This is a genomic window from Nocardia sp. NPDC005366 (assembly GCF_040606855.1).
Classification (GTDB): Bacteria; Actinomycetota; Actinomycetes; order Mycobacteriales; family Mycobacteriaceae; genus Nocardia.
In genome coordinates this window covers 1-230,686 of sequence record NZ_JBEXFQ010000007.1, presented here as the reverse complement: position 1 = coordinate 230,686, position 230,686 = coordinate 1, and the positions used below count along the sequence as shown (strand labels likewise).

At 66.2% G+C, this 230,686-nt stretch carries 198 protein-coding genes, 4 tRNA genes and 1 pseudogene (1 of these 203 cut by a window edge); 92 read left to right on the top strand and 111 right to left on the bottom strand.

What is annotated here, in order from left to right:
• Both ABZS43_RS11225 and ABZS43_RS11220 read left to right on the top strand, forming a co-directional pair.
• On the top strand, positions 1-263 hold the final stretch of the coding sequence (locus tag ABZS43_RS11225; protein ID WP_355035700.1) for a hypothetical protein. The gene continues 712 nt to the left of window position 1, outside the view; only the last 263 of its 975 coding nucleotides appear in the window; the start codon falls outside the window, past its left edge; the stop codon is at positions 261-263.
• A 152-nt stretch (positions 264-415) separates the two neighbouring features.
• Positions 416-1,183 (top strand): SDR family oxidoreductase, encoded by a 768-nt coding sequence (locus tag ABZS43_RS11220; RefSeq protein ID WP_355035699.1) that lies wholly within the window; start codon positions 416-418, stop codon positions 1,181-1,183.
• Here ABZS43_RS11220 and ABZS43_RS11215 read toward each other — a convergent pair whose 3' ends face one another.
• On the bottom strand, positions 1,184-1,822 hold the full coding sequence (locus ABZS43_RS11215) for a methyltransferase domain-containing protein (RefSeq protein WP_355035698.1): 639 nt from the start codon (positions 1,820-1,822) through the stop codon (positions 1,184-1,186). It abuts the gene before it with no gap.
• Between the two features lie 89 nt (positions 1,823-1,911).
• Here ABZS43_RS11215 and ABZS43_RS11210 point away from each other — a divergent pair, with 89 nt between their 5' ends.
• Positions 1,912-3,330: a hypothetical protein gene (locus tag ABZS43_RS11210; RefSeq protein ID WP_355035697.1), complete on the top strand. Its 1,419-nt coding sequence runs from the start codon at positions 1,912-1,914 to the stop codon at positions 3,328-3,330.
• Positions 3,331-3,700: 370 nt separating this feature from the next.
• On the opposite strand, the gene ABZS43_RS11205 is transcribed toward ABZS43_RS11210, so the two are convergent.
• Positions 3,701-4,423 carry a TetR/AcrR family transcriptional regulator gene (locus ABZS43_RS11205; protein WP_355035696.1) on the bottom strand — a complete coding sequence of 241 codons (723 nt, stop codon included), beginning with the start codon at positions 4,421-4,423 and terminating at the stop codon, positions 3,701-3,703.
• A gap of 68 nt (positions 4,424-4,491) precedes the next feature.
• Between ABZS43_RS11205 and ABZS43_RS11200 the strand changes: the two genes are divergently transcribed.
• A complete protein-coding gene (locus ABZS43_RS11200; RefSeq protein WP_355035695.1) occupies positions 4,492-6,657 on the top strand; it encodes an MMPL family transporter in 2,166 nt (721 codons plus the stop codon).
• 742 nt (positions 6,658-7,399) lie between these two features.
• Here ABZS43_RS11200 and ABZS43_RS11195 read toward each other — a convergent pair.
• Positions 7,400-8,503 carry a stage II sporulation protein M gene (locus ABZS43_RS11195; protein WP_355035694.1) on the bottom strand — a complete coding sequence of 368 codons (1,104 nt, stop codon included), beginning with the start codon at positions 8,501-8,503 and terminating at the stop codon, positions 7,400-7,402.
• Positions 8,504-8,546: 43 nt separating this feature from the next.
• Between ABZS43_RS11195 and ABZS43_RS11190 the strand changes: the two genes are divergently transcribed.
• Positions 8,547-9,323 (top strand): RDD family protein, encoded by a 777-nt coding sequence (locus ABZS43_RS11190; RefSeq protein WP_355035693.1) that lies wholly within the window; start codon positions 8,547-8,549, stop codon positions 9,321-9,323.
• Positions 9,324-9,349: 26 nt separating this feature from the next.
• Here ABZS43_RS11190 and ABZS43_RS11185 read toward each other — a convergent pair whose 3' ends face one another.
• The 6 genes from ABZS43_RS11185 to ABZS43_RS11160 form a co-directional block, all read right to left on the bottom strand.
• A complete protein-coding gene (locus tag ABZS43_RS11185; RefSeq protein ID WP_355035692.1) occupies positions 9,350-10,645 on the bottom strand; it encodes a DUF58 domain-containing protein in 1,296 nt (431 codons plus the stop codon).
• A 2-nt stretch (positions 10,646-10,647) separates the two neighbouring features.
• Positions 10,648-11,631 (bottom strand): MoxR family ATPase, encoded by a 984-nt coding sequence (locus tag ABZS43_RS11180; RefSeq protein WP_355035691.1) that lies wholly within the window; start codon positions 11,629-11,631, stop codon positions 10,648-10,650.
• A 38-nt stretch (positions 11,632-11,669) separates the two neighbouring features.
• Positions 11,670-12,722, bottom strand: coding sequence for a DUF4129 domain-containing protein (locus tag ABZS43_RS11175; RefSeq protein ID WP_355035690.1), 1,053 nt, complete (start codon positions 12,720-12,722; stop codon positions 11,670-11,672).
• Positions 12,719-13,582 carry a hypothetical protein gene (locus ABZS43_RS11170; protein WP_355035689.1) on the bottom strand — a complete coding sequence of 288 codons (864 nt, stop codon included), beginning with the start codon at positions 13,580-13,582 and terminating at the stop codon, positions 12,719-12,721. Before ABZS43_RS11170 ends, ABZS43_RS11175 begins: the two co-directional genes overlap by 4 nt.
• A gap of 117 nt (positions 13,583-13,699) precedes the next feature.
• Complete coding sequence (locus ABZS43_RS11165; protein ID WP_355035688.1) at positions 13,700-15,265, bottom strand: adenylate/guanylate cyclase domain-containing protein; 1,566 nt, start codon at positions 15,263-15,265, stop codon at positions 13,700-13,702.
• A gap of 101 nt (positions 15,266-15,366) precedes the next feature.
• Positions 15,367-17,091, bottom strand: coding sequence for a DUF4407 domain-containing protein (locus ABZS43_RS11160; RefSeq protein ID WP_355035687.1), 1,725 nt, complete (start codon positions 17,089-17,091; stop codon positions 15,367-15,369).
• A 989-nt stretch (positions 17,092-18,080) separates the two neighbouring features.
• Here ABZS43_RS11160 and gltB point away from each other — a divergent pair.
• From gltB to ABZS43_RS11145, 3 genes are all read left to right on the top strand, one after another.
• Entirely contained in the window at positions 18,081-22,733 is a 4,653-nt protein-coding gene (gene gltB, locus ABZS43_RS11155; RefSeq protein ID WP_355035686.1) for a glutamate synthase large subunit, read from the top strand.
• A gap of 59 nt (positions 22,734-22,792) precedes the next feature.
• A complete protein-coding gene (locus tag ABZS43_RS11150) occupies positions 22,793-24,262 on the top strand; it encodes a glutamate synthase subunit beta (RefSeq protein ID WP_355035685.1) in 1,470 nt (489 codons plus the stop codon).
• 536 nt (positions 24,263-24,798) lie between these two features.
• Positions 24,799-25,695 carry a cutinase family protein gene (locus ABZS43_RS11145; protein ID WP_355035753.1) on the top strand — a complete coding sequence of 299 codons (897 nt, stop codon included), beginning with the start codon at positions 24,799-24,801 and terminating at the stop codon, positions 25,693-25,695.
• Positions 25,696-25,780: 85 nt separating this feature from the next.
• Here the strand turns inward: ABZS43_RS11145 and ABZS43_RS11140 are convergent, their stop codons facing one another.
• From ABZS43_RS11140 to lysX, 4 genes are all read right to left on the bottom strand, one after another.
• Positions 25,781-26,092 (bottom strand): hypothetical protein, encoded by a 312-nt coding sequence (locus ABZS43_RS11140; protein WP_355035684.1) that lies wholly within the window; start codon positions 26,090-26,092, stop codon positions 25,781-25,783.
• A gap of 98 nt (positions 26,093-26,190) precedes the next feature.
• Positions 26,191-26,820: a histidine phosphatase family protein gene (locus tag ABZS43_RS11135; RefSeq protein ID WP_355035683.1), complete on the bottom strand. Its 630-nt coding sequence runs from the start codon at positions 26,818-26,820 to the stop codon at positions 26,191-26,193.
• Between the two features lie 66 nt (positions 26,821-26,886).
• Positions 26,887-27,183 carry a hypothetical protein gene (locus tag ABZS43_RS11130; protein WP_355035682.1) on the bottom strand — a complete coding sequence of 99 codons (297 nt, stop codon included), beginning with the start codon at positions 27,181-27,183 and terminating at the stop codon, positions 26,887-26,889.
• Between the two features lie 118 nt (positions 27,184-27,301).
• Complete coding sequence (lysX, locus tag ABZS43_RS11125; RefSeq protein WP_355035752.1) at positions 27,302-30,592, bottom strand: bifunctional lysylphosphatidylglycerol synthetase/lysine--tRNA ligase LysX; 3,291 nt, start codon at positions 30,590-30,592, stop codon at positions 27,302-27,304.
• Between the two features lie 219 nt (positions 30,593-30,811).
• Between lysX and ABZS43_RS11120 the strand changes: the two genes are divergently transcribed.
• A complete protein-coding gene (locus ABZS43_RS11120; protein ID WP_355035681.1) occupies positions 30,812-31,033 on the top strand; it encodes an RNA-binding S4 domain-containing protein in 222 nt (73 codons plus the stop codon).
• Positions 31,034-31,051: 18 nt separating this feature from the next.
• Here the strand turns inward: ABZS43_RS11120 and rraA are convergent, their stop codons facing one another.
• The 8 genes from rraA to ABZS43_RS11080 all read right to left on the bottom strand — a co-directional run bounded on the left by rraA (position 31,052) and on the right by ABZS43_RS11080 (position 36,125).
• A complete protein-coding gene (rraA, locus tag ABZS43_RS11115; RefSeq protein WP_355035680.1) occupies positions 31,052-31,552 on the bottom strand; it encodes a ribonuclease E activity regulator RraA in 501 nt (166 codons plus the stop codon).
• A 66-nt stretch (positions 31,553-31,618) separates the two neighbouring features.
• The gene (locus tag ABZS43_RS11110; protein WP_355035679.1) at positions 31,619-31,984 is read right to left on the bottom strand and encodes a DUF5313 family protein; all 366 of its coding nucleotides are present in this window, start codon (positions 31,982-31,984) and stop codon (positions 31,619-31,621) included.
• A gap of 136 nt (positions 31,985-32,120) precedes the next feature.
• Entirely contained in the window at positions 32,121-32,594 is a 474-nt protein-coding gene (locus tag ABZS43_RS11105; protein WP_355035678.1) for an SRPBCC family protein, read from the bottom strand.
• A 61-nt stretch (positions 32,595-32,655) separates the two neighbouring features.
• Positions 32,656-33,585: a CopD family protein gene (locus ABZS43_RS11100; RefSeq protein WP_355035677.1), complete on the bottom strand. Its 930-nt coding sequence runs from the start codon at positions 33,583-33,585 to the stop codon at positions 32,656-32,658.
• Positions 33,586-33,598: 13 nt separating this feature from the next.
• Positions 33,599-34,141 carry a copper resistance CopC family protein gene (locus ABZS43_RS11095; RefSeq protein WP_355035751.1) on the bottom strand — a complete coding sequence of 181 codons (543 nt, stop codon included), beginning with the start codon at positions 34,139-34,141 and terminating at the stop codon, positions 33,599-33,601.
• Between the two features lie 11 nt (positions 34,142-34,152).
• Positions 34,153-34,803 (bottom strand): YcnI family protein, encoded by a 651-nt coding sequence (locus ABZS43_RS11090; RefSeq protein ID WP_355035676.1) that lies wholly within the window; start codon positions 34,801-34,803, stop codon positions 34,153-34,155.
• A gap of 37 nt (positions 34,804-34,840) precedes the next feature.
• Positions 34,841-35,389, bottom strand: coding sequence for a hypothetical protein (locus ABZS43_RS11085; RefSeq protein WP_355035750.1), 549 nt, complete (start codon positions 35,387-35,389; stop codon positions 34,841-34,843).
• Positions 35,390-35,495: 106 nt separating this feature from the next.
• Positions 35,496-36,125, bottom strand: coding sequence for a DUF6474 family protein (locus tag ABZS43_RS11080; RefSeq protein WP_355035675.1), 630 nt, complete (start codon positions 36,123-36,125; stop codon positions 35,496-35,498).
• A gap of 231 nt (positions 36,126-36,356) precedes the next feature.
• On the opposite strand from ABZS43_RS11080, the gene ABZS43_RS11075 reads away from it, so the two are divergent.
• The 3 genes from ABZS43_RS11075 to ABZS43_RS11065 all read left to right on the top strand — a co-directional run bounded on the left by ABZS43_RS11075 (position 36,357) and on the right by ABZS43_RS11065 (position 41,263).
• Positions 36,357-38,090: a TM0106 family RecB-like putative nuclease gene (locus tag ABZS43_RS11075; protein WP_355035749.1), complete on the top strand. Its 1,734-nt coding sequence runs from the start codon at positions 36,357-36,359 to the stop codon at positions 38,088-38,090.
• A 49-nt stretch (positions 38,091-38,139) separates the two neighbouring features.
• Positions 38,140-40,095, top strand: a complete 1,956-nt coding sequence (htpG, locus tag ABZS43_RS11070; RefSeq protein WP_355035674.1) for a molecular chaperone HtpG — start codon at positions 38,140-38,142, stop codon at positions 40,093-40,095.
• A gap of 340 nt (positions 40,096-40,435) precedes the next feature.
• A complete protein-coding gene (locus ABZS43_RS11065; RefSeq protein ID WP_355035673.1) occupies positions 40,436-41,263 on the top strand; it encodes a methyltransferase domain-containing protein in 828 nt (275 codons plus the stop codon).
• A 66-nt stretch (positions 41,264-41,329) separates the two neighbouring features.
• Here the strand turns inward: ABZS43_RS11065 and ABZS43_RS11060 are convergent, their stop codons facing one another.
• The gene (locus tag ABZS43_RS11060; RefSeq protein WP_355035672.1) at positions 41,330-42,097 is read right to left on the bottom strand and encodes an SDR family NAD(P)-dependent oxidoreductase; all 768 of its coding nucleotides are present in this window, start codon (positions 42,095-42,097) and stop codon (positions 41,330-41,332) included.
• 126 nt (positions 42,098-42,223) lie between these two features.
• On the opposite strand from ABZS43_RS11060, the gene ABZS43_RS11055 reads away from it, so the two are divergent.
• Together ABZS43_RS11055 and ABZS43_RS11050 are read left to right on the top strand one after the other, a co-directional pair.
• The gene (locus ABZS43_RS11055) at positions 42,224-43,129 is read left to right on the top strand and encodes an SDR family NAD(P)-dependent oxidoreductase (RefSeq protein WP_355035671.1); all 906 of its coding nucleotides are present in this window, start codon (positions 42,224-42,226) and stop codon (positions 43,127-43,129) included.
• A gap of 24 nt (positions 43,130-43,153) precedes the next feature.
• Positions 43,154-43,816, top strand: coding sequence for a TetR/AcrR family transcriptional regulator (locus ABZS43_RS11050; RefSeq protein WP_355035670.1), 663 nt, complete (start codon positions 43,154-43,156; stop codon positions 43,814-43,816).
• An 11-nt stretch (positions 43,817-43,827) separates the two neighbouring features.
• Here ABZS43_RS11050 and ABZS43_RS11045 read toward each other — a convergent pair whose 3' ends face one another.
• From ABZS43_RS11045 to ABZS43_RS11030, 4 genes are all read right to left on the bottom strand, one after another.
• On the bottom strand, positions 43,828-44,544 hold the full coding sequence (locus ABZS43_RS11045) for a TMEM165/GDT1 family protein (protein ID WP_355035669.1): 717 nt from the start codon (positions 44,542-44,544) through the stop codon (positions 43,828-43,830).
• Between the two features lie 296 nt (positions 44,545-44,840).
• The gene (locus ABZS43_RS11040) at positions 44,841-45,368 is read right to left on the bottom strand and encodes a peptidase (RefSeq protein ID WP_355035668.1); all 528 of its coding nucleotides are present in this window, start codon (positions 45,366-45,368) and stop codon (positions 44,841-44,843) included.
• A 210-nt stretch (positions 45,369-45,578) separates the two neighbouring features.
• Entirely contained in the window at positions 45,579-46,202 is a 624-nt protein-coding gene (locus ABZS43_RS11035) for a superoxide dismutase (RefSeq protein ID WP_355035667.1), read from the bottom strand.
• Positions 46,203-46,553: 351 nt separating this feature from the next.
• The gene (locus ABZS43_RS11030) at positions 46,554-47,165 is read right to left on the bottom strand and encodes a hypothetical protein (RefSeq protein WP_355035666.1); all 612 of its coding nucleotides are present in this window, start codon (positions 47,163-47,165) and stop codon (positions 46,554-46,556) included.
• Between the two features lie 521 nt (positions 47,166-47,686).
• Here ABZS43_RS11030 and ABZS43_RS11025 point away from each other — a divergent pair.
• Genes ABZS43_RS11025 through ABZS43_RS11010 form a run of 4 tightly spaced genes read left to right on the top strand, consistent with a single transcriptional unit; the run spans position 47,687 to position 50,889 of the window.
• Positions 47,687-48,025 (top strand): rhodanese-like domain-containing protein, encoded by a 339-nt coding sequence (locus ABZS43_RS11025; RefSeq protein WP_355035748.1) that lies wholly within the window; start codon positions 47,687-47,689, stop codon positions 48,023-48,025.
• A 56-nt stretch (positions 48,026-48,081) separates the two neighbouring features.
• Complete coding sequence (locus tag ABZS43_RS11020) at positions 48,082-49,158, top strand: DUF4328 domain-containing protein (protein ID WP_355035665.1); 1,077 nt, start codon at positions 48,082-48,084, stop codon at positions 49,156-49,158.
• Positions 49,155-49,919 carry a glycerophosphodiester phosphodiesterase gene (locus tag ABZS43_RS11015; RefSeq protein ID WP_355035664.1) on the top strand — a complete coding sequence of 255 codons (765 nt, stop codon included), beginning with the start codon at positions 49,155-49,157 and terminating at the stop codon, positions 49,917-49,919. The genes ABZS43_RS11020 and ABZS43_RS11015 overlap by 4 nt, the downstream gene beginning before the upstream one ends.
• A 49-nt stretch (positions 49,920-49,968) precedes the next feature.
• Positions 49,969-50,889, top strand: a complete 921-nt coding sequence (locus ABZS43_RS11010) for a DUF5926 family protein (protein WP_355035663.1) — start codon at positions 49,969-49,971, stop codon at positions 50,887-50,889.
• A 302-nt stretch (positions 50,890-51,191) separates the two neighbouring features.
• Here the strand turns inward: ABZS43_RS11010 and ABZS43_RS11005 are convergent, their stop codons facing one another.
• The 5 genes from ABZS43_RS11005 to ABZS43_RS10985 all read right to left on the bottom strand — a co-directional run bounded on the left by ABZS43_RS11005 (position 51,192) and on the right by ABZS43_RS10985 (position 55,557).
• On the bottom strand, positions 51,192-51,740 hold the full coding sequence (locus tag ABZS43_RS11005) for a ferritin (protein WP_355035747.1): 549 nt from the start codon (positions 51,738-51,740) through the stop codon (positions 51,192-51,194).
• 71 nt (positions 51,741-51,811) lie between these two features.
• Complete coding sequence (locus ABZS43_RS11000) at positions 51,812-52,351, bottom strand: ferritin-like domain-containing protein (protein WP_355035662.1); 540 nt, start codon at positions 52,349-52,351, stop codon at positions 51,812-51,814.
• A gap of 10 nt (positions 52,352-52,361) precedes the next feature.
• The gene (locus ABZS43_RS10995; protein ID WP_355035661.1) at positions 52,362-53,726 is read right to left on the bottom strand and encodes an LCP family protein; all 1,365 of its coding nucleotides are present in this window, start codon (positions 53,724-53,726) and stop codon (positions 52,362-52,364) included.
• 99 nt (positions 53,727-53,825) lie between these two features.
• Complete coding sequence (locus tag ABZS43_RS10990) at positions 53,826-54,617, bottom strand: CPBP family intramembrane glutamic endopeptidase (RefSeq protein ID WP_355035660.1); 792 nt, start codon at positions 54,615-54,617, stop codon at positions 53,826-53,828.
• A 178-nt stretch (positions 54,618-54,795) separates the two neighbouring features.
• Complete coding sequence (locus ABZS43_RS10985; RefSeq protein ID WP_355035659.1) at positions 54,796-55,557, bottom strand: DUF2470 domain-containing protein; 762 nt, start codon at positions 55,555-55,557, stop codon at positions 54,796-54,798.
• 140 nt (positions 55,558-55,697) lie between these two features.
• On the opposite strand from ABZS43_RS10985, the gene ABZS43_RS10980 reads away from it, so the two are divergent.
• The 3 genes from ABZS43_RS10980 (at position 55,698) to ABZS43_RS10970 (ending at position 57,797) form a co-directional block, all read left to right on the top strand.
• Positions 55,698-56,162 (top strand): hypothetical protein, encoded by a 465-nt coding sequence (locus ABZS43_RS10980; RefSeq protein ID WP_355035658.1) that lies wholly within the window; start codon positions 55,698-55,700, stop codon positions 56,160-56,162.
• 61 nt (positions 56,163-56,223) lie between these two features.
• Entirely contained in the window at positions 56,224-57,138 is a 915-nt protein-coding gene (gene pheA, locus ABZS43_RS10975; RefSeq protein ID WP_355035657.1) for a prephenate dehydratase, read from the top strand.
• A complete protein-coding gene (locus ABZS43_RS10970) occupies positions 57,135-57,797 on the top strand; it encodes a histidine phosphatase family protein (protein ID WP_355035656.1) in 663 nt (220 codons plus the stop codon). The genes pheA and ABZS43_RS10970 overlap by 4 nt, the downstream gene beginning before the upstream one ends.
• A gap of 20 nt (positions 57,798-57,817) precedes the next feature.
• On the opposite strand, the gene ABZS43_RS10965 is transcribed toward ABZS43_RS10970, so the two are convergent.
• The 6 genes from ABZS43_RS10965 to ABZS43_RS10940 form a co-directional block, all read right to left on the bottom strand.
• Positions 57,818-58,651, bottom strand: a complete 834-nt coding sequence (locus ABZS43_RS10965; RefSeq protein WP_355035655.1) for an ESX secretion-associated protein EspG — start codon at positions 58,649-58,651, stop codon at positions 57,818-57,820.
• A complete protein-coding gene (locus ABZS43_RS10960) occupies positions 58,648-59,811 on the bottom strand; it encodes a PPE domain-containing protein (protein WP_355035654.1) in 1,164 nt (387 codons plus the stop codon). The genes ABZS43_RS10965 and ABZS43_RS10960 overlap by 4 nt, the downstream gene beginning before the upstream one ends.
• 44 nt (positions 59,812-59,855) lie before the next feature.
• Positions 59,856-60,179 carry a PE domain-containing protein gene (locus ABZS43_RS10955; RefSeq protein ID WP_355035653.1) on the bottom strand — a complete coding sequence of 108 codons (324 nt, stop codon included), beginning with the start codon at positions 60,177-60,179 and terminating at the stop codon, positions 59,856-59,858.
• 238 nt (positions 60,180-60,417) lie between these two features.
• Positions 60,418-60,768 carry a metallopeptidase family protein gene (locus ABZS43_RS10950; protein WP_355035652.1) on the bottom strand — a complete coding sequence of 117 codons (351 nt, stop codon included), beginning with the start codon at positions 60,766-60,768 and terminating at the stop codon, positions 60,418-60,420.
• Between the two features lie 2 nt (positions 60,769-60,770).
• Positions 60,771-61,865 (bottom strand): septum formation family protein, encoded by a 1,095-nt coding sequence (locus ABZS43_RS10945; protein WP_355035651.1) that lies wholly within the window; start codon positions 61,863-61,865, stop codon positions 60,771-60,773.
• Positions 61,866-61,957: 92 nt separating this feature from the next.
• Entirely contained in the window at positions 61,958-63,658 is a 1,701-nt protein-coding gene (locus tag ABZS43_RS10940; protein ID WP_355035650.1) for an aldehyde dehydrogenase family protein, read from the bottom strand.
• Between the two features lie 93 nt (positions 63,659-63,751).
• Between ABZS43_RS10940 and serS the strand changes: the two genes are divergently transcribed.
• The 4 genes from serS (at position 63,752) to ABZS43_RS10920 (ending at position 69,382) form a co-directional block, all read left to right on the top strand.
• Positions 63,752-65,014, top strand: a complete 1,263-nt coding sequence (gene serS, locus ABZS43_RS10935; RefSeq protein WP_355035649.1) for a serine--tRNA ligase — start codon at positions 63,752-63,754, stop codon at positions 65,012-65,014.
• 86 nt (positions 65,015-65,100) lie between these two features.
• A complete protein-coding gene (locus ABZS43_RS10930; RefSeq protein WP_355035648.1) occupies positions 65,101-66,951 on the top strand; it encodes a bifunctional diguanylate cyclase/phosphodiesterase in 1,851 nt (616 codons plus the stop codon).
• Positions 66,952-67,086: 135 nt separating this feature from the next.
• On the top strand, positions 67,087-68,367 hold the full coding sequence (locus ABZS43_RS10925) for an MFS transporter (RefSeq protein ID WP_355035746.1): 1,281 nt from the start codon (positions 67,087-67,089) through the stop codon (positions 68,365-68,367).
• 28 nt (positions 68,368-68,395) lie between these two features.
• Positions 68,396-69,382, top strand: a complete 987-nt coding sequence (locus ABZS43_RS10920) for a DMT family transporter (RefSeq protein ID WP_355035647.1) — start codon at positions 68,396-68,398, stop codon at positions 69,380-69,382.
• Positions 69,383-69,404: 22 nt separating this feature from the next.
• On the opposite strand, the gene ABZS43_RS10915 is transcribed toward ABZS43_RS10920, so the two are convergent.
• Together ABZS43_RS10915 and ABZS43_RS10910 are read right to left on the bottom strand one after the other, a co-directional pair.
• Positions 69,405-70,943 carry a Rieske 2Fe-2S domain-containing protein gene (locus ABZS43_RS10915; RefSeq protein ID WP_355035646.1) on the bottom strand — a complete coding sequence of 513 codons (1,539 nt, stop codon included), beginning with the start codon at positions 70,941-70,943 and terminating at the stop codon, positions 69,405-69,407.
• Positions 70,944-71,025: 82 nt separating this feature from the next.
• The gene (locus ABZS43_RS10910; protein WP_355035645.1) at positions 71,026-71,940 is read right to left on the bottom strand and encodes a hypothetical protein; all 915 of its coding nucleotides are present in this window, start codon (positions 71,938-71,940) and stop codon (positions 71,026-71,028) included.
• A 96-nt stretch (positions 71,941-72,036) separates the two neighbouring features.
• Here ABZS43_RS10910 and ABZS43_RS10905 point away from each other — a divergent pair, with 96 nt between their 5' ends.
• The gene (locus tag ABZS43_RS10905) at positions 72,037-72,792 is read left to right on the top strand and encodes a lysophospholipid acyltransferase family protein (RefSeq protein ID WP_355035644.1); all 756 of its coding nucleotides are present in this window, start codon (positions 72,037-72,039) and stop codon (positions 72,790-72,792) included.
• 2 nt (positions 72,793-72,794) lie between these two features.
• On the opposite strand, the gene ABZS43_RS10900 is transcribed toward ABZS43_RS10905, so the two are convergent.
• A complete protein-coding gene (locus ABZS43_RS10900; RefSeq protein ID WP_355035643.1) occupies positions 72,795-73,049 on the bottom strand; it encodes a helix-turn-helix domain-containing protein in 255 nt (84 codons plus the stop codon).
• A gap of 224 nt (positions 73,050-73,273) precedes the next feature.
• On the opposite strand from ABZS43_RS10900, the gene ABZS43_RS10895 reads away from it, so the two are divergent.
• The 4 genes from ABZS43_RS10895 to ABZS43_RS10880 all read left to right on the top strand — a co-directional run bounded on the left by ABZS43_RS10895 (position 73,274) and on the right by ABZS43_RS10880 (position 75,759).
• Positions 73,274-73,346 (top strand) — tRNA-Gly (locus ABZS43_RS10895).
• A 198-nt stretch (positions 73,347-73,544) separates the two neighbouring features.
• A complete protein-coding gene (locus tag ABZS43_RS10890; RefSeq protein ID WP_355035642.1) occupies positions 73,545-73,724 on the top strand; it encodes a hypothetical protein in 180 nt (59 codons plus the stop codon).
• Positions 73,725-73,935: 211 nt separating this feature from the next.
• Complete coding sequence (locus ABZS43_RS10885; protein WP_355035641.1) at positions 73,936-74,547, top strand: TetR/AcrR family transcriptional regulator; 612 nt, start codon at positions 73,936-73,938, stop codon at positions 74,545-74,547.
• Positions 74,548-74,775: 228 nt separating this feature from the next.
• Positions 74,776-75,759: an NADPH:quinone oxidoreductase family protein gene (locus ABZS43_RS10880; RefSeq protein WP_355035640.1), complete on the top strand. Its 984-nt coding sequence runs from the start codon at positions 74,776-74,778 to the stop codon at positions 75,757-75,759.
• A 45-nt stretch (positions 75,760-75,804) separates the two neighbouring features.
• Here the strand turns inward: ABZS43_RS10880 and ABZS43_RS10875 are convergent, their stop codons facing one another.
• The 4 genes from ABZS43_RS10875 to ABZS43_RS10860 form a co-directional block, all read right to left on the bottom strand.
• Complete coding sequence (locus tag ABZS43_RS10875) at positions 75,805-78,081, bottom strand: heavy metal translocating P-type ATPase (RefSeq protein ID WP_355035639.1); 2,277 nt, start codon at positions 78,079-78,081, stop codon at positions 75,805-75,807.
• A 50-nt stretch (positions 78,082-78,131) separates the two neighbouring features.
• On the bottom strand, positions 78,132-79,085 hold the full coding sequence (locus tag ABZS43_RS10870) for a hypothetical protein (RefSeq protein ID WP_355035638.1): 954 nt from the start codon (positions 79,083-79,085) through the stop codon (positions 78,132-78,134).
• A gap of 221 nt (positions 79,086-79,306) precedes the next feature.
• On the bottom strand, positions 79,307-80,041 hold the full coding sequence (locus ABZS43_RS10865) for a sterol desaturase family protein (RefSeq protein ID WP_355035637.1): 735 nt from the start codon (positions 80,039-80,041) through the stop codon (positions 79,307-79,309).
• 43 nt (positions 80,042-80,084) lie between these two features.
• On the bottom strand, positions 80,085-80,807 hold the full coding sequence (locus ABZS43_RS10860) for a GntR family transcriptional regulator (protein WP_355035636.1): 723 nt from the start codon (positions 80,805-80,807) through the stop codon (positions 80,085-80,087).
• A gap of 110 nt (positions 80,808-80,917) precedes the next feature.
• Here ABZS43_RS10860 and ABZS43_RS10855 point away from each other — a divergent pair, with 110 nt between their 5' ends.
• On the top strand, positions 80,918-81,442 hold the full coding sequence (locus ABZS43_RS10855; RefSeq protein WP_355035635.1) for an NUDIX domain-containing protein: 525 nt from the start codon (positions 80,918-80,920) through the stop codon (positions 81,440-81,442).
• A gap of 3 nt (positions 81,443-81,445) precedes the next feature.
• Here ABZS43_RS10855 and ABZS43_RS10850 read toward each other — a convergent pair whose 3' ends face one another.
• From ABZS43_RS10850 to ABZS43_RS10825, 6 genes are all read right to left on the bottom strand, one after another.
• Positions 81,446-82,111, bottom strand: a complete 666-nt coding sequence (locus ABZS43_RS10850; protein ID WP_355035634.1) for a hypothetical protein — start codon at positions 82,109-82,111, stop codon at positions 81,446-81,448.
• The gene (locus ABZS43_RS10845) at positions 82,108-83,778 is read right to left on the bottom strand and encodes an ABC transporter family substrate-binding protein (RefSeq protein WP_355035633.1); all 1,671 of its coding nucleotides are present in this window, start codon (positions 83,776-83,778) and stop codon (positions 82,108-82,110) included. The genes ABZS43_RS10850 and ABZS43_RS10845 overlap by 4 nt, the downstream gene beginning before the upstream one ends.
• Positions 83,779-83,882: 104 nt before the next feature.
• Complete coding sequence (locus ABZS43_RS10840) at positions 83,883-85,550, bottom strand: ABC transporter family substrate-binding protein (protein ID WP_355035632.1); 1,668 nt, start codon at positions 85,548-85,550, stop codon at positions 83,883-83,885.
• A gap of 43 nt (positions 85,551-85,593) precedes the next feature.
• Positions 85,594-87,444, bottom strand: coding sequence for an ABC transporter ATP-binding protein (locus ABZS43_RS10835; protein WP_355035631.1), 1,851 nt, complete (start codon positions 87,442-87,444; stop codon positions 85,594-85,596).
• Positions 87,441-88,358: an ABC transporter permease gene (locus ABZS43_RS10830; RefSeq protein WP_355035630.1), complete on the bottom strand. Its 918-nt coding sequence runs from the start codon at positions 88,356-88,358 to the stop codon at positions 87,441-87,443. Before ABZS43_RS10830 ends, ABZS43_RS10835 begins: the two co-directional genes overlap by 4 nt.
• 64 nt (positions 88,359-88,422) lie before the next feature.
• Positions 88,423-89,400, bottom strand: coding sequence for an ABC transporter permease (locus ABZS43_RS10825; protein WP_355035629.1), 978 nt, complete (start codon positions 89,398-89,400; stop codon positions 88,423-88,425).
• A gap of 177 nt (positions 89,401-89,577) precedes the next feature.
• Between ABZS43_RS10825 and ABZS43_RS10820 the strand changes: the two genes are divergently transcribed.
• Positions 89,578-90,387: a hypothetical protein gene (locus tag ABZS43_RS10820; protein ID WP_355035628.1), complete on the top strand. Its 810-nt coding sequence runs from the start codon at positions 89,578-89,580 to the stop codon at positions 90,385-90,387.
• Between the two features lie 53 nt (positions 90,388-90,440).
• A complete protein-coding gene (locus tag ABZS43_RS10815) occupies positions 90,441-91,262 on the top strand; it encodes an HAD family hydrolase (RefSeq protein WP_355035745.1) in 822 nt (273 codons plus the stop codon).
• Positions 91,263-91,369: 107 nt separating this feature from the next.
• Here ABZS43_RS10815 and ABZS43_RS10810 read toward each other — a convergent pair whose 3' ends face one another.
• Positions 91,370-93,559, bottom strand: a complete 2,190-nt coding sequence (locus ABZS43_RS10810; RefSeq protein ID WP_355035627.1) for an N-acetylmuramoyl-L-alanine amidase — start codon at positions 93,557-93,559, stop codon at positions 91,370-91,372.
• Between the two features lie 314 nt (positions 93,560-93,873).
• Between ABZS43_RS10810 and ABZS43_RS10805 the strand changes: the two genes are divergently transcribed.
• The 3 genes from ABZS43_RS10805 (at position 93,874) to ABZS43_RS10795 (ending at position 96,769) form a co-directional block, all read left to right on the top strand.
• Positions 93,874-95,190, top strand: coding sequence for a SpoIID/LytB domain-containing protein (locus tag ABZS43_RS10805; protein WP_355035626.1), 1,317 nt, complete (start codon positions 93,874-93,876; stop codon positions 95,188-95,190).
• Positions 95,191-95,272: 82 nt separating this feature from the next.
• Positions 95,273-96,043, top strand: coding sequence for a MerR family transcriptional regulator (locus ABZS43_RS10800; protein WP_355035625.1), 771 nt, complete (start codon positions 95,273-95,275; stop codon positions 96,041-96,043).
• A gap of 165 nt (positions 96,044-96,208) precedes the next feature.
• Positions 96,209-96,769 carry a hypothetical protein gene (locus ABZS43_RS10795; RefSeq protein ID WP_355035624.1) on the top strand — a complete coding sequence of 187 codons (561 nt, stop codon included), beginning with the start codon at positions 96,209-96,211 and terminating at the stop codon, positions 96,767-96,769.
• Positions 96,770-96,830: 61 nt separating this feature from the next.
• Here ABZS43_RS10795 and ABZS43_RS10790 read toward each other — a convergent pair whose 3' ends face one another.
• Positions 96,831-97,457: a helix-turn-helix domain-containing protein gene (locus ABZS43_RS10790; protein ID WP_355035623.1), complete on the bottom strand. Its 627-nt coding sequence runs from the start codon at positions 97,455-97,457 to the stop codon at positions 96,831-96,833.
• A 101-nt stretch (positions 97,458-97,558) separates the two neighbouring features.
• Between ABZS43_RS10790 and ABZS43_RS10785 the strand changes: the two genes are divergently transcribed.
• The 17 genes from ABZS43_RS10785 (at position 97,559) to ABZS43_RS10705 (ending at position 124,333) form a co-directional block, all read left to right on the top strand.
• Positions 97,559-98,281, top strand: a complete 723-nt coding sequence (locus ABZS43_RS10785; RefSeq protein WP_355035622.1) for an SDR family oxidoreductase — start codon at positions 97,559-97,561, stop codon at positions 98,279-98,281.
• A 190-nt stretch (positions 98,282-98,471) separates the two neighbouring features.
• Complete coding sequence (glf, locus tag ABZS43_RS10780; protein WP_355035621.1) at positions 98,472-99,698, top strand: UDP-galactopyranose mutase; 1,227 nt, start codon at positions 98,472-98,474, stop codon at positions 99,696-99,698.
• Between the two features lie 77 nt (positions 99,699-99,775).
• A complete protein-coding gene (locus ABZS43_RS10775; RefSeq protein WP_355035620.1) occupies positions 99,776-101,713 on the top strand; it encodes a glycosyltransferase in 1,938 nt (645 codons plus the stop codon).
• A 104-nt stretch (positions 101,714-101,817) separates the two neighbouring features.
• Positions 101,818-102,354 (top strand): phosphatase PAP2 family protein, encoded by a 537-nt coding sequence (locus ABZS43_RS10770; RefSeq protein WP_355035744.1) that lies wholly within the window; start codon positions 101,818-101,820, stop codon positions 102,352-102,354.
• Between the two features lies 1 nt (position 102,355).
• Positions 102,356-103,288 carry a decaprenyl-phosphate phosphoribosyltransferase gene (locus ABZS43_RS10765; RefSeq protein WP_355035619.1) on the top strand — a complete coding sequence of 311 codons (933 nt, stop codon included), beginning with the start codon at positions 102,356-102,358 and terminating at the stop codon, positions 103,286-103,288.
• A 4-nt stretch (positions 103,289-103,292) separates the two neighbouring features.
• Entirely contained in the window at positions 103,293-105,224 is a 1,932-nt protein-coding gene (gene zomB / locus ABZS43_RS10760) for a flagellar motor control protein ZomB (RefSeq protein WP_355035743.1), read from the top strand.
• Positions 105,225-105,477: 253 nt separating this feature from the next.
• Positions 105,478-106,563 (top strand): alpha/beta hydrolase family protein, encoded by a 1,086-nt coding sequence (locus ABZS43_RS10755; protein WP_355035618.1) that lies wholly within the window; start codon positions 105,478-105,480, stop codon positions 106,561-106,563.
• A 282-nt stretch (positions 106,564-106,845) separates the two neighbouring features.
• Entirely contained in the window at positions 106,846-107,907 is a 1,062-nt protein-coding gene (locus ABZS43_RS10750) for an alpha/beta hydrolase family protein (protein WP_355035617.1), read from the top strand.
• A gap of 465 nt (positions 107,908-108,372) precedes the next feature.
• Positions 108,373-108,519, top strand: a complete 147-nt coding sequence (locus ABZS43_RS10745) for a hypothetical protein (RefSeq protein WP_355035616.1) — start codon at positions 108,373-108,375, stop codon at positions 108,517-108,519.
• 657 nt (positions 108,520-109,176) lie between these two features.
• Positions 109,177-110,214: an alpha/beta hydrolase family protein gene (locus ABZS43_RS10740; protein ID WP_355035615.1), complete on the top strand. Its 1,038-nt coding sequence runs from the start codon at positions 109,177-109,179 to the stop codon at positions 110,212-110,214.
• Positions 110,215-110,523: 309 nt separating this feature from the next.
• Complete coding sequence (locus ABZS43_RS10735) at positions 110,524-112,368, top strand: alpha/beta hydrolase-fold protein (protein ID WP_355035742.1); 1,845 nt, start codon at positions 110,524-110,526, stop codon at positions 112,366-112,368.
• A 111-nt stretch (positions 112,369-112,479) separates the two neighbouring features.
• Positions 112,480-113,016: a DUF732 domain-containing protein gene (locus tag ABZS43_RS10730; RefSeq protein WP_355035614.1), complete on the top strand. Its 537-nt coding sequence runs from the start codon at positions 112,480-112,482 to the stop codon at positions 113,014-113,016.
• Positions 113,013-114,002, top strand: coding sequence for a cutinase family protein (locus tag ABZS43_RS10725; protein WP_355035613.1), 990 nt, complete (start codon positions 113,013-113,015; stop codon positions 114,000-114,002). The genes ABZS43_RS10730 and ABZS43_RS10725 overlap by 4 nt, the downstream gene beginning before the upstream one ends.
• A 211-nt stretch (positions 114,003-114,213) precedes the next feature.
• Positions 114,214-115,245: an LLM class F420-dependent oxidoreductase gene (locus ABZS43_RS10720; RefSeq protein WP_355035612.1), complete on the top strand. Its 1,032-nt coding sequence runs from the start codon at positions 114,214-114,216 to the stop codon at positions 115,243-115,245.
• Between the two features lie 191 nt (positions 115,246-115,436).
• Positions 115,437-117,350, top strand: coding sequence for a long-chain-fatty-acid--AMP ligase FadD32 (gene fadD32 / locus ABZS43_RS10715; RefSeq protein ID WP_355035611.1), 1,914 nt, complete (start codon positions 115,437-115,439; stop codon positions 117,348-117,350).
• A gap of 90 nt (positions 117,351-117,440) precedes the next feature.
• A complete protein-coding gene (gene pks13, locus ABZS43_RS10710) occupies positions 117,441-122,792 on the top strand; it encodes a polyketide synthase Pks13 (RefSeq protein ID WP_355035610.1) in 5,352 nt (1,783 codons plus the stop codon).
• The gene (locus ABZS43_RS10705; RefSeq protein ID WP_355035609.1) at positions 122,789-124,333 is read left to right on the top strand and encodes an acyl-CoA carboxylase subunit beta; all 1,545 of its coding nucleotides are present in this window, start codon (positions 122,789-122,791) and stop codon (positions 124,331-124,333) included. The genes pks13 and ABZS43_RS10705 overlap by 4 nt, the downstream gene beginning before the upstream one ends.
• An 87-nt stretch (positions 124,334-124,420) precedes the next feature.
• Here the strand turns inward: ABZS43_RS10705 and ABZS43_RS10700 are convergent, their stop codons facing one another.
• Positions 124,421-124,918, bottom strand: a complete 498-nt coding sequence (locus ABZS43_RS10700; RefSeq protein WP_355035608.1) for a peptidylprolyl isomerase — start codon at positions 124,916-124,918, stop codon at positions 124,421-124,423.
• 226 nt (positions 124,919-125,144) lie between these two features.
• On the opposite strand from ABZS43_RS10700, the gene ABZS43_RS10695 reads away from it, so the two are divergent.
• The gene (locus ABZS43_RS10695; RefSeq protein ID WP_355035607.1) at positions 125,145-128,480 is read left to right on the top strand and encodes an arabinosyltransferase domain-containing protein; all 3,336 of its coding nucleotides are present in this window, start codon (positions 125,145-125,147) and stop codon (positions 128,478-128,480) included.
• 137 nt (positions 128,481-128,617) lie between these two features.
• Here the strand turns inward: ABZS43_RS10695 and ABZS43_RS10690 are convergent, their stop codons facing one another.
• The 6 genes from ABZS43_RS10690 to ABZS43_RS10665 form a co-directional block, all read right to left on the bottom strand.
• Positions 128,618-128,776, bottom strand: coding sequence for a hypothetical protein (locus ABZS43_RS10690; RefSeq protein ID WP_355035606.1), 159 nt, complete (start codon positions 128,774-128,776; stop codon positions 128,618-128,620).
• A gap of 190 nt (positions 128,777-128,966) precedes the next feature.
• Positions 128,967-132,347 carry an arabinosyltransferase domain-containing protein gene (locus tag ABZS43_RS10685; RefSeq protein WP_355035605.1) on the bottom strand — a complete coding sequence of 1,127 codons (3,381 nt, stop codon included), beginning with the start codon at positions 132,345-132,347 and terminating at the stop codon, positions 128,967-128,969.
• 62 nt (positions 132,348-132,409) lie between these two features.
• A complete protein-coding gene (locus ABZS43_RS10680) occupies positions 132,410-134,233 on the bottom strand; it encodes a glycosyl transferase (RefSeq protein WP_355035604.1) in 1,824 nt (607 codons plus the stop codon).
• 171 nt (positions 134,234-134,404) lie between these two features.
• Positions 134,405-136,396 carry an arabinofuranosyltransferase gene (locus tag ABZS43_RS10675; RefSeq protein WP_355035741.1) on the bottom strand — a complete coding sequence of 664 codons (1,992 nt, stop codon included), beginning with the start codon at positions 136,394-136,396 and terminating at the stop codon, positions 134,405-134,407.
• A 412-nt stretch (positions 136,397-136,808) separates the two neighbouring features.
• Positions 136,809-137,588: a decaprenylphospho-beta-D-erythro-pentofuranosid-2-ulose 2-reductase gene (locus ABZS43_RS10670; protein ID WP_355035603.1), complete on the bottom strand. Its 780-nt coding sequence runs from the start codon at positions 137,586-137,588 to the stop codon at positions 136,809-136,811.
• Complete coding sequence (locus tag ABZS43_RS10665; protein ID WP_355035602.1) at positions 137,585-139,030, bottom strand: FAD-binding oxidoreductase; 1,446 nt, start codon at positions 139,028-139,030, stop codon at positions 137,585-137,587. The genes ABZS43_RS10670 and ABZS43_RS10665 overlap by 4 nt, the downstream gene beginning before the upstream one ends.
• 245 nt (positions 139,031-139,275) lie before the next feature.
• Between ABZS43_RS10665 and ABZS43_RS10660 the strand changes: the two genes are divergently transcribed.
• Entirely contained in the window at positions 139,276-139,653 is a 378-nt protein-coding gene (locus ABZS43_RS10660; protein WP_355035740.1) for a GtrA family protein, read from the top strand.
• A gap of 9 nt (positions 139,654-139,662) precedes the next feature.
• On the opposite strand, the gene ABZS43_RS10655 is transcribed toward ABZS43_RS10660, so the two are convergent.
• From ABZS43_RS10655 to ABZS43_RS10645, 3 genes are all read right to left on the bottom strand, one after another.
• Positions 139,663-140,289 (bottom strand): pyridoxamine 5'-phosphate oxidase family protein, encoded by a 627-nt coding sequence (locus ABZS43_RS10655; protein WP_355035601.1) that lies wholly within the window; start codon positions 140,287-140,289, stop codon positions 139,663-139,665.
• Positions 140,290-140,519: 230 nt separating this feature from the next.
• Positions 140,520-142,721 carry a molybdopterin-dependent oxidoreductase gene (locus tag ABZS43_RS10650; protein ID WP_355035600.1) on the bottom strand — a complete coding sequence of 734 codons (2,202 nt, stop codon included), beginning with the start codon at positions 142,719-142,721 and terminating at the stop codon, positions 140,520-140,522.
• Between the two features lie 193 nt (positions 142,722-142,914).
• Positions 142,915-143,367, bottom strand: coding sequence for a hypothetical protein (locus tag ABZS43_RS10645; RefSeq protein WP_355035599.1), 453 nt, complete (start codon positions 143,365-143,367; stop codon positions 142,915-142,917).
• Between the two features lie 230 nt (positions 143,368-143,597).
• Between ABZS43_RS10645 and ABZS43_RS10640 the strand changes: the two genes are divergently transcribed.
• Together ABZS43_RS10640 and ABZS43_RS10635 are read left to right on the top strand one after the other, a co-directional pair.
• On the top strand, positions 143,598-144,161 hold the full coding sequence (locus ABZS43_RS10640; RefSeq protein WP_355035598.1) for a DUF4282 domain-containing protein: 564 nt from the start codon (positions 143,598-143,600) through the stop codon (positions 144,159-144,161).
• Positions 144,162-144,386: 225 nt separating this feature from the next.
• Positions 144,387-145,253, top strand: coding sequence for a helix-turn-helix transcriptional regulator (locus tag ABZS43_RS10635; RefSeq protein WP_355035597.1), 867 nt, complete (start codon positions 144,387-144,389; stop codon positions 145,251-145,253).
• 7 nt (positions 145,254-145,260) lie between these two features.
• On the opposite strand, the gene ABZS43_RS10630 is transcribed toward ABZS43_RS10635, so the two are convergent.
• Positions 145,261-145,668 (bottom strand): MarR family transcriptional regulator, encoded by a 408-nt coding sequence (locus tag ABZS43_RS10630; RefSeq protein WP_355035596.1) that lies wholly within the window; start codon positions 145,666-145,668, stop codon positions 145,261-145,263.
• An 85-nt stretch (positions 145,669-145,753) separates the two neighbouring features.
• Here ABZS43_RS10630 and ABZS43_RS10625 point away from each other — a divergent pair, with 85 nt between their 5' ends.
• Positions 145,754-147,220, top strand: coding sequence for an MFS transporter (locus tag ABZS43_RS10625; protein WP_355035595.1), 1,467 nt, complete (start codon positions 145,754-145,756; stop codon positions 147,218-147,220).
• An 86-nt stretch (positions 147,221-147,306) separates the two neighbouring features.
• On the opposite strand, the gene rfbC is transcribed toward ABZS43_RS10625, so the two are convergent.
• Together rfbC and rfbA are read right to left on the bottom strand one after the other, a co-directional pair.
• Positions 147,307-147,861 (bottom strand): dTDP-4-dehydrorhamnose 3,5-epimerase, encoded by a 555-nt coding sequence (gene rfbC, locus ABZS43_RS10620; RefSeq protein ID WP_355035594.1) that lies wholly within the window; start codon positions 147,859-147,861, stop codon positions 147,307-147,309.
• Positions 147,862-147,863: 2 nt separating this feature from the next.
• Positions 147,864-148,736 (bottom strand): glucose-1-phosphate thymidylyltransferase RfbA, encoded by an 873-nt coding sequence (gene rfbA, locus ABZS43_RS10615; protein ID WP_355035593.1) that lies wholly within the window; start codon positions 148,734-148,736, stop codon positions 147,864-147,866.
• 226 nt (positions 148,737-148,962) lie between these two features.
• On the opposite strand from rfbA, the gene ABZS43_RS10610 reads away from it, so the two are divergent.
• On the top strand, positions 148,963-149,943 hold the full coding sequence (locus ABZS43_RS10610) for an alpha/beta hydrolase (protein WP_355035592.1): 981 nt from the start codon (positions 148,963-148,965) through the stop codon (positions 149,941-149,943).
• A gap of 203 nt (positions 149,944-150,146) precedes the next feature.
• On the opposite strand, the gene ABZS43_RS10605 is transcribed toward ABZS43_RS10610, so the two are convergent.
• Positions 150,147-150,866, bottom strand: a complete 720-nt coding sequence (locus ABZS43_RS10605) for a hypothetical protein (RefSeq protein WP_355035591.1) — start codon at positions 150,864-150,866, stop codon at positions 150,147-150,149.
• A 306-nt stretch (positions 150,867-151,172) separates the two neighbouring features.
• On the opposite strand from ABZS43_RS10605, the gene rfbB reads away from it, so the two are divergent.
• Entirely contained in the window at positions 151,173-152,189 is a 1,017-nt protein-coding gene (gene rfbB / locus ABZS43_RS10600; RefSeq protein ID WP_355035590.1) for a dTDP-glucose 4,6-dehydratase, read from the top strand.
• 9 nt (positions 152,190-152,198) lie between these two features.
• On the opposite strand, the gene ABZS43_RS10595 is transcribed toward rfbB, so the two are convergent.
• Both ABZS43_RS10595 and ABZS43_RS10590 read right to left on the bottom strand, forming a co-directional pair.
• The gene (locus tag ABZS43_RS10595; protein WP_355035589.1) at positions 152,199-153,632 is read right to left on the bottom strand and encodes a DUF2142 domain-containing protein; all 1,434 of its coding nucleotides are present in this window, start codon (positions 153,630-153,632) and stop codon (positions 152,199-152,201) included.
• Between the two features lie 158 nt (positions 153,633-153,790).
• Positions 153,791-154,783 (bottom strand): glycosyltransferase, encoded by a 993-nt coding sequence (locus ABZS43_RS10590; protein ID WP_355035588.1) that lies wholly within the window; start codon positions 154,781-154,783, stop codon positions 153,791-153,793.
• Positions 154,784-154,934: 151 nt separating this feature from the next.
• On the opposite strand from ABZS43_RS10590, the gene ABZS43_RS10585 reads away from it, so the two are divergent.
• Together ABZS43_RS10585 and ABZS43_RS10580 are read left to right on the top strand one after the other, a co-directional pair.
• Entirely contained in the window at positions 154,935-155,516 is a 582-nt protein-coding gene (locus ABZS43_RS10585; RefSeq protein WP_355035587.1) for a GtrA family protein, read from the top strand.
• 206 nt (positions 155,517-155,722) lie between these two features.
• A complete protein-coding gene (locus ABZS43_RS10580; protein ID WP_355035586.1) occupies positions 155,723-157,618 on the top strand; it encodes a glycosyltransferase in 1,896 nt (631 codons plus the stop codon).
• A gap of 51 nt (positions 157,619-157,669) precedes the next feature.
• On the opposite strand, the gene ABZS43_RS10575 is transcribed toward ABZS43_RS10580, so the two are convergent.
• The 7 genes from ABZS43_RS10575 to ABZS43_RS10545 form a co-directional block, all read right to left on the bottom strand.
• A complete protein-coding gene (locus ABZS43_RS10575; protein WP_355035585.1) occupies positions 157,670-158,521 on the bottom strand; it encodes an NAD(P)-dependent oxidoreductase in 852 nt (283 codons plus the stop codon).
• 190 nt (positions 158,522-158,711) lie between these two features.
• Positions 158,712-159,422, bottom strand: a complete 711-nt coding sequence (locus ABZS43_RS10570) for a hypothetical protein (RefSeq protein ID WP_355035584.1) — start codon at positions 159,420-159,422, stop codon at positions 158,712-158,714.
• 55 nt (positions 159,423-159,477) lie between these two features.
• Positions 159,478-160,524, bottom strand: a complete 1,047-nt coding sequence (rsgA, locus tag ABZS43_RS10565; RefSeq protein WP_355035583.1) for a ribosome small subunit-dependent GTPase A — start codon at positions 160,522-160,524, stop codon at positions 159,478-159,480.
• A 261-nt stretch (positions 160,525-160,785) separates the two neighbouring features.
• Positions 160,786-161,802, bottom strand: coding sequence for a glycosyltransferase family 2 protein (locus ABZS43_RS10560; RefSeq protein WP_355035582.1), 1,017 nt, complete (start codon positions 161,800-161,802; stop codon positions 160,786-160,788).
• A complete protein-coding gene (locus ABZS43_RS10555) occupies positions 161,799-162,644 on the bottom strand; it encodes an ABC transporter ATP-binding protein (RefSeq protein WP_355035581.1) in 846 nt (281 codons plus the stop codon). The genes ABZS43_RS10560 and ABZS43_RS10555 overlap by 4 nt, the downstream gene beginning before the upstream one ends.
• Positions 162,645-162,656: 12 nt before the next feature.
• Positions 162,657-163,502, bottom strand: coding sequence for an ABC transporter permease (locus ABZS43_RS10550; protein WP_355035739.1), 846 nt, complete (start codon positions 163,500-163,502; stop codon positions 162,657-162,659).
• Positions 163,503-163,778: 276 nt separating this feature from the next.
• On the bottom strand, positions 163,779-164,381 hold the full coding sequence (locus ABZS43_RS10545; RefSeq protein WP_355035580.1) for a bacterial proteasome activator family protein: 603 nt from the start codon (positions 164,379-164,381) through the stop codon (positions 163,779-163,781).
• A gap of 290 nt (positions 164,382-164,671) precedes the next feature.
• Here ABZS43_RS10545 and ABZS43_RS10540 point away from each other — a divergent pair, with 290 nt between their 5' ends.
• On the top strand, positions 164,672-165,874 hold the full coding sequence (locus ABZS43_RS10540) for a cysteine desulfurase-like protein (protein WP_355035579.1): 1,203 nt from the start codon (positions 164,672-164,674) through the stop codon (positions 165,872-165,874).
• Positions 165,875-165,884: 10 nt separating this feature from the next.
• Here ABZS43_RS10540 and ABZS43_RS10535 read toward each other — a convergent pair whose 3' ends face one another.
• Entirely contained in the window at positions 165,885-166,886 is a 1,002-nt protein-coding gene (locus tag ABZS43_RS10535; protein ID WP_355035578.1) for an NAD(P)H-quinone oxidoreductase, read from the bottom strand.
• 276 nt (positions 166,887-167,162) lie between these two features.
• Between ABZS43_RS10535 and ABZS43_RS10530 the strand changes: the two genes are divergently transcribed.
• The 3 genes from ABZS43_RS10530 to ABZS43_RS10520 all read left to right on the top strand — a co-directional run bounded on the left by ABZS43_RS10530 (position 167,163) and on the right by ABZS43_RS10520 (position 169,042).
• The gene (locus ABZS43_RS10530; RefSeq protein WP_355035577.1) at positions 167,163-168,338 is read left to right on the top strand and encodes a lactate 2-monooxygenase; all 1,176 of its coding nucleotides are present in this window, start codon (positions 167,163-167,165) and stop codon (positions 168,336-168,338) included.
• Positions 168,339-168,484: 146 nt separating this feature from the next.
• Positions 168,485-168,874, top strand: coding sequence for a MarR family transcriptional regulator (locus ABZS43_RS10525; RefSeq protein WP_355035738.1), 390 nt, complete (start codon positions 168,485-168,487; stop codon positions 168,872-168,874).
• Positions 168,875-168,957: 83 nt separating this feature from the next.
• A tRNA-Ser gene (locus tag ABZS43_RS10520) sits at positions 168,958-169,042 on the top strand.
• A 64-nt stretch (positions 169,043-169,106) separates the two neighbouring features.
• On the opposite strand, the gene ABZS43_RS10515 is transcribed toward ABZS43_RS10520, so the two are convergent.
• The 3 genes and pseudogenes from ABZS43_RS10515 to ABZS43_RS10505 form a co-directional block, all read right to left on the bottom strand.
• On the bottom strand, positions 169,107-169,700 hold the full coding sequence (locus ABZS43_RS10515; RefSeq protein ID WP_355035576.1) for a TetR/AcrR family transcriptional regulator: 594 nt from the start codon (positions 169,698-169,700) through the stop codon (positions 169,107-169,109).
• The gene (locus tag ABZS43_RS10510; protein ID WP_355035575.1) at positions 169,697-171,442 is read right to left on the bottom strand and encodes an amidohydrolase family protein; all 1,746 of its coding nucleotides are present in this window, start codon (positions 171,440-171,442) and stop codon (positions 169,697-169,699) included. The genes ABZS43_RS10515 and ABZS43_RS10510 overlap by 4 nt, the downstream gene beginning before the upstream one ends.
• A 156-nt stretch (positions 171,443-171,598) precedes the next feature.
• Positions 171,599-172,081 (bottom strand): annotated as a pseudogene (locus ABZS43_RS10505) (nitric oxide synthase oxygenase); the annotation flags it as partial.
• A 515-nt stretch (positions 172,082-172,596) separates the two neighbouring features.
• On the opposite strand from ABZS43_RS10505, the gene ABZS43_RS10500 reads away from it, so the two are divergent.
• Positions 172,597-173,646, top strand: a complete 1,050-nt coding sequence (locus tag ABZS43_RS10500; protein ID WP_355035574.1) for an alpha/beta hydrolase family protein — start codon at positions 172,597-172,599, stop codon at positions 173,644-173,646.
• On the opposite strand, the gene hisC is transcribed toward ABZS43_RS10500, so the two are convergent.
• Positions 173,583-174,719, bottom strand: a complete 1,137-nt coding sequence (gene hisC / locus ABZS43_RS10495; protein WP_355035573.1) for a histidinol-phosphate transaminase — start codon at positions 174,717-174,719, stop codon at positions 173,583-173,585. The two genes, ABZS43_RS10500 and hisC, sit on opposite strands and share 64 nt — an antisense overlap.
• 184 nt (positions 174,720-174,903) lie before the next feature.
• Between hisC and ABZS43_RS10490 the strand changes: the two genes are divergently transcribed.
• From ABZS43_RS10490 to ABZS43_RS10480, 3 genes are all read left to right on the top strand, one after another.
• On the top strand, positions 174,904-175,617 hold the full coding sequence (locus ABZS43_RS10490; RefSeq protein ID WP_355035572.1) for a dienelactone hydrolase family protein: 714 nt from the start codon (positions 174,904-174,906) through the stop codon (positions 175,615-175,617).
• Positions 175,618-175,709: 92 nt separating this feature from the next.
• Positions 175,710-175,799 (top strand) — tRNA-Ser (locus ABZS43_RS10485).
• Positions 175,800-175,834: 35 nt separating this feature from the next.
• Positions 175,835-175,907: transfer RNA gene (locus ABZS43_RS10480), tRNA-Arg, on the top strand.
• 76 nt (positions 175,908-175,983) lie between these two features.
• On the opposite strand, the gene ABZS43_RS10475 is transcribed toward ABZS43_RS10480, so the two are convergent.
• From ABZS43_RS10475 to ABZS43_RS10415, 13 genes are read right to left on the bottom strand one after another with little or no spacing between them, the layout of a single operon-like run.
• The gene (locus ABZS43_RS10475) at positions 175,984-177,216 is read right to left on the bottom strand and encodes a site-specific integrase (RefSeq protein ID WP_355035571.1); all 1,233 of its coding nucleotides are present in this window, start codon (positions 177,214-177,216) and stop codon (positions 175,984-175,986) included.
• Positions 177,216-177,395: a helix-turn-helix domain-containing protein gene (locus ABZS43_RS10470; RefSeq protein WP_355035570.1), complete on the bottom strand. Its 180-nt coding sequence runs from the start codon at positions 177,393-177,395 to the stop codon at positions 177,216-177,218. Before ABZS43_RS10470 ends, ABZS43_RS10475 begins: the two co-directional genes overlap by 1 nt.
• A 13-nt stretch (positions 177,396-177,408) precedes the next feature.
• Complete coding sequence (locus tag ABZS43_RS10465) at positions 177,409-179,097, bottom strand: replication initiator (protein ID WP_355035569.1); 1,689 nt, start codon at positions 179,095-179,097, stop codon at positions 177,409-177,411.
• Positions 179,094-179,732: a hypothetical protein gene (locus ABZS43_RS10460; protein ID WP_355035568.1), complete on the bottom strand. Its 639-nt coding sequence runs from the start codon at positions 179,730-179,732 to the stop codon at positions 179,094-179,096. The genes ABZS43_RS10465 and ABZS43_RS10460 overlap by 4 nt, the downstream gene beginning before the upstream one ends.
• The gene (locus tag ABZS43_RS10455) at positions 179,729-179,968 is read right to left on the bottom strand and encodes a hypothetical protein (RefSeq protein WP_355035567.1); all 240 of its coding nucleotides are present in this window, start codon (positions 179,966-179,968) and stop codon (positions 179,729-179,731) included. The genes ABZS43_RS10460 and ABZS43_RS10455 overlap by 4 nt, the downstream gene beginning before the upstream one ends.
• Positions 179,965-180,168: a hypothetical protein gene (locus ABZS43_RS10450; RefSeq protein ID WP_355035566.1), complete on the bottom strand. Its 204-nt coding sequence runs from the start codon at positions 180,166-180,168 to the stop codon at positions 179,965-179,967. The genes ABZS43_RS10455 and ABZS43_RS10450 overlap by 4 nt, the downstream gene beginning before the upstream one ends.
• 3 nt (positions 180,169-180,171) lie before the next feature.
• Entirely contained in the window at positions 180,172-180,384 is a 213-nt protein-coding gene (locus tag ABZS43_RS10445; protein WP_355035565.1) for a hypothetical protein, read from the bottom strand.
• 11 nt (positions 180,385-180,395) lie between these two features.
• On the bottom strand, positions 180,396-181,715 hold the full coding sequence (locus ABZS43_RS10440) for an FtsK/SpoIIIE domain-containing protein (protein ID WP_355035564.1): 1,320 nt from the start codon (positions 181,713-181,715) through the stop codon (positions 180,396-180,398).
• Positions 181,715-181,951: a hypothetical protein gene (locus ABZS43_RS10435; protein WP_355035563.1), complete on the bottom strand. Its 237-nt coding sequence runs from the start codon at positions 181,949-181,951 to the stop codon at positions 181,715-181,717. The genes ABZS43_RS10440 and ABZS43_RS10435 overlap by 1 nt, the downstream gene beginning before the upstream one ends.
• A gap of 1 nt (position 181,952) precedes the next feature.
• A complete protein-coding gene (locus ABZS43_RS10430; protein WP_355035562.1) occupies positions 181,953-182,216 on the bottom strand; it encodes a hypothetical protein in 264 nt (87 codons plus the stop codon).
• Positions 182,216-183,106: a DUF2637 domain-containing protein gene (locus tag ABZS43_RS10425; protein ID WP_355035561.1), complete on the bottom strand. Its 891-nt coding sequence runs from the start codon at positions 183,104-183,106 to the stop codon at positions 182,216-182,218. The genes ABZS43_RS10430 and ABZS43_RS10425 overlap by 1 nt, the downstream gene beginning before the upstream one ends.
• Positions 183,106-183,342, bottom strand: coding sequence for a hypothetical protein (locus tag ABZS43_RS10420; protein WP_355035560.1), 237 nt, complete (start codon positions 183,340-183,342; stop codon positions 183,106-183,108). Before ABZS43_RS10420 ends, ABZS43_RS10425 begins: the two co-directional genes overlap by 1 nt.
• A 2-nt stretch (positions 183,343-183,344) precedes the next feature.
• The gene (locus tag ABZS43_RS10415; RefSeq protein ID WP_355035559.1) at positions 183,345-183,779 is read right to left on the bottom strand and encodes a hypothetical protein; all 435 of its coding nucleotides are present in this window, start codon (positions 183,777-183,779) and stop codon (positions 183,345-183,347) included.
• A 196-nt stretch (positions 183,780-183,975) separates the two neighbouring features.
• Between ABZS43_RS10415 and ABZS43_RS10410 the strand changes: the two genes are divergently transcribed.
• Positions 183,976-184,740, top strand: coding sequence for a GntR family transcriptional regulator (locus tag ABZS43_RS10410; protein WP_355035737.1), 765 nt, complete (start codon positions 183,976-183,978; stop codon positions 184,738-184,740).
• 12 nt (positions 184,741-184,752) lie between these two features.
• Entirely contained in the window at positions 184,753-185,412 is a 660-nt protein-coding gene (locus tag ABZS43_RS10405; RefSeq protein WP_355035558.1) for a YdcF family protein, read from the top strand.
• Positions 185,413-185,474: 62 nt separating this feature from the next.
• On the opposite strand, the gene ABZS43_RS10400 is transcribed toward ABZS43_RS10405, so the two are convergent.
• The gene (locus tag ABZS43_RS10400; RefSeq protein ID WP_355035557.1) at positions 185,475-185,696 is read right to left on the bottom strand and encodes a hypothetical protein; all 222 of its coding nucleotides are present in this window, start codon (positions 185,694-185,696) and stop codon (positions 185,475-185,477) included.
• Between the two features lie 140 nt (positions 185,697-185,836).
• Between ABZS43_RS10400 and ABZS43_RS10395 the strand changes: the two genes are divergently transcribed.
• The gene (locus ABZS43_RS10395) at positions 185,837-186,478 is read left to right on the top strand and encodes a hypothetical protein (protein WP_355035556.1); all 642 of its coding nucleotides are present in this window, start codon (positions 185,837-185,839) and stop codon (positions 186,476-186,478) included.
• A 212-nt stretch (positions 186,479-186,690) separates the two neighbouring features.
• Here the strand turns inward: ABZS43_RS10395 and ABZS43_RS10390 are convergent, their stop codons facing one another.
• Positions 186,691-187,329 (bottom strand): hypothetical protein, encoded by a 639-nt coding sequence (locus ABZS43_RS10390; protein WP_355035555.1) that lies wholly within the window; start codon positions 187,327-187,329, stop codon positions 186,691-186,693.
• 1,240 nt (positions 187,330-188,569) lie between these two features.
• Between ABZS43_RS10390 and ABZS43_RS10385 the strand changes: the two genes are divergently transcribed.
• Positions 188,570-189,388 carry a hypothetical protein gene (locus ABZS43_RS10385; protein WP_355035554.1) on the top strand — a complete coding sequence of 273 codons (819 nt, stop codon included), beginning with the start codon at positions 188,570-188,572 and terminating at the stop codon, positions 189,386-189,388.
• A 100-nt stretch (positions 189,389-189,488) separates the two neighbouring features.
• Here the strand turns inward: ABZS43_RS10385 and ABZS43_RS10380 are convergent, their stop codons facing one another.
• Positions 189,489-190,364 carry an HNH endonuclease gene (locus ABZS43_RS10380; protein WP_355035553.1) on the bottom strand — a complete coding sequence of 292 codons (876 nt, stop codon included), beginning with the start codon at positions 190,362-190,364 and terminating at the stop codon, positions 189,489-189,491.
• An 851-nt stretch (positions 190,365-191,215) separates the two neighbouring features.
• Here ABZS43_RS10380 and ABZS43_RS10375 point away from each other — a divergent pair.
• On the top strand, positions 191,216-192,169 hold the full coding sequence (locus ABZS43_RS10375; RefSeq protein WP_355035552.1) for a DUF4238 domain-containing protein: 954 nt from the start codon (positions 191,216-191,218) through the stop codon (positions 192,167-192,169).
• Positions 192,170-192,624: 455 nt separating this feature from the next.
• The gene (locus ABZS43_RS10370) at positions 192,625-194,052 is read left to right on the top strand and encodes a DUF2357 domain-containing protein (protein WP_355035551.1); all 1,428 of its coding nucleotides are present in this window, start codon (positions 192,625-192,627) and stop codon (positions 194,050-194,052) included.
• Here the strand turns inward: ABZS43_RS10370 and ABZS43_RS10365 are convergent.
• The 3 genes from ABZS43_RS10365 to ABZS43_RS10355 form a co-directional block, all read right to left on the bottom strand.
• A complete protein-coding gene (locus ABZS43_RS10365; RefSeq protein WP_355035736.1) occupies positions 194,044-195,735 on the bottom strand; it encodes an AAA family ATPase in 1,692 nt (563 codons plus the stop codon). The two genes, ABZS43_RS10370 and ABZS43_RS10365, sit on opposite strands and share 9 nt — an antisense overlap.
• Positions 195,736-195,864: 129 nt before the next feature.
• The gene (locus tag ABZS43_RS10360; protein ID WP_355035550.1) at positions 195,865-196,740 is read right to left on the bottom strand and encodes a site-specific DNA-methyltransferase; all 876 of its coding nucleotides are present in this window, start codon (positions 196,738-196,740) and stop codon (positions 195,865-195,867) included.
• Between the two features lie 445 nt (positions 196,741-197,185).
• Positions 197,186-198,097 (bottom strand): hypothetical protein, encoded by a 912-nt coding sequence (locus ABZS43_RS10355; protein ID WP_355035549.1) that lies wholly within the window; start codon positions 198,095-198,097, stop codon positions 197,186-197,188.
• Positions 198,098-198,757: 660 nt separating this feature from the next.
• Between ABZS43_RS10355 and ABZS43_RS10350 the strand changes: the two genes are divergently transcribed.
• Complete coding sequence (locus tag ABZS43_RS10350) at positions 198,758-199,492, top strand: hypothetical protein (protein WP_355035548.1); 735 nt, start codon at positions 198,758-198,760, stop codon at positions 199,490-199,492.
• Between the two features lie 472 nt (positions 199,493-199,964).
• Here ABZS43_RS10350 and ABZS43_RS10345 read toward each other — a convergent pair whose 3' ends face one another.
• Genes ABZS43_RS10345 through ABZS43_RS10330 form a run of 4 tightly spaced genes read right to left on the bottom strand, consistent with a single transcriptional unit; the run spans position 199,965 to position 201,516 of the window.
• A complete protein-coding gene (locus ABZS43_RS10345; RefSeq protein WP_355035547.1) occupies positions 199,965-200,405 on the bottom strand; it encodes a DUF4254 domain-containing protein in 441 nt (146 codons plus the stop codon).
• On the bottom strand, positions 200,402-200,878 hold the full coding sequence (locus ABZS43_RS10340; RefSeq protein ID WP_355035546.1) for a DUF4254 domain-containing protein: 477 nt from the start codon (positions 200,876-200,878) through the stop codon (positions 200,402-200,404). Before ABZS43_RS10340 ends, ABZS43_RS10345 begins: the two co-directional genes overlap by 4 nt.
• A 3-nt stretch (positions 200,879-200,881) precedes the next feature.
• Positions 200,882-201,355: a hypothetical protein gene (locus ABZS43_RS10335; protein ID WP_355035545.1), complete on the bottom strand. Its 474-nt coding sequence runs from the start codon at positions 201,353-201,355 to the stop codon at positions 200,882-200,884.
• Positions 201,355-201,516 carry a hypothetical protein gene (locus ABZS43_RS10330; protein WP_355035544.1) on the bottom strand — a complete coding sequence of 54 codons (162 nt, stop codon included), beginning with the start codon at positions 201,514-201,516 and terminating at the stop codon, positions 201,355-201,357. The genes ABZS43_RS10335 and ABZS43_RS10330 overlap by 1 nt, the downstream gene beginning before the upstream one ends.
• A gap of 487 nt (positions 201,517-202,003) precedes the next feature.
• On the opposite strand from ABZS43_RS10330, the gene ABZS43_RS10325 reads away from it, so the two are divergent.
• Positions 202,004-202,942 (top strand): helix-turn-helix transcriptional regulator, encoded by a 939-nt coding sequence (locus ABZS43_RS10325; protein ID WP_355035543.1) that lies wholly within the window; start codon positions 202,004-202,006, stop codon positions 202,940-202,942.
• A gap of 2 nt (positions 202,943-202,944) precedes the next feature.
• Positions 202,945-203,316 (top strand): DUF397 domain-containing protein, encoded by a 372-nt coding sequence (locus ABZS43_RS10320; RefSeq protein ID WP_355035542.1) that lies wholly within the window; start codon positions 202,945-202,947, stop codon positions 203,314-203,316.
• 109 nt (positions 203,317-203,425) lie between these two features.
• On the opposite strand, the gene ABZS43_RS10315 is transcribed toward ABZS43_RS10320, so the two are convergent.
• The 4 genes from ABZS43_RS10315 to ABZS43_RS10300 are packed head-to-tail and all read right to left on the bottom strand — an operon-like array spanning position 203,426 to position 207,699.
• Positions 203,426-204,706, bottom strand: coding sequence for a nucleotide sugar dehydrogenase (locus ABZS43_RS10315; RefSeq protein WP_355035541.1), 1,281 nt, complete (start codon positions 204,704-204,706; stop codon positions 203,426-203,428).
• 26 nt (positions 204,707-204,732) lie between these two features.
• The gene (locus ABZS43_RS10310; RefSeq protein WP_355035540.1) at positions 204,733-205,650 is read right to left on the bottom strand and encodes a glycosyltransferase family A protein; all 918 of its coding nucleotides are present in this window, start codon (positions 205,648-205,650) and stop codon (positions 204,733-204,735) included.
• Positions 205,647-206,321, bottom strand: a complete 675-nt coding sequence (locus tag ABZS43_RS10305; RefSeq protein WP_355035539.1) for a class I SAM-dependent methyltransferase — start codon at positions 206,319-206,321, stop codon at positions 205,647-205,649. Before ABZS43_RS10305 ends, ABZS43_RS10310 begins: the two co-directional genes overlap by 4 nt.
• A gap of 22 nt (positions 206,322-206,343) precedes the next feature.
• The gene (locus ABZS43_RS10300) at positions 206,344-207,699 is read right to left on the bottom strand and encodes a hypothetical protein (protein ID WP_355035538.1); all 1,356 of its coding nucleotides are present in this window, start codon (positions 207,697-207,699) and stop codon (positions 206,344-206,346) included.
• A gap of 168 nt (positions 207,700-207,867) precedes the next feature.
• On the opposite strand from ABZS43_RS10300, the gene ABZS43_RS10295 reads away from it, so the two are divergent.
• From ABZS43_RS10295 to ABZS43_RS10280, 4 genes are all read left to right on the top strand, one after another.
• Entirely contained in the window at positions 207,868-208,644 is a 777-nt protein-coding gene (locus ABZS43_RS10295) for a helix-turn-helix transcriptional regulator (protein ID WP_355035537.1), read from the top strand.
• Positions 208,645-208,653: 9 nt separating this feature from the next.
• Positions 208,654-208,989, top strand: coding sequence for a DUF296 domain-containing protein (locus ABZS43_RS10290; protein WP_355035536.1), 336 nt, complete (start codon positions 208,654-208,656; stop codon positions 208,987-208,989).
• A gap of 119 nt (positions 208,990-209,108) precedes the next feature.
• Positions 209,109-211,718, top strand: coding sequence for a valine--tRNA ligase (locus ABZS43_RS10285; RefSeq protein WP_355035535.1), 2,610 nt, complete (start codon positions 209,109-209,111; stop codon positions 211,716-211,718).
• Between the two features lie 304 nt (positions 211,719-212,022).
• Positions 212,023-212,955 (top strand): phosphotransferase, encoded by a 933-nt coding sequence (locus ABZS43_RS10280; protein WP_355035534.1) that lies wholly within the window; start codon positions 212,023-212,025, stop codon positions 212,953-212,955.
• 104 nt (positions 212,956-213,059) lie between these two features.
• Here ABZS43_RS10280 and glmS read toward each other — a convergent pair whose 3' ends face one another.
• From glmS to ABZS43_RS10260, 4 genes are all read right to left on the bottom strand, one after another.
• Positions 213,060-214,892, bottom strand: a complete 1,833-nt coding sequence (glmS, locus tag ABZS43_RS10275; RefSeq protein ID WP_355035533.1) for a glutamine--fructose-6-phosphate transaminase (isomerizing) — start codon at positions 214,890-214,892, stop codon at positions 213,060-213,062.
• Between the two features lie 425 nt (positions 214,893-215,317).
• Positions 215,318-215,962: an NUDIX hydrolase N-terminal domain-containing protein gene (locus ABZS43_RS10270; protein WP_355035532.1), complete on the bottom strand. Its 645-nt coding sequence runs from the start codon at positions 215,960-215,962 to the stop codon at positions 215,318-215,320.
• Between the two features lie 516 nt (positions 215,963-216,478).
• Positions 216,479-217,258: a hypothetical protein gene (locus tag ABZS43_RS10265; RefSeq protein ID WP_355035531.1), complete on the bottom strand. Its 780-nt coding sequence runs from the start codon at positions 217,256-217,258 to the stop codon at positions 216,479-216,481.
• Positions 217,259-217,454: 196 nt separating this feature from the next.
• Positions 217,455-218,294 (bottom strand): helix-turn-helix domain-containing protein, encoded by an 840-nt coding sequence (locus tag ABZS43_RS10260; RefSeq protein ID WP_355035530.1) that lies wholly within the window; start codon positions 218,292-218,294, stop codon positions 217,455-217,457.
• 652 nt (positions 218,295-218,946) lie between these two features.
• Here ABZS43_RS10260 and ABZS43_RS10255 point away from each other — a divergent pair.
• The 9 genes from ABZS43_RS10255 to ABZS43_RS10215 all read left to right on the top strand — a co-directional run.
• Positions 218,947-219,864: a hypothetical protein gene (locus ABZS43_RS10255; RefSeq protein ID WP_355035529.1), complete on the top strand. Its 918-nt coding sequence runs from the start codon at positions 218,947-218,949 to the stop codon at positions 219,862-219,864.
• Positions 219,861-221,102, top strand: a complete 1,242-nt coding sequence (locus ABZS43_RS10250) for a cutinase family protein (RefSeq protein WP_355035528.1) — start codon at positions 219,861-219,863, stop codon at positions 221,100-221,102. The genes ABZS43_RS10255 and ABZS43_RS10250 overlap by 4 nt, the downstream gene beginning before the upstream one ends.
• Positions 221,099-222,226: a lipase family protein gene (locus ABZS43_RS10245; protein WP_355035527.1), complete on the top strand. Its 1,128-nt coding sequence runs from the start codon at positions 221,099-221,101 to the stop codon at positions 222,224-222,226. The genes ABZS43_RS10250 and ABZS43_RS10245 overlap by 4 nt, the downstream gene beginning before the upstream one ends.
• Before the next feature lie 108 nt (positions 222,227-222,334).
• Entirely contained in the window at positions 222,335-223,102 is a 768-nt protein-coding gene (locus ABZS43_RS10240) for a hypothetical protein (RefSeq protein ID WP_355035526.1), read from the top strand.
• 79 nt (positions 223,103-223,181) lie between these two features.
• Complete coding sequence (locus ABZS43_RS10235; RefSeq protein ID WP_355035525.1) at positions 223,182-225,011, top strand: BTAD domain-containing putative transcriptional regulator; 1,830 nt, start codon at positions 223,182-223,184, stop codon at positions 225,009-225,011.
• An 819-nt stretch (positions 225,012-225,830) separates the two neighbouring features.
• A complete protein-coding gene (locus tag ABZS43_RS10230; RefSeq protein ID WP_355035524.1) occupies positions 225,831-227,012 on the top strand; it encodes an AAA family ATPase in 1,182 nt (393 codons plus the stop codon).
• Positions 227,013-227,105: 93 nt separating this feature from the next.
• On the top strand, positions 227,106-228,791 hold the full coding sequence (locus ABZS43_RS10225; RefSeq protein WP_355035523.1) for a VWA domain-containing protein: 1,686 nt from the start codon (positions 227,106-227,108) through the stop codon (positions 228,789-228,791).
• Between the two features lie 397 nt (positions 228,792-229,188).
• Complete coding sequence (locus ABZS43_RS10220) at positions 229,189-230,082, top strand: hypothetical protein (protein WP_355035522.1); 894 nt, start codon at positions 229,189-229,191, stop codon at positions 230,080-230,082.
• Between the two features lie 48 nt (positions 230,083-230,130).
• The coding region (locus tag ABZS43_RS10215; RefSeq protein ID WP_355035521.1) for a hypothetical protein at positions 230,131-230,686 on the top strand (556 nt) is incomplete at its 3' end.

Genomic DNA, 230,686 nt, shown 5'->3' with positions numbered 1-230,686 from the left:
GCGGCACACGCGCTCCGGTATTGCTCGACGACGCGAGTCTCGACCTGCTCGCGCCCGGTGCGGTGGTGGTCGACCTCGCCGCCAAGGCCGGTGGAAATTGCAGCGCTGCGCGAGCGGACACCACGGTGCACCGCAAAGGAGTGACCATCACCCACCGCTCGAACTACCCTTCCGACCGGCCCGACGCGGCCTCCCGTGCCTACAGTGCCGCCGTCGCCGCCATGATCCGCCGTATCGCCGAGGCTGTGCCCGGTCGCGGGTAGTCCCCTCTCGCGTCCCCGCGTCCGGGAACACCGGTACCCGGCGGGTTGTGTGGCCGCTTCGGGCCCGAGGTAGAACCTGTTCCAGAACTGAAAATTGAAGTCACCTCCCCGAAAATGTTGATTTGAGACGAGAACCTGTTCTAATTTTGGTCATGCGCAGATATGAGGGCCGCCGAGTTTATGTCACCGGAGCCGGGTCGGGTATCGGGCAGGGAATCGCCTTGCGACTGCTCGATGAGGGGGCGCGACTGGTCGCCGCCGATATCGATGCCGCCGGGCTCGCCATCACCGCCGACAAGGCCGGTGACGCTGCCGATCGACTGCGGACCGTGGAAGTGAATGTCGCCGATCCGGCCTCGGTCACCGCGGCCACCGCGCAGGCGCTGGAATTCCTCGGCGGTGTGGACGTGCTGGTGAACGCCGCGGGCATCCTGCGGCCCGCCCGCACCCACGAGATGCCGCTCGAGGTGTGGAATCAGGTCATCACGGTCAACCTGACCGGCACCTTCCTCGTCACCCAGAGCGCATTGCCCGCTCTGGTCGACTCCGGGCACGGCGTCGTGGTGAATATGTCCTCGACGGCGGCGTTCAGTGCGGCTCCCTACCTCGCGGCGTACGCGGCCTCCAAGGGCGGGGTGAACTCGTTCACGCACGCGATCGCACTCGAATACGCCAAGCAGGGTCTGCGTGCGGTCAATATCGTGCCCGCGGGTATCACCAGCGGTATCACCACCACCTCGATCCTCGACCAGCCCGAAGGCGTCGACTACACCCTGTTCGCCCGGTTGACCGGTTGGCTCAACGGTGGCGCGCTCGGTAGTCCGGAGGACATCGCGGGTGTGGTGGCGATGGTCGCTTCGGAAGACGGACGCTATATGACCGGCACCGAGATCCGCGTCGACGGCGGCGCGATGATGTAGCTAGCCGGGTCGGGCGATCAGCAGGTGGTGCGGTATCGGACGGTTCTCCAGTGGCCGGTGTTCGACGGCGCAACCCGCCTGCTCCAGCGCGGCGATAACCTCCGGCACCGGCCGCAGCGTGAATCCGTATGCGGTGAACGGCATTTTCGCCATCGCGTCCGGATCGCCGATACCGACCACGGCCCGCCCGCCCGAGCGGACAACGCGCGCGAGTTCGGCGCAGGCCGCGGCCAGATCGGGCACGAAGTAGAAGGTGTTGACGGTGATGGCCGCGTCCAGGCTGTCGTCGGCGAGCGGCAGTCCGGTGAGCGAACCCGCGCTCAGCAGGAGGCGTCCAGCGTCGAGATCGCGTGCGAAGCGGGATTCGGCCCTGGCCAGCATGTCCGCGGATGGCTCGATGCCGTGCACCGCCCCGGCCGCACCGACCCCGGCAAGCAGCAGCGCGAGTCCGGCGCCGCCGCCGAATCCGATATCGGCGACGGTCGCGCCCGGCGTCACGGCGGCGGCCTCGACCGCGCCCTCGATCGCCCTCCGGTTACCTCGGTTGAGGAATCCGGCCACGCCTTTGCCGAGTATTCCGTGCGGATTGCCGAGTTGACCGGCCAGCGTGGACAGGATGCGATCACGGAATCCGCTCATGGACGCCAGCCTAGACATGCGGGATCGAATACTGTTGCCGCACCTCGACGGGCTGCGTCGCCGAGGCCACCGACGGAAGCCGAACTCGCATGCGATCTGCTCTGATACTGCTGACGGCCTGCGTCCTGGCGCTCTCGCCCGCGGGCTCGGCGGATGCCGAGGAGGGGGTGGGGCCGCTGGCGACGCCGAATCCCTATCTCGGCCCGCTCGGCACCTCGACCATGCACGGTGACGCGGGATCGTCGGACGCGACGCCGCTGGCCGGTCCGGGTCCCGGCCGCCAGTCGGTATCCGCCTATCCGCTGGCCTCGGCCTGCCCAACGCTGTTGCAGGGGGCCGACGGCCTGGTGGTGGCGTTGTGCACGGCGATCGCTGGGCAGACACCGACGGTGCGTCTGCTCGATCCGGCCGTACCGGGTCCGGTCGGCGGTTCCCTGGCCTCGGTGACATTGGCCAAGGGCAGTTTGCTCGGCGGCGTCTACGCCTATCTCGACAATGCCGACCGGCTGGTGGTCGTGGACGGTGATCGAGCCCTGGTCCGGGTCGCGCACATCAGGGATGCCGACGGGCGATGGCGGTTGTCGATCGACGGCAGCGTCGATCTGAGCGCGGCGATTCCCTTGGGCGACAACGTGACCGGGTTGGTTCCCGACTGGTCGGGCAATGTGTGGTTCGCTACCGGAGGCGGCGTGGTCGGTCTGGTGACGCCCTCGGGTGCGATCGCGACGCACACGCTGCCCGCAGGGGAGCAGGTCGCGAACAGTATCTCCTCGGCGCCGAGCGGAGGGGTCGCGGTGGCGACGACGCACGCGCTCTACGAATTCCACGCCGATGGAGCCGGACGACCGGAACAACTGTGGCGCGCGGCCTACGATCGCGGTTCCGCGCGCAAGCCGGGGCAGCTCAGCTGGGGGACCGGCTCGACGCCCACCTACTTCGGGCCGGTGACCGGCGCGGAGTACCTGACCATCGTCGACAATGCCGACGATGTGGTGCGGGTGCTGATATTCCGTTCCGGCACAGGGGAATCGGTATGCGCGCTACCCGTTCTCACCAAGGGCGGTGCGGGCAGCGAGAATTCGCCGATCGGCATCGGGGGCTCGGTATTCGTCGCGAGCACATACGGTTACCCGTATCCGGCGGTGCCGGAGGGCGCGGGGCCCGCCATCCCCGCCGCCGCGCCTTTCGCCGGTGGTATGACACGGGTGGACGTGGACGACACCGGCTGCCACACCGTTTGGGAGAGTTCGGTGCGCAGTGCCGCGGTGCCCCACGTGTCGACGGCGGACGGCAATCTCTACACGGTGACGCGGATCGGAGCGTCGACGACCACGTCACCGCTCGACGGATTCACCTTCACCGTCATCGATCCCGATACCGGCGCGGTGATATCGGATGTGGCGCTGCCCGGCACGATCGTCGACGATCCGTTGCAGACCTCGGCCTTGATCGCCACCGGCGGCCTGGTGTTGCAGGGCACCATCACCGGCATCCTGCGCATCGGTTGAACTTCCGCTCGGAACCTGTGGATATCTGGGGGATTTCTGTGGATAACTATTTGCGCCCGGGCGAGCCTGTGTCCCGTTGGGGATAATTCGGACCGGGCCCCCTGAAAGTTCCTGTGGCTCATCGTCGGTGTGCGGACGGTTGAGCGAAAACGTAAGACGAATAGTAAAATCGCAGGTAGGCGGCGTTTTTTCGGTCCGGGCACGGTCTGGTCGCCGCGCGCGCCCCGCAGCGGGCGGAGCGGATTCGCCGATCGCGAGTGACCGTTCCGTGACCCTCATCCTCGCGTATAGGGTTATGCACAGGGGGCTATGTATAGCCTGTCTGCATCAGGGGGTAGACGTGCCGTACTCGTCGGCTCGGGGGCCGGTGTCACTCCGGGTGCCCACGGGGCGGCGAACTCCAGCCGTACTCGTCGGCTCGGGGGCCGGTGGCGAGTCCGCGCCGCACCATCGCGACGGTGCGCTCGATCGCTCGATCGCGCGTCTCGGCATTGATGACTCCGAACGCGCCTTCGATGATCAGCGATGCCATTCCGTGCACCGCGGCCCAAGCGGCGAGTTCGGCGTCGGGCCGATCCGCCGGATCGGTGTATCCGATGACGACCAGTTCGTCCAGCAGGTCGGAGAGCAAGTCGAAGGCGGGCGAATCCCACTGACCGGGGTCTGCGGAATCGCTGCCGCAGAACGCCGTACGGAACAGGCCCGGTTCCCGCAACGCGAAGGCGATGTAACCGCGCCCGATCGCGTTCAATCTGCTGACCGCGTCCGCCTGTGGTTCCAGTGCTGCCACCGTCTCGGCCATCGCCGCGAACAGGCTCTGTTGGGCGTGTTCGTGGGCCGCGAGAAGTAGTTGTTCGTGATTGGTGAAGTGCCGGTAGGCGGCCGTCGGCGTCACGCCGACCCGCCGCGCCGCGGCCCGCACGGTCACTGCCTCGGGCCCGCCGGTTTCGGCCAGTTCGGCGGCGGCCAGCACCAGAGCGTTGCGCAGATCGCCGTGATGATAGGGGCCTTCACGCGTCGGCTTCGCGCTGGTCGCGGTGCGTTTCTTCGAGGCGGCTCCGGAATGTGTCATCACTTCGATGTTGACACCCATACACATCTGGTGGCAAGTTAACACCCATAAAGTTTGCAGTCGTAAACATTCGATCGGGAGGTCCCGGTATGTTCGAACAACTCGGTAGATTCGTCTTCCGCCGAGCGCGTTGGATACTCGTGGCGAGCGTGCTCGCTCTCGTGGCGGGCGGTGCACTCGGTGTCACGGCGTTCGGCAAGATGCAGCCGGCCGGTCAGGACGATCCCCATACCGAATCCAGCGTCGCGGCAGCCCGATTGGCGGACGAGTTCGGCGCGGACACCGACTACGTCTTCCTGATCCGGGCCGAGCAGGGCGCCGTCGATACCGGTGCGGCGGCCGACTTCGGCCGGGATCTGGCTCGCAGACTCGCAGGTGACGACAGACTCACCAATGTCGTCTCCTATTGGGACACCGGATCACCGGCAATGCGTTCCACCGACGGGACCGCCGCGGTGGTACTCGCGGGCAATGCCGATACCGATCCGGCCGAACAGCACAGGGTCGCCACGGCGATCATCGATGAATACGGTGCCGACGGGCCCGCCGCCCGGGTGCAGATCGGTGGACTCTCGGCGACCTTCGGCGCTGTCAGCGAACAGATAGGCAAGGATCTCGGACTGGCCGAGGGCATCGCGGTGCCGTTGATCATGGTGCTGCTCGTACTCGCCTTCGGCAATGTGGTCGCGGCCCTGCTCACCCTGGTGGTCGGCGGAATCGCGATCCTGGGTACGTTCACCGAATTGTCGATCCTCGGGTCGGTTACCGATGTCTCGATCTACGCGGTCAACCTCACGACCGCGTTGGGTCTCGGCCTTGCGGTCGACTACGGCCTGCTCATGGTCAGTCGTTTCCGGGAGCGGCGCGCGGCGGGCGAGACACCGCAGGATTCGGTGGCGGGGGCGGTCGCCACGGCGGGACGGACCATCGCCTTCAGCGCGGCCACGGTCATCGCCGCGCTGTCCTCGCTGGTGATCTTCCCGCAGTACTTCCTGCGCTCCTTCGCCTACGCGGGAATCGGGGTCGTCGCCATCGCCGCGTCGGCCGCGGTGATCACCCTGCCCGCGTTGATATCGGTACTCGGCGCGCGGGCCGAGGCGTGGAAGGTGCCAGGGGTCCGCGGCATCCGCGGTGAAGCAACGCCGTTCTGGGCGGGTGTGGCCGGTTTCGCCATGCGCAGGCCCGCGCTGGCCGGGATTCCCGTGGTGGCGGTATTGCTGCTGGCCGCCGCACCGCTGCTCGGCGTCCAATTCGGTACACCGGACGATCGGGTGCTGCCGACCAGTCTCGAGGTCCGTCAGGTCGGCGATGCGATGCGGATGGAATTCGGCGGCGGCGACGCGAACGCGCTGTCGGTGGTGACCACCTCCGGGGTCGCGGCCGGTCCGGTGGCCGAGTACGCCCGCGCGCTTTCGCGCGTCGAGCATGTCACCCAGGTCGATTCCAGCGCGGGTACTTTCGCCGCCGGTGAACAGCGTGGCACCTCACCGGCCGACGCGCGGTTCGCCCGGCCGCACGCGCAGCGACTGACGGTGCTGACGAATCTGGACCGCAATTCCGCCGAGGCCCGCGATCTGGTCGACCGGGTGCGTGCCGTGCCCGCGCCGGATGGGACGCGCGCGCTGGTCGGCGGTGAGGTCGCCGGGTTGCGCGACAGCCTGGCCTCCATCGGCGACCGGCTGCCGATCGTGATCGGCTGGATCGTGCTGACGACCTTCGTTCTGCTGTTCCTGTTCACCGGCAGTATCGTGCAGCCGCTGCGGGCGTTGCTGTCGAACGCGCTCAGCCTGGCCGCGACCCTCGGCCTGATGGTGTTCATCTTCCAGGACGGGCACCTGTCGGGACTGCTCGGATTCACCCCGGCTCCGCTGGACGTGTCGATGCTGCTGCTGCTGTTCTGCATCACCTTCGGGCTCTCGATGGATTACGAGGTATTCGTGATCAGCAGGATCAAGGAATTGCACGATCGCGGGGCCTCGACGGTGGAGGCGGTGACGGAGGGGCTGGCGCGGACCGGCCGCCTCGTCACCACGGCGGCAGCGCTGATTTCGATCAGCTTCCTCGCCTTCGTCATCAGTGACGTCCGGTTCATCCAGTTCTTCGGTCTCGGTGCGGGTTTGGCGATCCTGATCGACGCGACCCTGCTGCGCGGGGTGCTGGTGCCGGTGACGATGCGGCTGCTCGGCCGGGCCGCGTGGTTCGCGCCGCAGCCGCTGCGAGTGGTGCATGCCCGTCTCGGATTGGCCGAAGCCTGATCGACGCGGGAGCGGGCGCTCGTCCGGCGTGGTCTTTCGGACCCGCGGGGCGAGCGCCGACGTCGTTTCCTGGACCTCGGATATGTCCTGTCCCCGGGGTTGTATGCGCCGGTGAGGTGAAGATCACAGATGCCGCCGTAGTTGCCGTTACGGTGCTGATCGGCCGCGATCGCGGTCTCCGCGGGGCGGCTTTTCGGGTGCTGGTTATTTCCGATCTTGACCAGACGCGGGTATGCGGAAGGACTGTGCGACAGGTCGTATATCTGGTTAATTACGGAGTAAACAAACCTGAAGTCGCTTTCTGTTCACCCAATGTCCAGCTAACCGGGTTTCCGGCAGTGAAACGCCTGGTAGACGCGCTGTGAAGATTGCATACCGAGCATCTTCGTGGGGTCAGGCAAATCGCTTGGTGCGCGATCGAATCGCTCGGTAATCCCCCTGGGCGACGTGCCGGGAAGCTGTCGGCAGTGGAGTGGAAAGGGATGGGAAATCGGGCGGGAAATATCAGCTGCGAAGTAGCTGGATAGAGGAAAAAGCCCTTGTTCCGACAGGGTTGCTGGCGTGCTGCTTTATACGCTTGACATCGGCGAAGAGGGTTGCGCCGCCATAACGATTGTGTAGAGTTGACGGTAACGCTGACCGCAGTTGAGCTCGACTCGCTGCGGTCAGCGGAACTCAAATGGGGGATCCCGACACCGCTGCTTCGCAGAGCGTTGCTGTCGATTATCCGGACCCGATGAGCCTATCGTGTGCTCGGTGTTGTCTGCCCCGATACACCGGCAATTTCCCCGTTGGACACCTTCGCGACACCGGTCGCCGTGGTGTCCACCATGTGGACACCAGGTGTAGCCGTGTCGGAAGCGGCGATATCGATCGTCGCGTGGGCCGCCTTGTCGGCATCCTGTGCCAGCGCGGCCCGCCTGCCCACCCCGAACACGTAGAGCAGGAACAGCGCCTCGGCCGCGAAACCGATCGCGATGCGCAGCGCTGCCGGAAGCCCGCTCGGTGTCACGAAACCCTCCAACAAACCCGAGACGAACAACACCGCCACCAGGCCGAGCGCGATGGTCGCGGTGGCCCTGCCCTGTCGGGCGACGGCCTCCAACCTGCTCAGCCGGCCCGGATCGATGAGCGTCCAGCCGAGTTTGATGCCCGCCCCGCCTGCGACGAAAACCGCTGTCAATTCCAGGGTTCCGTGCGGCAGGATGAATCCGAAGAACGCGTCGAGTCGCCCGGCCTCGGCCATCAACCCGGCCGTGATCCCCACATTGAGCGCGTTCATGAACAGCAGGTACACCACCGGCAGGATCAGCACGCCGGTGAACAGCGCGATCGCCGACACCCACGCGTTGTTGGTCCACACCTGCGCGGCGAACGCTTCATTCGGATGCTCGGTGTAGTACGTCTCGAATTGGCCGCCGGGCGCGGTGAGATCGCTGTTGTCGGCCGTAAGGCCGAACAGTTCGCGCGCGGTTCCCGAACCCTGTATCCAGATCGCGAGCCAGACCGAGACCACGAGGAAAACCCCGGCCACCGCCGCCCACCACCGCCAGGCTCGGTAGACAGCGGCGGGAAAGCCATGGGTGAAGAAACGTCCGATCTCCGCCCAGGCGTCGGATTCGGTGCTGAGCACCCGGCCCCTGGCGCGGGTCAGCACCGCGCTGAGTCCCGCGATGAGCTGGGGGTCGGGGCTGTGTGATTGCAGCCGCGCCAACTGCTGGGACGTGCGTCGGTAGAGGACGATCAACTCGTCGGCCTCGGGACCGCTCAGCTTCCGTCGCTTGGACAGATAATCCAGCCGCTCCCATGACCGCCGGTGTGCCAAGCTGTACGCGTCCACATCCATTCGGTTGCCTCCCTGACCGCCGGTCGAAAGAAATGCTATCGACATGGCTGAATTCACGACCGGCGAAGCGGTCGCTCTCGAACTGCCGATCGCCCGGATTCCCACGCGCGCCACCGCGTTCATCATCGATGTGCTGATTCAGCTCGGATTGCTGCTTGGGCTGCTCGCGGTGACATCGCTCGTGCTGCTGCCGATCAATCCCGACGAGGCGTGGATCGACGCGATCATGCTGATCAATGTGATCGTGGTACTCGTCGGGTACCCGGTGGCCTGCGAGACATTGAGCCGAGGACGCAGCCTCGGCAAGCTCGCGCTCGGACTGCGCGTGGTGCGCGCCGACGGCGGGCCGATCGCCTTCCGCCATGCGCTCACCCGGGGGCTGGCCGGGGCCATCGTCGATTTCTGGCTGCTCGGAAGTTTCGGCGCGGTCGCGGTCGTCACGTCGATCTGCTCGCCCGACGCCAGGCGCGTCGGCGATGTCCTCGCGGGCACCGTGGTCGTGCACTCCCAGGCCGCGCTGCCCTTCCCGGCGCTGGTCGTGCCGCCGCCGTGGCTCGCGGGATGGGTGACGAAGCTGGATCTGTCGGGCATACCGGAGGATCTGGCGCTGTCGGTCCGGCAGTACCTGACCCGCGTGCGCACCCTCACCCCCGAGGCCGAGGCCGGACTCGGCGGCGCACTCGTCGCGGCGGTCTGCGCGCGGCTGCGGGTGGCCGCGCCCGCCGGATACCCGCCGGTGCAGATTCTCGGGGCCATCGTGGCCGAGCGGCAGCGCCGTGCACTCACACCGCCCTCGTACGGGCTGGTCCGCACGGGCTGACGGCGGCGCGGTCTTCGCTGCGACGCTCACATCGTGCCGGACTGCTTCAGTTCGAGATATTCGTCGGCCAGCGCCTCGGGAAGACGCTCCGGAGCGGCCGCGACCACCGCGATACCCTTGCGCCGCAGCGATTCCTGCACGAGTGCCCGTTCGGCCAGCACGGATTCGGCGGCGGCGGCGCGGTAGAGGTCGGCGAGGGAGTCACGCCGAGATGCCGCCTGCGCGATCTCGGGATCGGTGACAGACACGATCAGCACGCGGTGCCGCTGGGCGAGGACCGGTAGTACCGGAAGCAGATTCTCCTCGACGGCCGCACCGTCCAGACTGGTGAACCAGACCACCAGGCTGCGTCGGCGCGCGCGCTGCAGGGCGGCGCGCACCAGTCCGGCGCTGTCGGTGTCGACCAGGGCGGGGGTCACCGAGGCCAGGGCGTGCATCAGCTTGAGCTGCAACCGGTTTCCGCCGACTCCGCGCACCTCGGCGCGGACCCCGCGGTCATAGGCGAGCAGGTCCACCGAATCGCCGCCGGCGGCGGCGATCCCGCCGAGCAGCAACGCGGCTTCGATACTGGCGTCGAGACGGGTGCCATCGCCGACGCGGCCCGCGCTGATCCGGCCGGTGTCGAGCAGCATGAGCATGGTGCGATTGCGCTCGGGACGCCAGGTGCGCACCAGCACGTCGGTCGCGCGCGCGGTCGCGCGCCAATCGATGGCGCGCACGTCGTCGCCCGCGACGTATTCGCGGAACGAGTCGAATTCGCTGCCCTGACCGCGCATGGTCGCGATATTGCGGCCTTCCAGATGTTGCAGGCGCTTCACCTTCGAGCGCAGCAGCCGTTCACTGCGGAACGGTGGCAGTGCGCGTACCCGGGCGGGCACAGTGCGGCGGGTCTGCCTGCCCGCCAGGCCGAGCGGTCCGAGCAGACGCAGGGTGACCGGGCCCGCGACCCGGTCGCCGCGATAGGTCGGCGTCAGCGTGGTGCGCAGCCGGACCCTGGTGTCGGGCGCCGAATCCAGCCGGTGCGCACGGTGTCGCGCGCGGGCGCTGTCCGGCCAGTCGTCCCACAGGTAGCCGCGTGCGGTGCGGCGACCGGTATTGAGCACCGTCAGCTCGACCTGCGCGGTCCGGCCCAGCCGGACCACCGTGATCGGCTCCCTGGACAGGGTGAGATCCCCGGCTCGCGCGACCGAACCCATATCGAAGAGGACCGCCGCGCACAGCAGGCCGGTCACGATGACGACACCGACCCAGCTGTGCCACGCGGCCGCGACCACAACTGCGCCGACCGCCGAGGCCGCGGCCAGCCGACCCGTGACCACCACGGCTACACCGGAACCGGGACCGCGAGCAGCAGCGACGACATGACACCCTCGGTGGTCACCCCGTCCAGCTCGGCCTCCGGCTTCAGGTGCAGCCGGTGCCTGAGCACCGTTGTCGCCACGAATTTCACATCGTCGGGGGTGACGAATCCGCGCCCGTTCAGCCAGGCCAGAGCGCGCGAGGCCGCCATCAGCGCGGTAGCGCCACGAGTCGACGCGCCGTGCTGCACGGCGGGGGAGCTGCGGGTGGCCCGGCAGATGTCGACGGTATAGGCGAGCACTTCCGGGCTGATCGTCACCTGGGCGACGGCCGTTCGCGCCGCGGTGATGTGGGCTGGTCCGGCGACCGGGCGCAGACCCGACGCCGCGAGATCGCGCGGGTCGAATCCGGCGGCATGCCGTTGCAGAATGCGGAATTCGTCGTCGCGGCTGGGCAATGGGATGTCGACCTTGAACAGGAACCGGTCCAGCTGCGCCTCCGGCAGCGGATAGGTGCCTTCCTGCTCGATCGGATTCTGCGTGGCGATCACCACGAACGGATCGGGCAGCGGACGCGGTTGGCCGTCCACCGAAACCTGGCGCTCCTCCATCGATTCCAGCAGCGCGGACTGGGTTTTCGGTGGCGTGCGGTTGATTTCGTCGGCGAGCAGCAGATTGGTGAACACCGGACCCTGGCGGAAGGTGAATTCGGCCGAGTGCGGATCGTAGATCTGCGAACCGGTGACATCGCCGGGCATCAGATCCGGGGTGAACTGCACGCGCGCGGTTTCCAGGTCGAGGGCCGCCGCCAACGCGCGCACCAACAGCGTCTTCGCGACCCCCGGCACGCCTTCGAGCAGTACGTGGCCGCGGCACAGCAGTGCCAGCACCAGGTACATGATCGCGTTGTCATTGCCGACCACCGCTTTGCCGATTTCGACGCGTAGCGCGCCGAATGCCGCGCCCGCCTCCTCGGCGGTCGGGGTGCGGTCGATGTCGGTCTGGGTCATCGGGCCCTCCTGTATGTCCCCGTTCGAGGCGCGCGTGCTCATCCCTGCGCCTCGATCCATTCGAGTTGTGCGGCCACCAGTTGCATGGTGCTGGCGTCGGGCACCGGGCCGTACAGCGCGGTGCCGATGAGGGTCGAGTCGACGCCGGTGCGGCTCGCGACGGCCGCGACCACTTCCTCGGGTGCGGCGTCCGTGCCGACACCGAGGGATGGGCGGATGCGCCGCAGCGTCGCCGCGCGCAGTTTCGCGGCGACGAATTCGGAGTCGTTCGATTTGCGGTACAGCGCGGCCTGACCCGCCAGCAGTTCGTTGGCCGCGACCTCGACCGGACGCGGCTCGCCGACCAGCGCGCCGCGGCGGCGCGCGCGCCACCACACCAGTGCCGCCGCCGCGATCAGGAATTGCAGGCCGCCGAAGGCGATCGGTGCGGGCAGCCGCTCGAAGATCGAGTCCTGGCCGGCGCCGAAATCGGGCCTGTCGTAGTCGCCCCCGGAATCCGGCGGGGATACCGGTGGATTGTTCGGTGGTTTCGGTGCGACCGGTGCGCTCAACGCCTGGATCAGCGCCCACCCCAGCAGAATCAGCGCGATCGCGCCGATGACGGCGGCCCAGAATTTCGGATTCCGCAGCAGTTCGGGCAGCGGCGGCAGGGAACGCCTCGTGCGCTCGGTGGTCTCGGTGACGGCCTTGTCGATCGGTTCCGGTTCGGGTGGCGGCGCGGACCCGGAGAACCGGTCCGCGTATTCCAGCCTGCGGTACTCGTCCTCGGTCGCGCGGCGGCCACCGTAGACGACCTCGTCGAAGCTGCGCGCGGTCGGCTGGAGTTCGGCGGTGAGATCCTGCGGCAGGGCCGTCGAGACGTCGTCCACCGTCTCGTCGGCGGTCCGCGAACGCCTGATCTCGAGTACCCCGCCCTGTTCCAGGCCGCGCAGCATGGCGCGGAAACGTTCGCGCAGCGCGCGGTCGTAGTCGCGCTGCGCCGCGGCGTTATCGGCCGCGGCCCGGTGTTCGGCGGCGGGGCCGAGCCGGGGCGTCACCGGGATGTCGGCCGAATCCGGTGTCGTGCGCCGGAATTCGCTGTCGTCGCTCACCGCGCCTCCGGGATCTCGATGTCGAATCCCTCCCGGCGGCAGCGCAGATCGATATAGGAGAGCACGCGCGAACTCGCCTCGACGATTTCGCCGAAGGCGACGAGCAGCAGTACCGCCGAGGTGAGCAGCACGATCACCGGCCAGCGATGGGTGCCGGTGAAATCGGTGAGGAACAGCGGAATGCCGAGCAGCGGTACGGCGACGAGGGCGAACAGCGCCCGCTGCGTCATCCACAGACCGGCGAGCGACCATCCCGTCCCCTCGGCGAGCAATTTCGCGCGCCGGACGGCGGCGGCGTGATCGATCCGCTCGGCGAATATCGCCGGTACCGCGACGAAACGTGTCGCCCGCAGCTTCCCGAGCCACGGCAGCGCCGCGGGTGCGGTGATGATGAGCACGCAGCACACCGCGATCACCGAAATCCCGACCAGGGTGAACAGCAGTTGGAACGCAAGTAGCGGCAGTGCCCGCTCCCCTAACCGGCGCACCGCGTCACGGCTCCCCAAGCGATGACCGGCGACCGTCGACAATCCGATCGCGACCGTGACACCGCGCAGGAAATAGCGCAGCAGCCACGCGCAGACGGCGGTGGACAGGATCGCCGACCACCAGGTCGCGGCATCGGAGCCGCCGGTGAGATCGGAGAAACTCGCGGTCAGCGTGACGACGACGATTTCGGCCAGCACCATTGCGGCCAGTGCCAGGCCGCCCAGCGTCATGATGTTGGCCTGGATGAGCGCGAACGGCGTATCGAGCAGTTCGCGGAAGGTGAACGGGCGGATGGGCACCGTCGTTCCAGGCGACCCTGGTACCGGATCTGTTCCCGCCCCGACGGCACCGGCCTCGGCGGCAGGTGACACGGCCCGAGTCTAGAGTGTGCGGCGCCGGTTGGCGGGGTATCCCGGCTCGAGCGGCCCGGCGGGCGGGTGCGGCAGCCGCCACGTCGGTGAGCCCCCGCCATGCGAAGTGCCCGAGGGTCAGTGTCGCTGGGGCCGGGCCAGTCGGGTCGGTATGACCCGCCCGCGCAAGGTGACGGACTCGCCGAGTTGCCACTGCCTCGCCTCGGCGGATGCGGCAGCCGCGACGGTGTCGGCCGCGGCGAGGACGAGGCCGGCGTCCTGTTTGGCGAGTTCGCACAGGCGCGCGGCCTCGTTGACCGGATCGCCGATGACGGTGAATTCGTAGCGCTGGTGCGCGCCTACATTGCCCGCCACCACCCGTCCGGCGCTGACGCCGAGCGCGGCCGAGAAATCGGAGGTCTCGCCGAGGCGAGAGGAGATCGCGCGGGCGCAGGCCAGGGCGGCCCCCGACGCGTCGGGTAACGGCGCGGGCGTTCCGAACAGGCACAGCGCGGCGTCGCCCTCGAACTTGTTGACCAACCCGCCGTGGCGTTCGACCTCGTCGACGACGATGCCGAAGAAGCGATTCAACATCTCGACGATGTCGGTGGCGGGGCGGGTCGCGGCCATCCGGGTCGAGCCGATGATGTCGATGAACAGCGCCGCCGCCTCGGTTTCGACGCCGCCGAGTACCGGATCGGTGGCGAGTGCGGCATCGGCGACATCTTGTCCGACATGTTTGCCGAACAGATCCCTGAGCTGTTCGCGTTCGCGTAGGCCGGCCACCATCCGGTTGAAACCGCTTTGCAGTTCACCCAATTCGGTGCCGTCGTAGACGGTGATCTCGCTGTCGAGATCACCGTTCTCCACACGGCGCAACGCCGCTCGCACCCCGCGGATGGGCGCGATCGTCGCGGCGAGGGTCTGGGTCATCAACAGCAGTCCGAAGACGAGGGTCGCGCCGCCGAGGGCGAGCACGCAGATCGCCAGGCGGGCGGTCGTCACCTCGGAGGTCGTCAACGCCAGTATCGCGAGCACCATCGTCCCCGCGACCGGTACCGCGGAACCGACGAACCACACCAGCAGCAAGCGCGCGAACATCCCGATGCCGCGGCGGCGTCGCGACTGCTCGGCTTGCAGCACCCGGGCGGTCACCGGTCGCAGCGCGAACTCGATGACGAGATAACTGCTGGCGCACACCACGATCGCACTGAAGGTGGTGCCGAAGGCGATCTTCGGGATCAGCTTCGGTTCGGCCAGGCCGTACACCGTCGTCAGCACGGCCAAACCGCCGAGCCACAACAGCGCCTGGTACACGGTGAGCCTGCGCGGAACCGCGATGGCGGCGGCCTGTTCGGTCTCGGTCGGCACCCGGTCCGGATCGATGGCCCAGCGCAGAGCGCGCAACCCGCCCGCGGTACCCCACCAGGCCCCGACCACGATGGCGACGGCCGAGTAGAGCGGTGCGGTGAGGGCGTTCAGCAGGAGCAGATCGCCGGTGAAAATCGTCGGGCCCGGCAGGACGAAACCGATCAGGGCGATCGATACGAACATCCCGGTGATATTCGCGATCAGCAGCGGCACTGTCAGCAGGAGCTGGATCCGCAGCCGCCGCTTGCCGGAGGGTTCGGCTTCCGGGCCGAGCAGCCGCGAACCCCATGGCGCAGGCGCGCTCGGGGAGGTCTTCGACTCGGTACCGGGCATGGTTGCAGAGTAGGGGGAATATCCGGCGCTCAGCGCATTTCGGTGCGACCTCGGGCTCGGGCGCGACCGCGCCGCCCGCCGGATACGGGGGCGATGTCGGGTCAGCGTCCCGGCGGGAGTTCGCGCGGGCCGCGCCTGCCGGTGAGTTCGGATCGGTTGCTCGCGGCTAGTTCGTGCTCACGGGTTCCCCGCGGCAGGTCGTAACCTCCGGCCGTTGCTGTGGGCAGCGCGGGATGGCGCGGATCCCGCGGCGTCGAATAGTCCGCGTCGACCACGGTCGCGGCCACCTGTTCGGCATGTCCGGTACCGGACGAGTCGAGCTGGTAATTGCCAGGTATGGCACCGGGGTGGGATTCCTGGGTGTCGATGGTGACCTTGCGGGTGCGCCGCAGCGTGAAGGTGATCTCCTCGACCTCCTCGAAGGCTTGCCGCGCGGTACGCAACGGATGGGTCGCGGTGTCGATCGCGTCGGCGACGAAGGCGGGCACCAGCGGGCGGATCCAGCGCGCGGCCGTATCGCTGAAGGGCACCTGGCCGATGATCGGGAGTTCGATGCCGCCCTTCGGTGTGACCTCGGGCGGCGGCGCGGGGACGGCCGGTGCGAGTGTGCCTGCGTCGACGGGGGCGGGCAGATTCGGTCTCACGATTTCCTCCTCGGACGCGGTGTCACCCGCGGGCAGTTCGGCGCGACGCGGTCCGTCGCCGAGGCGTCGCGGTTCGGTGACGCCGAGTTCGAGCCCGCCGACGGCGGCGATGATCCTGGTGCGCTGCCGCTCGCGATCGATGGCGGTATCGGCTTCGGCGGCCAGTCGCGCCGCGGTGAGCTGCTGTTCGGCCCGCAGGGTTTCGACCTCGGCGCGCACCCGAGCCCGCTCAAGCGCGATGGCGGTGTCGGCATCGAATTCGGCTCTTTCCTGGACGGTGTGGAAGGCGGCCCGCCGATCGAGCGAGGTCTCACCGCGCCACCAGCGCAGGATCAGCGGCAGCAAGGCGAACAGCACGAAGGCCGCCATGGTGAGCGCCCGCAGCAGCAGCGCGCCCGCCGGGCCCGCGGTGTAGTCGTTCATGGCCTGCCACCGGGCGCCGAGGCCGCGATCGGCCTCGGCGAACGCGGCTGACCCGGCCGCGGCGGCAACCTTCTCCGCCTCGGTGACGCGCAGGTCGGCGGCGTCGACCCGGCCCTGGGCCGCGGCGAGCCTGCCGCGCGCGTCGTCGAGCATGGCGTTGGCGGTCGCTGCCTCGGGGCCGCGACCGGGGACACCGGTGATGCGGGTCTGCGGGCATTCCGCGGTCGGGTTGAACTCGCAGCGCGCGATGACGAGGGTCCGATCGATATCGGCCTGTGCGGTGGTGACGGCCCGGTCCAGCGCGGCGCGGTCGGCGCGCGCCGATTCGGTTTCGGCGCGGGCGGTGACCACAGCGGGCGCGGATTCGGCGTCGCGCTGCGCCCGCTCGTCCAGCAGTCGGTCGACCGTGCCGCCGAACAGGACGGTGCAGGCCAATTCGGCGATCAGCGCACCGGACAGGGCGGCGACGCCGATGCGGGCGCCGAGTCCGAGCCGGTCCGGGACGCCGCCGGGTTTGCGGGTGGCCAGCGCACGCCCGATCGTGCCCGCGAGCAGCGCGGCGACCAGCGCGATGGCGGCGATTCCGGGCGCGGGCCACCCGCCGGTCGCGGCCAGCGCGAGGACGGTGACCAGACCGGTGACGGCGGCGAACAGGGTGACGGCGACTCCGGCGAGCGCGTAACTCGCCTGTTCGTGACCTTCGGTGACCTCGGTGGGTCGACCCCCGCCGAGCCAGGTGAAAATACCGGTGACGGTCATGGGGATCTCACATCCTCTATGTCCAGGCAGGGCGGCGTGCTTGGCGAAACTGTCACGGATTCGTCGTCACAGCGTGACAGGCCGGGACGCGTCACACCGCGCGGGGTCCGCAGGATGTGGCAAGGTTCACAGATCACCATGTCAACGCGCACTTCGGCGCGGATCGGGGGACGCCTCGGCGGGGGTTCTCCCACGTGCTCCTTCGTGCGCGGGACGCCGCGGTTGGCGGTGACACCGCGCACCGGGGAACCGTCGTCGCGGGCGGCGCGTCGAGCGCTGACACGGACATGTGTCGAATGACACCAATTTTGTTTGCTGAAAAGGTGCTGAAAACCACAGGGCGCGAAAGAAGCCGGACGGTCGGATCACATTGTGCGCTTGTCATGCCCACTGTCGGGAATATCTCACCGGCCTGCCGCCGGGTTAGCCATCACCGGGGGGTTTGCCCGTGCCCGACCGGGGGAAATCCACTTCGACGCAGGTGAGAACCAGTTCTCCCGGTGTACCGGGTGGCGGTCGGAGATGATCCGCTTGGTCATACTCGGTGGTTGGCACCGAGTGTCAGGGGATCGATCCCAGTGCATTCGCTGCTTTACACTGGACAACGCGCACAAGTGGAGGACGGAAAGAATTGGCCCTGCTAGACCAGGTTATTAGTACCACCTAAGTTGGTTGGGCCCCGGACCTGACTTATCGTTTGCTCTTACGCCGAACACACAAATGGTCGGCACCATCGCCCGCTCGGGCTCACCAAGCAGGTGCCCAGAGTAGCGGGCGAACACCCGCACGGAAGTAAGGAACGCGTAAGGGTTCCGTTACCTCCGAGCACCCACTACGTAACACACAGCGGGTGGACAACTGGAGACGTGACTGCACGCCGAAGACCATCAGCGCGGCTGGTTGCCGGAACGTGCGGGCGCAGTCTTGACGGAGGCGTTCGACGAAAGGCCGTTTTTTCTTCGAAGGCCGACTTTCTTGAAGGCAGAGGCATGACGCAACTTCCTGGCCACAGGTCACCTGGACCCATCGGGCTCTACGACCCGGCGAACGAACACGACGCCTGCGGCGTCGCATTCGTCGTCGACATGCACGGCCGCCGCAGCCGTGACATCGTCGACAAGGCTATTACGGCTCTGTTGAACCTGGAGCACCGCGGCGCCGCGGGCGCCGAACCGAATTCCGGTGACGGCGCCGGCATCCTGCTCCAGATTCCCGACCGCTTCTTCCGCGCGATCGTGGACTTCGAGCTGCCCCCCGAGGGGTCCTACGCGTCGGGTATCGCATTCCTGCCGCAGGCCCGTCGCGAGGCCGCCCGCGCCGCGTACGGCGTCGAGAAGATCGTCAAGGAAGAGGGCCTCGAAGTTCTCGGCTGGCGCGAGGTGCCGATCGACGAGTCGTCGCTCGGCGCGCTGGCTCGTGACGCCATGCCGACGTTCCGGCAGATCTTCGTCGCCTCGCCGCGCAATGGCTCCGAGCAACTGTCCGGCATGGACCTGGAGCGTCGCGCCTACGTCATCCGCAAGCGGGTCGAGCACGAACTCGGCAAGGCGGGCCCCGGCGAGGGCACGGTCGGCAAGGAGTCCGTGTACTTCCCGAGCCTGTCCGGCCAGACCTTCGTCTACAAGGGCATGTTCACCACGCCGCAGCTGCGCGCGTTCTACCTGGATCTGCAGGACGACCGGGTGGAGTCCGCCCTCGGCATCGTGCACTCGCGCTTCTCCACCAACACCTTCCCGTCCTGGCCGCTGGCGCATCCGTTCCGCCGGGTGGCGCACAACGGTGAGATCAACACCGTCACCGGTAACGAGAACTGGATGCGAGCGCGCGAGGCGCTGCTGCGCTCCGACGTCTTCGGCATCGATGAGGCGGGTAACAACCGGCTGCAGAAGATCTTCCCCGTCTGTACGCCGGGGGCGAGCGATACCGCGCGCTTCGACGAGGTGCTGGAACTGCTGCACCTCGGCGGACGCAGCCTGCCCCACTCGGTGCTGATGATGATTCCCGAGGCGTGGGAACGCAACGAGACCATGGACGCCAAGCGCCGGGCGTTCTACCGCTACCACTCGATGCTGATGGAGCCCTGGGACGGCCCGGCGTCGGTGTGCTTCTCCGACGGTACCGTCGTCGGCGCGGTTCTCGACCGCAACGGTCTGCGCCCGAGCCGCATCTGGGTCACCGACGACGGTCTGGTCGTCATGGCTTCCGAGGTCGGTGTCCTCGACATCGATCCGGCCAAGGTGGTCAAGAAGGTCCGGCTGCAGCCCGGCCGCATGTTCCTGGTCGATACCTCGCAGGGCCGCATCGTCGGCGACGAGGAACTCAAATCGCAGTTGGCCGCCGAGCACCCGTACCAGGAATGGCTCGACGCGGGCGTCACCAAACTGGCCGATCTGCCCGATCGACCGCACGAGCACATGTCGCACGATCGCGTGCTGATCCGTCAGCAGATCTTCGGCTACACCACCGAGGAACTCGGCCTGCTGGTCTCGCCGATGGCCAAGACCGGCGGCGAGGCGCTCGGCTCGATGGGCACCGACACGCCGATCGCCGTGCTCTCGTCCCGGCCGCGTCTGCTGTTCGACTACTTCTCCCAGCTCTTCGCGCAGGTCACCAATCCGCCGCTGGACGCGATCCGCGAGGAAGTGGTCACCAGCCTGCGCCGGGCGCTCGGCCCGGAGGCCGACCTGCTGCATCCGAGCGCGGACTCCTGCAAGCAGATCACCATCCCGCAGCCGATCCTGGACAACGACGAGCTGGCCAAACTCGTACACATCAACGACGACGGCTCCCATCCCGGGCTGCGCTCGGTGGTCGTACGCGGTCTGTACCCGGTCAAGAAGGGCGGCAAGGGCCTACGTAAGGCGCTGGAGGCCATCAACATCCAGATCTCTGCCGCCATCGACGGCGGCGCCCGGATCATCGTGCTGTCCGACCGCGAGTCCAACGAGAAGCTCGCGCCGATCCCGTCGCTGCTGCTGACCGCGTCGGTGCACCACCACCTGGTGCGCGAGCGCACCAGGACCATGGTCGGCCTGGTCGTCGAGGCCGGTGATGCCCGCGAGGTGCACCACATGGCCATGCTGGTCGGCTTCGGCGCGGCGGCGATCAACCCGTACATGGCCTTCGAGAGCATCGAGGACATGCTCGAGCGCGGCGGACTCGAACTGCCGGGCAGCACCGGCGATCTGGCCGCCGATTACCGCAAGGCGGTCGCCAACTACAACAAGGCCGCGAGCAAGGGCGTGCTGAAGGTGATGTCCAAGATGGGCATCTCCACCATCGCCTCCTACACCGGCGCGCAACTGTTCCAGGTGATCGGCCTGTCGCAGGAACTGGTGGACGAATACTTCACCGGCCTGCGCTCGCATCTGGACGGCATCGGCCTCGACGAGATCGCCGCCGACGTCGCCGCGCGGCACCGGATCGCCTTCTTGGAGAACCGCAACGAGCGCGCGCACCGCGAACTGGAGGTCGGCGGCGAGTACCAGTGGCGGCGCGAGGGTGAGTACCACCTGTTCAACCCGGACACGGTCTTCAAGTTGCAGCACGCGACCCGCACCGGCCAGTACTCGATCTTCAAGGAGTACACCAAGCTGGTCGACGACCAGTCCGAGCGGCTGGCTTCGCTGCGCGGCCTGTTCAAGTTCAAAACCGGTGAGCGCGCGCCGATCTCGATCGACGAGGTCGAGCCCGCCGAAGCGATCGTGAAGCGGTTCTCCACCGGTGCGATGAGCTACGGTTCCATCTCGGCGGAAGCGCACGAGACGCTGGCGATCGCGATGAACCGCCTCGGCGGTCGCTCGAATTCCGGTGAGGGCGGCGAGCATCCGGCCCGCTTCGAGGTCGAGGAGAACGGCGACTGGCGTCGTTCGGCGATCAAGCAGGTGGCCTCGGGCCGCTTCGGCGTGACCGCGCACTACCTGACCAACTGCACCGATATCCAGATCAAGATGGCGCAGGGCGCGAAGCCGGGCGAGGGCGGCCAGCTGCCCGCGCACAAGGTGTACCCCTGGGTCGCCGAGGTACGGCATTCGACGCCGGGCGTCGGCCTGATCTCGCCGCCGCCGCATCACGACATCTACTCGATCGAGGATCTGGCGCAGCTGATCCACGATCTGAAGAACGCGAACCCGCAGGCGCGGATTCACGTGAAACTTGTCGCGGAGCCGGGTGTCGGCACCGTCGCCGCGGGTGTCTCCAAGGCGCACGCCGACGTGGTGCTGATCTCGGGTCACGACGGCGGCACCGGCGCGTCGCCGCTGACCTCCCTCAAGCACGCGGGTGGTCCGTGGGAGCTCGGTCTCGCCGAAACCCAGCAGACGTTGCTGCTCAACGGACTTCGCGATCGCATCGTCGTCCAGGTCGACGGTCAGATGAAAACCGGCCGCGACGTGATGATCGCCGCACTGCTCGGCGCCGAGGAATACGGTTTCGCCACCGCGCCGCTGGTGGTGTCGGGCTGCATCATGATGCGGGTCTGCCACCTCGACACCTGCCCCGTCGGTGTCGCGACGCAGAATCCTGTGCTGCGCGAACGCTTCACCGGCAAGCCGGAATTCGTCGAGAACTTCATGATGTTCATCGCCGAAGAGGTCAGGGAACTGCTGGCGCAGTTGGGTTTCCGCACGCTCGACGAGGCCATCGGCCGGGTCGACCTGCTCGATACCGCCACGGCCAAGCAGCATTGGAAGGCCAGCAAGCTGGACCTGTCGCCGATCCTGGACAACGTCGAGACGGCGTTCATGTACCAGGACCGTCGCTGCACCAAGTCCCAGGACCACGGCCTGGACAAGGCGTTGGATCAGCAGCTCATCACGCAGAGCCGCGATGCGCTGGAGCGGGGCAAGGCGGTCAAGTTCGACACCAAGATCACCAATGTCAACCGCACCGTCGGCACCATGCTCGGCCACGAGGTGACCAAGCTCTACGGTGGCGCGGGCCTGCCCGACGAGACCATCGACATCACCTTCACCGGTTCCGCGGGTAACAGCTTCGGCGCCTTCGTGCCCGCCGGCATCACGCTGCGGGTCCAGGGCGATGCGAACGACTATGTCGGCAAGGGCCTTTCGGGCGGCCACCTGGTGGTCCGGCCGTCGCTGAACGCGCCCGCCGAATTCGCGGCGGAAGAGAACATCATCGCGGGCAACGTGATTCTGTTCGGTGCGACCAGCGGTCAGGCGTTCATCAGCGGCATCGTCGGCGAGCGGTTCGCGGTGCGCAACTCGGGCGCGATCGCGGTGGTCGAGGGCGTCGGCGATCACGGCTGTGAGTACATGACAGGTGGCCGTGTCGTCATCCTCGGTGAGACGGGACGCAACTTCGGCGCGGGCATGTCCGGTGGGCTGGCCTTCGTGTACAACCCGAACGGCACCTTCGTCGACCGGGTCAACCCGGAGCAGACCGATGCCGTCGAACAGCTCTCCGGTGACGACTTCACCTGGCTGCGCGACATCATCACCCAGCACCGCGACGAGACGGGTTCGGCTGTGGCCGAACGCATCCTGAGCGACTGGTCGCAGCAGGTGAACCATTTCGTGAAGGTCATGCCCCGCGAATACAAGAAGGTTCTGCTCGCTATCTCCGAGGCGGAGAAGGCCGGTAAGGACGTGGACGAGGCGATCATGGAGGCCGCACGTGGCTGAGATGGGACGCGTCCACAAGCTTTGTCCGATGTCGATAGGCGAGAGTACGGAGGCCGCTCGTGGCTGACCCGCAGGGATTTCTGAAGCACACATCGCGGGAACTGCCGACGCGCCGTCCGGTTCCGCTGCGTCTGATGGACTGGAAAGAGGTCTACGAGGAGGGGTTCGCACACGAAACCCTCCAGCGCCAGGCCAGCCGCTGCATGGATTGCGGTATCCCGTTCTGTCACAACGGCTGCCCGCTGGGCAACCTCATCCCCGAGTGGAACGACCTGGTCTACCGTGGCCAGTGGCGTGACGGCATCGATCGTCTGCACGCGACCAACAACTTCCCGGAATTCACCGGTCGGCTGTGCCCGGCGCCGTGCGAGGCGTCCTGCGTGCTCGGGATCAACCAGGATCCGGTGACCATCAAGCAGGTCGAGGTCGAACTCATCGAGAACGCCTTCGATAAGGGCTGGGTTTCCCCGATCTACCCGACCAGGATCACCGGTAAGCGAGTGGCCGTCGTCGGTTCCGGGCCCGCGGGACTGGCTGCCGCGCAGCAGCTCACCCGCGCGGGGCATACCGTGACGGTTTTCGAGCGTGCCGATCGCATCGGCGGTCTGCTGCGCTACGGCATTCCGGAATTCAAGATGGAGAAGCGCTTCATCGATCGCCGGATGGCGCAGATGGAGGCCGAAGGCACCATCTTCAAGACCGGTGTGAACGTCGGCGTCGACATCACCGCCGAACAATTGCGCGAACGGTTCGACGCTATCGTGCTCTCCGGTGGCGCCACCATCGCCCGCGATCTGCCGATCCCCGGTCGTGAGCTCGACGGCATCCACCAGGCGATGGAATTCCTGCCGTGGGCCAATCGGGTGCAGTTGGGCGACGATGTCACCGATGCCGATGGCCTGCCCCCGATCCACGCCAAGGGTAAGAAGGTCGTCATCATCGGCGGCGGCGACACCGGCGCGGACTGCCTCGGCACCTCGCACCGGCAGGGGGCGGAGTCCATCCACCAGTTCGAGATCATGCCCCGTCCGCCGCAGGAGCGCGCCACCTCGACACCATGGCCGACCTACCCGCTCATGTACCGGGTTTCCTCGGCCCACGAAGAGGGTGGCGAACGGGTGTTCTCCGTGAACACCGAGCGTTTCGTCGGCGCCGACGGCAAGGTCACCGGCCTGGAGGCGCACGAGGTCAAGATGAGCAACGGCCGATTCGAGAAGGTCGACGGCACCGAATTCACCCTCGAGGCGGATCTGGTGCTGCTGGCGATGGGCTTCGTCGGCCCCGAGAAGCGGGGTCTGCTCGAGGATCTCGGTGTCGGTTACGACCAGCGCGGCAATGTCCAGCGTGACAAGAACTGGGCCACCAATGTGCCCGGCGTCTTCGTTGCCGGTGATATGGGCCGCGGCCAGTCGCTGATCGTGTGGGCCATTGCCGAAGGCCGCGCCGCCGCGTCCGCGGTGGACAACTACCTCGAGGGTGAGACCGCGCTGCCCGCGCCGATCACCCCGACCATGGTCGCCCAGCGCTGACCCGAATTGCCTGAATGGCGTCCGCTGACCTCGTGTCCGCGGGCGCCATTCGTATCCGAGTACTGCCTCCGCAGTGCGCGGACCGAGAGCAATCCACGTACCCGATAGCCGGTTTGAAATAGTGATTCGCCGTCACGGATACCCGAATGTGATCGGCAGCGTCGTCTATAACGAACGTCTCCCCGGCGTGGAATCCGCTCGGATCCCACGCCCGATCATCCCGGTACCGTCCGCGCGCGGTCGCCCCGAAGTCGATCTCGCACAGCATCGCTCGCGGTGCGTGCGGCCGGTTCGCAAGCGGCGCACGGAAATCAGACACGTTCGGCGAGTTCGAATGGCGTGGGGGCCGTCGTGGCTCTATTGTGATCACCGACGCGCTACCTGACTGTGGGATGTAGTTCGGTCGTGCATCTCATATCGGCGGACAACTTCAGTTAACCCGGTGTGCACTGAAATGACATTCGCCGAGCTCAGCATGGTTAGCGGCAAACTTGTCGGGGATTGCCCCGGAGGGGCAAAGTTTGAACTGGAGCAGTATGCGGTTGAAAAAGGTTGTCGCGGCCGTGGGCGCGTCGGTGTCGATTGCGTCCGGCCTCGTGTTCGGCAGTGGTTCCGCCGTGGCGGAAAGCTGCCCGAGTCTCTATGTGGTGGCGATCCCCGGCACGTGGGAGACCGGCCATGACAAGACACCGCAGCCTGGCATGCTGGCCGGTGTCACCCGGGGTCTGCCGTCCTCGGTCGACGTCGACTACGTCACCTACGCCGCGACCGCGTTCCCGTGGGAAGGCGACGTCTACGGCGCCTCCAAGAAGGAAGCGACCGATAACGCGCGGGGGCTGGTCACCGCCATGGCTCAGCGCTGCGGCGGCACCCAGATCGCGCTGGTCGGATACAGCCAGGGCGCGGACGCCGCGGGTGATCTGGCCGCCGAGATCGGTACCGGCGTCAGTCCGGTCCGCCCGGAGCGCATCTCCGGTGTCGGCCTGATCTCCGATCCGCGCCGTTCGCCCACCGATGTCCAGGTCGGCCCGGTCGCGGGTGGCGCGGGCGCGGGTGGCGCGCGGGTCGGCGGATTCGGCTGGGTCAGCGACCGGACCAGGACCATCTGCGCACTCGACGACCTCTACTGCGCGACGGCCACCGATGATTTCGTCACCCGTTTCGCGGGTTTCCTCGCCCAGAGCTCGGATGCCAACCCCGCCAACATGTGGCGCTACCAGATCGAGGCCGGCGCGATCGTCAACGATCTGATGTCGCACGGCGGCGTGCCCACCCTGGGTTCGCAGCTCACCGAAGCCGCGAATCAGCAGCGCGCTCAGGATCTCGAGCGCTTCTACCGCTCGCAGGCCCACACCGTCTACGGCAGTTACCACGTCGGCGGCGGTCAGACCGCAATCACCTGGATGCACAACTGGATCGCGGGTATGGCCTGACCCTCGGCCGTAGCCGATCCCGACACAAGATCAGGGCCCACCTCCCGGACGGGGAGGTGGGCCCTGATCTATTCGGACCCGGCGGCTATCCAGCCGAACCCGAAGGCGGACGCGGGGACAGGAAGAAGTCGTGCGGACCGTCCTGATCGGGGTGATCACCGGGATGGTGGAACCTCACCCGAGGTCCTTCCGGTCCGTCGTGGTCGCCGCGGTGCGGGTGGTCGGCGATTTCGCCGCCTGCCGCGTCGGCCGGGGTCAGCGCAACGTCGGTGGTCGGCTCCGGCGCCTGCGCCGACGCGGTGACGGCGAGGGCGCCCATCGGCACCGCGGCCAGCGCGCCTGCCACGGCGACCTGGGCGATCCGGCGCCGGAATGTTGTCGATGTCGTGGAGAGCAACGAAATTCCTTTCCTATGGAACGTGAGTCGCGGGGCGGCGGCTCACCGGTTCCATAGAAGAGTCCGTCGCTGGGACGGCGGTGCGATCGGACTGGCAATCAGCTGTGTAGCCGGTGCCTTCCGTCGATATTGCGGGGCAGTAGATCCCAGACGTGCCCGTTCTCGTTGACGGTCGCGGCCGTGCGCCGACCGGTGCGCGAGAACAAGATTCGGGTGACCGAGCCGTAGTCGATCGGGAAGGTCAGCGGTCGAGCCAATCCGAGCACATCCTGGAGCATGACATTGATCACACCCCCGTGCGCGAAGGCGACCACGGTATCTGCCGGATCGGTGGACGCGGCGATCTCGGTGACAGCATCGCGCACGCGGGTGACGAAGGCGGGCCCATCGATCTGCTCGGGGAGAAATCCCGCCTTGATCCGCTCGTAAACCGCCTGGAATTCCAGCTTCGCATCCTCGATCGGAATGTAGGCGGGTAGGTCACGATCGTATTCGGCGAGGTCGTCGATGATTTCGACGTTCATGCCCAATTTCGCCGCCGTCGGTTCGGCGGTCTCCCGCGCCCGCCGTTGCGGACTGCTCAGCACCCGCGTGATCCGATGCCGACTCAGCGCAGCGGGCACCCGTCGCGCCTGCTCCCACCCGATCTCCGATAATTCGGGATCGGCTGGTCCGTCCGCGTTCGTGATCCGAAGCGGCTGGGCATGGCGAACGAGAATCAACTGCACCCCCTCACTCTGCCGCATCGTCGGCGCGGCGCTGCGGCAGGTGTCGGCAACTCCCAGGCCGGTGGATCAGGGTTGGCCGTAAGGCGGCTGACCGTAGGGCGGCTGACCCTGGCCGTAGGGCGGGTTGTTGGGCGGCTCGTTGTTCTTCTTGCGCTTGGTGAAGTAGACGATGCCGACGATGATCGCGACGACGACAAGTACACAGCAGATGATGCCGAAGAATCCGAAGCCCTTGCTGCTCTTTTTCTTCTTCTTGGCAGCCAGGTCGAGCGCGGTATTGAAGGTGTCGGAAGCCCAGACGTCAGGGCTGGCCCACACGGAATGATCCAGCAGACTCGCATTGGTCAGCAGATCGAGATACATAGGTGATCCCCATTTCGATGGTGTCGGCTTCCTCCCGGTACCGAATCACCAAGATTATCGGGCTGCCGGGGTCGGTGTTAACCCTTCGCGAATGAATCTCTCATGGTGAGAAAATCGTTCAGCGCGGCTTCACGAGTGGAAAGGGCAGAGTCTCACGGATGCTCCGGCCGGTGATGAGCATGACGATCCGGTCGACACCCATGCCGAGTCCACCGGTCGGCGGCATGGCGTGTTCGAGGGCCTGGAGGAAATCCTCGTCCAGTTCCATCGCCTCCGGATCACCGTTGGCCGCGAGCATCGACTGTTCGGTGAGTCTGCGCCGCTGTTCGATCGGATCGGTGAGTTCGCTGTAGGCGGTACCCAATTCGACGCCCCACGCCACCAGATCCCAGCGCTCGGCCACGCCGGCGATACTGCGGTGCGCGCGGGTCAGCGGGGAGACCGAGGTGGGGAAGTCGATATAGAAGGTCGGCTCCTCGGTACGCGCTTCCACCAGATGTTCGTACATTTCCAGCACGACCTGTCCGGCATCCCACCCGTGCTGGTACGGCACCTCGGCCTTGTCGCACAGTTCGCGCAGTTCGAGCAATTCCGTGGCGGGGGTGATCTCGGCGCCGATGGCCTCCGAGACCGCGCCGTGCACCGTTTTCACCGCCCAGTCGCCGGAGATATCCACCTCATCGACGGTGCCGTCGTCCTTGGGGCGCAACGCCACCATGGCTCCGTTGGCGGCCAGCGCCGCGTTCTGGATGAGCTGGCGGCAGGTGTGCATCATCCGCTCGTAATCGCTGTGCGCCTCGTAGGCCTCGAGGATGGTGAATTCGGGATTGTGGCTGAAATCCACACCCTCGTTGCGGAAGGTCCTGCCGAGTTCGAACACCTTCTCCATACCGCCGACGCAGAGCCGTTTGAGATACAGCTCGGGGGCGATGCGCAGGTACAGATCGAGGTCGTAGGCATTGATGTGGGTAAGGAACGGCGTGGCGTTGGCGCCGCCGTGAACCTGTTGCAGGATGGGCGTTTCCACTTCGAGGTAACCCCAGGTGTTCAGCGAATCGCGCAGCGAACGCACGACCGCGCTGCGTTTGGCGAGCGCTACCCGCGCTTCGGGATTGATCGCCATGTCGATGTAGCGCTGCCGCACTTTGGCCTCGGGATCGGCCAGGCCCTTCCACTTGTCGGGCAGCGGGTGCAGGCATTTGCCGTTCATCCGCCAGTCCGCGGCCAGCAGCGACAATTCGCCGTTGCGGCTGAGCCCGATCTGTCCGCTCACCGCGATCAGATCGCCGAGGTCGAAATATTCGCCGAATTCGGCGCTGCGTTCGGCGCCGACCCGGTCGCGGTCGATGACCAGCTGGATTTCGTCGGTCCAGTCGCGCACCACCGCGAAGATCACACCGCCGTAGTCGCGGATGCGCAGCAGCCTGCCGCATACCCGGACCGTGGTGCCGCGCGGTGAGCGTCGCGCCGCCGCGACGGTATGGGTCGGGGGATAGGCGACGGGATAGGGGTCGACGCCCGCCTCGGTCATCCTGTCCAGTTTGTCCATCCGCACCCGCACCTGCTCGGGGCGGCGCGGGAGTTGTTCGGCCAGTTCGGTTTCCGGTAGGTCGGGCGGGGTGCCGTCGGCGTGCAGACCGTTGACGGTGTCGGGTACCGCACGACGCAGACCGGTGTGGACCGCGGTTTCGGGATACTTGCCGAAGCGCGGCAGGAAACCTTCGGCGAGTCCGCTGGCCATCGCGACCCTCGGTAGCTGTCTGCGCTCCTCGAACAGGAAGAAACGCGGCACCCAGTGCGGCTGGTATTTCACATTGGACCGGTACAGCGCCTCCAGTTGCCACCAGCGCGAGAAGAACAGCAGCACACTGCGCCACAACCGCAACACCGGACCGGCGCCGATCCGCCCGCCCTCCTCGAAGACCGAGCGGAATACCGCGAAATTCAGCGATACCTTGGTGATGCCGTAATGCTCGGAGGTGAGGGCGAGTTGCGAGATCATCAACTCCATCACACCGTTGGGGCCCTGGGGATCTCGCCGCATCAGCTCCAGCGACACCCCCGTCCTGCCCCACGGCACCAGCGAGAGCATGCCCAGCGGTCTCTGCTGACCGTTCACCGCCTCGACCAGCAGGCAATCGCCGTCCAGCCGATCACCGAGCCTGCCGAGCGCCATCGAGAAGCCGCGTTCGGTCTCGGTATCGCGCCACGCGTCCGCCCTGGCCATGATCTGCGCGAATTCCTCGGCCGCGATATCGCGGTGCCTTCTGATGCGCACGGTGACGCCGTGTTTGCGCAGCCGGTTCGCGGCCTGGCGCACCTGTTTCATCTCCGGTCCGGCCAACGAGAAGGTCCTGGTGTCGAGGATGGCCTCGTCACCGAGACGCAGCGCCGACAGTCCGGCCCGGCGATAGGCCTGCGCGCCGAATTCGCTCGCGCCCATCACCGCGGGAGCCCACCCGAACTGGTCGGCCAGCCGTAGCCAGGCATCGATCGCCTGCGGCCACACCTCGCGCAGACCGATCGGATCGCCGCTGGCCAGGCAGACGCCCAGTTCGACGCGATAGGTGATGGCTGCCTTGCCGTTCGGCGCGAAAACCACCCCTTTATCGCGGCGGGTGGCGAAATACCCGAGCGAGTCCTCGACATCCGAGCGTTCCAGCAGTCCGCGAATGGCGGATTCGTCGACGCCCGTCATCGCGTTCTCGGCGCGCTGGGAGCGCAGCAGCACGACGACCGCGGTGATCAGGGCGATCGCGCCGAACAGGCCGAGCAGGAAGTTGACGAAGGGCCGGGGATGGCCGTCGAAATGCTCGTTGTCCACAAGGATTGCGGCCGTCACCCGGTAGACCGCCCAGCCGGGTCGCTGCCAGCCTTCCGGCAGGGAACCGGGGAACAGTTCGACCAGGCCCCAGCCGATCAGGCAGCCGACGCCGAGTCCGCCGATCAGCACCCCGAGCGCCTTCCACCCGGCTCCTGGCCTGACCCGGGTATAGAACTCGCGCCACGCGGCGATCAGAACGCCGATCACCGCAAGTTGCACCAGCATCGCCACCAGCGCGTCGACATTGCCCCCGTCCGCGAATTCCGAGGCGTTGGATAGCGCGTAGAGGGCGAGGTAGCCGACCAGCAGCCACCAGGCGATCCGCTTGCGGCTGGTCAGCGCCCCGGCGAGCAGTCCGACGATGAGCGCCCACATCAGGTTCGTATCGGGCGCGTCGAAGTAGTAGTCATCGATATAGCGCCGTGGCACCTGGGTGAGGTAGCGCAATCCCGGCGAAAGACTCCACAGGAAGCAGGCCGCCGCGAAGCCGCCCAGAATCAACCCCGTGGTGTGCGGGACCTCGGAAAGCCTGCCGTGTCCCCGGTGCGGGACCGGTGGGGTCGGCCTTTCCTGCTTGGGTTCGATGTCCGTGCGATGACCGGCGTGCGTGGATGTCACCGAACCAGTGTGTACGGTGTCGCGCCCGCAGTGCTCCAAGACCACCCGCGATGGCGGTTCTCGGCGCGTCGCGGATCCGTGCCGGAGTGTGAGCCGCATCCGAAGCGCGGCGTTCGTCCAGGTCCGTCGCGCCCACCGAGGGGGTTGACGCACGCCGGAAAATCCGGGCGGGTAAGGATGTATCCCATGTCAGATCCAGTCGATGTACCGATCGATGACGACGTCATTCGGCTCGGACAGTTCCTGAAGCTGGCCAACCTGATCGACTCCGGTTCGGAAGCGAAGACCGTGATCGCCTCGGGTTTGGTGCGGGTGAACGACGAGGTCGAACTGCGCCGAGGGCGGCAGTTGCAGGCGGGCGATATCGTCGCCCTCGCCGGTCACAAGGTCCGGGTGGCGCCGATCTAGCGTCCACCGGCGCGATCGTCAGTCCTGGGCGCGCACTACGATGCCGTCGTGGTCGCTGTAGAGGATGTCACCGGGCACGAAGGTGACGCCGCCGAATTCGACGGTGACGTCGCGTTCACCGCTTCCGGTCTGGGTGCTCTTGCGTGGATTGGTGCCAAGGGCCTTGATACCGATATCGAGGGTCCGCAGGATGGCGGAATCGCGCACCGCGCCGTTGACGATGACGCCCGCCCAGCCGTTGTCGACGCCGCGACCGGCGATGATGTCGCCGACCAGTGCGGTGTGCACGCTCGCGCCGCCGTCGACGACGAGCACAGCACCGTCACCCGGTTCGCTCAGCGTCTGCTTGACCAGCAGGTTGTCCTGGAAGCAGCGGATGGTGGTGATCGGTCCGGAGAACGCCGCACGGCCGCCGAACTGAATGAACTGCGTATCGCAGCTGCGGATGTCGGGGCCGATCTCGTCGGCGAGGTCCGCGGTGGCGACGATATTCGATTCGCTGGCATTCGATTCACTCACGGCTGCCAGCTTAAGGGTGCTCGAATCGGAGTTCGTGCAGGCAGGCGGTGGACGTGAGTTCGGTCGCTATCGGTGCCCGTAATGCAGTTCGTACATCTCCCGGTCGTGTTCGGAGATTCTGTTGCGGTCGAGCAGATTGGGATCGATGCCGTGCTGGGCGAGTCGGAACCGACGCCACACATAGCTGAGCGCCACCGTGAATACGACCAGCGGGATGATCATCATCACGATCATGGCGATCTTGATCGGCATGGGCCCTGGGAACAGGAGTACGAGCGCGAAGAACGGGATGATCGGAACGAGGAACCGGACGAGGTAGCGTTCCATGGCCCCGCGGCCGACGAGGTCGTGGACAACCCACTCGTGCAGCTCCGCGGGGAGCTCGCGGCCCAGATCGTAGGCGATCCGCTGGCCTATTGTGGGAATCTTCATACTCCCAGGCTATGCCTGTGTCGTGCGTCACCGCCACTGTTGTGATCGAGGAACGTAGTGTCTCAGCGCCGCCGTGAACAGGTCAGCGCGTTGTACAGCGGTGCCATCCACAGCGGTCCGGGTGGCAGCACGAACGTCAGTCCGTATTCGGGTCGCTGTCGCGACTGCTGTGGAATACGGGGATGTGTTTGATCAGATTATCCGTCGTATGTTTGACGGTGATCTTCACGAACGGTTCGATCGTCCTGCCGAGAACGCGTCCGGCCAGACCGCCCGGCACCCGGTAGTCGACGATGGCGTCGATCGTGCACGCGTGCTCGCCTCTCGGGTGGAACAGGAAGGTCGAATCGATCTCGAAACCCTTGATCGACCTGATCCCGATGGCGAAATTCTTCTCCCACCGGTTCACTTCGACCCGCGAATGCAGCGAAACCGGACCGAGTTTGATGTGACCGTCATAGATCGCACCGAGTCCTTCGACCTGCGCGCCGACCGGGGTGAAGGATTCGATGCCGTGCAGGAAGTGCGGCAGATTCCGGTAGTCGTTGACGTATTGGAATGCGGATTCGGCCGACGCCGCGCAATCCTCGACGATTTTCACTTCGGTCATATCGGCCACTGTAATGGGTTGTCGCAGGTCGCTCCGGTGCCGATGGGGCGTGCGATCGGGCTCATGCGGTGACCGCGAGTGCCGCCGCCAGACCGAATGCGACGGCCATCACCACCACCTCGATGACGGCGCGCCGCAGTGAGGCATGCGCGGTAACGCGGTGGTCGGCGGCACGGCGTACCCAGGACCGACGCCACCACCAGCCGAGCGCGAGCAGGACGGACAGCAGCAGCGCCTTCGCGAGCAGGATGCGGCCGTAGCCGGTGGACAGCAGCGGGCCGAGCCCGTCGACGCGCACCAGTCCGTTCACGATTCCGGTCAGTGCCACCACGGCGATCAGGGGCAGCGCCACCGCCGAGTATCTCGGCAGCACCGTCGCCCATTCGCCACGGGCGCGCACGACCAGGGCCAGTGCGACGAGCAGACCGAACCAGGTCGCCGCGGCCAAGGCGTGCACCGCGGCGAGTACCGAGCCGAAAGACTGCTGTGACATATGACCGGTGATCGGCCGCAATGCCAGCGCCACCGCCGCGAACGCCAGCACCAGATCGGTCGACGTGACCTCCTGGCGGCGAAAGACCAGCGCCGAATACCCCGCGATCGCGCCCGTGCCGAGCAGTATCGCGATACCGACCTGCCCTGCGCTGATCTCGGTCAGGAAGGTGCCGAATTGTTCGGCGCCGAGCCGTCGCACCGGCACCCCGACCACCTCGGCGGCTTCGAGGAGCAGTACCGCGAATTCGGCGACACACCACAGCCCGGCCAGCGCCGCCAATAGTCGCCACGGCGGCAACAGTCGCTCGTGCAGCCGGGGCAATGCCGCCAGTCCGAGCACGGTAGCGCCCGCGCAGTCGGCGATCACCCGGATCACGGCCTGGCCGGGCACATCGGGAGAGGTGAGAACCCACGCCAGTGCCACCCCCAGAACTCCGGCGGGGACGATCAGCAGCAGTGCCCCCGCGTCCCTGCCTCCGGTCGTACCGCTCTTCACCGCCGTCGCATTCCTATCGCTTGTCTCGCCCGCGCCCGGCGAACAGTGCGAAGGCGAGTCCGCCGCCGAACAACACCACCGCGCCGACGATGAAGACCCACAGCGGCACCCCGCCGTCGGCGCCGGTGTCGGAGTTGCCCGCGGCCTCGGGTCGTGGTCCTGGCGTGCCGTTGCCCGCCGTGCTCAGCGTGAAGGTCCTTGAACCCCGGACCGGGTGGCCGTCGGCGGAGGTCACCCGGAACGCGATGGTGTACTCACCGACGGGGCCGAGTGCGCCGACCTCGACGGATACCGTCTTCCCGTCGACCTCGGGCTGCCCCTTCGACCACAGATTGCCGTCGGGGCCGACCACCGTCAGCGACGGGAAATTCGGCTGCAAGGCCTCGTTGAAAGTGACGCTGACGCGGGCCGGCCCGGTGTCGACGGTCGCGCCGTCTTCCGGCACGCTGGCGACCGGAGCCGAATGCGCCGCCGCCGGACCCGCCGCGGCCAGCCCGCCACCGAGTAGCGCGAGTCCGGTGACCAGCGCCGCCACCACCACCCGCACGGGAATCATCTTGCCGCGCTTCACGACTGACGACCGCGAAGGACAGTGCCAACACCGAGTGCGACGCCGAGCAGTCCGAGCGCGAGACCGATGCCGCCGATCCAGCGCGCGGTGTTGTCGGTGTTCTCGGCGGTGTTCTCGGCGCTCGCGGCGTGGTGGTGGTCGCCTTCCGCGCCGGACGCCGCCAGGGTGATGGCGGGCGCGGGATGTTCCGGCTCGGAACCATCCGCACCGACCGGCTGATCCCAGTTGACGACCGTGCCGTCGCTGTAGGTCTGCTTGGCGGGGAAGCTGAGGTTCTCCTGCTTCGGCAGTGGCCCGAGCGAGACGACGAACCGCTGGAATTGGCCGGGGGGAACGCCAGGTGCGCCGGGGTCGGAGGTCCAGGTCACCGCGACGGCCTCGGATTCGGCATTGCGGTCGATCTTGGCGCTCCAGCCCGGAATGGGTTCGGTCCTGGCGTTTTTCACGTTGGGCAGGACGACGGTCAGCCCGGTGGTCGCCGCGGTCACCGACTCGGTGGGGACGCGGAAGGTGACGACCGAATACGACCCCTGCGCGGCGCCGGGGGCGTCGGCGGTGACGTGGGCCGCGGCGGTGCCACCGCCGAGCAGGACGAGTCCGATGGCGGCCACCGAGCCGCCGCAGGCACGCAGAACTGAACTACGCATGATGAAAGGCTTTCTCTCCGAGGGAAGGTGGGGCGAATTATCGAGCGAGCGCCGGTGGCGCGCGCGGCCCGATCGCACCGTTCGGATGAAAGCGGTAGGGGGCGGGACCGGCGTCGGCCGATCCGATGACGGTGGGGATCCGGCGACCGCGCGGCCGGGTGAGCGCCGCGCCGACCGTGGCGGAGGCGAAATCGTAGAGGCGTTGCGCCAGCAGGATCAGCGCACCGCCGATCACCATGGCGAACCCGTGCGCGACCAGCATCCACCCGCTCGGCGGCTGGGCCGAAGGCGCGGACGTCGCGGCGTGGCTGTGGGCGATCGCGCCGGTCAGCACGCTGTGACCGGCCAGCTGACCTACCGCGAGTACTCCGAGTACTCCGAGTACCCCGCGGACCCCGAACCGGCTACCGGGCAGCCGTGTGACGGTCGTCCCCGCGAGTGCCGCCAGCAGGAGCACGAGCGCGCCGCCGACGGAATCCGGGAAACCGCCGCCCGCGCATCCGTGCGCGGCGACGGCCAACGCGGCGACCATCGCGCCGACGGCGCCGCCGCGCAGGCCCGCGTGGGGCGAATCCCGGTGCCGCATCGTCACTTCGACGTATCGAAGGCCAGTGCGGATCCGGAGCCGACGACCGGGCACGGCGATAGCCGCGCTCGGTACGGTCGTGACCGGTCCCGCATAGCGGTGCGCGTCAGTTCACGCCGAGGCGGGCGAGCACATCCGCCTCGACACCGGAGAGTTCGGTGGAGATCGACTGGTGCACGGCCCGGCGGCGCGACGCGGGCATCTGCTCGGCGGTGCGCACCGCGGCGGTGAGACTGGCGAGCCGATCCCCGGCCGCGGCGACGAACTTCTGGTTGTCACCGGTGCCGTCGACCTTGCCGAGGGCCGATTCGACATTGGCGATGCGCGCCTGGAGTTTAGCGCCGTGTCCGGCGAAATCACCGAGCTGCTCGATGCCGATCCCGAGTTGCTGGGCGCGGCGGGTGTCGAGTTGGCCGCGCACGAAGGTCGCGCCCCGGTAGGCGAGCGGAGCGAGTACCGGTACCAGAACCCTGGCCACACCGAGATATTTGCGAACCTGGCTCGCGCTGAACGGATCGCGCTCGGCCTTGGCCGCCGCCTTCAGCGCCGCCTTCTCCTCGGCCTGCAATGTGGCGATCTGCGCCTTGGCGACCTTGCGCTCGGTACGGGCCTGCGCACGCTGGGCCTTGCGGTCGTTCTTCGCGCCGAGCTTGGCCTCCATCACGGCCTTGTGCTTGAGGGCTTTCGCCTCGGCCCGGCGGCTCGGACGCCGCTTGCGCTTCGTGAACAACCCCATCGAAGGCCTCCGTCATGCTGGTTCGCCATGGCAGTACGACGTCGCGGAACGCCCTTCCGCCCACGTCACACGGTTTGCCGTAACCCTATCGGGTCGAGGTCTCCGACTGCGAGTGGGTCAGTGCGCTGGAGCGGGCGGGGTCATGCGGTGCGCGGAGTTGTCGGGGGCAGGGACCATACTGCATACGTGAATTCGGGCATCGGTGACCGCGACGGTCGCGTAGACGACGGCATGGCCGGGGATCGGTCGGCCATCGGCGGCCCGGTGGCTTTCATCGACGCGCGGGCGTTGATCGGGTGCAGACATCGATTGCATCTGAACGCCTCCCACCCCCAATTGCTGACCGGTGTCGTGGAGGATCCGGGCGTTCGCCAGCGGCGTGAGGCCGCGGCGGAACACCGTAACCGGGTGCGCGAGGCCCTGGTCGGGGCCGATCCGGACGGCTGGGTGGTGATCGATCCGCGACTGCGCGCGACCGAGCGGGCCGAGGCGACCATGCGGGCGTGCGCGGAGGCGGCCAAGCACATCTGGGGCGGGCTGTTGCCGCAGGAGCCGGATACCGGCAGGCGTGGCGGCGCGGAAATCCTGCTGCGCGACCATGATCGGGGCGGATACATCCCGGTGATCGTCGTCAATCACAAGGTGACCGATCCGCGTAAACCCGAGCCGGCCGATTTCCACCCGACCACATCGGACCCCTATCGCTGGGATCCCCGGCCGGACCCGTACCGCAAACTGCGTCAACAGCCTCGCGATCAGCAACGTCTCGCGCATCTGTACCGGATGCTGCAACGCCACGGGCTGGCCAGCCCGGCGCTGGTCGGTGGTGTGATCGGATACCAGTTCGGCCGCGACGAAGGGCAGGGCGCGGGCGGTGACGGCGCCGCGGGGGCGCGGGCAGGCGCACGCGGCGGTCGCTACGATCCGGACCGGATCCTCGTGCACGATCTGGGCCCCGTGCTCGCCGATTACGACCATCGCTACGCCGATCGCATCGCGGTGGTGCGCAACGAACTGCCGACGGTGCCGTCGAAGGTGCCCGAATGCCGTCAGTGCCCCTGGTGGAACCGCGGTGTCGACGGCGGACAGAGCTGCGAGGGGTGGCTGGCCGAACACCACGATGTCAGCCTGGTGGCGCCCGGCTCGCGCGCCGAGGTCCTGCGCGGGCACGGAGTGCAGACCATCGACGATCTCGCCGCCTGGATCGGCCCCGACCCCGACGACTGGCAGCACGGCCCGTTCGACGAGGCCGTTGTCACCGCGCGGGCCTGGCTCGTTGGCGCGCCGCTGGTGCGCCGCCTCGATCGGGTGCGGGTGCGCAGGGCCGATGTCGAGGTCGACGTCGATCTGGAGAGTTACCAGGAGTACGGCGCCTACCTGTGGGGTACGCTGCTGGACGGTGTTTACCGGCCGTTTTTCACCTGGGATCCGCTGCCCACCGCGGACGAGGGCCGTTCCTTCGGCGAATTCTGGACCTGGCTGATGACGGTGCGCGCCGAAGCCGCCACCAGCGGGAGAACATTCGCGGCCTATTGCTACTCGCGGACCGCGGAGGACAAATGGCTGTACGAGTCGGCGCGCCGGTTCGCGGGCATGCCCGGTGTGCCGACGACCGAACAGGTGCGCGCCTTCGTCGACGGCCCGGAGTGGGTGGATATGTTCCAGGCCGTCTCCGAGCAGTTCATCTGCCCGAACGGCAAGGGCCTGAAGAAGATCGCGCCGGTCGCCGGTTTCTCCTGGCGTGATCCCGAGGCGGGCGGCGAGGCATCGATGAGCTGGTACCGCCGCGCCGTCGGATATGACGCGGAGCCTGATCTGTCCCAGCGCACGCGCCTGTTGGAATACAACGAGGACGATGTGCGCGCGACCATGGTGCTGCGGGAGTGGATGAGTCCGCGCGAGCCGGTATCCCATTGCGCGGATCTGGAGGTGCCTGGCCTGGCGGATTTCCGGGCAGGCGTCTGACCAGCGGTCCTGATCAGGTCGCTCGACCGGCGGCGGTATCATCACGACCGTGACAGAGCATGTCGAACAACTCGAGTTCCAGGCCGAAACCCATCAGCTGCTCGAGCTGATGATCCACTCGGTCTACTCCAACAAAGACACGTTCCTGCGGGAGCTGATCTCGAACGCTTCCGACGCACTGGACAAGCTGCGACTGGAGTCCTACAGGGATAAGGATCTGCACGTCGACACCTCCGACCTACACGTCGAGTTGGAGGTCGACAAGGACGCGCGGATTCTCACCGTCCGGGACAACGGCATCGGCATGTCCCGCGCCGAGGTCGTCGACCTGATCGGCACTCTCGCCAAGTCCGGCACAGCCGAACTTCGTAAGAAACTCAACGAGGCCAGGTCCGAAGCCGCCGCCGAAGAACTCATCGGCCAGTTCGGCATCGGTTTCTACTCCACCTTCATGGTCGCCGACAGGGTCACCCTGACCACCCGCAAGGCGGGGGAGACCGAAGGCACCCGCTGGGAGTCGCAGGGGCAGTCGACCTACACCATCGAAACGCTGGACGAGGCTCCCCAGGGCACCGCCGTGACGCTGCATCTGAAGCCCGCCGACGAGGACGACCACCTCTTCGACTACACCCAGGAGTGGAAACTCCGCGAAATCGTCAAGAAGTACTCCGATTTCATCGCCTGGCCGGTCCGTATGCAGGTGGAGCGGACCGTCACCGAGGGGGAGGGCGAGGAGAAGACCGAGCGGACGATCGTCGAGGATCAGACCCTCAACTCCATGAAGGCGCTCTGGACCCGCCCCAAGAGCGAGGTCAGCGACGAGGAGTACAAGGAGTTCTACAAGCACGTCAGCCACGGCTGGGACGACCCGCTCGAGATCATCCCGATGAAGGCCGAGGGCACGTTCGAATACCAGGCGCTGCTGTTCATTCCCTCGCACGCGCCGTTCGACCTGTTCACCCGCGATCACAAGCGTGGCGTGCAGCTCTACGTCAAGCGGGTGTTCATCATGGACAACTGCGAGGAGCTGATGCCGGAGTACCTGCGCTTCGTCAAGGGTGTGGTGGACGCGCAGGATCTGTCGCTCAACGTCTCCCGCGAGATCCTGCAGCAGGACCGCCAGATCCAGATGATCCGTAAGCGCTTGGTGAAGAAGGTGCTGTCGACGGTCAAGGATGTGCAGGGGGCCGAGGATCAGACGAACTACCAGACCTTCTGGAAGGAGTTCGGCCGCGTCCTCAAGGAGGGGCTGCTCTCGGACTTCGACAACCGTGAGACCTTGTTGCAGGTCTCGTCTTTCGCGTCGACGAATTCCGATTCCGAGCTGACCACCCTCGCGCAGTACGTCGAGCGGATGCCAGAAGGCCAGGAATCCATCTACTTCATGACCGGCGAGAGCCGTCAGCAGATCGAATCCTCCCCGCATATCGAGGCATTCAAGGCCAAGGGTCGTGAGGTGCTCATTCTCACCGACCCGGTGGACGAGATGTGGGTCGGTTCGGTGACGGAGTTCGACGGCAAGCCGTTCCAGTCCATCGCCAAGGGCGAGGTCGATCTGGAGACCGAGGAGGAGAAGAAGGCCTCCGAGGCGCTGCGCGAACAGCAGGACAAGGATTTCGCCGACGTGCTGACCTGGCTCGGCAAGACCCTGGACGAGAGCGTCAAGGAGGTGCGCCTGACCAACCGGCTCACCACCTCCCCGGCCTGCCTGGTCGGCGATGTCTACGACTTCACCCCGATGTTGGAGCGGATGTATCGGGCTTCAGGCCAGATGGTCCCGGAGAGTAAGCGAATTCTCGAGCTGAATCCGGCCCATCCGCTGGTCACCGGCCTGCGCGACGCTTACTTCACCCGCAAGGAAGACGCCGACGCCGGTAACGTGCCCGAGCTCGACGAGACAGCCGAACTCCTGTACGGCACCGCGGTGCTGGCCGAGGGCGGCGAGTTGAAGGATCCGGCGCGTTTCGCCCATATCCTCACCGATCGGCTGACGCGCACGCTGTAACCGCCCGGACCGGGGGCCTCCCGTTTGTGGAGGAATCGTGGTGAATCCGTAGCGATACGGTGGCCCCCGGTCCGCACGCGTCTCCCGCCGCGCCGGTATCTGGACGATGCCGGGCTCGGACGGTGGTGCGCGCCGGTCACGGTCGGTACGCATCTGGTGTGCGCGGGATGCGCTGGGTGCGGGAGGTGGCCTCGGGATCCGCGTAGGCAGTCCCATAGCAGACCGTTCGGTCGATTTCGGGGATCGAACGTCTTCGGGCACAGCGTTATTCGCCACGGTCTCTGGTTTGCGCGACGGTCGCGCGCGTAGCCTGAGACGGTCGAAAGGATCGTTCCCGAACATGTCAGCAAATCCCCTTGCCACGGCCGAGTCCTGGGATCTCGCCGCCGAGGATTACGCCGAATTCGCGCCGGCGATCACGCGGCCTTTTTCCGCCCGTGCCCTCGAATTGGCGGGACTGACACCCACGTCACGAATCATCGACGTGGCAGCGGGTACCGGATCGCTGAGCCTGTCCGCGGCCGGACAGGTGGCCTCGGTGCACGCGATCGATTTCTCCGCCTCGATGCTCGCTCGCCTGCGTGACGGCGCGGGCGCTGCCGGATTCGCCAATGTCGAGACCGTGGTGGCCGACGGGCAGGCGTTGCCGTTCGAGGACGACCGATTCGACGCGGCCTTCTCCATGTTCGGGCTGATGTTCTTTCCCGACAGGGCAAAGGGTTTCGCGGAGTTGTACCGGGTGCTGCGCCCCGGGGGCGTCGCGGTGGTCTCCAGTTGGGCGCCGATCGCCGATTCGCCGCTCATGATGAAGATGTTCGCGGCCTGTGCGGCGGCCGATCCCGAACTCCAGGAGCCCCAACCCGATTTCCTCGGCCTGGAGAATCCCGAGGTGTTCGCCTCCGAGATGCTCGCGGTCGGCTTCGTCGGCGTGACGATCCAGCGCCACTCCACGTCCCTCGTCTTCGACAGCGCCGGACATCTGTGGGACACGATGGTGCTCAGCAGCGCGGCCATGCAGATGGTGCGACGCGCCGACGGCGAGAAGCTGTGGGACGAGCGCGCCAAGGCGATGCGGGATTACCTCTCGGCGAACTACCGCCCGAACAGCCCGCTCTCGACGACGGCGTTCCTCGGAATCGCCCACAAACCGCGGGGAAGCGCCGAATAACGCACCGCGCCCCCGCGTTCCGGTATGCGGCCGGGACGCGGGGGCGCGGTGGGAATTCGCGACGTTCTACCGCGGCGCCATGCGCAGCGCGCCGTCCATGCGGATCGTCTCGCCGTTGAGGTAATCGTGCTGGACGATGTACTGCGACAGCTGCGCGTATTCGTCGGGGCGGCCCAGGCGCGACGGGAACGGCACGCCCGCTTCGAGGCCCTTGCGGTATTCCTCGGTGACACCGGCCAGCATCGGGGTGTCGATGATGCCGGGGGCGATGGTGTTCACGCGAATGCCGAACTGCGCCAGGTCACGCGCGGCCGGAACGGTCATGCCGTGCACCCCGCCCTTGGACGCGGAGTACGCGATCTGGCCGATCTGGCCTTCGAACGCGGCGACCGAGGCGGTGTTGATCACGACGCCGCGCTGGCCGTACTCGTCGACGGCGTCGGTCTTCGAGATCGCGTCGGCGGCCAGGCGCATGACGTTGAAGGTGCCGAGTAGGTTCACGGTGATGACCGTGCGGAACAGTTCGAGATCGTGCGGGCCGTTCTTGGACAAGATGCGTCCGGCCCAGCCGACACCGGCGCAGTTGACCACGATGCGCAGCGGAGAGCCGGATTCGACGACCTTCGCCACGGCCGCCGAAACCTCTTCGTGGCTGGTGACGTCGGCGGGGATCAGGGTGACGCCCGCGGGCACGTTATCGCCTGCGCGCTCGATGGATTGGGGCACGTCGAGGCCGAAGACGGTGGCGCCGAGATCGGCGAAACGCTTGGCGGTGGCGGCTCCGAGGCCGGACGCGCCTCCGGTGACAATGGCGGCGGTACCCGAAATCTCCACGATGGTCCTCTCGTTCGTGACAGCCAGTTGGCCTTTCGTCAATTGCACCCTAACGGGTGCGCGGCGCGAAGAGGTTCACGGCTCCCCGCCAACCCGGTTCGCCCGTGTGTTTATCAACGAACAGATATGTTCATCGGTGGTATCGTCCGCTGTATGAAGCTGTTCGCCGACGGCGGGGTCGCCGGTCGGAAGGTGTTGATCACGGGGGCGGCGCGCGGTATCGGCGCCGTGCTGGCCCGGCAACTACATGCGCGCGGTGCTGCGGTCGCGTTGCTGGGGGTGGAGCCGGAGCAGCTCGCGGAGGTCGCCGCCGACTGCGGTGACGCACCGTGGCGCTACTGCGATGTGGGCGATCCCGCGCAGGTGGACCGTGTGGTGGACACGCTCGTCGCCGAACTCGGCGGACTAGACGTGGTGGTGGCCAACGCCGGGGTGGCCAAACAGCTGGCGCTCATCGGCGGTGATCCCTCGATCCTCGAGGAGACACTCACCGTCAATGTGCTCGGGGTGTACTACACGTTGCGCGCCGCGGGTCCGCATATCTGTCATCCCCGCGGCTACGTGCTGATCGTTTCCTCGCTCGCCGCCGCGGTCAATCTGCCGCTGGCAGGCGCTTACAGCGCGTCCAAGGCCGCCGCGGAGGCGCTTGGCCACACGCTGCGCAACGAGATCAGGCACACCGGCGCCAAGGTGGGCATCGCCTACTTCGCCGAACTCGACACCGATATGACCACCCGCGGTTTCGGCACCGCCGCCGCGCGCGAAATTCTCGGGCGCTCGACGGTATCCGGGGTCGCCCCGCTCGGCCCGGCGATCGACGGGATCGAACGCGCGATCGCCCGCCGCAAACGTCAGGTCGTTTCGCCCTGGTGGGTGTCGATCGTGCTGCCGTTCCGGCCGATCGCCCAGTACGTCATCGATATCGCGTTGCGCAGGGGAGTCGCGGCGGCACTGGACATCGCGCGCACCGAGGACGCACCCTTCACCACCGACCAACCTTCGCGACCCCGCAGAATGGAGCGGCCCGCTTAGCCCGATCCGAACCCGGAGTCACGCATGACCGAACTCCCAGGCACCTCCCGACAACTCCCTCGCGGCCGTCACGGCTTGCCGCGGGAGCAAGTCATCGCCTCACAGCGGGAGCGGATACTCGAGGCGTTGGCCGACGCGATGGCCGAGAGCGGTTATGTGGGTACGTCGGTCGCGATGATCCTCAAGCGAGCGGGGGTGTCGCGGGAAACCTTCTACGAACAGTTCCGCTCCAAGGAGGACTGTTTCGAAGCCGCCTACGAGCGGGCCGTCGCGGGCCTGCTCGCTCGGATCGACGAGGCGATCTCCGACGAGGACGACGCGTCACCGGAGCCGAGGGCGAAGGAGGATCGCATGGCGCGCATCCTCAGCGCGTATTTCGACGGCTTGGTCGCCGAACCGGCGCACGCCAGGCTATTCCTCGTCGAGGTCTACGCGGTGGGGTCCAAGGCGATCACGGGCCGCGCGCGCCTGCAGGAATTGTTCGTCGCCCTGATCGCCGACGCGCTCGACGCCCGCACGGAGGCGCAACGCTTCGCCTGCCAGACATTCGCCGCCGCGGTGGGCGCGATGGTCACCGCCAGGATCGCCGCGGACGATCTGGACGGCCTGCGCGGCCTCGAACAGCCGCTGCTGGATCTGGTCGCCCGCAGCGGTGACCTCTACGGCCACGCCATGGCCTCGGACTGAGTCGTCCGCCGCTACGAACGGGCGTCAGCCGATTCCACCTCGATGTCCGCGGCGGTCGGGTGGGCGGTATCGCGCCTGCGCAGCAGCAACAGCGCCCCCGCGAGGGCAGGCACCGACACCGCGATGGCCGCGCTCGCCGCGAAGGCGAGGCCGGGCAGTGCCGTTGACAGCAGGGTGGCCGTGCCGAAGTAGAGGAACAGCAGACCCGCGCCTATGCCGATGACATGTTCCGGCAGATGTTTGCCGACCAGGATGCCGACGCCGATGGCGAGCGCGTCCGCCGCGACCATGCCGAGGGTGGAGCCGATCCATACGCCGAGCCAGTTGTTGTCGGTGGCGAGGGCCGCGGTCGCGAACATGGTCCGATCACCGAGTTCGGCCAGTAGTACGGCCGACAGCACGACGAAATAGGGCGCCCTGGTCGAACGCGGCGGTGCGGGTTCGGCCTCGGGATCTCCCGGGGTGAAATGTTCGCGCAGTGTCCAGATGCCGACGGCGAGGAAGGTCAGTGCCGCAGCCAAGGCGATGGCCCTGGTCGGCAGGGCGACGCCGAGGAAGTACCCGACGCCGACGGAGATGACGTGCACCGACGCGGTGGCGGTCGCGATGCCGCCGAGAACGACCCACCAGCGGTAGCGCAGCGCGAATGTCAACGCCATCAGCTGGGATTTGTCGCCGAGTTCAGCCAGGAAGACGATTCCGATGCTGAGCAGAATCGTGGTGGTCATGGGTAGCTCCGAATCTTCGGCCTGCCTGCCGGAGATCGGGGTACGCCTCCGGCCGACAAACGAACATGGTTTGTCAGGCCGAAGGTCTCGCCCACCGGAAATCCACCGGTTCACGTAACCGGATTCACCTGCCCTCGCGGGCCTGGGAATCAGTATGTCGACTACATGATTGGGGGCTACTCCCCTTCGCTGTGCACGACTCTACCCGGACGGTGGCGGTCTGCCAAGTCCGCCCTTCTCCAAATCGCCCCTCGCACAATAAGTTTGGAGATCCGTGCGCGGAACTTCGGGTACCCTTACGCGGCCAGCAGCATAGCCAGAACCGCGGTATCGGGATCGCTGATCGGATCGAGCCCGACCCGGCTGACCAGGGAAGTGATGGTGCCGTCCGATTCGGCTTCCACCCACGCGGCACGATGTTCGAGGCCCAGGTGCGGTACGCCGGGCAGCAAGACGCAGCCGGACGCGGCACCCGCGCATTCGGGCAGCGACGGCCGGGTTTCCGAGGGCGGATGCAGCATCAGCAGGGCGGCGGGCATATGGTCGGCGAACCGTCCGGGAGTCAGCGCCTCCTCGCCGAGTACCGGGCCCTCCGCCATCACCAGTCCGACCGTGCCCGGCATCGGTTCGTCCGGCAATTCCTCGCGTACGCCGAATACGGTGGTCGTGGTGAGCAGGCCGGGCATGGTGGCGACCCGCACCGCGAGAACGAGGACCTGCGCCCATTCCTTGGTGGTGTCGGGCCAGCGGCCGGAGATGACGAAACCTCGCAACGATCCGTGCGAGTGGAACGGCGTGATGCCGATCGGTTCGTTGATTCGCATGGTGCCTCCCGTCGTGGAACCGGGGGCGGCTTTGCCCGTCCTCGAAGTAATGGACTGACAATGAAGCACGTATCACCTGGCACACAAGTACCAAAGAGTGCCAATACGTCTCTTACACGCATTCCGGACACCTTCGTGTGGCGCACGACACGCAAACGGGCCCCTACCGTCGTGCGACGGTAGGGGCCCGTGGACGTTCGCGGGTGATCGTTACCCGAAGATCAGGCCCTTGCCCTGGCTGACGGCGCGGGCGAAACGCTCCTGCACATCCTCCCAGTTGACGACGTTCCAGAACGCGGTCACGTAGTCGGCCTTGACGTTCTTGTACTGCAGGTAGAAGGCGTGCTCCCACATGTCGACCTGCAGCAGGGGGATGATGCCGAGCGGCACGTTGGCCTGCTGGTCGTAGAGCTGGAAGGTCAGCAGTTTCTGGGCGAGCGTGTCGTAGCCGAGCACGGCCCAGCCGGAGCCCTGCAGGCCGTTCGCGGCGGCGGTGAACTGCGCGCGGAACTTGTCGAACGAACCGAACTGGTCGTCGAGCGCCGCGGCCAGGTCGCCGACCGGCTTGTCGCCGCCGTTGGGGGAGAGGTTCTTCCACCAGATCGAGTGGTTGACGTGGCCACCCAGGTGGAAGGCGAGGTTCTTCTCGTTCAGGAAGATGGCGGCGTGGTCGCCGGCCTCGCGAGCCGATTCCAGCTTCTCGAGGGCGGTGTTCACACCCGCGACGTAAGCGGCGTGGTGCTTGGAATGATGAATCTCGTTGATCTGCCCGGAGATGTGGGGCTCCAGGGCGCTGTAGTCGTAATCCAGATCTGGCAGCGTGTACTCAGCCACGATGTCCCTTCCTAATGTCGGGCTGGGTGCGCCCGTATTCTCGAGCACACCCAACCATCATTCGTACACCCGGTGGGTCCAACCCGGTCCGAAGCCTCCGGTATTCCGGCGGCCACCGATTCGGTGGCGGGCCGCATGCCTTCTCGCGGAGAAATCGGCGTCCGTCGGACCCCGCGCATACGATCGAACCATGTCGTCCTGCGGCGGGCCAGCGGGGTATTCCGGTTGTGCCACTTGCCGAACGCGGCGTGGAGGGTCGTGCGGCGGTATGCCGAACCGGCAAGAAGGGCTACCGCACCCGGTGAACGGATGCGGTAGCGCGCCAACGATGATCGGGACCGTACGCGGAGGTCAGAGCGGCGGCGCGATCCCGGGACGGATGGTCTGCGGGTCGCCCGCGTCATGGGCTTGCCACCAGCGCACCCCGCCCGCGATGAATTCGGTCAGTGGGATCTCGCGGCCCTCGGTGTCGTTGATGACCATATTGTCGAACCACACCCGCACATCCAGTTCGCGCGGATCGATGCCTTCCTCCTGGGAGAACTCCAGGACGTGGGCGCAGACGTGGTTGTCGATCCTGGTGTCGAAGCTCAAAAGTTCGCTCCACAGCGCCCAGCCGCTGTCGTCCAGGTCGATGAATTCCCAGCCGTGCAGCCTGCCGCCCCCGAAACTGCGGATGGCATCGCTGAGGCCGTCGAGCTGCAACGGCAGCACCCTGGGTTCCAGGTCGTCCCAGCGCTGTTCGCGCAGTGATGCCGCGACGCGTCCGACGCCGAGGAAGGTCAGTGAGACCTTGAAATCGTGGATCGCGGGCGCGTCCGTCGGCAGCGTCAGCACTTCGAGGTCGAGTCGCAGCGTGCGCGCCGCGGAGTCGACCCGCAGTCCGAGGCAGGTCGCCTCGGACAATGCCGTATTGAGTCCGGTTGTATCCAATCCGTCGAGTAGCCCCCTGCTCACGTTCATGAGCCCAAGGCTACCGACAGTGTGGGCGCGCACCGGGTATTTCAGTTATTCGCTAGTGTTCTCGTTTTTTTGTGGAACCGAATCGTCTCGCGCGCCGTCCAAGTAGTTGTCGGGATCAACACGGCCACGGTCCCGAGGTGGCGGCGAATGACCGCTCCGGGATGTCAGGAGGGGAGTTCCGGAACGGTCGTTCGCAACGTCCCTGTTCAGCGCTGGTCTGCCAGCACCGCCGGAACGGATCGCGGGCGGACGGCTCGATAACGGAAACGGCGATATTTCGAATCATTCGACCGTCGCCACCTGTGGATCAGGCTGTGGATTGTGTGGATAACTCTCATGGAGATATGCACAGGTGCGGCCATGTCCGGACGCTCATTAGGATTCGCGGCGGAAAACAAACTCAAGGGCTGGATACTCCACCAGAAACGAATCCAAGCCTCGGTGGGAGCCGCTACTCCCCCGCGCTGTCGCAGTCGTGGCAGGATCGAATCGTGACGAGTCCCGAGATTCAATCGGTGCCGGTGCACTCCCTGCCCGGCGAATTCGACCAGACCGACCGTCCCGACGGGGTGGGCCGGGCGATCCTGCTCGACGTTCGCGAGGACGACGAATGGGGACTCGGTCATGCGCCGGGAGCACTGCATATACCGATGGCCGATGTGCCGGCCCGGGTCGATGAATTGGCCTTCGACACCGATCTCTACGTCATCTGCAGGCAGGGCGGTCGGTCCATCGAGGTGACCAGATACCTTGCGCACGTCGGATTCGACGCGGTCAACGTCAGCGGTGGCATGGTGGCCTGGCAGCAGGCCGGACGCCCGCTGGTCGCCAAGGGCGACCGGCAGGCGAAGATCTACTGACGAGGATGCCGTGCTGATGCGCGCGGACGTCAGCGAATGCCGGTGAGGAGACAGCCATGAGTACGGTGGTTCAGCCGTGTGCCCGGTGCGGCGCGCGCTGGGCGGTGCGCGGTGCGCCGATGCACTGGTGCCCGCGCTGCCGCGGCGTACTGCTCTCGCCCGCGCCGATCGACGCTCCCGCCGAGCGCCGCAACTACCGCTGGGTGGCACGGCGTCCCGATCAACGACCGAAACGCGCGGGTGCCTCCACCCGGTCCGCCGCGCCGGCGGGCACACCGGGATACACAGAGATGCCGCGCTGGGGGCTCATCGATCAACTGCCCGCCGAGGTCGCGGTTCCGCGCCGCCGCCTCGCCGGTTTCGGCAGGCGGGTCGACGCGCTGCTGATGGTCACCGCCATCGTCTTCGTGCTCTCCGCGCTCGGCGAAGTGGTGCGCTACCTGATCCTGCTGCGCAATCGCACCCACTTGATCGACCCGTTCGTGCTGCGTATCTCCGATGCGTTGGTCATCGGATCCGCGGCGCTCTCGCTCGTATTCGGACTCGCTGCCGCCGTCGGGCTCGTCGTGTGGCTGGTCGACGCGCGTCGCGCCGCGTACGCGAGGGCGGGACTTCGCGATCCGCGGCGTCCACGCGCCCTGGCGCTCGGTTGCCTCGTCCCGGTGGTCAATCTGCTCTGGCCCGGCGTATTCCTCACCGAACTCGCGCTGCGCAGGCAGGATCCGCGGGCCGTGCGCGCCATCCGGATCTGGTGGCTCGCCTGGGTCGTCGGCGGCGGGCTCGCCGTCACCGCGCTGATCTGGCGGACCGCGGATTCGCTGCAGGTCAAGGCAGACGGCGTCGTCTTCACCGCGTTCACCGATGCCTGGGCCGCCGGTATCGCCGTGCTGACGCTGTGGGTGGTGCGTTCGCTCGACGGGCGAGATCTGCTCGGACGCGCCAGGACCGCGCGACGCTGGGTGGTCGCGGCCGACCCGGTCGTCCACGTCATCGAACCGCTGCATCCAGGCGCGGGAGTCGCCGCGCGCGCGGATGCCGAGCCCGTCCGGAATGCGGACGAGGAGGACATGCCCGAAGATCGGGATACCGACAACGCTGTGGACCGTGAACAGCAGGAGGTTTCGGCCAAGTGAGCCAGGGCAATCGCGCGCCGTTCGTCGTCGCGCACCGGGGAGCTTCGGCGGCGCGTCCCGAGCACACGCTCGCCGCCTACGAACTCGCGCTGGAGGAGGGTGCGGACGGTGTGGAATGCGACGTCCGGCTCACCAGGGACGGGCATCTGGTCTGTGTGCACGATCGGACCGTCGACCGCACCTCCTCGGGCACCGGCCTGGTCAGCGAGATGACACTGGACGAATTGCGGGAGCTCGACTTCGGTGGTGCGGGCGCGCCGGTTCCCGTCCTCACCTTGAGCGAATTGATCGAACTGGTGCTGGATTGGCGCAGCAGGCCGACCAAACTGTTCATCGAGACCAAACATCCGGTGCGCTACGGCGCGCTGGTGGAGAACAAACTGCTCGCCGAACTCCAGCGCTTCGGTATCGCGACCCCGGCCTCGGCCGATCATTCGCGGGCCGTGGTGATGTCGTTCGCCGCGTCCGCGGTGTGGCGGGTCCGCCGGGCGGCGCCGCTGCTTCCGACGGTATTGCTCGGCGAATCCTCGCGCTACCTGGGTGGCGGCGCCGCGACCACGGTCGGGGCGACCGCCGTCGGTCCCTCGGTGAAGACATTGCGCGACCATCCGGATCTGGTCGACAAGGCCGCCGCGGCCGGACGCGCCACCTACTGCTGGACTGTCGACGACCCCGACGACATCCAACTATGCTCCGACCTGGGCGTCAGCTGGGTCGCCACCAACCATCCCGGCCGGACGAAAGCTCTGCTGTCGAGCTGAGACGTGGCGTGTGGGGTGTGCGGGGTCCGGGAGAGTAGTTTGACCATCCGTGGGAAAGAGCAAGCGCAACAGTCCTAAGCCCGGAGGGAACCGGGCCCAGCGTCTCGCCGAGCGCAAGGCCGCGCTGGAGCAGTCGGCGCAATCGGTGACACGTCCGTTCGAGGGTCTGGCCGCGGAATGCGATCTGGTGGCGCTACGCGAGTTCGTGCCGTCGGCGACCGCGACGCTGAAGCTGTCGCCGGAGGTGGCGGCGGAGCGCCCGGTGGTGCTGGCCACGGTGCTGCCCGGCGCCGTGGCCGCGCTGGTGCGCGCGGGTGATGACCCGAGCGGCTTCGTCGCCGCCCAGGTGCAGTACCAGGGCTCGGACCCGGCGGCCGATATCGCCGCGTCCATCCTGTGGACCCAGTCCGCCGAACCCGGTGAATCGCTGGCAGCGGCGCAGAGCGTGGCCGGAGGGCCACGACTGGCCGATGTCATCGATCCCGGCGCGGATCTCGAGCTGACCGTCCACCAGGATTTCGACTGGTGGGTGCCGGAAGGCGTGCAGCCCGACCCCCAGGTCGCCGCGACCATCGAACAGGCCAAGCAGGCGATCATGCCGTCCGCGCGGCTGGATCTCGGGCCGGACGCGATCGGCGCGGCCTGGTGGGTCGACGCCGGAGAGAAGGCGCATGTGCGCTGGGTGCGGCCCGAGAACGAGGACGATCTCATGCTGGCGCTCGCGCGGTTGCACGCCTCGGGTGGGCTGCATCTGGGCGAGGGCTCCCGATTCGCCGGCTCGTTCCGCACGCACGGACTGCTCGTGCCGGTATTCGATCTGGATCCGGAGCGGCACGCGAACGAATGGATCGACGCGGCGAAGGAATTCGGCGCACGGCTGGCAGAGGCAGTGGCCGTCGATGCTCCGCTCTCGGCCGACGAGCGTCGTTCGAGGGACGGGCTGCGGTCGCGTCAGATCACCTTGCGATGAGTCACGAAGTCTCTTGGAGAATTTTGTGAAAAATGCTTCCCTCTAATGCCCGCCTGGTTACGTTTCTCGCCATCACCGGCAGCTGGTTAAGGTAAGGCGAACCTAGCGGACTGATGAGGAAAGTAGGGACACCATGGAAGCCATTATCGGTTTGCTCGCCGTGCTCCTCAGCTCCCTCAGCGCCTCGTAAAAATCCGAGGAAGAAACGAACGGGTGGCCGCAGCGCATACCACGGCTGCCGCATTTCGACGACAGGCCCGGCTCGTCACGACGAGCCGGGCCTGTCAAACGAAAAAGGGGGATCAGATACTGCCGCCCGCGATCGGCGGAGCGCCGGACGCATCGGCTGGTCCACTCATTTCCCGGCGAATGAACTCTTCCAGATCGAACAGATTCGACCCGGCTCGTTCGGTGACGGTGAGCAGGGTGGTCATATTCGCGACCTCCTCGACCTGCTCCTTCAAGAACCACTGCATGAACTGTTCACCGAGGTAGTCGCCCTCTTCGCGCGCGGTGCTCGCGAGCCGGACGATCTGGTCGGTGACGTTCTTCTCCTGGGCCAGTGCCATGGCGATCACGTCACGGGCACTCTCGAATTGCGACTTCGCGGAGTCGACACCGGTCAGTTCGACGCTGATATCCCGGTCGAGGAAGTACTTCACGATCATGAGGGCGTGATTACGTTCTTCCACGGCCTGCTTATAGAAGCGATTGGCCAGAACCGGAAGATCCGCATTGTCGAACCACACCGCCATGGCGATGTACTGGTGCTCGGCATTGAATTCGTGCCGGATCTGGTCGTGCAGCAGACCATGGAATTTGCTGGTAGGTGATTCCGGATGGCTGGACATGACACAGACATTATCGCTGGTCATCGTGCGTGTCATCCAAGCACACCCTTATTGAGGCTAGTATTGCCTAATTACTTTCCAGCCGCGCCCGCCATTTTCGGGGCGGTGCTGTCGTGCCGGACAGAGGGTGATTCGCGGGCGATGAAGTCCTCCACATCGAACAGAGCGTCATCGGCGCGGTCGATCACCGACAGCAGGCGCGTCATATCCGCGACATTCTCCAACTGCTCCTTCAGGAACCATTGCACGAAGCCTTCGCCCAGGTAATCGCTGGTTTCGCGGGCGGAGCGCGCCAGGTTGGTGATCTGCGCGATGCCCGCGCGTTCCACCTCGAGCAGGTATGCGACGGCCGCGCGCGGCGAATCGAAATCCGACCGCACCTCGTTCAGCCCGCCCACCCGGACCTCGACATCGCGGTCGAGTAGATACTGGATCATCCGCAGCGCGTCGCCGCGGTGTTCGGAGGAGCGGGCGTAGCAGTGCGCGCCGAGCCGGGGGAGCCGCCGGGAGTCGAAATACACCGCCGCCGCCAGATACTGCTGGGCCACGGTGAGACCCTGTCGTATCTGGTCGCGCAGCAGGATTGTGAAGGACACATCGGTCTCGGACATAGGTTCGACGCTACCGGGTGAGCAAAGCGTCCGGCACGGGTTGATCCGACGCCAGTGCGTCGAAGAATTGACTGGCCTTCGTCTTGTCCCAGACCAGCACATTGCCGCTGTCGGTGTCCTCGAAGCCGCCGATCGGCACCGTGGTCGCCACGGTATCGCCGCGCATCGCCCAGCCCAGTCGTCCCAGATCCCACAGGTGATCGCCCTCGTCCACCTTCAGCGAGTCGACCGTATCGGTGGCGAGGGGCCACAGCTTGAACGGATTCGCGAGGGTGGCGCCGGAGGTGGCCTTCTTCAGTAGCGCCGCCATGAACAACCGCTGATTGTTCATGCGGTCGATATCGGCCAGGGCGGTGGCCCGACTGCGCACGAATCCCAGAGCCTGCGGGCCGTCGAGCTTTTGGCACCCCGGCTGTATATCGATCCCGGCAAGCGGATCATCGATCGCCGTTGGCACGCAGATATCGATGCCGCCGAGTGCGTCGACGATGCCGGCGAATCCGGCGAAGCCGATCTGGGCGTAGTGGTCGATCCGAAGGCCGGTAGCGATTTCGATGGTCTGCACGAGCAGTTGCGGGCCGCCGAAGGCGAAGGCGGCGTTCAGTTTGTCCTTGCCGTGGCCGGGAATCCCGACGTAGGAGTCGCGCGGCAGGCTGATCAAGGTGGTATCGCCGGACTTCGGGATATGCACAAGCATGATGGTGTCGGTGCGCTCCGGTCCGACTTCGCCTCCGGTGGCGAGTTCCTGCTCCTGTTCCGTGGAGAGTCCGCCGCGCCCGTCGGAACCGACGAGCAGCCAGTTGGTCCCGGGCGTGTCACCGACCCGGTCCGCGTAACCCGCGAGCGCGTCGATGCGGACGAGTTTGCCGTCGAGATGGAAGACGGCGCCGATCGCGGCCAGGATCAGCACGAGCAGGAATACCAGCGACCACCGGAACGGATGACGTTTGCGGCGGCGGCGCGGCGGCTGCGGTACCCGGCCGTGTCCGCTCGGCGGCGGTCCGGGCGGACCCGAGCGCGGTGGCTGATCGTTGCGAGAGGGTTTCGGCCGCTGGGGCGGCGCCTGTCGCTGCCGCGCCGCCGGGTCATCGAACGGCTCGGGTCGCTGGGTCGGCGCGTGGGTCTGCCGGGACGGGCGCGGCGGCGTACGCCGGATGATCGGTTCGGCAGGCGGCTGGGAATAGGCCAGCGGCTGCTCCACGGGGTCGCGGCGCAACACCCTGGTCGGTTCGACACGTGGTGGTATCGGGCCGCCGCGCTGCTGGTGCGGCGGTTGCGGCTGTCGGGCGCGCTGCCTCGGATCGCCGTGGGGTCCCGGCGGTGGCGGCGGCACCCCGCGCCTGCGGGCGTTGAACTGGGGGTCGTCGCCGTTCATCGTTTCGACTCTACTTATCCAGGATCGCTGGTTGTGGTGCGGCGAGCGGCCGAAACCATTCGCACGTTTCCTCGATAATCCCGGACGCGGCGGCTGCCGTTACGGCAGCCAGGAAACGTGACCTCGTAGCAATGTGTAGCCGATGTAGGCCACGGCATCGATGGTCGCATGGGCGAGCACGAGCGGCCATAGTCGGTTGGTGCGCTGCCAGTATCGGCCGAAGATCAACCCCATCACCAGATTTCCGAGTCCGCCGCCGAGCCCCTGGTAGAGGTGATAGCTGCCGCGCAGCAGCGACGAGGCCAGCAGCGAGGAATTCTCCGACCAGCCGAGTCTGCGCAGCCGGGTGATCAGGTAGGCGACGACGAGTACTTCCTCGGCCACCGAATTCGCGCACGCGGAAAGGATCAACGCGGGTAGTCGCCACCAGTGGTCACCCAACGAACTGGGGACAATCGTCACACTCACCCCCATGGTGTGCGCGAGCAGATACAACCCGAGGCCGGGCAGACCGATGATCGCCGCGAGCGCCAGTCCCGGCAGCACGTCCTTACGAAAGCGGATGCGGGCCAGTCCGATCAGGCGCGGCCCGATTCCGCTGCGCCACAGCAGATACAGGCCGAGCGCCGCCCAGCCCGCCAGTCGGACTACCCCGAGCAACTGGAAGAGCAGATCGAGCAGCGATTGGGTGGAACGGGAGGCGTTGAGCGCGACGGTTCTGCCGCCGACGCCCCCTGGCGCCAGCGCGCTGTCGATCAGCGACAGCGCGGCGTTGAGCCCACTCAGCCCGAAGGTGATGGACAGGACTATCGCGATCTCGATCCGGATCGCGAAGCGTTCCCGTTCCGCCGATTCGGACCCGCTCCATTCGCCACTCGTCTCCGTGCGCATGCGGTCGAATCTATTGCCCGTGCGCGGTGATCGGGCGTCACGCGGTGCGCGTCCGTCTTCGGGGCGGATCGAGACAGCCCGGCCCGGACGCCGATCGCGTTGGGGAGCAGGGCGGACATCCGGCTGCCGCGCCGGACTCGGCGATCCTGCTGCGCCGAGCTGCACGGGCGGCGCGGCGTCAGATGCGCCGTAGACCGTTCAGAAAAGGGCAGCCCGCCAGCGTGCGGACCGCGCGGCTCAATGCTTCGACGCTGTCGGCGGGCGCGCTGAACGGCATCCGGAAATCGTGGTCACCGTCGTGGCCCTCGACGCGCAGGGTGATGCCGTAGCGGTCGATCGCGAGCGGGTGGACCGTCCCGGTCTGTAATTTCGGCGGCAGATGCCGGGCGAGCTGGGCGACGATATCGCTGTGGTCGGCATCCATGTGCTGCAGCCATGCCGATTCGACGGAGCAGAACGGGTCGGGCTCGGCCAGTCGAAGCTGGTCGACGCAGACGGATTCGGCACCGGTCGCGTCGGCCATCACCGCCGAACCGATTACCAGGCGCAGCAGCGTCGCGGTGTGCCCGACATCGAGCAGCGCCGAATGCGGGTGGTTCTCCGCCACTTGCGTCGCCAACGCCCGTTGCGCGGCGACCGGCACCGCGCGCACCACTCCGCGCAGCCAGACCAGCGCGCGCACGGGCTCACGCAGCGGCAGCGGCGCGTGGTCGGTGAGTTCCAGCACGGCGGCGGCGCCACCGGGGCTGGAATTGCCGATCAGCACCGCGGCTGTCGAACCCGACGGTACGGCGATCACCACGTCGCCGCAGTGGCGCAGGTAGTGCACGGAGGTCGGGGTCGGGTCGATGCCGGGAAGGGCCAGCACCGCCTGCTCGGCGTGGGCGCACGCATTGCGCACCCGCTCGGCGGTGGTCGGTGTGACGGTCGGGTTCGGCATGCGGACCTCCGAGAAATGACGCGGAATGCGGCGAAAAATTAGGTAAACCTAAGCTAAGTCACGGCGGTACGGTTCCGCAAGCATTCGCATCGCGCCGATTTTCGGAAAAGTTCGCCGCGGATCGTCGACGCGGACTCCGCGTGCCGGCGGCGGCACGCTACCGTTGCCCCGTGGTGAACGGCGCGCAAACGGGTCACGGTCCTGGCAGTGAACCGGTTCTGATTTCGCTGACTGCGCCCGCCAGGCGCAGCCTGGTCCGGGATCTGGTGTGCGACATCGGTTCCGGTGCGCCGCCTACGGTTCCGCGTCTGGCCGCGGACCGCGCCGACGCCGAGATCGCCGATTTCCTCGCGGCCGTCGCCCACGCCGACACCGGATTCGTCGCACGTGCCGACACCGGAGAGCGGGCACTGGCGATCGTCGCGGCGACCGCCGCCGCACTCTGCGGCGAAGATATCCGCGCCGCCCTCGCGCGTCCCGATATCGCGTTTCTCACCGCCCTGAAATCACCCGCCGTCGAGGCGTTACGCGGGGTGCTGTTGGCGGTGGAAACCGATTCCCCGGAGGCCGTGACCGCGGCGCTGCGCGTACTGTCCGCCGGATAGCCGCGATCTCGGAGCATCCACCCGCCGCGCGCCCACCCGCCGCGCCAGTAATCTCGTAGGCGTGCCCCGAATCGCATACTTCGGACCGTCCGGAACCTTCACCGAGATGGCGCTCGCCCAACTCGAATCGGCGGGCGTATTCGACGCGCCCGTCGAGCGCGTCGCCGCGCCGAGTCAGGGTGCCGCGCTCGACCTGATCCGATCCGGCGACGTCGAGGGCGCGGTGGTGCCGATCGAGAGTTCGGTCGAAGGCTCCATCTCGGCGACATTGGATTCGCTCGCGATCGGGCCGCGATTGCAGATCGTCGCCGAAACCGAACTGGAGGTCAGCTTCACCATCCTGGCCAGAACGGGGACGACACTGGCCGATGTGCGCCTGCTCGCCGCGTATCCGGTAGCGGGCGCGCAGGTCCGCATGTGGGTGGCCCGGCAATTGCCGGACGCGCAGATCTACACCTCGGCATCGAATGCCGCCGCGGCCGAGGATGTGGTCGCCGGACACGCCGACGCCGCGGTCTCGACCGCGTTGGCCGGCGAACGTCTCGGTCTCACCGCACTCGCCTCCGGCGTCGCCGACCACGATCAGGCGATCACCCGTTTCGTCCTGGTCACCCACCCGGGAGTGGCGCCCCCCGCCACAGGCGCCGACCGGACCTCGATCGTGCTGGAACTGCCGAACGAACCGGGTTCGCTGATGCGGGCATTCGCCGAATTCGCTACCAGGGGAATCGATCTCACCAGGATCGAATCCCGGCCCACCCGAACGGGTTTGGGTACATACCGGTTCTACCTCGACTGTGTAGGACATATCGATGACACTGCGGTGGCCGAGGCGCTCAAGGCGTTGCACCGCACGGCACGGATCCGCTTCCTCGGCTCCTGGCCGGCGACCTCGGCTACCGGTACTCCGCCGCCGTCGGACGAAGCCGGCGCGGAATGGCTGATCCAATTGCGAAAGGGGGTGGCGGACCTATGAGCGGCAAGCTGATTCTGGTCCGGCACGGCGAAACCGAGGGCAATGTCGCGAAGATCCTCGACACCACGGTGCCGGGGCTTCCGTTGACCGAACGCGGTGTGGCACAGGCGAAAACCTTCGGTTCGTCGTTGCTCGCCCCGCCCACCGCCCTGTTCTCCTCGGCGGCGTTGCGCGCGCGACAGACCGCCGGCTACATCGAGGCGACCACCGGTGTCACGAGCGCGGTGCTCGACGGCGTGTACGAGGTGCAGGTCGGCGAGATGGAGGGCCGCAGCGACGCCGAGGCCCACGAGATCTTCCAGCGGACCTACCGGGCCTGGCACGACGGCGATCTAGCGCAGCGCCCGCCGGGCGGCGAATCCGGTCACGAGGTGCTCGCGCGTTTCCTGCCGGCGATCGAGAACCTGCGCGCCGAATACCTTGGTGGCGCGGACGCGGGCGATATCGTGGTCGTCACGCACGGTGCGGCCATGCGATTGGTCACCCGCAGCATCGCGGGAGTCAGGCCGCCGTTCACCACGAACAATCACCTGGACAATACCGACGCCATCGAATTGGCGCCCCGCGTCGACGGTGGCTGGGAATGCCTGCGGTGGGGTCGATTCGTCCCGCCGTTCACCTACGACGTGGCCCCGCACGCCGACGACCCGATGGGTTGACGTCCAGCGTGCGGGATCGCTCAGACGGGTTTCGCGGCGGTGGGCGGAAAATCCGCCCGTTCGGGCAGCGAGTTGATGAGGTCCAGCAGGGCTTGGCGGAGTCGAGCGGTGGTGCCGCTGCTGATCGACGACCATTTGGTGCCGTCGTCGGCGACGCTGGCGGTGATGATGAGCCGTCCGCCGCGGGTGTTGAAGACAGCGATGTGATTGTCGGCGATATCCCTGCCGCCGTCGCGGTACACCACACCGGAAATCTGTACGTGCGAATGGATCTCGACCAGGGCGGAGGCGAGAACCTGCGCGTCACGCGCGGGATTGCAGACCTTCGCCAAGCGATTCGCGGTGGCCGCCGCATCGCCGGTATCGGCGAAAATGGGCGCGAGCACATCGGTTCGGGCATTCATCCCGGCCAGTTCGAGCGGTTCGGCCGTCCCGATGGCCGCGATCATCGGTCCGGGCAGGTCCTCCTCGATCTCCTGGATGACATAGGAGTCGGGCCCGCGGAGGGCGACGACGACAAGGTCGTCACCCTTCGCGAGGCACATCCGACTGACCTGGCCGTCGACGACCAGTCGCAGCGCCAACACCCAGTGGGGGCGATTGAGCGTCCGCAGCCGGTCCTCGAGTTCCCGATGGACCGCACCGTCGATCAGTAGTTCCCGGTCGACGAGCGACTGGGCGGCCACGTGCATCGCCGCATCGTGGTCGTTCACGTTGTCGTAGCGACCCATCGCCTGTAGCACGACGGGCATCTCGTCGGTCTCCAGTTCCTCCATCAGGAACTGCATTTCGTCGAGTGACAACACGACGCCCTCGAGCATCGATGGGCCGCGGCCCTCACCCAGAATGGTCACCTAGCCGTCCCGGAGGCATCGGCGCCGATCACGCCGTCCGCGACGAAGCGGCCGTCGTTGAACAGGTTGTCGTTCAGGTAATCGGCCGACTTGTGCTCGTTCTCCTCGTCCCGCTCGCCCTGGGTATTGCCGAGCAGAGGGCTCCCGGAGGACGTAGTGGTGCGCACCGGCGCCGCTTCGACGCGGGTGACGGCCGTCTCGGTGACCGGCGCCGACGCGGGCGTGGAACCGATCGTCGCGCCGGAACCCCAGCCTGCGGGCAGTTTGAGGGAACCGTTGTTCAGGTTGACCGAAACCCCCGCCCCCGCGGACCGGGTCGATGCGCCGCCGGACGGCGAACCCATCGCACCGATGCCACCCATCATCATCGGCGCGGACTGGGCGATACCGGTACCGGGCGTAACGGCGTTGGTTACCGCGGCGATCGCGTTCGCGCCGAGGTTTCCCACGGTGCCGACGCCGCCACTCGCGACGGTGCCCGCGACATTGGCGACCTGGGTTGCCGCACTCGCGATCGCCGGATTGTTGACCGCGGAGATGGCCGCGCCGACCGCCGCCTGCACCGGATCACCCTCGAACGCGGTATCGGGCGACTCGGCCGCGTCGGCGGTGCCCGCGCCGTTGGCGATCGGCGGCGGGTTGGTGAATTCGCCCGGCGTCGCCACCATCGCCGAGGTCGCGGCCTCGTAGGTCTCCATCACCATCGCGGCGCGAATATCCATGGCGTTCTTGGTGAGTTCGGCCGCCTCGAACGCGCCGGAGACGGCGCCCGCCGGATTCGCGGACGCGGCGACAGCGCCGTTGGTCGCGATGATTTCCGGAAGGCTCGGCATGGCCAGCGAGGCGACCGTGTACGCGGTGGCATTGGCCGCGGCCTTCGCTCCCATGGTCGCGGCCATCACGCCCTGCTGTTCGGCCCACCCGGTGAAGCCGACGAGCCGGGACAGCGCGGCGATACCGTTGACGCCCTGCATACCGACGCCGAGTTCGGCCATCACGCGGGTCACGGTCGCGGTCGCGTCGACCCAGGCCGCGGTGAGCCCGCCCCACGCGGTGGCGGCGGCCGAGATCGGGACGGCGTGCGCACCCGAGTTCAGCGCGGTGGAATTCCATTCGGCCATACGGGGCAGCCAGAAAACCCCGGTGACTCCTGCGGTCATGTTCTTATCTCCCCTTGTGTTGTGGTCGGCGCGAGATCGGCGGCCTAGGCGCCGATCGTTCCGGCGACCCCGTGCATGATCCCCGACTTGACCGTGTCCTCACCGATATGGGTGGCCAGCTGCATACGCAGGATGGCGGCGGCATGGTGAAGTTGCAGTTGGGCATTCGCGATGGAGTTGTCGTGTGTGATCGCGCCCTTGTTCAGATGCTGGGCGGCGATCCACGACACCTCTTCGGCGCCGGAGGGGATGACATGTGTCGCGGGCGCGGTCACCGCGGCGGCGGCCCCCAGCCGCTCGGCGAGCAGATCGAGCTCCGCGGCGGCGGCGAGGACGGCTTCGGGTGAGATGTTTACCAGGCCAACCATGACTCGACTCCTTCTAGTGGCGGCTATGGGGCGGAACCACGAAGAATTCCCCCTTCGAGTGATAGGACGCGACAGCTACGCGATCGGTTCCATCGAATCCCCTACTTCTTGCGATCTTGCACAGCCGTCGGCGAAGTCGCAAGACCGACATGTCACGAACCGCCCGGCGGATGGTGCCGCCGTACGCGACGCGAGCCGTGACATTCGTCGACGACCGGTGCGGACAACTGGGTAAAGACTAGCCCCATCCCAGCTGATGCAGGCGCTCTTCCGGAATGCCGAAATAGTGTGCGATCTCATGGATCACGGTGATCGCGACCTCTTCGACCACGTGGCTCTCGTCGTCGCAGATCTCCAGGATCGCGTCCCGGTAGATGGTGACCGTATCGGGTAGCGCTCCGCCGTAATGACTGTCGCGTTCGGTGAGCGCTATCCCGTGGTACAGCCCGAGCAGGTGCGGATCGTCCCGATCGCGCGCCTCGATGAGGACGACCACGTTGTCGATGGCCCTGGTCAGTTCCGGCGGAATCAGGTCGAGTGCGTCGCCGACCAATTCTTCGAATCGACTCTCGGACATCGAAACCGGCATGACTATCGGGGTTGGGGCTGCGGCGGCAGCGGCGCGGCGCCCGGCAGCGGCGCGGGCGTGGACCGTCCCGAATTCGGCGGTGGCACCGGCGCTTGACCGTTGATCAGGATCTCGCCTCGTGCCGAACCGGTGATCGGCGCGAAACCCTCGCGGTCGGTGCCCTTGCCGATCATGCAGTCCAGTTTGCGGCTGCCCGCCAGCCAGCTACGCGCGTCCAGGTAGTCGAAGAACAGCGTCAATGTCTTGTTGCGCACCGCATCCGGCGAACCGAGGTAGTCGGTCGCCGCCCTGGTGCATTCCTCCTCGACGAAACGATCCTGCTCCTCCTTGGCGGGGGGACCTCCGGGGAAACGAGCCGCCAGATCGACGGTGGAGATGATTTCCACCGCGTGCGCCTGCGCGCAGTCCACCGGATCGGTCGGCAGATTCTGATTGATGCCGAGGCAGGTGCCGGGCTCGAAGACCTTCGACTGATCGTGTTCGGACGCGCTGCCCGACGACGCGAGCGGTGTGCCGGAACTGCCCGAGTACTGCAGGCCGCAACGCAGCGTCCGGTCTCCGTGCTTCCAGCCGTCCGGGCTCGGGTACATCAGTCCGACCACATACCGCCCGCGCGGATCGAAACGTCCGTCCATGTATTGCTGCACGGAAGGGACGCAGTGCTCCTCCTTCAGCTCGGTCAGCCGAAGGGAGTCGGGGAAGCGCGAGCCGGGGCCGAATTCGACACCGGGATATTTGCTCATGTCGATATCGGCGGCCACCTCGAACAGGTGCTTGTTGGAGCAGGCCACCTTCACCAGGTCGGATCGATCCGGTTTGGTCCAGCTCAGGCAGTCGCCTTGGGCCGCCGTGCCGAACTCCTTGTCGAGCACGGACTGGGCGGGCGCGCCGGGATTGTGGGCCTCCAAGCCCTTCTCGTTGTCGAAACCGGTGATGAACAGGCCGACCAGGGCCGCCATCACCGCGCCGACGGCGACGGTGAGCAGCACCCAGCGCAATTTCGACGCCGACAGGTGTGTGACCGATTTACGGTCGATGATCAGTGACTGCGGGAACGACTCGCCGCGCGGCGACTCGCCCGGAGGTGACACGGGCATCGGCGAATCCTGAGGCACATCGTCGGAGGACATCGCGGTCCATCATGGCAGTGTCCTTTCTCCGGTGCTACGACCTGGTGCGATCCGGCCGATCACCCGCGGAACGCGGACAGGATCAGACCTGGCAGTCGCGCCGGATCGGCTCCGGCGTAGAACTCGGTCAGCTTGCGCCCGGTCTGCGCCGCGGTGGTGTTGGTGACGAACCACGGCGGCTTGGGCGAGAGCGCGAGTTCCCCGGCGAACAACGAGCGCGGCGCGGGCCGGAAGGGACCGCGCACCACGGTGCGGTCCACATCATCGAGCAACAAGGCGTTGTGCACGATGCCGATGCCGCTCTGTATGTCGTCGATGGTGTGCCCCGGATAGGCGCCCCATGCCGCCCGCGGTGTCAGGAAGGCGAGCCCGGTCCACGCGTTCACCGCGATCGTGCCGTAGCGCAGTCGCTCGATCGCTCGTTCGAACGCGATGCCGAGTCTGCGGATCGTATTCGGGTCGGCGAGGATATTGGCCCCGAGCGTGCCGGTGAGTTCGGTATTCGCGAAATCGACCGCGCGGGCCAGGAAGTCGCCGCCCGAATACGGCAGTTCGACCACGCCGAGCACGGGGGAGAAGTATTCGGTGCGCAACAGCGGGGTGTCGGTGCGCGGCAACCCACCGACCAGCACGCGGCCCTGCCCCAACCGTTCGGCCGCCGGATAGGCCGCGAGCGCGTCGGCGACCCGGCTGTCGCTGCCCGGATAGTAGGCGGCGCGCTGCGGTGCCAATTCGAGGGCGGTGCGCAGTTCATCGAGGAATCTGCGCTTCTGCGGCCAGTCCCGCGCGATCACCACGGCCTGTGTCGCCACACAGTTGTAGCCGTTGTTGTGTAGGCGCTGGGTGGCGAGGTGTTCGGCCTGGAAACACAGATCGGCCTCGGACCAGTCGCCCGGTACGACGATGGTGGGTGACACACCGCCGAGTTCACTGGTGATCGGCTTGCGCAACAGCGGTTCGCCGCTCTTCCTGCGCTGCTCGCCCTCCACGCCGGAACCCCACACGATCGCGTCGTGGGTGTGCGCGCTGCCCGTCATGTGGACGTGCGCGACATCGGGGTGACGCACCAGATAGCCGCCCGCCTCCGCGCCGCCGACGAGGATGCGCAGCACGCCGAGTTCCAGCAGTGGCGCGAAGATCATCTCGAACACCGTGAACAGCGGATCGGTGACCGGATTCAGTTTGAGCGCGACCACCCGGTTGTTCGCGAACAGTTCGTACAGCACGTCCAGCGGCGGGATCGAGGTGATATTCCCCGCGCCGAGCACCGCCCCGATACCGCCGGTCGCGGTGGGGTCGAGCTGGGCGAGCCCGGCCCTGCGTCGCGCGGTATCGGCGTCGACGCCGGGACGGAGCCAGACCTCGCCGCGGAAACCGCTGAGCAGCAAACGGTCGTAGAAGTCGTACGGCAGAATCGGGACGGCCACCCGGTCGCCGGGGGCGCTGACGAGGGTGATCCCGTCGATCGGACTGCGGCCCTTGTCGAGCGCGGCCACGGTGGCCGAGAGGGCGGCGGTGGCCTGGAGCAGTGCGAGCGGACCCGACATCCACTCCTCGCCGACCAGTGCCGACCCGGCGTCCAGTTGTTTGATCGTCCTGGCCGCGCGCACCCAGTCCTCGGCGAAGCGGGCGGTCCGCCGATGGATCAGGTCGAGTAGTTCGCGGCGTTTGCCCAGCGAGGTATGCGCCCAGGTCTTCTCGCCCTCGGCCAAGTCAGCCACTGCGTCGTCGATGGTGGTTTCGTCGAAACTCGTGCCCACATGGCCACTATGCGCGCATCGGGGGACCGGTGACCCCGGTACCACGGATATCGGCGTGAAACCGCGATAGATCGCCCACTAGGCTGGTTACCCATGATCGACCTCCGACTCCTGCGGGAAGACCCCGAAGCGGTCCGTGCCTCGCAGCGCGCCCGCGGTGAAGACCCGGCCCTCGTCGACGAACTGCTCGAGGCCGATACCGCGCGCCGCGCCGCCGTGGCCGCCGCGGACAATCTGCGCGCCGAGCACAAGTCCATGGGCAAACTGGTCGGCAAGGCCTCCAAGGAGGAGCGGCCCGCCCTGCTCGCCCGGGCGCAGGAGATGTCGGTCAAGGTCAAGGAGGCCGAGGTCGCCCAGAGTGCGGCGGACGCCGATCTGGACGCCGCGCACCGCGCCATCTCCAATGTGGTTCAGGACGGCGCGCCCGCGGGCGGTGAGGACGATTACATCGTCCTGGAAACCGTCGGTACGCCAAGGGATTTCGATTTCGAACCCAAGGATCACGTGGAGCTGGGCGAATCGCTCGGCGTGATCGATATGGAACGCGGCGCGAAGGTTTCCGGTGCCAGGTTCTACTTCCTCACCGGTTACGGCGCGCTGCTGCAACTGGGCCTGTTGCAGCTCGCCGCGCAGCGCGCGGTGGCCAACGGCTTCACCATGATGATCCCGCCGGTTCTGGTGCGTCCCGAGATCATGGCGGGCACCGGATTCCTCGGGCAGCATTCGGCCGAGGTCTACCACCTCGCCGACGACGACCTCTACCTCGTCGGCACCTCCGAGGTGCCGCTGGCGGGCTACCACTCGGGTGAGATCCTCGATCTGAGCGGCGGCCCGAAGCGGTACGCGGGGTGGTCGTCGTGTTTCCGGCGCGAGGCGGGCAGCTACGGCAAGGACACCCGAGGCATCATCCGGGTGCACCAGTTCGACAAGGTCGAGATGTTCGTCTACACCACGCCCGACCAGGCCGACGCCGAACACCGTCGGCTGCTCGACTGGGAGCGGGATATGCTCGCGGCCGTCGAGGTGCCTTATCGGATCATCGATGTCGCGGCGGGCGATCTCGGCAGTTCGGCCGCCCGCAAATTCGATTGCGAGGGCTGGGTGCCCACCCAGCAGACCTACCGTGAGCTCACCTCGACCTCGAACTGCACCACCTTCCAGGCTCGCCGCCTCGCCGTGCGCTACCGGGACGAGAACGGAAAGCCACAGGTAGCAGCCACTTTGAACGGTACATTGGCGACCACGCGCTGGATCGTGTCGATCCTGGAGAACCACCAGCAGGCCGACGGTTCGGTCCGGGTGCCCACGGCGCTCGTGCCCTTCGTCGGCGCCGAGGTGCTGACTCCTCCCAGGTGACCGGGACGTAAATAGCTGTCGGTTCGCCCCTTCGGATTAGTGGGATGTGGCAACTGACGAGATGCGTTGTGTTTAGGCTGTTCCCCGTGCGAGGAATCGGGGCGCGCGGCGATACCCGAACCCGGGTGCGGGCGGCATCGGCGTTGGCGACGGCTATGGTCATGGCTCGGACCACCGGGGCGTTCTACGTCATGGGTGGTGTGCTGGGCTTGGTGATCACCGCCGTCGCCCCAGGGGACGAAGGTGACCGACCGCTGGTCGGTGCGGCGGCAGCCATAGCGCTGGTGCTGGGTTCGACGCTGCTCGTGTGGGGGCCGAGGATGCCGCACGGTATCCATCACGCCTATGTCGCGTTGGCGACGGTGCTCATCACCGTTGCCGTGCATTCGTTCCCGAACACCGTCGGCGCGATCAGTCTCGCGTCCTTCTACGTCTTCGTCGCCTGTGACGCGGCATTGTTCTTCCGGTGGTCCCAGGCCGCCGCGCATCTCGCGTTCGCGATGCTGCTGTGCCTGTTGGTGCTGCCGACCCGTGACCTGCCTTGGTGGTCGGGGCTGATTCCGGCGGGTGTCACCTTCGGCGTCGGCGTCGTGGTCGGCATCCTCACCAGGATGGCCTCCGAGGCCGATATCGATGTGCTCACCGGCTTGCTCAACCGCCGCGGATTCGACAGGGCGCTCAATTCCGCGATCGAACTCGCCACGAGGTCGGGACAGGGCCTCGCCCTCGTCCTGGTCGACCTGGACCGCTTCCAGAAGATCAACGATCACCTCGGCCATCGCGCCGGTGACGCGGTGCTGCAACGGGTCGCCGATACCTGGGCCACCCTGCTCACGCCGGATCAGCGACTGGCCCGCTACGGTGGCGACGCGTTCGCGTTGCTGCTGCCCAACACCACCGAGCAGGCCGCGATCCTGCTCACCGAACAGTTGCGCGCGGCGGTCACCACCGGATGCTCGGCCGGCGTCACCTCCTGGCAGCCGGGGGAGTCCGGATCGCTGCTGGTGAGCCGTGCCGATGTCGGGCTCTACCGCGCCAAGCAGGCCGGGCGCAACCGCACCGTGCTGGAATCCTCACGGCAACTGCCGCTCGCGGTGGAATTGCGCGAGGCCATCGACAACGGCGCGTTGGACGTGCACTACCAGCCGATCGTCAGCCTGTCCGAAGGCGGCGGCAAGGCGGTCGGCGTGGAGGCGCTGCTGCGCTGGTCATCGAGTGCGCAGCCGGATGTCACCACCGAGGGACTCATCCGCGTCGCCGAGGAATACGACCTGATCTCGGATCTGGACGAGCTGGTACTGCGGCGCGCCTGCGCCGACGCGGCGCGATTACAGGAGACGTTCGCCCAACTCGATCTGACCCTCAACGTGAACGTCAGCGGTCTGGAACTGGCCGAATCGGGGTACGCGGACCGCGTCGCCGGCATTCTCGCGAGCACCGGCTGGCCCGCCGACCAACTCGTCCTCGAGGTCACCGAAAGCGAGTTGGCCGCCGAATCCCACATCGCGATCGCGAACCTGCACACCCTGCGCGACCGGGGTGTGCGCATCGCGATCGATGATTTCGGGACCGGGTACTCCTCGCTGAGCAGGCTGGCCACGTTGCCGAGCGACATACTCAAGGTCGACCAGTCCTTCGTCGCCGCGATCCGCTCCGATTCCCCCGCGCCCCCACTGCTCAGTGTCATCGCGGCGCTGAGCAGCGCCCTGGATCTGCAGGTGATCGCCGAGGGCGTGGAAACCGAATACCAAGCCGCGGTACTGACCGAACTCGGATTCGCACTCGCCCAGGGGTATCACTACAGCGATTCCCATCCGGTCTCCGCGCTGATCAGCGATTTGAACGAGGGGCAGGGCCGAGTCGGTCCCGGTGTCCCGGATCGGGAACTCGACGACGACTCGCGCCACGCCGCCAACGGCTGGCTCCCGCTCGGATAATCGCTTGACGCGCCTCGCGGCGTCGGCGAGGCTCGGTACATGCGTTTACTCATCTACGGCTGTTGATCCGCCGGTGCCTTGACGGCCCTGCTCCGGGGCCGAAGCCACGGTGTTCGCGGCCTCACTGTCCGCGCGATCCTGTTCAGGGGTTCGCGTGATCTCATTCCGCTCTACGCGCTGTACGCGCTGCTGTTCGCCGACCATGGGCTGAATACCGCGCAGATCTCGCTGCTGCTGGCGATGTGGTCGCTGACGGCGTTCGTTCTCGAGGTGCCATCGGGCGCGTGGGCCGATACGGCGTCGCGTCGGGGCATGCTGATACTCAGCGCCCTGTTGATGTGCACCGGTTTCACGGTGTGGACCCTCGCGCCGTCGTTCCTCGGATTCGCGATCGGTTTCGTGGTGTGGGGTATCGCGGGTGCGCTGGAGTCGGGCACCTTCGAGGCGCTGGTCTACGACGAGTTGACCGCGGCGGACGCGTCATCGACCTATCCGCGAATCATGGGTTACGCCAGGGCCGCTCAGGAAACGGCGGTGGTGGTCGCCATCTTCGCCGCCACCCCGCTGTATGCCTGGGGCGGCTATCCGCTCGTCGGCTGGGCGAGCGTGGCGGTGTCCGGGCTGCACTGCCTGATCGCGCTGACCCTGCCCAGCGTGCCCAAGGCGGTTTCGGCCGCCGTCGTCGACGACCTCGACGACGAGGCCCCGGCACCCATTCCGTCGCTGCCCGGTGATGTCACCGTGGTCGGCGGTCCGGGAGTCGGCGGATGCGCACCGCATATCTTCGCGCGGTACTCGGCCATGCTGCGCGCCGGAATCAGTGAATCGCTGCGGGTACGTCAGGTTCGCAATGGTGTACTGCTCGGTGCGCTGATCTACGGCGTGACGGCCTACGACGAATATTTCGCCCTGTTGGCGCAGACGGCGGGCGCGTCGACGGAGGTCGTGCCGTTGCTCGTCGGCGTCACCGTGGCGGGATCGCTCACCGGTTCGCTGCTCGCCGGGCGCACGGAGGGGATGTCGGGGCTCACTATGGCGGCAGCCCTGGCGATCGGCGGTGTGCTCTTCATCGGTGGTGCGCTGGCCGCTGGCCTCGCCGCGCGCCATCCGTCGGCCGTCTATCCGTTGACGGGAGCGGGTTTCGCGGCGATCGGTCTCGCCTACGGGATCGTCTTCAATGCCGAGGTAGTCGCCGAGGCGCGGTTGCAGGACGCGATCCAAGGTCCGGCCCGCGCGACGGTCACCTCTGTCTCCGGTCTGCTCTCGGAGGTGGTGGCGCTCGGCGTTTTCGGTTTCGTCGCGGTGGCGACACTGTGGTTGTCGCTGGCGACCACTGTCGCCTTGCTCGGTGTCGTCATGCTCGTCATCGCGCTGGTCACCCCGGCCTGGCTCCCGCGTCGCGGGGGGCGGCGATAAGCACGGCCGGTACCGTGCGGTGGTGGTTATGCGGACGACGTGGGGCCTGGTCTGCGGCTTCTGTATCGGTGCGGGCGTCGCGGTGCAGGGGCGGATCAACGGCGCGCTCGGCGCCCGCCTGCACGACGGAATCGCCGCCGCCACCATCAGTTTCGGGACCGGACTCCTCGTCCTCGTCCTCGCCTTCGCGGTGAGCGGGCGACTGCGTGCGGGGATGGGCCGGGTTCGGCGCGCCCTCGCCGAGGGGACTTTGCGGCCGTGGCAGTTGCTCGGCGGGCTCTGCGGCGCGTTATTCGTCGCCTGTCAGGGACTCACCGTCGCCGCCATCGGCGTCACCGCCTTCACCGTCGCCGCTGTCGCGGGACAACTGCTGAGCAGTCTGGTGGTGGATCGCCTCGGAATCGGGCCGAGCGGACGGACTCTCATCACCGTGCCACGCCTGAGCGCTGCCGCTCTCGCGATCGGTGCGGTGCTGCTCGCGGGAGCCGGGCGCTCCGGCGGCGGTGCGGGAGCGCTCGCCCTGCCGCATTCCCTGCACGCGATTCCCGCCGGATTGCTGATCGCGCTGCCCGCGCTCGCGGGTGTCGGCCTGGCATGGCAGCAGGCGGTCAACGGCCGGGTGGGCGAGGTCGGTGGGCCGTTCTCGGCCACCTTGACGAATTTCGGCGTCGGCATGGTCGCCCTCGTCGCCCTGGAATCCGCCCTGCTGGCCACCTCCGATCGCGGCGTCGATCTCCCGACCGAACCGTGGCTCTACCTCGGCGGTCTGATCGGCGTCGCCTTCATCGCGTTGGCCGCCCTCGTCGTCCGGTGGATCGGCGTGCTGCTGCTCGGCCTCACCTCGGTCGCGGGACAACTCGCCGCGGCGCTCGTTCTCGACCTGCTCACGCCGACCACTGCGGGCATATCCGCGACGACCGCGCTCGGCTGCGCCCTCACCCTCGTCGCGGTGGTGATCGCGGGTTATCGCGGGGAGCGGACCTCCGCCCGTGCGCGCTCGGCGCGCCACCCGTGATCTCCCGTTCTCGGCAAGCCCCTCAGACGAGTTTGCGCGAGCGCAGTTCGTGGCCCTTGGAGGTTTTGCAGCGACCCGATTCCAGATCCCACTGCCAGCCGTGCAGATTGCAGGTGAGCGTATTGCCCTCGACCACACCGAATTTGGAGAGATCCGCCTTCAGGTGCGGGCAGCGGCGCTGAATTTCCCAGCCCGCCAATTCGGTCGAGGTGGAATCGTCGTGCGCCTCGGCGAACCAGCCGTCGGCGTAGGCGATCCGCTCGTCGGTGAGGCATTTGAAGAATGTGTAGAGGAATTCGTTGTATCCGCCGACCCGCCACGCCTGGAAGCGGGTGGAGAGAAAGACGGTGTTCACCCAGTCGGGCTCGTTGTCGCGCAGGACGGTGCGCACCAATTCCGGCGCGATCCGGAAACCGTAGCGGTACTTGCCTTCCCCCTCGATCGGTGTGCGCACCACACGTTTGGGGAAGTCCAGGACGACGGTCTCGTCGCCGATGACAAGGCCGACCGAGTAGCCGATCCCGTCGCAGATCACGTCGGACTGCGCCATGATCGGCTCGAAAAGGGCTTTCAGCGGTTCGAGCAACGGGCCGTCGCCGGTGGCCCACGACGCCTTCTCCGCCTCGAGTACCGGCGCGAGCCGCTGCGCCATCTTCTCGATGTACTCGGCCTTGTTGTCGTAGATCAGGCCGGGTTCGAATGGATGGCGGAGTTCGAGTTCCGCGCCGCGCACATCGGCGACCGAACCGGGAATCATCAGGATTCCGCCCTCGTTGCCGTGGATCCGCATCTGCTCCAGGAACACCATCTGGTCGGGGAAGATATTTCCCTCGTCGCCCCTGTCGTCGTTGAGGTGGCGCAATTCGTCATCGAGGAAGACCGGGGGACCGGCCGACGGCACCACCCACGTCGCACCGACCTGCTCGATATAGCTGCGCGCCCGGTCCATACCGCGCTGGCGCTTCTGCTTACCGAAATTGGATTTCGTGCGGGCGGGAATGTCGTAGACCATCGGATACCAGATGGCGCCGGAGTACTGCAGCAGATGGACATCGATATGGCCGAACGTGTCGCGCAGGACGTCCATATCCACCGGACGCGCGTCGTTCATGTTGAAACAGGTGGTCTCGCCGTCGGAGATGACGATCCCGGAATCGCCGATCGGTCCGTCGGCGGGCGCGCGCAACGAGATGATCATGATGTCGACGTCGCCGCCCGGCCCGCTGACGGTGTGCTTGACCGAATCCTCGGTCTCGAAGAATGTGTGGAAGCCGAGCTTCTCCAATTCGCGCCGCAGATCGGGCACGGGAAAGTCCGGCAGCAGTACCGTCGCGTCCTTGTTGACGTGCTCGGCCAGATTCTTCGCGTCGAAGTGATCGCGGTGTAGATGCGAGACGTAGAGGAAATCGCAGTTGCCCAGCTCGTCCCAGTCGAGCTGGGTGTTGTCCGGAAACGGGAACCACGAGGCGAAGTACGCGGGATTGACCCAGGGATCGCAAAGGATCGACCCGGCCGCGGTGCGGATGTGGAAGCCTGCGTGTCCGACGCTGGTGATCTGCACGAGCTGTTTTCCTCCTGACCGTTACCAGCCATCAAGGGTAGTGGCCCGCGCGAATACGCGGGCTGCCGCCTCCGGGTAGCCGCTACGGCGAGACATCGCCGATGCAGTAACCCTCCGGCCCTTCGGCCAAGGTGAACGTACGGGTCTTGGTGGTGCCGGTCGAATCCGTGATCGGCACATCGACGGTGATGTAGTCCGCGCCGAGTTGGTCCGAGCTGATTTCCTGACCGTCGAATTCGGTGATGCCGGTGAGCCTACCCGGGTTGTTCGCCAGCGGCGCCGGGGTCGGCGCTCCGGTGTCCTTGGGATCCCACGTCGCCGGAGACGCCTTGCAGACCAACGGGTAGTCGCCCTCTTTATCGGCCGCGTCGAGCGGTTCGCCCACGAAACGCGCGAGGTATCGGCGCACCGTATGTCTGGCATCGGCGTCGTTGTAGCCGATTTCGGTACCGGCGGGGAATACCCGAGGGCACGCGTATCCGGTGTGGATCAGATCGCGTTCGACGGTGACCGTGGTGGCGCGGCTCTTCCAGGTGATGGTGTCCGCGCTCACGGTGCCGGGCTGGGCCAGTGCGGTCAGAATCGCCTGTTTGCTCTGGTACATCTCGGTGACATTGGCCGGAGCCATATTCCAGCATTTGGCCTGGAGTTCGGTGCTCGTATCGGTGCGCAGATCGGCGGCCCAGCGGCGCACGGCGGTGGCGGCGTCGGGCAGACCGGGTACCGCGCCGACCGGCGGTGCGTCCTCGGGCGGCGGCGGTAGGGCGGTGGTGGTCGGCGTCGTCGGGATCGCGGCGGGCGGGGTGCTGATCGCCTCGGCGCGCACCGGAGCCGGATCGTCGCCGGGGATGCCGGAGACCGAATCACACCCGCCCAGCACGACGGCGCTCACGGCGACGCCGCCGATCAGCGCGATGCGCGCGAGCGCGGATAACCCGCCTGGTCCACTTCGCGCTGTTCGGTCGTGCTCACGCGACAGCGGTCGGGCGCGTTCCACTTCGACGATCCTCTTTCGTTGAGTGTCGGGGTCCTTCTCCGGTGTGCGGCGGCGCCTGTGCCGGAGGGGACGGTCTGCGACTACGCTAGCGGAATTGTGGAACCCGTCTACCGCACGATCATCGGGCTCGCCCGTACCGTCTTCTTCGCCGAGGGCCTGAAGTTCACCGTCCAGGGCGATGAACATATCCCCGCGTCCGGTGGTGCCGTGCTCGCGGTCAATCACACCGGCTACATGGACTTCACCTACGCCGGGATCCCGGTCCGCACCCCCAAGCGCTATATCCGCTTCATGGCCAAGAAGGAGGTGTTCGACAACCCCGTTTCCGGCCCCATCATGCGGACTCTCAAACACATTCCGGTGGATCGTGGGGCGGGCGCCGACTCCTACAAGGCCGCCGTGGACTACCTGCGCCGCGGTGAACTGGTCGGGGTGTACCCGGAGGCGACCATCAGCCGCAGTTTCGAGATCAAGGCGTTCAAGTCCGGCGCGGCCCGCATGGCCATCGAGGCCGGAGTGCCGATCATCCCGATCGTCATCTGGGGCGCGCAGCGGGTGTGGACCAAGGGGTTCCCGAAACGCCTCGGCCGCACCAACACTCCCATCTCCATCGCGGTCGGCGCGCCGATCCAGCCCTACGAACCCGCCGCCGAGCTCACCGCGCAGCTGCGCGCCACCATGCAGGAATTGCTGGCCGGCCTGCAGAAGGATTACGTGCACGAGCCGGGCGCGTACTGGGTGCCGGCCAGGCTCGGCGGTAGCGCGCCCACCTTGGAGGAAGCCGACGCCATGGACGCCGCCGAAGCCGCCGAACGGGCCGCAGCGAAAGCCGCCCGCAAGGACCGGGGTTAGGTTCAGCCCGGACCTACGGGCCTCGAAACATCTCGGCACGACGTGGGCGCGGGGAGATTTCCTCGGATGAATCCGGCCGGCGGCACCCCCATCAGCGCCTTGAAGTCGGCCGACATATGGGATTGGTCGTAGTACCCGCTGTCGGCGGCGATCCGCGCCAGCGGCATATCCGACACCTGCGCGATGACGTGGCGGACCCGCCCGATGCGCGCGAAATGTTTGGGCGAGACGCGCACCGGACGTGTGTACACACTCACCGGCCCCGGACTGCTCAGCGGCCCCGATCAGGCTGCCGCGTTGGCCGCCGTGCTCGGTCGCCCGATCGAGGTGGCCGATATCGCGGAATCGGCCGCGCGCGAGCAAATGGCCGCCAGCGCCAGTAAAGGCCGCCTACCAGCGGATTTACGATTTCGTGGATGGTCGACTAAAGTTCGGGTTCGCACGATGACGCGGATCCGGTCCGGATTCGGGTCGAGTGCACGCGGATGTAGCGCAGCTGGTAGCGCATCACCTTGCCAAGGTGAGGGTCGCGAGTTCGAATCTCGTCATCCGCTCTCTCGATAGCGTCATGGCGCCGGGCCGATGAAATTCCTCATTCGCACGGAATCCGCCTGACGCGCCCCGGAAACTCCGGATACCCGACTACTGTGCGGGACCGGACCGAATTCGAGGGTTCAGCAACCCGTCAGCGGGGTACCTCGTCAGCGAATCGGTCTCGAATTCGCCGTTCTCGAGACGTAGGAGGGTTTTCCGTGGCCAAGGTCGACGCGATGCGGCTGTCGAACGTGCTGGGCATCGACCTGCCCAAGGCCGTCCTACGCCTACGTAACGAACGTCGCCCCGGTGAGTCCGAACACGACGCGTGCCTGCGCATCATCGCCAGCGAAGGCCCCGGCGCGGCCACCACCGAATTCCGCCGCGCCGCCCGGTAGACGCGCCCGGCCGAGTGTCGGGACCGCCCGACCCGAGGGCTATCGCGCGCTCGCGCCGACCCCCACACGGCGCTCCGGCCCTCGCCTCCAGGCGAATCCGCTGTGACCCCTTCGCCGAGGCGATGGCGAACACCTCCTCATTAGAGTGTTCGATCGGGAGTTCTGATGCACGGATTCCGTCGACGACTCGTAGTGCGTGAAAGGAGGGACCATGCCGGGAGCGACAAGAGGCCGCGCCGACACGGATCCCGGCGACGCGCGTGCGCGGTTGGTCGCGGCGGCGGTGGAGTTCTTCGCGCGCAAAGGGTTTCATGCGACGACCACTCGCGATATCGCGACGGCGGCGCATATGAGCCCGGCCGCGCTGTACGTGCACCACCCGTCGAAAGAGGATCTGCTCTACATCATCTCCCGCGACGGTCACGAGCAGACATTGCGGCTGGTCCGTGCCGCTGTCGCCGAATCGGAGGATCCCGCGGCGCAATTGGCGGCGATCGCGGATCGGTTCGCCGAGCACCATGCCCGCCACCACGCGACGGCGCGCATCGTCAATTACGAACTGTCGGCGCTGAGCCAGGAACATCTGGCCGAAATCGCCGGAATTCGGCGCTCGATCGAGGCCGAGGTCCGCGCGGTCGTCGAGCGCGGTGTCGCGGAGGGGGTTTTCGACGCCTCGGATATCGCCATGACGACGATGGCATTGCTTTCACTCGGCGTCGACGTCTCCCGGTGGTATCGCGACGACGGTGAGTGGACGCCGGAGCGGATCGGGGCGTACTACCGCTCGCTGGCATTGCGGATCGTAGGACTGCGCACGCCGTAACCATGTTCTCGCCTCGGCGAGGCTGGAGACCGAGGCTGGAGACCTGTCGGGTCCGATACGGCCGTCGCGATGCCAGCATGCCCGAGCCCGCCTCTTGACGGTCGATCGGGTTTGCGCCACGCTCTAAGCGTCTAAGCAAGCGCTTAGTCAGGTCGAAGGAAGTCGGCCGGCCTGGCATAAGCGCGGCGCTGGAACGACCGTCCTGGACCTCGTCGAACGGAGACTGATGTGAAAGCCTGGCAGATCACGCGCCTGGGAGAACCCGGCGATGTCCTCGAACTCGCCGATCTGCCGGATCCGCTGCCGGAACCGGGCAGGCTTCTGGTCCGGGTGCTCGCGGCGGCGGCCAATTTCCCCGATGTGCTGATGTGCCGTGGTCACTACCAGATTCGACCGGAGCTGCCGTTCACGCCGGGTGTGGAATTGTGCGGCGAAATCCTCGCGGTCGGACCCGGCGTCACCGGATTCGCGGTCGGCGATCGGGTCATCGGCACCGCCGCCCTGCCCCACGGCGGCTTCGCGGAAACGGCGGTCATGGACTGCGCCGACGCGCAACCGGCGCCGCCGATCCTCGATGACGCCGCGGCCGCGGCATTCCACATCGCCTACCAGACGGGATGGTTCGGACTGCACCGCAGGGCGGGGCTGCGCCGTGACGAAACCCTGCTTGTGCACGCCGCGGCGGGCGGGGTCGGCAGCGCCGCGGTGCAACTAGGGAAGGCGGCGGGCGCGCGGGTGATCGCGGTGGTCGGCGGGCCGGACAAGGTCGCCGTCGCACGCGAACTCGGCGCCGATATCGTGATCGACCGCAGTCGTGAGGATTTCGTCGAGGTGGTGCGCGCCGCCACCGGTGGACGCGGCGCGGACGTCATCTACGACCCGGTCGGCGGGGAGAGCTACGACCGGTCCACCAAATGCGTCGCCTTCGAGGGCAGAATCGTCGTCGTCGGATTCGCCGCGGGCCGTATTCCCGCGCCCGCGCTGAATCACGCCCTGGTGAAGAACTATTCGATCGTCGGCCTGCACTGGGGTCTGTACAAGCAACTCGATCCGGCCGCCGTGTGGGATTGCCATCTGGAGCTGACCGCGCTGGCCGAATCGGGTGCGCTCGCGCCGTTGATCGGCGCCAGGCTCTCCCTCGACGATGTCCCGGAAGGTTTGACGCGCCTCGCCGAGGGCCGCACGGTCGGGCGGGTCGTCTTCCAGCCCTGATTCGAGGTCGCGTCGGCCGAACCGCGGTCCTGGTTTGCCGCGTCGTCAGTCAGCGGTCGACTGGAAGCCGCGCAGCCGCAGGCTGTTACTGACCACGAACACCGAGGAGAACGCCATCGCCGCACCCGCGAGCATGGGGTTCAGCAGCCCGGCCATGGCCAGCGGGATGGCGGCCACGTTGTAGGCGAAGGCCCAGAACAGATTGCCCTTGATGGTGGCGAGGGTGCGGCGCGACAGGCGGATCGCGTCCGCGGCGGCGCGCAGATCGCCGCGCACCAGGGTCAGGTCACCGGCTTCGATGGCGACATCGGTGCCGGTGCCTATCGCCAGTCCCAGGTCCGCCCCGGCCAGGGCCGCCGCGTCGTTGACGCCGTCACCGACCATGGCGACGACCTTGCCTTCGCCCTGGAGCCGGGTGATCACATCCAGTTTGTCCTGCGGCAGCACCTCGGCGATCACCTCGTCGATGCCGACCTGATCCGCGATGGCGCGGGCCGCGGCGGCATTGTCGCCGGTCAGCATGATCGGGGTGAGGCCGAGCGCCTTCAGTTGCGCGATCGCCTCGGCCGAGGTGGATTTCACCGCGTCCGCGACGACGAGCACGCCCCGCGCCCTGCCGTCCCAGCCGACCGCGACGGCCGTCTTCCCCTCGGCCTGCGCCGCGCGCAGCGTCCGCTCCAGTTCGGAGTCCAGCCGTAGCGACCAGTCGGCGAGCAGCCGGGGCCTGCCGACGAGCACCGCGTGCCCGTCCACCAGGCCCCGCACCCCGAGACCCTCGATATTGCCGAAATCCTCGACCGCGCTCAGGGTGCCAGCCTTCTCGCGCGCGCCTTTGGCGATGGCTCGCGCGATCGGGTGTTCGGAGAAATCCTCCAGCGCACCGGCCAGGGCGAGCACCTCGGCGGCGTCCTCGCCCTCGGCCGCGACGACATCGAGCAGGGTCATCCGGCCGGTGGTGACGGTGCCCGTCTTGTCGAGAACGACGGTATCCACCCGCCGGGTCGATTCCAGCACTTCGGGGCCCTTGATCAGAATTCCGAGCTGTGCGCCGCGCCCGGTGCCGACCATCAGCGCGGTCGGCGTGGCAAGTCCGAGAGCGCACGGGCACGCGATGATCAGCACGGCCACCGCGGCGGTGAACGCCGCCGCCACCGAACCACCGGTGCCGAGCCAGAATCCGAGTGTCGCGACCGACAGCGCGATCACGACGGGGACGAAGATCCCGGAGATCCGGTCCGCCAGCCGCTGCGCGTGCGCCTTACCGGTCTGCGCCTCCTCGACCAGGCGCGCCATCTGCGCGAGTTGGGTGTCGGAACCGATGCGCGTGGCGCGCACCACGATCCGGCCGCCGACATTGACCGTGGCCCCGACCACGGCGTCGTCAGGAGCGACCTCGACCGGCACCGATTCGCCGGTCAGCATGGACGCGTCGATCGCCGACGATCCCTCGACCACCGTGCCGTCGGTCGCGATCTTCTCACCGGGGCGCACCACGAATTCGTCGCCGACGACCAACTGCTCGACCGGAATACGCTGTTCGACAGCGCTGTTCGGCCCGTCGCCCGCGCGCCGCAGTACGGAGACCTCCTTGGCCCCCAGTTCGAGCAGTGCCCGCAGCGCGGCGCCTGCCCGGCGCTTGGAACGCGCCTCGAAAAACCGCCCGGCCAGGATGAAGGTGGTGACGCCCGCCGCGGCCTCCAGATAGATGCTTCCGGTGCCGTCCATCCGCGCGATGGTGAATTCGAACGGGTGCTTCATGCCGGGCGTGCCCGCGGTGCCCACGAACAACGCGTACAGCGACCAGCCGAATGCTGCCAGAGCTCCCATCGACACCAGCGTGTCCATGGTGGCGGCGCCGTGACGCAGGTTGGTCCACGCGGCCCGGTGGAACGGCAGCGCGCCCCACACCACGACCGGCGCGGCCAGTGTCAGCGACAGCCACTGCCAGTTGGTGAACTGCAATGCCGGAAGCATCGCCATGGCGATAACCGGCACGGTGAGCGCGATCGAGGTCAGCAGTCTGGTACGCAACGCCGCGGTGGGATCGTCCGCGTCGCCGGGCGTTTCGGCCGGCTCCTCGGACTTCGGCGCGGGCAGCGTCGCGGTGTAACCGGCCTGCTCGACGGTGGCGATCAGCTGTTCGGCGGAGACCTCACCGGTGACGTGGACGCGGGCCTTCTCGGTCGCGTAGTTCACGCTGGCGCTCACACCGTCGAGTTTGTTCAGCTTCTTCTCGATGCGGGCAGCGCACGACGCGCAGGTCATGCCGCCGATCACCAATTCGACCCGCCCTGCGGCGGTTGGTTGCGTCGCGGCGATCATCGTGTGCTCCGTTCTGTGCGGCAACGGGTGCATTGTCGCCGGTAGTGAGGTCAGTGGGGATGAGAGGGGGCCGGGGTCGCGCCGTGGCCCCCGTGCGGTTCGGCGGTCGGGGCCTGCCCGTCGGTGGCGGCCCGCGGTGCGACGCGCACCGTGAATTCGGCGGTGCGGACCACGCCGTCGTGCTGGAAATCGAGGAAAAGGCGGTAGTCGCCCGCGCTGGGTGCGGTCATGGCGAAGGTGATGCCGGGTCCGGCGGGGGTCACACCGTCGCCGGGCTGCCCTTCGGGATGGACGTGCAGGTAGGCCAGGTCGGCGGCGCGCAGTGCGACCAGGTGGCCGTAAGCGCCGAGGTAGGGCTGTAGATCCGTGACCGCACGACCGTCGCGCGCCACCGAGAGGGTGACTTTAGAAGGCAGGCCGGGGACGATCGCGCCGTCCATGGTGACGGTGTAGCCACCGACCGTCGCGGTGGCCGCGGGTGCGGGCAACGGCTGCGCGAGATAATTTCCCGAGACGCGCAGATCCGAGCCGAGTGTCGTATTCGGGCCGCCGTCCGGGATGAAGTCGGCGAATACCCGGTAGTCGCCGGCGCGGGTGAGATCGAGTGTGACGTTCCAGTCGCCGTTGCCGTCCAGTACCGGATGCACGTGTTGGTATCCGGCCATATCCCTGCGCACCACGATCAGGTGCAGATCCTTGTCGTGGCCGCGCACATAGCGGGTGACGGCGACGCCCTCGGCGTCGAGGATGCGAAAACGCAGTGGGACGTTCGATCCCGCAGCGGCGACCGGAGTCTCCAATCGAAGGGTGTAACCGTTCTCGGTCGCCATGAGTCCACCCGGCATCTCCGCGGTAGTGCCGACCTGGTCCTCGGTGTGGTCGTTCGAATCGTGTGCGACGGGTCCGGCGGGTTCCGGGCCGATCGTCGCGCCGGTCACGAACGCGATCCCGAAGACCGCGGCGAGACCGATGGCGAAGCCGGCGAACTTGGTCGGCGTGTTCATAGGGGGTCCGTTCCGGGTGGGTTCATCGTGGTTCGAGCTGGTCCGCGCGTCGAATGTCCGCGCTGGCCGCCCAATCCCTGATGGTTACCATACCCCCCTAGGGTAGGTTGTCAACCCGATTGTCGGCTCGCTCACTCCCGCACCGGGTCGCCGACCTGCACAGGCGTCGGGTGATCGCCTATCGCGCCGAACTGCGCGAAGCGCCGGGTGTCGGTTCGGACTCAGGCCGAGTGCAGGTTGCGTGCGGTCGGCGAGGTGGGCGTGGTCGCCGGGTCCGGGTAGGTTCCGAACAGCCGGTCGGCGGTGCCGGAACTGGTGACGGTGAACCAGAAATGCTCGTTCTTGTAGTGGTGGTGCCTGTGGTTCTTCCACACCGCCCGGTAGAGCGCGGATTTCGGCTTGTAGTCGGTGTGGATGAGGTAATGGATCCACTCGTAGCACAGGCCGAGCACAGTTACGGTGAGCACGAACGTCAACCCGAGACCCGCACGGGGGAAGGCGAATACGGCGATGGCGAGCAGCGCCGCGATCACGACCGCCAGTGAGCGGGTCGGAATGAAGATCAACGGGATATCGCGCGGATCGACATGGTGCTCACGATGTTTGCGGGCCAACTCGCTGTCGATCGAGATCGGGCCGAGCCTTTTCGGTCGCCAGTGCAGCACCGTCACGTGCACGACCCATTCGAAGGCGGGGAATACGGCCAGCACCACCGCGGGCAGCGCGGCATCGCTCCACTGCCAGTCACCGAGCAGGATTCGGGCGATCACTGCCCCGACCAGAACGGTTCCGATCATCCACGGCGAGGGATGCCGCAGGAATTCCCGGAAGGCGTCGCCGAGGCTCAGCCCACGCCGGATCGCCCGGGCCGGTGTCGATGTCGCGGGTGTCGATGTCGCGGGTGTCGAAGTCGCGGGTGTCGAAGTCGCGGATGTCGAGATCTCCGAGTGTGTCATGGCGAATCCTTGTTCTGAGAGCGATCGGTGGTTCTGAGAGCGATCAGTGCCCGCTCAAGGCGGCGAGCAGGGCTGTGGTCGCCGGCTCCAGCAGTGCCTTCGCGTGGTCGGCGGCCTGTTCGGGCCGACCGGCCAGGACGGCGTCGGCGAGTTCGCGATAGCCCGCGGTATTGCCCACCTCGGCGGACATGATCGGGGCCAGCGCGATGAGCGCGGGTTCGTATGCGGCGCCGAGCATGTTGAACATCAACCGGAAGACGATCGAATCCGCGGTATCGATGACGTGATCCCAGAATTCCAGTGCGTAGCGCTGCCTGTTCACCGGATCGGATTCGGTGGCGATGGCGTCGATGAGGCGATCGAATTCGGCGCGCAACACGGTGGCGTCGGCGTCGCCGATGCGTGCGGCGGCCAGTTCGGCGACCTTGGGCCCGTTGTGCAGACGCGCCTCCAGAATGCTGCGCGCGACCGCCGGTTCCAGCGTGCCCGCCCGAATGAGCAACCGGGGCAACACCTCCAGACCGGCACCGCGCCGATAGTCGAGCACCGTCGTCGCGTCGCCCTGGCGCACCGCGACGAGTCCGGCCGCCGCCAGTCGTTGTAGCGCCTCGCGCACGGCGGGGCGCGAGACTCCGAGCGCCTCGGCCAACTGCCGCTCGCTCGGCAGTGTCGAACCCGGTTCGAGTTCGCCGCTGAGCACGTCGGCGGCGATCTGTTCGAAGACATCCGCCGACACCGACCGTTTGACCACTGGTTGCAATGCCATAGGCCAACTCTGCGCCCGTATTGGTCGGCTGGTCAAGTGGTCATACCAATTTCCGCCCTTCGCGGCCCCGGCCACCGTGGCAGACTCGAAGAAGGGAGGAGGGAGAGGTCATGACGCGATATCACGGCGAGCAGCGATGGATAGCGCACGCGCTGCCGATCCGGACCGGAAGAGTGCTACTGCTACATCGCAATCGGGGAGGTGATCTCGGCGATTTGTGGGGTATTCCCGGCGGTTCGGTCGCGCCGGGCGAGACACCGGCGCAGGCCGCCAGACGCGAGGTCAGCGAGGAAACCGGCCTCGACGTACTCATCGCCGACGAGTTGACACATTTCGTCAACGCGGAGACCGAGGACGGCGAATTCGTGGTTCAGGCGGCCGCTATCCAGATCGGCGACATCCAGATCGGCGATATCCAGCCGGTCGAAACCCACACCGGCGATGACCACACCGTCGATATCCACGTGGTGACCTTCGGTTGCTTCGAGAACACGATCGATCGCGATGTCAGCCTGACCACGCCGGAGTACTGCGAATTCGAGTGGATGTCCTTCAGCGAGGCCACCCACGTTCCGCTGGTATGGCATGTGCGCCGCACTCTCGACAACGCGGAGGCGCTCGGCCTGCTGTCCTGACGGCTAACTGGGATCGGAACCGCGAATCGCCGACAGCCAGACGGCGGTCGCGGCGGCGACACTCGTGGCGAGCAGGAACGTGACGATCCCGCCGCCGTCGATATAGATCCACAGCAGGCCCGCGAAGGGCGCCGCGACGGCGGACTGGGCATCGAGCAGCAGACGTCTGGCCGGGCGGGTCGCGGCGATTGCCAGTGCCTTGGCCTCCGGGTCGGGGCGTGACGGATTGTCGATCAGGCGACCGGGTGGTTCGGCGGTCCTGGCCCGGCCGGACGGATACAGCCGCAGGTCCGCGGCGCGCAGGCCACGACCGGTGTTCTCGGCGGCGGTCTCGGTCAGCGTGAGCAGCGCGCGGTCGAAATAGATCGGCAGCCACCGGGCGCCGATGGGCTCCGGCGCGGTGATCTCCAGCCAGGAGCGGCTGACCAGGCGGTGCTGTTGGCGGATCCTGGCGATGTCGACCGTGCCCGCTGGACCGAGTCCGCACGGCACCGCCCCGTAGGCGGTGGCGAGCCGGATAACGGTGTACCCGAGTATCACCACCCCGACCGTTACCAGCGCCGCGCGCTGATCGGTATCGCCGAACGGACTCGCCGCGGTGACGATCGCGAGAGCGCCGATCGTCACCGCGATCGGATAGGCCAACGGGTGGCCCGGCCCGAATCTCACTTCAGGAAGCCGACTTCGGTGTAATCGGGGGAGGCGAGGCCGAACGCGCCCCAGTTCGCCAGGTCCGCGCGCACGGCATAGGTGCCGGAAGCCTGGTAGAGCGGAATGGAATAGCCCTCCGCCCAGATCATCTGGTCTGCCTGATTCGCCAGCTCGATCGCTTTCGCCGGATCCAGTTCGGAGGTCGTCTTATCGATCAGCGCGTTCAATTCCGGCGAACCGATCCTCGCCTTGTTGCCCTTCAAGTTGTTCGGATCGTAGGCGTAGATCTGGTCGAGCGCACCGAGCGGCAATACGCCTCCGCTCCAGCTGAATTGGGCGATATCGAAATTCCCCGGATCGATCACGTCGGTGAAGAGCCCGGTGCCGGGCACCGTCTGGATATTCAGCTTCACGCCGACCCGCGCCAGGTTCTGCTGCGCGATCTGCGCCATCTGGACCCAGCCGTCCTGCTGGTACATCACATCGCGCAGTTCCAGCCTGCGGCCGTTCTTCTCGCGCACATCGCCGTTGAGTTTCCAGCCGAGTTCGTCCAGCATCCGAGCGGCCTCGTCGGGGTTGTACGCGATCGGGGCCGAATTGTCCTGGTAGCCCTTCTGACCCGCCATGAAGATGTGATTGTTCAGCGGTGTGGGATTGTCGACGACGCCGTTCTGCGCCGTCGTCACGATGGCCTGGCGGTCGATCGCCTTGGAGATGGCGATCCGCAACTGCGGATCCTCCAGCAGCGCCCCCGGCGCACCGTTGAGGGTGAAATGCGACCAGCTGGGTTCCGGGGTCCGGCGCAGCACCACACCCTGGGCGTTGCGCGCGGCCGAGACGTTCTCGATGCCCGACATGTAGGCGGAGTCGAGTTCATTGTTCTGGATGGCGGGCAGCCACGCGCCGCTGTCGAGCACGCTGAGGGTGATGGTGTCCAGTCTCGGTGTTCGCCCCCACCATCGGGGGTTGCGGCCGAGGACGACCCGGTTCTGTCCGCGATCGATGCCGGTGATCACGAAGGGGCCCGAGCTGAGTGTCAGCCCATCGCGGGCCGCGGTGTTGAACGCCTCCGGCGACGCGTTGATCGACTTCGGATAGAGCGGGCTGAACAATCCCTGCCACTCGGCGTAGGGCTGCTCGAGGGTGACGACGGCCTGCCGCTCGTCGACGCCGCGTTCGACGCCCGCGATCCGGTCGTAGCCACTGTCGGACGCGACGAGGAACGCGGGGTTCTTGCCGCTCAGCGCCGCCGCCTGGGTCCGCAGATCCTCCCAGGTGATCGGAGATCCGTCGGACCACACGGCTTTGGGATCGATGGTGTAGGTGATCTGCTGCGGGTTGGTGCCGGTCAGTTCGATACCGGTGAAATAGTCCCGGTTCACCGTGAGCTGTCCCGCGGCGTCGCTGACGAAGGTGCTCGGCATGGTCGCGCCGGTGATGTGAGAGTTGTCCTCGGTATTACCGTCGACCTGCAGGGTGTTGAAATTCGCCGGGAAAGAACTCATCGACAGGCGCAGATTGCCGCCGTCGCGCAGCTCACCGGGTTCCCTCTGATTGATGTCGTTGGTGCTGCCTATCGTGCTCGTCCCCGGCGTGACCCCATTGTCGCCGGAACATCCGGCGACGAGCAGTCCGACGGCGACGGCGGGAATGGTGATGCGCAATCCGAGCGATCGAATCCTCACGGTGTTCCTTCCTTATGGTCGAACCGTCCGCCACCTCGGGCGAGACTCACTGCACGAAAACTCACTGCACGACCCGAGTCGTAGGATGGCGGACCGCGTCGAGGTCACGGTAGGAATCCGATCGCGGTGTAGTCGTAGGTCGCCAGACCGGGAGAGCCGATATTGGCCAGGTTCGTCCTGACGCCGAAACTGCCCTCGGACTGTGTCAGCGGCAGCGAATGCCCCTCCTCGAAGACTTTGCGATCGACTTCGTTGGCCAGTTCGATCGCCTTGTCCGGATCGAGTTCGGCCAGGGTGCGGTCGATGAGGGCGTTGAGTTCCTGCGACCCGATCCGGCCGTAATTGCCCTGGAGGTCGTTGGGATCGTAGTAGTAGATCTGCCGGATGCTGCTGAGCGGGAACGCGTCACCCTGGAAGATGAATTGCGCGGCGTCGAAATCGCCCGGCTGGATGACATCGGTGAAATATCCCGCGCCCGGTCGGGTGTCGATGGTGAGACCGACGCCGATCCTGGCGAGATTCTGCTGGATGATCTGCGCGACCTGCACCCAGAGCGGATCGTTGTACATGACGTCGCGGATGGTCAATTTACGGCCGTCCTTCGCGCGGACGTCGCCGTCGAGTTTCCAGCCGAGCGCGTCGAGTTCACGTGCGGCGGCGTCGGGATCGAAACCCAGGCTGTTATCCCGGTAACCGGCCTGGCCCTGCAGGTAGACGTGGTTGTTGAGCGGCTTCGGATTCTCGACCAGCCCGTTCTGGATGGCGGTCGCGATGCCCTGGCGGTCGATGGCCTTGGCGATCGCCACGCGTACCTGCTGATCGGCCAGGATCGAACCGGGCGCACCGTTGAATGTGATGTGACGCCAGCGGTTTCCCGGCGCGCGGCGCACCTCGATACCCGCGGTGTTCCTCGCCGTTTTCACCTCATCGACCGAACTCAACTGTGCCAGATCCAATTCATTGTTCTGCAGCGCGCCGATCCAGGCAGAGTGGTCGAGCACGCTGAAGGTGATGGTGTCGAGTTTGGGCCGCTCGCCCCACCAATTCGGGTTGCGGCCCAGCACGATGCGGCCCTGGCCGCGATCGGTCGACAGGATCTGGAACGGACCCGCCGTCGGTCCCATCGCGTCGGCGAGACTCTTGTTGAACGAATCCGGCGTCGCCGTCACCGATTTCGGGAACAGCGCGGCATTTCCGGCGAGCTGGCCGCGCCATTCGGCATAGGGCTGGGTGAAGGTGAGCACCGCCTGCCGGTCGTCGGCGCCGCGTTCCACCTTCTCCACGAATTCGAAACCGTTGGTGATCGCGATCAGGAAGGCTTTATCCCTACCGCTGAGCGCGTTCGCCTGGGACGCGATGTCCTCCCAGGTGATCGGATTACCGTCGGACCAGACGGCTTTCGGATTGATGGTGTAGGTGACCTGCTGCGGATTCGTTCCGGTCAGCGCGATATCGGTGAAGTAGTTCGTGTCGACCCTGAGCGCGCCCGCGGCGTCGACTTCGAAGGCGCGCGGCATCATGGGCCGCTCGATATCGGCGATCTCGCCCTCGTTGCCGTCATTGGACAGGGTGTTCCAATTGGCCGGGTAGGCGGTCACCGCCAATCGGAGGTTACCGCCCTCGCGCACCTCGTCGCGGTTCCTCGGATTGATATCGCTTGTCGTGCCGAGCGCGTCGGACAGGCCCGCGGCGGAATGATCGTCGCCGGAGCCGCAGCCCGACGCGATCAGTCCGGCCACCACGACGAGGGTGGTGGCACAACGCATTCGCATCGATCGGACCTGCCTCGAACGGACTCGCATGGTGCTCTCCTGACTACCCGGTGACGAGTGGAACGGGAACCGCATCGATCAACGCGCGGGTGTACTCGTGCTGTGGTTCGTCGAAGATCCGGTCGGCGGGACCGGCTTCCACGATCTTGCCGCGGTACATCACGGCGATATCGTGCGCGAGATTGCGCACCACCGACAGGTCGTGGGAGACGAACAGATACGACAGCCCGCGGTCGGTCTGCAGTGCGCGCAGCAGATTCAGCACACCGGCCTGGATGGAGACGTCCAGCGACGACACCGGCTCGTCCAGCACGAGCAGTTCCGGGTCAAGGGCGAGCGCGCGCGCGATGCTGATGCGCTGCTTCTGACCACCGGAGAAATCCGCGGGGTAGCGGTCGGCGTGTTCTGGGCGCAGCCCGACCTGTTCCAGCAGTTCCGGCACCCGCGCGGCGATCTCGGCGCGCGGTCGTTTGTCGATGCGCAGCGGTTCGGCCAGTGTGTCGAAAATCGGCAGTCGCGGATCGAGCGAGGCCGTGGGGTCCTGGAAGACGATCTGCATCGTGCGCCGGATCTCGTGTCTCTGCGCCCTGGTCAGAGTCGAGACATCGCGGCCCATGATCTCGATCGTGCCCGACTCCGGCCGCACCAGGTCGAGAATCTGGGTGAGCGTGGTCGATTTGCCCGATCCGGATTCACCGACCAGGGCAAGCGTCCGGCCCGCGCGCACCTCGAAGCTGATCCCGTCGACCGCGCGAACCTCGCCCTTGCGGCGTCGGAAGACCACACCCGAGGTGATCGTGAACGTCTTGCGCAACTCCGAGACCCGCAGCACCACGGGGGTATCGGTCTCGGCCTCGGCCGCCGGTTCGGAGATCTCCCTGCGGTAGGCGGTGAACAGCTCCGCGGTGCCCACCTCCTCGGTGCGCAGGCACGCGGCGGCATGTCCCGGCCCGGTGTTCTCCAACGGCGGCTCCACGACCCGGCATTCGTCGATCGCGACCGGGCAGCGCGGAGCGAACGAGCAGCCGGGCGGCAAGGCGTGCATGGCGGGCGGGGCGCCCGCGATCGGGATCAGCGGGGTGCGGGCCGGGCCGTCCATTCGCGGAATGGAGCCGAGCAGCCCCACCGTGTACGGCATCCGCGGCGCTTGGAAAAGTTCGGCGGCGGTGGCTTTTTCGACGATCTTGCCCGCGTACATCACCGCGATCCGATCGGCCACGGTGGCCGCGATCCCCATATCGTGGGTGATCATGATGACGCCCGCGCCGGTGATATCGCGCGCCTTGCGCAGCAGATTCAGGATCTGCTTCTGCACCGTGACATCGAGCGCGGTGGTCGGCTCGTCGCAGATGATGAGCGCCGGATCGTTGGCGATCGCCATCGCGATCACCACGCGCTGGCGCATTCCGCCGGAGAATTCGTGCGGAAAGGCCTTGGCCCGCATCTCCGCGTCATCGATGCCGACCAATGTCAGCAGGTCGACCGCCTTGGCCGCGGCCTCCTTCTTCCCCATCGCGCCGTGCGCGAGTAGCGCCTCCGCGATCTGCTCGCCCACCCGGTACACCGGGGTCAGCGCCGAGAGCGGGTCCTGGAAGACCATGCTGATCGAACTGCCGCGCAACTGGGACATCTGGCGGTCGCCGAGGCCGAGCAGTTCGCGCCCGCGCAACCGGATGGAGCCGTTGATCCTCGCCTGTTCCGGCAGCAGACCCATGACAGCGAGCGATGACACCGATTTGCCCGAACCGGATTCGCCGACGATGGCGAGCACCTCCCCGTCGGCCACGGTGTAATTCACCCCGCGCACCGCGTCGATGCGGCCCTCCTCACCGGGGAAGGAGACTCGCAGATCGGAGACCTCCAGCAGCGGCGCGGTCGACGGTGCGCCCGTCATGACTTCCCCTTCCGGGATCTGGCCCGCTTGGCGGTCGGATCGAACGCGTCACGCAACCCGTCGCCGACCAGATTCGCGCACAGCACCGTGATGATCAGCAGGCCACCGGCGAACAGGAAGAGCCACGGATAGGTCAGCGCCGATTTGGTGCCCGCCGCGATCAGCGAACCGAGGGAGACATCCGGTGGCTGCACGCCGAATCCGAGGAAGCTCAAACCGGTTTCGGCCATGATCGCCGCGCCCACGGTGAGGGTGGTGTCGATGATGAGGATGGACGCGATATTCGGCAGGATATGGCTGACGATCACCGTGCGGGTCGGCGCGCCCATATAGCGTGCGGCCCTGACGAATTCACGATCCCGCAGACTCAGCGTGAGTCCACGCACGATGCGGGCGCTGATCATCCAGCCGAATACCGCGAGCAGAACGATCAACAGCCAGATAGAACCGCTGCCCTTGGTCCTGGGCGCGAAGATCGCGATGATGATGAAACTCGGGACCACCAGCAGCAGATCGACGAACCACATGATCGCCCGGTCGGTCCAGCCGCCGCGCAGTCCGGCCAACGCGCCGGCGGTGGCCGCGATGGCCGTGGAGATCAGCGCGACGAGAACACCGATGAGCAGCGACTTCTGCAGCCCGCGCATGGTCTGCGCCAGCACGTCCTGCCCGATCTGGGTGGTGCCGAAGGGATGGTCGGCACTCGGCGGTTTCAGTAGCGCGGTGTAATCCATCTGCTGGTAGTCGTAGGGCAGCAGCGGCGGCAGCGCGAAACTGGCGATGAACAGCAGAATCAGCACCGTCGCACCCGCCACCGCGGGTTTGTTGCGCCGGAAGCGGCGCGCCACCAGTTTCCTGCGGCCGGCCGCGGCGACCTCGGGCGCGCCCTGGACGATGATCTCGGCTTCGGTCATGCCCGCGCCCCCGGTGTGCGATATGTCCGTCTCCCGCGGTGGTGCGGGCTGCCTGCCGTGCCGCTCATCCGACACGCACCCTGGGGTCGAGGAACGCGTAGACGATGTCGGAGAGCAGACCGGAGACCAGCACCACCAGACCCGCGAAGGCAGTCACCGTCACCACCACGTACAGGTCCTGGGCATTGATCGAATCGACCAGCCACTCGCCGACGCCGTGCCAGCCGAAGATCTTCTCGGTGAAGGTGGCCCCGGTGATCAGACCGCCGAGGCTGTAGGCGAACAGCGTCGCCATCGGGATCAACGCGGTGCGCAGGCCGTGTTTGTAGAGTGCCTTGTTCCTGGTCAGGCCCTTGGCTCTCGCGGTACGGATGAAATCGCTCTGCAATACGTCGAGCATGGCGTTGCGCTGATAGCGGCTGTACCCGGCCATCCCGCCGAGTGCCAGCGCCGCGGTCGGCAACACGAGATGCTGCACGCGGTCGAGCAGTTGCGGACCGAAACCCTCGATCTTGTTCGCCGATGTTTCTCCGGTATAGAGGAATATCTGCGACCCCGTCAGCGAATTGATCTCCAGCGCACCGTATTTCAACAGGGTTGCGAGCAGGAAGATGGGTGTGCTCAAGATCAGCAACGACACGACCGTGGTGAAGTAGTCGCTGAATTTGTATTGCCTGATCGCCCCGGCCGCGCCGATCAGCACGCCGAGTACCGTGCCGATCAGCGAGCCCGCGATCAGCAGTCGCAGACTTACCGCTACCCGCCTCGGCAATTCCTCGCTCACCGGCTGCCCGGCCAGCGTCGTGCCGAAATCGCCGTGCGGAATGCCCTTCAGCCAGGTGAGATAGCGCTGCGGGATCGGGTCGTCGAGGTGCAACTGCTCGGCCTTGGCGTCGATCACCGCCTGCGGGGGGCGGGGATTGCGCTGTTCGAGACTGTCCAGCGGCTTGAACGTCAACGATGCCAGGCTGAACGTCAAGAAGGAGGCCAGCAGCAACAGCACGACATAGTTCAGCGCGCGTCGTAGCAGGAAGCCGGTCATAGTCCTCTGGTCCTACGGCTGGTCGGGCCAGCGTCGAGTGTCAGTCCCTGATCATAGGGACGCGCACGCCGCTCGCGCAGGGCGCGCGCGACCGCATGTCCGTCCGGTGTCGGCGATCTGCCTTATCCTGACCGGATATCGGCGTCGAGCGATTCGACGCGGGAGGGGGGTAGAACAATGGCCTATCCGAATTATCCGGGGGGTTACGACCCGTATCCCGGTGGCTATGCGTCGGCTCCGGGCGGGGCGACCGCCATCATCACGGGCGTGCTGGCATGTCTCGGCGCGCTCGCGAATCTGTTCGGCGGGGTGATCGGCGTCTGGCTCGGAAGTTCGCAGTACGGCGCGGACTTGGCGGATTACGATTCGACCGGATTGCTCGGCAATGACGGCTACTACACGTTCGTGCTGGTGACGGGGATCGTTGAGCTGATCACGGCGCCGATCCTCGCCGTCGGCGCGATCATGCTGTTCAACCGCAAGGTGCTCGGCCGGACGCTGATCGTGGCGGGTTGCCTGGTGGTGATCGTGTCGCAGATCGGCGGGACGGGCGTATTGCTGTCCTCGGTGGATACGGGCGGCGCGTTCACCGGCGGCGTCGGCGGAATCTTCGGCGCCGTCTTCCCGATCGCGACCTTGATACTCGCCCTGGTGCCCGCGACGTCGCGGTGGTTGGCCTACCGGCCGTCGACGGTCGCTCCGCCGGGGTATCCGCAGCCCGGCTACGGTTACCCGCAACCCGGCTACCCGCAACCCGGCTACCCACAGCCCGACCCGTCGCAGCCGGGTTATCCACAGGCGGTCGCTCCGCCACCGGGCTATCCTGCTCCCGGTTATCCCCAGCCCGCCCCACCCGGTGGTCCGGCGTATTCCGAGCCTTCCGCCATGCCGCAACCCGGCCCGGCCTACCCGCCTACGCCTGTCCCGCAGTCCGATTCGGTGGACGAATCTCAGGACGAAACCTGGAAGCGACCGGGCGGATGGTGACCGTTGCGATCGCGCGGAGCCGAATTTCCGGCAGGATGGAATAGGTGACGCGCCTGCACCTGCCCAAGCCGAAGATGGTGGCCACCGATGTGGACGGCACCCTCATCGATCACGACGAGCGGGTAACCGCGCGCACGAAGGCCGCCGTGGGGGCGCTGATCGCCGACGGCGTGCCGTTCGTCCTCGCCACCGGCAGGCCCCCGCGCTGGATCGATCCGGTGGTCGACGGGCTCGGGTACGCGCCGCTGTGCGTCTGCGGCAACGGCGCGGTGATCTACGACAGCGCGTCCGACAAGGTGCTGGCAGGACGGACCCTCGACGTGATGACCCTGTCCTGGATCGCCGATCTCGCCGAACGGGTCCTGCCCGGCTGCGGGCTTGCCGCCGAACGGGTCGGCGCCACCGCGCACGACGCGGTCACACCGCAGTTCGTGAGTTCACCGGAATACGAACACGCCTGGCTGAATCCGGATGACACCGCCGTCGCCAGGCACGAGGTCATCGACGCCCCCGCGATCAAGATGCTGATCCGGTTGCCGGGAGCACGCAGTGGGGACATGCTTGCCACCCTGGCTCCACTGGTCGGCGACCGCGCCGACATCACCTATTCCACCGAACACGGGCTGATCGAACTCTCTGCTCCCGGCGTCACCAAGGCGTCGGGACTCGCATCGGTCGCCCAGCGGCTCGGCGTCGAGCATTCCGCGATCATCGCGTTCGGCGACATGCCCAACGACGTGCCGATGCTGCGCATGGCCGGACGCGGGGTCGCCATGGCGAACGCGCACGACGAGGCCATCGCCGCCGCCGACGAGGTCACAGCGGCCAACTCCGACGACGGTGTCGCGCAAATACTCGAACGTTGGTGGGTCTGAACCCTGCCGTACAGCGCGACCGGCGGGTGCGCCTCGGTGCGAGGCACACCCGCCGGTGCTGTGTGCGGGGATTGGTCAGCGGTACCGAGCCGGTCCGCCGCCGGTCCTCACCCCGTGGGTTCGACCGGCGGATCCGGTTCCGCCGCATCGGTTTCGGGCCGCGTCGGTGCCGGTGCTGGTGCCGGTGCTGGTTCCAGCACAGGGCCGGGTGCGGCGACCTCGGCCGGATCCCTGCGCATTTCCTGCTGGTAGGTGTCGTTATAGGTTTTCACGATGGTGGTGACGATTCCCGTCAGCTCGTTGAGGATCAGCGATCCGTACTGGAAGTCCGAGCGCAGACCATCGGGCACCGGATAGGAATCGGTCAGGGGCAGTCCGAGCACGCCCGCATCGGCGCCGAGCTGCAGAAAGCGGTCGAGAATGGCGCCGAGCACCTCTGATACCCGGCCGTCGGAGGTCGTGTAGACGTAGCCGTTCGTGAATTTGGCGTACTGGCCGCCGTGCGCGGCGGGCATCGGTTCGGATTCGGCGCTGCCGAGCGGCCCGTCCGGTCCGCCCCGCTCGGCCCAGTGTTTGGCGATGACGTTTTCCTCGACCATGCTCATCAACCTGGCGGTCAGTTCGGCGAGCGCGGCCAGATCGGCTGCGCTGCGTTGCGGACTCGAACTGCGCTGCTGATGATTCACGCCGGCGGGCGTGCCCGCGGCGATATCGCGGATGCGATCCATCACGTCGTAGGCCGCGTCACCGGGGCAACTGGTGTGCCCGACGTCGCGATGGGCGAAAACGATGGGCAGTTGGACGGATTCGCCCTGCGCGTACGGGGTGAACTCGGTGCCCTCGGACCACATGGTGGTGTAGCCCTTGGGATCGAGACCCGCCACCCTGGTTCGCCAGCCGATGAACTGCCCGAGCGCCTCCAGCGCGTTCTTCGATGGCGTCTCGGATTCGTGATTGCCCATGAGAGCGACGCCCGCGGTGTTCTCGTTGAACCCGCCCGCGTGCGCCCCCTGGACCGGCCGGTCGAGTCCGCCCGCGCGGCCCTCGAAGATCTGGCCGTACTTGTCGACCATGGCGTTGTAGCCGATGTCGCACCAGCCGAGGGTGCGCGCGTGATAGGTGTAGATCGCGCGGACGATACCGGCGGATTCGGATTTGCTGTAGTCGTTGCGTCCCGCGGTGTGATGCACTGTGACACCGCCGAGTTCGTCGTCGTAGGTGGGTTCGTCGCACCGGATCGACTCGTCGGCGCCCCACTGCGCGCGGCTGATGACGTTCGGCCCGCCGCCGGGCAATGCCGAGGCGATGTTGTGCAGCGCGCCGTCGACCGCGCCGTGGCCCGGATCTATCAGGACCGCGGTCAATCCCGGTGCGATGGCGGAGGCGTCGGAATAGGGCGGGGCGGCCTGCGCCGGGTGGACCGGATCGGCCAACGGCAACGTGGCAGGCGCGGACGGTGCTTTCGGTGCGGAGGCGGCGTCCTTGCGGGTAACGAGGATCTGCACGGCCGTGGTGCTGCCGACGTAGATCGGTTCGGTGCCAGCGGTTCGGTCGGCGGCGGTGTGATCGGTGCCCCTTGTGTCGACGGGCTCGGTTTCGTACCACTGTCCCCACGTCCCGTTCGGCTGCCGCGCTCGCACCATGGCCTTGGTGTTCACCAGATCCTTGGCCGTGAGGGCGACGACGCTGAACGGGGTGTCTCTCGACAGCTCTTTCACTTGGGCGCCGACTTGATTAACCAGGTCGGGCGATATGGCGCCCGGTTCCAGCGCCGGTGTGTCCGGTGTGATTCCCGGTTCGAGCTGGGTGGGATCGGCGACGAAGCGGATACCGGAGGCGGCCCCTGTGCCTGGCACTCGTCCGGGAACGCCGGGCGCCGAGCCGGGGGCCCGGCTCGGATGCTGTCCGGGATCGGACGAGGTCTGGCCTGGTACCGAGGGTTCCTGCCCGCTGCCGTGCAGTCGTGGTAGCGGAATTTCGTCGGGTAATTGCACGCCGGGCGGCAGCGGCAACCCTTCCGGAATGGAGACGGACGCGGGTAACGGCAGCATCCGGAGATCGGAAAGATGCAGGTCCGGAAGGTCGAGTCCGGTGAGTTCGCGCAGCGGAAGCGTGATGTCGGGCGCGGAGTTCAGCACCACTTCGGCCATTTGCGCGGGCACAGCCGCGAGGTTGCTGTCATTCGCCGGGCGGTAGCGGGCTGAATCGCTGTGCACCAGTGTCGCGAGCGGCGCCGCTACCGCAAGTGTGGTGACAACCGGGAGGACGTAGGACCGTTTCGGTGTGCGGTACGGCACGAACTTCTCCAATCGGATCGACCAGTGATCATGCGCGCAATTCCATACTTGATTCCTGATGTATCAACGATCACACTAGTTCACAATTGTCACAAGGTCTAAACCTCTTGTCGAGGATTATGAGAATTGCTCAAATGTAGCTCTCAGGTTGCGAATAGATGGCGCGACATGCCGATGGATGTCGGGCCGATCAGCATGCGGAAACCGGTGCGGGCGAACGAATGCGCCGCGTGCCGCACCGAGATCGAAGAGCGAGAGGGGATCTGAAAGTGCAGCGCAGAATACATTTCAGGAACCGGATCAATACGCGGCGAATGATGAAACCGATCCGTCGAATGGTGATCACCGGCGGCGCCGCGGTTCTCGCGGTAACAGCGCTCGCGGGGTGGGACACGCCCGGCGACACGCCGTACCTCGAACTCACCGGGGCGGGCCACGGCCGCGGCATGAGCCAAGTCGGCGCCTTCGACAGCGCACGGCAGGGTTCGGTGGCCGAACGAATCCTCGAGCACTACTACCCCGGCGCGACATTCGGCACGGTGCCGACCACCACGGTGGGCGTGCGCCTGATGGAACGCGACGGCGAGGGTCTCGATGTCCACGCCGACGCCGGACTCAGGGTCGCGGGCCGGGAACTGGAGTCGGGCCAGGCCGCGCATATGACCGCGTTACCCGGCGGCGGCGCGAATGTCGTGGTGACCGTCGGATGCGACGGCGAGGTGCTGTGGCAGGCCGCGACGCGGGATCCGTGGATCTACCCGATCGACCCGAAACCCGCTCGCTCCGCCGCCGAACATCTCACGCTGTGCGACGGTCCCGCCTATCGCGGGGCGCTCGGGCTCGCGCAGGAGGACGGCGCGGCCCGCACCGTCAATCGGGTCGATATCGAGGACTACCTGCTCGGTGTCGTGCCCGCGGAGGTCCAGGCGAATTGGGCCGACAAGGGGGCCAACGAGGCGCTGCGCGCGCAGGCGATCGCGGCCCGCTCCTATGCCCTGGCCGAGCAGCGGTATCCATTCGCCCAGACCTGCGACACCTCCGACTGCCAGGTCTATCCCGGCACCGCGAAGGAGGACCCGCGCGCGGCCACTGCGATCGCGACCACAGCGGGCGCCGTGCTGCTGCGCGACGGGCGCATTCTGCGGGCGGAATACTCCACCGCGCCCGACGGCGGTCAACCCGCCGATATCTCCACCTTCGACGTCGGGCCGAAGCCCGCCGAACTCGCCGTCGGCAAACCGCCGACCGATCCCCGCGTCACCCCGGCGGACCCGGGCTCGCCGACCGATCCGCGCGGCACCGCCGCGCTCCCCGGATCGACGATCGATCGCGAGTACGCCCGGATCGGCGGTGAATCCAGCGCGATCGGCGCACCGCTGGGACCGGAGATGCGGCTGCCCCAGAACGGGGGCACCTACCGGCTCTTCACCAACGGCGTCATCATCGCGACGCCCACGCTCGGCGCCCAGATCGTCGACTTCACCACCTTGATGCGACTGGTTCCCGATCCGGCCGTGCCGCCATCGGATGCGACGGAACCCGCGTCACCGCGGGGGGATACGCAGAGTCCGTCGCCCGCCGAGACGCCCACCGGTGCCGCGCCGCCTGGGCTTCAGCCCGTCACCGAATAAGTTTCATCCGAGAATGCGTTGACCTTGACGCAGCGTCAACTTGCAGACTGGTCTCACCGACGAGACAAGGAGAGACCGGGTCATGACAGCGGGCGCCCGGACCGGCGAATGGTCCATCCAGGATCTGGCAAGGGCGGCCGGAACCACCAGTCGCGCGCTGCGCCACTACGGCCAGCTCGGGCTGTTGCCGCCCAGCCGAATCGGCGCCAACGGGTACCGCTATTACGACCAGGATTCCCTCGTGCGGTTGCAACGCATCCTGCTGTTGCGCGAACTCGGCCTCGGCTTGCCCACCATCGCCGAAGTTCTCGCGGGCCAGCGCGATACCGCGACCGCACTGCGCGCGCACCTGGGACTGCTCGAGCAGGAACAGGATCGGATCCGGCGCCGGATCGAGTCGGTGCGAACCACATTGCACAAGACCGAAAGAGGTGAACGACTCGTGGCTGCCGAAGTATTCGACGGATTCGACCACACGCAATACAAGGACGAGGTGATCGAGCGGTGGGGCAAGGACGCCTACGACAGCGGTGATCGCTGGTGGCGTTCGATGACCGATGCCGACAAACAGCGGTTCCAGCAGACCCACCTGGATATCGCCGCCGATTACGGCCGCGCGCACGCGGCCGGTCTCGCCCCGGACAGCGCCGAGGTCCAGGCCATCGTCGCCCGACACCGGGACTGGCTCGGCATCGGCTGGCAGGGCCGGTCCGTGGGGAAGGAGGCGTTCCTCGGACTCGGCGAAATGTACGTCGCCGACCCGCGTTTCGGGCAGAACTACGACGTGCACGGCACCGGCACCGTCGAATTCGTCCGCGACGCGATGCGGATCTACGCCGAGGCCAACCTGTAGGAACCGGTCGTCACCGGAATCGCGACGCCCGCATGTCACCCGGCATGCGGGCGTCGCGCGGCGGCGCGGTCCGGACACAACGACACGACCGGCCGCCAGCCCCGGAATTGCGCATACTTCTAGGGTTCGGGTGCGGGTGTGCCCGCGTAGGTGGAGGTTTCGCGAATGTTGTACGAGAACCCGGAGGCCGTGCCTGCGGGCGAACCCAGCGGCGCGGTCGCGACCGCGACGGGTGTGCTGGCGCTGTCGGGTGCGGCGGTGAACCTGATCGGGGTGGGGCGATTGGGACTCGATTTCCTCGACGACCCAGGCCGTTTCGACAATTCGCTCGCCTGCATCACGCTGCTCGGCGGATTCCTGACCGCGGTGATGCTGACCTACGGCGCGGTCCTGCTCTCGCGCCGCGACGAAACCGGTCGATTCACGGTGATCGTCGCGGCCGGGGTCTGGGCGGCGATCGGGGCGATCGGGCTGGTTCTCGCGCTCATCGGCTACGAATTCGAATACGGCGTCCACTGGTTTACCCAATCCGGCCGCCTCGCCGAATCGCTCTTCGCGATCACCGGCATCGCGGGCGCTGTCACCGCGTTCCTCGCCGCGGATTGGGTCGCCGATCTCGCCGCCCTGATCCTCCCGCTGCTTACCGCCTTCGTCGCCTCCTCGAGGTACACCGCACGGTGGGTCGGCGCGTCGCGATCCCCGGGATACCGATTGCCGACTCGCTGAACGGAACCCTCGATCGGGCCGCGCACCGCGACAAGGCGATTGCGCCGGACCGGCCGGGAGATCAGCCGTGCAGCGCTCGCATCAGCTGTTCTTCGGTGAGCGGCGCGACGGTGAGCGGGTGGGCGGCCGAGGCGCGCAGGCCGTCGAGGACGAGGGCGAGGTGGCGGCGCCAGACCTCGGGGGCGATTTCGGCGGTGGCCTCCACGATGCGGGTATGCGACCAGGTGATGAAGGCGATGTCCTCGAGAACCCAGTCGGGGCGCAGCACGCCCGCTCGCTGCGCCCTGGCGACGATCTCGCGCATCAGGCCGTGTCCGTATTCCTGGGCGCGGGCGATGGCGGGGCTCGGGGCCGCACGCAGGGCGAGTTCGCCGAGGAGTCGGTCTCTGGCCTGGAGTTCGCAGACGTTCTCGACGAGATAGGCGAATGAATCCCACGGGTCGGGGATGGCGAGGGCCCGTTCGGCGACGCGTCCTCCCGCTTCGATGCGGTCCTCGACGGCGGCGGCGATGAGGTCGTCTCGGGTCGGGAAGCGGTTGTAGAGCGTGCCGATGGCGACGCCCGCGCGCGCCGCGATCTCCTTCAGCGGCGCGTCGAGACCGCGTTCCAGGAAGACTTCCCTGGCCGCCGCCACCAGCGCGTCGCGGTTGCGGCGAGCGTCGACGCGCAGCGGCTTCTCCTCGGGCATCCGCCGATCCTACAAACGCGGAATTATCTTGAGCATAGGTTCAACTTAAGTTAGCGTCGGTGATGAACTTGAACTGTTGCTCAACTTGGTGAGGTAGTGGGATGTCGAAGACGATCGCGATCTTCGGGTTCGGACCCGGATTGGGAATGGGCACCGCGCGCCGATTCGGCCGCGAGGGCTTTCGCGTCGCGGTGATCGGGCGTGACGAAGCGAGGGCGCGAGCGCACGTGGCCGCTCTGGCCGAAGACGGCGTCGTCGCCGAGGCGTTCGTGGCAGATCTCACCGGGGAAGCCGACGTCGGCCGGGTGGTCGACGAGGTCGCCGCGCGGTTCGGGCCGATCGACGTCGCGTTGCACAGCGCGGCGGCGGATATGTCGGCCCGGTCGGCCTCCACCCTCGAGGTCGACGTCGCCGCGCTGCGGGTTCCACTGGAACTGAAGCTCTATTCGCCGATCTGGATGACCAGGGCCATCGCGCCCGCGATGATCGAACGCGGCGAAGGGGCCCTGCTGTTCTCTTCCGGGCTTTCCGAACATCATCCACAGCCCTACCTGGCGAATTTCGGCGTGATCCTGGCCGCTCAGCGACAATATGTACGTCAGCTCGACCTCGAACTGCGCGGCACCGGCGTCTACGTCGGCCTGCTCAATATCGGCGTGCTGATCGGCGGCAGCCGGGCCCAGATCAGCGTCGATGAGCATCCCGAACTCATCCCGCCCGGTCTGGAGCTCACCCGCATGACCAATGACGAACTGGGTGAGCAGTACTGGCGCCTGTACACCGAACGCGACACCGTGGAACTCGATATCGGTTTCCCGGACTGACTCCCGGCGTTCCGCGAATTCTCGGCGAAATCGAGGTGGACCGTGGACATCGGCCCAGGGTCGGGTGACCTTTCACGCCCGGTCGGCGGGCATCGGCCGCGTCGGGCGGTTTGCGATGCGGGCGCTACCGCGTCGCCGGGTACGGAACTCCCCCCGGGTGCGGCGCGGTCTTCCGATACGCTGGGCCACCGTGACCGCCGCATTGTCTCCGGGTACCTCCGTCAACTCCACCGCGCCGTTCGATCTGATCATCGTCGGTTCGGGCTTCTTCGGGCTCACCATCGCCGAACGCGCCGCAACCCTGCTCGGCAAGCGGGTGCTGGTGCTGGACCGCCGCTACCACATCGGCGGCAACGCCTATTCGGAGCCGGAACCGCAGACCGGAATCGAGGTGCACAAATACGGTGCGCACCTATTCCACACGTCGAATAAACGGGTCTGGGACTACGTCACCCAGTTCACCGAGTTCACCGGCTACCAGCATCGCGTATTCGCCATGCACAAGGGGCAGGCCTACCAGTTCCCGATGGGCCTCGGTCTGGTCTCGCAGTTCTTCGGCCGCTATTTCACCCCGGACGAGGCGCGCGCGCTGATCGCCGAGCAGTCCGCCGAAATCGACACCAAGGACGCGCAGAACCTCGAGGAGAAGGCGATCTCGTTGATCGGTCGCCCCCTCTACGAGGCCTTCGTGCGGGATTACACCGCCAAGCAGTGGCAGACCGACCCCAAGGAACTGCCCGCGGGCAATATCACCCGGCTGCCGGTCCGCTACACCTTCGACAATCGCTACTTCAACGACACCTACGAGGGGCTTCCCACGCAGGGGTACACGAAGTGGCTGGAGAATATGGCCGCCTCCGAACTCATCGAGGTACGGCTGAATGTCGACTGGTTCGATATCCGTGACGAGGTGCGCGCCGAGAGCCCGGACGCCCCCGTCGTCTACACCGGCCCGCTGGATCGCTACTTCGACTACGCCGAGGGCGAACTGGGCTGGCGCACCATCGATTTCGAGACCGAAGTGCTCGAAACCGGTGATTATCAGGGCACTTCGGTGATGAATTACAACGACGCGGATGTGCCGTACACCCGCATCATCGAACCGCGCCATTTCCATCCCGAGCGCGAATACCCGCAGGACAAGACGGTGATCATGCGCGAATTCTCCCGTTTCGCGCAGACCGGGGACGAACCCTACTACCCGATCAACACGCCGGAGGACCGCGCCAAACTGCTCGCCTACCGGGAGCGCGCGAAACAGGAAACCGCCTCGGCCAAGGTGCTTTTCGGTGGCAGGCTCGGCACCTACCAGTATCTCGACATGCATATGGCGATCGGTTCCGCGTTGAGCATGTTCGACAATGTGCTGCGACCGCACCTCGAATCCGGCGCGCCTCTGGTCGACCAGGACGCGTAGATGGTTCACACTCGCGAAGCGCGGCTCACCGAAGCCGACCGAGTGCGGATCATCCGCACAGATGACGAAAGCAACGAATGACCTCCCCATCCGTAATGGAAGAGATGACCATCGAGACCCGTGCGAAGTCGCTGCTCCAGCGCATCATCCTGCCGAGGCCGGGTGAACCGCTGGATGTGCGGACCCTCTATCTGGAGGAGTCGCCGACCAACGCGCGACGCGCGCACGCCACCACCCGCACCGAGTTGTCCATCGGCGCGGAGTCGGAGGTCTCGTTCTGCACCTATTTCAACGCATTGCCCGCCAGCTACTGGCGGCGCTGGAGCATCCTGAATTCGGTGGTGCTGCGGCTGGAACTGGCCGGACACGGCCGGGTCGACATGTACCGTTCCAAGGCGGACGGCTCGCGAATCCACGTGCAGGGCAAGGAGTTCGCGGTCGCGTCGGGTTCCGACTCGGTGACCGTCGAATTCGAGACCGATCTCGGGCCGTTCGAAGACGGCGGCTGGATCTGGTTCGACATCACCACCGACACCGCGGTCACGCTGCTGCACGGCGGCTGGTACTCGCCGGTCGACGCACCCGGTGATGGCACCATCGCGGTCGGCATGCCGACCTTCAACCGGCCGACCGATCTGGTGAAAACCCTCGGCGCCCTCGGTTCCGATCCGCTGGTGCTGGAGAAGATCGTCGCGGTCATCGTCGCCGATCAGGGCAACCGCAAGGTCGTCGACGAGCCGGGCTTCACCGAGGCCGCCGCGGTGCTCGGCGACCGGCTCGCCATCCGGAATCAGCCCAATCTCGGCGGCTCCGGCGGTTACAGCCGCGTCATGTACGAGGCGCTGAAGACCACCGACGCCCAGTACATCGTCTACATGGACGACGACATCGAGATCGAGCCCGACTCGATCCTGCGCGCGCTCGCCTTCGCCCGGTTCGCCGCATCGCCCATGCTGGTCGGCGGGCAGATGCTCAACCTGCAGGAGCGTTCGCATCTGCATTCGATGGGCGAGGTCGTCGACCGCGGCATCTTCATGTGGACGTCCGCGCCGAATGTCGAATACGACCACGACTTCTCGAAGTATCCGCTCAAGGATCGCGACAATTCCAAGCTGCTGCACCGGCGTATCGACGTCGATTTCAACGGCTGGTGGACCTGTGTGATCCCGCGGCAGGTGGCCGAGGAGATCGGCCAGCCGCTGCCGCTGTTCCTGAAATGGGACGACGTCGAATACGGTCTGCGCGCCCGCGACCACGGATATTCGACCGTCACACTGCCCGGCGCGGCGGTCTGGCATATGGCCTGGAGTGATAAGGACGACGCCATCGACTGGCAGGCGTATTTCCACCTGCGCAACCGTCTCGTCGTCGGCTCGCTGCATATGCCCGGCAACGGGCGCGGCATGGTGGTGAACACGGTCAAGGCGACGCTCAAGCATCTGCTCTGCCTCGAATATTCGACGGTCGCCATCCAGAACCTGGCGATCAAGGATTTCCTCGCCGGACCCGAACGTCTGTTCCAGTTACTGCCGAGCGCGCTCGGCGCGGTGCACGACATGCGCAAGCAGTTCCCCGACGCGGTGGTCCTCCCGTCGTCCACCGAATTGCCGCTGGCCAGTCACCTCGAGGTCGGCGCTGTCGGCGAACCCCCGAATCCGATCGCCAAGGTGGTCCGGCTCGTCAAGGGCGTGCTGCACAACGTCAAACCCGCGCACGAGACCCACCACGAGACGCCGCAGCTGAATGTGCCGACCCTCGACGCCCGCTGGTACCTGCTCTCGCAGGTCGACGGCGTCACCGTCACCACGGCGGACGGACGCGGCGTCGTCTACCGCAAGCGCGATCCACGCCAGGCCCTCGGCCTGTTCAAGGAGGCCATGCGGTTGCGCAAGGAACTCGCCGCGCGGTTCTCGGAGATGCAGCGGCGTTACCGTGCCGCCCATGCGGAGCTCACCAGCACGGCGGCCTGGGAACGGGCCTTCGGTATCGACGGCGCGGGGAGCGAACAGCAGTGAGTCTCGAACCGAACATCTCCGCCCCCGATGCCGCGGCGGCACAGCAGTCGCGCTACAGCACGAACGGCAACGGGGCGGCGGCCACGGCGTCGCAGGCGAATCCGGTGCAATCGCCGCCCGAGGTGAAGATCATCAACGCGGTGCAGGCCACCCTCGGCGCCAAGCCGGAGGTGGTGCGGGCCGCGCGCGGCATGTCGCATTTCGGTGAGCACGCGCTCGGCTGGATCGGCATCGCCGCGGCGGGCTGGCTGGTCGACAAACCGCGGCGCAGGCAGTGGGCCGGGGTCGCGGTGGGCGCGGTCGGTGCGCACGCCGCCTCGATCGTCATCAAACGGGTCGTGCGCCGTCCGCGGCCCAACGATCCGTCGGTGCAGGTCAACGTCTCGACACCGAGCAAGTTGAGCTTTCCGTCCTCCCATGCCACCTCCACCACGGCGGCGGCGGTGTTGCTCGGAAAACTGACCGGGCTACCCTTGCCTGCGGTGCTCGTACCACCGATGTTGCTTTCGCGGGTCGTGCTCGGCGTGCACTATCCCTCCGACGTGCTCGCCGGATCCGCGCTGGGCGCCGCGTCCGCCGCTGTCGTGCTAGCCGCCGAAAGAAGACTCGATAGTGACCGCACAAGAAAAGGCCTTGGTTGACATGAGTGAAGAGCCGACCGGCGCCGACCTAGCCGAGTCCGTCGTGAAAGGTCCGCCCAAGACGTTGGGGGGTGGGCTGATCAAGGCCGTCCGGCCACGTCAGTGGGTCAAGAACGTCCTCGTGCTCGCCGCGCCGCTCGCGGCGGGTCCCGATGTGCTCAGCGATGTGTCGGTGCTCTGGCACGTCGCGATCGCTTTCGTGGCCTTCTGCACAGCGGCCTCCGGCATCTACCTGGTCAACGACGCACTCGATGTGGAGGCCGACCGGGCGCATCCGACCAAGCGGTTCCGTCCGATCGCGGCGGGCGTGGTGCCGGTGAATCTGGCCTACATGCTCTCGATCGTCCTGCTGGTCGTCGCGATCGTCGGCTCCTTCCTCGCGTCCTGGCAGCTGGCCGTGGTGATGGCGGTGTATATCGGCATCCAGCTCGCCTACTGCTTCGGACTCAAGCACCAGGCCGTCCTCGACATTTGCATCGTGTCGTCGGGCTTCCTGCTGCGCGCGGTCGCGGGCGGCGCCGCCGCGGATATCAGCCTGTCGCAGTGGTTCTTGCTGATCATGGCCTTCGGCTCACTGTTCATGGCCGCGGGCAAGCGCTACGCCGAACTCCAGATCGCGCTCGGCACCGGCGCCAAGATCCGCAAGTCGCTCGAGTACTACACGCCCACCTACCTGAGGTTCATCTGGACCCTGGCGGCCACGGCGGTCGTGGTGTTCTACGGTCTGTGGGCCTTCGAGCAGGGCGAGGCCAATGACACGAACTGGTACGCAATCTCGATGATTCCGTTTACGATCGCAATCCTGCGTTACGCGGTCGACGTCGATGGCGGCGAGGCCGGTGAACCCGAAGAGATCGCGCTGGGGGATCGCGTCCTCCAGTTCCTCGCAATCGCCTGGATCGGAGCGGTAGGTGTCGCTGTCTATCTCACCTGACGAGATGCTGGTAGAGGGAGCGGAGCGAACCGAGGACGACGCCGAGGAGCCTGCCCGCGAGCAGGCGGGCTCGGCGTCGCGGTTCGCCCTGCTATCCCGAGCCACCTTCGTCGGTGGGGTCGCGCTCACCGTTGTGCTTTTCGCGATCGGCGGCTGGCAGCGGCGCTGGATCGCCGACGACGGCCTGATCGTGCTGCGCACCGTGCGCAATCTGATGGCGGGTAACGGCCCGGTCTTCAACGCGGGCGAGCGGGTCGAGACCAATACCAGCACCGCGTGGACCTACATCGTCTGGTTCTTCAGCTGGCTGACTCAGCTGCGGCTCGAGTACGTGGTACTCGGTATCGCGCTGACGCTGTCGCTGGCCGCTGTCGTCTTCGCGATGCTCGGCTCCGCGCGCCTGTGGGGCGGCACCGGATCGGCGCTGCTGCTGCCCGCGGGTGCGCTGGTGTACATCGCGGTGCCTCCCGCGCGCGACTACGTCACCTCCGGGCTGGAAAGCAGTCTTGTCATCTGCTGGCTCGGCCTGCTGTGGTGGCAGCTGGTGCGTTGGTCGCGGGCCGACAGGGTGCGCGTCGGCGGCATGTTCGGCCTGGTTTTCCTCGCAGGTCTGGCCCCGCTGATCCGGCCGGAGATGGCCCTGGTCGGCGTACTCGCGCTGCTGATGATCTTCCTCGCCCCGATGCCGGAGTCCCGGGTCGGCCCGATCGTGTTGCGCGGCCTCGTCGTCGCCGCCGCGGGTCTGGTACCGCTGGGTTATCAGATCTGGCGAATGGGCTACTACGGCCTGCCGTATCCGAATACCGCCGTCGCCAAGGACGCGGGCGGCGCCAAATGGGGTCAGGGATTCACCTACCTGTGGGATCTGATCGGCCCCTACTACCTGCTAGTGCCTTTGCTCGTGTTGCTGGTCGCCGGGCTCGCCGCCGCACGTGTGGCCCGCACGCGCACCCGGACCGACGCCACCGGGCCCGCCCCGCGCCGGTCGATCCAGTGGGTACGCGAATGGCTGCGTTCGCCCAGCGCGGTGGTCGCCCTCATACTGATGAGCGCGCTCATCCTGACCGTCTACGCCCTGCGCGTCGGCGGTGACTTCATGCACGGCCGGATGCTGCTGCCGCAGCTTTTCCTGTTCCTGCTGCCGGTCGCGGTGCTTCCGATCAGGCTGCCGGAGCGCGGGCTGCGCCATCTCGATGTGACCTTCGTCGTGCTGGCGGTCGCCTGGCTCGCCACCATCGGCTGGGCGCTGTTCGCGGCGGACACCACCGCTATCAAGACCGGAACCAAGATCAGTTCCTCCGGCATCGTCGACGAGCGCGTCTACTACGTGCTCAACACCGGGCACGATCACCCGATCCGGGCCGAGGACTACCTCGATTACCCGCGTATCCGCGCGATGGTCGACGATATCGCCGCCACCCCCGACGGCGGCCTGCTGCTGAATTCCCCGTCGTTCACCTTCTGGTACATCGCGCCGCCGCCGCAGCCCATCCCCGATGGCGGCGCCGGACATACCGTCTACTTCCTGAACCTGGGCATGACAAGCATGAACGTCCCGCTGGACGTGCGCGTCATCGACCAGATGGGTCTGGCCTATCCGCTGGCCGCGCATACCGAGCGGCTGGAAGACGGCCGCATCGGGCACGACAAGAATCTGTACCCGGACTGGGTCGTCGTCGAAGCGGGCATGGTCGACAGGAAGCCGTGGATGCCCTGGTACCTCGACGAGGACTGGGTGATCCAGGCCAGGACCGCGATGTCGTGCCCGGATACCCAGGCCCTGTTGATCTCCTACCGTGACCCGCTCACCTTCGAGCGTTTCCGGCACAATTTCAAGAACGCGCTGCGGTTCGCGCAGTACCGGATCGATCGGGTGCCGAAGTACGAAATCGAACGATGCAACCTGGTGAATCCGATCCCGGAGCCGCCACGCTGATCTCGAGGTCGGGCCGATAAACCACACAGGCATCACAAATGCTCTGCGAGCCCTATGAGCTCAGTGGTCACGTTGGTTATGCTCCACAAAAGTGGCGTACGCCGCTTCATCTCGGTTTGATAACGCACCTGCATCGATGGCAGGTTAGTCTCGGTCGGGGTACGCCCGCCGGGGCTTCGGTAATTTCTGGGCAAACATCCGGCGGTCACCGTCGAACGCGGCCGAAATCCGGTCGAATGAAGGAGCGAACTAGATGCGAGGCGTTATCGGGCGTAAGGCGCAGGATGGTCGTCGTCTGAAAGCTCGAGGAGCCGGGTGGCTCAAGCGGACGATGCTGTTGTCGATGGCGATCGTGCTGCCGCTCGGGGCGTCGGTGGCAGGCGGGGGTGGTGTCGCTTCGGCGGCGTTCAATCCCGATGCCTTCGACTTCTGGGTGGATTCGAGCATGGGGCCGATCAAGTCGCGGATCTTCCGCGCTGCCGACGGCAATACCGGTCGCGTGGTCTACGCGCTGGACGGTATGCGTGCCCGCGGCGATCTGAACGGCTGGGAGGCCGAGACCGAGGTCGCACGCGAACTCACCAAATGGAATATCAACGTGGTCATGCCGGTGGGCGGACCGTCCAGCTTCTACGCGGACTGGAACGCGCCGAGTAATTTCTTCGGCATCCCCACCGGATCGGGCCCTTCGGGGTCGTCGTCGGGTTCGGCGTTGACCGGTTCCTCCGGTTGGCAGGAAACCCTCGGCAAGACGAACACCTACAAGTGGGAAACCTTCCTCACCCAGAACCTGCGCAGCGCGCTGCGTGATCGGCTCGGGTTCAACCCGAATCGCAATGGCGTGTTCGGTCTGTCGATGGGCGGAAGCGCCGCGCTGACGCTGGCGGCCTACCACTCGGACCAGTTCAGCTTCGCGGGGTCGTATTCCGGGTACCTCAACATCTCCGCGCCGGGTATGCGCGAGGCGTTGCGCGTGGGAATGATCAGCGCGGGCGGCTACAACATCGACGCGATGGCACCGCCGTGGGGTCCGCAGTGGCTGCGGATGGATCCGTTCGTCTTCGCGCCGCAGCTGAAGGCCAACAACACCCGCCTCTGGGTGGCCGCGGGTAGCGGTATCCCGGCCGGTGGCGACGCGACCGATCCGCTCGGCATCGTGCAGGGCACCCCGCTCGAGGTGCTGGCCATGATCAACACCCGTGCCTTCCAGGTCCGCATGGCGAGCCTGGGCGCGAACAACGTGACCTACAGCTTCCCGCCCGTCGGTATCCACAACTGGCGGAACTGGGAGTCCGAGGTCTACCGGATGATCCCGGACCTGTCCGGCAACATCGGCTAGTCCTGTTCGCTCGTGAAGGCCGCCCGGCGCACCCGCGCCGGGCGGCTTTTCGCCTTCGACGCACATCCGCAACCCGGCTCGACAACGAATACGCTTCGATACTTGTGGCTTAAATCACTTTCCAGCAACATGAAGGCATTGTTTGCTGATTTAACCAGGAAGAGTGAGTGCCGAGGTCGATTAGTCCGTTTCGTCCCGGATGACCGATCTCGGCGCCCGATGAAGGGGCCGGCGGAGTAGCTCGCCATTCGCTGTCGGCCGTCCGGATGAAAGGTCGAGTCGATGCGAAATGTCCGCTGGAAACGTAGGCCCGGTAACTCGACGGCCCCGGGCGCGTGGGCGAGGAGGGTCGCGTCGGGGGTGGCGCTGGCGCTGCTGCTACCACTCGGGGTGACCGCGGTGGGTAACGGCGCGGCGGCGTCGGCGGCCTTCGACCCCGCGGCCTTCGACTTCTGGGTCGACTCCGGGATGGGCCCGATCAAGAGCCGGATCCTGCGCGCCGCGGACGGCAACACCAACCGGGTGGTCTACGTGCTCGACGGTCAGCGCGCCCCCGAAACGCTCAGCGGGTGGGAAATCGAGACCAACGTTCCCGCGGCCCTGGCGAGCTGGAATATCAACGTGGTCATGCCGGTCGGCGGTATGTCCAGTTTCTACGCCGATTGGAACGCGCCGAGTTCGTTCTTCGGCGTACCGCCGGGGACGGGTTCCACCACTGGTTCCGGTGGCCTCGACGGATTCGCGGCGGGTCCGGGTAAGAGCTACCGGTACCAGTGGGAATCCTTCCTGACCGGAGATCTGCGGAACGCCCTGCGCGACCGGCTCGGCTTCAACCCGAATCGCAATGGCGTCTTCGGTCTGTCGATGGGCGGAAGCGCCGCGCTGACGCTGGCGGCCTACCACCCGGACCAGTTCAGCTTCGCCGGCGCGTACTCCGGCTACCTGAACATCTCGGCCCCCGGTATGCGCGAGGCCATCCGCGTGGCGATGCTCGACGCGGGCGGTTACAACGTGGATTCGATGGCGCCGCCGTGGGGTCCGCAGTGGCTGCGGATGGATCCGTTCGTCTTCGCGCCCAATCTGGTTCGCAACGGCACCCGACTGTGGATCGCCGCGGCGAGCGGGCTGCCCACCGCCGTCGACCCGCCGAGTTTCAACACGCTCAACGGTATGGGCCTGGAAGCGCTCGCCTTGGCGAATACCCGCGCCTTCCAGGTCAGGATGACGACGCTGGGCGGCGGCAACGCGGTGTACGACTTTCCCGCCTTCGGCATCCATAACTGGATCAACTGGCAGGACGTGGCCTACCGGATGATCCCCGATCTCTCGGCCAATATCGGGTAGCTGCCCGACATTCGGTCCGTTCTCACACTCGCGGTCGAATGTTCACCGAAAAGTCGCTGACACGGAATTCTGTTCCGGCGGTGGTGAATTCGCCACCGCCACCCAGTTCTCCTGGCAAATATCTGGTTTCTATGACGAACCGCATCGTTCCGTGTTTCCCGGGCCGATACCGGATAACCGCCATGACAAGTGCGGTACGTGATCGGCGACGGTATCGGCGATCTTGTGCTCGATGGTTGCGCTCGATGGTGATCGCACGGCGAAAGCCGCGAATCGATGCGTTCTCGTATCGTGCGCGGAAAAGTTGCCCTCCGCCGTGTGGCCACGGGCTCGCCCTGGCTCTGACACTGCCGCTCGGCGTCACGGCCGTCGGTATCGACGGCCCACGCGCCCGAAATGATCTCAGCGGCTGGGAGATCGATACCGAGATATCGCGGGTGCTGCCCGAGTGGAACATCAACGTGGGTGACGCAGGTCGGCGGGCAATCCAGCTTCCATTCGGACCGGGGCGCGCCGAGTAATACCAATGGTCAGCGGACCGCCTATGCCTGGGAAACGTTGCTCATCGAGAACTCGCTGGCGCTACGCGATCGGCTGCAATGCATCCGGTAATGGCGTATTCGAGCCGGCAGCACCGCACTCACGTTCGCCGCCTATCAACCGACCAATTCGGCTACGCCGGTTCGTATTCGGGATACCGGAAATATCTCCGCGCCGGTATGCGCGAAGGACTGCACCGGCACCGCTCGATGCGGGCGGGTTCTATATCGACGCCATGTGGGTCCACCACGGGATCCGCGGTGCTTGCGTAACGATCCGTTCATGTTCGCGCCGTCCAGGCCAGGAGCGACAGTATCGGCGGCGCGAATGCCGTATTCGACTGCACATCTGTCGGCGTGCACTGCTGGCGCTACCGGGAAGATCGGGTTTACGCGACGCTTCCCGATATGAGCGTTCACCTGGGATGAGTAACGAATTCGGACATCCGGGACGACATCACCGGATGAACGCGGTAGTGTCACCGGACCATCACAGATTGTGTTCGGGCGGATTTCGGCCACCAGGGATACCTCGGCCTTGCTAAGGATTCCAGTGTCGAATATCCTCCTGCGAGCGCAAGTGTGACCAGATCGTTGTAGCGCTGCCATAAAGTGCCGGCATGTCGGGGTCCGGCTCCGATGTGGCGTGTGTCTCATCGGCAGCACGGGGTGTTGCCCAGGCCCGCACGGGTTAGGGCGACGCCACAACAGCAGAAAGAGAGCAGAATTCATGCGTTTCGGCAGGGCCGCCGCGCCGAAGATAGTCGCGCCGGGCAGGCGAGGCGAACCTCGCGGTTGGCGTAATCGAATTCTGGCTGTCGGTGCCGCTGCGTTAGCGCTACCGATTGCCGCCGGAGTGGCGACCCCGACCGTCGCAGTCGCCGCTCCCGTCTCCGCCCCGGTGCTCCGCGCACCGGCGGGCGGCCAAGAAGACCTGATGGTCCCGTCCGCGATGGGTCCGATCAAGGTGCAGGTCCAGTGGGCATCGCGTGGCGGTAGCGCCGCGCTGTACCTGCTCGACGGCCTGCGCGCACGCGACGACCGCAACGCGTGGTCGTTCGAGACCAACGCCTTGCAGCAGTTCGCCAATGACAACATCACCCTGGTGATGCCGGTCGGTGGACAGTCGAGCTTCTACACCGACTGGGTCTCCCCGAGCAACACCAACGGTCAGAAGACCACCTACAAGTGGGAGACCTTCCTCACCAGGGAACTCCCGAACTTCCTGGCGAACTATGGCGTCTCGAAGACCAATAACGCGGTCGCCGGTCTGTCCATGGGCGGTAGTGCCGCACTGGCGCTGGCCGCGTACCACCGGGATCAGTTCAAGCACGCCTCCTCGTTCTCCGGCTACCTGAACATCTCCGCGCCGGGTATGCGCGAGGCGATCCGCGTCGCGATGCTGGACGCGGGCCGCTACAACGTGGACTCGATGGCCGCGCCGTGGAGCCCGGCGTGGTTGCGCATGGACCCGTTCGTCTTCGCGCCGCAGCTGAAGGGTCTGCCGATGTACATCTCGGCGGCCAGCGGCCTGCCGGGGCAGTTCGATCGCCCGGCTTCGGCGGTCGGTGTGTTCAACACCGGTAACGCGATGGCGCTGGAAGCGCTGTCGCTGGTCAACACCCGCGCGTTCCAGGTCCGCCTGAGCTCGCTGAACATTCCGGCGTACTTCGAGTTCCCGGCTTCGGGCACGCACTCGTGGAAGTACTGGGAAGGCCAGCTCTTCAACGCTCGCAAGGGAATCCTGGACGCCACCGGCGGCTGGTGACCACAGAGCACCGAGACAACGGCGCCACCCCCTCGTTCGCGAGGGTGGTGGCGCCGTTTCTTCGTGTGCCGACCGGCGTTCGAATATTGCGTCGCGACAACCGCTTTCGCGACGCGTCTGATAGCTGACGAGGTGCTGAACAACCCTTATCGCGGCGCGAGAATCCGGCGATTCCGGCATCGTCGCACGTGAGAAAGTTGGATAACGGCTGAAAGAGGATTAGCTCGCTATCCGCGCGTCATCCCGGGAACGGGCCACCGACCGGGGTAGAAAGCATCGGTGGCAGGGAAGACGCGTGGCGGAACAGGGATGCGGGGTCGGTGCGACAGACGCACGGCCCGTCATCGGCTCGCTCTGCTCGCCACCGCGCTCGTACTCCCGCTCACCGCCGCGGTCACCGAGCATCCCGTGCCCGCCGCCGCGCAACCCGCGTCGGCACCGGCCGAGGCGACGGTGCAGAAGGCGGTGTGGTTGGGCGATCGCCGGGTGGCGCTGTGGGTGTACTCACCGTCGATGGCGACCCCGGTCCAGGTGCAGTTACTGCTCGCAAGGGATTGGAACAGCCGCCCCGACGCGCGTTTCCCGGTCTTGTTCATGCTCGACGGACTGCGCGCGACCGACGACGAGAGCGGCTGGACCAAAGACGCGGGGGCCCAGGATTTCTACGCGGACAAGAATGTCACCGTGGCGCTGCCGATCGGCGGCCAGGCCAGTTTCTACTCCGATTGGCTGCAGCCCGACAACGGCAAGAAGTACATGTGGGAGACCTTCCTGACCAAGGAACTCCCGGAACTGCTGGAAAACCAGTGGCGGGCCACCGAGACGCGCGGCATGGAAGGCCTGTCCATGGGCGGCACCGCCGCCATGTTCCTCGCGGGCCGCAATCCCGACTTCGTCCGATACGCCGCCTCCTACTCCGGATTCCTCACCACCACCACCCTCGGCATGCCGCAGGCCATCGAGTTCGCCATGCGCGATGCCGGCGGATTCGATTCGGCCGCGATGTGGGGGCCGCCGACCAGCTCGGAATGGGAAGCGCACGATCCGTACGCGCTGGCCGACAAGCTGAAGGGCATCAGCCTCTACATCTCCAGCGGCAGCGGGACGACCGGCGCGTTCGACCAGGCCGCGGGCATCCCCGGAGTGAGCACCAATTACGCGGGGATGGGTCTGGAGATCCTGTCGAGGTTGACCTCCCAGAACTTCGTCACCAAATTGACCAAACTCGCCATCCCGGCTCAGGTGAACTACCGGCAGTCCGGCACCCATTCATGGCCGTACTGGGATTTCGAGATGCGCCAGTCCTGGCCGACCGCCGCCGCGGCGCTGGGAGTCGACCCGGGTAAACCGCCGTGCGCGGCGAGCGGCGCGATCGCGGCGACGGTGACCGATAACGGCTGGCTCGGAGAATGCCTCACCGGCGAATACCCGGTGCCGGGCGGCCTCGCCCAGGATTTCCTGCACGGCCGCGTCTTCTACTCGCAGGACGCGGGCGCGTATCCGGTCGGCGGCTTTATCGGCGGCGGCTACCAGGCCGCGATGGGCCCCGCGGGCGCGCTCGGTCTGCCGATCGGAGCCGAATCCGCGTTACCGGACGGGCGCGGCCGGTTCCAGCTCTTCCAGCACGGTTCGCTCTACTGGACCCCGCAGACCGGCGCGCAGGTGGTGCGCGGCGCGATCCTGGAGGAGTGGGGCAGGCAGGGATTCGAGCGCGGACCGGCCGGTTACCCCAGCGCGCCCGAGGCGAAGACGCCGAGCAGGGACGGTGTCGTCCAGGCTTTCGAAGGCGGGCCCTTCTACTACAGCGGGCAGACCGGCGCGCACCGGGTGCAGGGGCTGATCCTGGGCAAGTACGCCGAGCTCGGCTACGAGAACAGCGCGCTCGGCTTCCCGGTGGCCGAGGAAGCGCCGCTGAAGGATTTCGGCGTCTACACCCGCTTCGAAGGCGGCAATATCTACTGGAGCCCGCTGTCCGGCGCCTGGCCGGTGCGATCCGGTCCCGTCATGGACGCCTGGAAAGCCGCCGGTTACGAGAACGGCAAATTGGGTTATCCCATCGGTGATGAGTTCCAGATCCCCGGCGGGATACAGCAGAACTTTCAGGCCGGATTCGTCACCGTGCGTGACGGGAGGCCCGAAGTCAACGGTCTGTAGTTCGCACCGGTCTGTTCACATCGCATATGTAGCGCCGGCGGCGCTACGAATCGGACACAGCTACCCTGGGGGCGACCGCGTCCCCTGTGAACAGATCGAGGATACGAATTCATGCATCGGACCCGTGGAAAGGTTGTCGGCGTTGCCCTCGCGATCGCTGCCACCGGCCTGCTCGCCGCGTGTGGCGATAACGACTCGACCGCGTCCAGCACGCCGACGCTGACCAACACCACGACGGCCGCCCCGTCGAGCGCCCCGACCTCGGCCGCGGCGGGCAGCACGCAGCCGCAATCGCCCACGTCGGAGACCGCGCCGCAGGCCACCGAGACCGAAACGGCGGTTCCCGAGCGTCCGCAGCCGGTGCCCAACGAGGCCCCGCCCCAGGACACGTCGAATCTCAGCGACAAGGACCGTAAGTTCCTCGATGCGCTCAAAGCCAAGGGCATCACCCCGGCCAGCTCCGATATCGCGCTGAGTATCGGCGCCTACGTCTGCCAGGGTGTCGCGGCGGGGGCTTCGGAGGCCGATCTGACGACCTTCGTCAACGCGATGGCCGGTTCGGATCCGTCCTTCGATCCATCGAAGATGCCCGTCGAGACGGCGGGCAAGATCTACATCGATACGGCTGAGCAGACGTATTGCCAGTGAGTGCGCGTCGCGGCCCCACCGCCCGCCGGTCCCGACCGGCGGGATGTCTGACGTTGCTCGGCGGTGTCGCGCTGATCATCGCGATCGCCGTGCTGGCCTGGTACATGCTGGCGGGCTGCGGGCGCGCGCCCAAGCCTCCAGGGCCGAAACCGCCGGAGCGGGCGACCTCGCAGCCCGCGTGGTGCCCGGATGTGCAGATGGTCTCGGTACCCGGGACGTGGGAATCCAGCACCGGCGACGATCCCTACAATCCGACCGCGAATCCGGCATCGCTGATGTTGAACATCTCCAACCCGGTGCGCCAGCAGTTCCCCTCCGGGCGAGTCGAGGTCTACACCGTCCCGTACGTCGCGCAATTCTCCAATCCCGTCGCCATACCCCCGGACGGCCAGCAGTCCTACAACAACAGCAGGGCCGAGGGCGCGCAGCGGATGGTCGATTTCATGGCCGAGCGCACGAAGCAGTGTCCGCTGACCACCTATGTGATCGCAGGCTTCTCCCAGGGCGCGGTGATCGCGGGGGATATCGCCAACCTGATCGGCGCGGGGAAGGGACCGGTCTCGGCCGATCTCGTCCTCGGTGTGGCCCTGCTCGCCGACGGCAGGCGCACCGGTGACACCGGAAAGGGCGAGGCCACCCAGATCGGCACCCCGCCGTCGGGGGTCGGCGCGGAAATCGCCTTGAACGGCCTGAAGGTGCCCGGCATCACGATGACCGGGCCCCGCGCGGGCGGTTTCGGCACACTGGCCGACCGCACGTATACCATCTGCGCGCCGGGTGATCTGATCTGTGATTCACCACGACAGGCGTTGACTCCGGTCAATTTCGTCGGCAGTGTCCTCTCGCTGGTGCGCGCGGCGGGTAATCCGGTGCACAGTCTGTACAACGGTTTCGTCATCGATCAGAACGGCACGACCGCCACCCAGTGGACGGCGGCGTGGGCCGCGGATCTGATCGAGAAGGCGCCTCACCCGGCGCATTCGTGACGTCGCACAGTCCCGACACCGGTGGCCGGTGGGAAGACATCGGCTGCCGCGACAACCGTACTGCGGTTCGTCCGCACGTTGTAAAGTGCGCTGATGATCGCGACGCCGGTAGCCGTTTTCACCCTCGGCACGCCGGGCGCCGTGGTGGTTCAGCGGCGATCACCCCCGCGGTGATCGAGGAACGCACACCGACAGCCAGGAGCACGAGTTCATGACACAAACCGCCGCACCGGTCGCCTCGGCAGGCGCCGGGTCGACCGCGCAGGGGGTTCCGCTGCGTCCTTTCCGCTTCGCGGCCGCGGGCGAAGGGAATAAGCAGGAGGGTGGAGCCCGCAAGTTCATCCAGACCGCGCAGCAGGCCGAGGAGTACGGATTCGACACCTTCGTCGTACCCGATCACCTGGGTGACCAGATCGGGCCGATCGCCGCGCTCGGCGCGCTGACCCAGGCCACCGAACGCATCCGGCTCGGCACCTCGGTGCTCGCCAACGGCTTCCGGCATCCGGTCGTGCTCGCCAAGGATCTGGCCACCATCGACGTGCTGTCCAAGGGCCGCCTCGAGGTCGGCCTCGGCGCGGGCTGGAAACAGGACGAGTACCAGGCCGCCGGGCTGACCTACGATTCGCCGGGAATCCGGCTGGCGAAGCTGGACGAGGCGCTGACCATCCTCGACGTGCTGCTGCGCGGCCAGGAGTGCACCTTCGAGGGCAAGTACTACCAGGTGCACGGCATCAAGGGCACGCCGCGCCCGCGCCAGGGTCCACGCCCGCCGATCTGTACCGGCGGCGGCGGCCCGAAGATGCTGCGGCTGGCGGCCAAGCACGCCGATATCATCTCGGTCGTGCCCGTCACCACCAAGACCGGCAAGGGTCTGCTGTCCGGCATCACCCTCGAGAAGACCATCGAGAAGGTCGAACTCATCAAGGAGGCGGCGGGCGATCGCTTCGCCGATATCGAACTCAACTGGGCGATCACGGCCATCGTCATCACCGATGATCGTGAGAAGACCGCCGAGATGGCGCTGTCGGCGCTCGACCGCGGTCTGCACCCTGATCTCGAGGTCGATGTGAAGCTCTCCGTCGAGGACATCCTCGCCTCGCCGTACGTGGCGATCGGGACATTCGAGGAGATCGCCGACCAGCTCCGACGTGTGCGCCAACTCACCTCGATGTCGTATGTCGGGGTATTTCCCACCCAGATGGATGCTTTCGCGCCGGTTATCCCCATGCTGCGAGATGAGTGAGCCACTCTTCTCTGTAACATAACTCTGGTTTGAGTACATCTAGCCGATAGCGGTCACCGCGCAGACCGCACGAAAATCTGCAGGTTGGCTCTCCCTACATTTAGAGCACCCGCGGGCGAAAGCGAGTCGGGGCCTCACAGGTAACAGCGGCGATCACGCCGTATTGCTGCGTGTGCCTCGGAGGAGAAGGAATGGACGAGACTTTCGACGACTACCTGGACGAAACCGGGAACATCCGTATTCCCGAGGATCACACCCTGGTCGATCACGTCGAGAAGCACACCAGAAATGACGCGAACACGCTGGCGTATCGCTACATCGACTATTCGCGGGAACGCGACGGTGAGGTACAGGAGCTGACGTGGCGGGAGTTCGGGGTTCGGCTGCGCGCGGTGGCCGCTCGTCTGCAGCAGGTGACCAAGCGGGGCGACCGGGTCGCGATCCTGGCCCCGCAGGGCCTCGACTACGTGATCTCCTTCTTCGCCGCGATCTACGCCGGCTGCATCTCGGTGCCGCTTTTCGATCCGGATGAGCCGGGGCATACCGATCGGCTGCACGCCGTCCTCGGTGACTGCACGCCATCGGCGATCCTCACCGCGAGCACGTCGGCGGCGGGGGTGCGCCAGTTCTTCCGTGCGTTGCCCGCCGCGCAGCGCCCGCGCATCATCGCCGTCGACGCGATCCCGGACAGCGTCGGGGAGACCTGGGTTCGCCCGGATATCAAGATCGACGACATCGCCTACCTGCAGTACACCTCGGGTTCGACCCGGGTGCCCGCCGGTGTCGAGATCACCCACCGCGCGGTCGCGACCAACCTGCTGCAGATGGTCGAGGCGATCAACCTCGACTGGAATTCGCGCGGCGTGACCTGGCTGCCGTTGTTCCACGACATGGGCCTGCTCACGGTGATCCTGCCCGCGGTCGGCGGCAAGTACATCACCATCATGTCGCCCAGTGCCTTCGTCCGGCGTCCCTACCGCTGGATCAAGGAATTGGCGGCTGTCTCCGACGGCGCGGGCACCTTCGCCGCCGCGCCGAACTTCGCCTTCGAACACGCCGCGGCCCGCGGTCTGCCGAAGAACGGCGAGACGCTGGATCTGTCGAACGTCATCGGCCTGATCAACGGCAGTGAACCGGTCACCACCTCCTCGATGAAGAAATTCAACGAGGCGTTCGCGCCCTACGGCCTGCCGAAGACCGCGATCAAGCCCTGCTACGGCATGGCCGAGGCGACGCTGTTCGTCTCCGCGACCAAGGCCGAGGACGAGGCCAAGGTCGTCTACGTCGACCGCAACGAACTCAACGCCGGTCGGATGGTGAAGGTCGATCAGGGCGCGCCGAATTCGATCGCCCAGGTTTCCTGCGGCTATATCGCGCTGTCGCAGTGGGCCGTGATCGTGGATCCGGAGACGGTGGAAGCCGACGGCGGCCACGAACTGCCCGACGGCCGGGTCGGCGAGATCTGGCTGCACGGCAACAACATGGGCATCGGGTACTGGGGTCGTGAGGAAGAGACCACCAAGACCTTCCGCAACAAGATCAGCCAGCGGGTCGCCGAAGGCAGCCACGCCGAGGGCACCGAGTCCGACGCGAACTGGATGCGCACCGGCGATTACGGCGTGTACTTCGAAGGCGAGCTCTATATCACCGGCCGCGTGAAGGATCTGGTGATCGTGGACGGCCGCAACCACTACCCGCAGGATCTGGAGTTCTCCGCACAGGAGGCGAGCACCGCGCTGCGCCCCGGTTTCGTCGCGGCGTTCTCGGTGCCCGCGAATCAGCTGCCCGGCGAGGTTTTCGAACAGGGCAGTCATTCCGGCCTGAAATTCGATGTCGACGACGCTTCCGAGCAGTTGGTCATCGTGGGTGAACGCGGACCTGGCGCGGGTAAGGCCGATCCACTGCCGATCGCCGACGCGGTACGCGCGGCGGTATCGCAACGGCACGGTGTGACCGTGCGCGATGTGCTGCTGGTTCCCGCGGGTTCGATTCCGCGTACCTCCAGCGGCAAGATCGCGCGGCGGGCCTGCAAGACCGCATATCTGGAGGGAACGCTGCGGGGTGGTTACACCCAGCAGGCTTTCCCCGATGCACCGGAAGAGTAGCCACTCGCGATTGCTCGATATCGCTCGACCAGACACCGAGCGTCAATTTGGCGGCGCGCCCGGTACGCAGACAGGTAGCTTGAGGAATTGATGGCTGACAACGAGGGCACCACACCGACGACCGATCCCGCCGAATCGGAGGACGCTGTCGTTTCCTCCGAGCTCGCGGCCTCCGATGCCGCGCCGAAAGGCGCGGCGATCACCGATATGTCGGTGACGGAATTGCGAGAGTGGTTGCGGCGCTGGGTTGCCGATGCGACCGGTCAGGCGATCGAGCAGATCACCGTCGACCGGCCGATGGAGGAATTCGGGCTCGCCTCGCGCGATGCCCTCGCCCTCGGCGGTGATATCGAGGAATTGACCGGCGTCGTCCTCACGGCGACGGTCGTCTACCAGCATCCGACCATCGCCTCGCTGGCCGAGCGGATCATCAACGGCGAGCCGGAGGTGCGGGAGGAGTCCGGCGACGACGCCTTCTACGCCGGGTACACCCCCGGCGCGGCCCACGACATCGCGATCGTGGGCCTGTCGACCCGGCTGCCCGGCGCGGGCGACACCCCCGAGTCGACCTGGGAATTCCTGATCGGCGGCGGCGACGGGATTCGCGAACGGCCGGAGGGGCGCTGGGAGGAATTCACCAGCGACCCGGCGGTGGCGCAGGCCGTGGCCGAGGGCAACACCCTCGGCGGCTACCTTGACCAGGAGGTGGTCAAGGGTTTCGACGCGGAATTCTTCGCCATGTCGCCGATCGAGGTCGAGCGGGTCGATCCGCAGCAGCGCCTCATGATGGAACTCACCTGGGAGGCTTTGGAGCACGCCAGAATTCCCGCGAGCGAGCTGCGCGGTGAATCGGTCGGCATCTTCATCGGTTCCTCCAGCAACGATTTCCAACTGCTCGCCGCCCTCGGACTCGGCGACCCCGATCCGTCGGTGCCCGCCTCCGCCGAGGCGTACGCGATCATGGGCAGCGTCTCCAGCATCATCCCGAACCGGGTGTCCTACTTCTACGATTTCCGCGGCCCGTCGGTGGCGGTCGACACGGCCTGCTCGTCGAGCCTGGTCGCGGTGCATCAGGCCGTACGCGCACTGCGCGACGGCGACGCCGATCTGGCGCTGGCGGGCGGCGTGAACATGCTCCTGGCGCCGCTGGCGACGCTCGGTTTCGACAAGAACGGCGGTGTCGCGAAGAACGGACGCATCAAGGCGTTCTCTTCCGATGCCGACGGCATGGTGCGTTCCGAGGGCGGAGGTCTCGTTGTACTCAAGCGCCTCGCCGACGCCGAACGCGACGGCGACCGGATTCTCGCGGTGATCAAGGGTTCCGCGGTGAACAACGACGGCAGGTCCAACGGACTGCTCGCCCCGAATCCGGACGCCCAGGCCGACGTGCTGCGCCGCGCCTACCGCGACGCGGGGATCAAACCGTCCTCGGTGGACTACATCGAGGCGCACGGAACCGGAACCCTGATCGGCGATCCGATCGAGGCGGACGCGCTCGGCCGCGTCGTCGGTCGCGGTCGCGACGAGGACAAGCCCGCGCTGCTCGGTTCGGCCAAGACCAATTTCGGTCATCTGGAATCCGGTGCGGGCGCGGCCGGTCTCGCCAAGGTGATCATGGCGTTCCAGCACAATGTGCTGCCCGCGACTATGAATTTCGCGGGCCCCAACCCCTACATCCCGTTCGAGCAGGCGCATCTGAAGGTGGTCGAGGCCCCGACCGAATTCCCGCGCTACAGCGGCACCGCGACTGTCGGCATCTCCGGTTTCGGCTTCGGCGGCACCAACGCGCACGTCGTGCTCCAGGAATATGTGCCGGCCGCTACCACGCAGGCCGCGCCGCTCGCCGAGGACCTCGACAACGAGACCACCGACGTGATCGCCGAGGCGGTCGAGATCGTCGCCGAAAGCTCCGCGGACGACGCTACCGAAACCGAGTGGTCGCGGGATCGGTCCGAGCCGCTGCCGGTGATCCTGGCCGTCTCCGGGTACCTGCCCTCACGCCGCCGCCGTGCCGCCGCCGAACTCGCCGATTGGCTCGAGTCCGACGCGGGCCGCGATGTGCCGCTGGAGGATGTGGCGCGATCGCTGGCCAAGCGCAGCCATTGGCGTTCGCGCGGTGTGGTGCTCGCCAAGACGCACGAGGAGGCCGTCGCCGGTCTGCGTGCCATCGCCGCGGGTAAACCGGGTACCGGCGTATTCACCGCGGACGCCCCGGCCGTGCAGGCGCCGATCTGGGTGCTGGCCGGTTTCGGCGCGCAGCACCGCAAGATGGGTAAACAGCTCTACCGGGAGAATTCGATCTTCCGCCGGGCCGTCGACGAGGTCGACGAACTGGTGCAGGACGAGGCGGGGTATTCGATCCGCGAGATGATCTTGGACGACGAACAGGACTACAACGTCGGCACCTCGCAGGTCGGCATCTTCACCATCCAGGTCGGTCTGGCCGCGGTACTGCGCGCCCACGGTGCGGAACCCGATGCGGTGGTGGGGCATTCGATGGGCGAGGTGGCCGGTGCGTATATCGCCGGTGGTCTCACCCTCGAGGATGCGGTGCGTGTCATCTGCGCCCGTTCGCGCCTGATGGGCGAGGGCGAGGCGATGATCTCCGACGCCGACGTGCGCAATATGGCGCTGGTCGAACTCGGTGTCGCCGATGTCGAGAAGCTGCTGCCGGACTACCCGGATGTCGAGATGGCCGTTTTCGCGGCGCCGACGAATACCGTGATCGGCGGCCCGCAGGATCAGGTCGCGGCGATCGTCGCGCAGGTCGAGGCGGCGGGCAAATTCGCCAGGGTGCTGCAGACCAGGGGCGCGGGACACACCTCGCAGATGGACCCGTTGCTCGGCGAATTGGCCGCTGAGCTCGCCGGAATCGAGCCGACGAAGCTGAAGACCGGTCTGTACTCGACGGTGCACAAGGAAGAGTTCTACCGTTCCGGACACGACCCGATCCACGACGAGGACTACTGGGTCAAGAACATGCGCCACGCGGTGTACTTCACCAACGCGGTGAAACTCGCGGTGGATTCCGGGCACACCACCTTCCTCGAGCTCGCCCCGAATTCGGTGGCGCTGATGCAGGTGCTCGGCACCACCTTCGCCGCCGGGGTGCACGACGCCCAGCTGATCCCGACGCTCAAGCGCAAAGAGGACGAGTCGGCCGGTGTGATCGGCGCGCTGGCCCAGCTGTACGTGCACGGGCACCGGGTCGATCTGAGTTCGCTACTGCCCGAGGGCGAGTACGCGGACGTCCCGCGTACTGTCTTCCTGCGCAAGCAGTTCTGGCCCAAGGTGCGGTTGAATTCCGGCGGCGGCAATGCCAAGAAGCCGGGTGCGCATGTCTCGCTGCCCGACGGACGCCACGTCTGGGAGGTGCAGGCGGGGGCCGTCACCGATCTGTCCGACTTGGCGAAATCGGCTGCGGCGCAGGTACTCGGCGAGGTTTCGCTCGGTATTTCGGTACCCCACGCGGCGGCACCCGCGACCGGAACCCTGACCACCACGTTGACGCCGTATCCGGGCGGCGGCGCGGTCCAGGTGCACGCCAAGGAAGGTTCGTCGTTCCGGCTGCTGTTCGAGGGCACCGTCGCCTCCGGGGCCCCGCTGCCGGAAATCACGGTAGCCCAGCCGGTTCCGGCCGAGGCAGTCACGACCGCGAGCACCGAGGTCGCCGAAATCGCCGGGGCTGTCGAGAACTTCGGTGATCGCTGGGATCCGAACGGTTCCCAGACCATCGAGGAGCGGCTGGCGCTGATCGTCGCCGAATCGATGGGGTATGCCGTCGAGGATCTTCCGATGGAGATCCCGCTGATGGAACTCGGCCTCGATTCGCTGATGGCCATGCGCATCAAGAATCGCGTCGAATACGAATTCGACATCCCGCAGTTGCAGATGCAGGCCGTACGCGACGCCAACCTCAGCGAGGTCGGCAAGGTGCTGCGCTATGCCATCGAGCATCGCGACGAGGTGCGCGAGATCGCCGAGAAGCAGGCCGCGGGCGAGGATATCGCGGTCGACGGCGGTTTCGTCGCCGCCGCCCGTGCCGCGCTGGCCGCCGGTGAGGATCCGTCCGCGCTGGCGAAAGCCGCCGCCGAAACCGGTGTGCCACTGGCTGCCGAGAACACTTCGGTGGCAGCCGAGGCCGAAGTTGTTGTCGCCGAGGCGGAAGCGAAGGCCGGGATCTCGGAGACCGACGCACCGACTTCGTCCGAACAGCTCGCCGCCGCGCAGGACGCGGCGATCGAACGGGCGCTCGACGTTCAGGACACCACTGCCGTCGGCGCGGCCGAGGCGATTGTCGCCCAAGCCGATTCGGCTCCTGCCGCGATCTTCGGCGGCGCACCCGCCGTCGAGGATGACGACGTACCCCCGCGCGACGCCGCCGAGCGGTTGGTCTTCGGCACCTGGGCGAACGTGACAGGTAAGTCGGCGGGCGGCATCTTCAACACCCTCCCGATCCTCGAGGAGGAGATCGCGGAGAAGTTGGCGCAGCGGCTCACCGAGCGGGTGAAGGCCGAGGTCACCGTCGACGACGTGCTCGACTGCGAGACCATCGAGCAGTTGGCCGATATCGTGCGCGATCTGCAGAACAGCGGTGCCGACGTCGACGGGTTCGTGCGTCCGTTGCGGGCGCGCATCGATGGCTCGAACGCGGTGCCGGTCTTCGTATTCCACCCCTCGGGCGGCAATACGCTGGTCTACGAACCGCTGTTGCGGCGACTGCCGAACGACACCCCGATGTACGGCTTCGAACGCGTCGAGGGCGATATCGAGTCGCGGGCGCGTCAGTACCTGCCCGAATTACGCAAGATCCAGGGCAACGGGCCGTACGTGCTCTACGGCTGGTCGCTCGGCGCGGTATTCGCTCTGCAGGTCGCGCAGCTGCTGCGGGCAGAGGGCGCCGAAGTGAGCGTCGTCGGACTCATCGACCTGGCCATCCCGACCGAGGGCGAGGACAACAGCCCCGAAGAGCGGGTGCGCCGCATCGAGCGCTACCAGGTCTTCGCGAAGAAGACCTACGGCGTGCAGGGCGAACTCGATCGCGAACAGTTGGAGGAACTCGCGGCGGCCTCCGACGAAGAGCAATTCCAGATGATCAGCGATCTGATCAAGATCAGCGGCACCAAGATCCCCGGCGGTGTGCTCGAACACCAGCGCACCTCGTGGATCGAGAGCAGGCATCTCGCCAAGACCACGCCGTCGCATTACGACGGCCACGTGGTGCTCTACCTGGCTGATCGCTATCACGACGGCATGATCGAACTCGAGCCCCGCTTCGCCGAGCGCAAACCGAACGGCGGGTGGGACGAGTACCTGCCGAATCTCGAGGTCATTCATATAGCAGGCGATCACCTGCAGATTGTCGACGAGCCGCGCATCGGGAAGATCGGCGCCGACCTCACCGCGAAGCTCGTGGCAATCGAGGCGAAAGGCGCCAAGTGAGCACTACTGCCGAGAAGCTCGCCGATCTGCGTGAACGCCTCGAACTGGCGCAGGAACCGGCGGGGGCAGCGGGGGTGTCGAAGCGGGCGAAGAAGGGCATCACCAGCGCCCGCGACCGGATCAATATGCTGCTCGATCCCGGCACCTTCGTCGAAGTCGGTGCGCTGGTGCGTAAACCCGGTGATCCGTCCGCGCTCTACGGCGACGGCGTGGTCACCGGGCACGGGCTGGTCGAAGGTCGCCCGGTGGCGGTGTTCTCCCACGATCAGACCGTCTACGCCGGATCGGTCGGCGAGATGTTCGGCCGCAAGGTCGCCTACATCATGGAGTACGCCGCGAAGGTCGGCTGCCCGGTCGTCGGCATCAACGATTCCGGCGGCGCGCGGGTGCAGGAGGCGGTGACCTCGCTGGCCTGGTACGCCGAGCTGGGACGGCGCCAGGAACCGCTATCGGGGATGGTGCCGCAGATTTCGATGATTCTCGGCAAATGCGCGGGCGGCGCGGTGTACGCCCCGATCAACACCGATGTGGTGGTCGCGACCGAAGACGCGTACATGTTCGTCACCGGCCCCAAGGTGATTCGCGAGGTCACCGGCGAGGACGTCAGCCTGGAGGAACTCGGCGGCGCGCAGAGCCAGGCCGAGTACGGCAATATCCACCACGTCGCCAAGGACGAGATCGCGGCCTTCGAATGGGTGCGCCACTACCTCGGCTTTCTGCCGACCAGCTGCCAGGAACTGCCGCCGATAGTGAATCCGGGTATGGAACCGGAGATCACCGAATCCGATCTCGAACTGAATTCGATTGTGCCCGACTCGGATAACGCGGGCTACGACATGCACGACATCCTGCTCCGCATCTTCGATGACGGCGATTTCCACGAGGTCGGCGCGGCGGCGGGACGCAATATCGTCACCGGATTCGCCAGGGTCGACGGACGCAGCGTCGGCGTGGTGGCGAATCAGCCGATGGTGTACGCGGGTGCGCTCGACGCGCGCGCGTCCGATAAGGCCGCGCATTTCGTTCGCCTGTGCGACGCCTTCGAGATCCCGCTGGTGTTCGTGGTGGACACGCCCGGCTTCCTGCCCGGTGTCGAACAGGAGAAGATCGGCGTCATCAAACGCGGCGGCCGGTTCCTGTTCTCCTTCCTGGAGGCGTCGGTACCGAAGGTGACCGTGGTGATTCGCAAATCCTATGGCGGCGGCTACGCGGTCATGGGGTCCAAGCAGCTCGGCGCCGATGTGAATCTGGCCTGGCCGACCGCCCGCATCGCGGTGATGGGCGCGGAGAGCGCCGTCAGCCTGATCGGCGGCAAACAAATCGCGGCGGCCCCGGAAGAAGAGCGGGCGGCGGTCCGCAAACAGATGATCGACTTCTACAACGCGACCGTGGCGACGCCGTGGGTGGCGGCCGAACGCGGTTATATCGACGCCGTCATCGAGCCGTCGTCGACCCGTCTCGAGCTGCGGAAGGCGCTGCATCTGCTGCGGGACAAGAAGTTGTCGCGCAACCCCCGCAAACATCACCTGCTGCCACTCTGAGCGCGATCACGGCGACGGTCTCCCGATACCGGAATCGGGCCGCGACCCCGTGGGTAACGGCCCGATTCGTGTCCGAGAACGGGGTGGTCAGCCGATGCTGGCGGATTCGATGATGACGTCGTCGCGCGGAACATCCTGGTGCATACCCGCCGAACCGGTGCTCACGGCGGTGATCTTGTCCACCACCTCGGTGCCCTCGGTGACCTTGCCGAAGACGGCGTAACCCCAGCCGGACGGGGTGGGCGCCGAGTGGTTCAGGAAGTCGTTGTCGGAGACATTGATGAAGAACTGCGCGGTAGCCGAGTGCGGATCATTGGTCCTGGCCATGGCGACGGTGTACTTGTCGTTCTTGAGACCGTTGTTCGCTTCGTTCTGGATCGGGGCCTTGGTGCCCTTCTGGCGCATACCGGGCTCGAAGCCGCCGCCCTGGACCATGAAGCCCGGGATGACGCGGTGGAAGATGGTGCCGTTGTAGTGGCCGGCATTCACGTAGTTCACGAAGTTCTGCACCGAGTTCGGCGCTTTGTCGTCGTCCAGTTCCAGGACGATCGGACCGTAATTCGTCACGAGATTCACCTTGGTCATACCTCTACCTTTCCATGGCTCCGGGTACGGGTCAGCAATCTCCCCGCCTCTTCGCGACTTTTCGCCGGTAGTGGTCGATTCGACAGTGCCGCATCCGCCGGGCGACGACACGCGGGTCGGGTAATCGGCGTCCGGGGTGGGCCGCGCCGATATCGGCGGACGAGCTTTGCCGGTTCGTGCCTACAGACCACGACGGAGACCACGGCTGCCGCTAGCATTGCCAACCGTGCCCGACGCCGCAACAGCTGTCCTTACGAAGCCGACCCCCGCCCCGGCGGTCGCATCCCGCGATTTCCGGACCGCGCGCATCATCGCGCTGGTCACCGGATTGATAGGTGCGTTGTTGGCGCTGGCGACGCCGTTCCTGCCGGTCACGCAGACCACGGCGGTGCTGAACTGGCCGCAGGGCGGCACCCTCGGCAATGTGCAGGCGCCGCTGATGTCGCAGGTGCCGATAAAGCTGCGGGCCACCATTCCGTGTAGCGCGGTCGCGGCGTTGCCCCCGCAGGGCGGCATGCTGCTGGCCACCGCGCCGCCGCAGGGCGATCGGGCGGCGCTGGAGGCGATGTTCGTGCGCGTGTCGGAGACCTCGGTGGATGTGGTCGACCGCAACGCGGTGGTCACCTCGGCCGATCGCGCCGCGATGGGGCAGTGCTCCAGCATCGTCATCACCTCGGACAACGAGCGCACCGCCGCGGAATTCACCGGAATGACCAAGACCGTGGAGCGACCGGTCCAGGGCGCGGCTCCCGGTGCCAAGGAAACCGTTGTGGTGCCCGTCGAGGGACAACTGCTGGGTGATCTGCGACCCCAGGTCGTCGGCGTCTTCTCCGATCTGGAGGGCGCGGCGCCCGCCGGGCTGTCCTACACGATGACCGTCGACACGCGTTTCAGCTCGGGCCCGACCCTGATCAAGTTGATCGCGATGATCGCGGCGGTGCTGTGCACGCTGATCGCGCTGGCGGCGCTGGCCAGGCTCGACGGCAGCGACGGCCGCGGCCATCGCCGGTTCCTGCCCGCCAAGTGGCTGAAGCCGACCTGGGCGGACGGCGCGGTGGTCGGCACCCTGCTGCTGTGGCATTTCGTCGGCGCCAACACCTCCGACGACGGCTACATCCTGAGCATGGTCAGGGTGGCGCCGCACGCGGGCTATATGGCCAACTACTTCCGCTGGTACGGCGTCCCCGAGGCGCCCTTCGGCTGGTACTACTACGTGATCCAGGTCTTCTCGGAGATCTCCACCGCCAGCCCGTGGGTGCGACTGCCCGCGCTCGCCTGCGCCATCCTGTGCTGGATGGTGATCAGCCGCGAGGTGGTGCCGCGCCTCGGTCGCGGGGTGCGCAACAGCCGGGTGGCGCTGTGGACCGGCGGACTGGTGTTCCTCGCCTTCTGGCTGCCCTTCGACAACGGTCTGCGCTCGGAGCCCATTGTCGCGCTGGGCGCGCTGCTGACCTGGGTTTCGATCGAGCGGGCCATCGCCACCGGGCGTCTGCTGCCTGCCGCCGCCGCGGTACTGATCGCCGCGTTCACCCTGGCGGCGGCGCCGACCGGCCTGATGTGCGTGGCGGCGTTGCTCGCCGGTATCCGACCGCTGGTCAAGATCGTGGTCCGCAGACATCGCGAGCACGGCACCCTGCCGCTGCTCGCGCCGATCGCGGCGGCCGGTCTACTCGTGTTGACCGTGGTCTACAGCGACCAGACATTCGCCGGAATCCAGGAGGCCAACCGGGTCCGCCAGGTCACGGGGCCGAACCTGGCGTGGTACGAGGATTACCTGCGCTACTACTACCTGTTCGTGGAGACGGTGGACGGTTCGCTGTCGCGCCGCTTCGCCTTCCTGACGATGCTGCTGTCCTTGTTCACCACCATGCTGGTGCTGCTGCGGCGCAGGCAGGTGCCCGGTATCGCGAGCGGGCCGACCTGGCGTCTGATGGGCGTCGTCCTCGGAACCGTCTTCTTCATGATGTTCAACCCGACCAAATGGACCCATCATTTCGGCGCGTACGCGGGTATCGCGGGGTCGCTGGCCGCGGTCACGGCGGTCGCGGTGTCGGCCTCGGCGCTGCGGGCGCGCAAGAACCGGGCCATATTCCTGGCGGGCCTGCTGTTCGTCCTGGCGATCTCGTTCTCCGGCATCAACGGGTACTGGTATGTCTCCAGCTTCGGGGTGCCGTGGTTCGACAAGCGGGTCTCGTTGAGCGGGTTCCAGTCGAATACCGTCATGCTCGTGCTGTTCGGGGCCGCGCTCGCGCTGGTCGGCTGGCTCACCCTGCGCGAGCAATACATTCCGCCGGAGGCTTCGCCGAAGTCGGCGCGCGGCAAGCGGATTCGCAAATTCGCCGCGATTCCGCTGACCGTCGTCGCCGCCCTGATGGTGGCGCTAGAGGTGTTGTCGCTGGTGAAGGGTGCCGCGGCACAATATCCGGCGTACTCGCTCGCGCGATCGAATTTCGACGCGCTCGGCGGTGACGCCTGCGGTCTGGCCAGTGACGTCCTGGTCGAACCCGACCCGAACGGCGGCCGGTTGCAGCCCATCATCGATCCGGCCGAGCCGCCGACGAACGGGGATCCGCTCGGCGGTGTCGGCCCGGTCGGTTTCGACGCCAACGGCGTGCCGGACGATCTGTCCGCCGACACCGTCGAGGTGAAGCCGGGTACCGGCAATACCTCCACCCAGTCGGTCGGCGCGGCTTTCGCCGAGGGTGAGAGCGCGGGCACCGGTGGCGGTCAGGGCGCGCAGGGCGTCAACGGCAGCACCGCGGCCCTGCCCTTCGGACTCGATCCGGCGACCACCCCGGTCATGGGCAGCTACCAGAACGGTGTGCAGCAGCCCGCGCGCCTGACGTCGAGCTGGTATGAGCTCGCGCCGCGTTCGCAGAACAAGCCGCTGGTCGTCATCTCCGCGGCCGGTCGCATCCTGTCCTTCGACGACACGGGCGCGATGAAGTACGGCCAGTCGCTGACCGTCGACTACGGCAAGCGGCTGCCCGACGGCAGCGTCGAACAACTCGGCACCTATCTGCCGCGCGATATCGGCCCGTTCCCGTCCTGGCGCAACCTGCGGATTCCGCTGGACGAGATCGCGCCGGAGGCGAACGCGGTGCGGATCGTCGCGAACGATCCGATTCTGATCGGCGATCAGTGGCTGGCGTTCACCCCGCCCCGGATGCCGACGCTGACCTCGCTCAACGATTACATCGGCACCGAACAGCCGGTGCTGCTGGACTGGGCTGTCGGACTGCAGTTCCCGTGCCAGCGGCCGTTCGATCATGAGAACGGCGTCGCCGAGGTGCCCGGTTACCGCATTCTGCCGGACCGCCCGCTCGCGATCAGCTCCACCAATACCTGGCAGGCCGAGGAATTCGGCGGACCGCTCGGGTTCACCCAGATGCTGGCGCGATCCATCACCGTGCCGACCTATATGCGCGACGATTACGCCCGGGACTGGGGTTCGCTGGAGCGCTACGAACAGTACGACCGCGACGCGACCCCGGCCGAGCTGGAGACCGGTACCGAGACCCGTTCGGGTCTGTGGTCGCCGGGCCCGCTGCGAGTGTTCTAGCCGGGACAGTCGGAGGGCCGTAGCGTCGATGACGCTACGGCCCTGTTTGTCTGTCTATCCGCGGATCGAAGGCTTGTTGGGGGATCGTAGGGACCGGGAGCGCCCGGCGTCGCGGGGCTGGGCCGGGACGCCTGCGCTCAGACCTTCATGCGCCTGCCGAGTTCGCGGCGCAACACCTCCTGGGAAGGCAGTCGACCGAGCACTCGTAAGACCGCCGGGCGTAACTCGCGCTGTTCGTCGTCTGTGAGCAGATCGACGAGATCGCGCAGATCCATGTCATCGAAGGCTCCTGTCATACCCACAACAGTACGTTCTCAAACCGCGCTGTGCCTGGCAATCCGCTCATCGGTTACTGAGGCGTCATCCAGCGGAAACCAGTGTCCTATCAGGAGATTTGGGGAAATCTCACGGTAACGCGAAGGGGTGTCGTGCAGACCGCTCGGTCTGCACGACACCCCTTTCGCGGGCCTGCTGTTGTGATGATTCTTACCTGATCCGGATCGGATCCTGCCGGGACACGCCGCTCTGATTCACGACGGTGGTATCGATGGTCGCGGGGCCGGCGGTCGGATCGTAGGGCGTGAACTGTTCGAGCGAACCCCAGTCGCGCGACCAGTCGTGATCGAGGTAGGTGGGGATGGTTTCGGAGGAAAGCAGCAGACCGGTCCACCCGAGCGGGCCGCCGCCGATATCGTCCTGCCAGGCATTGGACGCGTCGGAGCCGACCCGGTCCGGCAGAATGCGCCACCTGGGCGCCTCGGCGACGCCGTCGTGGTGGTCGAACGGTCGCTGGCACGGGAACGCGAGACCGACGTGCCAGTCCAGCAGCACCGGATCCTGCGACCCGACAACCGAATTCAGCGTCTCGAGGCGCGGCAGCCGGGGCGGGGTGACGGCCAGCCACTGTTTCGGGGTGATGTCGTTGTCGACCGCGACGAGGCGTACCGCGTTCACCTCGGGCGGCAACTGGTCCAGCGGCACCCGCAGATTGCGCCAGGACGGCGCCGGTCCGATATCGAGCGGGTCCACCGAGCCGAGGGTGCGGACCTCGCCGTTCTCGCCGCGCACACCGTACTCCAGGTGCAATTCCTGACCGTAGGTGAGCACGCCGTCGGCGTCGACGGAGCGGATCCTGCCCGCCGCGGTGACGACGAGAACCCGGTAGGCCGGGTCGTGGCGCATGCTGTCGGTCAGATCCAGCCGGTACCACTGTGATTCGAGCGCGGCCTGCTGCTGGTCGCCGTCCCGGTAGCTGCCCATGACCGGGGTGCGCGCCGGATCGAGACCGAACGGCAGCGCGACGGTGCTTCCGTTGATCCCCGTTCGTTCGCTGGTGCCGCCGCCGGTTCCCGCGCCGGTGGTGTTGGTCGTCTTGTTGGCGGAATCCTTATCTATGGAATTCGCTCCGCCGGAGACGGTTTCCTCCGCGTCGGCGGTGAGATCGCGCGCGACACCGTCGGGGGTGAAACCCTTCGACTTCGCCGAAAGACCGTCCGCGGGCGCACCGTCGAAGGGGAACAGCAGCGAATTCGCGGTATCGGTCTCCACCAGTACCTCGTCGGCGAGAGCGCACGAATTACCGCCGAACGCTTCGACATTCGATTTCGCGATGGAATACGCCGGGTATTGGGTGAGGGCCGCCTTGGCCAAGGAGGCCACCTCGAACAGCACGAGCAGCGCCGCCGCGATGGTCAACGGCGCGGAGGCGAATCGCTCGAAACGACCGGGGGCCGATGGCTTTCGGTACGGCTCGCGGTAGTGCAGCCACACCGCCCACACCAGCGCGAGTCCACTCAGGCCGAGGAAGAGCGTGGAAAGGCCCTTCCCCGCGATCAGCGGCGCCTTATCCCACCACGGCACACCATAACTGGAGACATACCACCAACCGTTGGAACCGGTGAAGGTGATCGCCAGCAGGAACAGCACCGCCGCGGCGAACAGCGCCCGGTTCCGCGGCGCGCGAATACCGCTGCTGCCGACCGCGACAGCGGCCAGCGCCGCGAGCGAACCCGCGAGTCCCGCGTAGACGCCGAAGTGATGGGTCCATTTGGTCGGGGTGAACATCATCAGCAGCAGCGACGCGAACACGATGCCGAGAATCCGCACCGAAGGCCCACGTGAAGTACCGGGGATGCGGCCCTTGCGCAACACCTGCAACACGCAGACCAGCAGGCACAGCAGCATGACCAGGACGCCGAAGCGCCGCGCCAGCGAACCGTCGGGGGACAGCATCAGCAGCGAATCCCAGCGGGTCCGTTCATCGAACCAGGCCACATTGGGGCCGACGACGGTACGAACGCGGGTGGCCTCCATGACGGTGGCGAGTGTCTGATCGGCGAAGACCACGATCAGCACCAGGGTGCCCGCGGCGAGTCCCGGCGCGATCAGCGCCGCGTACCGGAACAGCAGCGAGGCGCGCGACGACGCGGTCGCGGGGGTACGTCGCGTATCGCCCGCGCTGTCGTCGGTGGCGTTCGAGGCGTGCTCGTCCGCCGCGATCCGGCGGGGCAACGCCCCCTGCGCCCGCTTGACGATGATCTGCAGAACCGGCCGCGATCCCGCGATAAGGGCGGCGATGCAGATCAGGCCGGTGGGGCCAGCGGCCAGCGAGAACGCGGCGATGAGCACGCCGATCGCGGCGGGCAGCAGTCGTCCGGTCGCGATCGCGCGTTCGATGGAGCACCAGGTGAGCAGCGCGCCCGCGGCGATCAGCGGCTCGGGACGAAGGCCGTTGTCGTAGGGCAGCCAGAAAGCCAGGAAGACCAGGCCCGCGGTCCACAGCGCCACCTTGTCGCGGCGGACCCGCGCGCCCAGGCGCGGCAGCACCTCCCGGCTGATCACCAGCCAGCACACGACCCCTGCCAACAGCGTGGGCAGCCGCATCCACGGGCTGGCGTCGGAGATCTTCGTCATCGCGGCCAGGACCTCGTAGGACCAGCCGAACGGGGCCTCCGGCACCGCGAACCAGCGGTAGTAGTTGGCCATGTACCCCGAATGTTCCGAAGCCCTGGCCATATTCAGGATGTAGCCGTCATCGGAGGTATTCGCGCCGATGATGTGCCATAGCGCCAGCACGCCGAGCACCGCCCCGTCGACGATGCTGAAACGCCACCAGTGTGCGGGCAGGAAACGCCTGGCCCGACGACCGTCGGAGGTATCGAGCAGGTGCAGTGCGACCAGCGCCACGATGGTGCAGACCGCCGCCGCGATCCGCGCGAGCAATTTCAGCAGCGTCGGCGTCGAGGAGAAGCGCGAATCGATATCGAGGTGTGCGCGCGCGTCGGCGATCTGCGCGGCGTCGAGATCGGTGAAGATTCCGACGACCTGGGGTCGGATATCGCGCGAGAGCGTATTGCGGAACGGACTTCCGTCCTTGCGCCGCACGCCGGTGAACTCGACGGTGGTGACGGCCGCGCTTGAGTCGATGGTGATCGCGGTGCAGCCGCCGATTTCGGCGACCGGGGCCGAGAGCAGCGGAATATCGCGCTGCACGACCGTGAGGGTGCCGTCGGACACCGCGACGACGAGTCCCGTGGTCGTGGCCTGCCCCGAGGCGACGGGAACGGTCGACAGCAGTGTGCGCGCGGGCCCGCCCGATGGCGCACCCGATTCCGGCGATCCGGCTTCGGCGGTCGCGCTCGGCAGCATCGAACACGGCAGCATGGCCGTCAATCGCTGCGGCTCGTAGGACACCAGCGGCGCCGCGACATCGGTGCTGCCACCCGCCTGGGGCCAATCCAGCGTCGCCCGATCCTGCTCGACCGGCAACACGGGGGTCAGCAACGCCAGGACGAATCCGAGAAGCCCGGAAACGAGGGCGATCAAGCGGTAACGGTCAAACGCGGGAGTCGATCGGTCCGGTCGCACGGGGGTTCATGCTAGCCACCGTCCCCGGCCATCCCGGCTGCGAGAGGGTCAGCATGCCGAATTCAGCGCAGCGCGCGGACATCCCACAGCCAGACATCGGCCACCCGGGTGGGGGCGAACCCGAGCAATTCGGTGACGGCCGAGCGCAGGGCGTCCCCGTTCCTCGTGGTGGGAAGGACCAGCACGTCGGCGCGCCAGAAATTCACGTCGGCCAGGGCGTTCGCGCGTTCGTCGGTACCGATCGGCGGCACGAGTCCGGTGTCCTGGGCGCGTACGAGCAGGGCGGTCGTCGGCCGGAATTCCGGGCCGTAGATACCTTTCTTGTTGCCGCTGGTCGGACCGACGAAATAACCGCCCGCGAGCGGGAACGAGAAATCGGCTTCGGCCTGCCAGCGCAGCGGCTGGGCATCGTTCGGGCGTGGGGCGGGCACCATCACCACCGAACCGCCGCTGACGTAATCGCGTACCGTGCCGTCGGCGAAGAACGCCGGGGTGGCGGCCCTGTCGACGACCGGCAGCGGAGTCGGCGTCAGCGGCAGTAGCGCGAGTGCCGTCGCCGCGAACCAGGCAGGTGGTTTCCAGTCCACCGCCGACTCCCGCCACGTGGTCACGGCGCGCTGGGCGGCCAGCGCCAGAATGGCGGCGATGGCGGGTATCGCCGCCATCGTGAGGCGCGTCTCCAGCACCGAATTCACCAGCGGCACCTCCTCGGCCCACTTCCACGGCAATTCGACGCCGGTGGATTGTTTGCCGAGCATCGCCTCCGCGCCGAGCGACAGCACGCCGAAGACGACGATCACCGCCGTCGCGGCGCGCACTACCCGCTCCCGCCACAGCATCGGCACCGTCACGACCAGTAGGAGCAGCAGCGGCCAGCCGAAATAGGCGTTCTGCTCGGTCTCGTTGATAGCCACGTTCTGTCCGGGGGCGAAAAGGCCGCCGAGTGATTCCGAAGGGAACTGCGTGATGGCCTTCAGGTCGTTGCCCATCGGCCCGTGGTCGATGGATCGGTAGCTCTGCGCGCCGAAGAACTGCCACCACAGCGGAATCGCGGTGAGCGCGAACGTGATCAGCGCTGCCACCGCGACGGTCGGGGTGACGGCCCGCAGGGCGCGCAGACCGCTGCGCGGCGCGTGCAGGTAGTAGACGACGGCGAACAGCGTCGAGGCCATCGCGAAGATCAGCAGCGGCTCCTCGCCCAGCGCGATCTGCATCGTCACCAAGGAGGCGAGCAGCAGCGCGTCCAGGAGCCGCACGCTGCGCGTCATCCGGATCAGCAGACCGGCGATGACAGGAAGCAGGCCGAGCGCGACGAAATTCGGATGCGCGTTGGCATGGGAGATCATCGCGGGCGCGAACCCACAGAACAGGCCGCCGATCGCCGCCGCGAACCGGGATTCGACCAGTTCGACGGCGAACAGCCGGTACCAGGCGTAGGCGGTGCAGGTCAGGCCGATGGTGAGGACGAGGACGAAGGTGACGGTCGGCCCGAACAGCAGGGTGACCGGTGCCAGCGGCACCCCCACGCCGAACATGGCGGTATTGGCCATCATGTTCACCCCGGCCGGGAAGTTCTGCAGTGTCGTGCCCAGTGGGTTCTCCAGATGCGCCACCGAATGCGCGGTCACCGCGAAGAACCATTCCCACATGGTCTGGTCCTGCCCGCTCTTGATCAGATAGGACCCGCCGGTATCACGCCACTGCCCGGAGAGCACCAGCACCGCGAGCGCCAGATACGCCGACGCGGCGAACAGATCCGCGCGCGTGACCCGGCCGCGACGGCGGACTCGATCGGGTTCCGGTCGGGTCAGCAGCAGGGTGTCGGCGGGAACCGCCCCCTCGGTCGATCCCTGTCGTTCGACCCGGTCGACGTTCCCTGTGCTCACCGGCAAATTCTCCACAGACTAGACGCTCGAAACAGCCCCCACCCTAGGTCCGCCCGCTGTGAACGGCGATCGAAAGTCTGTGCCCAGGCCCGGCGACTTCCCCTGGGTTATCCAGCTCTCACCGCCAGTAATCACGATGCGGCGCGGATCACGTCCGGCCGGTAGCCCGGCCTATCGACGGACGGTGACCAGCGTGAACGGGCCGATATCGGTGGTGGTGAACGCGGGATCGGCGAACAGTTCCGCCGGGAAGGCGACGGTGTAGCGCTTGACGTTCGGATCGTTCGGGTAGACGTCCTCGGCCAGGCGCAGGGTGTAGGTGTCGCCACTGCGGCGGAACAGGAAGGCGTCGGGGGCCCGCCACGCCGAGTCGGTCAGCGCCTCGCGCAGTTCGGCCGATGAATCCAGTGCGCTCCACGCCTTGATCGTCGCGGCCCTGCCCGCGAAATCCGCGAGCGGATTCGCGTAGTGCGAGGTGAGTGCCTGGAAACCGAAGTAGGGATAGAAGGCGAGGAAGGTGGTGTCGGCGGTGAGCACAACGGTCTCGTCGCGCGGGCGTCCCGTCCGCGCCAGCAGTGCCGCGTCGATCTCGCGGTAATAGGACACGGCCGACGGCGGACGCTTATCGGCTCGTTCGCCGTTGCCGTCGGTGTCGGTGTAGGCGGTGGTGATCTCCGGGGTGAGCACATGCGGTATGTCCTGGACGAACGCGAGCGCGCCGAGCGTGGCGAGTACCGCGACGGCGGGCCGGAACCTGGCGGGTTCGTCGAATGCCCGGTAGACGGCCCGTGCGCCCTCGACGAATCCGAACGCGCCCGCCGCCGCGAGCAGTACCGCCAGGGGCGCTTCCAGCCGGAACGACAGCAGGGTGGTGCCCGCCGCCGCCGCCAGCATCGACAGCAGGGTCCACAGGTAGATCGCCACCACCCCGATGCCGAGTGCCTGCGCCCGCCGCGACGATCCGGCCCGCACGACCAGCCAGACGGTCCCGATCAAGCACAGTCCGCCCAGCAGTGAGAATTCCGCCATCGGCAGCGGTAGTTCCGCGCCCGACTGGGGCAGATAGTGCAGTGCGGTCCCCGATCTCGGTGTCGTGGACGTGAGTTGCTCAGCCAAGTACGGCAGCCACACGATCGCGGCGATCACCCCGGCGATCACGGCGATCGCGACCAGTCGCAGCAGCGGGGGAGCGGCGGCCCGCCAGGCCGGGCCCATCGCGGCGGCCCGCCAGGCCGGGCCCATCTCGGCGGCCCGCCGGGCCGGGCCCATCGCGTCGGGCCGCACCCGTCGCGCGCGCGCCTCCACCCGCCGCTCCCGCACCGCGAGCGCGGCGGCGAACAGCCCCATCAGTCCGACCGCGAACGCGGCGACCAAGAAGTAGAGCGTGTAGAACGTGGCGGCGAGCCCGAGGAACAGCCCGGCACCGATCACCGCGCCCCAGCCCCCGGCGGTGACTACTCGATATCCCTCCGAGGTACCGAGTGTCCTCGACGCCGACCCACCCTCGGCGGGGCGGTGGATCGCGCCCCAGGCCAGGACGAGCGCGGGTGGGAGCAGCAGGACGATCACCGCGCTGTAGGCCTCGGGGGCGGCGAAGGTGATCGCTACGGCGGTGGTGGCCGCGCTCACCGCGACGGCCCAGTCCGCGCGGATCAGTTCCGACCACAGGACCAGCGCGAGAACCGCGGCGACCGCGAGCGAGCCGATCGCGTAGGGCTTGAACGCTTCCCAGCCGTCCATGCCGAGGACATTCGCGACGCGTCCACCCATCCAGAACCATCCGGCCGGGTAGAACGGCGGCACATCCGCGTAGGTCATATCCCGCAGCGCCGCGCTGTCGGTGAGCCGCGTCAGATATTCGGTGCGGAATTCCTGATCGACCGAAACACCGAACAGGTACAGCTTGGTCGCCGCCAACGGCATGCCGAGGGTCACCGTGACGAAGGCCGAAAGCCCGGCCCAGGACAGCGCTTTCGCGAGCCGCTGCCACCGGTGCAGTCGCAGCAGCGTCATGGCCGCGATCAGCGCGGCCACCGAAACCACCTGGCCGACGGTCGTCAGCGCCCTGGTGACGTGGGAGGAGTTGAACGCGGGCCACTGCACCAGCGAGAAGGCCACGAGTCCGACGGCGGCCACCACGACGGCGACCAGCGTGGCGAGCACCGCCTGACCCAGGCCCGCGCCGAGACGCCGGACGAGTACCGAGACTCGTCGCGGCGACGGCGGCGCGGTCTCCGGGTCGGCGTCGCGGGTGGTGGTGACGGTCGTGCTCACCGGCGCACCGCCTCGAATCGGCCTGTGACCCCCACCGCGGCGGGAACCCGGCACGGCGGGTGACCGGTGAGGGTTCGTCCGACTACTCGCATTGCGCCTCCGGTTCGCTGATCGGCTCCGTGACATGGCACCCGGCGATCCGATCGTGCCGGGCGAGACCGCGTGAGCGCAGCCGCAACGATGGTAGCCACCCACCGCGCGCCGATGGCTCACGCGATGGGTTCCTCCGGATACGACCGAGCCGCACCCGGTTCCCGGCCGCGCGGGGCGCGGCGGGACGTGGTGCGGCTCGGGGAAGGGATCAGATGGGGAGTTTGCGGAAGATCGGGCGCGGAATGTGGCGCAGGATCATCATCACGTACCGGAACGCGCCGGGCGCCCAGACGAGTTCCTTACCCTTCTGGGAGGCCGCGACCGCCAGCGCCGCGACCTCTTCCTTGTCGACGGTGAACGGAGCTTCCTTGGCTCCGGTCGCCTTCCAGTGCGCGAGCGTGGTCTTGGTGCGGACCTGTCCGGGCCGGATGACGAGCACGCGCGGACCGGACGGGCGCAGCGCCTCGCCGAGACCGAGGTAGAACCCGTCGAGCCCGGCCTTGGTCGAGCCGTAGACGAAGTTGGAGCGGCGTACCCGCTCGCCCGCCGCCGAGGACATGGCGATGATCCGCCCGTAGCCCTGCGCCTTCATCTTCTCGCCGACAAGCACGCCGACCGACACCGCCGCGGTGTAGTTGATCTCGGCGATCTGCACCGCCTTGCGCTGGTCCTGCCACAGCTCCTCGGCGTCGCCGAGCAGGCCGAAGGCCACGATGGCGACATCGACGTCACCGTTGGCCCATGCCGCGTCGATCACCTTGGGGTGGCTGCCGTTGTCGAGCGCGTCGAAATCGATGACGTCGACCGTGCCCGCGCCCGCGGCCTGCATCTGGGCCACCGCGTCGTCACGCAGCGGATCATTGGGCAGCGCCGCGAGGATGATGCGGGCGGGGCCCTTCTTCAGGTACTCCGCGCAAATCGCCAGACCGATCTCCGAGGTTCCGCCCAGCAGCAGAATGGTCTGCGGGTTACCTACGGCATTGATCACTGAAGCTCCAGCCTTCTCGCCATATCGGACATGAAAACACCTGTGGGATCGACGGTTCGGCGGATCTTGATCCACTCGTCGATCCGGGGGTACATCTTGTGGAAGGTTTCGGCGGTGGTGCGCGAATCCTTGCCGGTGTAGAGCCGTCCGCCGAATTCGAGGACACGGCGGTCGAGCTCGGAGACGAACTCGTTGAGTCCGGCCGAGATCGGGAAGTCGACGCAGATATTCCAGCCCGGCATCGGGAAACTCAACGGCGCTTGGTTACCGGGCCCGAAGAGTTTGAACACGTTGAGGAACGAGTAGAACCCGGACCGCTGGATGTCGACGATGATGCGCTTGAACTCGTCCACCGACTCGGGCGGCACCACGAACTGGTACTGCAGGAAACCATTCGATCCGTAGCCGCGGTTCCACTCGCCGATCATGTCCAGCGGGTGGTAGAAGGCCGTCAGGCTCTGCGGCTTGTCGCGGTAGGTGCCCGACTTGCGGTACCAGAGTTCACCGATGGGGGTGAAGGTGTACTTGTTCGCCAGCCCGTTCGGGAAGACGTCGGGCAGCGACAGGAAGGTCTTGCCGTTGAATCGCAGCGGATCCTTCTGCAATTTCTTCGGCAGCTGATCCAGCTTGGCGAGGTTGCCGCGCGAGATGGCGGCGCGACCGAGTTTGGGTTCGGGACTGATCGCGTCGAACCAGGCGGAGCTGTATTCGTAGCGGTCCTCGGAACCGTCGCTGTGGAAGGCGATGGTGTCGTCCAGCGTCGCGGTGACGTCGCCGTCCGCGATGAAGTACGCGGTTTCGGTCGGTGTCATCTCGATGGTCGCGCGCAGCACGATGCCGGTCAGGCCGCAGCCGCCGATGGTCGCCCAGAACAGTTTGGCGTTCTTGCGCGGTGTCAGGTGTTGCACCGTGCCGTCGGCGGTGAGCAGTTCCATCGAGCGCACGTGGTTGCCGAAGCTGCCCGCGCTGTGGTGGTTCTTGCCGTGGATATCGGAGCCGATGGCGCCGCCGACGGTGACCTGGCGGGTGCCGGGAAGCACGGGAACCCAGAGGCCGAACGGCAGCGCGGCCTTCATGAGCTGATCCAGGTTCACCCCCGCGTCCACGTCGACGATCCGGGTGTCCCGGTCGATCCGGTGGATCTTGTTCAGCGCCGTCATATCGATGACGAGCCCGCCCGCGTTCTGGGCGTTGTCGCCATAGGAGCGGCCGAGTCCGCGCGCGATGACGCCGCGGCGCAGATGGGCGGGCTTGCCATCGTTGTCCTCGGCGACCAGGGCCACGGCCTTGGCGATCACTTCCGGATCGCCGGTCGAGAGGACTTCGGCGGAGGTTGCTGCGGTGCGACCCCATCCGGTCAACGACCTGGTCTGCGTCGGTAGCCCGAGCGCGGGCCCGGCGTCACCGGTCGTCGTGGTGGAGGTCGAAGCTTTCGTGGACATCGGCATAGAGGCTACAGGTATCGCCGCGACAGGCGTCGCGGTCGGCGTACACCCCGGTATGGCGTTGGTCTCCTCCCGTTAAGCTCGACGCCGTGCAAGCCGAACCTCACCGTCCGCTCACGGCCGAAGTCCCGCTGGTCGATGCGCCCGCCGGCGTCAGCGACGCCTCCGAGGGGGGCGCCCGTGGCGATGACCAGGGTTCCCCGGATCGTCGCGTCGATCAGGGTAGCGATGGCAGCGCCTTGATGACTCAGGTCATCCGGTTCGGCGTCACCGGCGGACTGTCGGCGATCGTCGACTACGGGCTGTACATGTTCCTGAAGGTCGTGGTCGGGCTGCCCACCAGCGCGGCCAAGTCGATCAGCTTCGTCGCGGGCACAACCACGGCCTATCTGATCAATCGCCGGTGGACCTTCCAGGCGCCGCCGAGCCGGGCCCGCTTCATCGCGGTGATCGCGCTCTACGCGACCACCTTCGGGGTCCAGGTCGGTATCAACGAGCTGATGGTGAATGCGCTCGGCGACGATCCGGTGCCGCTGACGGTGGCGTTCGTCGTCGCGCAGGGCACCGCCACCGTCATCAACTTCGTCGTGCAGCGGCTGGTCATCTTCAAGATCCGCTGAGGGCGTGGTTCAGCGCACGACCAACTCTTCGGCCGCCCCCTGCCGCCGCGCCTTGGCGCCGAAGTAGTCGCCGCCCTTGGCGCGCGGGTTGTCGGTGCCCCAGTCGCGCTGTTCCCGCCGCACGGGCACCAGGTGCGGAATGTGCTTGCGGCAGTGGATGTAGGCCTCTTCGACGCCGACCACCACCCAGAGTTCGGCGGCGCGGCCCTGCGCGGGCGGCGGCAGGTCGGTGCTGCGGCGCAAGGTGGCGTCTTCGACGATGCGGGCCGAGCCGTTCACGTGGAGTCCGATCAGATCGCGCACGAAATCGATGAGAAGAATTCCGACGTGGGGATTCTCCAGAATATTGCCCATACTGGCCATGACGCCGTTGCCGCGGTACTCGGGATACGCGATCGTGTGTTCATCGATGACGTGCAGAAATCCGGGAAGACCAGCGCGGAAGCTGGTATCGCATTCGCCGTTCCCATCGCTGGTCGCGATGAATGCCATGTCCATCCTGGCGATGAATTCGACCATCGTCGGATTGAGTCGGTCGAGCACTTGATCGGTGTAGAACCGTTCGGCTCTGGCCTGCGTACCGTACCTGTCCTGTAGTTCGTGCTCGCCGTCACTGCCCCGATGCTCATCGGGCATCTGAGCCCCCTTTGGTAGCCGAAATCCGGATGCGCCAGGTTCTTCGCTGAACCCGAGATATGGCCGAAATCTCGTTCATTTTAGGGGAACGCCTCGACCGGCATCGGCGGAATCGCGGCCGAGAATCGGCCGAATATTGCTTTCCTACAGGGTTTTCCGGAGATTTGCCCATTCCGACCGGCCGGAATATTTCGGCCGACCGGACGGGTGGCACCCCGGCGCGAGAATTCTCAGGCCGGAATCAGCGTCACCGGAACGCCGTTGAAAACGGCATTGCCGGAGGGGACGTCGATCACCGAATCATCGGTCAGCACATTGGCGTTCACACCCGCGTTGGCGCTCGCCACCGACTGCGGGCTCCCGGCGTGGCCCCAGCCGTGCGGCAGGCTCACCACCCCGGGCATGATCGTCTCGGTCGGTTCGACCGGTACGGTGAGCGTTCCCGCGGCGGATTTCACCACGGCCTGCTGTCCGAGCCCGAGCCGCTCGACATCGGCCGGGTTGACGTGCAACGTACACCGATTCGATCCGCCGACCAGCCGGACGACATTGTGCATCCAACTGTTGTTCGAGCGCAGCTGACGACGTCCGATGAGAACGAATTCCGGGGCGGCGTCGGCGAGCCCGGCCCGCATCCGCTCCACATCGGCCAGCAGTGGCGCTGGCGCCAGCTCCACCCGTCGCGACGCGGTGCGCAGTACACCCGGCAACCGAGGGCGCAGGGCGCCGAGATCGATGCCGTGTGGATTGTCGAGCAACTTCCGCAGATTCAGGGCCTGATGCGCCGCACCGGAATTCGCGCTCTGCTCGTTCCATTCGCCGTACGGCCCGAGCCGGAGCATCATGTCGATGCGCTGTTCGGTGCTCGTCTCCCCGTACAACTCGTGGCGTCGGTGCGCCAGGCCCGCCTTCTCCAGGGTGCCCGCGATGACGAACTCGTCGACCGCGCCGAGTTGATCGCCGGTATGCGGCTGCCCGGTCAGTGCCGCGGCGAGCCTGGCGAGCACGCCCGCCTCGGAGGGCCGATCGCCCAGGGGCACCAGCGGACGCGAATACCTGGCGTAATTGCGTACAGCGAACTTCAGCAGCGCGAAATCGAAATGCGGCGATTGCAGTGGACGCGGCGGCGGCAGGATCACATCGGCGTGCCGGGTCGTCTCGTTGACGTACCGGTCGACGCTGACCATGAATTCCAGATCGGCGAACGCCTCCGCCATCCTGGTGCCGCCCGGCGCGGACAGCACCGGATTTCCCGCGACCGTGACCATGGCCCTGATCTGCCCCGCGCCGGGGGTGAGGATTTCGTCGGCCAGCGTCGCCACCGGCAGTTCGCCCATCGTCTCGGGCAGTGCGCGCACCCGGCTGGTCCAGCGCCCGGTACGGAACGGTTTGGTGCGGTTGATCCCGCCGCCCGCGGCGTCGGCGAACATCGCGCCGCCGGGGGAGTCCAGATTCCCGGTGAGCACGTTGACCACATCGACAAGCCATTGGGTGACGGTGCCGAATTCCGCGGTACATGTCCCGATGCGGGCGTACACAGCGGCGGTCGGGGCCGCGGTGAGCTCACGCGCGATCCTGGTCACCGTCTCGGCGGGCACCCCGGTTCGCGCCGCGACCACCTCGGGGGTGAACTCCGCCGCCGCGGCGCGCAGTTCGTCGAGTCCGGCGACGTCGACCCCGATATCGGTCAGCTGTTCGGCGAAAAGGGTCTGCACGATGCCGAACAGCAGGTAGGCGTCGCTGCCCGGCCGGATGAACAGGTGCTCGTCGGCCAATTTCGCGGTGCGGGTCACCCGGGGGTCGACCACGACGAATCTGCCGCCGCGCCGCTGCAACGCCTGGAGTCTGCCGGGAAAATCGGGTGCGGTGCACAGCGACCCGTTGGATTCCAGCGGATTCGCGCCGAGCATCAGCAGGTAATCCGTGCGATCGAGATCCGGAACGGGAACGGTCAGCGGATCGCCGAACATCAGGCCGCTGGCGACCTGTTTCGGCATCTGGTCGACGGTGCTGGCCGAGTAGAGATTCTTGGTGCCGAGCGCGCGGATCAGTACCGGCACATATAGTGCTCCGGCGACGGTGTGCGCATTGGGATTCCCCAGATACAGTGCCGCCGATTGGTTTCCGTGCTCGGCGACGATGGCGGGAAATCGCTGTGCGATGTAATCGAAGGCGTCGTCCCACGATGCGGTGCGCCAGGTATCGGTGGCCCTGTCCCTGATCAACGGTTCGGTCACCCGATCCGGATCCTCGTCCAGATGTCCGAGGCTCGCGCCCTTGGGGCAGATGAATCCGCGGCTGAACGGATCCTCTTTGTCCCCGCGCACCGCGGAGACGTGATCATCCGGGTCGAGGGTGATCTCGAGTCCGCACACGGCTTCGCAGAGTGGGCAGGTGCGTAGCAGATTTCGGGCGGTGCTGAGCTGGGCCATACCCCATCATCGCGCGCGAGGTAGTTCCGTCAACAGTGCGCAGACGGATACGACCGGTATCCGCGTGGCGGATACCGGTCGTACAAGCCGGTAGGAACCCCGGCCTACCCCTGCAGGGGGAGCCATCCGCTCCGCGGATCGGAGTTCGTCGTGGGCACTGAACGCAGGCCCGGTCGTACGAATTCGGAAAGGGTCAGCAGGCGACGCTGGTGAGCGATTCGCCGGTCCGGCGACGCGACAGCGAGGAGCGCACGGCCGCCGCGATGGCGACGACCGGCGGCAGCCAGCGGGCCTCGTGCGGGGCGACGCGCCACTCGGCAGCGCCAGCGGCGCAGATCTGGGTCGGCGGAAGGGCGATGCCCGCGCCGTCGGTGTAGACGGTGGCGCCGGCCTCGCGCAGCGCGTCGAGCGCCATGGCGGCCTTGCGCAGGCCGGTGACGAGGTGGATCTCGCGACGCTCTTCGCCGGGGATCTCGATCACCGGCCCGGAGAGGTCGTTGGCGCGCAGGAATCGACGCACGTCGCGTGCGAGTTCACCGCTGACCTCGATGCCGGACACGTCCTCATCGGTGATCAGGCAGATTCCGTTGGCCGTTTCGGCAACCGTCCACCCGCGCCGGCTGTAGTCCTCGACTGCAGCAGTCATGTCGGCCGCCGAGACGGAAGTCGGAAACGTGGTGCGCACTGTTTATCTCCATTCCCCGAAAGATCTGGGTCCTGCGTTCATGGGGCGTATCGACCGGGGGTATGCCCCGCGTTACGGGTGTTTCGAAATAATCTTTCGGACTGTCGGCTTCATCTCAATCAGTGTTCTTTCGCTATGAATTCCGAGGGGTTCCGGTTGGCTGGTCACGTGAATCCGGGGAAGATCACGTAATGACCGATGACGACAACGGAATTCCGGAACCGGATTCGGCAGAGTTCGAGCCCGAATCCCGATGGATCGCGTGGAAAACCTCCACTGCCAGGCGCTTTTCGCGGACCACGACCGCCGAGGAGGAGGAACGGGCCGAACCGTTCGAGAGTCCTCGGGCGTTCCGCCGGTGGAGTGCGCAGGCGGCACGCGGGCTGCTCGACGTCCAGTTCCGCCGCCCGGCCACCACGACCCTGCTGCCGCTGGCGTACATACTCGGCCTCACCTTCGCCATCGGAATCCCGATCGCGCTCGCGGTGCTGATGTGGCAGGTCTCGGCGGTGCTCGGGGTGCTGGCCGCGTTGGTCGCGATCCCGCTGGGGCTGACCATCGCGGCCGTGGTTCGCCTGCTGCTGGAATTCCTGGTCAACGCCTCACGGCTGGCGACGAGGGTCGAGCACATCAGCGAATTGGCGGACGATCTCTTCCAGGCGCTCTCCGATGTCGCCGAGCCGGTCAATCAGCTGTCCGAAGATGTGCGCGCGGTGCAGTTCTGGCGCTTCCGCAACCGAGGTCCACGCAAGTAGGCAACCTCAGGTAATTGCCGGAACCACCTACCCACGAACCTGTTTGGCGTAGATACGACAGCGGCCTGTCTGTGTAGCCAAGTCTGCACTCTGTCAGATTTACTGTGAAACAATGCTGTCCGGGGTGTTCGCCGGATGACCGCGTACATCCGGAGAGAAGCGTCGTATCGGGGGCTCTGGAGGTCGGGCAGGGTCGAGTCGGCGCACGGCGCGAGGGGGATATACATGGCTTTACCGAATGGCACGACCGGTTCGACGATGCCGCGACGGCAACTCGGTCGTCACCTACGTGAGTTGCGCAATCGAGCCAGGATGACCACCCGCACGGCCGCCAAGCAGCTGGAGTGGTCCGAGGCCAAGATCTGGCGGATCGAGACGGGGCAGACGTCGCTGCGCAGTCTCGACGTCGAGGCGATGTGCAAGGTGTACGGCGCGCCGAGCGATCTCGTCGGCCCGCTGACCGCGCTGGCCCGCGAAACCAAAGCGCGCGGCTGGTGGACCGCGTACGGCGATGTGATCGCCGAGGGGTACGACGCCTATATCGGACTCGAGGAGGCGGCCGAATCGCTCAGCTCCTACGAGCACGCCCTGATTCCCGGCCTGCTGCAGACCGAGGCCTACACGAGGGCGATGTTGGCCGCGGCGCGCCCGGACGCCCCCGCCGCCGAAATCGACCGGCGGGTACAGCTGCGCGCGGCCCGCCAGCAACTCGTGGTCCGCGCCGAATCGCCGGTGCGGCTGGATGTGGTGGTCGCCGAGGCGGCGCTGTGGCATCGCGTCGGCGACGCGGACGTGCGCGCCGAGCAGCTCGACCATCTACGGCGCATGTGCGATCTGCCCACCGTGCGGATCAGGGTGGTGCCGACCGAAGCCGGGTATCACGACGGGATGGCGTCGGGCCGGTTCGTCATGCTCGAATTCCCCGTCGGCCGCGACGGGGAGCCGCCGGAGCCGCCCATCGTCTACATCGAGGCGTTCACCGGTCCGGTCTATCTGGACAAGGAACCCGAAATCGACAGGTACCGAAAGGCTTTCGCCGGAATCCAGGCGGCGTCGATCGATGTGCGCACACTGATCGCCGACCGGCGTTAGTCGCGCCCTACTCCCAATTGCGGGCGAGCACTTCGCGGTGGGTCGGTAAGGCCCGCTCGTATACCTCGCGCCCGCGTTCGGTGAGGCAGACGAAGACGGCGCGGCGGTCATCGGCGCACATGTTGCGCCGCACCAGGCCGTCGCGTTCGAGCCGGGCCACCGCGCGCGACAGCGCGCTCTGACTCAGGTAGATATCGCCGGCCAGATCGCTCATGCGGTATTCCCCGCAGGCGGCGTCGACCAGACGGTCCAGCGTCTCGAATTCGCTGAGGCCGATGTCGTGTTGTCCCTGCAACGCCTTTTCCAGGGCGCAACTCACCGCGGCGTGCCGGTCGAGCAGTTGACGCCACTCGTCGACCAGCCCGCCCGGCGCGCTGGTGCGCGGAGCTGTGTCCGGCGTCGACGGGTTCGACATGGCCTCATCTTAGGCCCTGCGGTAGATACATGCAAACGCATTAGATGTGTTGGCATTTAATGCGTACGCATGTAATGTCCTCGCCATGACTTCACCAGCACCGCTCTCGGCCGCCAACACGGCGCCCGATCCGACCGCTTGGTCCGCCCGGCTATGGGGCATGCTGATCACCCTCTGCATCGTGCTCTTTCTCGATGGGCTCGATGTCTCGATGATCGGAGTAGCCCTCCCTTCCATCGGTTCCGAACTCGACCTGTCCACCTCGACCCTGCAATGGCTGGTGAGCGGCTACATCCTCGGCTACGGCGGCCTGCTGCTGCTCGGCGGACGCACCGCGGATCTGCTCGGTCGCCGCAAGGTCTTCCTGATCGCACTGGCTGTCTTCGCGGTGGCCTCGCTCCTGGGCGGCCTGGTCAGTTCCGGTCCGCTGCTGATCCTCACCCGTTTCATCAAGGGCCTGGCCGCGGCCTTCACCGCGCCGACCGGGCTGTCGATCATCACGACGAATTTCGCCGAGGGACCGGCCCGCAACAAGGCTCTGTCCATCTACACCGTGTTCGGCGCGGGCGGCTATTCCATGGGTCTGCTCTTCGGCGGACTGATGACCGGCGTCGGATGGCGTTGGACCTTCCTGCTCCCGGTGCCGATCGCCGTCGCCGCACTGGTCGCCGCGTACTTCCTGGTGCCCAAGGATGAGGCCGTCGAGGAGGGCGGCCACGATATCCTCGGCGCGTTGCTGTCCACCTCGGCCATGCTGCTGCTGGTCTACACGGTCGTGACGGCTCCCGAAGTCGGCTGGGCCTCGGTGCGCACCATCGGTTCCTTCGTGGTGGCCGCCGCCCTGTTCGCCGCGTTCGTCGGGGTGGAGAAGCGGGTCAGATATCCGCTGGTCCGCCTTGGCATCCTGCGCAAGCCGACCCTGGTCAGGGCCAGTCTCGCGATCATCGCGGTAGCGGGTTCCTATTTCAGCTGGCAGTTCATCGTGACCCTGTACATGCAGGAATCGCTCGGCTGGTCGCCGCTGAAATTGGCGATGGCGCTGCTGCCGGTCGGTCTGCTCGTCGTCGCGTCGGCGTTCGTCTCCGACAAACTGGTCGACCGCTTCGGCACCGGACCGATCATCGCGGTCACCCTGGTCGTGATGGCCATCGGCTACCTGCTGTTCCTGCGGATGAACACCGACCCGTCCTACCTGACCGTATTCCTGCCCGCGGTATTGCTGATCGGCATCGGATGGGTCGGTTTCCCGGCCATCAACATCCAGGCGACCAACGGCATCGATGACGAGGAACAGGGTCTCGCGGCAGGGGTGTTGCAGACGTCGATGCAGGTCGGTGCGGCCGTCGTGCTCGCGGTGACCACCGCGATCGTCACCTCCGGCGCGCATGCAGACACCTCGCCCGAGGGCATGCTCGACCTCTACCGGCCCGGCCTGGCATTCGCCGGTGGCGTCGCCATCCTCGGCGCGCTCGTCGCGCTGCTCGCCTTCGCGCCGACGTTCAAGCGGCAGGGCGCAGGCATTCCCGAACCGGAGCTCGAACCCGTCGGCTGACCCGCATCCGGCCGATATGCCGAAACGTCACGCCCGGTGACCGCAGACCATCGGGCGTGACGTTTCGGCGTATCGCGCTCGAGCGGTCACGGTCGGGACAACGGCGGCGCGACAGTGTCTTTGGGGGAGCGGACGAACGTCAGCGGAGTGCCGTCACGGCCGACGGTCGGCCAGTCGATGGCCAGTGTCGAATCGAACGCGTCGATATCCCTGTCGAATTCGGGGGTGTATTCGAGCGAGCACAGATAGGTGACGGTGGACTGGTCCTCCAGCGAGAGGATGGCGTGCCCGAGGCCCTCCGAGATGAAGACCGAGCGCCGGTCCACATCGTCGAGCAGCACGCTGTCCCAGCGCCCGTAGGTGGGCGATTCCGGTCGCAGGTCGACCACCACGTCCAGGAACGCGCCCCGCACGCAGGTCACATATTTGGCTTGGCCCGGCGGGTCCTCGGTGTAGTGTATGCCGCGCAGTACACCCGCCGCGGAGACCGAACAGTTCACCTGGCACAGCTCGAACGGACGTCCGGTGGCCTTCTCGAACTCCGAGGCCTTGAACGATTCGACGAACGCGCCGCGCTCGTCACGGAACTGGCGCGGGGTGACCACCCACGCGCCAGGAACCGCGAGTTCCCGAATCTCCATGGTCACCAATCCCGTCCGCGTTCGAGCAGATCGAGCAGATACGCGCCGTACCCCGAGCGGACCAGCGGCTCGGCGCGGGTGCGCAACTCGTCGTCGTCGATATACCCCATCCGCCAGGCGACTTCCTCCGGCACGCCGATTTTCAGGCCCTGGCGCTCTTCGATGGTGCGCACATAGTTGGCGGCGTCGAGCAGTGAGTCGAAGGTGCCGGTGTCCAGCCACGCGGTACCGCGCGCGAGGACGTCGACGCGCAGCCGATCCTGTTCCAGATAGGCGCGGTTGATATCGGTGATCTCGTATTCGCCGCGCGCCGAGGGCCGCAGGGTGCGCGCGATCTCGATGACATCGTTGTCGTAGAAGTACAGGCCGGGGATGGCGTAGTTGGATCGCGGCGCCTTCGGCTTCTCCTCGATGGACACCGCGCGCCCTTCGGTGAATTCGACGACACCGTAGGCGGTCGGGTCGGAGACCCAGTACGCGAATACCGCGCCGCCCTCGAGTCCGGCGAACCTGTTCAGGCTGGTGCCGAGGCCGGGGCCGTGGAAGATATTGTCGCCGAGGACGAGTGCCGCGCATTCGGTGCCGATGTGATCGGCGCCGAGAATGAAGGCACGCGCCAAGCCATCGGGCTCGGGCTGCACGACATAGCTGATCGAGATGCCGTACTGCCGCCCGTCGCCCAGGAGCCGACCGAACGCCTCGGCGTCCTCCGGCGTGGTGATGACCAGGATATCCCTGATGCCCGCGAGCATCAGGGTGGACAGCGGGTAGTAGATCATCGGTTTGTCGTAGACCGGGACCAGCTGTTTGCTCACCCCGCGCGTGATCGGGTGCAGCCGCGATCCGGTGCCGCCCGCCAAGATGATTCCGCGCATGCGCAGAAGTCTGCCAGCCGCCCCCGTTTCGGAGTCGGGGAGGTTCCGACTGGCCTACGAATTCATCACGACGCTTTCGCCACGGGGTGGATCGGGGCGATTCTGTTGCATAGGTCACGAAGACATGGTGTTCTGAAATGACACTGTGTTGGATGTCAGCGTCGACATTCGTCCCGGAGCACCCCGCCGGGCCGCATCGGCGCGCCCGAGCTGAAGTAGGTGTCCGATGACAGGCGAACCCGGCGTTGTGGTGAATCCGGACGGTCCGAGCGCATCGGCGCGTCTGCTGCTCGCCACCTGCCGCGGTGTGGTGCGGCCGATTCTGCGAGTCGCGCCGATCACCCGCACGACCATTCCCATCGGCGCGTTCGCCGTCGACAATCTCGCGAGGCTGCGCCCGCAACCGCGGGGTATCGATCGGGAACAGGTGAGTTTCGGCGGTTTCCGGATGGAGATCATCCGGCCCGCGGGCGCCGCCCGCGCGCTGCGGCACGGCGCGGTGCTCTATATGCACGGCGGTGGATTCGCGATCTGCGGACTGGATACGCATCGGCCGGTCGCGGCGAGCCTGGCCCGCCGTACCGGGCTGGCGGTGCTCAATGTCGCCTACCGGCAGTTGCCCGGACGTAGCATCACACAGTCGGTACAGGACTGCCTCACCGCCTACCGGTGGCTGCTGCGGCACGGGGCCGATCCTGCGCGCATCGTCCTCGCGGGCGATTCGGCGGGCGGATATCTCGCCTTCGCCACCGCCCTCGGCACGATCGAATCGGGTCTGCCGACTCCGGCAGGGCTGATCGGATTCAGCCCGCTGCTCGATCTGGATCACGCGGCCAAGCGCGACTACGTGAATGTGGTCCGCGATCCCTATATCCCGCTGGCGGCGCTGCGGGCGGTGGCCCGGCTCGGGGCCGAGGTCGACGGAGTGCTCGACCCGATGCTGTCCCCGGTGAACGGCGCGCTCGCGGATCTGCCGCCGGTGCTGCTGATCGCCGCCGAGGACGAAGTGCTGCGCTACGACTGCGAACTCATGGCGCGTCGGCTCACCGCGGCGGGTGTCCCGAACACTCTCGAACTGTGGCGCGGCCAGGTCCACGCCTTCACGAGTATCGCCCCGAACCTGCCCGAGGGGCGGGCGGCGTTGGGGCGGGCGGCGCGGTTCGTCCGCACCGCTATCGAGTCCTCGCACCAGGCTCGGACGGCCTGATCACGGTCGGCCGGACGAGTCGAACCCCGCCCCGGGATCACCGGGGCGGGGTTTCTCGATGGTGCTGGTCGGTCCCCGACCGCGTGCCGATTACTCGGCGTGCGGGAGTTCGCTGAACGTCCCGTCAGACGAGACCCACCGGGCGCATGGTCCGGTGGGTCTCGTCCGATTACTTATTCAGTTGTGCCGCAGAACTACTCGGCTTACTTGGCCGGGGCCGGCGCCACGAACGGCGCGGTGGTGGTGGCGAAGTACTGGATCGCCGCGGCGATCGCGACCGGCGCGGTCACGAAGATCTGGCCGACCAGGGTGCCAAGGAAGCCGACCGCACTGGCGCCGATGAGGCAGCCGACCGCGGCGGCCGGGATGAACGGGCCGAACAGGCCGACGATGGTGGCCGAGGCCACGGTGCCGGCAGTGAGTCCGCCGAGGACGCAGCCGACGGCGCCGCCGCCGAGGCCACCGATCAGGGTGCCGACGGTGGCGCCGACGCTGATGGTGTCCTTCAGACGGTTGAACGCCGCGAGCTCACGGTCGTACTCGTTCTTCCAGGGCGCCTTGTCCTCGTAGGGCAGGGCGACCGGCTTGTAGACGGCCTTGTCCACGTCGAGTTGCGGGGTCAGGGTCGCGGTGTTACCCGAGATCTGCGCGGCGATCGGCAGTTCGTAGTCATCGAGCCGGAACTTCAGCTCGGAGCCCGCGACGACGGTGCCGTCGGCGGCCTTGATCTTCAGGGCGTCGTTCTCGACCACGATCGAGCCGGAGTCGATGGTGATGATGGACTGGGTGTCGGTGGCCTGCGCGGTGAAATTGATCGGCGCGTCGGTGGACGGCGCGGCCGGCGCCGCGTTGACAGCGCCTGCGGTGACGCCAAGGGCGGCGATCAGCAGCGCCGAGGTGGCGGCGAATTTCCTCATCAGCATTTTGTTCTCAACCTCGATGTGAAGCGTTCGGGGGGACTAGACGATCGAAATCTAGACCAGCTAACGAGTGGTGAACCAGCTATGACCATGAATTCAAATCTTGTTCACCATTAAGTCTTGTATGGCGGTGAGTTGTTGGAAACGTGCACCACGAACAGGGTGTTCGGGACCAAACAGAACCGGACTTCATTGTTCTACCGTTAAGTAGTGTGACGAATGTCACATCACTTAGATGGTTCATTTGTCCGGTCCGGGTCATAGGTATCCGACGGCGTAACCCGGTGCGGCCCACGTAAGGTTCTGGGTGTGCGAATGCTCGTAACAGGCGGCGCCGGGTTCATCGGTGCGAATTTCGTCCAGCAGACCGTTGCCGAACGACCCGACACGACGGTAACCGTCCTCGACGCACTGACGTATGCGGGAAATAAGGCGTCACTGGATCCGGTGGCGGACCGGATCGATTTCGTGCACGGCGATATCGCCGATCTCGATCTGGTCGACGAACTCGTCAGCGGGGTCGACGTGGTGGTGCACTTCGCCGCCGAATCGCATAACGACAACTCGCTGTCGGAGCCGTGGCCCTTCGTCCAGACGAATATCGTCGGAACGTATTCGCTGTTGCAGGCGGTGCGCAGGTACGACGTGCGATATCACCACATCTCCACCGACGAGGTATACGGAGATCTCGCCCCGGACGATCCGGCTTTCACCGAAAAGACCCCCTACAACCCGTCGAGTCCGTACTCGTCCACCAAAGCATCCAGTGACCTGCTGGTTCGGGCCTGGACCCGATCCTTCGGGGTGCGCGCCACGCTGTCCAACTGTAGTAACAACTACGGGCCGTATCAGCACGTGGAGAAGTTCATTCCACGCCAGATCACGAATCTGATCGACGGCGTCCGGCCCCGGCTCTACGGCGCCGGCCATCAAATTCGCGACTGGATTCACGTCGACGATCACAATCGCGCGGTCTGGGACATTCTGGAAAACGGACGAATCGGTCAGACCTATCTGATCGGCGCCAACGGCGAACTCGACAATAAATCGGTCGTGCGCATGCTGCTCGAAGCGTTCGGTCGCGACCCCGACGATTTCGACCATGTCACCGACCGGCCCGGCCACGACCAGCGCTATGCGATCGATGCGAGCCTGCTGCGCACCGAACTCGGCTGGGCCCCGCGTTACGCAGATTTCCGCGCGGGGCTGGCCGCGACCATCGACTGGTATCGCGACAACGAATCATGGTGGCGCCCCGATAAAGCGGGAACCGAACGCGCCTATGCCCAAGCGGGCGAGCAGACGCTCGGGGTCGACCCCGAATAGGTGTCGCCCTCAGCCCCAGACGATGGCGTGATATTTGGCCGTCGCCGCGATCAGTGCGACAGCCGAGGCCGCGATCACCGTGACGGCAGGACCCCAACCCGGCGTCCTGCCCTCGGAATCGGTGAGCCGCAACGACATCCAGCGCAGTAGCACCGTGACGCCGACGATTGCCAGCGGCACGAAATAGCGGCCCTGGACACCGTCGATGATGTAGTAGCCGACCGGCGTGAACGACATGTACAGCGTCACGTAGATCATCGCGACGCTGGCGGCGACCGTCAGCGCGACGAGCAGGGTGCGCCGGAAAGTGGCCGTGATCGTATTCATCCGCTCCGCGATGCCGACGCTCACCGCGAAGGCGAGCAGGCAGGCCAGCATCGATATGGCGGGCACATCGATATAGGCGAAGCCGAGTTCCCCGAAGAATTGACTGAACCAGCGCTGATCCCGGTAGATGATGCTGTCGCCGAAGGTCGAGACGAATTGCGGGAGATCGGAGAGGATTCCGCTCAACTGATCACCCGGCCGCACCGAATTCCACTGGTGCTGCGGACGCATCAGACCCATTCCCTCGCCGGTGGGTGCCGCGATCTTCATCCAGACCGCGAACGCCAGCGCGCCCGCCCCGGCGAAGGCCAACGGAATCCAGCGGCGCAGGCCGGTGAAGCCGAACCGGTTGGCGGGTACGACGACAACCAGCATCGCCAATAGGACGTAGGTCGGTTTGCTGACGGGCAGCAGCACCGTCGCGGTGAGCAGCGCGGCCGTTTCGACGCCACGCAGTCGTTCGCCGAGGAACAGGCTCTTCACCAGCAGCGCCGAAACCAGAATGGCGAGCGCGTTGGTCAGCGTATCGGCGGTGACGGTGCCAGCCTGGAATACCGCGATGGGCAGCACCGCCACGGTGAACGCGAGCCATTGCACCCGGTGCGCCCGCAGTGTCCACAGCGCGAATCCGACGACAGCGAGATAGGCGAGCAGTCCGGCCAGTCTGGTGGTCAGCACCAGGCCGCCGACATGGAGACCCATCGCCTCCGCGATCCGGATGCCCGCGGCCGCAGGCAGATACGGCACCGGTGAGTAGGCGGCGGTATTGGTGAACCAGACGGGTTCGGCGGCCTCGGAGACCGCCGCATCCTTCAAACGGTCGTAGACGGCCGGATCCGCGATCATCGGATCGGGCTCTTCGGGGTTGGTGGTGTAGTCGCGCAGCGCATAGCCCATCAATTCGGTCACGCTGACCGGAACGTCGCCGCCGTAGGCGACGCCACGCGCGTCGTGGATGCGCTGGGGCAGCGCGCCGCCGTGCGCGACCTGGTAGGCGCGGCCGAACTGGGTGATCTCGTCATGGCCCCAGAACGGCGGCGTGACAACGGTGAACAACGCACCGAAGATCCCGGCGAGCACGGTGAACGCCAGCGTCGCCGCGCCGAAGCGGGCCACGATCGGAGCACCTAACCGGGCGATGGACGAGCGAACGCGCGAGCCCGAACTCGGTTGCCGCGCAGTCTCCTTCGCACCGTCAGGGGACGACTCGGCGCGCACGGGTTCCGCTACGGTCTCGCTCGAATCGGTGTTCTGCGCTGGACTCGCGGAGGTGGTCACCGTGTGACCCCACCGGCGGCCGAGTCACCGCCAGGGCCGATCGCCCGCCCGCCGTCCGAGCCGACCGCGGAGTAACGCAGGTAGACCAATCGGGCGGCCTCGTGCCGCGAGCGGCGGATACCGTCGAGGATGAGACCCGCTGTCCACGCCAGACTGCCGAGCAGCAGGAGCGTGAAACCGAGGAACAGGGTGGGAAAGCGCGGCACCTCGTGGGTGTTGTAGAACTCGATCACGATCGGAATGGTCAGGATGATCGAGACGAGCCAGCTCAGCGTCCCGGCCAGGCCGTAGAACGCGACCGGCCGCTCGTGCCTCGCCAATCCGATGATCAGCGCCAGAATTTTGAAACCGTCGTGATAGGTCCGCAGTTTCGATTCACTGCCAGCGGGGCGATCCCGGAACCCGACCGGCACCGCGGTTCGCGGAACTCGCAGGTGGAGCGAATGCACCGTGAGTTCGGTTTCGATCTCGAATTCCCGCGATACCGCCGGGAAACTTTTGACGAATCGGCGCGAGAACACGCGGAAGCCGCTGAGCATATCTTCGACATTCTCGCCGAATACCTTGCCGACAACGCCGTTGAGCACGCGGTTACCGGTTTCGTGGCCCGCGCGGTAGGCGGTGGCGCCCTCATCCTGTTTGCGTACGCCGAGTACGTGATCGTAGGGACCGTCCAGCAGGGTCTTGATCATCAGCGGTGCGGCGGACGCCTCGTAGGTATCGTCGCCGTCGATCATCAAGTAGATATCGGCCTCGATGTCGGCGAAGGCGCGGCGCACCACATTGCCCTTGCCCTTGGTGTGCTCGTACCGCACGATCGCACCCGCTTCCCGGGCCCGCTCGGCGGTCTTGTCGGTGCTGAGATTGTCGTAGACGTAAACGACGATTCCCGGCACGGCGGCCTGCAGGTCGGCGACGACCTTGGCGACCGAAGCCTCTTCGTTGTGGCACGGGACCACGGCGGCAATGCGAAGCTCGGTGGAATCCACCCGGGTCAATCCTCGATGTCGGCGGTGAATGGGAACACCGGGAGGGTACAGGGCTGTGGGGTACGGCGCTCATCCGGTCGGCTCAGGCAGCAGGCCGCATGTGTCGAGTTTAGTGGGGTACCGTCGCCCGGTGTCCTACCCCGAGCAGCCCGTGTCAGTTCCCGAACGGTCGGGCTCCGCGTCGACACCGGCGCAGTCCGCCGCGATGACACCGGCGCAGTCCGCCGCGTCGACACCGGCGTCGTCCGCCGCGTCGACACCGCCGCCTGTCGCGCCGTCACTGATATCGCGACTGATCGCGGGCCTGCGACAGGGCGCCGCCTTTCTCGTCGTCGGCGCGATCGGGTTCCTGGTCGACGCGGGCACCTACAACCTGCTCGTCTTCTGGGGCGGCGAGGGTGTTCTCTATCACGCGCCGCTACAGGCCAAGATCATCGCGATCGCGGTGGCGACCGTCGTCACCTACTTCGGCAACAAGTGGTGGACCTTCTCCCATAAGCAGACCGACAATCCGGGCCGCGAATATCTGCTCTACGCGGTATTCAACGTGGTCGCGATCGGTCTGCAGTTGGGTTGCCTCGGTTTCTCCCGCTATGTCCTCGACCTTTCGACGCCGCTGTCGGACAACATCTCGGGAACCCTGATCGGCCAGATCGTCGCTGTCGTCTTCCGGTATTGGGCCTATGACAAATTCGTGTTCACCGGGAAATCCGAGAAATCGGACATGGCCTAGGCATTGCGCGCCGCGGACCGCCGGAATCAGGCATAGGGTGAATGCGGTCCACGGGTACCGGGAAGGTCGTCGCGTGACCGATCCGACCGGATTATCCGGTTGCTGGGCGGGCAGGCGAAGGCGCGGATTGATATCCTCGGCCCCGCCGCGATCGGCGTCAAGGGGCGTGTCTGCCCCGTCGGCACGTAAGGATTTCGAGGAACTTCATGGATCAGTCGGCTACCCAGGCCGTTACCGAAACGAACGACCGCGCCGAAACAGCGCCGGCCTCGCTGCGCGCCGACCATCGCGCGCCCGATCGGCTGGTATTGCAGCGCGGTATCTTCACCGGACCGTCGGCCAAGGTCAGCGACGAGTTGTACGCCGTGGTCAAGGGCCGCGGGCACCGTGAGCGCCTGGCGCTGCGCCTCGAGAAGGGCGCGACCGCACACACCAACACCTACTTCGGCCGTTTCGCCGCGGCCTACTGGCAGCGCTGGACCACCGTCACCGAGGTGCGCACCACCATGGTGCTCGACGTGGTGAACAAGGCCCGCGTCCGGCTGGTCGCCTCCGATATCGCCGGGCACCGCCGGATCATCGTGACCACCGAGGTCACGTCGAGCGGTCCCGTCACGCTGACCGCGCCGCTGGACCAGTACGTCGACGGTGGCGCGCTCTGGCTGGAATTCGACGCCGCGGGCGGCGACCTCGGCATCACCGAACTCACCTGGACCTCGGTCGCGCCCGAGCGGGTCCGCCCGGTCGCCATCGCGATCTGCACCTTCAACCGGGCCGCCGATTGCGCGGAGACGGTGGCCGCGCTCGCGTCCGACGCGACCGTGCTGGCCGCGATCGACGCGGTCTACGTGGTCGATCAGGGTACCGATCTGGTGCAGGACCGGCCGCTTTTCCAGGAGACGCTGCCGACCTTCGGCGACAAACTCCGCTACATCCGTCAGCCGAATCTCGGTGGGGCGGGCGGGTTCACCCGCGGACTCTACGAGGTCTCCGCGGTGAACGAACACGCCGACGTCATCCTGATGGACGACGACATCCTGTGCGAGCCGGAGACGGTGCTGCGGCTCAACGCCTTCGCCAACTCCACGGTGGAACCGATGCTCGTCGGTGCGCAGATGCTGTTCCTGCTCAACCCGGACTACCTGAACGTCGGCGCCGAAGAGGTGCATCTGCACGAGCTCAAGCACGGGCAGAAGGTGGCCAAGGCGCTGCGCAACACCAGCATGCTCAAGAAGAATCAGGAGCGACGCGTCGACGCGGGCTACAACGCCTGGTGGACCTGCCTGATCCCGGCGGAAGTGGTCGCCGAGATCGGCCTTCCCATCCCGATCTTCTTCCAGTGGGACGACGTCGAATACGGCATCCGCGCCAAGGAACACGGCTTCGTTACCGTCACCCTGCCGAACGCCGCCGTCTGGCACGCCGATTTCTACTGGAAGGATTACGACGACTGGGCGCGCTATTTCAGCACCCGCAATTCGCTCATCGTCGGATCACTGCACACCGATCTGGACGGCAAGGCCATCTCCCGCCAACTGTTCCGCAATCTGGCCGAACAGCTGGTCGCCATGCAGTACGGCCTCGTGCACACCACCCTGCAGGGCATCGAGGATTTCCTCGATGGACCGAAAATCCTGCGTGACGGCGGAATCGCCGCGCTGGCGCAGGCGCGCACCAGCCGTGCCGACTACGCCGAGACGATCAAACATCCGGCCGCGACGCCGCCCGTGCCTTCCGCGGATATCCAGATTCGCCGGGCCGGCGGCGAACCGAGCCGGACGATGCTCGTGCTCGTCAAACGCGCCGTCAACCAGTGGTTCGGCCGCACCCAGCACGGTCTGATCGGGGTCACCCGTGAGGATGCGTACTGGTGGCACGTCTCGCTGTTCGACCACGTCGTGGTCACCGACGCCTCGCAGTCGGGCGTGCGGGTCCGTCGCCGCGACAAGGCCCGCGCCCGCGCGCTGCTGCTGCGCACCCTGCGCGTGCTCGGCCGTCTGCGTCGCGAACTCCCCGCCCTGCAGGAGCAGTACCGCACCGCCATGCCCGAACTCACCAGCCGCTCGAACTGGGAACGGTTGTACGGAATCAAGGCGGACTGACCGAATACCCCGGGGCCGGTGGCCGTGCACGGCGCACGGCCACCGGAACTCTCAGAGGAACAGGTCGGTGGTCAGCGGCCCGTCGCCGGGGGTGACGCGGTACTTGTCCAGGTCGGTGATGCCGTGGGCAGCCAGGACGTCGTCATCGATGAAGAAATTGCCCGTGGTCTTCTCGGCGGGCGAGGTGAGCACCAGGTACGCGGCGTCGGCGTAGATGTCGGGGGTGCGCGAGGTGGCGACCATTTCCTCGCCGCCGAGCAGATTCTTGACAGCCGCGGTGGCGATGGTGGTGCGCGGCCACAGTGAATTCACGCCGATGCCATCACCCTTCAACTCCTCGGCCAGGCCGAGCGTGGTAAGCGACATGCCGTATTTGGCGATGGTGTAGCCCAGCGAGGAACCCGCCCATTTGGGGTCGAGGTTCAGCGGCGGGGAGAGGGTGAGGATATGGGGATTGTTCCCCGCCTTCGCCGAGGCGCGCAGATGCGGGATGCTGAGTTTCGAGAGTAGGAAGCTGCCCCGGCAGTTGATGTCCTGCATCAGGTCGTACTTCTTCATCGACAGTGTTTCGGTGGGTGACAGGTCGATGGCGGAGGCGTTGTTGACCACGAGATCGATGCCCCCGAACCGCTCGACCGTCTGACGGACGGCCTCGGCCACCGATTCGTCGATACGCACGTCGCCGACGAACGCCAGCACCTGGCCGCCCGCCTGTTCCACTTCCGCCGCCGCGGTGTGGATGGTGCCGGGGAGCTTGGGATGCGGCTGATCGGTTTTGGCGATCAGGGTGATATTCGCGCCGTCGGCAGCCGCACGCTTGGCGATCTCGAGACCGATGCCGCGGCTACCGCCCGACATGATCAGCGTTTTGCCCGCGAGCGGCTTCGATGCCGGTTCCGTCATTACCTGCTCCTTAGTGTGTGCCGCAGGTCGACAGATGCCCGCGGCCTTCCGCGCTTTGCACACTAAGCGTAGACCACGCCCCTATGCAACTGGTTGCATAGGGGTTGCGCCACCGTGGCAGGCGGTGGTTCGAGGGGGGGACAACGGGCACCGGACCGCGAGGGTCCGGCACCCGTCTACCGTCCGAGGATCAGACCGAGGCCGCCAGCGCGAGCACCAACATCAGGAAGGTGAACAGCAGCACGATCGCCAGCGGAAGCCACGCGAGCAGCATGCCCGGCGTCTTCTGCGGCCCGAATCCGATCGCGCCCTTGAGAAAGAACACGGCGGGCGGCTTGTAGTAGACGCGGGCGCCCGGTCCCGGGTTGATCTGGACCGGGAGTTCGTTGGCGCCCATATCGAACAGCCACGGCGTGGCGATCCAGATGTGGTAGTTGCCTGGACCGACCGGAATGTGGTTGTCACCCCAGCGGGTGTTCGGCACCTGCTGGCCGTTGATCTTGATCTTCGGTGTGGTCAGCAGACCGAGCAGGAAACCGATCCACGCGTAGGTGGCGTTCACGGTGATGCCGGGCGGTGGTGGTGCGCCTTGCTGCGGCTGTTGCTGACCGTACGGCTGCCCGAATTGCGCGGGCGGCCCGCCGAATTGCGGTGGCGGCTGCTGCCCGAACTGCTGCGGCTGACCGCCGGGCGGCGCGCCGTAGGGCTGCTGCTGGTGCGGTGCCGATTGGCCGTAAGGCTGCGGTGGCACCTGTTGATGCGGCGCGGACTGGCCGTACGGCTGCGGTGCGCCGTACGGCTGACCCGCCTGCGGCGGCTGTTGCTGTCCGGGCACGGGGGTGCCCGGCCACTGTCCGGGCTGCGGCTGGCCCTGAGGCGGATATCCGCCGGGGTTGCTCATCCATCTCTCCCAGGATCGCGAGTATGCGAGGCGAATCTACCGTGGTTCCCTGCGATCAGCGTCGCGAGCTCCGGTCTCGATACATCTGGCGCTGCTGTTTGGTGATGTCCTTGCGCGCCTGCTGCCGTTCGGCCTGCAACCGCTTATCCGTGCGCGACCGCATCCACGCGTTCTCCTTGGCCAGTTTGCGATAACTGTCCAGACGCCGCTCGGTCAGCGCACCGCTGTCGACGGCGGCTCGGACCGCGCATCCCGGTTCGCTCGTATGCGAGCAATCACCGAATCGGCACTGTTCGGCGAGGGATTCGATATCGCTGAAGGTTCGTTCGATCCCGTCTGAGGCATCCCACAGACCGATGCCGCGCAGTCCGGGGGTGTCGATGAGCGTGCCGCCGCCGGGCAGCGGTCGCAGTTCGCGGTGCACCGTGGTGTGCCTGCCCTTCTTGTCGGCGGCGCGCACGGCATCGGTCGCGAACACCTCCTCACCGAGCAGTGCGTTGGCGAGAGTGGATTTACCCGCACCGGACGGCCCGATCAGCGCGACGGTGCCCGCCAGCATCGCGGTGAGCACATCGAGGCCAGTTCCGGTCGTCGCGCTGATCGCGAGTGCCGCAGCTCCCGGCGCGACCGCCTGCACCGCGTCGAGCGGAACATATTCCGCCGCATCGGCTTTGGTGAGCACGACGACGGGCACGGCATGACTTTCCCAGGCCAGGGCCAGCATGCGCTCGATCCTGTTCAGATCCACATCACCGTCGGCCGCGGTGCAGATCAGCACGGTATCGACATTGGCGGCGAGTACGTGCCCTTCCGATCTTCCGGAAACCGAGGAGCGAACGATCGCCGAGCGTCGCGGCAGCAGCTGCCTGACCGTCCGCTCGGCGTCGATACTCACCCAGTCACCGGTGCATAATCCGCTGATCTCGGAATCCGCGCGCGGACACCGGGCCCGAGCGAGTCCGGTGGGTGTCGCGACATCGCATTCGCCGCGATCCACGCGGATCACCCGCGCGGGAACGCATCCGTCCGCGATGACATGCGAGTAGTCGTGGGAAACGGCTTCGGTCCAGCCGTAAGGGACGAGCAGGTCGTTCTCGACCATGGGGAGGTAGTCCTTCGTCGGGCACTGAGCCCGGCCCGGACTCAGCGAGAGAGTGTCGAGGTGGAATTCCGTGCGGCGGCGCGCAATTGCGCGGCTCGACCGGACACGACAATCCGACGGTCGGTCTTCACGTTCTCTCCACCTCCTTGTCTCTCTCGCTGGCGCACCTACTCTGACACGGCGCGCGAATCCCCGCAAACCATTTTCTACCTGCGACGATTCCGCGCACGGTCGGGTGGTGCGCGGAATCGTCGAATCGGTCTATTTGTCGGGCTTGCCGAACTGCTCGTGCCTGCCGAGCGAGCGCAGATGGAACCACTCGCGCAATCCGGCCGGATCGCGACGGGTCACCAGGAAGAACCAGGAGAAGCGAACCCACTCCTGGGGCAACAGCTTCCGCATACCGGGCTGAGCCATCAGATAGCCGCGGTTGCGGTAGGTGAAATACCGCTTCACCGGATCGTCCGGATATTGCGTGTGCATCCGCCCGCCGAGGATCGGCTTGAATTCCGATGCCCCGTTCGGATGCAGGTAGGCCGTTTGCAGACAGGTGCCGAACGGGAGTCCGGAACGAACGAGCCTGCGGTGCACCTCGACCTCGTCGCCGCGCACGAACAGCCGCAGATCGGGGACGCCGATCAGGTCGATCGCCTTCGCGGAGATCAGCGCGCCGTTGAACAGCGAGGCGATACCGGGCAGGAAATCCTCCTCGCCCAGTTCGGACCGCAGCCGCCGCCACACCACGCCCCGGCGCAGCGGGAAGGCCAGCCGGTCCGGCTCATCGATATCGCAGACGACGGGCGACACCTCGGCGAGGCCGTATTTCGCCGCGCAATCCAGCAGGATCGACAGCACTTCGGCCCCCTCGGGCCTGCCGTCGTCATCGGCCAGCCACACCCAATCCGCGCCCTGGGTCAACGCGTGCAGGATGCCGAGCGCGAATCCGCCCGCACCGCCGAGATTGTGCGCCGAACCCAGATAGGTGGATTCGATCGGCTGCTCGCCGACCAGTTCGGCGACCTCGGGCTCGTTCCCGTTGTCGATCACGATCAGGTGATCCACCGGCCGTGACTGCGCGGCAAGCACTTTCAGCGATTCGGCGAGCAGTTCGCGCCGCTTGTGCGTGACGACGACGGCGATGATCCGCGCGTCCGGTCCGGTACCGGCCTCGGGCTGCACCAGCGAGACATCCAGTAGCGGCGGATAGTCATCATCGAAGTCGACCGGGTTCGACACCCCTGCATCGATCGGGACGTCGCGCCCGGTCGGCTCGTTCATGTCGGATTCCGCTCCAGTTCTCGTTCGTCGGTTTTCGTCGCCACCCGCTCGGCTTCCATTTCCCGCAGCACCGTCGCGACGTGGTTGCCCGCGTCCGGCCCCTCGTAGGCGCGGACCACCTCTTCGATACCGCCGCGCAGGCGGATCTGCCCGTGGTCGATCCACATCGCGGAATCGCAGAGTTGTGCGAGGAATTCATTGGAATGGCTGGCGAACACCAGGATGCCGGAACGCGCCACCAGTTCTTGCAGGCGCAGACGCGCCTTCTTCATGAACTCCGCGTCCACCGCGCCGATACCCTCGTCCAGGAGCAGGATCTCCGGATCGATGGAGGTGACGACACCCATCGCGAGTCGCACCCGCATACCGGTGGAATAGGTCCGCAGCGGCATCGACAGATATTCGCCGAGTTCGGTGAAATCGGCGATCTCATCGATCTTGGACAGCATCTGCTTACGGGTCTGGCCGAGGAAAAGTCCCCGGATGATGATGTTCTCGTACCCGGAGATCTCCGGGTCCATCCCGACACCGAGGTCGAAAACCGGCGCGACCCGGCCGCGAATGCGCGCGCTGCCGCGAGACGGTTCGTAGATCCCCGAAAGTAGCCGCAGCAGTGTCGATTTACCCGCGCCGTTGTGGCCGACCAGGCCGACCCGGTCGCCCTCCTTCAGCGCCAGGTTGATATCGCGCAACGCCTCGACGACGACGACATCGGATTGATTGCGTCCGATCGCGCCGCCCGCCTTACCGAGAAAGGCCTTCTTCAACGAGCGCGATTTCGCGTCGAAGATCGGGAATTCGACCCACGCCTGATGGGTTTCGATACTTACCTGAGAGGTCACCGGGGAGCCTCCTTATACCCAGTAAGGGACGCGCGAACGGAACTGTTTCATCGCGAGCACCGCGATGATCCAGCCGACCAGGGTGATCGTGCCGACGACCACCCAGTGCCGCAGCGCCTGCGGCTCGCCGAGCAGGGGAGCGCGGACGATCTCCAGGTAGTGGAAGGTCGGGATGATCTCGACCAGCCTGGCCCGGTCACCCGCCCCCATCTGCGATTGCAGCGTCTTGGTCGTCCACATCACCGGCGTCAGCACGAACAGCATCAGCGTGGTGCTGCTGAGGATGGGGGCGATATCGCGGTACCTGGTGCTGAAGATGCCGAAGACGATCGACACCCACATCGCGTTCAGGAACAGCAGTACCATCGCGGGCACCGCGAGCAGACTCGCCCAGCCCAGGTTCTTCCACACGCTGAACACCGCGAGCAACACCAGGTAGATGACCATGTTGTGGGCGAAGAACAGGAACTGCCGCCACACCATCCGGTAGATGTGCACGCTCAGCGCCGACGGAAGTTGTTTGATCAGGCCCTCATTGGCGATGAAGACTTCCGAGCCCTCGAGGATGCTGGCCGAGATCACATTCCAGACGATGAGCCCGACGGTGACGTAGGGCAGGTATTGGCTCAGCGGCTGATCCAGCAGTGTCGCGTACAGCACACCCATCGCCGCGGCCTGCAGGCCGGTCGCGATGGTGATCCAGAACGGGCCGAGTACCGAACGCCGGTAGCGCTGTTTGATGTCCTGCCAGCCCAGCGACAGCCATAGCTCACGCTGGGTGAGGCCGTCGCGGAAATCCTTGAAGGCGCGCTGGAAGGTCTGTGAATCCGAGACCAACGGCTCCGTCGGGACACCCACCGCCGGACTGCCTGCGGTCTCGGCGGGAGTGGAGTTCTCGGCGGTCACCGGGTTCTCGTCTCCCGACTCACGGATGTCCTCTGCTTGCGCAGATTCCTCTGAACGCACTGAGCTGTCATCTGAACGCACTTGGCTCTCTTCAGGACGCACCGTACTCATATCGGAGTCGGGTCGAGCGGCAGCGGCGGGCACGGTCCCCGACACTACCCGTCCCGATTCTCACGCGGACCCGCTGGTGCGTATGCGATCGCGCCGGATTTCGCGACTCCACGCGCCCTACAAGTACTGCCCGGAGCCGCCCGTCACGTGGTCCGGTCGGCCGCCGCGGGGGTCGGCCATGAGCAGGCCAGGCGGCAACGCCCCCTGGCGCATCTGTTCCAGCTGGGCTCGCGCCGCCATCTGCTGGGCGAATAGCGCCGTCTGGATGCCGTGGAACAGGCCCTCCAGCCAGCCGACCAGCTGGGCCTGGGCGATGCGCAGTTCGCCGTCGGAGGGGATGGCGTCGTCGGTGAACGGCAGGGTGAGCCGTTCCAACTCCTCACGGAGTTCCAGCGCGAGGCCCTGTTCCAGCTCGCGGACCGAGGATTTGTGGATCTCGCGCAGACGGGTGCGGCTGGCGTCGTCGAGCGGTGCCGCGCGCACCTCTTCCAACAGTTGTTTGATCATGGTGCCGATACGCATGACCTTGGCGGGCTGCTCCACCATGTCGGCGAGCGATTCGCCCGCTTCCTCGCGAGCGTCCTGGTCGTCGGATTTGTCGTCGGCGTCGTTCACCACCTGCCCGGTCAACGGAGTGCCCGCGTCGGCCGGTATGACCAGGGGTTGTCCGTCGGGACCGATCACAACGATGGAATCGGGTGCCTCATCCGAATGCGTCATGATCCCCATCATGTCGAATTCGGGCCGAACGCGCTAAGGCGGGAGGGGCCGGGCCAGGGACCGGGCAGGGGCAGAGCTGTTCGCCGGCCGGTATCTGCGCGAGGCGGTAGCGTCCTAAACTGTTCGGGTCGTCGTGTGGTTCGGATTTGCTGAAAGTCGGTTGCCATGCTGAGTCCCAGTTCGCCGCGCCCCCGCACGCCGCTGCGTAACCGGGGGCAGTTGTGCTCGTCGGCGCCGGTCACGGGGAACACTGTTACACGGGCTTGCCCACTGCCCTTAGAGTGGCGAGCATGACTTACGACGTCGCGAGGGTTCGGGGCCTGATACCGTCCCTGGGCGACGGCTGGATCCATCTGGATCCGCAGGCAGGCATGCTGGTTCCGGATTCGGTATCCCGTGCCGTGTCAACGGGTTTCCGTACGTCGTCGTTCTCTCATATCGGGCGCAACGGCGCCGCCGTGCGCAGCGCCGCGATTCTGGACGCGGCTCGCGAGGCGGTCGCCGATCTGGTCGGCGGCGATCCGGCGGGCGTCGTGCTCGGCCCGGATCGGGCGGTGTTGCTGGCGTGGCTGGCGGAATCGCTGAGTTCCCGGCTCGGGCTCGGCACCGGCATCGTGCTGTCCCGATTGGACGACGAGGCCAATGTCGCGCCGTGGTTGCGCATCGCCAATCGCTACGGCGCGCACGTGCGCTGGGCCGAGGTCGAGATCGAGACCTGCGAGATGCCGTCGTGGCAATTCGAGGAACTGATCGGACCCACCGCCCGGCTGGTCGCCCTGACCGCCGCGTCGCCGATCGTCGGCTCCGCGCCCGCGGTGCGGGTGGCGGCGGACCGGGTGCACGAGGTCGGCGGTCTTCTGGTCGCCGACGCGTTCGGCGCCGCACCGTACGCGCTGATCGATATCGACGATCTCAACGCCGACGTGGTCGCGCTGAGCGCACCGGCCTGGGGCGGTCCGCAGATCGGCGCACTGGTCTTCCGCGATCCGGCCTTCCTCGACCGCATTCCGTCGATGTCGTTGAATCCCTACGCGAAGGGCGCCGAACGGCTCGAGGTCGGCGGGCACCAGTACGCCCTGCTCGCCGGGCTGACGACGTCGATCGACTTCCTGGCGGGCCTGGACGAGCGTGCCACCGGCACCCGCCGCGAGCGCCTGGAGATCTCCATCACCTCGTTGCAGGACTATCACGACCAGCTGTTCGAACATCTGATGGACACCCTGGACAAAATCCCGAATCTGACGGTGATCGGGCGGGCCTCCACCCGCATTCCGACGGTCAGTTTCACCCTCGCGGGTATGCAGGCGGAGAAGGTCGCGGCCAAACTCGCCGACGCCCGCATCGGGACGTTGAGCGGAGTGCATGGAGGCAGCCGCCTGCTCGACGCGCTCGGCGTCAACGACGAGGGCGGGGCCGTGACCGTTGGCCTGGCCCCCTACACCACCAAATTCGAGATCGACCAGCTCGGCCGGGCCCTGGCCGCCCTCGAATAGACGTCGTTCGTCAGTCCCGCACGCGCAGGGTGACCTTGCCGAATGCCTCGGAGGATTCGAGGAGCCGGTGCGCGTCGGCGGCCTCGGCGATCGGCAGTTCCGCGTGGATGACGGGCACGATGGTGCCGTCGGTGACCAGCGGCCACAGATGCCTGCGCACCTCGGTGATGATCTCGGCCTTGCTGTGGTTACCCGACGCGGGTCTGCCGCGCACATTGGTCGCGTGCACGCTGCCCCATTTCGCGAGCAGCGCACCGAGATTCAGTTCCGCGGTGACACCGCCCTGCATGCCGATCACCACCAGGTGCCCGTGGGCGGCCAGCGCTTCGACATTGCGCGCCAGATAGGCCGCGCCCATATTGTCGAGAATGATGTCCGCGCCCGGTCCGCCCGCGCCGGAGGTCTCCTCGCGCACGGCCGCGACGAAATCCTCCTCCCGGTAATTGATCAGGACGGTCGCGCCCAGTTCCTTGCAGCGCTGCAACTTCTCCTGCGAACCCGCGGTCACCGCGACCCGCGCGCCGCGCTGCGCCGCCACCTGGATGGCATGGGTGCCGATCCCGCTGCCGCCGCCGTGGATAAGCACCAGCTGACCGGCGTGCAGACCAGCGGTCATCACCAGATTCGACCACACCGTTGCCGCCACTTCGGGCAGTCCGGCCGCCGCGCCGAGATCGAAATCCTCCGGTACCGGCAGCAGTTGGGCGGCGGGTACCGCCACCCGCTCGGCATAGCCGCCCCCGGACATCAGCGCGCAGACCCGGTCGCCGACATGCCAGTCCCGCACGCCGTCGCCGACCTCGGCGATGACGCCCGAACATTCCAGGCCCATGATCTCGCTCGAACCCGGTGGCGGCGAGTAGTACCCCTGCCGTTGCAGCAGGTCGGCGCGGTTCACCCCCGCGGCGATGACGTCGATGAGCACCTCAGCGTGACCCGGCGTCGGATCCGGCGCCTCGCCCCACGTCATGACCTCGGGTCCACCGAAACCGTTCAGCGTGATAGCACGCACTGCTCCGCCTCTCCGCGACTGTGTCGCCCGTGAGTGTCTCGGCCGTGTCTCGCCGGGGCAGGCAGCTGCCGGAGGTGGTCGAGTCCGGCACGTCACCCGGATTCCGGCGACATCGATCGTTGCGTGCACAGGCTACCCGCCCGGTGGACGTGAATCGGGCCGCATTGCCGGGCGAATACCGGGGGATCGCCCCGGACGGACGCCGGTATGTAATCCCTGGATTTCGATTCGCTGACCGAGCCGCGCGAACTCGCTCGAGGGGCTAGCGTTCCCGGCGTGAGCAATTTCGCCGACTTCCAAAACGAGATCTACCTGGGCGGATTGGGAGGTGTGCTACCCGAATTGCCGATGACGGCAGCGGGTTTGGAGGCGCGTGCGGAACGTGAACTGGAGCGATCCGCCTTCGCCTATGTCTCGGGGAGCGCGTCGGCCGAGCGGACCGCGTCGGCCAATCGCGCGGCATTCGACCGATACCGGATCGTGCCGCGAATGTTGCGCGGCACCACCGGGCCTGGGGCGCGGGATCTGTCGGTAGAAGTCCTCGGCACGCGATTGGCCGCGCCGGTGCTCACCGCGCCCGTCGGAGTGCTGGAACTGATGCACGAGGGCGGCGAGGTGATTACGGCGGAAGTGACGGGCGAACTCGGCATCGGCACCGTCCTGTCCACCGCGGCGTCCACGCCCATGGAGGAGGTCGGGGCGGTCGCGGGCGCCTGGTGGTACCAGTTGTACTGGCCCTCCGACGACGATCTCGCGCGGTCCTTCGTCGAACGCGCCGAGCGGGCGGGGGCCTCCGCGATCGTGGTGACCGTCGATACCCCGACCCTCGGTTGGCGGCCACGGGATCTGGAGGTGGCGCATCTGCCCTTCCTGCACGGTAAGGGAATCGCCAACTACCTGTCCGATCCGGTCTTCCTCGACCGTCTGGCCGCGCCCCCGCACGAGAGTCAGGAGGCGATGCAAGCGGCCGTACTCACCTGGATCGGCCTGTTCGGCAATCACACGTTACGGCCCGCCGACCTCGCCCACCTGCGGGAATGGACCGATCTCCCGATCGCGGTCAAAGGCATCCTGCACCCGGACGACGCCCGCCAGCTGGTCGACGCGGGCGCCGACGCCGTGATCGTCAGCAATCACGGCGGTCGCCAGGTGGACGGTTCGATCGCGGCGATCGACGCGCTGCCCGCTGTCGTCGCGACCATCGGCGACCGCGCGGACGTCCTGTTCGATTCCGGCGTTCGCACCGGCTCGGACATGCTGATCGCACTGGCATTGGGCGCCAAGGCGGTGCTGTACGGGCGACCGTGGGTCTACGGTCTCGGCCTGGCGGGCCGTGCCGGTGTCCGACATGCGCTGCGGCTGCTGCTCGCCGATTTCGATTCCGCGCTCGGGCTGTCCGGCTGCGCGACCCCCGGTGATCTGAACCGGTCGCTCATCGTCACATCTCGCTGAACCGGAACGGCGTTTCCCCAGTTCAAGCGGCATAGAATGGGTAGGTGCATCTCGAACCGAACGGTCGCGCACGCGTCGAGCCCCGGTGGCTCGACCCGGCGCAGCAGCGGGCATGGCGCGCCTACATCGACGGCCATCAGCGCCTGATGACGGCGTTGAACCGGCAGTTGCAGAGCGACTCCGACCTCAGCCTGCCCGAATACCGGATCCTGGTGCTGCTGTCCGAAGCTCCCGACCGTCGACTGCGGATGAGCGAACTCGCAGACGGCGTGCTGTCCTCGCGCAGCAGACTGACCCATCAGATCCGCAGGCTGGAGGACCAGCATCTGGTCCGCCGCAACACCTGCGAGGAAGACGGTCGCGGCGTTCTCGCCGAACTCACCGAAGAGGGTATGCGCTGCCTGGAGGCCGCCGCCCCCGGCCACGTCGAGGCGGTCCGCCGCGACTTCATAGACCTGCTCACCTCCGACCAACTCGACGTGATCGCCGACGTCTTCGGTCGCATCGACGCGGCCATCTCCCGCCGCGGCGAGTGATCGGCACGCGCGTATCTCATTGGGCGTGCCCCCATCCGGCAAGGTAGAGTCGCCGGACGGGTCGTCCGCGCGACGATTCGCAGGGAGACGTGGCAGAGCGGCCGAATGCACTCGCCTTGAAAGCGAGCGTCGCGAGAGCGACCGGGGGTTCAAATCCCTCCGTCTCCGCCCCTTCGACCAGTGGTCTGCGTTCACGCGGGCAGCTGTCGGGCTGTCGCTAGGTCACGCCGCTCTATCGAGTCAGCGCTTCCAGCAGTCGCGCCGCGTTCTCCAGCCTCGCCTCCTCGAGTTCGGGCCGGGGATAGGTGTGCCGGAATATCGACTCCCCATCGAACATATGGATGAGCGACGTAGCGACCAGTCGGGTGAGGTCCTCGGGCACGCCGGGGCCGAGTGTGTCGATCGTGGCCCGTTCGACGTCGTCGATCAGCGCACGCGCGACAGGGCTCAACCGTTCGCGCAGTTCGGGTTCGGTCCGCGCCGCGACGAGCAATTCGAACCAGACCACATTCGTCTCGTGCCGGATCGCCGCCCTGGCATATCGGACGAGGTCGATCGGCTGTAGCCGCCCGTCCGTCATGGCCAGGTCGCGAAAGTTGGCCATATGCCGCCGCCCGACCTCTTCCGCCGCGGCGACGACCAATTCGAGCCGGGAATCGAAATGCCGGAACAATCCGCCTTTGGAGACGCCTGATCGCGCGCAGATCTCGCCGATCGAGGCGCGGTGATAACCGACCTCCTCGATCGCTTCGATCGTCGCGTCCACCAGTTTCGCGATGGTCGCGCCTTTGCGTTCGGCCTGCGTCCGCCGCGGCGGTGCCGTCACTTCGCTCCGGCCCGCAGGAACTGTCCGGTCCGCTGGTTACCGAGGACGGCCGTCGGCGCTCCATTGCCGAAAACCCGCTCACCGCCGATGAATACGGCGGTCACGGCGTCGTCGTTGCGATTCACCATGCGGGGCATGTTATCGAATTGGGCGACGGGGCTCTCGGCGTACGCGTCCAGTGAATCGTCGAGGTGTGCCGGATCGATGACGACGAGGTCGGCCCGATCGCCTTCGCGCAGGTGGCCCGCGTCGATGTCGTACCACTCGCCGAGTTCGCCGGTGAGGCGGTGGACCGCGCGTTCGAGGGTCATGAACGCGCGCCCGGACTGCTCGGCGTCGCGAACACGGCGCAGGAACCGCAGTCCGAAGTTGTAGAACGCCATGTTGCGCAGGTGCGCGCCGGCATCGGAGAAGCCGATCTGCACACCGGGGTCGGCGCCGAGTTTGTCGAGGAATTCCGGGCGATGGTTGGAAATCGTTGTCCGCCAGCGCAGTTTGGTTCCGTATTCGACGACGAGGTCCAGGAACGCGTCGACGGGGTGCACGCCCCCGCGGCTCTGCCCGACCTGGCCGAACGTCTTCCCGATGACGGTATCGTCCGGGCATTCGACGATCTCGGCGTCGAAGAAATCGCGATGCCACACCCGCATACCGAACTTCGCGTCGTACTGTTTCCTGAACTTACGACGGTATTCCTCGTTCCGCATCAGGGCATTTCGCTCGACCTGATCCGACAGGTGCAAAGCGGCCGCGCCCGCGCCGAATTCCTCGAAGATGACGAGGTCGATGCCATCGGCGTAGACCTCGAACGGCACCGGCAGATGTTGCCAGCGGAAGTCCCCGCCGAGCGCGTTGAGGGTGCGCGATATCCAACCCATCAGATACACCAGGAAAGGGTTGGCCTTGAGATCCGCGGCGGACAGCAGGCTTGTCTTGAGCCGCTTACGTCCGATTCCGAGCGTGCTCGATGTCATCGCGATGACGCTGCGCGGTGAGGTGATGTCGGGACCTGCCTGGAGGACACGACGGCGGCGGCGCAGAATCGCGTTGAGGCGCCGCCGCTCACGGGCCTTCGCGTAGGTGGACGGCAGAGTGCGCGAGCGGCAGAGGTCACCGTCGAGTTTGTCGAAAAGCAATTGCTGAGCCGACATTCCGACGAACCCCGCGTCGAGTGCCTCGACGAGCGCGGCTTCCATCGACGCGAGTTCGGCAGCGGTCGGGCGGACGTCGGCGCGTGTCGCACGTTCGAGTCCCAATTCCGCGCTCCGGATATCGGAGTGGCCGATGAATGCCGCGATATTGGGTCCAAGGGGAAGTTTCTCGAGCGCAGCGACGTATTCGCGTGCCGAGTTCCAGGTCTTCGTCTCGGTGATCGCGTCGATGACATGACGTCGCGGGATCGCTTCCACCCGGCCGAAAATGTCGCCCGCGACCGTGGCGTCGACGTGAACGGTCGACAGTGAACAGGATCCGACCAGCACGGTCGTCACGCCGTGGCGGACCGATTCGGTCAGCGCGGGGCCGCGCAGCACTTCGATGTCGTAGTGCGTATGGATGTCCACCATGCCGGGCAGCACCCACTTGCCGGTCGCGTCGACGACCTGCGCGCAACCGGTCTCGTCCAGGGTGTCCGACGTGACGACGGCGACCCGACCATCACGAATGCCGAGGTTCCGGATCGCCGACGCGGCGCCGGTGCCGTCGAACCACCGGCCGTTCTTGATGATTGTGTCGTAGCTCACCAGAACATAGAAACCTTTTGGTCGCTAAATTGTCAAGGGGTGACCGCGCGCAGCTTCAGCGATTTCCCCGGCTCGACGCGGATGTCGGTGGGGAAGCAGGTGGCGGTATCGCGCGGGACGACGGCGGCGATCACGGGTCTTCCTGTGACATTGCGCTCAGCTGTCCCGATCACGATGGACGAAATTGGGCCGGATGTTGTCGTCGGGTGCGTCGAAATAGCGGTGGAAGGTCGGCGTCAGGCCGGAGGAGATCGGCGGGTTGATCCAGGACCAGTCGGTGGGACAGGTACGGCCCGCCGCCGTCTCCATGGTGGCGTGGTCGCAGAATTGTTTGGCGACGGTGTGGTGGTCGACCACGTGGACGCCCGCCCTGCGATAGCTGTACAGCACCGCCCGGTTCAGTTCGATCAGCGCTTGATCGCGCCACAGGGTGCGGGCATGTGAGGTGTCCAGCTCCATCATGTCCGCGATCAGCGGCAGCATGTTGTAGCGGTTGGTGTCGCTGAGATTGCGCGCGCCGATCTCGGTGCCCACGTACCAGCCGTTGAACGGGGCGAACGGGTAGGTGATGCCGCCGATTTCCAGATTCATATTGGAAACCGCCGGTACCGCATGCCATTTCAGTCCGAGTCCGGCGAACGTGATTGCGCCAGGCGAGTTTGGCTCCGACCAGGATTTCCTCGGCCGTCTTGCACGTAGTCGCCGTGCTGTTCGAGTTGTTCCAGCGCCGTGCGGCGGCGCCGCGTAGACAGATGCGCCAGTTCGGGTTGCCGGAAGAAGTCGTCACACTCGCGCATACGGCGGCGTAGGTCCGCGATGAGGGGCTTCGGGGCGGTGGTGGTCTCGACTGATCTCGCCTCGGACATCAGCGCACGACACCGTGACCTCGATGCGTGGCTGCGCTGAGCGCGGTTGTGCGATTTCCCGATCGACCCCCGAAAGGCTCGAAAGGCAGAGTAGGCCGGGTGTGCTGGTCGTGTGCCCGGATTCGCGGTAATCCCTGTTCATTCGGCGATCGACGCGGCGTGGCGCCATGCGGTCGAACCGATCCGGCGGCCCCGCGGGAAGTCTCACGAGAGAGATGGAAGTCACAATTACCACACCGAGGTATGGCTGGTCCGATGGGTGTCCGCGCCTCTGGCAGGATGGAATACATGCTGTCTCGGCGAGAGGCATGGCGCTGGTTCTCCGGCGTCGCCGTGACCGCCGCACTGCTCGCCGGTGCGGCGGGGGTAGGCGCGCCCCGCGTGATCGCCGAGCCGGACCGGCCGGGCACCGGTTCGTCGCAACCTGGCGATCCGACCACCGTGCCGTCGGCGTCTCCCGAGATCGAGCGGATCGTGCCGATCAACGATCGCAGGCTGCGCGTGTTCGTCCGATCGCCCGCGATGGGCCGCAGCGTCGAAGTGCAGGTACTGCTTCCCCGTGACCAGGCCCGCAGCCGCCCCACCGTGTACATGTTGGACGGCCGCAGCGCGAACGCGGACAGCAACAACTGGACCGAACTCGGCCACGCCGACCGTTTCTTCGCCGACAAGGATGTCAATGTCGTGCTCACCGTCGGCGGGCCCGCCAGCTTCTACACCGATTGGCAGCGGACGGATCCGGTGCTCGGCACCAATAAGTGGGAGACCTTCCTGACGGCGGAGTTGCCGCCCCTGATCGATGCCGAATTCCATGGCAACGGTCGCGACGCCGTCATGGGGGTGTCGATGGGGGCCGAGGCGGCGATGATGCTGATGGTGCGTCGTCCAGCGCGCTACTCGGCGGTCGCGGCGCACAGCGGCTGTTTCTCGATGGGCACCGACGCGGGGCAGGCGCAGGCCCGCGCCGTCGTCGCCACCTATCTCGGTCAGCCGGACAACATGTTCGGGCCGCACGACGATCCGGACTGGCTGGCCCACGATGTGATCGAACACGCGGAAGCGTTGCGCGGCAAGACGATCTACCTGTCCGTCGGCAGCGGACTACCCGGCGAATACGATGTGCCCGGCAATCCCGACCTGCCCAGCATCATCGCCTTCGGCGGGCCACTGGAAGCGGGCACCAACGTCTGCACCCATCGGCTGACCGATCGTCTCGCCGCCCTCGGCATCCCCGCCACCGCGCATTTCCGTGCGACCGGGACGCATTCGTGGCCCTACTGGGCCGACGAACTCACGCTGTCGTGGCCGACTATCGCGGGCGCGCTCGGCACGTCCTGAGCGAAGCGCGCCACCACCGCCGGATCGGTGGCGAATGCGACGAACAGCTCGTTCTCGTGGGGGTCGCCGATGGTCACGCGAACACCGTCGACGCCGTACGGGCGCACCAGCACACCGGCCGCCGCGCTCGCCTCGCCGAAATCCACGCTGCGTTCGCCGAGCGGCAACCAGAAGAAATTGGTCTCACTCGGTGGTATGCGGTAGCCGGCCGCGAGCAAGGCGCCGCGCACCCGCTCGCGCTCGACGACCAGGGTGTCGGTGCGGTCGAGCAGTTCGTGCCGCGCCTGCAATGACGCGATGGCGGCGGCCTGCGCGACCCGGTTGACGCTGAACGGGATGTGCACCTTCAGCAGCGCGGTGATCACCACGGGATCGCCCACCGCGTAACCGACGCGCAACCCCGCGAGGCCGTAGGCCTTCGAGAAGGTCCGCAGCACAACGACGTTCGGCCTGGTTCGGCCCAGCTCCACACCGTCCGGCCGGTCCTGCGGGGTCAGTCGCATGTACTCGTAGTACGCCTCGTCCAGTACGACCAGCACCCGCGGCGGCACCGCGTCCAGGAAACGCGTCAGCGCCGCCCGGCCCACCGCGGTACCGGTCGGATTGTTCGGATTGCACACGAAGATCAATTTGGTGCGGTCGGTGACGGCCGCCGCCAACGCGTCCAGATCGTGCACGTCGCCAGGATCGAGCGGAACCGGCACGGCTTTGGCGTTGCCGACCTGTGTGACGATCGGATACGCCTCGAACGAGCGCCAAGCGAAGACCACCTCGTCGGTGGGCGCGTCGCAGGTGATCTGCACCAGCTCCTGCAGAATCGCGACACTGCCGCAGCCGACGGCCACATTGGCCACGGTGACACCGAGAAAATCCGCCAGCGCCGCCCTGAGTTCGCTCGACTGGTTGTCCGGGTACCGGTGCGCCAGTTCGGCGGCCTCGCCGATCGCCTTCGCGGCGGCGGGCAGCGGCGGCAGCGTCGTCTCGTTGCTCGCGAGTTTGACCGCGCCGGGATTGCTGCGGCCCGGGGTGTACGCCGGAATGGAGTCCAGATCCGGCCGGATATGCGGTGTCACCCCTCCACCCTAGGTGGCGGCGCCGTCCGTCTTCTCTGGTGGTCGTGATATCTCCCCGGTGGCCACGCGCCCGCCTACCGGCCGATATGAACCGAAAGCGGGATCGTGCCGGAAAAACCCGCGAGTAATGGCCTTCCACGTGCAATTTCTCGCGAATTTCGGGTCAGCGCCCTACTCTGGTTCCATGTCGGGTGTTTATGACGATACTGCCGTGCTCCGTCACGGCGACGACATGACGCAGCGCCTCGCCGCCGACACCAAGGTGCCCATCACCGTGGTCGAGCCGGAGGGATACGCGCGTGGCGGGATCGTGGTGCTGCATGAATCCCGGGAGCTCACGGGAACGTTGCTGGAACTCATGAAGGCGCTCGCCACCGAAGGCTGGACGGTGATCGCGCCCGACCTCTTCCGCCGGGCAGGCGGCGACCCCTCGCACGAGGTCTTCGGCGACCAGCTGTTCGCCGACTTCGACGCCTGTTTCGACTGGCTGATACAGCGCGGGGTGTTCCCCGACTGCATCGGCGTCCTCGGATTCGACCACGCGGGCACCGCCGCCTTCCTGGTCGCCACCAACCGTCCGGTCGGCGCCGCCGTCAGCGTCGCCGCACCCGGCATCGTCGAACCACTGACCCCCGAGGCCGACGCGCTGATCCGGGTCGCTCACGAGCTGAAGGCACCCTGGCTCGGCCTCTACGGCACCGACGATCCCGACACCCCACCCGCGCACATCGACCGACTCCGCGACGCCACCGCCCGCGCCTCGGTCGCCAGTCTCGTCATCAGCTATCCGGGTCTGTGCCACCGCGCCGACAGCCCCGGACACGACCCCGACGAGGACCATGCCAGTCTCGATCCCCAAGCGCGGATCTTCGACTGGTTCGACAGCAACTTACGCTGAATGACCAGGCGTTTTGTCACTTCCGCCGTGCCTGCTGTAACCTTCATGCTCGGCGGTTCGAAAGGGCCGGTGCCCTCGAAGAGAAGGCTCCAGGAGGCGTGCCAGAGCGGCCGAATGGGACTCACTGCTAATGAGTTGTCCCTTCACGGGGACCGGAGGTTCAAATCCTCTCGCCTCCGCCACACCCGGTTCGCCGGGTGACAACTGAATAACACATGCGCCCGTAGCTCAACGGATAGAGCACTTGACTACGGATCAAGAGGTTAGGGGTTCGAATCCCTTCGGGCGCACGCAGGTCAGAGGCCCCTTCCGCACCATGGAAGGGGCCTCTGCCGTTCTCTGACGACACTTCTTGACGACAATGCCTCAACCGAACAGGTCATTCATGCCGGTCACCGCGTCACGCTGCACCTGGTCGATCACATCCATGTAGGTGCCGGTCGTCACCGTGATCGAGCTGTGCCGAAGGATGCGCTGCACCGTCGCCGCCTCCACGCCCATCGTGAACAACATCGTGGCGCACGAATGACGCAGATCATGCAGACGAATCGGCCGGACACCCGCCTTCTTCACCAGCGCGGCGAAGGTCCGGTTCACGTTCCGAGGTTCGAGCGGAGTGCCACGAGTCGAGGTGAACACCAACCCGAGTTTGTTCGCCGCGGCAGCCCGTTCGTCGCTCAGTTGCTCCCGGCGGTGTTGCCGAAGTATCCGGACCAGCTCATCGGGCAGCGGCACCGAATCCTCCGACGCCTCGGTCTTCAGATCATGCAGTCCGAGCGAACCGTCGACCCGATACAACGCCTTCTCCAGATCGATTCGGCCGATCGCCAAGTCGACATCCATCCACCGCAGGCCCAGCGCTTCACCGCGGCGCAGACCGACCGCCAAGGCCACCGACCACAACGCGTACAGCCGGTGATCCTTCGCCGCGGCGAGGAACCGGGTTGCCTCCTCCGCCGTCCACGGCTTCTCCTTCCGGAGACCGCCCGCAGGCATCTTCACTTGCCGAGCAACATTGCGCGCCAGCACATCCGCCTCCACCGCATCTTGAAGCGCGGCCCGCAGCACCCGCAGGATCGCCCGCAAAGTTCCGGTCGACGGGAATTGTTCACAGCAGTCCACAGGCTTTCGTGCACAGCACCGCGCCCGCCCGTTCTCAGCCCGCTTCGCATCCTTGCCCTGCGCGCAGCACTGGCAGGACGAACGCAGCCGGTTCAACCACGTACGCACGTGATCGGCCTGCAACGCCCGCAACTTGTGCCGCCCCAGACCCGGAACCATGTACAGACGCACCAACGCCTCATAGGTGGCATAGGTCGTCGGCCGGACCTCCGGCTTGGCCGTATTGATCAGCCAGTGCTGAAGGTATTGGCCCACGGTGGCTGTCGTGACATCCACCGGGACACCGCGCCGCGCTAGCTCTTTCAGCCGCGTCCGCTCCGCATCAGCCTCCTCCCAGGTGGCGCCGTAAACACTGACACGTTTGCGTTTTCCGTCCGGGGTTTCCACGAACAACTTGAGTTCGTAGCGTCCGTCCTTCCGGGCGCCGATGGTTCCCGAGCCATTCGGATTGCGTTTGCGCGACTTCTTCTCAGCCATCACGCCGCCCGGTCGATCAGGTCGGTGAGGTAGGCGTCGAAGGATTGCCGAACAATCCGGCGGCACCGTCCGACCTTCACCGACTGGACTTCACCGGCCCATATCAGTTGATAGATGCTGTAGCGACTCACCTTCAGTTCGTCGGCCGCGGCTTGCACGGTCATGAATCTGTCTGCCATGTCCGATCCCTCCCTATGCTGCTTGCTGGATTGCCGAATGGTCTTGTGCGCCTGGGGGACCTGCTTCGAGCAGTGCGCGGTCGTACTCGGCGCGCCAGGCGATGCGTTGGGAGATCGCGGCCATGATCAGGTGATCCCGTGGAGGCACCGCCTTATCACCGGGTTCGACCGGGGTCACGATCACGTGGGTACGGTCGGGTTTGACGATGCCGACCGAGGCAAGGAGTTTCCGAACGAAATCGGCGCGGTCCTGTTTGTGGTCGGGCAGTGTCTTGCCGGACCAGCGGCGCGAGACCAGTACCCGTCGACCCGGCAGGCCGAGGGTGTCACGGCGGTGCGCTTTGCCCTTACAGCGACCAGGCACGGTCTTGTCGCTGGCGCCTTTTGGGACGATGCCATAGCGCAACCAGACACCGCAGCGCGGGGAACACGGGACGCGCTGGAGTTCGGCGTGTAACCGGTCGTAGTGCGCGGCGGTACGGTCGGAATCGGTGTGTAGGACTTCGCTGATGGATTTGGTCAGGTACTTGGTGACATAGCCGATGGTCTTGTCCGCCTCGGTGCCCGCGACGATTCCACGGATGTGGCGGGGGTCTACCTGCTCGCCGAAGCGCAGCACGTGTGCGGGCTCGATGTCGTCTACCGAGTCCATCACGTCCAGAGCGTCCTCGAATCCGGGCAGCGGACGCCGGGTCCGCGGATCGCAAAACGTCAGCGCATTGTCGTCCCACATCGGCACGAGGTCCCCGGTGTAGACGGGTCGGTCGAAGTGCGGCCACCACACCTGGTGATAGGTCGCGTCTGTCACCTTCCGCACCAGTTCGCGAGGGATGTCGGTGCGGATCAGGATGTGCAGGTGCGGCGCACCGCGTTTCTGGGGTTCCACGGTGGCGTAGTACTGGAGGTCGTAGCCGACAGCGCGGCGCATGTTCTGCATCCAGCGGTCGAACAGGCTGGAGAAGTGGACGATGTCGCGCGCAGCCTGGGTGTAGTCGTAACTGTCCGGGTGGGTGGGGGAGCCGTCCGAGCACACTTTGCCCTCGGCGTCGGTGGCGCCGTCGCGGTTGATGCGCCCGTAGGACGGCATGGTCAAGGTGATGAACATTCCCGGGCGATGCCCACCCGGATAGGCCGACCGGATCGTGTTCTTCTCGACCTTGAGCCGTGGAAGATCCGGTGCGTCCTGGCGCCGCCTGGTCGAACGCTTGCGCCGATCCTTCGACTTCGCATCCAGCGCCGGGAGTCGACCGCGGAACCCGATCTCGCGCACCTCGCGATCCAGATCCGCGACGATTTCCCGGATACCGGCCATCAGGTCGAAATCACCGTCATCGGCTGCGGTCTGGTACTGGTCGAACAGGTCGCAGCGTGCCGCAAGTAGTGCTTTCTGCTGGTCGGTCGGTGCCTGGGGTGCGTCGATCGGTTCGTGGTCGATGTGCCAGCCGTCGCGACATTGAGCCATGCGCAGATACCGGTTGTTGGCCGCGCAGCTCGGGCAGGTCGAGGCGATCGTGGATTTGCAGGGTGCGCCGATGTAGGACACCGACAGCGTGCGGGGATCCTCAGCGCGCATGGGGACCGGGCGACGGCACACCTTGTGGTCGTCGGCGAGGTCTTCGGCCACATCCCGGAAGTCCGGCAGACTACGACGCTGGGCCGCGGTCTGCCGGACCGGAACAGTGGAGAGTTCCACTGTGTTCACGCGGCCTCCTTCTCGTCCCAGCGCAGGACAGTCGCCGGGCGCGGCAGGGTGATCGGGTCCGCCACAGCACCCGCACGCCGGAACACGAGCTCGACCACGCCGGGACCGACGATGGTGGCGGCGCATCCCTGCGCACCGAACGCGTGTGCCAGATGCACCGCCCGACCGCGGTAGTCATCGGGGCAGTGACCCGGCAGCATCCGCAGCCGAACCAGATCGGTACCGGCGCCTATCTCGATGGCAAGCAGACGTGGCACGAACGTGTGTTCACCGTTGGTGACACTGAGCCCGCACGCGGTGAGCAGCCGAGCCCAACGCAACCGGTACCGGAACCAGCTCAGGAACCGGGTGCGTGCCCGGCGGGTGATCCACCGCTCGAAGGTCTGCGGACCTCTACGGCGCCACAGCACCATCCCCGCGGCGAACACCCCGACCACCACGACACCAGCGACCGGTCCGAGGAGGACACCGACCGTCACCGCGAGGACGAGGGGGATCGAGACCATCGGGAACAGCAGCACCCACCACGCCAGCACGGCCGCGACCTTGACGAGCGCCGACACGATCGCGATCAACGCGTTCACGACGGCATCGCTCGTATCATGCTGTTGTTCAACGTATTTCGTGGCCTTCATGATGCTTCCTGATCGAACAGAGCGAACTGGGTCGGAACGGATGTCTGGTCCTGGTAGCGCTTCCACATGTCGTGAGCGCTGTCGCGGAACACCACCACCGGCTTGTTCCCGCGTTTGCCGCGGTAGCTGGGCTGCTCGGCCATCAGCAGCGCTTGAGTCACGTTCTGGGCCTTCGGGAGCGAGCGAACTGTCTCACCGATCAGCACGCCCCACTCCACGATCTTGCGGGTGCTCATGCCGCCCACCCGCCATCATCGGAATCGGTGCCCCATGCCACGAACCCCCCGGTTTCGAGGCACAGGTGTACCGCGACCTCGATCGGGTCGGCACCGCGGCGTTCGAGGTGTCCACGTCGGCGGGCGGCGAGGTCGATCACGTTGTCCTGGTACGGGGCATCAGCGGTCGACGGCTTGCGGGTGTTGTTGGTGCGCTTCATGATTCAGTCCTTCAGGTCGATGTCGTTGATGTCGATGGCGCGGCAGGCATCGCACCAGACGCGGTCACCGTCGTAGAACCAGCCGACCGCCGCCGAACGGGCATTGAGGTAGTCCACGGCCTGGTTGACCGAGTCGAAGCAGATGCCTTCGCTGTCGTTCTCGGCGTAGATGTCGCCGCAGAAGTCGCAGTAGACGACCACGTGGGTTTCGGTCACGAATCCCCGTTTCATGCCGCCACCGGTCCCGCGCCGTCGCTGTCGTCCTCGCCGAGGTCATCCGGGTCGAAACCCGAGTAGTCGCCCTGCGGAGCAAGGTCGATATCGCGGGCCGGAGAGAAGGTGTCGACAATCCGATCGATGTCGGTATCGGAGACGTAGAACGCCCGCACGCGCACGAACTCGGTCGTGCCGTCCTCGCCGACGTAGCCGACACCGGGAGTGTGTTCGCTGATCTCCTCACACCGTGCGCCACGATCACGGGCGCCGTGCCCGTGCACCATCGCCGTCTGTGTCGGTTCGTCCAGGCGCAGCCCGATGCGAATCGGGAACAACTGCCGGTTCGGCATCGTCTCCTTCGACGGGTCCTGCAACGCCGCCACCACACTGACCGCCGCCGCACGCCCCTGCGACAGCAGCAGGCCGGTCAGACGCCGGAATTCCAGCTGCTCGTCACGAGTGGCATACGAGGACAGCGCCGCGGCTTCATCGATGACGATCAGGATCAGCGGGTGCTCGGTCGTGGGGACGTGTTTGCGGGAACCGGTGGCGCGCATGTGGGCGAGCCGTTCTTGCATCACCTGCACGCCCTTGCCCAGCATCGTGAGGATGGTGGCGGTATCGGTGGCGAACTCCACGAACAGCCGGTTTTCGCCCTTGCCGAACTCCGCACCGCCCTTGGGATCGCCGAGATAGACGTCGACCAGGCCGTCACGGATGGCCGGACCGAGCGACGCGATCAGCGACCACAGCACCGAGCCCTTCCCGGAACCGGTGGCACCGGCGAGCAGGATGTGCCCGTACAGGACGCGCAGGCGCCACAGGTCGTGGTGTTCGGTGATCCCGACCGGGACCGCCTCCAGGTTCACGCCGTTGTGAACCGTCACCGGCATCGTTGCCGGGGCGGCGAGAGTGTCGAACACTCGCACCTGGAGACGAACCACCCCCGGATCAGGGAAGGACACCGACACATCCGGGACCGCCAGCACTTGGGCGAACGCGTCCAGGACATCGGGGGCCGACCAGTCCTTACGGGTCTGACCGGCCATCATGAGCAGGTCGATCTGGAGACCGTGGTCGGTGTAGACCCAGTCCTCCACCGGCGGGAAACCAGAGTCGATCGAGCCGAGACCCAGCGCGATGAACATGTGCGCACGCTGGCGAGGATCGGCGATCACCAGCACCGCGGTACGCAGCTCCGGCGGTGCCGTGTCGGCGGCATCGCCCGGATGAGCAGGACGAGTACCGGCCCCGAGGGAGCGCAGCCACCACATGCCTACCGAGGCGGCGACCAGGCCACCGCCGAGGACGAAGGTGTCGAGAGAGGTCATCACGCCACCGCCTTCATCTGCTCGACGTGGCTACGGTCGTGTTCGGCCAGCGCGTCACCGAGACCGGCGAACATCACGCGGGCATCGGCAATGGTCAGCGAGATCCCCGACCCGAAGTAACCGAGTTCGACCCGCACCATCGGCGGGGAAGCCGGATCACTGACGATCGCGTGCGGCAGATAGGACACCGCTCCGAGTTCGACCGAGGGCATCAGGGTGACAAACGACTCGTACATGTCACATCCCCCAGTCATCGGAGCGGCGGTCGAGTTCGCAGAACAATCGGCAGCCCTCCGAAGCGGGCGGCGGGGCGGGCTCGGTGCAGAACATGACGCAGACATCCGGGGCGTGCTCACGCGGTTCATCGCAGAACATCACGCACTCGGCCGGAACCCTGTCCGACACCGGAGTATCGGGGGCCGACGCGGAGGCCAGCAACACCGCTGGTGCCATGACAGCGGCCAGGACGGAAGGAACGGCTATCGAGAAAACGGAGACCATCAGAAACTCCCAGCAGGGATCGCAGCGACCGGCAGCATGGTTTGCACCGGGCGCACGGGACGAACAGGAGCCACACGAACCGGGACCGGTGAGGCCACACGCACCGGGGCGTGTTCGGGTTCGGGAGCAGGAGTCGGAGAATCGAGGAGTTGCGCCGGGATCGTTTCGTAGTCAACGGTTTCCGACGCTGTCGCGGACTTGGCGTACTTCGCCGCCGTGCGAGCCGACACACCAAGTTCGCGGGCGATGTCGGCGTACTTCATGCCTTGGCCGTGCAGCTCGACAGCGCGAGCCACCGCCTTCGGATCTGTACGAGCGGGCTTCTTCGCAACCGGCTTCACCGGCGCCGTGACACGCGCGGGGGCGGTGGAGGCCACCGCATCGGAATCGGCCGACACAGGATCGACCGCAACCTCACCGGCCGCAGGCACCGCCACCGGAGCCGACTCCGAGACGACCTCCGGGCCACGATGGACTGCGCGAAACAACAGAGCTAGCCCGTGTGTGTCGGCGAGCAGGGAAATGGGTGCCACCGCCGCGACGATCGCCGCCGCCCAACCCGGCAACGGGTGACCCGAGGCCATCGCGTGAATGCTGTTGCCCGCCACCGACACCGCCGCACCGATACCCAGCACCGCCAGGAAGAACCGCTGCTCGCTCGACTTGCTCGGGGAAACGAGGACACCGAAGGTTGCGAGCAGGATGGTGCCGTCCACGATCAACGGGAACAGCCACGCATCCGACTTCGGAACCCGAGCGAGAACGGCGAGGTCTTGCAGGGTGGTGAACGAGAGCCGGAACGCCGCAGCACCGACCGCGAGGATGATGACAGCGGCGGACCAGCGAGCCCACTTCATAGCCGCCGACTTGTGCTGATCCGCCGCGCTCATCACGCCGCCTTAACGGCCGAAGCGGCTACCGCGGCATCGTGCTCGGCCAGAACCGCGGGCAGCTGCTCGGCCAACATGCGGGCATCCTCGATACTCAGATGCAGGTACGAGGACGACTCGCACAACACCACATCCACCGCCGCAGGAACGGTGAAACCGAGCTCCGATTCACGCTCGGGTCGGTACTCGGCGGCGATCCCGTCGAGGCCGGAAACGTGGATGCTGAAATACGACATGATCACGCCGCCTTGCTGGCCGGAGCCTGCTTGGCACCGGAGTTGTCACCCTTGATGCCCGTCGCGCGGACGTTGTAGCCGATCGACTTGAACTCCCCCGAACCGGCGACCTTCGGCTTGACCTGCAACCCCTCCAACTCGATCGGGGTCATACCGGGGACGACCTCGCCGACCGCGGGAACCGGCTGCACATCGGCGACGAACACCACATCGAAGCTGGCGTTCTTGGCGCCCATCGCGGTCGGATCGGTAACCGTGCCCTTCCACAACCGCTTACCGGTGCCGTTGCCCTCGTTGTCGAAATCGACCTTCTGACGCTTCGGCGCGTTGCGATCGGTGCTGAACTCCGTCACCGCCTGAATCTCACCCAGCAGGAACAACCCCTTCGGGAACGCCTCACCGAACGCCGGGGTGAACCACACATCCTTCAAAGCCATCGCGTTGTCTCCTTTTGTCGGTCACTGATCGCAATAGAACCAGCTCTATAGGAACACGCCTGCCACGGGAAATCAATAGAGGTGGTTCTATATGGCCGAATATACCGATTCGATGATTACAGCTACTCTTATGGCGCATACGTCGTAAGCAATTGGTTACGACGTAAGGGCAGGAGCAGGAGAGGACTTGATCGACATGAGCGGATACCGCGACGTGGCGGCCAGCCTGCGTGAGGCCATCCAACGAGGCGAGTACGTCCCGGGAACTACATTGCCCAAGCAGAACGAATTGGCCGAGCGGTTTGGCGTCAACATCAAGACGGTTCGGCAGGCGGTCGGACAGCTGGAGGCTGAAGGACTCGTCACTCCGATCCGCCGTCGAGGGACTGTCGTCCGCGAGCGCCCACCAATGCAGCGACTCGGGATCGCGCGCTATTCGAAGAAGAAGTGGAAGTACGGCGACACGGTCGCGTTCGTAGCCGACCGCGAGGCATCAGGTCGCCCCTGGAAGCTGACCGATCAAACGCAAACAGTCGCGCTGATCGAGGCCGACGCCGAGGTAGCCGACGCTCTCGGATTGAAACCAAAGTCACTCGTCTACGAGCGCGCCCGCACGGTCCGTGAAGGTGACCAACCCACTCACACGCTGACGAGCTACTACCGTCCTGAACACGTCCAAGGGACGCCGCTAGCGGATCCGACGCCAGGTCCGGCCGGACGCGGTGGAGGCTTCGCAGTCCTGACCATGCAAGGCTTTGAACCCGACCACATGACTGAGACGATTCTCGCGCGTATGCCTACACCGGATGAAGCCGAAACACTCAAGCTTCCGGCGGGCGAGCCCGTGATGATTCTGACGCGGCGTACCTATACCGCAGACGATGTCATCGTGGAATTCGCTCGTGGTGTGCACGCGGCTTCGCGGTTCACTTGGACCTACGATTTCAAACTGCCCGAGTAGGGATCGCGCCGCATGCCATCCACCGTCGTACCGGAAGAACTGCGCTCTGAAGTCGAGACTCTGTGGGACTACAACCAAATGCACCACCAGATGCGACCCGTCGACGTCGGTATCGGGTTGGGCGGGCATGACCTCGGCGTAGCCGACCACATTGCCGATCTTTACCACCGTGGCATGTTCCCGCTGATTGTCTTCACCGGCGCCAATGCGCCTGGCACCGTAAAGCTTTTCCCACGTGGGGAGGCCGTGCACTTTCACGACCGGGCCATCGACCTCGGCGTCCCTGACGATGCGATTCTGCTCGAACCTAAAGCCACCAACACTGGCGAGAACATCGACTTCACCCGAGCACTCCTCGAAGACCGCATTCCGGTGCGGTCGGTACTGCTCGTGTCACGCCCGTATCAGCAGCGTCGAAGCTTTGCCATCTGCCGAAAGCGTTGGCCGACAGTAGATGTCATTTGCAGCTCCCGTTCCCAGCCGCTTAACCAGTACATAGCGGGTATCGGCGATGTAGATCGGGTGATCAACATGCTTGTCGGTGATACACAGCGGATCTGGGTCTACGCCGCCAACGGGTGGGCGATCGAACAGGACGTACCTGCCGAGGTGCGCAAAGCCTACGCGCGGCTCGTTGACGCCGGATTCACTCGCCGCCTACTTCCCGAGTAGTCCGGCCCTACTCCCGACTCAAAACATCGTGTGCTCGGTGTCTTCGTCAGGCGTTGCCGAATTTAGCCATACAGGATCAAGAGCGCACCGGCGGCGCTACGCGCCGCCGCCGCGCCACGCAGCACCGCGGCGTCCTCGTCGCAAGCTCCTCGGCCACCGGAGCGGCGGCGCGTCGGCAGCGCTTGACCGCCGGAGCGCATTTGGTCCTCTTCGCGTGTTCTGGCATCCGCTTCGGCGACGTGGCAGCACGCGGACTGTTCGACTCTGGCCGCTTTTTCGTTCACCCGACAGTGCTGGGCACGACGCCAGCCGTCCCCGACTTGCTCTCCCGCCGCTCGCCCACGAATCCGCCGGCGTCGACCGTGGGGCCTGGCTGTGGTCCGGAAAGCGCAGGCGAGCTATCGAATTCAAGTACGGTCATTGCATGTCAGCGGACCGAGATCCTGATATAGCTCCAGAAGGTACAGCTCCCGAATGGGTTTATTCGCTTGGGATCATCGACCTTGAGACTGCCATCCAGCTTGCAAAGACGACAGAAAAACTAGTTCACGACGCGGCGAAGACCGTCTTGGCAGCCAACCCCAGAGCATCTGTCGCATCCATGGTGCTGCTCGGATTTGTGGCTCGCGCACAGGGCTTTGGTAAAGGAGTGATCACCGGTATCGCGACCAACAATCCATATGTGGCGTTCACCCTCATCCGGTCGTATTTCGAGAATACGGCGGCGATGCTGTATGTCATCGACAAGCCCAAAGAACTTGACCGGCTATGGGGAACAGCCCCGAACAGCCACGGCGTGTCGATCGGCAAGATCACGAACCACTCTGTGAAGCGATTTGCCCAAGCGAAGGGCACGTACGACGTACTCAGCAAGTATGCACATCCGCACTCGATGTCCCTGGTGGCATCAATGCAGCTAGATGGCAACGACTTCTCTTGGCAATCGGCACCTACGTTCAGAACTCCAGACGAAGCGCTGGTCGCGGCAGGTCTACTGCTCCAGTTAGCAAACGCAACGGTCTCGCTGATCCACGAGTACGCAAGTAAGCATCTCCGTGAAGAATAGGCGCGACCTCCGGCCGCGTGACCCTGATGGGTGGTGGCCTGCATTGTGATCCCACGCCACTCACACCTCAAGAGCGCCTACGGCGTCACTACGTGATCGGCATCCGCCGACTCTTGACCTGCGAGCCTCTGCGCGTGACGGGCAGGCCCTATGGGGCAGGCGGGTAGCCAGCCCCCGATCTGTGCAGGCCACCACCCATCAGGGCCAGCCGCTCATCCTTGACGACTCGACTGCAGTTCACCACCCCGTACACGCGAAACGCTCCGCCGCAGTCGTTGAAGTAACGCGTTACCTCGGCGTCGCACGGTCGTCACCATGGAAACCCGTGCAGTCTCGGTATTCAGGGTTCGCTGTATGTCAGCGCGAAACGCCGCCCGCATCTTGGTCAGCGTGTCAAGCGTCTGATCCTGGACGGCCTTCCACTCGGCAGAATCGATTTGTTGCATGTAGTCGAACTGCATCAGCAGCACCGACTGCCTGTGGTAAGCGAACCGAGTAACCATCACCGTCGGCAACAACTCCCTGCTGGCAACCAGCTCAGCTGCCGTAACAGTCTTGTCGACCTTCTTCCCGCCAGCGTCCCAATCCGCAATCAGTTTGCTGACCTTGGGCTTGTTTTTCTTGATTCTCTCCCAGTCGTATTCCCAAAGGTCGAGTGAAGATGCGAGCAAAGTGAATGCGTCACCGCACTCCTCAACCGCCTCCAACAACTCCGTGTACGCCTTGAGCCGCTGGTCGCGACTCCAATTGTTCGCTTCGCGCTGTTGAGTGAGCCTTGCACCCAAAACGGCACCAACCAGAGCAGCGACTACGGCACCTAGCGCAGCCATCGCGGGGATCATGGGATTCACTAGGTGTCCTAACTACTGCTTGGTGGCAAGGTCAGCGAGCACAGTGGGCCGCACTGTATCTCACGACACCGACACATCATGACAACGAATACCCGCAGTTCGTCAGCAGCGACCCGCTTTGCTCGAATGCCCGGAGACCGGGCGGGGTTGCCTCCGGAGCAGGTGTCCCGAGACGACAGTTCTGACGACAACAGCGACGACACCGGCGGCAACAACGCCCTTCGCGCCGGTCCGAAACTCGTAGTGAACTGGCATGTCCACGCCCTCGCCTGTAACTACGGATCAAGAGGTTAGGGGTTCGAATCCCTTCGGGCGCACAATATTCCCAGGTCAGGCCCGGTTGTCGGGCCTGACCTGGTTTGGTTTTCAGGTTGCGACCAAAAATACGCCAAGAATTCCGGCTAAACATTAGATCACGCGCGTTGCTGCCCGGTACCTTCTCCGGAACAGCTGACGAGTCAGGCGCGCGTTCCGCTGATGCTACGTAGTGCCATTCTGCGCCCGGGGGAGTCCCAATTTGCTGCGCCCAGACTTGGCATCCGCCCTCTGGGTGGATGGACCATAGTGGGCGGGGGCGCCTACCATGCCAGTGGTGTCGAGGTCGGCGACTGATTCCATGACAACTCCACAAGGTGACAGTGGTTCGGCTTGGCCGACTGATCCCGTGCCCGCGCGGTGTAGCGAGATCGAACACGGAAGGTCCCGGACTGCTCCTGTGCTTGTGAAGAAGGGGTACACCGCGGGATCACTACGAATCTCGCCGCGAACGCGGTGTCGGGCTGAGTCCAGCAAACAACCTCTACCGTGGTCCGCCTCACACGCGGAAGGTAGCTGGTTCGAAACCGGTTGGGACCACTTCACCCCTCCGGAGTTTCACCTGTCAGAGGGGCGGATCTGTAGGTTTACAGCTGTGCCGAGGCTGAGGATGTTCTCGATTTCATGATCGAAATCCTGGAAGAGGTCTACCAAAGTCCCGCTCGGGTGAACCGACAGAGGGCTGCGCGGTAGGCCAAGAAAGCCTCAGCCACTCCGTAGCAGTTCAGGCCACTGACCTCCCCTGCTTCCTCATACTGGCCATCCCTGAGCGGAGGGAGGTCGTGCCAAGGGAACTCTTTCCCTTGGCTCGTCCGAGTGGGGTCAGACAATCGAACTATGAGGAAGGGCACTAACAACCGGCACGGGCATCAATCTCGGCGACCCGACCAGCTCACACGAATCCCCCGGCGGGAGAATGTCATCCATGCACCGGGTTGACATCGCGGCTGAGTCGCTTCGCACACTCTTCGTCGAGATGTACTGGGAGCATCAACTCCTGTCCTGCGGGACAGCATTCTACTACATCTGCGATCGACAACCGTTTCTAGTCACGGCGTGGCACAACGTATCCGGACGACACGCGGTGTCAGGCGCATTTTTGTCAGATCACAGTGTCGATCCGACCACTGTGACGGTCCACGACCGCGTCAAGGGTGCGCACATCGGCAAGCTGGGTAAGCGTGATATTCGGGTTGTGAGCGACGATCAAAAGCCGTTGTGGTTGGAGCATCCGAGCCTCAGTCTCGATGTCGTGGCGTTGCCCGTCGCGCTCGATCCAGTCTTCCTCTGCGACTCGTGGACCGCGGATCACCCTGCCGTTGCGCGTAACCGCCTGTGGGTTACAGATGACGTTTCGGTCGTCGGGTATCCATATGGGCTGAAAGGTGGCGTTGACCTGCCATTGTGGGTGCGTGGAACGATTGCGTCCGAGCCTCATATCCCCTACCAGGATCGTCCTGTCTTCCTCGTTGATAGCCGCACGCGGAAGGGCCAGTCGGGATCGCCTGTACTGCTGTTCTATAGGCCCAACACTCAAATTCCTGTTCACGGGGATAGCCGCTTTCGTACCTCGGAAAGTCCCGTATCCCGGCTAATCGGAGTCTATTCAGGCCGAATCAGCGCTGAGTCGGACCTTGGCTACGTTTGGACAGTTGAAGCGCTGGACGAGATCTGCCGTGACGGCGCACCCGGCAGCTACAATCCACCTCTCAAAAACTTAGCTGGAATTCACAAGCCGGAATGAGCTGAGCTTGATGATCCTCGGTTAGCAATCGACGCCGCCTCTGGAGCGAACGTCCAGCGGAACAGTCGGTAACCGGTCCAGGCTCGACGATGCCAAATTCCTACAACCGTGCTCCCTTTTGCAGGTTGCACTGGCGGCAGAGGATCTGCAGGTTGTTCACACTGGTCGCGCCGCCGCGGCTGAGTGGGATCATGTGGTCGAACTCCAGGTAGTGGATGGCACCACATTGTCGGCATCGGCCGCCGTCACGTTGATATACCTCGGCCTTGACGTGTGGCGGGATCGAGCGGCTGTCGCGTTGCCCGGGTGCGAGGACCAAACGTTTGGCGACGCGAAGCGCGCCCTCGAGAACCGCGGCGACCCATTCGGGGTCGTTTACTTGGTAGGTACCGCCCCCGCGGGCAGTGGTCGCGGACACCGTGACTTTGCCGTATTCGGCGGTGACCGACACGATCTTGGACCACGGGAGTTCGCTGCCCGCGCCGGAACCGACGAACCGCAGCTTCTTGTTGCTGGCGATGATTCGTCCTGGCGTGTGCATGGGTCCCTTGGCCAGATACTTGACGTGCAGGGCGTCGGTGTCGAGGTAGGTGAACTCGTCGGCTTCCAGATGTATGTGCGGCGAGCGCGCCCGAGGCAGCTCCCCGGACCGCACCTGGGTAAAGGATCGGCCGCGCAGCATCCGGCGGCGGAGCTCATCGATATGGCGTTGTGCGGTGTTCAGGTTGGCTGCTGCGCTGAGCATGGCCACCGCGCGTTCGAACTCGTTGAGTTCGTGTTGCTCGATCTGGTTGTCGGCGAAAGCGAAAGTCACCACACGCTCGAGGTGTGCGATTGCCAACGGGGTCAATGCTTCCCTGCCGGTATCCACGCGCACCTGATGGAATATCAGCGAAATCCACAGCGCGTCCCATTGCGGCCCATAGGGTCCGGTTATGGCGAGTATCTGCGATGCTTGGGTGCGCCAGCCTTGCATGATCTGCCGAACATCGTTCTCGCACCAGCGGCACGACCGAGTCCCGCCAAACAACGACTGCCCGACCTGACGCCCGCATCGTTCGCAAACCCCTTGTCCAGCGGGAAATATCTGACGACGGCCCGCACTCCAGCCGTTCTGCCACCAGCGGTTCCAGCCAGGGCGGTCCGGGTCGGCGTACCAGCCGGGTTGCATATTCAAGGCTCCAGGTGTCAGCGTTTATGGGATCGCGCCAGTCACACCGGTGACTGATCCGGCTCGGCCACGATACTCTCCTCTAATCCTGAACGCCGCGCCACAATGCCCCGCGACTATCGAGAGCGGAAGTGCACCTTGCACACTCGGTTCAGATCGGCATAGCGCTATCTCTTGGAAGACCGGTCCGCCTCTGGGCTGTTGTAGAACCGACAGACACCAACAAGCTCGACAGTGCGGCTCGAGCGTGGAAGCCTTTGCCGACAACAACACCGTGTTCGCAGTCGGGCCCCGGCAGCCCCACGTGTGTCGGCTGCCCATCCGTGGCGATGTGTCGAAGCGTTCGACAATGGCCGCTGTTCGGTTTCAAATCGGTGGCTTCGCACCTGCCAGATTGTCGTAGATGCCAGGTCGTGTCGTTGGCCCTGGCGACGTAGTCCATTCCATTTCGCCTCGGCGAAACCTGTAGCGGGGTCGACTCGGCCCCCTTCGCCCGCCCCGGCCGCACGAAAAGCGCGTCGTTGCTATGTGGAGGTTCTGGGTAGTTGGTGGGCGATTCGTCTTAACGTGAACGGCGGGAGGCTCCAGCATCCTGGCGTGCAGTGTGCCCGACCCAGTTAAGGTGATTCGTGTCCGTCCCGCAGAAGCATCATTACGTGCCGCAGTTCTTGCTGAGGCGGTTCGCCGACAACAACAAGAAGCTTCTCGTGCACAGAACCGACATCGAGGAGACTCCCCGCTGGGCACCGGTGCGAAAACTTGGCCAGACCGTCGAGGGGCATACCTTGCATTGGCCCGGTCGTGAGCCCGACCACACCAGTCTAGAAGCCGGTATGGGTTCGATCGAATCAGCCGTGGGCAAGGTGATTGCATCATTGGTCTCGAACAAGGGCTGTACCCTCTCCGAGGAAGCCCGTGAGGTGTTCGGATTCTTCATCGCTATGCAGTGGTATCGATCTCGCTTCCTACTCGAACTGCTCCATCGCAGCGTTTTGGATCCAGATGCTCCGGTCGACGAACTGGCCCGGTCCATGGGCATCCGGCAGATTCGGAATGTGCTTGAGCCGTGGTTCGCTCGGAACGACGACGAGTGTGATCCGAAAGATCGTTACTGCTACATCGCAAACTATCTCCAGCGCGGCCCGTGGTCGTGGCATCTCTATCGGCCGACCGGCGCCAACCTCGTGGTAGGAGACAACATCGTGTGCATGTGGGGCATTGCCGCAGGTGAGACCAGCAATGTGCCCGAGATCTGGACCAAACACGGCGCGGGGGTCGGTTTCGCCACCTGCGGGCGGATCACGATGCCACTCGCACCGAACCTTGGTCTGATCATTGTCCGCAACAACAGGCCGGATCTCCGGGCAGTTGATGCCGCGGGGTTCAACCGCGCCACGATTTTCAATTCCCGCGAGTTCGTTGCTCATCACACCGATGGCCTGCAGAACACTGCAGTGCAGCGATCATTACTCGACGATGTCCGTACGCAACGCACGATCCTGCCGATTCTGCACGGTGCCGCGCTCAGCGCAGCAGACAAGGATCGCGGCTCGGCTCAGCGTCAAGCGCCTACTGGCGCACCGTTTCCGCAGCCATTCGATAAGGTGTGAATCGGCCGCACGACCTTACTCTCGAATCGGGCAAATCCAACATCTAGCCATCCCCGGGTCGTTGTCGCAAGTTTGTTCCTCGGCAGCACGCGCAAATAGGTAGCTAAACGCCTGGTTCCCATTTTCGATGTCTCTCGAGTCCAGGGCGCATCGAACATGGGAACGGTGATCGCCTGGGGATTTCGGGCGGTCGGTCGGTGATTGAAGTCAATTACTCGCCGTGGCGTGCGGGCTGTCGTGTTGGTGGCATCGCGTGAGGTGGTGTGACTAGAGTGTCTGCTACGGCAGGCACAGTCGTGTATGTCGAAGCTCCCGCTGCTGGTTGGGCGCGAGCCGCTGGGGACCGGATGTACAGGTTCGAGTTGTGTAGTCGTGGAGCCACATACGCGACAACGTAGCCTGACGACGTGACTCCAAGCTCTCGCACGGCCACACCCCGTACTCGGGTCGTTGTCGTGGCCCGGAACAGCGAGACCGAACTGGATGGTCAGTCAGTTGTGGTGGGCCCAGGGCCGATCGTCTTGAGCGTGACCGGCCATACCAGCAGAAGGATCCGAGTCGATGGCGTCGACCGTCGCCTCTCGGCGGGAATGACCGGTCTTCTTGCGCTGGACTACACGCGATCGACAGGTTTCCACCGAATTGAGGTCGACGGTAGAGCCTACTGGTTCGCGACCGAGGACCAGAAGCTGCGGCTTGATGGCATGACGCGGATGTTAAGCCATCTCCAAAACCTCGGCACCGGATGGACTGGACAGGCGCTCTTCTCTGACGGCAGCGGCTACCTTGACCCTCATGTCGTTTACGGATGGTTCGACGCTAACGCTGATGAAGCATTTGCCGCTATAGAGACCGTACTCACCGCCCCGCGGACTGAGGAAGTTTCAGTTCGAGTGCTGAGCCGCCGTGGCGGAAGCTCGGTCCTCACAATCCCGACGATGCGATTTCTCAGGTCTAACCCAAAACGGAACTTCGTCGAGCAAGAGGGTGGGCTGCTGAATGAGGCAGGGAAGTTCTACAACCCGACACGGGTTGTCGCACGCCGTCGCCAGCGCACCGTAGACACGGTGTCCAACCGTCGCGCCGTGCACCTCCTAGACCTCATTGGGCAACTGCTGTCCGATCTAATGCGCTCGCAACTCCCCGCCGTGCCCCGAGCTCGGTGCCGGTTATGGCGCGAGCGTGTCGGCCGGCTCCTGACGCAGCCGCTCGCGGTCAAGTTCCGGATGAGGCCGAGTGCGCTGGCATTGCCCCGCAGCGGACCAGAGTTCACCGATCAGAGCTATTGCAAGGTCTTCGACCTCACAAGGACGGCTAGAGACTTCGGCTGGACCGCCAGTGCCGACCCCGCCCGTCGTTATAGCTACATCGAGAGCGCCGATAGGATCTATCAGGCTTACGCGGCGCATCGTGTCGCGTCGGCGCTGGGCCTGGAGCAGACCTCCAGTGTGTTCGGGTCCGCTCCCCTCGCCTTTACAGGTGCCGAGTTCGACCTGTATTACGACACTGCACCACCGGCCACCGTCATCGCCTCCTGGAGATCGAAGACGATGGCCCCTGACGCATCTAAGCCCGACCTGCTCCTCCACGAGAAGTCGACCGGCAGAGTCGCTGTGCTCGACGCCAAGTACCGGATCGGAAGCGATGGCAACGCGTCAGAAGACAGTCGAAAAGAGGTCGCTGCCTACCAGAGCCTCTACGGACTCTCCTCGGTCGTGATTCTCTATCCGGGTGCGGAGAAGAATGCGAGAGTTATCACCGACCATGGCAAGAGCGTGGTCGAGATCCCCGTCGTCGGCCCCGACGATGGGCTGGACCAAGCGCTCGTCTACGTCCTGGAACGCCTTCAGACGCCTCCGTATGTCCGCGATCAATCAAAGTAGTGGCAGAAGTTCGTCGCTCGGCCCAGACATCGCCTGCTCGATGAGCCGTCCAATCTCCCCGGAATTGGGCAGGGTCGCCGCCGCCGCGTAGAGCGGCTGAGCGTCGGAGTGCTTCCCACGGAGTTGGTGCACGATCTTATCGGCAACGGCGTTTCCCAGGGCAGTCAGCTCGGCCTCCTCGTCGCGCTCCGCCATCACAAGCGCCATCACAACGTCGCGCAGGATTCCGAGCGTGAACCAGGATCGCCCGCTCGTCGTCTCAAGCACGGCATTTACAACGCTCACCAGCGCCTCCTGCGCGGCCTCGCTGAAGTCCTCGATGTCGGAAACCGATCGGAGGGCCGTTAGCCTGAGGGAATCGAAGTGAGACGCGCGTCCCGCGCGTTGCCTGTCTTCGACGCGCTCGCGCTCGTTGCGGATCATGCCCTTGACGACACCTGTCACAGCGGTGGTCAGGTCATCCTCGTACCTGTCGCCGAGGACGTTCGGCATCGTGATCGTCGTGGATCTGCGCTTCGTCGGCGAACTCACTCGGGTACGAGTCTCTGGCTCGTCCCGGAACGAGTTGCAGGTCGCTATGACAAACGTATCGATGGGCAGGTTCCTGACCTCGCCGTCAGGCAGCCGGATGATTCGTTCACGCTCCTGAGTAGCGACAAGCACCGCGGACAGATAGGTTTCCACGGAGGCCAGGTTGAATTCCTCGAAGATGACGACCCGCGCCTCAAGTGGGGAGTCGTCGAGCAGGATTTCGCGGGCGAAGTCCTGGAGATGCATGGTGCCGTCGAGTCTCTCATATCCGATCAACTCGGCCTCATCGAAGTCGGCACGGATCGGAATCAGCAGCGGAGCGTCAAGGTCGAACTCCTCCTCCATGGCGCTTCCAAGAAGCGTGGCGAACATCGTCTTTCCGGTGCCAGGCTGGCCGACGAGCACGACCAGGTCGCCACGAAGCCAGGCAGTCAGGACGCGCCCCACGAGCCCGCCTGGTAGCTGGAAGCCCTGGGCCTCGATTCGGGCCTCCAACCGCCCAATGACGGTCGACAGGTCGTCGGTGACTGTAGGGGCTGGAGGCAGCACTCCGAACTGCTGATAGGTCTCGTCGGAAACCGCATCGACAGCGAAGGGAATCGCTCGGTACTCGTCCGGAATCTCGTCCAAAAAGATAGTCCCGACGAGGTCGCCGCAATCAGGACCGAATTCGTGCTTGAACCAGGCGTCGAGTTTGTCGATGTCCTCCGACCTTGAATTGCGGCCTGCAGCGCCGAGGACGGCGTCGTCGAGCGACGATGTGTCGACGTCACGACCGATCCACAGGGCGAGGTCGATCAGTCGAACCGGCTTCTTCGTCTCAGCCAGCAGCTCTGCTCCAGCATTGGGCGTCAAGCCCCAGATATCCACTGAAAGGCCGGTCTGAGCAGGCTTTCGCTGGACCAGCACCTGGCCCCGGCCTGCGCGCTGTCCGCGTTGTCGCTGGAGTCCGCCGCCAGTGAACTTCCGCGTCTGCCAGTGCGTGTCATCGCTCCAGATTGCCCGGTACGGGCGATGCGGATCGGGGGCCCCGGGAAGCTCGTAGAAGTCCTTAAGGTACCGCTCCTCGACGCCGCCGCCGTAAGGGATTTGGTCCTTCGTGGCGTCTACGCCTCGGCGCTTTGCCTCTCGTAGAAGTGCTGGGAGCGTCACAACAGTCAAAGCGTGGGCCCCTTCGATGGACCTCACGGCTTCTAGGAGAAGGTGAGCAGTCACGTACGGCACGGGTTCACGTTACTTGGGAGATGCCAACGTAGCTCGCACACCCCGACGCGGAATCCGCTATTCGGTCGGTTCGCCCAGCCGCTCCATATTCTCCGAGATGAGCGCACAGAAATCTGGATTGAGTTCGATGCCCACTGATGATCGGTTCATCTCGTCGGCGACGTACATGGTTGTGCCGCCACCGACGAACGGATCGAGGACTGTTCCACCCTCAGGGCATCCGGCCGCAATGCACCGTTCGACGAGCTTCCGGGGGTACGGCGCGTAGTGCGTTCCACGGGCGAGCGACCGTCTGTCGGGTTCGATGAACCAGACATCCTCCTCGCCGTCCAGGCCGTCTCGGTCGAAGAAATAGCGGGGGGACTTGGACAACAGGAAGATGTGCTCGTATTTGCGCCACGGACGGTCCTTGCTCGTCGGCTCCGGGATAGCTGACTTGCGCACCCATATGATGGTGCTACGCAGCGTCCATCCATCTTCCTGGAGGGCGAGAGCAACGCGCCAGGGGATGCCGATGAGCGACTTACGGGGAAGTCCCAAACCGGGCCCGTCCACCGCACGAAGGCCCGGCAGGCGGCGGCTGCGGTGCTTGTCGTCCTTGCCGTGTGGACGACCCTTGGCGTTGTAGTAGGTGTCGCCGAGGTTTAGGAAGACAACGCCGTCCTCGGCCAGGGCTGGCTTGATAGCTGCGAAGGTCTCACGGAGGTTGTCCACGTAGCCGTCGATGGTGGGCTCAAGCCCGAACTGGCCGTCGACCTCGTAGTCCCGCTGCCAGTAGTAGGGCGGGCTAGTGATCACACAGTTGATCGAACCGGGCGCGAGGCTGCTCGCGACCTCCTTGCTGTCACCGTTGAGGATCGTCCACAACGTGCCGTTTCTCCGCTTGCCTGAGGCATACAGCGAATCGTCTTGGTTTAAGGCATCGTCACGCACAGCAGGCAGACTTGCAGAAGGCACCGACATGCCGCCAGTGTAAGATATCTCCGACGGTCTGCCGCATCCGGCTCCGCGTGTCGCGAGGGCCCTCGTTATTCCGATTGCGTCTGCAGCACCGTAGGCTGAAGCGTGTCGAACCCTGCCGCGTCCGATCTGAGAGCCTTGGCCGAGCACCTTGTCGGCCCAGCGGAGATCGGAGAACTTCTTGGCATCGACGCGAACACGGTGAACGTGTGGAAGACCAGGCACGCCCACTTCCCGACACCTGTGCGGCGGCTGCGGTCTGGGGATATCTGGGACAGGCGCGAGGTCGTGGCATGGGCGACGGCAACGGGCCGCTATCCGGCCAAGACGGAAACCGCGAAGCCTGCGCCAAAGCGTTGACCCGGCGACGTGGCCGCCATCCGTGTCCTGTCTACGGGTAGGGCTAAAGCGCGAATCGCTACTGGACGGAAGTGTCGCTCGCGGCTTCGGACCCGTATCGGAGAAGCAGATTCTGCGCCATGCCCCTGCAGTGCGGGGGCGCGCTGTCGACGACTAGGTTGCAGGCTTCGCTTATGGATACGCGGCGTACGAGTGGCCCGCTCACATACCGCTGGTACTCGCCGACGACCTGCGCTGCACTGGTGTCCAGATCGTGGGTCAACACAAGCAGAGTGACCGGCACTGCGATGTCGAGGGACATCGCGTACGAGGTTGCCAGAGCATGGATGCGCGCGAGCTGATTCACGCGACGCTCGCTGAGCGCCCATGACGGCTCCGTCCAGAGCCCACTGCGACTGGCCAGGTCGCGGTAGGGCGCGGTCGCGATATTCACACGTCTGCTATTGAACCTGTCCGCGTACTTGACCTCGATCGCAATCGCCTCGGGTCCGCGATCGCCGTGCGCGATGATAAGAGCGTCGATCCTAGTCTGGTCATTCAGGTGCAGGCTGCGACGAGCTGGCGCAAACTCCAGCTCGCACATCTTGATGACCTTGAGGTCAGGGCGTTCGAGCCACACGCTCAGGCATCGGAGGAGCCACCCCGCCTCTTCCTCAAGGAGGCCAAAGAGGTTGATCGACAACGCTTGGCTGGAAGTCATGTACGCACTGCAGCGCGGGTCGATCCCCCAGCCCGCCGCATGACGATTCCTGTAGAGCTCGAGCGCCTTTGGTGAACTGAAGTTCAGCCCGGCCGCAGAGTCCTTCTCGCACAGAATACTGCCGAGCGGCCGTGCCGATATTCCGTTGGTACTACCCCAGCTGGGTAAGCCCAGTACTACCGCTCGATACCAGGATTGGTGGAGCCGGAGACGACGGAGAAGCGGACCATCGCCTGGGTTCTGTGGCCCGAGGCCGTGTTCCGATTTCATCGTGCTGGGACTCCTAGGCGGATGTGCTGGGCTTGCGAGAGGCGGGCACATGTGGCGTCAAACCACCAGTGCATTCGACATTTCGCGGAGCCGCGTCGCCATGACCGGCTAACGCGGCCGCATATGACGACGGCCCGGGGCGCCACCTTATCCGCGACCTACGCGTCGTAGTCGATCGAGGACCTTGTGCGCCTCGGACTGGCAGGCTGTCAGCGATCAGCCGATTCGCAACGCTGCCATCCCGATCCTCACCTTCACGCAGTCCAGGAACAGCGCCGGACACCGCGTCCATCGGACGGTTCTACCAGGGCCATACCTTCAATCACCCGGCCTGCAATGGTAGACATCGTCGATTGTCCGCGGCCACTTTGAAATCCGTGTGGGTGGCCAGTTGCGAGTCTCCACCTACGGCTGTTCTGAGCCCCCGGCAACCTGTCAGAATCCCGTCTGGGCGTCCGCTCATTCCGATTGCCGGATGTCAAGAGCGTTGTGCAGTGCGGGTGCTCTGAGGTCTCTTGGGCACTCGACTCTCTGGATTTGCAGTTCCCTGACCTGTGTAGATGTCGGTCCATCTCCCGCGATTGCCAGTCGCCGAATCGAGTAGATTCGAAGGGCTTCTCGTGGTCCTAGCTGGTGCGGTACGTCCGAGTGGAGGTCTCCATGCCGAAGTCCGTCTCCGAATACGCGGATGACACGACGTTCGAGAGGTACGTGCTCTCGCGCGCCACCCCATTCTTTCCCTCATCGAATGGTGGGGTCGAAATCTTGCTCGACGACACGGGCACGCTGGGCATCAACTTTATCGTCACCGTGGCCGACAGTACGACGTGCGCAGCGGGTCAACACCTCACTGCGCAGGATGTGTATCCGCTACTTTTCGGGGCGGCTTGGAAGGTACTCGACCTATTGATGGAGCTTCGCCTCCATGAGGACGGTGTACAGCCGGAGCGTCAAGGCGAGTACACGATTACCCAGAAGGTAGGGCGGGCCAACAGCGGGAACCTCGGGCCAGCGAACCCGTTGAAACCTTCTGTCTGGCGGATCGTCATGGGAGTTTACGCAGCCACTGCGGAGCTTCGGCACTCGCTCGTCCACAGCGGGATTCGAGTCGACCTGAATACCGCGAATTTGATCGCGATCAACGCTGCAGGGACTCTAGATCGGCCCATGACCGTTGCCGAGCAGCGGGCGTTCTGCCGATCAGCCGCAGGCATTGCACAGGCGGTGATCGACCAAAAACAGACCAGGCGAGATGACAAACGACTGAAATGGCTGCTCGACCAACTCGCAGCCCACCATCGCAAGCCAGTGTTCAACGTCGCTCTCCATCGATCGGTTCATTCCTGTAATCGTCCTACCCTGTACACCGAACGCAGACCACGAGATCGAACTTGACGGTCGACATCTTCGCGGCCAGGCATCTCAAAACTACCCATCCGCGTCGCATTTCGATCTTGAGGTCCGGTTGACCGATGGTCGAGTCCTGTCCGCTGCGCTGGAGGAAACACCGAAAAGTTTGCAGATCATCCGAACTGATCGACCCCTTCCTGAGTGGTTGCGCTGGAACTAGGGCCGTGCTGTTCGAGCGAGCACCGCCAGTTATCGTCCGTTTTCGGGCCCCATTCAACTAGCAAGTCCGATCCGGGACCTTCCGCTGGCGAGAGCCCGACCGTCCGCTCGTCTCGCGTCTGGTTGGGGGTCGCAGTAGCATTTGTGAACCGGCGGCCGAGGCAGTGCACCAACGGGTCAAAATGGGACCACTGCAGACGGTGTCGTGGTCGCGCCAACCCGAAAACCAGCGGAACGGCGAGCGATCCGCGAATCGCCCGCCGCACTCCGGCAGTGTTCAGAAGGTTGCATGGTGACCTCAGACCGAGGTCGTGGTGAGCGGTAGGCGGCGGGTTCCGGCGAGGAGTTCGGCGGCGAGGTCGGTGTAGGCGATGGCGAGGTCGTCGACGAACTCGGTCGCTTCCCAAAACACTTCGTCGGGGCCTGCGGCGAGGGCGGTGTAGGTGTGGGCGGTCAACTGGGCGAGGCGGTCGATGACTTGGCCCATCGTGTGGGTATGGACCCGCGCGGTCGGTAGCGGTTGCGGGCTGACCAGCAGCACCCAGGAATCGATGCGGTTCATCAGCCGGGCGCGATGTCCCTCGATCCGGGTGAGTGCGCAATGCGGTGTCTGTTCCCGGCCTTGATGCAGCACGGCGAGTTCGGCGGCGGCGCTCAGGACCGGGTCGTCAGCGGGTAGCGGGAAGCCTCGACAGGCGGTAAGGAGTTCGTGCTTGTCCGGCAGCATGGGGCGTTTCATCGGGTGCCGCCCCCGAGGGCGGGTAGGCGGCGGGAGCGCTGCGCGATGGCGGTGACCAGGTCGGTGTAGTTATCGACCAGCTCCGCGAGCTGACACCAGCTTTCGTGCACCCGTGGGTCGGATACATCCACAGTCATCAACAGGCGATAGGCATGAACCTGTGCATAGGCGAGGCGGTCGATTACCGTGCCCAACGTCTCAGTATGCAGCGTCGCAGACGGATGCGGAACCGGCAGGTGATCACCCACCCACACATCCACCGCGAGGACGAGTTCGGCTCTGCGGCAGCCACACCCGGAATCGAGACCCGTCAACCGCCGGTGATACATCACCCCGAACTCGTGGGCCAGATCCGCCAACCGGTGATCGCCGAGGTGATGTCCCCGGATCGCCGACAACAACGCCTCACCTGGCAACAACGCCGTTTCCGGCCCCTCCCAATGAAATTCGGACACATCTGATGTGACGTCCATCGGTCACGTCCACGCCGTCGACAACTCGACCCGGCCGACCAGATCACGCGCAGCAGCGATCACGCTGGAACGCGACGGTATCTTCTGTGCCTCGACCGGCTCGGAAATCCACCGCCACCCCGTCGGGTGATCACTCATCGGCAACCACACCCGCTGCCCGGAATCCAACAGACGTACCCCGTGATCGCGCAGACTGTCCAGGGTTCGGTGCGCGACCTTCCCACCCCACGCCGGACCCACGAGAAACACCCACTCCTCACGGCGGGATCGTGCGTGGGTCAGGATCGGCACGCACTCACACCGGGAGTCCTCGAGCAGGGCCTGATGAACAAGTCCGCCCAGCTGAGAAGGCATCGCCACCGCCCCCGAGGTGCGATCGGCGATCACCGCCACCCGGTCGAAGGCGACCGAGACCGGGATCCCCATCCGGCGATAGATGTAGGCGACCTCGGATGCGGTGTGACAACTCTCGAACATCACCGCACCCCCACCCGAACTCCGACCACCGGCGGCGAGACGGCCCTCAGGTAGCCGTACAGCTCGGCCAGTTCGACCACCGCGGCCGCGTGCCCGCGCGCGGCCCCCGCACTGAACGCCACGACCGCCGCCGCTGAGGTGATCGCTTGCTCGCCGGTCACCGCTCCTGGCCCATCTGCGACGGGACCTGCACGGCAGACGGATGCGCAAACGCCCGCTGCTCGGAGCAGTCAATCATCGCCAACCCGACTAATTCGAGGACTGTCAAACCCAGCGACGTTGAGATACTGCGCAAGCTGTCGAGTTCGTCAGCTACCCGCAGCGCGGCATGCGCTTGATCGGATGACAACGTCCTGCCGGGTAGGAAGCTGACGACCCACTGCCCCTGTCCGACGCAGCGAGCCGCATGTGCGGACTGGCCGGTAGTCCTTGAGGTCTTGCTGTTCCTATTGGGCATGTCTGACCGGCTCGCTCGTGTCGTAGTTCGATTCGGCATCACAGATGGCCCGGGACAGCTCTGTGTGAGGCCGTTCTCTGCGGGCGAGTCGGGTAAGGCGCTCACCTTCATGACCACTCCTGCGTCTGGTTCGGCGGCTGATGAGCCGTCTGCACTACGATGTGATTACGCTTTGATTTAAGCTTAATTGTATGAATAATGACATAGATACGGCAGATTTTTATGAGGTAGTTTGTCCGCAGCGATCCGGCGGCGATGGAGGGGAATCAGTGCGCGACGAACGTTCGGATCCTTCGGCCCTGCGGTTCCTGGTCGGACACGATCTCCGCGCGGCACGTGAACAGGCGCGGATCAAACAGTCCGACGCCGCCAAGCACATCGGGTGCACGCCAGCGAAACTCAGCTACATGGAGAGCGGAAAGACCCAGCAAGCACCCGACGAAGTCGCCGTACTGCTCCGCTTCTACGGAGTCCAGGTCGAGGACATCGAACGAACTGTCACACTCGCCGGGCGTGCCGACCACGGAACCTGGTGGGCACCGTTCGGTGAAGTGCTCCCGGACTGGTTCAAGACCTTCGTCGGCCTCGAAGGGTTGGCAACACGACAGTTCGAATACGCGGATAAGGTCTTGCCGGGGCAGGTGCAAACACCGGACTATGCGACGGCGCTGCTCGGCGACAGCCTCCACATTCCGAAGATGGATCTGGCGCAGTCGGTCCGCGCGAGGATGGCGCGGCAGCGACTCGTCGATACCGACAATCCGCTACGACTCGGCGCGGTCGTCGAGGAAGCAGCCTTGGACAGGCCGGTCGGCGGCCCTCGCGTCATGCGTGAACAGTTGCAGCACCTGTTGATGCTGATCGAGCGGGACAATGTCGAGTTCCAAGTCATCCCGACCCGGGTCGCGGTACACGACGGACTACCTGGTTCGTTCATCATTCTCGAATTCGCCGAGGCGCGCGGCATCGCCTACGTCGAATACCACACCGGAGCGCTCTATCTCCAAGACCGCCCACAAGTAGACTTGTACTCGTTGGCTGCCGACCAGATCCGCCAGAAAGCATCCTCGTTCGCCGAGACCCATGCAGCCATAGAGCGCCGAATCTCGCAGTTCAAGGACATGGAGTAGCGATGACCACCCCCATCCGTCACGGTTGGCGGAAGAGTACGTTCAGCAACAACGGCGGCGCGTCTTGCGTCGAGGTCAACTTCATCGGCAATCAAGCACTTGTCCGTGACAGCAAATACCTTCGAAACCCGGCGAACAATCCGAACCACCAACCAGTGCTCTCGATGCGCGCGGAGATGTGGGCGACCTTCTGTGATAGCTCGGCGAATCCGACGACACAAAGCGAAATCGCGGGTGTCCCGCGGATCACCGTCCGCGAGGACGGTTGGGTAAGAGTGACTGACAGTGCAGTCGAACTTGTCTTCACCCCAGATGAATGGACAGCGTTCATCCAAGGGGTTCTTGCGGGAGAGTTTGAGCGCGCCGCAGCTTGATGATCGAGGGCGCATTTCGGATTTGCGGATCGAGGGCTCAATCCTCGCCTCAGCGCGAAGCGGGCTTCGCGGGCGTCTGGTGGCATCGGCTCGACTCCGCCGTAGCTCCTTAGAGTCGGACCACATTCGGTCCATCTAACTTGCCTCGCGTGTCGAGCACGGTGGAGCAGGCGGCGGCGATGTAGGTGGTGTCGGTACCGTCGTGGTGTTGTAGGAATATTCCCAGGTCGTAGCGTTGAATCGCGGGATCTGCTCGCGGGATCGTCGTTCCTTCGACCGTCCAGTCTTCCACGTGTCGGTCGCTGTAGTACACCTCCGAGCCACGGTTGAGCAGCATTCGCGCGATCGGGCCTGCGGGGGTTTCGCGGAGATCGGCAGCATTGGGCTTGTACGTGATGCCCACGAGTGTGATCCGAGCCCGGTCGGGTGAGATTCCGTGGAAGCCGAGTGCGGCGTAGGCGCGTTCGACGATGTGGTGCGGCATGCGTTGGTTGATTTCGTGGGCGGTTTCGACCAGTCGCGCGGGGGTTCGGTGTGTGCGGGCGAGGGTGGTCAGGTAGACGGGGTCCACGGGGATGCAGTGTCCGCCGACACCGGGGCCGGGTGAGAATGCTTGGAAGCCATGCGGTTTGGTGGACGCGCAGCGGATGACTTCCCACACGTCGATACCCAATTCACCGCATACGATTGCCATTTCGTTGACGAGTGCAATGTTTACGTTGAGGTAGATGTTCTCCAAGAGTTTGGCCATCTCGGCTTCACGGAGTCCCGCCGCGATGACCACGGTGTCGACTAAGGTCCGGTAGAAATTCGCTGCCAGTTCAGTGCAGATGGGTGTGAGTCCGGCGACGATCTTGGGGGTGTCGCGTAAGCGGAAATCGCGGTTGCCGGGCTGAATACGTTCCGGTGAATAGGCCAGGGCGACTTCGGTTCCGATATCAAGCCCGGATTCGGACAGGATCGGTGCGACGACGTCCTGGGTTGTGCCTGGGTAGGTGGTCGATTCCAGAACCACGAGGGTGGCGGGTCTCAAGTGGTCTCGGATGGTGCGGGCGGCGTTCTCGACGGCGGTGAGGTCGGGGTGGCCTGCTCGCAGTGGTGTGGGAACGCAGACTACGACGACGTCGGCGGTGTGTAGTGCCGTGGTGTCGCTGGTGACGGCGAAGCCGCGGCCGAGCAGTTCGGTCAGTTCATCGGTGGTGAGGCTGTCGGGTGGTGGTGTGCCATTCTTGATCGCCTCGACTCGTTCGGCGTTGATGTCTATGCCGGTGACATTGTGCTCGGCGCGAACGGCTTCTCGGCACAGTGACAGACCGACGTATCCCACCCCCATCACCACGACGTTCTGGCCTGGTGTTTGTTCGCTGTTGGTCACGGTGTTTGGAGCCATCGCTACTTCCGGTTGGTGGCGGCTGGTCATGGGATGCCGAGCTCGTGGAGGTGGCTGGTGAGGTCGGCGTCGCGTTCGTGGGAGACGGCGAGGGCTTGACCGAGGTCGTGATGAGCCATGTGCAGCAGATCCACGAGCCGTGACGGTTTGGCATGGTGGACCTGATTTGCGATGTGTTCGGCGCTGTGGTCGCCGTAGTGGTGTCGGAAGTAGTCGAGGTTGGCGTTGACGACGCGGTAGGTCATCGCGGATTCGGACACCTCGCTGGTGGAGATTCGATTGGTTCGGGCATGGATTCGGTAGTGCACGTAGGGACCGTCGACGAAGCCGATCCGGTTCACGGTGCCGAGGCGATGGCGCGCGGCGAGCAGGGCGACCGCGAAGGCCCAGTCCTGCCATTTCCGAATGGACTCGTCGTAGAGCCCGGCGGAGACACCCTCGGCTCGGCGGTAGACGATCGTGGTGGGTACATGATGTTTGCGAATGACCAGGTCTTCACGGCAGGGATAGGAGGAGATCGTCAAACCCTCGCTGTCACCGAACATTCGAGTCAGTGTGTGCACGAAGGCCACGTCAGGGTCAGCGTCCAGAATCGTGACGGCACGGTCGAGATAGGTGCCCTCGCGGAGCAAGCGCGGATCGGTAGAAAGGCGATCGTCGCCGTCGAGTGGAAGTACGTACCGGTATCGGGCCCTCAATACGCCGATCGTGCGAGCACGCTGAACACCGTGTCTGGCGTCGAGCCGAACGAGGTCAACGTTGTCGGCGATCCGGCACTCGGTGAGCGCGGCGCGCGTTTCGGGGTCATCGGATCCGTCGTCGACAACGATGACTTCGAATGGTGTCCTCGCTGGCTGATTGAGGACCGAGGTCACTGCTTCGAGGATGTAATGGCCGGTGTTGTGGCAGGGGATGACCACGCTGATCCCTCGCGCGGTTGTCATGGGTTTCCCCGTCGGGCGATGGTGGTGACTTTGGTGGCGTGGAAGTACGGTCGACCGGTGGAGCGGTCGCTCTCCCTGTGATCGGTGGTGGTGTGGTGCAGCGACCATCCTCGGTACAGCTGCTCGAGGTCGGTGATGAGCTGATCGGTCGTGCTGTCGAGTTCGTCCTCGATACCGACGGGTTTGCCGTCCGGGTCGGTTCGGTCGATGTCGGTGAAAATCTGTAGATAGTGGCAGCTGCCTGGTACCGATACCGTGATAGCGGTGTCGAGGACCGAGTACACGTCGCTTCGTTGCAGGTAGTGCAGGACATCTTTGGCGACGAGGACGCCTACGGGTTCCGTGATCGGGTAGTGCTGGATCGGTGAGCAGACGGCCCGGATATGTGCGGCCCAGTCCGAGGCAGGCAATCGGGAAGTGAACAGCTCGGCCGCGACGCGATCGACAGCCTGGACCTCGAATCCGTTCTGGGCGAGAGCAATCGCGTAAGCTCCAGCGCCGTAACCGATGTCAAGTGCCGTCCGTGTCGACCCGGTGAGAGATGTCGTGGCGAGTAACTGCATGAACTCCGGTGTGACGGCCTGCTGGAGGTTTTCGGGTGTGGTGTCCCCGATCGCCAGCGCTGCGGTGTAATAGGCAGTGAGTGATTGCTGGGAGCGCAGAAGAGGCATGCTCTCGTCCTCGGGATGGGGATCAGGGAAGATCGACGGACGCGAGTCGTCCCGGATTCGCCGCGGCGATCAGGATGGCTTCGATCAACTGCATCGGAAGCAGATGGTCGGCAAGGAGGCTGCGTGTCTCGCTGCCACGCAGCCACGCGGTCATCAGGGCTCGGTTGCTGTCGGAGTGAAACACTCCGTGGTGTTCCTCGGTGGTGACGTAGTCTTCGCCGGGATACAAGGTGGCGTTGGCGCGGGTGGTAATCCGGGCGAACGCATCGATCTTGTCGGGGTCGCTGGTCGGAATGTCGTAGCAGTGTGTGTGCGCGCTGAACAGGGTCGACAGTCCCACCTCGAAGTCGACCGAGGATGTGCGGCCGTTCTTGTTATAGGTCCCGGCTGGGAGACTGGTCCAGTTCCGCACCGAGGGCGTGGTCTGCTCGAAGGCCAGAGTCCCCATGGTTACGGTGCGCCCCGATTGGGTGTCGACCAATCTGACCATGGCGGTAACGTCGGTTTCCCCGAAGTGCTGTGCGGGGACCTGCGAGTCCGGCCACCGGTCCTCACTGTCACCGATTCGAGCGGCAGCCGAGATCGGTATGCGCAGATGCTGGTCAGCGGGAGACGCGGTGATCGCGCCGACTTGGAACCGAAGCCGGTGATCGGGCAGCGCGGTTCTGTTCAGCTGGATCGCCTGCACGACCAGATCGATGTAGTGGTACGCGCCGTGCATCATCATTCCGTACCCGAACTTGTACGGGTGGTCGTCGCGAAATTCGTACTCCTCCTGACGATTCCACACCCCACCCGCGCAGCGCAGGTGAAGGGAGGTCACCGGCGCCTGCCATGCCCGGACCCTCTTGGCGAGTTCGGCGATTACCCGGTCGTTGTATACCCGGTGATAGCGCGACAGGGTCATTACCGAATGCCGGACTTCGGGTTTGCGGGCCGCCGAGGCAATCAACGACCGCATGATCGGAGTGATCAGCGGGGCCTCGAACCGTCCATCGCGCAACGGAGCGAGCACAGGTTTCTCGACCAGTGAGCCGATCCCGTTGTCCACACAGAACCGAAGATAGCTCTCGTGCGCCTTGACCTCGGTGGCGATATAGGCGCGGATCGGTGCAGAACCGTCGGTGACGCGGCCGAACGCTTCCGCGACCAGATCTTGCGATACTGATTGTCCCGCACAAGGATTGGGCAGATAGTGCACATGCCTCGGCGCAATCGGCACTCCCCGCAGCCGCGCCGAGATCACTTCGCGCTCCGACTCGAGGTCGATGATCGAGTACGACGACAGATGCCCCTCATTGATCGCGGAGATGAGGCACGGCAAGTACTTTCGGGCAACGATCTCATCGAATCCCACTACCACCAGTTGCGTCGACACTGCGCTCCCCCTTCGAAATTCAGCGCGCCCGGCCGCATCCGATGAGCTGTTCCGGTGTTGTCGATGTCTTGGATCCGGGTGTGATCAAGGTTGCCAAGACCGAGCGCTACCGGGAAGGATCGGAACACGAGGCTTCTACCAAGTTTCACCATGCCGCCGGGGGGCCGAATGACCGACGTAATCGTCTGGACCGGCATCGCAGTCAGAGCACTTCGCACCGCGATGCGGCTTTCGCAGGTGCAGTTCGCCGAGAGGGTACGAGTCGATCAGCGCACGATCAGCGCCTGGGAATGCGGCAAGGCCCGGCCGATCAGTGCGGCGGGCAGTCGCGTCCTCGACCGACTCCTCGACGACCTGCCGCGCAGCGCACGTCTACGGTTCGCTCTGATGATGAATCCAATAGAGGCGGAAGCCGTTTCTTGCGGTGAGAATGATGAAATGGACCGTCGCCGTTTCCTCCAGGCCGCCGCGCTCGCGCCACTGTCGCCAGTGGTCCCCGACCTCGCGGCCAGTCTCGCCGGTGGAGACCCAGGCCCTCTGGCCGTAGTACAGACCTCACACGCATTGGACCATGCGATCGCCGCCGAATTGGACCATGCGACCATCCGCCGAATGCTGGGGTGGGCACAAAACGATTCCTCGGAGATCATCCGAGTCAACGCGGCGGGGATCCTCGCCAAGACCCCCGCCGCCCCAGCCGAGTCGATCGTGCGGTTTCTCGCCCACGATGACGAGGTGAGTCGCCGGTATATGACCGCTGTCCTCGCGCGGATCATGGGCACCGATCACAGTCACGCCGCAGGCTACTTGGTCGCGCCGGAGACGTTGCCTTCACCGGCAGTGATCGCCGAGCGGCTGGCGGTGGAGTCGTTGAACCGCACAGACGTTGGTGCTCGTTGGTGCGCTGCAACGATGTTGGCACGCATGAGCCCGTACCTTCGTTAGGATCCTTACATGCAGGTCTTCGAGGTCGAATCCGGCGAGATCGTAGCGCAATTCGAGAAATTCGCCGCCGAACGAGGCATCCGCGATGCCGCGATCGTCTCACTCATCGGCGGCATCCGACGCTTCACCATCTCCACCATGCCCGCCACCGACGAATCAGCCGACATCGTCAGCACCTACGACCTACCCGCCGAGATGCACGGCAACGGCGAGATCCGCGACGGCCGGGTCCACATCCACGCCACCATGGCCATCCAAGGCGATCACGCGGTCGCCGGACATCTGCACTCGGCCGAAGTCGACCACTGGTTCGCCCGCGCATACGTCGTACCTGTATCCGCCTGACCGACGCCAGCGTCGCAGGGTAGCTATCGCTGATTCCCGTCGCGATCAGCGCACTACCGATCGCGTGTTCAATACGCCCGCGGGCTGTCGGGCCGCTCGGACAATTTAGGCTATCCGGTGTGAGCACTCAGTCCGCACAGAACTCGTCGTTGCCCGCCAAATTCGTTCCCTCCGAGGTAGAGGGGATGCTGTACGAGCGCTGGGTAGACCGAGGCTATTTCGACGCGGATTCATCGAGTGACCGTCATCCGTACGTAGTGGTACTGCCACCGCCCAATGTGACGGGAAGTCTGCACATCGGTCACGCGTTCGAGCACACGCTGATCGACGCGTTGACTCGGCGCAAACGGATGCAGGGGTTCGAAGTGCTGTGGCAGCCCGGATTGGATCACGCCGGGATCGCGACCCAGAACGTGGTGGAACGTGAACTGGCCAAGTCCGGTCGTTCGCGTCACGATCTGGGGCGCGAGGCGTTCGTGCAGGCGGTGTGGGACTGGAAGGCCAAGTCCGGCGGTTCAATCACAGGCCAGATGCGCCGCCTCGGCGATGGAGTGGCGTGGTCGCGGGAGCGTTTCACCCTCGATGATGGGCTTTCGCGCGCGGTGCAGACCATTTTCAAACGGCTCTACGACGACGAGCTGATCTATCGAGCCGAGCGCATCATCAACTGGTGCCCGCGCTGCATGACCGCGGTGAGCGATATCGAGGTCGACCACAAGGACCTCGACGGCGAGCTGGTGTCGATCCGCTACGGCGAGGGCGAAGACGCGATTGTGGTCGCTACCACACGCGCCGAGACGATGCTCGGCGATACCGCCATCGCGGTGCATCCCGAGGACGATCGATACCGGCACCTGGTCGGTCGGGAGATCGAACTGCCTCTGACCGGGCGGCGGATCCCCGTGGTGGCCGATGAGCACGTCGACCCGGAATTCGGGACCGGTGCGGTGAAGGTAACCCCAGCGCATGACCCGAATGACTTCGAGATTGGTCAACGCCACAACCTTGCCGCCATCAACATCATGGACGAGCGAGCCATCATTACCACCGCCGGACCGTTCGAGGGATTGGACCGGCTCGAGGCACGCAGTACCGTCGTGGCCGCGTTACGCGCGGAGGGCAGGATCGTGGCTGAGAAGCGGCCGTACCGGCACGCTGTCGGGCACTGTTCGCGCTGCGGGACGGTGATCGAGCCCCGGTTGTCCATGCAATGGTGGGTCAAGGTCGCGCCGCTGGCGAAGGCCGCCGGTGATGTGGTGCGTGATGGGCAGGTGGCGGTTCATCCGCCGGAATTGGCGTCCCGGTACTTCGACTGGGTCGACAACCTGCGTGACTGGAACATCTCACGCCAGTTGTGGTGGGGACATCGGATCCCGATCTGGTACGGCCCGGACGGGCAGATGGCGTGCGTCGGCCCGGACGAGACCGCTCCCCAAGGCTGGGTGCAGGACTCCGATGTGCTCGATACGTGGTTCTCTTCGGCGCTGTGGCCGTTCTCCACGATGGGGTGGCCCGAGAAGACTCCTGACCTCGAGCGCTTCTATCCGAACTCGGTGTTGGTGACCGGTTATGACCTGCTGTTCTTCTGGATCGCGCGAATGATGATGTTCGGCACGTACGCGATGGATGGTCAGCCGCCGTTCCGTGTGATCGCGCTGCACGGCATGGTTCGTGATCAGCACGGCAAGAAGATGTCCAAGTCGTTCGGAAATGTCGTCGACCCGCTGGAATGGATGGACCGCTACGGCTCGGACGCGGTACGCGCCGCGTTGGCGGCGGGTGCGAACCCGGGGACCGACGTTCCGATCGGTGAAGATCAGGTCACCGCGACCGGGCGCAATTTCATCACCAAAGTGTGGAACGCGACCCGGTTCGCCATGATGAACGGTGCCACCGTCGACGGGCCGCTGCCAGCGGTCGAGGAAATGGGCCTGGCCGATCGCTGGATGCTGTCACGGCTGAACACCACCATCGCTGCGGTCGACGCGTTGTTCGAGGACTACCAGTTCGCCAAGCTCACCGACGTCTTGTATCACTTCGCGTGGGACGAGGTTTTCGACTGGTACATCGAGGTCTCGAAAGTGACCTTCGCCGCCGACGGTCCGGCTGCGCGCGTGTCGCGCCGCGTACTCGGTGAGGTGCTGGATGTGTTGCTGCGATTGCTGCATCCGATCACCCCGTTCGTGACCGAGGTGTTGTGGACGGCCCTCACCGGGGGCGAGTCGGTGGTGATCGCGAGCTGGCCCACCGACAGCGATTTCCGCGACGCTGACGCCGAGTCCGACTTCGAGCGGTTGCAGGCCGCCATCACCGAGGTGCGACGGTTTCGGTCCGAACAGGGTGTGCAACCCGGACAGAAGGTACCCGCGCAATTGGATCTCCAAGGCGAACCAGTCCTGGCAGCGCACGAGGACGTGATCCGCCACCTGCTTCGCTTGGACGTGCCAGGCGAGGGGTTCTCGGCTACTGCGTCGCTTGCGGTCGGTAAAGCGGTTGTGGCGATTGATCTTTCGGGTGCTCTCGATATTTCCGCAGAGCGCAAGAGGTTGAGCAAGGATCTGGCGGTTGCCCAGAAGGAACTGGAAAACGCCGACCGGAAACTGGGGAACGCCGAATTCATGGGCAAGGCACCCCAGAAGATCATCGACGGGATCCACGCGAGACGCGCCATCGCCGTAGAGGACTCGCTTCGCCTGCAACAACAGCTGGGAGCGTTGCCATCTGAGTAGCCGTCACTCACGGTGCCGACCGTGTCGTAGCCCGGCGGTGTCTCACATAGCCTGGGGCCGGTTCCGCCTGCCAATCTCATCCGAGCTCAGGAAGAACTGACTGACTGCTTCTGATCGCGAACTGGGTGAGGTGGACCGCGAGGACGTGGACGGTGTCGTGTGATTGAGCGTCCCGGTTGTTGAGGTGTTCACGTAGCCAGTGGCTGTCGATCATGGATGATCGAGTGTCGAAGTATGGGTCGGTGCCTCTCGTGGATGTCGGAGGCTACCGGCTTACCACTGGCGCGAGGACGTAGAGGTGACCGTGGCCGACGAGATTGCGCAACGCGATCAATGGCACGAACTCCCGGTCTCGGTGCGGGAAGCGGTGGCCGAGGGACTGGGTGCGCCGGTTTCCTCGGCTATCACCCAGCGTGGAGGCTTCAGCCACGGGATGGCGGCGGTACTCGTCGGTGTCGACGGTAGAACGGCGTTCGCGAAAGCGGTACGCGTCGAGGACGGGCTGGCTGGTCCGTACCGAACCGAAGCTGCGGTCGCACGCAGCCTGGCGGGACTCGTGGCGACACCGACGATGCGGTTCACCATCGAGGAGGACGGGTGGTTCGTCGTCGTGTTCGACGCTGTCGAAGGCGAGCATCCCCACTTCGACCGCCCCGACGAACTGCGCACGGTGTTGGCGTCGGTGGCCCGGCTGGCGGTCGCGCTGACTCCTAGTCCGGTGCTCGACATTCCTACCGTCGCGCAAAGGTACGGATCGAGAATGCGAAACTGGAACGGTTTCGCCGAGCAGCGAATTCGGCAGGACCTGACACCGTGGGCGGCCCGGAATCTGAGCCGGTTGGCTCGACTCGAGCCGCGGTGGTTGAACTTCGCCGACGGGCCGACATTGCTGCACACCGATCTTCGACCGGACAACCTGCTGCTCAGCGCGGATGGGACTGTGAGCGTGGTGGATTGGGGATGGCCGTGCACAGGGGCCGCGTGGGTGGATTTAGGGTTTCTCGCTCCGGCGATCGCGGCTGCCGGAACCGACCCCGATCCGATTCTCGCTGAGCAGTCGGCGACTCGAGACATGGATCCGGTCGCGATGGACTCGTTGCTGTGCGCCCTGGCTGGATATTGGACCGCGCAATCCCATCTGCCTGCCCCGCCCCGGTCGCCGGGGTTGCGGTCCTATCAGGCGCGGGCAGCGCGGACATCGCTGGCATGGCTCGAATCTCGTACTGGTTGGGTATAGGGGGCCTGCGCCGTGGCCGATGTGGAGGTGACCGTTGGGTGTCGGGCACATCGGTATGAGCAGCCAGTCGGCCACGGCGTTTTTCCCCCTGGTGTGGTGCTGTGTCAGCGCACGGTGACCGACTTCGCGAGCGAGCGCGGTTGATCTATTTCACGGCCCAGGTCGAGGGCGCAGTAGTAGGCCAGGAGTTGGCCTGCGACGAGTTGGATGACCAGATCGGCGATCTCGTCGCCGTGGTAGGGTAGCGGCAAATATTCGACGAACGTGCCGAGGTCGTCGGCGGGTACGTCCGCGGGTCCGATGCCGATGACCGGTCCTTTGCGGGCGGCGATCTCGCTGACTGCGGCCAGGGTCGCGGCGTAGCGGTCGGGGTCGCCGGTGTGGGAGGGCAGCAAGGCCACGGTGTAGAAGTGTTCATCGATCAGCGAGATGGTGCCGTGTTTGAAGAACCCTGATGCCATGCCTTCGGCGTGGTGGTAGTTCACTTCCTTGAACTTGAGTGCGCTTTCGCAGGCGGCGGGGTAGAGGATGCCGCGTCCGAGGAAGAACCAGTCGCTGACGTGGCTGTATTTGGCGGCCAGCGCCTGCACCGAGGTCGAAGTGGTCGTGATGAACTCGGTGAGGGTGTCCGCCAGGCGTGCCAGTGACTCCTGGTGGGTGGTGTAGCGCGCGGCGGTGAGGGTGCCGTTGGCGTGTCCGGTTTCCAGGGCGAGGCGGGCGAGCAGCACGACCTGGCTGATGATGCTCTTGGTGGAGAGCACGCAGATTTCCGGGCCGGATCCTTGGGGGAGCCGGTGGGTGGCGAGTCGTTCCTGGGTGGAGCTGGGGACGTTGCAGATGCTGGTGAGGACAGCGCCCGCGGCGAGTGCGCTACGGCAGATCTCGAGGGTGTCGAAGGTTTCGCCGGATTGCGATACCGCGATCAGCGGGTCTCCGGGACCGAGCACGGCCAGGTATTCGGCTTCGTCGGAGGGCAGCGCGGTGGCGCGTATCCCGGCGAGGCTTTTGAGCAGGTACTGGCCCATCGAGGCGACATAGAACGCGCTGCCCGCGCCGATGAGGGTGACCGCGCGCTGCGGGGGCAGGACCGAGGCGAATCGTTCGGCGGGCAGGCTCAGGGCGGCGGTGACCGCTGCTGGGGTTTCGTGGATCTCTTTGATCATCCAGTGCGGGTACTGGCCTTTGTCGGCGCGTTCCTGGCGTCCGGTCAGCCGGGTGAAGGCGCGTGTGACCGGTTGCACGGATTCGCCGGTGGAGGTGTAGAGCTGGGCGGTATCGGCGCGTACGGCGACGATGTCGCCGTCTTCGAGGAACAGCACATCGTTGCTGATGCCGTCGAGGGCCATCTGGTCGGAGGCCAGGATGCCGCGTTGTCCGTCGAACGCGACGACCAGGGGGCTCTTGTGTTTGGCTCCCCAGATGGTGTCCGGTTCGGTAATGCTGATGACCGCGAGGGCGTACTCGCCGGCCAGCATCGAGGTGGTGGCGGCGATGGCGTCGAGGATCGAGGCGCCGCGTTCGAGGTGGCGGGCGATGAGGTGCGCGGCGACTTCGGAGTCGGTGTCGCTGGCGAAGGCGATGCCTTCGGCTTCCAGTTCGCGGCGCAGTTGTAGATGGTTCTCGATGACGCCGTTGTGGACGATGGCGACGGTTCGGTCGTAGGACAGGTGTGGATGTGCGTTGGCGGGGGTGACGCCGCCGTGGGTGGCCCAGCGGGTGTGTCCCAGGGCGAGGGAGGCGTCGGGAAGCTCGCTCAGTCGTCCTTGCCGCAGTGCTTTGCCGATGGATCCGGCGTCTTTGACCACGGCCAGGACGTCGTCGGTGAGGCAGACTAGGCCCCAGGAGTCATATCCGCGGTATTCCAGCACCGCTAGTTGGTCGGCGGTCTGCCCGGTTACGGTGTTCCCGGGTGAGGTCATCCCGACAATGCCACACATATTCGGTAGGTTCCCTCCGTCGGTCTACGTGTGAGAATTCGTGCGCGGAGTCAGCCGCGGCAATGCCGACCAGAGTAACCGCGCATACGTCCCTGGAGGCCATCTGCGAAGTCTGGCCACGCGCGGTCGTTCGAGCGTGTGAGGTGCACGTGCGTCGGGGCTCGTTCGGTTGTGCAGCCCGCCAGCGCTGAGACGCGATCGCAAAGCCGTGTTCAGCGAGGCTTGGCGCGCGAAATACCTTGCCGTCGTGGCGCTCTGAGCGGAAGCGTAGGCCGAGTTCGGCCGTTCCTGGCATTCGATACCGAGGTCTGTGGGGGCGTGTGCTCGACCAACGCGATCGAGTCGGTCAACGCCCGAATCGTCGCACGGTCCGCGCCTGCGGCCAGTTCCCCAACCTATTCGAGTACCCCGAACCACTGATCGGTTCAGTCGAACACGGTCGGCAACTCGCCCTTGACCCAGTGCTCGTGCAGCAAATGGATCTGGCTGGCCAGGACTCGGGTCGTGGACAACTCGGGAAGTTCGCCGACATCGAACCAGCCCACCTCCATCGTCTCGACGGGGCTGGGTTGGCCCTCGGATATCTTGTCGCACAGGAAGAACAGTTTGTAGACGTGATATGGGTATACCGGCTGGTGGCCTTGGACATCGCGGTCGTGCAACGCCACCAGTTTGGTAGCGCGCACGACCAAGCCTGATTCCTCTTCGACCTCCCGCTCGATCGCCTGTGAGGGCGGTTCGAGGATGTCGCACCATCCGCCGGGCAGAGTCCAGCGTTGGTCACTGCGGTCACGGATCAGCAGGATTCGGCCCTGCTCGTCGAACACGCCTCCACGGACGTCGACCTTGGGAGTCATGTACCCCGACTCCAAGGACACGATCTCGTTAAGCTCGCTGGGTGTTCCAGCGCTGATCATCGACAGCAATCCCATCGCGATGGCGTTGGTCTGCTCATAGCGTTGCCGGTCGAAGACATCGGTGGCGAAGACGAGGCCGTTGTTCGCGATCGACGCCAAAGTCAAAGCAGCAGTGCGAATCCGATCCTCGACAGTCTGCTGTGTTTCGCTCATCGATAGATTCCTTCGTGAGTTGGGGCGAACCGGCGGGGTCAGTCGCGCAGGTAGTGCCGCAACCCAACCAGTTCCGGCTACAGCCGTGCGATTGTCTCGAATTCAGCGATTATGAGATCAGGCGGTAGACACCCGACTCGCGTCGGGTAACCCTGATGACTCCAATCGCGCTGATCGCGCGCGCCGGACGCGTGTCGAGATCTTCGATGAGAGACAACAGGTTGGTGGTGGGACTGTGACGATGTGTAGGACCGACCTGTGCGATCAGCGTGCGCGGCTTTCGCCTATAGTCGGCCTGGTAGGCCGATGACGGCTGGTGCGGGGTCACGTGGTCGCACGATTCGTGCCCTGGGTCGTTTAGGCCGTCGCGGAGTTTGGTGTTCTTCGCGTCGGGTTGGGATCGAGTCCGGGATGCTCGGCGGGTTTATCAAGCGGTACTTGCCCGCTGATGGTTGTTGCCGCCGTGAGTCCGTCTGGGTGACGGACTCTTGCGGGTCTCGTTGTGGCGGTCTTGTTTCAGCAGGCGATGGCGCAGGCGTCGGGGAAGCCGTGGATGAGCAGGGTTTCGGGGCATCCGCCGTAGTCGCTGATTTCGAGGCGGAGTGTGGAGGTTTCGTCGGTGTCGGGGGTGTGGATGTGGAGGAGTTGGTTGTGGGGGCAGCCGTAGGCGACTTGCATGGTGGTGGCGTCCCAGATGGGGGTGAAGCCGGGTGTGGCTCGTAGTTGTCGGTAGAGGTCTCGTGCTCGGGGCAGGGCGCGGTATCGGCCGAGGTTGGCGCGCAGGATGGTGATGGTGTGGATGACTTCGGTGTCCCAGTCGGTGATGCGGTCGCGGGCGGCGGGGGTGAACAGCCATCGGACGTAGTTGTTGTCGACCTCGGCCAGGCCGGGGACCATGCGGTGGAAGGTCTGGTTGGCGTGGAGCACGAAGCGCAGGGGGTCGATGCAGAGGGCGAGCATGTTGCGGGTGTCGAGGTAGTTCAGGTGGGCATCGACTCCTTGGCGGGTGAGGCGTTGGCGTAGCTCTCCGGTGGTGGGCAGGTACAGGGAGGGTTTCTTCAGCTCTCGTAGGTGTCGTCGCTGGTCGGTGTCGAGGTCGGTGTCGAAGGCGGTGAGGAGTTTCTTGAACACGGCGGGGCCGGGGGCGGTGCGTTTCTGGTTGATCTGGTTGAGGCGACCGCCGCTGAATCCGGCTTCTTTGGCGGTGGATTCGCGGGAGAGGTGTCGGCGGTGGCGCAGGAATTCCAGCGAGTCGATCAGGTTGGGCATCCCGGGCAGTGTGGGGTCTTCGCGCATCTCAGTGATCCAGTCTCTGTGGGGGTAGCGCGAGTGTGGTGGCCTCGATGACGCGCGACTGTCGGGGTGCCCGGTCGGGGTCGTGAGGGCGGGTGTGTCCGGTGGTGCGGGTCATTCGGGACTCCTGTTCGGTCGTGCGGGATTCGGGTGGGGTTCACGGGTTCTCGGGCGGGTGGGGGAGGGTGTTGCTGGTGGGTCAGGGTTGCGCCGGGTCGCTGGGGTACTCGCGGTAGCACAGGCAGAAGCGGACTTCGGGGCAGTGGGGGGTGTCGCCGAGGTGGACGTGTTCGGGGTAGGTGTCACCGGTGGTGGGGTCGCGTAGGTGGATGGGGTCGTCGGGGCGGCGGCCGTAGGCGACCGACAGGGTGGTGTCCCACGGCTCGGTGAACTCGGGCGCCCCGCGCAGGTCCTGGACGAGGCCGCGAGCGTGAGGGGCCTCGCGGTACCGGCCGAGAGCGCCGCGCAGGGCAGAGACCAGGTAGGCCGCGATCTCGGCCCGGTCCACGACGATGCGCTCGGCGGGAGAGGTGGGCAGGCCGGGGTGGAAGAACCACAGGGCGATGTTGTCGTCGAATTCGTCGAGGCCGGGTAGGAGTTCGGTGAACTGTTCGTTGGCCAGGACCACGTTCCACAGGGGGTCGATGTAGGCGGCGGCGATCCCCCGGTGGTCGAGGTCGGTCAGCTTCGCCCGACGCCCGACGGTATCGATACGCGTGCGCAGGTCCGCGAGCGAGGGGAGGGGGATCGGGGGTTCGGCGAGGTTGCGTGTGTGGTGTGCCTGCTCGGAGTCGAGGCCGTAGCCGGTCACCATGTTCTCCACCAGCGACTCCTGGGCTGGCGCACCGCGATTCTCGACCGCCTTGAGCGTGCTCTCGCTGGTATGCAGCAGCTTCACGGCGCGTGGGCGGGAAAGGTTGCGGGCCTCGCGGATCCGGCGCACCCAGTATCCGAATTCGGGGACATCGGGGCTGGTCGGAGCAGGATCGCCCTTGCGGCGGCGTCGTGGGCGTCGGCCCGAGTTCGCGTCGCGAGTCATGTAAAGCCCTCCTACTACGGTCTTTCGTATTTCCGTCCACATCGGATAAGCTGAAAGGTTGGCTCCCCCGAGCTGATTTCGTTCTTACCAGAGTCAGATGATCTGCGGCAAACACTATTTCCTGTGAGCTAGCCGACAGGTAACCGCAATAGCGGTGCGGGGGGTTCGGCGAATTCGGTGTGCCCTCTCCAGGATTGGACAGTGGCCGCAAACTTTCTCAACTACACATTTTGTTGTCCCTTTTGCGCATACGCGCAGGCCAACCCTTACGCGGGGAGGGGCAACATTTTATGTACATATTTTTATGTCCCTCTAAGGGCTGGCGCGGCAGGGTGTTTCGGGGCTGTGATGGAGGAGCAATCGCACCTGCTCCGAAAGGCAACACCGTGGACTTCTACAACATTCTGGCGCTGCTCGACACGGGGGCCTCGCTGGTCTCGAATGTGCTGGCGATCGTCTCGCAGGGACTCGGTCTGGTCCTGACCTACTTCTGACCGGGCACACCATTCCTCTCCTGTGAGGAAACGCGGGTCACGGGTCCCCGACTGTGGTCGGGAAGTCGGGGACCCCCGCATTCATTGCGCGTATACGCGCATTCCCCGACCCTCCTTTTCTTCCGCCTTTTGCCCCCTTTGTGAAGGGTCTATTCGTCATGCCCGAAAACGAGAAACTATCCCTACTCGCCCGGCCGCCGAGACACGGTCGCGACCCGCACATTCGCCGTCCCCGGATCACCTATGGGAGGCGGCTGCTGTGGGGTGGCCGCATGTTGGCTGCCCTGGTCGTACCGATCTTGGTGATGCTTACCGGGGTCGAAGCCGTTGCGCTGACAGTTGATCCGATCGCGGACCAGCCCGGTGTCACCGCCCCGGCTCAACCCGGAACCTCCGCTCCCGCACCACCCCCGCCACCGGACCTACCACCGGTCGAGCCTGCGCCGACCGTGTATCTGGTGCAGCCACCGGAGGTCCGCAACGGTCCGACCCCGCGCCCTGCTCCCGAGCCGGGTCCGGCTCCCTCGATCCAGGTCATCGAACTGCATTCCCCGGAACCGGTGGCTCCGGTCGCCCCGATCCAGGCACCACCGGACACGATCCGGGTCGGTCAATGGGAGACACCCGCCCCGGACTGGGTGCCGCCGGAAGTCCGAGACGGTATCAACACCACCGCCGCCGACTTCGAGGCCCAGGCAGCGACTTTCCTGGACTCGATCGGCATCCCCGCCGGACGCTCGGACAGGGTCGCCGGGTCCACCATCGCTGGGGCCGGTGTCGGTGGCGCGATCGGAGGCGCACTCGCCGGTGCACCGGCAGCAGCTGCTGGTGCGGTCGTGGGTGGGCTCGCTGGTGGCACGCTCGGTGGGATCGTCGGTGCCGCGATCGGCACCGTGGTGGAAGTGCCGATCATCGGCACCATCACCACCGGTGTGGCAGGGACCGCGATCGGTGCGGCGGCCGGTGCCATCGCGGGCGCGCTGGTGGCCGGTGTTCCCGCTGCGATGGTCGGCGCGCTCGCCGGTGGCACGGTCGGTGTGGGTTTCGGTGCTGGTGTGGGGGTGGGTCAGCCGTGACCGGAATCCGAAACCGAATCCTCACCGCCACGATCCTGACCGCCTGCACAAGCGCCCTCTTCCTACCCGGCACCAGCTCAGCGCAACCACCCGCTGGGCCGGGCTGCCCGGTGTTGTGGGTCCTCGGGGTCCAAGGCACCGGCGAGTCCTCCCCGGAAGCGTCGCTGGTCGCCGACACTGGGATGCTGGGTGCGTTGCTCGCCCCGGTGGCGGCGGCTGTGCCGAATCTGGTGCAGCGCACCTACATTCCGTATCCGGCCGGGTTCGGTGGCGCGATCGGCACCGGCGGCGGAAGTACCCCGTACGCGTCGTCGGTGAGCGAGGGCCTGGCCGCCCTCACGGCCACCGCGGCGAGCATCGCCGCCGACTGCCCCGGCACCGCCCTCGCCGCGGTCGGGTATTCGCAAGGCGCGCAGGTGGTCTCGGAATTCGCTCGCACTGTCGGTGCGGGCGAGGGACCGGTCCCGGCCGACCGGGTCGCGGGCATCGCGCTCTATTCCGATCCTGATCGCGCTCCGGGGTCACCGGTGATTCCTGGTCGCCCTGGTCAGCTCACTCCCGACCCGGCTCCCGGTACTTCCGGGGTGGCGGTGTCGGGGGTGTCGATCACCACAGGTGCCGCCTCCGGCGGGGGCATCGCCACCAGTTCGGGAGTCGAGTACAGGGCGTTGACCGGGAGGGTGGCCGATGTCTGCGTCGACGGTGACTTGAGTTGCGCGGCACCCGACCGCGCCGCCCTGCTGCGAGTGGCGGCCCAGATCGCGGGGCAGGCCGATCTTCGTGATCCACTGGCCGCGCTCGCCTCGATCCAAGCCCTGCTGTCGAGCACGCTCGGAGACGCCTGGACCACCGTGGTGAACAACGACTTCCACACCGGTGCGGGGTTCGTCGATTACCTACCCGCGGCGAGTCTGGCCGATCGGCTCACCGATGCTTCCGACCCCCGCACCCCATCACCGAGCCCGGACGAGATCGCTGCCGCGTCGGCCCGCTGGGGCCAGATCACCGCGATCGTGGCCGCTGATCCGGTCGGTCAGTTACCGAAACTGGCCGGGCAACTCTCGGCCGCGTGGGGGCAACTGATAGCCGACAACGCCGACCTGACCAATCCGGCGGTGTGGCTTCGCTACGCCGACATCCCCGGCCGCCACACCGGTTACGCCGCCACCGGCCAACTCGCCAGCGGTGTCGCCTGGTTGACCGCCCTCGCTTACGACCTTGCAGGAGCCACCCGATGACCACCGATTTCCATGATGTCTCGACCTTCGACGGTTACCGTCCCGGGGACCTGGTTCGTGCTCGTCCGGTGTTCGTGTCTCAATTGAGTGGGGCGGCCGGGGCGTGGCAGGTCGTCTACGCCTCGGCCAATTCCCGCTCCGAACTGATTCCCGCCTCGGGGATCGTGTTGACACCCGAGGTGGTCGCCCGACCCGGTGATACCGCGATCCTGGTGTACAGCCCCGGGTTTCGCGGCCTGGGCGGAATCTGCACACCCTCGCAGCTGCTCGCGATCGGTGCCGAACCCGACACCACCGGCATCGCCGCCGCCCTGGCGCGGGGGTGGGTGGTAGCGATCCCCGACGGGCAAGGGCTCGGGATCACCGGAGGCGGTCCGCATACCTTCCTCGCCGCGCGCGCCGGTGCCAGGACGGTGCTCGATCTGGCGCGGGCGGTGTATCGGCGCGCGGACCTCGGTGTCGCGGTCGCCCCGGTGTTGGCCTGGGGGTACGCCGACGGTGGTCGGGCGGTCGCCGCTGCCGGGGAACTGCATCCCTGGTACGCCCCCGAGGTGGACCTACGCGGTGTCGCCGCCGGAGCGGTCGCCTCGGACCTCGCGGCGTTGGCTCCGGCGTTCTCCCGTGGCCGGGGCGCGGGCCTGGGGCTCGCGGCGTTGATCGGGCTCTCCCACGCCTACGACCAGCTCCCGTTGCGTGACGTGCTCAACGAGGCGGGGCAGCGGGCCGCGATGGAAGCCGAACATCTCACCGGATCCGAGTTGCTGGAACGGTTCCCGCAACCGGTGTCGCATTGGTGCCGGGAACCGGACCCGTGGAACGACCACTGGTGGCGGCGAGTCCTGGAGTTGGAGACCCTCGCCCACACCCGCCCGGTGATCCCGCTACACCTCTACCACGGCAGCGCTGATGCGATCGTTCCCGTGTCGGCCGGGCGGCGGACGCTGATCGCCTACCGGCAGCGCGGTACCCAGGTCAGTTGGCGTGAGTACGAGGCCGGTCATCACGCCACCGCGGCGAGCGCGACCGGCGATGTCCTCGCCCGACTCGGCGAGACCCTCACCGGCCCGCCGCCTCGCGAACGCGCTCGACCCTCCGGTGAGGGTGAGCACGCGAGCCGCCCGTGAACCCCTTCCCGAGAGGGGAATCCCTGCCCGCACCCCACTTCCCCGGGGGTGCGGGCAGAGGCGGTGAATCACACAGCCCGGCAACAACTCGCGAGGAGGCGCGGTGACATGAGGTTCGGCAAGACACCAGGGAACGGCGACACACCCGACGACGACGACGGCGGTGAGACGTTCGAGGATCCGTGGGCCGGGCTAGAGCAGCCTCACTTGGCATCGGAGCTGTACCTCGTGTCCACCCCGGAGACCGGGACCGGGGTGAGTCCTGAACTGGTGTCAGAGGGTGGCTGGATGGTGGTGCTGCCGCAGACTCCCGACGCGCACGACACGGACGTGGGGGTGGTGGCGCGGGCCGATGGCGGGGGTCGGGTGTCTTGGCGGGTGTGGGCGGGTTTGGTGGCCGCTGTGGCGGTGTTGGTCGGGGTGGTGGCCGTTTGGGGTGACACCACCGGCGACACCGGTGATCCGGTGCGTGCCACGGCGATACCGCCGAGTGCGACGTCGGTGGTGGAGGGGGCGTGCACCGGGCTGTCGGGGACCGTGGTCACCGACCGTCCTGGTGACACTACGACCACCGTGGTGGGGCTGATCGCGTCGTTCGAGGCCGCCTACTACCTCCGACGCAGCGCCGAAGCGGCGATGACCCTGTTGGCACCGGAAGCCGGGATCGACCCCGTGGGGCTCGCGGCGGGTATCGCCTCTATCCCGGTCGGGACCACGCATTGCGTCGCGGTGACCCCGATCTCGGAGACCACCGCGAACGTGCACGTAGTCGAGGTACGCCCCGACCGGCAACGTACCGACTACCTCCAACTCGTCAACACCCGCCCCGGCGACGGCGGGGGCCTGTTGATCAGCAACATTCAGAGGCAGGGATGACTACCAACACCACTACACAGTCCGCTGTTCGTTCTGGCTGCCCGCGTGTTCTCGTCGTGGCGAGTTTCGGGGTGTCGCGGTGAGTGCCGTACCGAGGGTTTCGGGCTCGCGGGCACCGTGGTTGATCGCCGTCGTGGGGGTGGGGCCGAGTGTCGGGACGACCACCACGACGGTGGCGTTGGCGCGGGCCTGGCAGGAGTGGGGGCCTGCGTTGGTGGTGGAAGCCGATCTCGAGGGCGGGCAGCTCGCCGATACGGTCGGGGTCGCCCCGTTTCGGGGGTGGGCCAGCCTTGCCCGCACTCTGGACCCGGACACACCCACCGCGCCTGCGCTGGTGCGCGATCACGTGCAGTTGCTGCCCGAGGCGGTGCCGATGCTGGCCGCGTCACCGGGTCGGGATGGGACCCGTGCCGCGATGATCACCTCGCTTCTGGCCGGTCCCGCCGCGAGTTGGCGCGCGCTGGGGGCCACGATCTTCGCTGATTGTGGTGCGCCCGAACCGGATTCGGGCCTCGCGCCGGTCCTGGCCGCCGCCGATGCCTGCTTGATCGTGGTCCGCGCCGACCACGCCGAACCCCAACGCGCCGCGCACCGCGTCCTGGCGCTCACCCAGCGTCACCGCCGTCGGGGGATCGTGCTCATCGAGGAGCCCGGTAGCGGGTTCGCTGCCGCGCTTGCCCTGCCGATCCTGGGAACTCTTCCCGTTGCGCGGGTTTCGGCCCAGGCGCTGCTACAAGGGACCCGGCCCCCGCGTCGCGGTCCGCACCTGCTGCCTGCCGCGCGCGCCCTCGCCACGTCGGTGCACCAACTACTGCGACCCCCACCCCCACCCCCACCGCCACCGCCTCCCGCCCCGACCATCGCGCCGGACCGTACCCGCCTGCCGAGGCCGCCCTACAGGGTCGCGCGCCGCCAGGCCCCGCTACCGACGGTCTACCGCCTCGACCCCACGACCCTGCCCGTCGACCCGCGACCCTCACCGAACCCCGGGACCGGGACGGCCCGCACTCCACCCGATCCCGCAGTCGTAGAAGTGCCGATACCCGACCCCATCACATCCGTGCACGAGCGAGCCACCGACCTCGCGGTCCCGCCACACCGGCCCGCGGCGAGCCCGCCGCCGTCGAGCCAGGCATCGGTACGGTCCGAGCCGGGTCTGACGATCAAGGTCTTCGGGCCGACCCGGGTGTTGTGGCGGGCACCGGGGCAGGCGCAGGCCGTGGACATCGCCTCCCAACTACAGCCCCGTAGCCGCGAGGCGCTGACGGTGCTCGCTCTGCACCCCGAGGGCTTGACCAGGGCGGCGTTGATCGATCTGATCCTGGATCAGACACCGTTGGAGCGGTCCGGGCACGCGCTGACCAACACGTTGAGTCGCCTGCGCACCACGGTCACCCAATTGACCGGCAACCAGGCCACCGCTTTGCTCGATGACGACCGCACCTACTGCCGCCTGTCCGAGCACGGGATCACTGTCGACTACCGGGAATTCAGCGCCGCTGTCACCGCGCGGCGCGCCGCCACCAACGACCGGGACCAGGCCGCTGCCTGCCGCATGATCGCTGAACTGGCCAGTGCGACCCTGGCCGCCGACCTCACCGACGCCGCCTGGGTCGAACCGCTACGTGAAGCCGCACGCCGCGACAACCGCCACGCACTGAGCTGGCTGGCCCGCAACACCGACCTCGAACCCCGCACCACCCTGGGCCTGCTCGAGACAGCGATCACCAACGACCCCTACAACGAAACACTCTGGCACCACATCCTGCGCCTACACGCCCGACTCGGCGAATACGACGCCCTCACCTCCACCTACACACTCCTCACCCACCGACTCACCGAAATAGACGAAACCCCCAGCCCCGAAACACACCGACTCCTCCAACAACTCCGCAAACCCGGCCAATAGAAAACATGTCGAAAAGTAATACGGCATAGACGCCGCCCGATCGCCAGCATGAAGACAGACGCATTCGCATTATTCCACTCGCGGCGACAATGCCGTAACCTGAAATAGTGATCGGCGTCGAATAAGGCATCTTCCATAATCGAAATCGGGCGATATCAACTACCCGAAAGATGGTCCCGACAGGCGTTGATTGGCATTCATACTCGCCATTCAATTGACGCTCCTGCGGCAGGTTGGATCAATTCTCCAGGCGGGGTTCCGCTCGTGATCTTGGTGTGGTCATTTGGTGGGGCGTTCCGTGGGGTTTTCCGTGGGGCGTTCCGTGGGGCGGTCAAGACACCCCACCTCAACGCGGCAAAATCCCTGGTAGGGGACTGTATCCCTGGGTGGGGGTCATCCAGGATTGTCTATATACAAAGCTATATAGACATGCGTCGCCGCCATCAGTCGGTGTCTCCGCCTGCCTGTGTCGTGTCGTTTCGTCCCTTGGTTGTTGTATCTCCGTGTCCCCTCTCCTGTATTCATATTCTCTTCTATTTGTTTTCTTCTACTTGGTTTTGTCTGCGGTGTTTTCGTCTCGGTTCGAGCGGGTTGTACGCGTCGCATTCCATTCTTGCCTTGTCGAATAAACGGGCTCGCGCGGGAATTTTCGGGAATTCGTGAATTCGGGTTGTGGACTCGTCGTGGGTCGAGCTAGCGTCGAGCCGTTCCCTTGAATTGCAGGGGATTCGATGGAAATCCGATAGGCGGCTCCGCCACCGGTATGTCACGATCCGCGTGGCGGTACGGGAATCGGATTCGAAATTTCAGGAGATAAAAGTGACTTCACCTCGTTTGGGCAATGGTGAATTGCGGCGCATGGTCGCCGGTGTACTGGCAGCGGATGCGAGCCGTGAACATTCCCCCCGGGAAATCGCCAAAACCCTCACCCGGTCCTCCGGTGCTGTCGGCAACGCGCTCGAGGCGTTGACCGCCGCCGGTCACGCCGACCGCACAAGCGCCACCCCCCGCCGCTACCGCGCCAACTCCCACACCGCCACCGCTGCCACCGCTGCCACCGCACCGACCCCGGCGACCCCCGCCGCGCCCCCTGCCCCCGCCGCCCCGGCGACCCCCGCTGCACCAGCGGCCCCCGCCCGGCGACGGAAGGGTTCACGCAAACGGACCGCGCCCGCCGCCCCCGCTGCACCCGCCGCTCCGACCACGGGTCCGGTGGCGCGTCCGAACGGGCTGCTCTACCACCCCCGCAAACTCGCCGGTGCCGCTGATGTGGATGTGCTGCGCACCATGCGCGACAAGGAGGTCCCGGTGCTGTTGTACGGGCCTCCCGGAACGGGGAAGACCTCGCTCATCGAGGCAGCGTTCGGCGACCTGCTGACCGTGCAGGGTGACGGGGACACCACGGTCGCCGATTTCGTGGGCGAGTACACCCAAGCCCCCGACGGGACCTTCCTGTTCGTGCACGGACCCCTGGTCCGGGCGATGCACGAGGGCCGTGTCCTGTTCATCGACGACGCGACCCTCATCCCCCCAACCGTGCTCTCGGTGGTGTATCCCGCGATGGACGGACGCCGCGAGATCGTCATCAAAGCCAACGGGGGCGAGGTCATCACTGCCGCCCCGGGGTTCTTCGTGGTGGCAGGACACAACCCCGGGGTGCACGGAGCCATCCTGTCCGATGCGCTCTCGTCGCGGTTCGCGTTCCAGGTGCAGGTGTCCAGCGACTACGACCTCGCGGCCGGGCTCGGGGTGAATCCGAAAGCCGTGCGGGCGGCCCGCAATCTGGCGACTCGGCAGGGCAAGGGCGAGATCGGGTGGGCTCCGCAACTGCGGGAGTTGTTGGCGTTTCAGAAGATCGCCACCGCGACCAGTGACCTCACTGCCGCCGCCAATTTGATCGGTGCCGCGCCGGAGGAGGACCGCGAGACCGTGGCCGAGGTGGTGAAAACCGTGTTCGGCAGTACCGACCTCGCGCCCCTGTCCCTGGGCCAACGCCTCTAACCCACCCGCCACCACCCCCTCGCTGTTGTCAACGGCACCGCCATCGCCGCCGGTGCCGCTGGGCTCGAAAATTTCTGGAAGGACACCCTCGCCATGACCGCTCACGTGCTCACCGATCCCACTGCCACCCCTGCCACACCACCCGCCACCTCCGGGTGGGAGACACTGTCCGCCGCCCTGACCGAACAGGTACCCGTGATCGCCGACCGTGACGACCTCGTGGTCACGATCGCCCCCGGTGCCGCGCACGGGCATCCGGCGGTATTCATGCCGCACAAAGCGGCGATCGAACTCGACGGCACCCACCTCGAGGTCGACCCTGCCACCGTGCGCCCGGACCGTGTCAGCGACCGCGCCCGCTATCCGGCGGTGTGGGGTGCGCTGGTGCATGAATGCGCGCACGCCCGGCACTCGGTGTGGGAACCGCCCACGTTGGCGAATCCGGCGGTGGTCGAGGCCGCGATGCTGTTGGAAGAGTCCAGGATCGAGGCTGCTCAGATTCGCCGCCGCCCCGAGGACCGGCATTGGCTGCGTGCGAGTACGACCGAGATCGTGATCGGTGACAGCGGCGGCCTCGACGCTCTGGCCGAGCTGCCCGCGACGGAGTTCCAGGCCGCGCACTCGGCGGCGATCATTCTGGGTCGCGTGGACGGCGGCATCCTCACCGAGACCGAAACCCTGCCCGCCACTGGCGCGATCGAGGCTGTGCTCGGGGCGACGAAACTCGCTGCGTTGCGAGCCATCTGGCAGCACGCGCACACCGTGGCCGACGAGGACGCCGAGGCGATGCTCGAACTCGGGCAGCGTTGGCTCGACATTGTCGGCCCGGACCCGCACGACGAGCCCGCCCCGGGCTCGCCGTTGGGGGCCGGTGTGAGCGAGGCGGTCGCCAACGTCGCGAGGGCGGTGGCGGACGAGCCGCCGCCGGTCGATCCGGCGGAGGCCGCTGCTGCTGCTGCGGCGGCCGAACGCCGAGCCGAGCGCGCTGCCGAGGCCACCGCGCGGAAAGTGTTCGGTACCGGTGCGGCGCGACCGAGTCGCAGGACCCGTGCCCCTCGTGCGGAGGAACGGTCCGCCGCGCGGGTGTTGGGGCGTGCGTTGAGCGCGGCGAGTCGCCGTGAGCGTGCTGTGGTCAAGACCGGGTCGGTGTTGCCACCGGGGCGGGTACGGATGCGCGGGGCGATGGCCCGCGAGGCCCAGCGCGCCGCCGGTGCGATCCCGACCGCTGAGATGTTCACTCGCACGAGCCGCAAGGTGGTGCCGGTGCCGCCGCTGCGAGTCGGGATCGCTTGTGACATCTCCGGATCGATGACCGCCTACGCCGCGCCGGTGGCCTCGGCGGCGTGGATCATCGCCAACGGCGCGCAGTTGGCGAGCATGCCCGCCGACACCGCCACCGTGACCTTCGGTGAACGAGTGCGCCCGATCACCTACCCCGGTACCGCACCGGCCAAGGTCACCGAATTCAGCTCCAACGCCAGCGAGGAAGCCATCGACCAGGCCATCGACGCCCTCGACGGCGCACTCGGACTCACCCGCCGCGAGAACACCCGCCTGTTGGTCATCATCTCCGACGGCATCTACTGGCACGCCGTGCGCGCGCGAGGCCAGACCCGCCTGGACCGGTTGCGGGCAAGCGGATGCGCGCTGCTGTGGCTGGCCCCCGACGACGAGGACTCCACACCGTTGGACGGGGTCACCGTCCACACCCTCACCGACCCCGCCACCGCTGCCCAAGCCATCGCCCGCGCCGCCACCGCCGCCGTGCGCGGCGCGTGAACCCTCGGCCGGGGCGGGCGGATACCTGCCCGCCCCGGCCGAGACACACACCGGAATGAGCACTCCACCACCGCGTCTCGCGCGGTGGTGGCCTCGTCTGCGCCGGTGGCCCTGCCCCGCACACCGGCTCATATCCAGAAAGGTACGTACGAGTCGAATTCTGCTCGTGCTGTGCGCATTCCGAATTCGGTCGAGAGGAATTCGGTGCCCGGAATTTGTTTTGACGACCCGCTTGACATCGACCCCGGTATCGAGCGTCCATAGAAACGGGAACGACGCCAAAAACCCCCGGGAAACCATTTTTCCGATCCGGCGTGGTTTCCGTCCCGGCCGGGACATGACCGAACACCCACATCCGCAATTTCCGAAATCCCCGAAATTCATGGAGGGACCCGTCATGTCCACACGCAAGAAGAACACCCCCGCCAAGCGCCCGACCCCCGCTACCCCCGCCGCTGCCCCTGCTGCCGCCGCCACCCCTGCCGCCGTTGATGTTGCGCACGGTGACGGGGCGGGGGCGGGTGTGCCCGTGCTGCGCACCGACACCGAGAAAGCGGTGTGGGCGGCATTGGGCAGGTTTCCCGGATTCACCGTCTACGAACTGGCCGGTGCCGCCGGTGCCTCGGCATCGGCGACCCGGCGGATCCTGACCGGGTGGGAAACCGCCGGGGTCGCCCGCTCCCAACCCAACCCCGCATCGCCCCGTGCGGCCAAAACCTGGACCACCACCACCGAACAGACGACCACCGCGCCCGCCGAACCCGAACCCGCCGAATCGACAGCACCCGCCAACACCGAAACAGCGGAACCGATCACCACCGAACCGGGCGATGGTGACGTAGCGGAACCGGGCGATGGTGGCACGGCCGAACCCGAACCCGGCTCCGCGCCTGCGGAATCCGACGCGACACCCCGACCCGACAGCGACGCCGCGCCCGCCGAACCCGCGCCCGCCGAACCCGCACCGCCCGTGGCAGCGCCGGAACCGGCCCCCGCCGCCCCCACGGACGACGAATCCGCCACCCCCGCCCCCGACGCCCCGACAGTGGACCCGGATGCGGTTGCGGGGCAGTCCGAGACGATCCAGAAGTTGGCTCCGGGGGCGTTGCGGGGGCAGGTGGAGGACTTCCTGCGTGATCACCCGGGTCAGGAGTTCAGCCCGCACCAGATCGGTAAGGCCCTCGACCGTTCGAGCGGGGCGGTGCACAACGCGCTGGTGAAACTCACCACCGGCGGCACTGCCCGCCAAACCAGTGCGGCCCCCAAGAAATTCACCCTGGCCGACGCCTGACCGCGATTTCTGTTCTCGTCTGAATTCTTGCGAAAGGTTCCACCGGTCATGAACAGCATTTCCCGCCCGGCTGTCGTCGCTGCGGCATTGCATCAGGTGTTCGCGGGTTCGCCGCACGCCGCCGACAGTCTCGAGATGTGGCTCGCGGTCACTGCCGAGGCCACCCATCACCTCACCACTCCCGTCGATACTGGCGCGTTGCAGTGGATTTCGGTGTTCACCTACTACGACCAGATGCGTATCTGGGCTGAATATCATCCGGTGACCGCCGCTGTGCGGATCACCTCGGGGCCGCTGTCGGGGGTGACCTACTTCGATCCCGACAGTGCGTGCCGGGCGATCGTCGCGGTCTATTCCACCCCCGGACCCGACCCCGAGGACGCCGATCTCGACGGGGACAGCGACGGCGACGGTGACGACATGGCCGAGCTGATGGCTCTGTTGCCGAAGTGGCGGCTCGGGGCCGATCACGTGGCGGTCGCGCCCACCGGCCCCGCCGACCACGATCGGCGTCGGAGCTATGGCCCCGTCTTTAGGCGGTGGTCAAACGGGTGCCCCATTCGGTGGTGCGATCGTTGTATCCTTTGCGATTTCCGGTTTCATT

Coding starts and splice junctions, on each gene's coding strand:
- ABZS43_RS11220 (WP_355035699.1), top strand. CDS start 416: ATGCGCAGATATGAGGGCCGCCGAGTTTATGTCACCGGAGCCGGGTCG.
- ABZS43_RS11215 (WP_355035698.1), bottom strand. CDS start 1,822: ATGAGCGGATTCCGTGATCGCATCCTGTCCACGCTGGCCGGTCAACTC.
- ABZS43_RS11210 (WP_355035697.1), top strand. CDS start 1,912: ATGCGATCTGCTCTGATACTGCTGACGGCCTGCGTCCTGGCGCTCTCG.
- ABZS43_RS11205 (WP_355035696.1), bottom strand. CDS start 4,423: ATGGGTGTCAACATCGAAGTGATGACACATTCCGGAGCCGCCTCGAAG.
- ABZS43_RS11200 (WP_355035695.1), top strand. CDS start 4,492: ATGTTCGAACAACTCGGTAGATTCGTCTTCCGCCGAGCGCGTTGGATA.
- ABZS43_RS11195 (WP_355035694.1), bottom strand. CDS start 8,503: ATGGATGTGGACGCGTACAGCTTGGCACACCGGCGGTCATGGGAGCGG.
- ABZS43_RS11190 (WP_355035693.1), top strand. CDS start 8,547: ATGGCTGAATTCACGACCGGCGAAGCGGTCGCTCTCGAACTGCCGATC.
- ABZS43_RS11180 (WP_355035691.1), bottom strand. CDS start 11,631: ATGACCCAGACCGACATCGACCGCACCCCGACCGCCGAGGAGGCGGGC.
- ABZS43_RS11165 (WP_355035688.1), bottom strand. CDS start 15,265: ATGCCCGGTACCGAGTCGAAGACCTCCCCGAGCGCGCCTGCGCCATGG.
- ABZS43_RS11160 (WP_355035687.1), bottom strand. CDS start 17,091: ATGACCGTCACCGGTATTTTCACCTGGCTCGGCGGGGGTCGACCCACC.
- gltB (WP_355035686.1), top strand. CDS start 18,081: ATGACGCAACTTCCTGGCCACAGGTCACCTGGACCCATCGGGCTCTAC.
- ABZS43_RS11145 (WP_355035753.1), top strand. CDS start 24,799: ATGCGGTTGAAAAAGGTTGTCGCGGCCGTGGGCGCGTCGGTGTCGATT.
- ABZS43_RS11130 (WP_355035682.1), bottom strand. CDS start 27,183: ATGTATCTCGATCTGCTGACCAATGCGAGTCTGCTGGATCATTCCGTG.
- ABZS43_RS11120 (WP_355035681.1), top strand. CDS start 30,812: ATGTCAGATCCAGTCGATGTACCGATCGATGACGACGTCATTCGGCTC.
- ABZS43_RS11110 (WP_355035679.1), bottom strand. CDS start 31,984: ATGAAGATTCCCACAATAGGCCAGCGGATCGCCTACGATCTGGGCCGC.
- ABZS43_RS11105 (WP_355035678.1), bottom strand. CDS start 32,594: ATGACCGAAGTGAAAATCGTCGAGGATTGCGCGGCGTCGGCCGAATCC.
- ABZS43_RS11095 (WP_355035751.1), bottom strand. CDS start 34,141: ATGATTCCCGTGCGGGTGGTGGTGGCGGCGCTGGTCACCGGACTCGCG.
- ABZS43_RS11090 (WP_355035676.1), bottom strand. CDS start 34,803: ATGCGTAGTTCAGTTCTGCGTGCCTGCGGCGGCTCGGTGGCCGCCATC.
- ABZS43_RS11085 (WP_355035750.1), bottom strand. CDS start 35,389: ATGCGGCACCGGGATTCGCCCCACGCGGGCCTGCGCGGCGGCGCCGTC.
- ABZS43_RS11080 (WP_355035675.1), bottom strand. CDS start 36,125: ATGGGGTTGTTCACGAAGCGCAAGCGGCGTCCGAGCCGCCGGGCCGAG.
- ABZS43_RS11075 (WP_355035749.1), top strand. CDS start 36,357: ATGGCCGGGGATCGGTCGGCCATCGGCGGCCCGGTGGCTTTCATCGAC.
- ABZS43_RS11065 (WP_355035673.1), top strand. CDS start 40,436: ATGTCAGCAAATCCCCTTGCCACGGCCGAGTCCTGGGATCTCGCCGCC.
- ABZS43_RS11055 (WP_355035671.1), top strand. CDS start 42,224: ATGTTCATCGGTGGTATCGTCCGCTGTATGAAGCTGTTCGCCGACGGC.
- ABZS43_RS11050 (WP_355035670.1), top strand. CDS start 43,154: ATGACCGAACTCCCAGGCACCTCCCGACAACTCCCTCGCGGCCGTCAC.
- ABZS43_RS11045 (WP_355035669.1), bottom strand. CDS start 44,544: ATGACCACCACGATTCTGCTCAGCATCGGAATCGTCTTCCTGGCTGAA.
- ABZS43_RS11040 (WP_355035668.1), bottom strand. CDS start 45,368: ATGCGAATCAACGAACCGATCGGCATCACGCCGTTCCACTCGCACGGA.
- ABZS43_RS11030 (WP_355035666.1), bottom strand. CDS start 47,165: ATGAACGTGAGCAGGGGGCTACTCGACGGATTGGATACAACCGGACTC.
- ABZS43_RS11020 (WP_355035665.1), top strand. CDS start 48,082: ATGAGTACGGTGGTTCAGCCGTGTGCCCGGTGCGGCGCGCGCTGGGCG.
- ABZS43_RS11005 (WP_355035747.1), bottom strand. CDS start 51,740: ATGTCCAGCCATCCGGAATCACCTACCAGCAAATTCCATGGTCTGCTG.
- ABZS43_RS11000 (WP_355035662.1), bottom strand. CDS start 52,351: ATGTCCGAGACCGATGTGTCCTTCACAATCCTGCTGCGCGACCAGATA.
- ABZS43_RS10995 (WP_355035661.1), bottom strand. CDS start 53,726: ATGAACGGCGACGACCCCCAGTTCAACGCCCGCAGGCGCGGGGTGCCG.
- ABZS43_RS10990 (WP_355035660.1), bottom strand. CDS start 54,617: ATGCGCACGGAGACGAGTGGCGAATGGAGCGGGTCCGAATCGGCGGAA.
- ABZS43_RS10985 (WP_355035659.1), bottom strand. CDS start 55,557: ATGCCGAACCCGACCGTCACACCGACCACCGCCGAGCGGGTGCGCAAT.
- ABZS43_RS10970 (WP_355035656.1), top strand. CDS start 57,135: ATGAGCGGCAAGCTGATTCTGGTCCGGCACGGCGAAACCGAGGGCAAT.
- ABZS43_RS10960 (WP_355035654.1), bottom strand. CDS start 59,811: ATGACCGCAGGAGTCACCGGGGTTTTCTGGCTGCCCCGTATGGCCGAA.
- ABZS43_RS10955 (WP_355035653.1), bottom strand. CDS start 60,179: ATGGTTGGCCTGGTAAACATCTCACCCGAAGCCGTCCTCGCCGCCGCC.
- ABZS43_RS10950 (WP_355035652.1), bottom strand. CDS start 60,768: ATGCCGGTTTCGATGTCCGAGAGTCGATTCGAAGAATTGGTCGGCGAC.
- ABZS43_RS10945 (WP_355035651.1), bottom strand. CDS start 61,865: ATGCCCGTGTCACCTCCGGGCGAGTCGCCGCGCGGCGAGTCGTTCCCG.
- serS (WP_355035649.1), top strand. CDS start 63,752: ATGATCGACCTCCGACTCCTGCGGGAAGACCCCGAAGCGGTCCGTGCC.
- ABZS43_RS10920 (WP_355035647.1), top strand. CDS start 68,396: ATGCGGACGACGTGGGGCCTGGTCTGCGGCTTCTGTATCGGTGCGGGC.
- ABZS43_RS10885 (WP_355035641.1), top strand. CDS start 73,936: ATGCCGGGAGCGACAAGAGGCCGCGCCGACACGGATCCCGGCGACGCG.
- ABZS43_RS10875 (WP_355035639.1), bottom strand. CDS start 78,081: ATGATCGCCGCGACGCAACCAACCGCCGCAGGGCGGGTCGAATTGGTG.
- ABZS43_RS10870 (WP_355035638.1), bottom strand. CDS start 79,085: ATGAACACGCCGACCAAGTTCGCCGGCTTCGCCATCGGTCTCGCCGCG.
- ABZS43_RS10865 (WP_355035637.1), bottom strand. CDS start 80,041: ATGACACACTCGGAGATCTCGACATCCGCGACTTCGACACCCGCGACT.
- ABZS43_RS10860 (WP_355035636.1), bottom strand. CDS start 80,807: ATGGCATTGCAACCAGTGGTCAAACGGTCGGTGTCGGCGGATGTCTTC.
- ABZS43_RS10855 (WP_355035635.1), top strand. CDS start 80,918: ATGACGCGATATCACGGCGAGCAGCGATGGATAGCGCACGCGCTGCCG.
- ABZS43_RS10840 (WP_355035632.1), bottom strand. CDS start 85,550: ATGCGAATGCGTTGTGCCACCACCCTCGTCGTGGTGGCCGGACTGATC.
- ABZS43_RS10835 (WP_355035631.1), bottom strand. CDS start 87,444: ATGACGGGCGCACCGTCGACCGCGCCGCTGCTGGAGGTCTCCGATCTG.
- ABZS43_RS10830 (WP_355035630.1), bottom strand. CDS start 88,358: ATGACCGAAGCCGAGATCATCGTCCAGGGCGCGCCCGAGGTCGCCGCG.
- ABZS43_RS10825 (WP_355035629.1), bottom strand. CDS start 89,400: ATGACCGGCTTCCTGCTACGACGCGCGCTGAACTATGTCGTGCTGTTG.
- ABZS43_RS10820 (WP_355035628.1), top strand. CDS start 89,578: ATGGCCTATCCGAATTATCCGGGGGGTTACGACCCGTATCCCGGTGGC.
- ABZS43_RS10805 (WP_355035626.1), top strand. CDS start 93,874: ATGATGAAACCGATCCGTCGAATGGTGATCACCGGCGGCGCCGCGGTT.
- ABZS43_RS10800 (WP_355035625.1), top strand. CDS start 95,273: ATGACAGCGGGCGCCCGGACCGGCGAATGGTCCATCCAGGATCTGGCA.
- ABZS43_RS10795 (WP_355035624.1), top strand. CDS start 96,209: ATGTTGTACGAGAACCCGGAGGCCGTGCCTGCGGGCGAACCCAGCGGC.
- ABZS43_RS10790 (WP_355035623.1), bottom strand. CDS start 97,457: ATGCCCGAGGAGAAGCCGCTGCGCGTCGACGCTCGCCGCAACCGCGAC.
- ABZS43_RS10785 (WP_355035622.1), top strand. CDS start 97,559: ATGTCGAAGACGATCGCGATCTTCGGGTTCGGACCCGGATTGGGAATG.
- ABZS43_RS10775 (WP_355035620.1), top strand. CDS start 99,776: ATGACCTCCCCATCCGTAATGGAAGAGATGACCATCGAGACCCGTGCG.
- ABZS43_RS10765 (WP_355035619.1), top strand. CDS start 102,356: ATGAGTGAAGAGCCGACCGGCGCCGACCTAGCCGAGTCCGTCGTGAAA.
- zomB (WP_355035743.1), top strand. CDS start 103,293: ATGCTGGTAGAGGGAGCGGAGCGAACCGAGGACGACGCCGAGGAGCCT.
- ABZS43_RS10755 (WP_355035618.1), top strand. CDS start 105,478: ATGCGAGGCGTTATCGGGCGTAAGGCGCAGGATGGTCGTCGTCTGAAA.
- ABZS43_RS10750 (WP_355035617.1), top strand. CDS start 106,846: ATGCGAAATGTCCGCTGGAAACGTAGGCCCGGTAACTCGACGGCCCCG.
- ABZS43_RS10740 (WP_355035615.1), top strand. CDS start 109,177: ATGCGTTTCGGCAGGGCCGCCGCGCCGAAGATAGTCGCGCCGGGCAGG.
- ABZS43_RS10735 (WP_355035742.1), top strand. CDS start 110,524: ATGCGGGGTCGGTGCGACAGACGCACGGCCCGTCATCGGCTCGCTCTG.
- ABZS43_RS10730 (WP_355035614.1), top strand. CDS start 112,480: ATGCATCGGACCCGTGGAAAGGTTGTCGGCGTTGCCCTCGCGATCGCT.
- ABZS43_RS10720 (WP_355035612.1), top strand. CDS start 114,214: ATGACACAAACCGCCGCACCGGTCGCCTCGGCAGGCGCCGGGTCGACC.
- fadD32 (WP_355035611.1), top strand. CDS start 115,437: ATGGACGAGACTTTCGACGACTACCTGGACGAAACCGGGAACATCCGT.
- pks13 (WP_355035610.1), top strand. CDS start 117,441: ATGGCTGACAACGAGGGCACCACACCGACGACCGATCCCGCCGAATCG.
- ABZS43_RS10700 (WP_355035608.1), bottom strand. CDS start 124,918: ATGACCAAGGTGAATCTCGTGACGAATTACGGTCCGATCGTCCTGGAA.
- ABZS43_RS10690 (WP_355035606.1), bottom strand. CDS start 128,776: ATGACAGGAGCCTTCGATGACATGGATCTGCGCGATCTCGTCGATCTG.
- ABZS43_RS10665 (WP_355035602.1), bottom strand. CDS start 139,030: ATGTCCACGAAAGCTTCGACCTCCACCACGACGACCGGTGACGCCGGG.
- ABZS43_RS10660 (WP_355035740.1), top strand. CDS start 139,276: ATGACTCAGGTCATCCGGTTCGGCGTCACCGGCGGACTGTCGGCGATC.
- ABZS43_RS10655 (WP_355035601.1), bottom strand. CDS start 140,289: ATGCCCGATGAGCATCGGGGCAGTGACGGCGAGCACGAACTACAGGAC.
- ABZS43_RS10650 (WP_355035600.1), bottom strand. CDS start 142,721: ATGGCCCAGCTCAGCACCGCCCGAAATCTGCTACGCACCTGCCCACTC.
- ABZS43_RS10645 (WP_355035599.1), bottom strand. CDS start 143,367: ATGACTGCTGCAGTCGAGGACTACAGCCGGCGCGGGTGGACGGTTGCC.
- ABZS43_RS10640 (WP_355035598.1), top strand. CDS start 143,598: ATGACCGATGACGACAACGGAATTCCGGAACCGGATTCGGCAGAGTTC.
- ABZS43_RS10635 (WP_355035597.1), top strand. CDS start 144,387: ATGGCTTTACCGAATGGCACGACCGGTTCGACGATGCCGCGACGGCAA.
- ABZS43_RS10630 (WP_355035596.1), bottom strand. CDS start 145,668: ATGTCGAACCCGTCGACGCCGGACACAGCTCCGCGCACCAGCGCGCCG.
- ABZS43_RS10625 (WP_355035595.1), top strand. CDS start 145,754: ATGACTTCACCAGCACCGCTCTCGGCCGCCAACACGGCGCCCGATCCG.
- rfbC (WP_355035594.1), bottom strand. CDS start 147,861: ATGGAGATTCGGGAACTCGCGGTTCCTGGCGCGTGGGTGGTCACCCCG.
- rfbA (WP_355035593.1), bottom strand. CDS start 148,736: ATGCGCGGAATCATCTTGGCGGGCGGCACCGGATCGCGGCTGCACCCG.
- ABZS43_RS10610 (WP_355035592.1), top strand. CDS start 148,963: ATGACAGGCGAACCCGGCGTTGTGGTGAATCCGGACGGTCCGAGCGCA.
- ABZS43_RS10605 (WP_355035591.1), bottom strand. CDS start 150,866: ATGCTGATGAGGAAATTCGCCGCCACCTCGGCGCTGCTGATCGCCGCC.
- ABZS43_RS10580 (WP_355035586.1), top strand. CDS start 155,723: ATGGATCAGTCGGCTACCCAGGCCGTTACCGAAACGAACGACCGCGCC.
- ABZS43_RS10575 (WP_355035585.1), bottom strand. CDS start 158,521: ATGACGGAACCGGCATCGAAGCCGCTCGCGGGCAAAACGCTGATCATG.
- ABZS43_RS10570 (WP_355035584.1), bottom strand. CDS start 159,422: ATGAGCAACCCCGGCGGATATCCGCCTCAGGGCCAGCCGCAGCCCGGA.
- rsgA (WP_355035583.1), bottom strand. CDS start 160,524: ATGGTCGAGAACGACCTGCTCGTCCCTTACGGCTGGACCGAAGCCGTT.
- ABZS43_RS10560 (WP_355035582.1), bottom strand. CDS start 161,802: ATGAACGAGCCGACCGGGCGCGACGTCCCGATCGATGCAGGGGTGTCG.
- ABZS43_RS10545 (WP_355035580.1), bottom strand. CDS start 164,381: ATGACGCATTCGGATGAGGCACCCGATTCCATCGTTGTGATCGGTCCC.
- ABZS43_RS10540 (WP_355035579.1), top strand. CDS start 164,672: ATGACTTACGACGTCGCGAGGGTTCGGGGCCTGATACCGTCCCTGGGC.
- ABZS43_RS10525 (WP_355035738.1), top strand. CDS start 168,485: ATGACGGCGTTGAACCGGCAGTTGCAGAGCGACTCCGACCTCAGCCTG.
- ABZS43_RS10500 (WP_355035574.1), top strand. CDS start 172,597: ATGCTGTCTCGGCGAGAGGCATGGCGCTGGTTCTCCGGCGTCGCCGTG.
- ABZS43_RS10490 (WP_355035572.1), top strand. CDS start 174,904: ATGTCGGGTGTTTATGACGATACTGCCGTGCTCCGTCACGGCGACGAC.
- ABZS43_RS10475 (WP_355035571.1), bottom strand. CDS start 177,216: ATGGCTGAGAAGAAGTCGCGCAAACGCAATCCGAATGGCTCGGGAACC.
- ABZS43_RS10470 (WP_355035570.1), bottom strand. CDS start 177,395: ATGGCAGACAGATTCATGACCGTGCAAGCCGCGGCCGACGAACTGAAG.
- ABZS43_RS10460 (WP_355035568.1), bottom strand. CDS start 179,732: ATGAAGGCCACGAAATACGTTGAACAACAGCATGATACGAGCGATGCC.
- ABZS43_RS10455 (WP_355035567.1), bottom strand. CDS start 179,968: ATGAGCACCCGCAAGATCGTGGAGTGGGGCGTGCTGATCGGTGAGACA.
- ABZS43_RS10450 (WP_355035566.1), bottom strand. CDS start 180,168: ATGAAGCGCACCAACAACACCCGCAAGCCGTCGACCGCTGATGCCCCG.
- ABZS43_RS10440 (WP_355035564.1), bottom strand. CDS start 181,715: ATGACCTCTCTCGACACCTTCGTCCTCGGCGGTGGCCTGGTCGCCGCC.
- ABZS43_RS10435 (WP_355035563.1), bottom strand. CDS start 181,951: ATGTACGAGTCGTTTGTCACCCTGATGCCCTCGGTCGAACTCGGAGCG.
- ABZS43_RS10430 (WP_355035562.1), bottom strand. CDS start 182,216: ATGGTCTCCGTTTTCTCGATAGCCGTTCCTTCCGTCCTGGCCGCTGTC.
- ABZS43_RS10425 (WP_355035561.1), bottom strand. CDS start 183,106: ATGAGCGCGGCGGATCAGCACAAGTCGGCGGCTATGAAGTGGGCTCGC.
- ABZS43_RS10420 (WP_355035560.1), bottom strand. CDS start 183,342: ATGTCGTATTTCAGCATCCACGTTTCCGGCCTCGACGGGATCGCCGCC.
- ABZS43_RS10415 (WP_355035559.1), bottom strand. CDS start 183,779: ATGGCTTTGAAGGATGTGTGGTTCACCCCGGCGTTCGGTGAGGCGTTC.
- ABZS43_RS10410 (WP_355035737.1), top strand. CDS start 183,976: ATGAGCGGATACCGCGACGTGGCGGCCAGCCTGCGTGAGGCCATCCAA.
- ABZS43_RS10405 (WP_355035558.1), top strand. CDS start 184,753: ATGCCATCCACCGTCGTACCGGAAGAACTGCGCTCTGAAGTCGAGACT.
- ABZS43_RS10395 (WP_355035556.1), top strand. CDS start 185,837: ATGTCAGCGGACCGAGATCCTGATATAGCTCCAGAAGGTACAGCTCCC.
- ABZS43_RS10385 (WP_355035554.1), top strand. CDS start 188,570: ATGCACCGGGTTGACATCGCGGCTGAGTCGCTTCGCACACTCTTCGTC.
- ABZS43_RS10380 (WP_355035553.1), bottom strand. CDS start 190,364: ATGCAAGGCTGGCGCACCCAAGCATCGCAGATACTCGCCATAACCGGA.
- ABZS43_RS10355 (WP_355035549.1), bottom strand. CDS start 198,097: ATGAAATCGGAACACGGCCTCGGGCCACAGAACCCAGGCGATGGTCCG.
- ABZS43_RS10350 (WP_355035548.1), top strand. CDS start 198,758: ATGCCGAAGTCCGTCTCCGAATACGCGGATGACACGACGTTCGAGAGG.
- ABZS43_RS10345 (WP_355035547.1), bottom strand. CDS start 200,405: ATGAAACGCCCCATGCTGCCGGACAAGCACGAACTCCTTACCGCCTGT.
- ABZS43_RS10340 (WP_355035546.1), bottom strand. CDS start 200,878: ATGGACGTCACATCAGATGTGTCCGAATTTCATTGGGAGGGGCCGGAA.
- ABZS43_RS10335 (WP_355035545.1), bottom strand. CDS start 201,355: ATGTTCGAGAGTTGTCACACCGCATCCGAGGTCGCCTACATCTATCGC.
- ABZS43_RS10325 (WP_355035543.1), top strand. CDS start 202,004: ATGAATAATGACATAGATACGGCAGATTTTTATGAGGTAGTTTGTCCG.
- ABZS43_RS10320 (WP_355035542.1), top strand. CDS start 202,945: ATGACCACCCCCATCCGTCACGGTTGGCGGAAGAGTACGTTCAGCAAC.
- ABZS43_RS10315 (WP_355035541.1), bottom strand. CDS start 204,706: ATGGCTCCAAACACCGTGACCAACAGCGAACAAACACCAGGCCAGAAC.
- ABZS43_RS10310 (WP_355035540.1), bottom strand. CDS start 205,650: ATGACAACCGCGCGAGGGATCAGCGTGGTCATCCCCTGCCACAACACC.
- ABZS43_RS10305 (WP_355035539.1), bottom strand. CDS start 206,321: ATGCCTCTTCTGCGCTCCCAGCAATCACTCACTGCCTATTACACCGCA.
- ABZS43_RS10295 (WP_355035537.1), top strand. CDS start 207,868: ATGACCGACGTAATCGTCTGGACCGGCATCGCAGTCAGAGCACTTCGC.
- ABZS43_RS10290 (WP_355035536.1), top strand. CDS start 208,654: ATGCAGGTCTTCGAGGTCGAATCCGGCGAGATCGTAGCGCAATTCGAG.
- glmS (WP_355035533.1), bottom strand. CDS start 214,892: ATGTGTGGCATTGTCGGGATGACCTCACCCGGGAACACCGTAACCGGG.
- ABZS43_RS10270 (WP_355035532.1), bottom strand. CDS start 215,962: ATGAGCGAAACACAGCAGACTGTCGAGGATCGGATTCGCACTGCTGCT.
- ABZS43_RS10265 (WP_355035531.1), bottom strand. CDS start 217,258: ATGCGCGAAGACCCCACACTGCCCGGGATGCCCAACCTGATCGACTCG.
- ABZS43_RS10260 (WP_355035530.1), bottom strand. CDS start 218,294: ATGACTCGCGACGCGAACTCGGGCCGACGCCCACGACGCCGCCGCAAG.
- ABZS43_RS10255 (WP_355035529.1), top strand. CDS start 218,947: ATGCCCGAAAACGAGAAACTATCCCTACTCGCCCGGCCGCCGAGACAC.
- ABZS43_RS10245 (WP_355035527.1), top strand. CDS start 221,099: ATGACCACCGATTTCCATGATGTCTCGACCTTCGACGGTTACCGTCCC.
- ABZS43_RS10240 (WP_355035526.1), top strand. CDS start 222,335: ATGAGGTTCGGCAAGACACCAGGGAACGGCGACACACCCGACGACGAC.
- ABZS43_RS10225 (WP_355035523.1), top strand. CDS start 227,106: ATGACCGCTCACGTGCTCACCGATCCCACTGCCACCCCTGCCACACCA.
- ABZS43_RS10220 (WP_355035522.1), top strand. CDS start 229,189: ATGTCCACACGCAAGAAGAACACCCCCGCCAAGCGCCCGACCCCCGCT.